This window comes from Brevibacterium sp. NPDC049920 (assembly GCF_040656435.1).
GTDB classification, from domain to species: domain Bacteria; phylum Actinomycetota; class Actinomycetes; order Actinomycetales; family Brevibacteriaceae; genus Brevibacterium; species Brevibacterium pityocampae.
On record NZ_JBFAMF010000006.1, the window covers coordinates 1 to 194,410 of the forward strand.

Consider the following 194,410-nt stretch of genomic DNA (forward strand, 5'->3'; position numbering starts at 1 on the left):
GACCGACCCTGCCCGCATTCCTCGACCCGACCATCACACAACCCCTTTCGCACCTACCCTGACAACGAGTGTTGCGATGACTGTATGACGCCGGCTCACAGAAACCTTCGAGAATTGCACTCTCGGAGGGGAGGTCAGTCGCCGGTGAGCTGGTCGCGCAGGGCCCGCTTGTTGACCTTGCCGACCGCGGTCTGCGGCAGGGAGTCGACGATGAGCACCTGCTTGGGCGCCTGCACCGCACCCTTGAGATCCTTGACCACGGTGATGAGCTCCTCCTCGCTCGCGCTCGCGCCGGACTTGAGGATGACCGCCGCCGTGACCTGCTCGCCCCACTTCTCGTCGGGGATCCCGAACACCGCCGACTGCGACACCGCCGGGTGGGTGGCGAGGGCGTCCTCGACCTCCCGCGGGTAGACGTTGAACCCGCCGGAGATGATCATGTCCTTCTTCCGGTCGACGATGAACAGGTATCCCTGCTCGTCCATCCGCGCGATGTCCCCGGTGTGCAGCCAGCCGTCGACGATCGTCTCCGCGGTGAGGTCGTCGCGGCGCCAGTAGCCGCTCATCGCACCGCGGCCGCGCACGCACAGCTCGCCGGACTCCCCGAGCGGCACCTCCTCGCCCAGCGGGTCGAGGATGCGGACGTCGACGGACTCCACCGGCTTGCCGCACGACAGGAGGAGCGCCGGGTCCTGGTGGTCCTCCTTCGACAGCACCGACACCGGGTAGCACTCGGTCTGCCCGTAGAGCTGCCCGAACACCGGCCCGATCCGCTCGATGCCCTCGCGCAGCCGGCTCTCCGACATCGGCGAGGCGCCGTAGAGGATGTACTCGAGGCTCGAGGTGTCGCAGGTATCGAGGTCGGGATGATCGAGCAGCGCGTAGACCATCGTCGGGACGAACAGGGTGAAGTTGATCTTCTCCCGCTCGATCGTCTCGAGCACGGCAGCCGGGTCGAACCCGGACATGAGGTGGACGGTGCCGCCCTTGATGAGCGTCGGCAGCACGTTCGTCCCGGCGACGTGGCTCATGGGCGGGATGAGGAGGTAGCGCGGGGTCTCCGGCAGCTCGAAGTCGGCGAGGATGTCCGCGGTCGACGGCCCCAGGTTGAACTGCCGCCGGTAGGCGCCTTTGGGCCGGCCGGTGGTGCCGCCGGTGTAGTTGATGATGCTGAGATCGGAGTGCTCGGCGGCGAGGCGCATGGGCTGCGGGCCGACCGCGGCGGCCGCCGTCTCGAGGTCGGTGACGAAATCCGCGGGGCTCATCGTCCACATCTGCAGCCCGGCATCCTCGGCCACCTGCTGAAGCTCGCGACCGCGCTCCCCATACGTGGATTCGTCGACGACGAGCGCCTTGACCTGCGAGTCCCCGATCTGGAAGGCCTGGTCGGCGAGCGAACCCATCGGGTGGAGCCAGGTGATGTAAAGGCCGAGCGACTGCACGGCCGCGCCGAGCACCCAGACCTCGTAGCGGTTGGCGCCGAGGGCGGCCACGCCGTCCCCGCGTTCGAGGCCCGCCGCGCTCAGCACCGCCTGGTACCGGCCGATGAGGTCGAGCACCTCGGCATAGGTCTGCTGCCCCCGGGCGTCGGAGAATGCGATGCGGTCGGGGTGGCGCTCGAGGGTGCGCTTGATCGTGGACCCGTAGGTGGGTCCGGTCAGGTGGGCGGCGATCTCCATTGATGCTCCTCTGAGGATGGGCGGATGGGGCAAATCAGGTGGGCGGGGCAGGCCTGCCTGCCGGGGCCGAGGCGCCGACCGCTGGGAAGCCGTCGAGCGCGGACCCGATGCCACCCCGACCGCGCACGCCGGCGGTGCCCGCGCCGGAGCCGCTGCCGCCCCCGGCGTCGGCGGTGGGGCGATCCGCGGGCGGCACCACGATCTCAGTCCTCGGTCCCGAGGAGCGCAAGCGCGGTGCGCACCCAGGTGTTGATCATCGGCTCGGTGTCGGGATTGCGGCCGGAGAAGGTGTAGGTCAGGGCCATCCCGCGCATGCTCGTGAACACGACGTCGAGCATCGCGGGGAACGCGGGGTCGGCGCAGATCGTGGCGCCGAAGATCCGGTGCGTGTTCTCCCGCACCCGCAGGAGTACCTGCTTCTCGTGGTCGACGAGCTCACGTGCGAGGTCGGGGTCGGTGCGGGCGGCGATCCAGGTCTCGAGCGCGGCCCAGAAGTTCGGGTGGAAGAAGGTGAGCCAGATCGTGCCGATCGCCCAGCGCACGCGCGCGGGCACTTCGGTCTCCGGCGGGGCGGTCGAGTAGTCCGCGGTGCTCGTGTCGAGCCGGTCGGCGGCGAGCCGGCGGATCGAGGCGGTGATGAGCGCCCGCTTCGACGGGAAGTGATGGAGCAGCTTGCCGCGCGACACCCCGGCGCGCATCTGCACGCGCATGGTCGTCGTCGCCGCGTAGCCGTCCTCGAGCAGGCAGGCGATCGCCGCGGACAGGATCTCCTCCCGCGCCAGCCGCCCGCGCTCCTGGCCGCCGGCGGGGTCGCCGCGGAGCGCCCCGGGATCCGCTCCCGAGGCGCCCTGCGGCATCCGCTCGCCCGTCACCGGTCCGTCAGCCTGTTGGATTCTCAGCGCGGCGCCATCCGGATCGAGCCGTCGAGCCGGATCGTCTCGCCGTTGAGCATGGGGTTCTCGATGATGTGCTGCGCGAGCGCACCGTACTCGTCGGGCTCGCCGAGCCGCGAGGGGTGCGGCACCTGCTGGCCGAGCGACTTCAGCGTCTCCTCCGAGGCGCCGAGCATCATCGGGGTCTTGAAGATGCCCGGGGCGATGGTGACGACGCGGATGAGCGAGGAGGCGAGGTCGCGCGCGATCGGCAGGGTCATGCCGGCCACTCCGGCCTTCGACGCCGAGTACGCCGCCTGGCCGACCTGCCCGTCGAAGGCCGCGGCCGAGGCGGTGTTGACGATGACGCCGCGCTCCTCGCCGAGCGGCTCGATCTTCTGCATGTGGGCGGCCGCGAGGCGGATGACGTTGAAGGTGCCCACGAGGTTGACCTGGATGACCTTGTTGAAGGCGTCGAGCGGGAACGGGCCTTTCTTGCCCGACACCCGGATCGCGTTGCCGATCCCCGCGCAGTTGATCACCATGCGGAGGTCGCCGAGCTCGGAGGTGCGCTCGATCGCCGCTGCCACCTGCTCCTCGTCCGTGACGTCGCCGGCGACGAAGATCGCGCTGTCGCCGAACTCAGCCACGGCCTCCTCGCCCTTGAGGTCGAACACGACGGCCTTGCCGCCCTGGGCGATGATCCGCTTGACGGTCGCGAGCCCGAGGCCCGAAGCTCCGCCGGTGACGAATGCCACCTGGTCCTTGATCTGCATGTCGTTGACTCCTCGTCGAATGAACGCGTGTGTGCGCAGTCGGATTGCTTACCAGTCCATATTGACTGTTTTTGGCTCGTATGTGAAGCTGAACGCGCGATAAGTCAACGCCGACCGCCTGCGCGGATCGGACCGGCCCCGGCTCCGCGCCCTGCGCCGCTCCGCCTCGGGCACCCAGGCCGCCGTCCGAACCGCCCCCGCACACCCGAGCAGGACCGCATCCCGCACGAACAGAGGAGTTCCCATGACCGATGCAGTGATCGTCGCAGCCCGCCGCACCCCGACCGGAAAGCGCGAGGGTGCGCTCTCCGGCATCCACCCCGCCGACCTCTCCGCCCTCGTCCTCGAGGATCTCGTGAAGACCTCGGGCGTCGACCCCGAGCTCATCGACGACGTCGTCTGGGGCTGCGTCACCCAGGCCGGTGAGCAGACCGGTGACATCGCGCGCACCGCCGCCCTGTCCGCCGGTTTCCCCGAGACCGTCACCGGCGTCACCGTCGACCGCCAGTGCGGCTCCTCGCAGCAGGCCGTCCACTTCGCCGCCGCCGGTGTCATCGCCGGCCAGTACGACATCGTCGTCGCCGGCGGCGTCGAGTCGATGTCCCGCAACCCCATGGGCTCCTCCTCGCAGGGCAAGAACCCCTACGGCGAGAAGTTCATGGCCCGCTACGACAACACCAAGCCCAACCAGGGTGTGGGCGCTGAGATGATCGCCGAGCGCTGGGGCTTCGACCGCGAGGCGATGGACAGCTTCGCGCTGCTCTCCCACGAGCGCGCCGCCGCCGCCACCGACTCCGGCGCCTTCGAGTCCCAGATCGTCCCGGTCGAGACCGAGCACGGCCTCATCACCGCCGACGAGGGCATCCGCCGCGGCGGCACCCTGGAGAAGCTCGGCAAGCTCAGTACGGTGTTCAAGGAGGACGGCGTCGTCACCGCCGGCAACGCGTCGCAGATCTCCGACGGCACCGCCGCCCTGCTCATCATGAGCTCGGAGCGCGCCAAGGAGCTCGGCCTCAAGCCGCTCGTGCGGGTGCACACCGCGGTGCTCGCCGGATCCGACCCGGTGATCATGCTCACCGCTCCGATCCCGGCCACCCAGAAGGCGCTCGCGAAGTCCGGCCTGTCGATCTCCGACATCGGCACCTTCGAGGTCAACGAGGCCTTCGCCTCGGTCCCGCTCGCCTGGCTCAAGGACCTCGGCGCGGACCCGGAGAAGCTCAACCCGCACGGCGGCGCGATCGCCATGGGCCACCCGCTCGGCGGCTCCGGTGCCCGTCTCATGACGACCATGGTCCACAACATGGTCAACAACGACATCAAGTACGGCCTGCAGACGATGTGCGAGGGCGGCGGCCAGGCCAACGCCACCATCCTCGAGCTGCTCTGAACAGCCCCGCCGGCAGCCGACCGAGAACCAGGAGAGTGCGATGAAGCGCAATCTGTACACCGCCGACCACGAGGACTTCCGCCGCACCGTGGCGGCCTTCCTCGACAAAGAGGTCGCTCCCCACTTCGACGAGTGGGAGAAGAACAAGATCGTCGACCGCTCGATGTGGAAGGCCGCCGCCGAGGCCGGCGTCATCGGCTTCTCGCTGCCCGAGGAGTACGGCGGCTCGGGCATCAAGGACTACCGCTTCGAGATGGTCCGCGGCGAGGAGGTCGCCAAGCGCGGCTTCGGCTCCGCGACCTCCGGCTGGGGTGTGTCCGACGGCATCGTGCCCGGCTACTTCGAGTCCTTCGCCAACGACGAGCAGCGGCAGCGCTACCTGCCGGGGCTCGCGGCCGGTGAGAAGATCGCCGCGATCGCGATGACGGAGCCCGGCGCGGGCTCGGACCTGCAGAACATCAAGACCCGCGCGGTGCGCGACGGCGACGAGTGGGTCATCAACGGCGCGAAGACCTTCATCACCAACGGTCAGAACTGCGACTGGGTCGTCGTCGTGGCCCGCTCGAACCCGGACGTGCCGGCATCGAAGGGCGTCTCGCTCTTCATCGTGGACTGCGACACCCCCGGCTTCGAGCGCGGTCGCAACCTCGACAAGGTCGGCCTCGCTGCGCAGGACACCTCGGAGATGTCCTTCAGCGATGTCCGCGTCCCCCACGCGAACCTCCTGGGCGAGGAGGGCAAGGGCTTCATCCACCTCATGACGAACCTGCCGTATGAGCGCATGGGGATCGCCACCGGCGGCCTCGCCGGCGCCCGCGCCGCACTCGACTGGACCTCGAAGTACGTGTTCGAGCGCGAGATGTTCGGCGGCACCCTGGGCGATCTGCAGAACACGCAGTTCGTCCTCGCCGAGCTCGAGGCGCGCGTCGATGCGTTCGAGGCCTACGTCGATCGCTGCGCGCTCGCCCTCAACGAGGACGAGCTCACCGCGGTCGAGGCGTCGAAGGCCAAGCTCGTCGGTGCGGAGCTCCAGCTCGAGGTCATCAACCGCTGCCTCCAGCTCCACGGCGGCTACGGCTATATGCTCGAGTACCCGATCGGTCGTGCCTTCCGCGACAGCCGCATCCAGACGATCTACGGCGGCACGTCCGAGGTCATGAAGTACATCATCGGCAAGGACATCAAGAAGCGCTACGCCGCGAAGAAGTAGGCGCACCCCGCCTTCCTACGAGGGGCCGCACGGCGTCCGCTCCCCCGCGAGGGGACGGCGCGGTGCGGCCCCTCGGCATTCCCGGATCCCGCCCAGCGGGGGGGCCGGAATCACGGCCCGGGAGAAACTTGATAACGGTTTCAGTTTCTCGACCCGCCCGTCTTGTAAATCTAATGAGCAATCGTTAAGTTGATCCAAGCGAGCCGGCACCGTGCCGCAGCTCACAGTGGCCCCACCGGCCGACCGTCGAAGACGAAGGTGACTCCGATGTTGAAATTCAACCAGGGCGTGGACAAGATCCTCTCCGTCCTCACCGCGATCGCGCTCATCGTGATGATGCTGCACGTCGTGGCGCACGCTCTCCTCCGCTACTTCTTCAACTCCCCGATCTACGGCACGAACGAGATCGTGGCCTACTGGTACCTGCCGATGATCGCCCTGCTCGGCATCCCGGCCGCCCAGCTGCAGAAGGAGCACATCACCGTCTCCCTCGTCATCGAGCGGATGAGCCACGGCACCGCCGCGTTCTTCAAGGTCTTCGCCTTCGCGCTCTCTGCGCTCGTGAGCATCGGGTTCGCGTGGTTCGGCTTCGAGGAGGCGCTGGAGAACATGGAGATGGGCTCCACCGCTGGCGTCACCGACATCATCACCTGGCCGGTGTACTTCCTCGTCCCGCTCGTGTTCGTCGTCCTCGCGATCCTGTTCATCGTCGACATCGTCGTCACGCTGCGCACCGGCGACCCGGAGATCGACCTCCTCACCGGTGAGCATGCGGAGCACGACATCGAAGAAACCGTCATCTGACGCGGCCCCCAGACAGGATTACTGCATATGTCTCACACCACTGACACCAATCTGGGGACGATCCCCAGCGTCCTGCCCTCGGACTCCCGCCGCAAGAAGCCCGGGCTGATCTCGCTCATCGTCGGCTTCGCCCTCGTCGCGGTCTGCCTCGTGGGCGTGTTCACCAGCCCGTCCGGCGCTGTCGCCGGCATGTGGTGCATCGCGATGATGATCGTCCTGATGTTCCTCAGCGTCCCCGTCGCGATCGCCCTGGCGGTACCGAGCCTGATCGGCGTCTACGCGCTGTCGGGCATCCCGGCCACGATCAACATCCTCTCCACCGCACCCTTCCACGGCGTCTCGAAGTGGTCGTACTCGGTGCTCCCGATGTTCATCTTCATGGGCATGCTGCTCACGCAGTCGGGCATGACGACCCGGATCTACCGCGCCACCGACCGCTGGTTCTCCTGGCTGCCCGGCGGCATCGGCATCGGCACCACCGCCGCTGGCGCGGGCCTGTCCTCGGTCTCCGGTTCGACGATCGGCATGACCTACGCGCTGGGCCGGGCCGGCATCCCGGAGATGCTGCGCGCCGGCTACGACAAGCGCGTGGCCGTCGGCACCGTGATCGTCGCTGGCCTGCCCGGCAACCTCATCCCGCCGTCGATCCTCCTCGTCATCTACGCCGGCATCGCCAGCGTGCCCGTCGGCCCGCAGCTCGTCGCCGGCGCCGTCCCCGGCATCCTCATCGCGCTGACCTTCGCGCTCTTCATCCTCATCCTCGGCCTCGTCGCCCCCAAGCTCGTGGGCCGCGGACCGGATGCCACCGGCACGCGGGAGAATGTCACCTGGGGCGATCGCTTCCGTTCGCTCGGCGAGATCTGGGGCTTCCCGGTCATCATGGCCGTGCTGTTCGGCGGCATGTTCTCCGGCATCTTCACCCCGACCGAGGCCGGTGCGGCCGCCGCCTTCACCGCGCTGCTGCTCACCCTGTGGTACACCCGCAAGGACAAGCCCTTCCAGAAGGTCACCCACGCCGCGTTCTCCACGGTGAGCGCGACCGCAGCGATCTTCTTCATCATGATCGGCGCGGAGATGCTCACCCGCCTCCTCGCGATCACCGGCCTGGCCCCGATGATGACGGACTTCATCCTCGGCTTCGGGCTCAACCGGATCGGCTTCCTGCTCGTCCTCGTGGTCCTCTACATCGTCATGGGCATGTTCTTCGACACCCTGTCGATGATGCTGCTGACCATCCCGATCCTCCTGCCCACGCTCGAGGCGATGGAAGTCAGCCCACTGTGGTTCGGCGTGTTCGTCGTCCTCCTCGGCGAGCTCGGCATGATCACCCCGCCGGTCGGCCTGCTGTCCTACATCGTCCACAACATCTGCAAGAGCCCGGAGGTCAACCTCGGACAGAACGTCACGCTCAAGGACGTGTTCGTGTCCCTGTCCTGGTTCCTGCCCGTCGCGATCCTGTTCCTCGGCATCATGATCGCGGTGCCGCAGATGACCGAATGGCTGCCCGCCATCCTCGAGAGGACCAGCGGCGGCACAGCCACCCAATAGCCGCAGACCCGCACCGCCGGAATCACGGCACCGTCGCCGGCCCCGCACCTGCGGGACCGGCGGCACCGGCGGGGCAGGGCGCACGATGCCCTGCCCCGCCAGCCCGGTCCGCACCGCACCGCAGTCCGGTGCGGCGGAGCGGATCGCACCACAATCGTTCAACGAGGAACGACAGAAAAAGGGAGACACAGTGAAAACACTCACCACGACCCGCTTCCAGGGCCGCGCGCTGAGCATCTGCGCCATGGCCGCCGGCCTCACCTTCGCGCTGAGCTCGTGCGCCGGCAGCGCCGGCTCGGGCGGCGGAGGCGGTGACGGCGGGGACGCCGGCAGCGGCTTCGAGTACGGCGCCTCGCAGGAGGACGTCAACTCCGCGATCGAGGGTCTCGATCCGATCACCATCAAGTTCCAGCCCTCGGCCGCCTCGCAGAACTCGGTGATGGCCCCGGCCGGCACGGTTTTCAAGGAGATCGTCGAGGAGCGCTCGAACGGCCAGATCGAGGTCGAGATCACCTGGGGCCAGGCGATCGCCGGCTACGCCGAGGTGCACGACGCGCTCGCCGACGGCCGCCTCGACGTCGCGTACACCCTCCCGGTCTACCAGCCCACCGAGTTCCCCGCGGTCAACGACCTCGGCACCGCGATGGCCGGCCTCTCCGCTTCCCCGTACCTCGGCGAGCTCGTCGCGAACGCGGTCGGCAACGAGATCGGGTGGGGCAACGAGAACGTCCTGTCGCAGTACGAGGAGAAGGGCCTCGTGCCCCTCACCCCGCTCGCGGCGTCCGGTGGCTACTACACCGTGTGCAGCGAGCCGGTGGAGTCCGCCGACGACTGGCAAGGCCTGCAGACCCGCATCGCCTCGACCGCGCAGTCGGCCCAGGTCCAGCACCTCGGCGGATCCCCGGTGTCGATGGAGTACGTCGAGACCTTCGAGGCGCTCCAGCGCGGCACCGTCGACTGCACCCTCGGCCAGCTCGTGCCGTCCGCCGAAGCCGGCATCTTCGAGGTCGCCCCGAACCTCGGCTACACCACGACCGCGAGCTTCTCGCGTTCACCGGGTGCGTACCTCGCCGGGTCGAGCTTCGCGGACATGCCGCTGGCCTACCAGCAGATCATCTTCGACAGCAACGCGCTGGCCTCCTCCGGCGGCATGGAGGCGGTCATCGGCGGCAACGCCGCGGCCGTCCAGCAGGCCAAGGATGCCGGTGGCGAGGTGACGCCGTTCGCCGACGACATCCAGGAGGAGATCAGCAACTACTCCACCCAGCTCACCGACGAGGCGATCGGCAACGGTCAGATCGATGAGAACATCGAGACGATCATCCAGGACGCCGGCGAGAAATGGGCGAAGGAGTTCGAGGACCTCGGCTACACCGATGAGGGCGAGACCGCGGACTTCAACGACTGGTACGACGAGAGCAAGGACTTCATGGACTACGCAACCGCTTCCTACGAGAACGGCAACGCCATGAAGCACCGTCCGAGCTGACCCGCAGCAGGGCACGGCGGTGGCGGGGGCCGGTGACGGTCCCCGCCACCGGTGGGTCGGGAGACCGGCCCGCACCGCATCCGCAGCACCCTGCACGCCGCGAGCACCGGCACCGCCTGCGCCGCCGGCTCGAACCCCACAGATCCGCAGGCCCCCACCGGGGCAGGCATACGAGAGACACAAGGAGTCATCATGAGAACACTGCGCTCGCACTTCACGCGCACCCGCACCATCGGGGTCCTGTCCGCGGCGTCCGCCCTCACCCTCGGGCTCAGCGCCTGCGCCGGCAGCGCCGGCGGCGGCGGGGGCGGGGGAGGCGCCGGGAGCGGCGACGGCTACGAGGTCGGCGCCTCGCAGGAGGACATCGACGCGGCCATCTCCGAGCTCGATCCCGTCACCATCACCTACCAGCCCTCGGCCGCATCCGAGGCGTCCATCCAGTCGCCCTCGGGCACCGAGCTAGCAAAGGCCATCGAGGAGAAGTCCGGCGGCAAGATCACCGTCGACGTCGTCTGGGGCCAGGCCATCGCCGGCTACGGCGAGGTGCACGACGCGCTCGCCGACGGCCGCGTCGACCTCGCCTACACCCTCCCGGTGTACCAGCCCACGGAGTTCCCGGCCGTCAACGCGCTCGGCGACATGCTCGCCGGCATCTCCCCCTCCCCGTTCACCGGCGAGATGATCGCCAACGCGGTGGCAGCCGACGTCTCCTGGGGCTCCCCGGAGATCATCGAGGAGTACACCTCGAAGGGCATCACGCCGCTCGTCCCGGTCGTCGCCTCCGGCGGCTACTACTCCGTGTGCTCCGATCCGGGCATGGAGAAGGACGACTGGCAGGGCCGACAGGTTCGCATCGCCTCGAAGACGCAGAACGACCTCATGGCCTCGCTCGGCGCCTCCCCGGTGTCGATCGAGTACGTCGAGACCTTCGAGGCCCTCCAGCGCGGCACCGTCGACTGCACCCTCGCGCAGCTCGTGCCCTCGGCCGAGGGCGGCATCTTCGAGGTCGCACCCCACGTCGGCTACATGACGGAGACGAGCTACACCCGCTCGCCGGGTGCGATCCTCGCCGGCTCGAAGTTCGAGCAGCTCCCACTCGCCTACCAGCAGATCCTGTTCGACGTCTACGCCGACTACTACCAGGGCCAGATGATGACGACGATCGGCGGCAACGCCGAGGGCATCAAGCAGGCCAAGGCGGCCGGCGGCGAGATCGTCGAGTTCCCCGCGGACCTGCAGACGGAGATCGGCGAGTTCGACGAGGCGAAGAAGGAGGAGATCCAGTCCTCCGGCATCCTCGGCGACGACATCACCTCCCGCGTCGAGGAGTCCGAGCAGCAGTGGGCCGAGAAGATCGAGGAGCTCGGCTTCACCGACGGCGGCTCCACCGCGGACTTCGACGAGTGGTACGACACCGAGACCGACTACCGCGAGGTCGGCCAGGCCGTGTACGAGGACGCATTAGCCGAGCACCGTCCGGGCTCCGAGGGCTGATCGGGCTCACGCACCGATCGGGCTCATGTGCTGACCCGACTCATGCACTGACCTGGCACGCTCATCGGGTACACGCACGTCCACCCACAACGGCGCCGCCGGCAGGGGATCTCCCCTCCGGCGGCGCTGTCGTGCGTCCTGGAGGGTCCGCGGGCGCGCGTCCAGGGACCCCATCATCCGGGAACGGCCCACCGTCGTGCGCGCTGGACCACGGCACCGCCCTGGCGAGCCGGAGACGGGACTGTGGCGATCGTCATACCGCAGGCCCGATCGGATCGCCCACCTGCGGAATAGGGTGGGTGCACGCCCGCCAAACGCCCTAGGAGAACCATGCACCGCACCCCGGCCACCATCGCCCCACCCCTCGCCCGCCGCGGAGCCGGCCCGGGGATCGCACTCCTCGCCGCCGCCGGCCTGCTCGCCGGGTGCGCCGGCGGCGCGGGAGGCGCCGCGGACCAGGGGTCCGCCGAGGCGGGCGCCGGGTTCGCGTTCGGGGCCGCGCAGTCCGAGGTGGATGCCGCACTCGCCGAGCTCGACCCGGTGACGATCACCTACCAGCCCTCCGCGACCTCGGCGGAGTCGATCCTCGGCCCCAACGGCACCGACATCGCGGAAGCGATCGAGACGCGCTCCGGCGGGAAGATCACCGTCGACGTCGTGTGGGGGCAGGCGATCGCCTCGTACGCGGAGATCGACGACGCGCTCGCCGACGGCCGGGTCGACCTCGCCTACACCCTGCCGTCCTACGCCCCGACCGAGTACCCGGCCTTCGACGCGATCAGCACCGCGATGTCGACGCTGTCGTCCTCCCCGGTCTCCGGGGACCTCACGACGAACGCCGCCGGGGTGCAGGCCGGGTGGGACACGCCCGAGGTGCTCGCGGAGTTCGCAGACAAGGACCTCGTCCCTCTCATCCCGCTGCTCGCCTCCGGCGGGTACTCGACGATGTGCTCCGAGGCGCTCACCGGGCGCGCCGACTGGCAGGGCACGCAGATGCGGATCGGCTCCGCGGCCGCCGGCGAGCAGGCCACGGAGCTCGGCGCCTCACCGGTGTCGCTGTCGTTCCCCGAGACCTACGAGGCGCTCCAGCGCGGCACCGTCGACTGCGACCTCGGACAGCTCGCCCCCAATGTCGAGGCCGGCACCTTCGAGGTCGCCCCGCACATCGGCTACACGACGGAGGCCGGGTTCTCCCGCGCCGCCGGCGCCTATGTCGCCGGGCAGACCTACTCCGAGCTGCCGCTGGCCTACCAGCAGGTGATCTTCGATTCCATGGCGACGGCGTTCAGCACGATGACCGAGCTCGTCATCGGGGCGAAGGCGGTCGCGGTCGAGCAGGCCCTGGCCGCCGGCGGTTCGGTCCGGCCCTTCGATGCGGACGTGCAGTCGGCGATCGCCGAGCACGCCGGCCAGCTCAGCACCCGCACCGCGGAGGACGCCGGAGTGCCCGAGGTCCCGGCGCGGCTCGACGAGGCCGCGCAGGCGTGGGCCGAGCAGGTCGAGGAGCTCGGCCACACCGACGGCGGGGAGTTCACCCGGATGCCCGAATGGTACTCGGAGGATGCCAGCTACGACGACCTCGGCGCGGCGCTGTTCGAGCAGACCATGCTCCCCCACCGCCCCCACTGAGACCTCAATTCTCGAAGGTTCCTGAGCGCGAAACCTTCCGAAATTGCACTCTCACCCGGGCGGATGCCCCGCTTCACACCTCGTCGCGGAGCACCGTCTTCTGGATCTTGCCGGTGCCCGAGCGGGGGAACGCATCCTTGACGACGACGTCCTTGGGCAGCTTGTAGCGGGCGAGCTTGCCGTCGCAGAAGTCCCGGATCTCCTCGAGCGTCGGGGCCTCGTCATCGGACTTCGGCACGATCATCGCCACCGGCACCTCGCCCCACTTCTCGTCGGCCCGCCCGACGACGGCGACCTCGGCGACCTTGGGGTGCCAGGCGATGACGTTCTCGAGCTCGGCGCAGTAGATGTTCTCGCCGCCGGAGATGATCATGTCCTTGACCCGGTCGACGACGTAGAGGAACCCCTCCTCGTCCTGCCGCACGAGGTCCCCGGAGTGGAACCAGCCGCCGGCGAACGCCTCGGCCGTGGCCGCCTCGTTGTTCCAGAAGCGGCTCATCACGCCCGGCCCGCGGTAGACGATCTCGCCCACCTCGCCCGGCGCCACGTCATTCATCTGGGCGTCGACGACGCGGATCGCGTAGTTGCGGTCCGGCAGCCCGACGGAGCCGAGCTTGCGCAGGGAGTCCTCGTGAGACAGCGACACCCCGCTCGCGGTGGTCTCCGTCTGCCCGAATGCCGCCTGCGAGCTCGCCTGCGGGAAGGTCTCGCCCATCGCGGTCAGGAGCGCCTCGGTCGCCGGCGCCGCACCCCAGCTGTAGAACCGCAGGTCGACGGCGCGCGGGCTGCGGCGCTGCTCGTCGACGATGAGCTGCCACTGCGCCGGGACCATGAAGGTGCGCGTCACGCCGTGCTCCGCCATGACGTCGAGGAGGTGCCCGGCGTCGAACCCGGTCGAAGGCGTGATGACCGAGGTGGCGCCGTTGGCGATGTTCGTCGTCATGACGTTGAAGGCCGCGATGTGGAACATCGGGGAGGCGACGAGCACCGCGTCCTCGCCCGGCACGTACTGCCAGGACGCGGAGGAGCGCATGGTCGTGGCGAGGAAGTTCGAGTAGCTCAGCACCGCGCCCTTGGGCCGCCCGGTGGTGCCCGAGGTGTACATGATCGCCTGGTCGTCCTCGAGCGCGCAGATCACCGGATCCGGCGCCGGGAGGGTGCCGTCCGGGTCCGGCGCGGCGACCTCGAGCAGGTCGAGGAGGACCGGCGCGGAATCCCTCGTCGCCGAGGCGCCGTCCTCAGTGCTCCCGCTGCCCGCACCCGAGGCGCCGGCCGGCTCGGCACCGGACGCATCCGCGAGTGCGGTGCGCGTGACCTCGGCCCGCTCGGCATCGGTGACGACGACCGCCGGCTCGCAGTTGCTCAGGATGTAGGCGATCTCCCCGGCGGCGAGCCGGAAGTTCACCGGCACGATGATCGCACCGAGGAGGTTCGCGGCGTAGGGCACGACGGCGAACTCCGCGGCGTTGCCGGCGACGAGCGCGACCCGGTCCCCACGTCCCACCCCGGCAGCGGCGAGGCGCGCGGCGGCGGCCCGGACGCGGTGGAGCAGCTCGCCGTAGGAGATCACCGTGTCACCGGCGACGAGCGCCGGGCGGTCGGGCATCTCGTGCGCGTGCCGGTAGATCCCGGCGACGGGCAGGTGGGTGCGGGAAAGTTGGAACTCCAGGTCCACGGCGACTCCTCGGGTGATGCCGGCCCGCCGCCGACTGCTCTGTCCGGCACTCTGCGGGTGCGACTGATCAAACGTTCAGTAACTCGAGTCTAACCAGTCAGCCGTGACGGGTAAAGGGAGTCACCCATCCGAGCCGAGGTGCGCCCGAGCAGGCTCGCCCGAGCAGGGGCGCTCCCTCACCCGAGCGGCGCGCGCTCACCCGAGTGCGGTGTCGAGCGCCTGCTCCAGGTCGGCCCAGAGATCGTCGACGTGCTCGATCCCGACGCTGAGGCGGAGCAGACCCTCCGGGACGGACTCCGGCTCCGCGGCATGGCGGCGTCGGCGCTCGATGAGGCTCTCGACTCCCCCGAGCGAGGTCGCCGGTGTCCACAGCCGCACCGATTCCGCGACGGTGCGGGCGGCCTCGGCGGTGGGCAGGACGATGCAGAGGATCGACCCGAAGCCGGTCATCTGCGCCGCCGCCCGGGCATGGCCGGGGTCGGTGGCGAGGCCGGGGAAGCGCACCTCGAGCCCGGGATATTCGCTCAGCCGCTCGGCAAGCGCGAGCGCGTTCGCCTGCGAGCGCTCGACGCGCAGCGCCAGGGTGCGCAGGCCGCGCAGCGCCAGCCACACCTCGAAGGGCCCGGCGATGCCGCCGCGCACCGAGCGGTGGTGATGGAGCAGCTCGCGCAGCTCCGGATCCGCGGTGACCGTCGCGCCGAGCACCACGTCGGAGTGCCCGGACAGGGACTTCGTCACCGAGTGGAGGACGACGTCGGCACCGTGCTCGAGCGGCTTCTGCACGAGCGGGGTGGCGAAGGTGTTGTCGACGACGCTGAGCGCCCCGGCGGCGCGGGCGTGGGCGAGCAGCGCGGGGAGATCGGCGACCTCGAGCATCGGGTTGGTCGGGCTCTCGAGCCACAGCAGGACGGAGCGGTCGCGGCCGGAAGCCCTGTCGCCCGCCCCGGCGACGGCGGCATCGATCGCGGCGGTCACCTCGGCGGTGTCCTCGATGTCGACGGTGACGATCCGGAACCGGCCGGCGGCCGCGGACTCCTGCGCCCCGGACAGCGCGCCGAGGTAGCAGTGCCGGGGCATGATCACCGTGCCGCCGGGCGCCACGAGGTCGAGCGCGGCGGTGACGGCGGCGAGCCCCGAGGCGAACACGAGCCCCGGCAGGGCCGAGCCCTCGAGCTCGGCGAGCGCGGCCTCGAAGGGCTCCCACGTCGGATTGCCGTAGCGGCCGTACTGCCGACCGCCGTCCTCGACCCCGGCGGTGCCGATGAACGTCGAGGTCAGGGTGATCGGCGGATTGAGCGCGGCGTCGTGCTCGCGCGGAGGACGACCGGTCTCGACGACGACGGTCTCGGGGGCCCAGTTCTGCGTCATGGGGCCACTGTAATCCGCGTGGGCTCCGGCCGGCACAGGTGTCCGTATAGGGGCCGGCCGGCGCGGGTGGCCGCGTAAGGGGCCGGTCGGCGCGGGTGTCAGCGGGCGGCTCCCGCCGAGCTCAGCGCGCCGGGCGCATGTGCGGCAGCGCCCGCAGCGCGAACACCACGGCGATGACGAGCACGAAGGTCGCCATGAGGTTGATCCACAGGAAGCCGCCGAGCCCGAGCACGGCCCCGGCCATCGCGGCCATAAGCGCGCCCCCGAGGTTCATCGCGGAATCGGACACGCCCTGGAGGGTGACCTTGGCCTCCGGCGGCACCGAGCGGGTGAGGAGCGCGGAGCCCCCGATGAGGTACATCGACCAGCCGACCCCGAGGAGCACGAGGGCGGTGCTGAGCAGGACCATCGAGGAGCGCGCGGCGAGCGCGTCGACGACGCCGAGCACGATCGTCACCGCGAACACGAGCGTGCCCACCCCGATCACCGAGCCCGGCCCCCAGCGGTCGGACATCCAGCCGAACAGCGGGGACAGGCCGTACATCCCGGCGATGTGGATGCTCACGACGATGCCGACCGAGCCGAGCGAGAACCCCTGGTGGTCCATGTGCACCGGCGTCATGACCATGACGTTGGTCATCATCATCTGCCCGGTGATGATCGTGACGATCGCGAACAGCGGCACCGGCCGGGCGAGCGCATAGCGCAGCGCCTCCCCGAGGCCGAGGCCGAGGCGGCGGCCGGGCCGGGCTGCCCCGGCCGAGGGCGACCCGTCGCCGTCCGCAGCCGAGGCGTCGCGCGCCGAGTCCGCGGCCTCGGTGCCGGGCTGCTCCGGCATGCCCCCGGTGAGCCCGCGGGCGAGAGTCGAGGCCGCGATCGCGGCGATCGCGAACGCCGCCATGGAGATGACGTAGGGACCGGCGAGCGGGTTCATGCCGAGCGCCTCGCCCAGCCGGGCGCCCGGAGCGGTGAAGTTCGGACCGAGCACCGATCCGACGGTGGTCGCCCAGACGACGAGCGACATTGCGCGCCCGGTGGCGGCGGGGTCGGCGAAGTCGACGGCGGCGTAGCGCGCCTGCAGACCGGCGGCGGTCGCCGACCCGCACATCATCATGCCGAGCATGAAGAGCGGCAGGAAGCTCAGTGCGACCCCGAGGAGCACGACGAGCGCGCCGACGGTGCCGATCCCGAAGCCCAGGGTGAGCGCGGTCCGGCGGCCGGTCCGGGCGGCGAGAGCGGCGAGCGGGTAGGCGACGAGGCCGGCACCGAGGATGACGCTCATCTGCGCGAACCCGGCCATCGCCGTGCGCCCGGTGATCTGCTCGGCGAGCAGTCCGCCGACGGCGTAGCCCGAGGCGATCCCGGCCCCGGAGAACAGCTGGGCGGTGATGAGCTTGGCCTGCTGGGCGGCGCGCGGCGAGGGCACTCACGACTCCTTCGGTGAACAGGGGACCGGCCCGGCGGAGAGCTCAGCGGTGAGCGTCCGAACCGGTGTCCGCGCATCATCCCACATCGGCCCACCGCGTCTCCGAGCCGTCCACCCCTCGGCCGTGTCCGCCCCTCGGACGCGTCGCCCCTCGGCCATGTCCGCCCCTCGGACGCGTCCGCCTGTTAACCGGTCGGTGATCCTGTACCGTCCATGAGGTCAGCTCACCGTCGAGTCCCGGTCAGGAGGCCTGTCGTGTTCGCACAGATCGCGGCCATCATCATCTTCATCGCGCTGTTCGCCATCGGCGCCGTGCGCGGCGTCCACATCGGCGTCCTCATGGTCGCCGGCGCGGCGGGCACCGCACTCCTGTTCACGGAGATGGCCACGGACGAGGTCGTTGCGGGCTTCCCGCTGTCGATCATGGTGCTGCTCGTCGGCGTCACGTACTTCTTCGCGATCGCGCAGACGAACGGCACCATCGACCGGATCATCGACGGCGCGCTCACCCGGGTCGGGTCGAAGGCCGCGCTCATCCCGGTGGTGTTCTTCGTCCTCACCTCCGGCATCGCTGCGATGGGCGCCCCGCTCGCCGGCCTCGTGATGATGCCGGTGGGCATGCAGGTGGCCCGCCGCTACAACGTCGACTATGCGCTCATGGGCCTGGCGATCTGCTTCGGCGTGGGCGCCGGCGGCTTCGCTCCGACGAGCCTCTACGGCATCGTCACCTACGGCACCGCCCATGACGCCGGGATCGGGCTCAATCCGATGCTCCTATTCGGGATCACCGTGCTCGTCTACCTCCTGCTCCTCCTCGCCGCCTACGCGATGTTCGGCCGCGGCTTCTTCTCCCGCCGGGGCCGCGCCTCCACCGCGCACATCGACGTGCCGGACCTCGCGACGATCTCCGGGTCTCCCGCCAACCACCCGTTCGAGCGCGAGACCGCGCTGCGCCGCGGCTCCGCGTCGACGACCGGCATCCAGTTCGGTGAGGACGAGGAGGACCAGGCACTCTTCGACTCCTCCCACACCGAGGACGAGGACGCTCCCCTGCCGCCGTTCACCCCGATCCAGGTCCTCACCGTCATCTGCATGATCGGCCTCATCGCCGCCGTCGTCGCGATCGCCGCCTTCGGCCTCGAGCCCAACATCGGTCTGCTGTGCTTCGGCTTCGCCGCGCTCCTCACCATCGTCGACCCGGGCACCGGCAAGAACGCGGTGGGCAAGATCGACTGGTCCACGGTGCTGCTCGTCGGCGGCATCATCATGTTCGTCGGCGTGCTCGAGACGATGGGTGCCGTCGATCTGCTCGGCGAGGGCGCGAAGGCCATCGGCTCCCCGATCGTCGCCGCGCTCGTGCTCTGCGCGGTCGGCGGTCTCGTGTCCGCGTTCGCCTCGACGACGGGAATCCTCGCAGCGCTCGTGCCGCTCGCCCTGCCGCTCGTCGCAGACGGCAGCCTGCCGGGTTGGGCGCTCATCACCGCGCTCGGCATCTGCTCGGCCGTCGTCGACGTCTCCCCGTTCTCCACGCTCGGCGCGACCGTCGTCGCGACCGCGCCGTCCGAGCACAAGGAGAGGCTGACGAAGCTGCTCCTGCGCTTCGGCCTGTCGATGGTCGTCGTCGGACCGATCCTGCTCGTCGGCGGCCTCGTCGTCCCGGCGATGCTGTTCTGAGCGGTGCCGATCGGAGGAGCACTGCGCTGAGGTGCGCGACCCGTCCCCGCGCGCACCCGGTCCGGGTCGACGTCAGGCCGGAGTCGGGCCGAGCTCCTTGATGAGGACGACGAACTCGAGGTCCTCGGTGCGCGGCAGGCCGAAGCGGTCCTCGCCGTAGGGGAACGGTTCGCGCTCCCCCGTCTGCAGGTAGCCGCGGCGCTCGTAGAACGCGATGAGCTCGGTGCGCTTGTCGATGACGGTCATCCGCATCCGCTCGGCCCCGAACCGGTCGCGGGCGAAGGCCTCCGCGTGGGTCATGAGCTCCTTGCCCACGCCCCGGCCCTGGGCGCGCGGGGACACCGCGAAGGTGCCGAAGTACGCGGTCCGGTCGCCGAGGTCGCGCAGGTGCACGGTCCCGAGGGCGGCTCCGGACTCGTCACGGACCAGGAGCACGGTGCTGCCGGGTTCGGCGAGCATCTCCGCGGCCATGTCCGCGTCGATCCGCTGCCCGTCGAGGAGGTCGGCCTCGGTCGTCCAGCCGGCCCGGGAGTCGTCCCCGCGGTAGGCGGATTCGATGAGCGCGACGAGCTCGGGGATGTCCGCCGGCCCGGCGGTCTGCGGGTTCAGGCCGGTCACGACACCTCCTCGTAGACGGCCTTGGCGACGACGAGGTCCTCCCAGGACATGCCGGAGGTCTTGAACACGACGGGGCGGTCGTCGGCGAGCACCGCGCCGCCGCTCGTCACGACCTCCTTGAAGGTCACGGTGTCCTCGATCGTCAGTGCGCCGTCGGCGATCGCGAGCACGACGTCGCCGCACTCGTCGAGCGCGGTGTGGCGGCTCTCGACGATGACGGTCGCCCGGCCCAACAGGGCGGAGGGCAGTTCGCGGGCCTCGGGGCTGTGAGAGCCCATGGCGACGACGACGGCGTCGTCGCGGATCGCATCGGCGTCGAACAGCGGCTCCGCGGCCGAGGTGGCGGCGATGACGAGGTCGGACTGCTCGAGCGCCCGGGTGAGGTCCGGCGAGTCGCCGCCGGATCCGTCGCCGCCGAGGACCTCCGTGCCGGGGATGCCGAGCTCGGAGAGGCCGGCGAGGAACTCCTCGCCGCGACCGGGCCTGCGCACGACGACGGTGACCTCGCGGACTTCGACGACGGCGCGCGCGGCCTCGACGTGGAGCAGTCCCTGCACCCCGGCGCCGAACACGGTCATCCGCACGCCGTCGGGGAATCGGTCGGTGAGGGCGTCGGAGACCCCGGCGAGCGAGACCGCGGGGGTGCGCAGGTTGGTGATCGCCGGCCCGTCGAGGATCGCGAGCGTGCGGTGGGTCTGCGAGTCGAGGAGCAGGCAGCTGCCCTGGATGCGGGGGTGGCCGGCCGCCGGGTTGTCCGGGGTGACGGTGAGCACCTTGACCGCGGCATAGGCACCGATCTCGGAGGGCATGAAGAGGAACTCGCCGCGGGTCAGCGCGGCCGACATCCGCGTGGCGTCGTCGGCGGGGTCGAAGTCCGAGGTCAATGCCGTGCGCAGAGCGGTGATCGCGCCTGCGTAGTCCAGGGCGGCGGTGACCGTCGCCTCGTCCAGAATCCTCATGAAGTCCTCCTCCGCCGGGTGGGCGCACATGCCGCACGCGCTGCATTCCATGCGCTGCGGGCGGTGCGCCCGCGACGCGTTGCATCTGCGCACCACTGTACTGGCACCCCCGGACACGGGCGGGAGGGAATGAGCGGCCCACCACGCACAGCCCGGCACATCAGGGCGCAGTCGGGCGCACCACAGCCCAGCCCGGCTCCGCGGAATAGCACCACGGGCCCCGACGTTGACCCGATCAGTCGCCCCGCGCGACCACCGGTCCACACCGAGGACGTCGGTTCCGCATCGAGGAGGACACATGAGCCAGGATGCCCGCACCATCGAGATCGACGGCGAGACCTTCGAGCTCCGCCACGACGCCGAGGCCTCGAACTTCGCCGCCTGGCACGGCGACACCCGGGTGAGCCTCGCCGCATACCGCGACCGGGGCGAGCAGCGCCTGTTCCCCCACACGGAGACCCTGCCGGCCTGGGGCGGGCGCGGACTCGCGGGCGCGGTCGTGCGCTACGCGCTCGACTCCACCGTCGCCGAGGGGCTGACGATCGTCCCGGCGTGCTCGTTCGTCGCAGGCTTCGTCCGCGAGCACGACGACTGGGACGAGCACGTCTCCCGCCGCTGAGGCGCGCCCAGGGCCCGCAGCTCTCGCAGCCTCTCATCGCTCCTGCGCGAGCTCCCGCAGCCTCTCAGCGAGCACCTGAGCGTGGCTGTGCTCGTCGTCCTTCGCCCCGTAGAGCAGCACGAGGATGCGCTGCGGCGCGGCTTCGAAGCGGTCGAGCAGCTCCCCCGGCGCCGCCGAATCCGTGAGCTCCTGCCGGTAGTGCTCGGCGAAGGTCTCGAAGTCCATCCCGCCGGAGTGGAAGGCTCGGCGCAGGTCCCCGCTCGGCGCGACGTCCCGGCACCACTCGGCGTGCTCGAACGCGGTCTTCTTCACCCCACGCGGCCACAGCCGATCGACGAGCACCCGGTACCCCGGCCCGGAGGCCGAATCGTAGAGGCGCTCGCACCGGATCTCGGGGGCGGAGGTCATGCGCCGTCCGGAAGCCCGGTGACCGTGGTGAAGACGAGCACGCTGTCGGCGAGCGCCTGCACACCGTGCCGCTCGTGGCCGATCACGGTGAGCTCTCCCGCACCGAGCTCCACCGCGGGCGTCGACGACCCTGCGGCGTAGGACAGTCGCACCCGGCCCTGCAATGCCTGGAGGGTGGCGGCGGCCGGGGCGTTGTGCTCGGCGAGCTCGGCGCCCGCGGCGAGCGCGAGGACGAGCTGGCGCAGCACCCCGTCGTGGACCACGAGCTCCGCGGCGCGGCCGTGCTCCTCGGCCCGGGCGCGGGTGAGCAGTTCATCTGCGAGTGCGGTGATGTCGACCATGGCTCCATCCAAGCAGGCGCGAGCACCCGCGTCCACGGCTCGCCGTCATCGCTGCGGGAACCCCGCACCGCGTGCGCCCGCCCGCTGCGTCCACGGGTCGAACAGGCGGGTGGAATGCACCGCGTGTCACATTAGACTGACACCAGCCCCTGGCAACCAGGATCACCCAACGGAAGGGAACGAGCGCTATGGACGTCCAGCCCATCATCGACCGCATGAATACCGGCCTGTTCATCAACGGACAGTGGCGTGACGCCGAAGGCGGGAAGACCATCGACGTCATCAATCCCGCCACCGGGAAGGTCCTCACCAGCGTGGCCGACGGCTCCGCCGCGGACGCCGAGGAGGCCATCGAGGTCGCCGGGGAGACCCAGGACTCGTGGGGCCGCACCGCACCTCGCGAGCGAGCGGAGATCCTGCGCCGCGCCTACGAGATCCTCATCGAGCGCGCCGACGACATCGCCGCGGTGATGACCGCGGAGATGGGCAAGCCGCTCGCGGAGTCCAAGGGCGAGGTGACCTACGGCGCCGAGTTCTTCCGCTGGTTCTCCGAGGAGGCCGTGCGGATCGACGGCGACTTCACCAAGTCCCCCGACGGCAGCACCCGCATCATGGTCTCCCGTGAGCCGGTGGGCCCGTGCGTGCTCGTCACCCCGTGGAACTTCCCGCTCGCCATGGGCACCCGCAAGATCGGCCCCGCGATCGCCGCCGGCTGCACGATGGTGTTCAAACCCGCCAAGCTCACCCCGCTGACCTCGCTGCTGCTCGTCGAGGCGCTCGTCGACGCCGGGCTGCCCGCCGGGGTCCTCAACGTCGTCACCTCGAACTCCGCCGGCCGCGTCGTGACGCCGTGGATGGAGTCCGGGATCGCCCGCAAGGTCACCTTCACCGGTTCGACCGAGGTGGGCATCGGCCTGCTCGAGCAGGCGGCGAAGACCGTGATGAACACTTCGATGGAGCTCGGCGGCAACGCCCCGTTCGTCGTCTGCGAGGATGCGGACCTCGACAAGGCCGTCGAGGGCGCGATGGTCGCCAAGATGCGCAACATCGGCGAGGCCTGCACCGCCGCCAACCGCTTCTTCGTCCACCGCTCCGTGTCCGACGAGTTCGCCCGCCGGCTCGCCGAGCGGATGGGTGCGATGAAGGTCGGCAACGGCCTGGACGAGGGCACCCAGGTGGGCCCGCTCGTCGAGGAGAAGGCGCTGAACAAGGTCGCCGAGCTCGTCGACGACGCCGTGGGCAAGGGCGCGAAGGTCCTCACCGGCGGGAAGAAGATCGACGGCGAGGGCTACTTCTACGCTCCGACCGTGCTCACCGATGTGCCGGAGGACTCCGACATCCGCATCGAGGAGATCTTCGGACCGGTCGCCCCGATCACTCCGTTCGACACCGACGAGGAGGCGATCGCGCTGGCCAACGAGACCGAGTACGGCCTCGCCGGCTACCTGTACAGCGAGAACATCGGCCGCGCGATGCGTCTGGCCGAGGAGCTCGAGTGCGGCATGATCGGGCTCAACACCGGCCTGATCTCCAACCCGGGCGCACCGTTCGGCGGGTACAAGCAGTCGGGTCTGGGCCGCGAGGGCGGCCGCGTGGGCATCGACGAGTTCCTCGAGGTCAAGTACGTGGCTCTGCCGCGCGGCTGACCAGCAGCGCCGCACGCGCTCTCCGCACGCAGATGGCCCCCGGTCCTTCGACCGGGGGCCATCTGCGTGCTGGTGCGATGCGGGTGTCCGGGAGGTGCGCGTCCCGGCTCGCTGCGCGGGGTGAGCTCAGGCGCGGCGGCGGGCGAGCACCTCGTCGAGGCGGCCGACGCCGCGGGTGCGGGCGCCGCCGATCGCGGTCCGGCCGTGGGCGAGCGGCCCGGCGTCCGCCGCGGTCTGCGCGTCGTCCTCACGGGCGGCGTCCTCGAACTCCGGGCGGTAGCCGAGCTCGGCGGCGAAGCGCTCGGCGAGGCTCTCCTTGGACTGCGGTTCGAGCCGGAAGGACGAGGCATCGGCCACGACCGGCTCCGGCTGCGCCCGGTCGACGACCGGGGCGTCGACGTAGGTGGGGGTGGGCACCGGCGAGGGGTTCCAGCCGGTGGCCGCGAAGCGGGTGGCGAGCAGGTCGTCGCTCCCGGCGGGCGCGGGGGCGCCGCTTGCCGGGGGCTCCGTCGCCGAGGTGCCGGTCGCCGAGGTGCCGGCCGACTCATCCGGGTCCTCGTCCCCGGCGAGGTCGGTGCCGAGGCTGAGCACGACGCGCTCGCGCACCTGGGTGACCTGGAGCTCGCGACGCGCCCGGTGACGCGCTGCGGGGGCCTCGGCGGTGGAGGATGCGGCCGCGGTGGAAGATGCAGGCGCGGAGTCCGAATCCGGGGCCGAGGACTTGGTGGGCTCGGCGGAATCAGCGGACTCGCGGGATTCCTCGGTGGCCGTGGGCGCCTGCGCGCGCGGAACCTCGGTCCCGGCTCCCGGGTCGCGCTCCGCCCCGGCCCGGTGCTCCGCCCCGGCGCGGTGCTCGGCCCCGCGCCCGGCACCGAAGACGGCGCGGATGGCGGAGAGGTCCACGGTCGCATCGCGATCGTCGTCCTCGACGAGGGCGACGGCATCGGGAGTGCGCCGGGACTCGGGGGTCGCAGCTGTTCCGGGGGTCGCAGCGGTGGCGGAGGCCTTCGCGGCGGGCGCCTCGCCCCCGGCGCGGCGGAGTCGACGGATGGAGAGGTTGATCGAGCGGACCATGAGCAGGCAGCCGCCGGCGAGGACGAGGGTGAGCACCGGCACCGCCCAGGGCACCACGCCGAAGGGCACGAGCACCGCGGTCACGAGGGTGGCGAGCGCGGTGCCGAGGAATCCGAGGCCGACGAACGGCAGCGCCGTGCGCAGGCGGGCGATCTTCTCGCTCGACTCCCGGTCGGCCGGCTGCGGGCGGAAAACCTGATCGGCGGCCGGGGTGGAGCGCGTGGGCGCCGCGGAGTCGCCGACCGTCCCACGTCGCGCGCTGCCGACCAAACCGGTGCCGGACCCCCGGCCCGGACCCGCCGCCGGCGTGCCGACGCGCGCGCCGACCGTGCCGGTGGTGTGCCGGGAGTCGGCGATGCGAGCGCGGAAGTGGGCGGGCAGGTCACGGTTCGTGCGGTGCTGCATCGACGGGCCCGTGGCAGGTGACTGGGAAGAGGTCATGTGAGAGTCCATCGGTTCGTGGTGGGTGGAGAGCGGGAGGAACGCGGTCTGGCCGACCGCCAGCGGCAGGGCGGCCGCCTCGGCCTCGGGATCGAGCGGGGCGGCGAGGTCGAGGTGCGCGGTCCCCCTCTCCGCACGCGAGCTGTCGGCCGGCCGTGCGCTGTTCGGGACATCGCCGTCGATGACCGCGAGGCGCGGGGCGGGCTTGGACAGCTGGAGCACCGGCGCCGAATCGGCCACCCGGTGGACGATCTGGGGCGGTTCGAACTCCGCGGCGTCACGATCCGCGGCGTAGAGCCGGGGTGCGTCGGCCGGCCGCAGGCACGAGGTGGCGCGCACCTCGGGGCATTCCCGCGCGGTGGCGGGGACGTCGTGGACGTGGCCGTGGGTGAGCGTGCGGTCGATGCGGCGCAGGGACGCGGGCAGCATGAATACGAACAGCACTGTGATGACGAGGGCGATGGTGATGCTGGTATCCACAGTCCAACTGTAGAAGGGTGGAGCAGGTCACGATCGGATCACAGGGGGCGTGTCGGGATCCGTCCGGTGTTCTGGGCCGGGTTCATCCCCTCGGGGGTCCGATTCCGCGTCTCAGGACCAGGATTCCGTGCCACCGGGCCAGTGGCGGTCGTCGGCGACCGGGCCGGGGCCGACGGTGCCGGCGGAGGAGTTCCGGACGCGCTGCCAGTAGTCGAGGAGGCCGAAGGGCACGTCCTCGGCGACGAGGGCGAAGGTGCGGTGATCGCACCACTTCCCGTCGATGTGCATGTAGCGCTCGCGCACGCCCTCGTCGCGGAAGCCGAGCTTCTCCACCACCCGCAGGCTCGCCGTGTTCTCCGGCCGGATGTTGATCTCGATCCGGTGCAGGCCGAGCGCGGAGAAGCAGTGGTCGGCGGCGAGCGCGACCGCGGTGGGCGTGTGGCCCCAGCCGGCGACCCGCTCGTCGATCCAGTAGCCGATCGTCGCGCTGAGCAGGGACCCCCACTGGAAGGAGCTCACCGTGAGCTGGCCGCGGAACCGGCCGTCGACCTCGATCGCGAAGGGCAGGATGAGCCCCTGGCGGGCCTGGCTCGCGAGCATCCGGCGCAGCGGGTGGAAGCTCGGCAGGGTGTACCCGGGGTCGGGGTTCGTCGCCTCCCAGGGGCGCAGCCAGTCGGCGTTGTGGCGGCGCACCTCGGTGTACTCGCGCGCATCCTGCCGGTGGAGCGGCCGGAGGACGAGTCCGCCCTCGGACAGCACGACCGGCCAGAAGCTGCTCATCGCTCAGTCCGCGGACCCGGACTGCGGGCCGTCGGTGGGCATCGTGTCAGTGGGCATCGTGTCGGAGAGCGCCGTGTCGGTGGGGCGGCCGCCGGCGGGTGCGGTACCGTCCGCATGCTCCTCGTCGCCCTCGGCCGGGCCCTCGCCCGCCCCGGACTGCGGCCGACGCTCGGCGTTCCACATCTGGAGGATCGTCGCATCGGGATGCGGGTCGTCGACGACGACCGGCCATGGCAGGGTCTCACCGGATCCGGTCTCCAGATCGAACTCGAGCCCGTCCGCCGGCGGCTCGTCGAGCTCGGCGAGCATCTCCGAGGCGAGTCCGGCGAGGAGCTCGGCACTGGCGGCGACCGCCTCGGCGCGGTCCGGCAGGGTGACGACGAGAGTGCCGTCGATCCGGCCGCACACGAGGTTCTCGAACACCGCTGCACGGTGGCCGGCGGCGTACTGCTCACGGCGGAGCAGCTCGGACAGCCCTGGCACCTCGACCTCGATCTCGGTGCGCAGGATGTCGGCGATGTCGGGGTCGCCGTTGGCCCGCAGACCGCCGATCGTGACGAGCACGTCGAACGAGGACGCCGCATCGTCGATGAGCGCCTGGAGCCGGTCGCCGGAGCCGAGGATCGATTCGACCACGGAGAACTCGTGGCCCTCGAAGGCGGTCACGAGCGTCCGCACGAGGCTGGTGTCCACCGCGGCGGACACCGGTACGACGAGCGCGGAGTACGGCTTCATCGCCCGGTCGTCGACCCACGGTCGGGGGATCTCGGTCATCGGTCGGAGGCGCCGCCGGACTGCGGGGCGTCGAGCGCGGCGACGTAGTCGCGGAGCCACGCGTGGAGCTCGTCGGCGAGGTCGTCGCGCCGGCCGGCGAGCTGGACGACGGCCTTGAGGTAGCTGATCTTGTCACCGGTGTCGTAGCGGTCCCCGGAGAACACGACGCCGTAGACCCCGGCCGAATCCGGATCCGCGGCGAGGGTCTCGAGCGCATCGGTGAGCTGGATCTCGTTGCCGCGCCCGGGAGGGGTGACGCGCAGGACGTCGAAGATCTCCGGGGCGAGGACATAGCGGCCGATGATCGCGAGGTTCGACGGCGCGGATTCCGGTTCCGGCTTCTCCACCAGCCCGGTGACGCGCACGACGCCGTCCTCCCCGGTCTCCTCGACCGCGGCGCAGCCGTAGAGGTTGATGGTGTCGGCCGGGACCTCCATGAGCGCGACGACGCAGCCGCCGGTCCGCTCCTGGACCTCGATCATCTTCGGCAGGATCGGGTTCGCCTCATCGATGAGGTCGTCGCCGAGCAGCACGGCGAAGGGCTCCTGGCCGACGTGCTGATGGCTCTTGAGGACGGCATGGCCGAGTCCCAGCGGGTCGCCCTGGCGGACGTAGTGGATGTCGGCGAGCTCCGAGGCGTTCTGCACGAGGGCGAGCTTCTTCTCGTCGCCCTTGTCCTTGAGCGCGCTCTCGAGGCCGTCCACCCGGTCGAAGTGGTCCTCGAGCGGACGCTTGTTCCGGCCGGTCACCATGAGCACGTCGGAGAGCCCGGCCCCCACCGCCTCCTCGACGACGTACTGGATGGCCGGCTTGTCGACGACGGGGAGCATCTCCTTGGGGGTCGCCTTGGTCGCCGGGAGGAACCGGGTGCCGAGCCCCGCGACGGGGATGACGGCCTTGCGCACGGGAACGATCTGCTTGTCTGCCATGCCGGCCAGTCTACGCTGAAGGCGTGGACACGACGCCGGAACCCAAGAGCATGGAGGCCGCCGCCAAGGCGCGGCTGCGCAGGAGGGTGCGCACCCGTCGCCGCGAGCGCGCGCGGGCCGCGGCCGAGGCGCTCGCCGGGGGAGCAGGGGTCCGGGAGCCGGGTGCCGGGCCGACCGCCCCCGGGGAGCCGGAGCGGTTCGCGGCCGTGCTCGCCGAGGTGCTCGCCGGCTCCCGCGCTGTCCTCGGCTATGCCTCCTTGGCCGGTGAGCCCTGCCTCGATCTCGCACTCGATCAGGCGAGGGCCGCGGGCGCCGCGGTGCTCCTCCCCCTCACCACCGCCGGCCGGCCCCTCGACTTCGGCGTGCTCACCGGGCCGATGAGCACGCTCCCCCGCACGGGGAAGTGGCAGATCCGCGAGCCGAGGTCCGGGGCACCCGCCGCCGAGGCGCTCGCCGGTGAGATGGCGGGGCCTGCCGGCCGCCCCCTCCCACCGGTCGACACGATCCTCGTGCCCGGCCTCGCGTTCTCGCGCGCCGGGGTGCGGCTGGGCAACGGCGGCGGCTTCTACGACCGCACCTTCGGTCCGCGGGGGGCCGCCCCTCCGACCGGGTGCGGGGTGCAGGTGCTCGGGGTGTGCTTCGCAGAGGAGCTCGTCGATGCGCTTCCCCACCAGCCCTGGGATCTGCGGGTCGACGCCGTCGTCACCGAGCGCGGCATCGTGCCGGTGGGGTGAGGCGCTCGCCGGTGGGCTGAGACGCGACCCGGCAGGGCATGCGTGCTGGTCTATACTTCTTCGGGACTCTGACGAGAAAGGCCGACAATGCCCACGTACTCCTATGTCTGCAAGAACTGCGGTCACGCCTTCGACATCCACCAGGCGTTCACCGACGATTCGCTGACCGTGTGCCCGGAGTGCCAGGGCACCCTGCGCAAGGTCTTCGGCAATGTGGGAGTGACGTTCAAGGGTTCGGGCTTCTACGCGACCGACTCCCGCTCCTCCGGCGGCTCCCGCGCGGCGGCGAAGTCGGGCGGATCCGAGTCGGGTTCGAAGGACGCTGCTGCTGCCGGCGGCAGCACGGGCGCCCCCTCCGGCTCCTCGGGGTCCGGCTCCTCGGACTCCGGCACGTCGAGCACCTCGGCGACCGGCGATTCGAGCTCCTCGTCCTCGAAATCCACGGCCTCGACCTCCGCCTGACGGTCTCCTGCTCCCGGCACGGGGCACGATCGAGAACCGTCCTCTGGTCACAGTGCACCGTCCTCAGGTCACATTGGGGACGGCCGCGCGCCCTCCATCCACAGGCGCACGACGGTCGTAGCGCGGTCCGGGCTCCGCGGGGCACAGTCGGGTCATGGTCTCCTTCCGACTCCCTCTCCCCCTGCAGCGGTTCGCCGCGCTGTCCGTCAAAGATCGCCGCCGCACCCGTCGCCTCCTCGCCTCACTCGCGCTCGCCCTCGCGACCACGCTCGTCGTCTGGGCGCTGACACCGCGTCCCGCGGGCACCCCGGTGGTCGTCGCCGCCGGTGACATCGCCCCGGGCTCGACGATCGGTGCCGGCGACCTCGGGACCCGCACCTATCCCGCCGCGCTCGTCCCCGCCGACGCCATCGAATCCGTCGCCGAGGCGATCGGCAGCACCTCCGCGGCGCACCTGAGCCCCGGCCTGCCGGTCACGCGGTCCGGGCTGCTCGCCCCGCGCGCCGAACCGCTGGCAGAGGGGCAGCTCCTCATGCCGGTGACGGTGACCGACGAGGCCGCGGCGGCCACCCTGCGGCCGGGGCACCGGGTCCGGGTGTTCGCTCCGGGAGCGGGCGCCTCGGCCGCAGGCGGCGCGGATGGAGAGGTCGAGGGGGTGCCGGGTGCCGCAGGGGCGGACGGGACCGGCGCGGTGATCGACGAGGCGGTGGTCGCTTCGATCTCCCAACGGGCGGGGACCGCGGTGTCCGGGTCGACGACGGTGATCACACTCATCGTGTCCGGACCCCAGGCCAGCGCGCTCGCCGCGGTGTCCGGCACGGCGCTGAGCTTCGCCCTGCTCAATTGAGAGGGAGCGAGAGGACATCGGCAGGCGTCCGATGCTGCTGCGGTCGCGGTCGATCCCGGCCGCTCACCGGCACATCGGCCACCTCACCAGCGGCTCCGTGTGCTCAAGCTGTCAGTCTCTCGAGAACCGGCCCGGTAATGTGACGAGTATCAAATTCTGAGATGCTTGAAATGTCTACTGGATCGTCTTTTCGCCGCTATCATGTTCTGGGCGCTCATGCGCACACGGGAGCAGTGTGCTCCTGACCCATCTGTGAAAGGACACACTATGCTCAAGGGCTTCCGGGATTTCATCCTCCGCGGCAATGTCATCGAGCTGGCGACCGCCGTCATCATCGGTACCGCGTTCACCGCGATCGTGAACGCCATCTCCGACAACATCATCAACCCGCTCATCGCGGCCGTCGGCTCGCCGGACGTGGGCGGTCTCGGCTTCCGCATCCGTCCCGACGTCGAGGCGACCTTCCTCGACTTCGGTGCCGTGATCACCGCGGCGATCAACTTCCTCATCGTCGCCGCTGTCGTCTACTTCGTCATCATCATGCCGATGAACAAGCTCAACGAGCTCCGCAAGCGCGGTGCTGCTGAAGAGGACGTGCCCCCCACCCAGGAGGAGCTGCTCGCCGAGATCCGCGACCTGCTCGCCAAAGGTGCCCAGGACGTCGTCCCCGACCAGCGCCTCGAGGGCGGCCCGGCCACCGGCATCGACCCGAACTACCCCCCGCGCCACTGAGTCGAAGAGGCAGACCTCCACGCAGAGGCGCCTCGGACCCGACGCGATCACAGCGCCCCCGGACAGGAGTCCGGGGGCGCTGTCGTGTCGATGGCACCTCAATGCCGTGCGCCGCGCCCGGGCCGGTGAACGGGGTGCGGTGGTGCACCAGGACGGTCAACCCGCTCAGCGCGGCTTGGTCTGCCAGTGGGGCGGGCGCTCGGCGAGCAGCCGGGCCTCCTCCGCGCTGAGCGCTCCGGGCCCGCCGGGCTCGCGATCGAGGCCGTCGCCGGCCGATGACTCGTTGCGCAGCGTACGCCGGTAGGCCTCGACTGCCGCGCGGGTCCGTGCGTCGCGGGCGCGCCGCTGCGCGGAAGCACGGTCGTCGGCAGCGCTCGGCTCGATGCCGTTCTGCTCCTCGGGCGGCATGGGACGCCTCAGCTCCGCGCGTCCCCGCGATCGGAGGCGGATTCCCCGGCGTCGTGGGCATCACCGTCCTGCGCGACGCGCTTCCCGGGATGCTTGCCGGCACCGCCGCCATCCGCAGCACTCTCTGCTCCTTGGCCAGTGCTCTCCCGTGTGGTACCTGCCTCGGGCGCATGCTCCTCCTCCGAGCGTCGGCCCTGCTCGGACTCGCGGAGCCCGGCGTCGAGGAGGTCCTGCTCGCGGAGCTTGCCGGTGTTGTACAGCGGCATGACCTCGCTCTGGCCCACGGAGCCGCCCGCGGCGGGGAGGAACACCTCGTCCTCGGTGCGACCGGCCTGCTCGGCCGGCGGCGCGGCGGACCGCTTGGCCTGCGCATAGCGGTCGCGGTAGCGGGCGACGGCGGCGTCGAGCCCGGACTCCACGCGCCGGGAGCGGCCCTTGAGCGCGAGTGCGGCGCGCAGCTGCGCCTTGAGCTCGTCGTCGCCGCGGGACACACGGTCGGACTGGATCCAGTCGACCATCGCGTCGAGGTCCTCGGCGGAGTACGTGTGGAGCGGGAGCCCCGGGGTGAGCTTGGGGCGGTTGCCCTGCCGGCCCACGACCACCGCTGCGGCGCGGGCGGCATCGAGCACGGCCTGCGGGGAACGATCCTCGACGGTCTCCTTCCACATCTCGAAGATCCGATCCGCCTCCGCCTGCGGGTCGACGAACGCATCCGTCGACCACACCCGCAGATAGCGCCAACCGCGTCGGGCGAGAGCCTCCGCGCGGAGCCGCTCGCGCTCACGGATGCTCTCCGTCGCGGCGTAGTCCGCACCGTCGGTCTCCACCGCGAGCGCCATCCCCTGGGTGGGGTCGGCGGATACGGAGACGGCGAGGTCGATGTCCTCGTACCCCTCGTCGGAGTACACCCCGCTGCGCAGCAGGCGCTCGGCGATGTCGGAGATCAGCGGGTCGCGCTCCGCGTCACCGGCGGCGGGCATGGTGCGGCCGCCGGCGGCGGCGTCCGCGAGCAGCCCGGGCAGCACACGGGCGCCGTGGCGGAGGCGGGCGAGCTCGAAGTCGTCGGCCTCGAAGCACGACACGACGGTGAGCTTGCGCCGGGCGCGGGTCACCGCTGCGGCGAGCAGCCTCTCCCCGCCGGGCTTCGACAGCGCCCCGAAGTTGTAGACGACGCGACCCTGCCGGGTGCGGCCGTAGCCGAGTGAGAAGATCACGGCATCCCGGGCCATCCCCTGGATCCGTTCGCAGTCGGTGACGACGAACGGCTCCTTCGTCGGGTCGGTGAAGAACGACGCGACGTAGGGGTAGGTGCGGATCGCCTGCTGGATCGCCGCGGCGACGCGCTGCGCGTGCCACGGGGTGAGGGTGACAACGGCGAGCGACTGCCGCGAGCGGGTGCGCGCGTGCTTGAGCACGAGGTCGACGACGCGGTCGACCTCGACATCGAGGCTCTCGACCTGACCGGTGGCGGTGTCGGGACTGCCGAGCGCGTCGGGCACGAATGAGAACTCGACGCCGGAGCCCTCGTTCGTCAGGGCGGTCGGCAGGCTCGAGATCGTCGAGTCGTAGAACCGGCGGTTGACGAGGTCGACGAGGCCGGCCGGCGAGTGCCGGTAGCTCGTGTGGAGGCGGTGGGACGGGAGGAACTCCGCGAGCGCGCCGAACACGCTCGGGCCGCTCGCGTTGTCGCGCTGGCCGCGGCGGTCGACGGCGACGCTGAACTCGCGCGGGCCGAGCAGCCGGTCGTCGCCGAGTGCGATGACCTGCTTGGAGCGGGCGATCGCCGGGAGCACCTCGGTCACGGACATCCGCCCGGCGTCGGCGATGATCACGGTGTCGAACAGCGGCACGTCGGCGAAGTACTCCGGCACCTGGAAAGGGCTCATCATCCACACCGGGGCGAGCGCGGTGAGCACGCGCGGTGCCTGCTCGCTCAGCGCCTCGACGTGGAGGTGGCGGGAGCGCAGGGCGTCGCGCACGGCCTGCGCCTCGTCCTGGTGCTCCTCGATCGCGCGCTTCCAGCCCTGGCCGTGGCTGTAGCGCAGCCGGGCGGCGCCCGCGGCGACGTACTGCTTGTCGCAGATCCGGTAGTCGGCGACGACGCGATGGAGCTCGGTCCCGTCGTGGCCGCCCACCTGGGGATCGGCGGCGGCGAGCTGCTTGAGCACGGTCGCCCAGTAGGCGAGGTCGAACTCCTGGCCCACGAGCTCGTGCGGCACGCGGCGTTCGCGCAGGTCGCTGAGGAGATCGCCGAGGCCGCGGCCGCGGAGCTCGGTGTCGATCCGGGTGCGGGCAGGCAGGTCCGCGAGGCTGTCGCGGTCCTCGCCGAGCGCCTGCAGCCGGGCCTGCGCCTCCTCGACGAGCATGGACCCGAGGTCCCCGCCGTCGGGGGTGTCGCTGAGCACCGGTTCGAGCTTGCGGAAGTCGGCGACGATCTCCTGGTGGAGCTCGTCGGCTTCGAGCAGGCCGCGCGGGATCTGCGGGCGGATGTCACGCCCGGCGATGTCGCGCAGCTCGGCGCGCTGCTGGGCGGCGGCGAGCAGTGCTGCGTGCATGTCGTCGACCGTCGCGCCGGGGCGCAGGAACTCGCGTGCGGCCTTCTTGTACCGGTTGCGCTCGAACATGCCCATCTCGATCTGGTGCTCGCGGCGATATTCGGCGCTGCCGGTCGCGGCGATGAGATCGGACAGGTTGTGGTCGTAGACGTCGGGCGAGAACCGGTCGAGCGTCCTGCGCACGCCGAGCAGGACGGCGAGGCAGCGGCCCCAGGCGTCGACGGTGCGGGCGGGGTTGAGGCCGGCTTGGCGGAGCAGCGGCTCGACGAGCTCCACGAGGGCCGGGATCTTCTTCCCGGCGCGCTCGGCGACGCGGCGGGCCGCCTCGGCGTCCTCATCGCTGGCGAACCGGGCGCCGAACCACACGGTGTCCTCGACGTCGAGGGTGAAGGCGCCGAGCTCGGAGAACTCGATGAGGCGGGCGCGGAGGTCCTCCCGCTCGGCCTCGCTCGCCTCGACGACGGACGAGTCGAAGCGCACCGCGGTCGACGGACCGGGTTGCTCGGCGGTGAGCTGCGCGAGGCGCCGCATGGTCGACAGCACGGACACGCCCCAGGGTTCGCGCACCCGGTGGAGCGACTCGGAGTGCTCGCTGAGGATCGCCCGCTGGTCGTTGAGCTTGGCGAGCAGACCGCCGAGGTCGGGGCGGGGTGCGCGTTCGGCGTCGGCGATGAGCGAGATCAGGCGGGTGTGGACCTCGGTCGGGGTCATCCGACCGTCGACGGCGAAGCCGCCGAGCCCGGCGCGCTCGAGGCGGGAGGCGAAATCGCCGAGCGCATCGGAGTTCTGCGCGAGGTAGAGGACGCTGCGGCCGGTGTGGGCGAGCGTGGTGGCGATCGCGACGGCGACCTGGGTGGCGCCGGTGCCGGGCGGGGTGTCGACGACCACGGATTCGCCCATCACGGCGGCATCAACGACGGCCTGCTGGTCGCCGTCGACGTCGATCGCGAGGAATTCCTCCTGCGGCTTCCGGTCCGGCAGCGGCCGGGGCAGCTCGCGCGGCTTCGGCGTCGGTGCGGACACGGCGCCCGGGTCCGCGGCGCTCGCCTCGTCCAATCCGGTGTCGTCCCGGTCGGAGCCCGAGGAGTCGTCGCGGGACGCCGAGCGCGGGGTGCGGCGCTCGGCTGCGTGCTTCCGTGCGGCCCGCTTCTGCTCCCGGCGCCCGACCGGCACGGCGGTGCTGCCGGTGGGGGCGTCGTCAACAGTGGAATCCTCGTCGGACTCGGCGTCGGCGGTCGAGGCGTCGGCCGCATCGGAGTCGCCGGTGGCGGATCCCGCGTGGGTCGGCCCGTCGGAGTCGTCGGCCTCAGGGCCCTCGGTGCTGTCGGGCCGGTCAGGGCCGTCGGTGCTGTCGGAGCCGATGGGATCGGCCTTCGCGTCATCGGCCGGCGCGGCTTCGGGATCGTCGGAGGCACCCTCACGCGGGGCGCCCTCCCCCGGGGTCTCCACCGCCGGCTTCTCAGCACCGGACGGGGCGCCGTCGGCAGCGGGCGCGGATGCGGCGGCCGGAGCAGCGGGGGCTTCCCCGGGGATGTCGGCGTCGAGGATCGGCTCGGTCGGCTGCCCCTCGTCGAGAGACACCTCGGCCGAGGATTCGCGCGCCGCCTTCCCGCCGGCCGGCGGCTTCCCGGCGGAGGGCGCCTCGGGAGCGGAATGCGACTGGACGCTGCGTTCGGGTGCCCGGGCAGCGGGGCCGCCGAAGCTGCGGCGGGCGGCATCGTCACCGGCGAGCGCACGGAGCACCGGGTGGCCGCCGGGCAGCTCCTCCCCGCTGAAGGGGGTCGTGATGTTGGCGAAGGTCGACACGACGAGACGCTGGTTGACGAGCAGGCCGGGGATCCCCTTGGCGAGCGCGCGGAGGCGCTCGAACACCGGGGCGGCGTCGAAGCCGTGGCTGTTGCCGGTCGCCTCGACCCATTCGTCGACGTCGATCGTCACCCGGTGGTGGCGCTCGAGGTAGGACACGAGGGCAGGATTGATCGTGATCTCGTCGTCGAGCACGATCTCGAAGTCCTCGACCCGGCTGCCGCGGGGCACGAGCCGCACGTGGCGGAGCATGACGGGGGCGATGTAGTCGGTGCGGCCGCCGGACTCGTCGCGGCTCCAGGTGGCGAAGCCGATCGCGAGGTGCGCGGTGTTGATCCCGCGCTCACTGGCGAGCTGCTCGGCCTTCTGCCGGATCGAGCGGGCGCGACGACGGGCGTCGGACAGCAGCTCCTGGTCGCGGATCAGGCTCGACAGGCGCGTGGGCCGGCCGGCGAGCAGCTGGGCGAGCCCGGAGGGATGCGCACCGGTGAGCTCGATCGAACCGTCGCGGGAATCGCGGTACTGGAGCATGGTGTCCCGGCCGCCGATCCGGGCAGCCTGTTCCTTCCACGCCGCGAACGTTCCGCCGACGGAGGCCTGAGTAGTGGAATCGGAATATGACACAGCTCGAGACTATCGGGATCGGGCCGCGATCACCGCCCGGCGCACCGTCAGCGGCGAAATTTCGGCGCCGATCGGACTGCTAGACTGTCCGTGCGCCGCGACCGGCGCGCCCCCACGATTCCGCCAGGGCGCGCTGACCTGCCCGCGGCGCGTGCCCCCGTAGCTCAGGGGATAGAGCACCGCTCTCCTAAAGCGGGTGTCGTTGGTTCGAATCCAATCGGGGGCGCACTTCTCACCAGGGGAAACACTCCTCTGGACGCGCGCGCTCACACCTGCGGGAACATCACGAGCGCGCTCCGTGCGATCTTCTTCAGCTGACCGCGGTCGCTCGCCGCTCCGATGACGCCGCCGAGGCCGGGGATCGCCTTGCCGAACAGCCGCACCGAGCGCAGTCCGAAGCGGCGCAGGATCCGGCCGCCGATCGCGTTGGCGACCGCGGAGATCTGCGGCTGGGGCAGGCGCTTGGCGACCTGGCGGCTGGCGAAGCCGGCCACCGGCCCGAGCCCGATGTTGCGCAGCACGTCGCCGGACTCCTCGCCGACGAGCGCGGCGAGCACCCGGGTGCGCACCTCGTCGTCGCGGAGGTCGTAGCCGCGCACGGAGGCGATCGCGGCGACCATGCGGGTGGCCTGGACGTAGAACTCGAAGACGTTCGTCGGCAGCAGCACCGGCAGCGTGATCGCACCGCCCAGGCCGGTGAGGAACCCGCCGGCGGTGATGCCGCGGCGGTGGCTGCGGATGATGCGCCGGATCGCGAGCTCCGGGTCGCGCCTGCCGCGGCCGCGCTGGGCCTTCCGGGCGACCTTCTCCGCCGAGTCGAAGGTGAGCTTCCCGTCGATGCCGATGTCGCGGAACGCCTCGACCATGTGCTGGAGCGCGCCGCCGTCCTCGGCGGCCGGGTCCGCACCGGCCTCACCGGAGCGCGGCGGCTTCTGCGCCTCCTCCACGGCCTGGCGGGTGGTCTTTTCGTCCGCGCGGTCGCGGCGCAGAAGGCTGAGGATCCCCATGGCGACTCCGGTCTCGTGATGGTGGGTGAACCTCTCCATCATGCCGTGATCCGCGTCTTCGCGCATCCCCCGGCCGGCAAGGCGCCTGGACGGAATGCGTCGACGGCCCGAGGAGCCCCTCCCGGTGCGCTCCACGGCTCGACCCGGCCCGCCCGGCTGCTCTCATTCCGCGGCGCGCGCGCCGAGCCGGAAGCGCAGCAGGACGAGGAGCGTCGCGAGGGTGCCGCCGAGCAGCGCGAGCGCGGGCCCTGCTCCGTCGGTGACGAGCTGTCCCACGATCACCGCACCGATCGCCCCGGTGAGGAGCACCGCGTCGAAGTGCCAGAGCACGACGAGGACCATGACGGGGTCGCCCACCGGGGTGGGCACCGAGGAGGTGAGCATCGACACGGGCATTGCGCCCTTGGCGCTGTCGCAGGCACGCGCCGCGACGGCGAGGACGCCGAGGAGCACCGCGGCGAGCACTCCGGTCCGTCCCGCGTCCGCCGGCGCCCCGGTCAGGAGCACGGTGAGCGCGGCACCGGCCCCGGCGAGGACCGGCGCCGCGCCGGCCGGCAGGAGCGCGTGGAGTCCGTAGAGCCGGGCCGTCGAATACCCGTAGAGCGCCGGCGCTCCGACCGTCTCCGCCGCGTGCCGGAATCCGGCGCAGAGCACCCCGGAGGCCGTGAACAGCAGGGCGGCAGCCGGTGCGGCGAGCACCCACGCGGGCATCAGCGCAGTCGTCACCGCAGCCACGCTCAGTGCGCCCGCGGCGGCGATCCCGGCCGCCCCCACGAGGAGGGTCGCCGGTGTGCGGGCCGCCCCCACGAGGTCGCGCAGCAGGAAGCGGAGGGCGGTGGAGCGCGCCCGCACCGCCGGCCAGCCCCGCCCGGTGACGGGCACGGCGCGGTAGGCGGCGAGCGCGGAGGTGAGGTCGCCGGTCCCTGCCGCGGCCCCGGCCGCCTGCCTGCGCGCGGCCTGCGCGGCGAGCGCCTCGGCCCCGACCTGATCGAGAAGACGCGGGACGCACAGCGCGAGCGCCCCGGCGAGCAGACAGAGGAACACCACCGGCAGCCAGGCGAGCACTCCCCCGGTGTGCCCCGCGAGCGGGCCGGCGGCCGGCCAGGTGAGCCCGAACCAGCCCCAGGGCGTGACCCACTGCAGCGGCGGCACCGCGAACGAGGCGAGCACGAGCACCGCGACCCCCAGCGCACCGCACGCCGCACCCGCCCCCGGGCCGAATCCCGGGACCCGCGCCTGCCCGGCGAGCCAGACGACCGAGCAGATGAGCCCGAGGCCGGCGGCGGCGATGACGAGCCGGGCGACGGCGAGCACGGGCACCCCGGCTGCGACGCCCAGCACCCCGCCGACGCCCCCGGCGACGATCAGGAGCACCCCGATCACGGCGAGCGCGGAGGCCCAGAAGTCGCGTCGGAGCGCCGTGCGCCGGGGCACATCGGTGCGGGCGAGCAGGAGGACGGCGAACGGGGCGAGCGCCACCGGCCCGCGCACCCGCCCGAACCGCGCGAGCGCGATGAGCAGTGCGCCGGCCGCAGCTCCGGCCCAGCCGGGTGCGGCTGCGGCCACGAGGGCGGTGGACACCTCGGCGGAGGCGAGGAGGAGCACCGCGCCGCGGGCGAGCGGCACCCCGAGGACGAGCCCGAGGAGGACGGCGGCGTAGGCGATGACGGTGAGGTCGTCCCGGGAGGGTGCTGCGCTGCGCTGCCGGTGGAGCCGGCGCAGGAGCGCGAGGCGGGAGGCGGGGGTGCTCACCGAGACCGCAGTGCTCAAGCGGCGGGCTCGGCGAGGGCGACGACGGCATCGGCGACGGCCTCGACGAGCACCGGCGAGTGGCTCACGAGCACTAACGTCGTTCCCGCGTCCCGGCGGCGGCGGAGCGCGGCGGCGACGAGACCGCGGCGGTGCTCGTCGAGGCGCTGCTCGGGCTCGTCGACGAGCAGCACCGCGCACGGCCGCACGAGGGTGAGGACGAGGGCGAACAGCTGCCGCTGCCCCGAGGACAGCTCGTGGGGGAAGCGGGCGGCGAGGTGGGCGATCGCGAGCTCGGCGAACACCGCATCGGCCCGCGCCGCGGCCTCGGACAATGCGATGCCCCAGGAGGCGGCCACGAGGACGGCGTGCTCGCGCAGCGTGAGATCGCGGGCGAGCGGCGGCAGCCCGAGGTGGGCGGCGACGAGTCTGCGGAACTCCGCGCTGCGGTCGTCGGCGGGGCGCCCGGCGATCGCCACGGTGCCCGAGGTCGACCGGGCGCGGCCGGCGAGCGCTCGCAGCAGCGTCGTCTTGCCGGCCCCGTTGGGCCCGGTGACCGCCAGCGCGCGCCCGGCCGCGAGCGCGAAGGACGTCGGTGCGAGGAGCACCTGGCCGTCGAGGGAGACGCCGAGGTCACGGGCCTCGATGCAGGCGTGCGGGCCGCCGGGCTCGGGACCGCCGGGAACGGGTGCGCCCGGGCCCGGGCTGCCGCGGCTCAGCGCGGCACCCTCACCACCATGGTCGGGCAGGCGGCATAGGGCAGCACCGACTGCGAGGTCGAGCCCAGCAGCAGGCCGGCGAACCCGCCGCGGCCGCGCGAGCCGATGATGAGGACGTCGGCGGTGTCCGAGGCGCGCACGAGCACCTCGGCCGGCTGGCCGTCGAACAGCGTCCAGTCGACCTCGAGCCCGGGGTGCTCGGCGGCGACGGCGGCGCGCGCGGACTCGAGCTTGTCCGCACCCTCGTCGAGGAACCGCTTCATGTCCCCGGTGCTCGGCAGCCATTCGGGGCCGACGACGGTGGTGGTGAGCACCCCGAGGATGTGCAGCGGCGTGCCGCGGTGCAGCGCGTGCTCGGCGGCCTTCCACAGCGCCGGCGACTCCTTGGCGAGCGAGTCGACGCCGACCACGACGGAGCCGGAGAAGTCGAGGCCCGGCACCGCCTCGGCGGTCTCGTCGTAGCCGAGGAGCTCGCCGCGGCTCGAGCGGACCGGTCGGGAGGAGCTGTGCTTGGGCGCGGTCTCCCGGCCCGGGGTCCACCCCACGGGGACGACGATCGTCGGGCAGTGGGAGTGGGCGGGCAGGGCGCTGGAGACGGTGCCGAGCAGGCGGCCGGCGAAGCCGCCGCGCCCGCGGGAGCCGACGACTGCGAGCGAGGCCTGGCGGGACTCCTCGACGAGGACGCCGGCGGCATCGCCGATCTCGATGACGGCCTCGACGGGGACGCCGGCGGCCTTGACCTCGGCGGCGGCCTCCTTGAGGGAGTCGGTCACTGCCGCGCGGATCGAGGTGTCGTCGATCGGGACGTAGGAGACGTCGATCGTCGCGGCGGCGACGCTCGGGATCGTGTAGGCGCCGACGAGCCGGATCGACCGTCCGAGGGCCCGGGCCTCCTCGATCGCGAAGCGCAGGGCGTTGCGGCTCGCCTTCGAGCCGTCCACGCCGACGAGCACGGCTTGGGGGTCGGCGACTTCAGGGGAGGAGAGTTCCTCGGTCACGGCAGCTCCTTCGTTGCGGTCTCGCGTGCGCCCGGTGGGTGCGCCGCACCGGTTCGGGCGCGGTGTTCTCGCTCACACCGGTGTGCCCACGATACCCGGATGCGGCGGTCGTGCGAACCGCTGGTCATGCGCGTGGTTCCGCGGATCTCACGACTCGAACGGCGTTCGCCGCTCACCCCGGAACACCGGATCCCGCCGCTTGTCGCGCCGCGCCGGGCCGGACGATCATTGAGGCTCACAAGTATCCTTGATATATTTATCCGGTAATCGTCAGGAACTACTCCTGCTCGGTGCGGTAGGTCCGCATCACAGAATCCCGGCAGTCGCAGACGGCTGTCCGGACATCCAGAGATAAGGATCAACTCATGGGTATTCTCGCATTCCTCGTCCTCGGCCTCATCGCCGGCGCCATCGCCAAGGCGATCCTCCCGGGTCGTCAGGGCGGCGGCTGGCTCGGCGCCCTCGTATGCGGCGTCATCGGCGCCCTGCTCGGCGGCTGGATCGGCTCGGCTCTCTTCGGTGAGGGCGTCGACAAGTTCTTCTCGCTGAGCTCCTGGCTGCTCGCCATCGGCGGCGCACTCATCGTGCTCGTCGTCTGGGGCTTCATCTCCGGTCGCGGCTCCCGCGCCAACCGCTGATCACCTCAGTACACCGCTGAAGGGCGGTGCGATCCCTCCGGGAATCGCACCGCCCTTTCGCATGTCCGGGAATACCGGACGGTCGAGCAACCTCTCCTCCCCCTCCCCTCTCGAAGCACCGGGCACGGGAGTGTGGGGGTTTCGACGATGAGTATGAGCTTCAACGCCACCACTCTCGACCGGAAGCCCCACACTCGCCCGGTGGAGTCGCGGGTCGGCTCAGGCGGCGGAACCGTATTCGAGGAACGGCCGCCACGACTCTGCGGGGTTGTCGAGGTCGCGCAGCCACCAGCGGCCGACCCGCGGCACGTCGGGGACGAAGCCGAGCACCCAGCCCATCTCCTCGGGCGTCCGGTTCCCCTTGATGTTGTTGCACCTCCGGCAGCACGCCACGAGGTTGCGCCAGGTGTTGCCGCCGCCGCGCGAACGGGGCAGCACGTGGTCGACGGTCGTCGCATGGCCGGCGCAGTAGGCACAGGCGAACCCGTCCCGGCGCAGCACCCCGCGCCGCGACAGCGCCACCGAGCGACCGGACGGCGGCCGCACGTAGCGGCGGAGGATGATCACCGAGGGCTGCGGCATGGAGACGTGGACGCTGCGCACCGGTGCATCGTCGTCGGCCGCGAGCACGGAGGCCTTGCCGGCGAGCACGAGGACGACCGCCCGGCGGTAGGACACCACCGACATCGGCTCGTAGCCGGCGTTGAGGACCAGGGTCTTCATCCGCGCTCACCCGCCCGGGAAACAGCGAAGGCGCTGCGCGAATGCGCAACGCCTCCATGCTCCACAACCGTCGGTATCGAATCGACGATGACATCACCGAGCAGATTCCGGGTCCGGCTCCACGCCGCGCAGAGGCGCACGGCGGCACTCGGCCCGGTCCGATGGACCGGCACCCGGTCTCCCTGCGATGCGGCGCTCACGCGTCCTCCTGGCGGATGAAGTGCAACGGCTGGAACCAGAGTAGCGGAGGCCGGCGCCCGCGCAAGCGTCTGCGCGGTCGCAGCGCGCCGCCCCCACCATGATTTCCACGCCGGTTCACCCACCGTTCCGCGACTGCTCACGAGCAGCGCCGGGACGGAGCATGCGGAATGCTCGCAGACACGACGGAACCCGCCGCCGGGTGGACCATGACCCGGGCGGCGGGTTCCGTCAGTGCGTCGGGCCGTGCCCGACCGTGGATCAGAGAACGCGGATGTAGGTGACCGAGCCCATCCACGAGTGGCTGCGGTACGAGGTCCCCGAGCTCGGGGAGCCCGCGTCGTACATCATGCCGTTGCCGGCGTAGATGCCGATGTGGCCGGGACTGAATACGAGATCGCCGGGCTTCGCCTCAGAAGCCGAGACGACAGTCCCGGCAGCCTTCTGCGCGCCGGAGGTGCGGGGCAGGTTCACGCCGACCTTGTCGTAGACGAACGCTATGTAACCGGAGCAGTCCCAGCCGCTGGGGGTGGTGCCGCCGTAGACGTAGGGCACGCCGACGTACTGCTTGGCGATCGCGATGACCTGCTCGGCCTTCGAGCCGTCCGGCACGGAGACGCTGTCGCTCTTCTTCTCGTCCTTCTTCGAGTCCGAGGAGCGCTCCGTGCTGCGCGAGGTCGAGGAGCCGCGGTCCGAGGAGTCCGAGGAGCGCTCGGTGCTACGCGAGGTCGAGGAACCGCGGTCCGAGGAGTCCGAGGGCTCGGTCGAGTCGGAGCTCTGTGCGGGGGCCGGCTCCGGCTCCGGCTCCGGAGCGGCGGTGGAGGTGGTGGTGGAGACGTTCGAGGTGCCGGGCAGTGCGGCGTCATCCTCGGTGTCCTCGGCGGCCTCCGGGATGACGGTGGCGGCCTGGTTGGAGAAGTCGGCCTCGACATTCGAGTCGGCGGCCTCGGCGGAGACGACCGCGTCGGACTTCTCATCGCCCTGGGTGGCGGCCGGGAGCACGGCGGTGGCCATGAGTCCACCGGCTGCTGCGACGACGGCCGCGCGGCGACCGACGACACCGGAGTTGGCGCTCAGCGCCTCGGTGAGCTCGGTCAGCGGGGTCTTGACGGGGGTGCTGGCCGCGCGGCGGCCATGCTTCTTCTGTGCCACTGGTGTGTCCTCCACGAAACCTACGAGGTGAGCTGTCGGGCTCGAGCTGGAGTTGCTCGGTCACTCATGAGTGAACTTGGCCCCGAGTCCCGGTGTCCGGGACGAGTGGTGGTTCCCCCGTTGCCGCTTCAGGTCCTGGTCTCCGCAGGCGGGAGCGGCACTCGGTTGCCCGCCTGGGGCCGGGTTCGGTGGAACCCGACCGCTCAACCGTAACCGATGCCGGACCGCAATGTCACATTTGGATCACAGGTTTCGTGACAAAAGTGTCGGGACGGGAACGAACGCCCAGGTCACATGGTCTTCGTGGTCGAAAAATCTCTGTAACGAAAGCCTGCGAGTCCGTGATCCAGGGGGCAGCCCGTAACCGGAATGTGACGCTCACGACGCCGCGGCACCCGCGTCACGGGCGCGGGAGCAGAGGGATCATTCGCCGTCGAGGGGGCGGACGAAGACGTTCGCGGCGGTCTCGAGCGGCAGGTCGAGCACGGTCGCGGCGTCCGGGGCGCGCAGCGTGATGTACTCCCCGGCGGGTTCCGCCGTCACGGTGACCCCGGGCAGGATCCCGGTCTCGCGCAGCTGGACGAGGAGGTGGGCGTCGACCTGGAGCGGCTCGGCGAGCCACTCGACCCGCACCTCGGCCCGGCCCTGGGCGGGGCAGGCCTCGGTCAGGGGGACGACAGGGGCGGCAGGCGCGGCCTCCGCGCCGATCGCGTCGAGACCGGGGATCGGGTTGCCGTAGGGGCTCGTGCCGTGCTCGGGGAGCATCCGCACGAGCCGGCGCTCGACCTGCTCGCTCATCACGTGCTCCCAGCGGCAGGCCTCGTCGTGGACGAGCTCCCAGTCGAGCCCGATGACATCGGCGAGCAGCCGTTCGGCGAGGCGGTGCTTGCGCATGACCGAGGTCGCGAGCTCCCGGCCGGTGGCGGTGAGCTCGAGGTGGCGGTCGGCGTCGACGACGAGCAGGCCGTCGCGCTCCATCCGGGCCACCGTCTGCGACACGGTGGGCCCTGAATGGTCCAGGCGCTCGGCGATCCGGGCGCGCAGCGGGACGATCCCCTGCTCCTCCAGCTCCACGATGGCCTTGAGGTACATCTCGGTGGTGTCGATGAGGTCGTTCACGGGCGGTTCCACTCCTCTGTGCTCACCGGGTCAGTCTAGCCCGGCACGGAGATGCGGCACAGCCGTCCGCCGGTGGGCGGACGGCCGTGCAACGGGCCGACAGCCGGCCTCAGCCGGCGTTGATGTAGGCGGTCTTGTGGACGGTGTAGAACTCCCGCGCCGCCCGCCCCTGCTCGCGCGGGCCGTAGCTCGAGCCCTTCCGGCCGCCGAACGAGGTGTGGTAGTCGACTCCTGCGGTGGGGGCGTTGACCATGACCATGCCGGCGTTGGAATGCCGCTTGAAGTGCGCGGCATGCTTGAGCGAGGTGGTGAAGATGCCCGAGGACAGCCCGAACGAGGTCCGGTTCGCCACGGCGAGGGCCTCGTCGTAGTCGGCGACCTCGATGACCGAGGCGACGGGGCCGAACACCTCCTCGCGATTGATCGTCATCTCCTCGGTGGTGCCGGTGACGAGGGCCGGGGCGAGGAAGTAGCCCTCCGTGCCGGTGTCGACGACCGCGCCGCCGTGCACGGTCCCGCCCTCGTCGGCGGCGATCTCGAGGTACTTGCGGTCCTGGTCGAACTGCGACCGGGACACGACCGGTCCCATCGTCGTGTTCGCATCCCGCGCGTCGCCGACGACGAATCCGTCGATCCGCTCCTTCACCCGGGCGACGAACTCGTCGTGGATGTCGGAGGTGACGATGAGGCGGCTCGAGGCGGTGCAGCGCTGGCCGGTGGAGAAGAAGGCCCCGTTGACGGCCGCCTCGACCGCGGCGTCGAGGTCCGCGTCGCCGAGCACGATGAGCGGGTTCTTCCCGCCCATCTCGCACTGCACCTTGGAGCCGGCGGCCGCGGCGTTCGCGATGACGCCGGCACCCACGCCGACCGAGCCGGTGAAGGTCACCGCGTCGACCTCGGACGAGCCGGAGATCGCGTCGCCGACGACCCGGCCGGGCCCCATGACGAGGTTGAGCACGCCGTCGGGGAGGCCGGCGTCGATGAGGATCCGCACGAGCTCGTGGGCGCTCGCCGGGACGAGCTCGGCGGGCTTGAACACGACGGTGTTGCCGTAGGCGAGCGACGGGGCGATCTTCCAGGCGGGGATCGCGATCGGGAAATTCCACGGGGTGACGACGCCGACGACGCCCGCCGGCTCATGGGTCATCTCGACGGTGAGGCCGGGGCGCACGGACTCGACGAGCTCGCCGGTGTTGCGCAGGGTCTCCCCGGCGAAGAACTTGAAGATCTGGGCAGCGCGCATGACCTCGGCGGTGGCCTCGGACACCTGCTTGCCCTCCTCGCGGGCGAGCAGCTCGCCGAGCTCCGCCGCGCGCTCCTTGATCGCGGTGCCGGCGGTGTCGAGGATGTCGAAGCGCTGCTGCACGTTCCCCAGCGACCAGGCCGGCAGGGCTGCGCGGGCGGCGGTGATCGCCTGCTCGACGGTCGCGGCGTCGGCGCGGGCGAAGCGGCCGAGCACGTCGGAGGTGTCGGAGGGGTTGACGTTCGCGCTGCGGTCCTCGCTGCCGACCCACCGGCCGCCGATCCAGTTGTCGAACTGTGCCTCGGGGCCGTAGGCGGGTGCGATGGTGGTGTCGGTCATCGTGGGATTCCTTCTCTGTGCGATGGGTGTGGTCGAGGTGGGGTGCGGACGAGGCGAGGCGCGCCCGTCGGCACGCTGCCCCGCCGCGGGGTGCGCTCAGGGGTCGAGGCGGGCGACGGTCCAGGCAGCGGCGTCGTCGAGCGCGGCCGGGCGGTCGGCGGACTCGTAGACGAATCGGTCGTGGAACCGGTTCGCCTGCCCCTGCCAGAACTCGATCCGGTGGGGGGCGACGGTGTAGCCGCCCCACTGCTCGGGGCGCGGCACCTCGGCGTCGGCGAACTCGGCCTCGACCCGGTCGAACGCGGCGTGCATCGCCGCCCGGGAGTCCACGGGCTGCGACTGGTGGGAGGCCCGCGCCCCCACCTGGGCGCCGCGCGGGCGGGCGGCGAAGTACTCGTCGGACACCGCCGCCGAGGTGCGTGTCGCGATCCCCTGCACCCGCACCTGCCGGTGCATGTCGTGCCAGGGCAGGACGAGGGCGACCCGCGCGTCGGCGGCGATCTGGAGGCCCTTGGCCGAGGTGTAGTTCGTGAAGAAGGTGAAGCCAGCGGGATCGACGCCCTTGAGGAGGACGATCCGGGCATCCGGACCGGAGTCGGAGGCGGTGGCCAGGAGCATCGCGTTGGGTTCGCGGATCTCGGCCTGCGCCTCGGCGTACCACTGGGAGAAGAAGGTGAATGGGTCGGTCCCGGCGGCGACCTCGCCGCGGGCACCGTACTCCACGCGCTGGTCGGACAGCCGGGACAGCGGCGAACGGTCATCGGTCATGGATCCACACTACTGCGCGGGGACGCGGGTGCCCAGGGTGTCCGCGCGGTGGGCCGAGGCGCTCGCGCGTACGGCGCCGCGGTAGGATCCCGGTGTGATGAACGCAGAGCAGACCGTGAAGATCCCGTCCGAACTCCTGCCCGCCGACGGCCGGTTCGGCTCCGGCCCGGCCCGCATCCGCCCCGCCCAGATGACCGCCCTGCAGGCGCTCGGCACCACGGTCATGGGGACCTCCCACCGGCAGCCGCCGGTGAAGAGCCTCGTCGCCCGGATCCGCACCGGGCTGACCGAGCTGTTCGACCTGCCCAGCGGCTACGAGGTGGTGCTCGGCAACGGCGGCTCGACGGTGTTCTGGGACGTCGCCGCGTTCTCGCTCGTGCGCTCGCGTGCCGCACACGCGACCTTCGGGGAGTTCGGCGCGAAGTTCGCCGAGGCCACCCGGACCGCACCCTTCCTCGAGGACTCGGTCATCACCGAGGCCGCCCCCGGCACCGGGGCCGTGCCCACCGCGGTCGAGGGCGCGGACGTCTACGCCTGGCCGCACAACGAGACCTCGACCGGAGTCGCGACGACGATCACGCGGCCGGCCGGCATCGCCGAGGACGCCCTCGTCGTCGTCGATGCGACGTCCGCCGCCGGCGGACTGGCCGTCGACATTCGCGAGACCGACGTCTACTACTTCGCCCCGCAGAAGAACATGGGATCCGACGGCGGCCTGTGGCTGGCGATCATGTCCCCGCGCGCGATCGCCCGCGCGCACGAGATCAAGGACTCCGGACGCTGGATCCCGGCCTCGCTCGACCTCGTCACCGCGATCGAGAACTCGGCGAAGAACCAGACGTACAACACCCCGGCAGTGGCCACGCTGTCGCTGCTCGCCGAGCAGATCGAGTGGATCAACGGCAACGGCGGGCTCGCCTGGGCCGCCGAGCGCACCGCGCGGGCCGCCGCGGCCGTGTACGCCTGGGCGGAGGAGAATCCGGCGACGACCCCGTTCGTCGCCGATCCCGCCGACCGCTCGAACGTCGTGTGCACGATCGACTTCGCCGAGGACATCGACGCCGCGGCGATCGCGAAGATCCTCCGGGCCAACGGCGTCGTCGACGTCGAGCCCTACCGCAAGCTCGGCCGCAACCAGCTGCGGATCGCGACCTTCGTGTCGGTCGAGCCCGAGGACGTCACCGCGCTCCTCGGCTGCATCGACTACGTGCTCTCCGCGCTGGGGAACTGACCCCGGGCACCTCGTCCGCACCGAGCCGCCTCGGGCGGTCGCTGCGAGTGCTTCTCACGGGAGCAGCTGGTTCTGCGCCGATCCGGGGCGCCCGCGCCTCGAATCGGTCGTCATCCGCAGGAACAGCTGCATCCGCGGCGGGACGGCCCGCGGCGGCACGGCCGTCTCAGCGGGACGGCCGCCTCAGACGAAGAAGTGGATGACGGTCGCGACGGCGAAGGCGCCGGCGGCCACGGCCGCGCAGCTGAACTCGACGGCGATCCCGATCCCGGCGGCCTTGATCGCCGTCCAGCTCGAGTCCCAGGCGGCGCGCGCGTCGCGGCGGCGCAGGTACTCGGCGAGGTAGAGGCCGGCGACGAAGCCGACGAGCAGCCCGACGACGGGGATGACGAAGAAGCCCACGATCGCGAGCAGCCCGCCGATGAGGAGCGAGGAGTTCGGCACCTGCTCGGCCTTGAGACGCCGGCCGGTGAGGATGAGCGAGGCGCTCATGCCGAGCGCGACGAGCACGGCGATGACCGCGAAGGCCGTCCACACCGGGGCCGAGCCTAGGACGAGCGCCCAGATCAGCGCGGCGATGCCGATGAGGATCGAGCCGGGGAGCACGGGGACGACGATCCCCACGCAGCCGACGAGGATCGCCGCCCCGGCGAGCACCGTGGTGACGATGTCGAGCGTCATCGTATCCATCGCGGCGCTCAGCCCGAGGCGCCGCTCGTCGACACCTCGGTAACGGGTGCATCGGCAGCCGGCGCCTCGGCCGCGGGTGCCTCCTCAGCGGCAGACGCCTCAGCAGCAGACGCCTCGCCGGCCGACACGTCGACGGTGTCGTGGAGGTCGTCGATGACGGGCTGCGCGGTCTCCGGGGCCTGCCGCTCGACGTCGGTCTCGGAGTGCGCACCGCAACCGGCGTCGAGCGCGACGACGCGCCCGTCGAACGGCGACCACTGGTTGGCGCACACCCCGAACTGGGTGCGCAGGCTGCCGGCCATCGGCAGCAGGTAGCCGCAGGTGACGCACTGGGCCGAGGCGCGCTTGGCGAACTCGCCGTCCGGTCCGGCCTCCGAGTCGTGCCAGCGCTCCGCGGCGTGGGAGATCCCCTGGGCGGAGAGCACGCGGCGGCGGCCGAGCCCGAGCTCGAAGATCGGCAGCTGGTCGACGGCGTCGTCCTCGTCCTCGGCGAGCGGCACCTGTTCGAAGCCGGCCTCGAGGTTGGGATCGTCGTCGACCTTGGGCAGGGTGTCGCGGGCGCTCAGGTCGCCCGGCTGCAGGCGGTCCTCCCACGGCAGCCAGCGGGGCGCGACGAGCGCGTCATCGCCGGGCAGCAGCGCGGTCTCGCACACGGTGATGGTCTTCGAGCGCGGGGCGCGGGCGAGCACGGCGACCCAGTGCCAGCCGCGGTAGGCCTTCGCGGTGCAGGCGAAGGAATGGGTGGCCAGCCGCTGCCCCTCCATCACCGCGCCCAGGTGGGCGCCGATGTGGTTCGGGTCGGCGACCTCGGCGATCGCGCGGCGGGCGGCGTCGACGGCCTCGAGGAGGAGCGCGTCCGGGCTCGGCCGGGCGGCGCGACGGGCGGTCGGGCGATCCGCGGCGGCGGCGTGGGCAGGAGCGGACCCGGCGGCGGGTGCCGGTTCCACGTCGTGCAGCCAGCGGGAGAAGAGTTCCGACATCAGCCCTCCAGGTCGTCGGCGATGGCACGCAGTACTTCTGCCACCTTATGCGAATGCCCGCTGTCGGGATAACGGCCCCTGCGCAGGCCGTTCGAGGTGTCGTCGAGGAGCCGGATGACGTCCTCGATCATCATCGCCGTCTTGTCCGGGTCGCGGCGGGCGCGCTTGGCGACCGGGGGCTCGATGAGCCGGGCCTTGAGCACCTGCTTGCCCTTGCGGCCGTCGATCATGTCGAAGTCGAGGCGGGTGCCCTGCTTGATCTCGGCGCCGTCGGGCAGCGCGGTCGAATGGAGGAACACCTGTTCCCCGTCGTCGGCGGTGACGAAGCCGAATCCCTTGTCGGCGTCGAACCATTTGACTCGTCCGGTCGGCATGATGTCCTTTCGCGGGAAGTGATGTGTGCAGTGGTGGTGCCCGGGGAGCGGCGCAGCGGCGGTGCCGGGCGGCGGGGCGCCGGGTGCGGGCAGCGCAGCTCAGGCCCGGCGGCGGCGTGCGATGGCGCGGGAAAACTCCACGAGCAGGAGGAGGAACGCCACGGGGATCGTGATCATTCCGATCCAGGTCAGGGCACCGGACGGCGTTCCGCCCGAGACCCCGACGATGACGACGAGGGCGAGCGCGACGAGTCCGACGAGGCTGAGCGCCACCGCGGTCACGACGATGATCGCATCGGCGCGGCCGGTCTCCGCGGTGGGTTCGACTGCCATGTGCCGTACCTCCTCCGTGCGGTCGTGGGTCTGGTCGTGGATCATGTCGTCGGTGCGGTCGAGGGCACGGTGGCCCCGATCCCGCAGGCTCCACCATTGTAGCCGGACTACACTGGAGCGGATGCCTCAGCTCATCTCCTTCGCCTCCTGGCTCTCCCGCGCCGAGGACTCCTGGTTCCTCGCCGTGTGCGAGGCCCGGCCGGACCTCCTCCGCAGCGACACCCCCGACGCCGCGGCCCTGGCTGCGCGGGCCGCGACCCGGGCGGCCGTCGCCGCCGCCATCGAATCGCTCGACACCGAGCAGCTGCGCGCCGTCCACCGCGCGGCCGTGGCAGCCCGCGTCGATCCCGCGGTCCCCGCGTCCACCCTCGCCGCCGCGCCCGGGGTGCTCACCCGGCTGCTCGCACTCGGCCTCGTCTGGCCGGCCCAGGCCGAGCACATCGCGGACCCCCTGTCCGCCCCGCTCCTGCGGGTCCATGCGGAGACGGTCGGCCTGCTGCCGACCTCCGCGGCGGACCGCGCCCAGGACATCGACTGGCTCACCGCGCAGCGCCCGGTCCCGGTGGAACCGGTGCGGATCCCGGCCGCCCTCGTCTCCAATGCGCAGGCCGCGGCCGCCTCGGGCCTGCTGTCCGAGGTGCTCTCCCTCCTCGACGCCGTCGACGACGACCCGCCCTCCCAGCTCACGAGCGGCGGGGTGGGCAAGCGCGACGTCCAGCTCCGCGCCCGGGCCGCGCGCCTCGAGCCCGAGCATGCGGTGTTCCTCCTCGAGCTCGCCGGAGCCTCCGACCTGCTGGGGGTGGGCGGCTCCGACGTCGATCCGCAGTGGCTGCCGACGGCGCACTACGACGAGTTCCTCGCGCTGCCCGGCGCCGAGGCGCACGCGCGGCTGCTCACCACCTGGCTCACCGGCACCGTCGACACCACCCACGTGCTCGCCGGCCGGACTGGGCGCGGCGAGCGCGTCCACGCCCTGTCCTCGGCCGCCGGGCACGGCCGCCTCAACCCCTACGCGGGCTTCCCGTCCGCGCTCCCCCAGCTCCCCCTCCTCAAGCACCTCGTGCTCGCCGCGCTCCTCGCGGCCGCTCCCGCAGACGGCGCGGCGGACGCCGGTGCGATGACCGGCGGCGCAGATGCCGAGGACAGCGACGCCTGGGCGATCCCCGTCGACGCCCTGCTCGCACAGCTGCGCTGGGAGCGGCCGCTCGCCGCCGCACTGAGCCCCGGAACGCTGGCCCAGGTGCTCCGCGAGGCGCAGGCGTTCGGACTCGTGTGCTCCCCGCTCACCGCCCCGCACGCCTACGGGCTCACGGGATTCGGACGGCTCGCCGCACGTGCGCTCGTGACTGCGATGCGCGCCGCCGCGACGCCGGCCGGCTACGATCCGGCGCTCGTCGAGCTCGGGTCGGAGCTGCCTGCCCGGGTGGACGCCGCGCTCCCGGAGCTGCAGACCACCGTGCTCGTCCAGTCCGATCTCACCGCCGTCGCCGCCGGGCCGGTGGCGCCGCGCCTCCACGCGCAGCTCGACGACATCGCGCTGATCGAGGCGCGCGGGCAGGGGACCGTCTACCGGTTCACCGCCGATTCGGTGTCCCGCGCGCTCCAGCAGGGACGCTCCGCCGCGGACGTCCTCGCGTTCATCGAGCAGGTGTCCTCGACCGGCGTCCCGCAGCCGCTGCGCTTCCTCGTCGAGGAGGCCGCCGCGAAGCTCCACCGGGTGCAGGTCGCCCCGGCCCGCGCCGTCGTCGTCGTCGACCGGCCCGACGACCTCGACCCGCTGCTCGCCGACCCGCTGCTCGCCGGCGCCGGCCTCGAGCGCATCGCCCCCACCGTGGCGCTCGCGAAGGTCTCGCAGGACCGGCTCACCACGCTCCTCGAGGCGACCGGGCAGCCGATCGGCTCGCACAGCGCCGGGGCGGGCCCCCGGCCGCGCGCGGTCCGCCGCCGGCACTCCGGCGCCGTGGCCCGCAGCTCGCTGCGGATCCCCGCGGACGAGCGTCCCGCCTTCATCGCCGGCCTGCTGCGCGGCCGCACCGCTGCGGCTCCGGTGCAGGCGGGCGCGTCCCCGCTCAGCGTGCTCGACGTGCTGCGGGAGGCGCAGGCCGCCGGCCGCGCCGTCGAGGTCACCGTCGTCGGCGCCGACGGGGCGCGCCGACGCCTCGCACTGCGCCCCACGCAGATCACCGGCGGCCGCGTGCGCGGAGTGCGCCAGGCCGGCGGGCGCGCTACCGAGATCGCCCTCGCGGTGTCCCGGATCGCAGCGGCGGCTCCGCTCGATCCCCCTGCCGGGGAGCCGGACGGCGGACCGGCGGCCGAGGCGGGGCCGGCATGAGCGGCCCGCTCATCGTCCAGTCGGACCGGACGATCCTCCTCGAGGCCGCCCATCCGGACGCCGCCGAGGCGGCCGTCGCGATCGCGCCCTTCGCACAGCTCGCCCGCACCCCGGAGCACGTCCACACCTACACGATCACCCCGCTCGGGCTGTGGAACGCGCGCGCCAGCGGCCACGACGCGGAATCCGTCGTCGACACCCTGCTCGAGTTCGCCGGGCACCCGGTGCCGCACGAGGTGCTCCTCGACATCGTCGACATCATGGACCGGTTCGGCGTCCTCACCCTCGTCACCTCGCCCGTCCACGGGCTCGTCCTCACGAGCGCCCGCCCCGAGCTCCTCGACGATCTCGTCGGGCAGCCGGAGCTGGCCGGCATCCTCGGTGCCCGGATCGATGCGGGCACCGTCGCCGTCCACCCCTCCGAGCGCGGCGAGCTCAAGCACCGCCTGCTCAAGCTCGGCCACCCGGTGGCCGACCACGCCGGCTACGTCGACGGCGAGGCCCACAGCATCGCCCTCACCGCCGACGCCCCGGAGCCGGACCCGGAGGCCGAGGCGGCCGACGACGATGGGTCCGGGCCGGGGAGTCCGGCGCACTGGCACCTGCGCGACTACCAGCAGCGGGCGGTCGACTCCTTCCTCACCGGGGAATCCGGCGTCGTCGTGCTGCCGTGCGGGGCGGGCAAGACCGTGGTCGGCGCGGCGACGATGGCCGCCGTCGGCACGACCACACTCATCCTCGTGACGAACTCGGTGTCCGCCCAGCAGTGGAAGGCCGAGCTGCTGCGCCGCACCTCGCTCACCGCCGAGGAGATCGGCGAGTACTCGGGCACCGTCAAGGAGATCCGGCCGGTGACGATCGCGACCTACCAGGTCCTCACCACCCGCCGGAAGGGCTCCTACCTCCACCTCGAGCTGCTCGATGCGCGCGACTGGGGGCTCGTCGTCTACGACGAGGTCCACCTGCTGCCTGCTCCGGTGTTCCGCCTCACCGCGAGTCTGCAGGCGCGCCGCCGCCTGGGCCTCACCGCGACGCTCGTGCGCGAGGACGGGCGCGAGGAGGAGGTGTTCTCCCTCATCGGCCCCAAGCAGTTCGAGACGCCGTGGAAGGAGATCGAGAAGGCCGGCTACATCGCCCAGGCGACCTGCCACGAGGTGCGGGTGCGCCTGGATTCCGGCACCCGGATCGCCTACGCCCGGGCCGACGGCGAGGACCGCTACCGGCTCGCCGCCTGCTCGGATGCGAAGGTGCCTGTGGTCGAGGACCTCGTCGCCGCGCATCCGAGCGCCCAGGTGCTCGTCATCGGGCAGTACCTCGACCAGCTCGAGGAGCTCGGGGCCGCGCTCGGCGCGCCCGTCCTCACCGGGCAGACCCCGGTGAGCGAGCGCACCCGCCTGTTCGATGCCTTCCGGTCCGGGGAGGTGCGCGTGCTCGTCGTGTCGAAGGTCGCGAACTTCTCCGTCGACCTGCCCGAGGCGTCCGTCGCGATCCAGGTGTCCGGCGCCTTCGGCTCCCGGCAGGAGGAGGCGCAGCGCCTGGGCCGGATCCTGCGCCCCAAGGCGCACGCGGAGCCGGCGACCTTCTACACGGTCGTCGCCGCGGACACCGTCGACGAGCAGTTCGCCGCGCACCGTCGCCGGTTCCTCACCGAGCAGGGCTACGCGTACACGATCCACAACCACCCGTTCGAGGACTGAGCCTCCCGCCGGTCAGCCGGCAGCTCAGCCGTCGACGGCCCGGAGCTCCGGGCTCGCGGCATCCCCGGCGGCACGGGGGCCCGCCCCGGAGCTCGCGTCCTCGGCCGCGGTGACCTCGTCGACCACGACCTCGCGGACGGGGGCGCGGGACTCCCCGAGCTTGATGAATACGACGCCGGCGATGATGAACACGCCGCCGACGAGCTGCACGTAGCCGGGCAGCTCGGAGAGCACGAGCCAGGCGACGAGCACGGAGAACGGCACCTCGGTGAGGTTGACGAAGCTCGACACGGTCGCCCCGATCATCCGCAGGCCCATGACGCCGGTGAGGTAGGCCCCGGCGGTCGCGGCCGCGAGCAGCCCCACAGCGACCCACCACGGCACCTCGGCCCCGCCGAGGTCGACCGGGACGGAGGTGAAGGAGTACTCGAGGATCCCCGTGGGCCACAGCGCGAGCATGACACCGGCACCCACACCCATGCCGAGCCCGGTCAGGGCGACGGGCGGGATGTCGATGTCGGCCTTCGCCCCGATGAGGAAGTAGGCGCACAGGCACACCGCGGCGCCGAGCGCCAGGAGCACCGCGCCGAGGTGGAGCTCGGCCCCGCGCGGGTCGAGGATGAGCACGAGCCCGAGCATCGCGGTGACCATGCCGGCGAAGGTCGCCGGTGCCGGGCGGCTGCCGGTGCGCATCCACACCCAGAACACGATCATCAGCGGTGCGGTCATCTCGAGCAGCAGCGCGACGGCCACGGTGAGGTGCTCGACGGCGAGGAAGTAGAGGAGCTGCACGCCGACGATCGCGACGACGCCGTAGACGACGACGATGCGCCAGTGCGCGCGCACCGCGCCCCAGCGTCCGCGCATCGCGACGACGGTGGGAACGGCGAGCACGATCGCGCAGCCGAGCAGGCGGAGGAGCACCACCGCGCCGGGCGTCCAGCCGACCGCGTACATCGCCTTGGCCACGGGGCCGGATGCGGCGAACAGGAACGACGACAGGAGGGTCAGGGCGAGACCCAGCGCGACCTGCTGCTTCATGGTGTCCTCCTCACGGGATGATGGGGAGTGATCTGCATCACTCACGAGTGTTCGACATTTGACTCATGACAGAGCCCCGCCGGATCTCAGTAGACACGATCCCTGGCTCATGAGTCAAATGCGTGATGCGCCTGACATCTGCTGCGCCCGGGAAGGCCCGCCCGGTAGACTGGTCCGACCATGACCTTCACCTACGAGGCGCGCTCCAACCTGCTCATGCTCGTCGACCTGGTCAACAGCGGCCGCCGGGACGTCGAGGACCTCCCCGACCCCGCATCGCTCACCGAATTCGTGCGCACCCACGGCTTCTCCGGCCCGCTCACCGGGACCGCGACGGAACTCGAGCGGGTGCACGCGGTCCGCTCGGAGTTCGCCACGGTGTTCGGCGCGGACTCCGTCGAATCGGTCGTCGCCCTCGTCAACGCCACCCTGCTGCGATGCAATGCGCTCCCCCAGCTCGTCGACCACGACGACTGGGGCTGGCACCTCCACGCGGTGGCGCAGACCGCGCCGCTCGCCGACCGGATCGCGATCGACATCGCTCTCGTGCTCGTCGACGTCGTCCGCGACGGGGAGCTCTCCCGCCTCCAGCACTGCGCCGCCGAGGACTGCGACGCAGTGTTCGTCGACTTCTCCCGCAACCGCTCGAAGCGGTACTGCGACGTCGGCAACTGCGGCAACCGGGCCCACGTCGCGGCCTACCGCAGACGGCAGGAGGCCGCCGAGGCCGGTTGAACCGGACGGGCAGGGCGCCTTGTGCCGCACGGTCGGCACCGGCGCGGACCCGGCCCGGTGACCGCGCCGGAGCACCGGCGTAGGCTGGTCCCATGGTCGCCATCGCCGTGTTCGTCGCACTCCTCGCCCTGGTCGCCGCCTCCGTCCTGCTGGCGGTGGTCGTCTCCGCCTGGTGGTGGCTGCTCGCCGGCCCCGCGATCCTCCTCCTCGTCCTCGGCATCATCGACATCACCCAGCGCGAGCGCGCGATCCTGCGGAACTTCCCGGTGATCGGCCGCGGCCGGTACCTCATGGAGACGATCCGGCCGATGATCCAGCAGTACTTCGTCGAGCGGAACTACGACGGCAAGCCCTTCGACCGCGATGTCCGGCTCCTCGTCTACGAGCGCGCCGCCGGCACCCACTCGGTCAAGTCCTTCGGCACCGAGCTCGAGGTGCGCTCCCCGGGATACGAGTACCTCGTCCACTCGGTCCAGCCCGGCCGGATCCCCGAGGGCGAGCATCGCGTGCGCCTCGGCGGTCCCCAGTGCACCCTGCCCTACGACGCCTCGCTGCTGAACATCTCCGCGATGAGCTTCGGCTCCCTGTCGAAGAACGCCGTGCTCGCGATGAACCGGGGTGCGGCCAAGGGCGGCTTCCTCCACGACACCGGGGAGGGCGGCCTGACGAAATACCACCTCGGCGCGGGCACCGATCTCCTGTGGGAGTTCGGCAGCGGCTATTTCGGCTGCCGCGACGCGGACGGGAACTTCTCCCCCGAGGAGTTCGCCGCCAAGGCCCGGCTCGACGAGGTCAGGGCCGTCTCCATCAAGCTCTCGCAGGGCGCCAAGCCCGGCCTCGGCGGGGTGCTGCCCGGGGACAAGGTCACCCCGGAGATCGCCGAGGCGCGCGGTGTGCCCGTGGGCATGGACTGCATCTCCCCGCCCGGGCACTCGGCGTTCGGCACCCCGACGGAGATGATGGAGTTCATCGCGCAGCTGCGCGAGCTCTCCGGCGGCAAGCCGATCGGCTTCAAGCTCTGCGTCGGCATGCGTCGGGACTTCCTCGCCCTGTGCAAGGCGATGCTCGCCACCGGCATCCTGCCCGACTTCATCATCGTCGACGGCGCGGAGGGCGGCACCGGGGCGGCCCCGCTCGAGTATGAGGACCACATGGGCACGCCGCTCGCCGAGGGCCTCCACATCGTCCACAACGCGCTCATGGGCTGCGGCCTGCGGGAGCACATCCGGATCGGCGCGGCCGGCAAGATCGCGAGCGGCCACGACATCGTGCGGCTGCTCATCCAGGGCGCCGACTTCTGCATGTCGGCGCGCGCGATGATGATGGCCGTCGGCTGCATCCAGGCCCAGAAGTGCCACACCAACCACTGCCCCACGGGCGTGGCCACGCAGGACCCCAAGCTCGCCCGCGGGCTCGACGTCCCCTCGAAGTCCGAGCAGGTCTACAACTACCACCGGGCGACGATCGAGGAGACCAAGCAGATGCTCTCCACGCTCGGGGTGTCCGGCCCCGAGGAGCTCGACCTGCGGATGCTGCGCCGCCGCATCTCGCAGACCGAGGTGGTGACCTATCAGACGCTCTACAACTGGCTGCGCCACGGCGAGCTCCTCAGCGACCCGCCGCGCGGCTGGGCGGCGGACTGGAACGCCGCCTCGGCCGACCGGTTCGGCCCGGACCCCCGCCTCCGCGGCGCCCGCTACTCCCCCGACCGGAACCGCGACGGGATCCCCGATGTCGGCCTCGACGACGCGCCCGTCGGGACCTCCGGATCGCCGATCGAGGGCCGCGACATCATCCAGGACTCACCGGACGACGGGAGCTACCATGCGTGAATCCCACCCCCGGGTCGCGCATCGTCCTAGATATGACTCACATCACATTCATGCTCAGTCGACATCCAGCCGACTACCAGATTCGGGGAGCATACTCGGACCATGAACACGACTCACCATGAAGCCCAGGACGTCGAGGCCACCCTCCTCGTCGTCGACGACGAGCCCAACATCCGCGAGCTGCTCTCGACCAGCCTCCGCTTCGCCGGATTCGACGTGGTGTCCGCGGCGAACGGCACCGAGGCGCTGCGCCTGGCCGAGCAGACCGAGCCCGATCTCCTCGTCCTCGACGTCATGCTGCCGGACATGGACGGCTTCACCGTCACCCGCCGCCTGCGCCAGGCCGGCCGCCACATCCCGGTCGTCTTCCTCACCGCGCGCGACGACACCTCCGACAAGATCACCGGCCTCACGGTGGGCGGCGACGACTACGTCACCAAGCCGTTCTCCCTCGAGGAGGTCGTCGCCCGCATCCGCGCGGTGCTGCGCCGCACGCACAGCCTCGAGGAGGAGGAGACCGCGGTCATCGAGGTCGGCGAGCTCGAGCTCGACGACGACACCCACGAGGTGCGCCGCGGGGGCATCCTCATCGACCTCTCCCCCACCGAGTTCAAGCTCCTGCGCTACCTCATGCTCAACGCGAACCGCGTGCTGTCGAAGGCGCAGATCCTCGACCACGTGTGGGAGTACGACTTCGGCGGCGACACGGGCATCGTCGAGTCCTACATCTCCTACCTGCGCCGCAAGATCGACACCGCGCCCACCACGGACGAGGCGGGCAACCCGGTCGAGCTCACGTGGACCCCGATGATCCAGACCAAGCGCGGTGTGGGATACATGCTCCGCACGCCCGAGCAGAAGTAGGCGACCGAGCCATCTCCACCCCCGTCAGACACAGCCGCAGGGACCGGACGGTCATCTGGGAGGAGTGGTCGCTCACGACCAAGCTCCTCTCGATCATGATGACCCTCATGGTGCTCGTGCTGTCCGGCACGAGCGCCTGGGTCCTCGAGAACCTCCGCGCGAGCCTCATCGAGCGCACCGACCAGCGGCTCATCCAGGCCTCCGAGGCGCTCGCGATCCAGGCCGCCGACCAGGTGCTCGTGCCCTCCCCGCTGCGCACTCCGGAGTCCACCACGCCCTCGGAGGACTCGCTGCGCAACCTGCTCCCCGGCTCGTACTACGTGCAGTTCTACACCACCGACGGCGAACGGATCTACGAACCGGTGGCCCCGGAGCCGGACAACACCCCGCGCCTGCCGACGATCGACACCGACACGGTCACGACGATGCAGGGACGGCCGTTCACCGTCAACGGCACCGGCTCCCAGTGGCGGGTGCGGGCGCTCACCGTGAGCAACTCCGACCTCCTCGTCGCGATCGCGGTGCCCTTCGACCGCGAGGTCGACGCGATCAGCGAGCGCGCCCGCAACACCATGGTCGGGATCGGCCTGCTCGCGCTCGCGCTCGTCGCCGGGGTCGGGTACTTCGCCATCACCAACACCTTCCGCCCGCTCAAGGCGATCGAGGAGACCGCCTCCCGGATCGCCGCCGGGGACCTCAGCCAGCGCGTGTCGACGTACCCGCCGGGCACGGAGCTCGGCCGGCTGTCCGCGGCGCTCAACACCATGCTCGGCCGGATCGAGGACTCCTTCGACGGGCAGACCCGCTCGGAGAAGCGGATCCGCCAGTTCGTGTCCGACGCATCCCACGAGCTGCGCACCCCGCTCGTGACGATCCGCGGCTACGCCGAGCTCTACCGGCAGGGTGCGGTCACCGACCCGGAGCACATCGCCCAGGCGATGAGCCGGATCGAGGCCGAGGCGAAGCGCATGGGGGTGCTCGTCGAGGACCTCGTGCTGCTCGCCCGGATGGACGAGCTGCGGCAGACTGAGACCGGTCCGGTGGACCTCGGGGCAATCGTCCGCGACGCCGCCGCGGACGCCGCCGCGCAGGACCCCGACCGGGACATCGCCTTCATCGGGCTCGACGGCGAGGACGCCCGCCCGGTGCCGTCGGTCATCGGCTCCGACGCCAAGCTCCGGCAGGTCATCGTCAACCTCGTCGGCAACGCCGTGCGGCACACGCCGCCGCAGACCGCGATCGAGTTCGCCGTCGGCGTCGTCGGCCTGCCCGAGCCCGCCGCCGAGCCCGAGGAGTCCAAGCCGGAGCGCGGCTTCGTCACCGGGCCGGTGCGGATCTTCCGCCGCGAGTCGAGCGAGGAGCGCAAGCAGAGCGCGGAGAAGAAGAAGGCCGCCCGGGCCGAGGAGCGCGCCCGCACCCGCACCGGCGAGCAGGCCATCGTGCCCGATGTGTCGGCCACCGGCGGGGTGAGCGTGAGCGAGAACCTCCGCGGGTTCCCCGCCGGCCGCGTCCGCTTCGAGGTGCGCGACCACGGCGAGGGCATCGACCCGGACCTCGCGCCGCGGATCTTCGAGCGGTTCTACCGCCTCGACTCCTCGCGCAACCGCGACACCGGCGGCTCCGGCCTGGGCCTGTCGATCGTCAAGGCGATCGTCGAGTCCCACCGCGGAGAGATCTCCGTGCACCCGACCCCGGGAGGCGGTGCGACGTTCCGCGTCGACCTCCCCATCCCCCCGCAGGACACCCCCGATGAGGACAGCGAGCCGATGAGAAAGGACCACCCATGAGCGACGATCCCCAGCGCCCCGGACCCGGAGACCCCCGACACCCCGGGTACGGACAGGGCACCCCCGGGTACGGCTCCGGCCCGGGTCGGCACGCCGACCCGCAGCGCCCGACCTTCGGGTCTCCCGCTGCTCCTGCCGGGCCCTCGGGTCAGCAGGGCTACAGTCAGCAGTCCCCGGGTCAGGAGTCCCCGGGTCAGCAGGGTCAGCCCGGCCGGCAGGGCTACGGCCGACCCGGTTCGGGACAGTCCGCACCGGCCGGACAGCCGGGCCACGGACAGCAGGGCGGGGCGCCGGGATACGGCCAGCAGTACAAACAGCAGGGCGGCACCCGGCCGGGCTACGGCTCCGCGGGAGCCCCCGCCGCCGGCACGACCTCCACCGGCACTGCGGTCGGCACCACAGCACACGCCGGACCGGCCGGCTCCGGCCCGGCGTCGCCGGCTCCCGCCTCGGGACCGGGGCGCGGCCGCCGCGGACCGGGCTGGCTCCCGCTCCTCGCCCTCACCCTCGTCGCCGCGCTCATCGGCGGAGCGATCGGCGTCGGCACCGCGTTCTTCCTCGATGCGCAGAACGATCGGCAGTCGCAGGAGGAGGTGACGATCGAGACCCCGGACTGGACCGCGATCTCCGCTGAGGCCACGCAGAGCGTCGTCGCGATCCAGGTGGGCGTCAACGGCCAGATGTCCGGTGTGGGCTCCGGGTTCGTCTACGGCGACCAGGGCTACATCATCACGAACAACCACGTCGTCGCCGCCGCGGACACCGCCGGCGGCGAGGTCCAGGTGGTGACGAACAGCGGCGCGATGGTGAGCGCCTCGATCGTCGGCCGCGACCCGGAGACGGACATCGCCGTCCTCCAGCTCGACCAGCAGCCCGAGGGCCTCACCCCGCTGCCGGTGGGCGACTCCTCGGCGATGCAGGTGGGCGACCCGGTGATGGCGCTCGGCAACCCGCTCGGGCTCGCCGACACCGTGACCACGGGCATCGTGTCCGCGCTCAACCGCCCGGTCACCACCTCGAACATCGGCGAGAACCCCTCGGAGGAGGACATCGCGCTGACGATCACCAATGCGATCCAGACCGACGCCGCGATCAACCCGGGCAACTCCGGCGGACCGCTCGTCAACGGCCAGGGCGAGGTCATCGGCGTGAATTCCTCGACGGCGACCCTGCAGCAGCCGGGCTCCGGCGGGCAGAGCGGCTCGATCGGCATCGGCTTCGCGATCCCGATCTCCCAGGCGACGAACATCGCCGACCAGCTCATCTCCACCGGCGAGGCCAAGCACCCGCACCTCGGCGTGAGCATCACCTCCGGCGAGGTCGAGAGCGGCGGGATCTCCCGCGGTTCGGCGGTCGTCTCCGCTGTGGAGAGCGGCTCCTCGGCGGACCAGGCCGGCATCCAGCAGGGCGATCACATCGTCGCGGTCAACGACACCCCGGTGAATTCGAGCGTGTCGCTCCAGGCGATCATCCGCGCGCAGGCGGTCGGCGACACCGTCACCCTCACCATCGTGCGCGGCGGCTCGGAGACGAACGTGCAGACGACGCTCGGCGAGAGCTGAGGCCGGGACCGGAGGTCACAGGCGCACCGACGCGTGCGAGCCGGGGGCTGTGGACGACGCGGAGTCGTCCACAGCCCCCGGCCGTGCCTGGCGCGGCGGCGCTGCGGCGGCGGAGCCTGGGAGCACCATCCCGCCACCCCAGGAGGACCCGATGTCCCTGTTCGAAGTCGATTCCGAGCGCGTCCTCGCCACCGCCGCCACCGCATCCGAGTCGGTGAGCGTGCTCGGCGGCGAGGTCGACCAGCTGCTCCACCACCTCCGCACCCTCAACGAGTGCTGGCGCGGCAGCGCCGCACAGAACTTCACCGCGGTCGTCGACGACTGGGAGGCCGTGCAGCGCCGCGTCCACGAGTCGCTCGCCTCGATCAAGGAGGCGCTCCAGCTCGCCGGCCGGCAGTACAGCGAGGTCGAGGAGGCGAACACCCGGCTCTTCATGCGCTGAGCGCCGGGAGACCCGCGCGGTGGGCGCCGCCGCCCGGTGCCGCGCAGCGCGGGCCCGGCGCGGATCTCGGCGGAAATTTCCAGACTCACGCAGTAGTGTGGACCGGGACAGCACGCGCGACCGAGCGTCGTGGCCGCCGGTGTTCCCCGGCCCGCGCCCACGGCTCTCCGACCGGCTCCGAAGGAGACTCCCTGAGCATGAGCATTTTCAAACGCATCGCCATGATTTTCGGCGCCAAGGCGAACTCGGCCCTCGACAAGGCCGAGAACCCCAACGAGACCCTCGACTACTCGTACCAGAAGCAGCTCGAGCTCCTGCAGAAGGTGCGCCGCGGGGTCGCGGACGTGGCGACGAGCCGCAAGCGCCTCGAGCTCCAGATCGGCCAGCTCGAGCAGCAGCAGTCGAAGCTCCAGTCGCAGGCGCAGAAGGCCCTCGAGGTCAACCGCGAGGACCTCGCCCGCGAGGCGCTCACCCGGAAGTCCGGCCTGTCCCAGCAGATCGCCGACCTCCAGACGCAGCACCAGAACCTCCAGGCCGAGGAGCAGAAGCTCACCACCGCCTCGCAGCGCCTGCAGGCCAAGGTCGACGCCTTCCGCACCCGCAAGGAGACGATCAAGGCGACGTACACCGCCGCGGAGGCGCAGACGAAGATCGGCGAGGCCTTCACCGGCATCTCCGAGGAGTTCGGCGACGTCGGGCTCGCGATCCAGCGCGCCGAGGACAAGACCGCCCAGCTCCAGGCCCGCGCCGGCGCCGTCGACGAGCTCATCGCCTCCGGCGCGCTCGACGACATGACCGGCACCGCGAAGGACGACATCTCCGCCCAGCTCGACGCGCTGTCGAGCGACAACGACGTGGAGATGGAGCTCGCCCGGATGCGCGACTCGCTGCCGAGCGGCAGCGGCGGCGCCCGCCGTCCCGCCCTCGAGGCCGAGGACGCGGAGATCGCCGACCCGGCCCAGGGCACCGCGGAGGGCACCGTCGACGGCCGCGGAGGTGCGCAGTGATCGTCCGCATCATGGGTGAGGGCCAGTTCGACGTCGCCGACGTCGAGCAGGACACCCTGCAGAAGTACGACGCCGAGGTCGAGGAGGCCGTCGAGTCCGGCGATGCCGACCACGTCCACCGGGCGCTCGAGACGCTCCGCCAGTACATCTACGACCACGCGCAGCCGGTCTCCGAGGACTTCCTCGGCGGGTCCGACATCGTCATCCCCTACCCGGATGCCGAGATCGACGACATCCGCCGGCTGCTCACCGGCGAGGGCTTCCTCCCCGACCCCGCCTGAGCCCGCGGCGCGCGGGTCCCTGCGCGCCACCGTCCGCCGCCCCGGCACCGGCCGGGGCGGACCGCAACCACAGGAAGCAGGCCGCTCGTCTCCATGGCCACCTCGCGATTCATCAAGGACCGCGGACTGTCGTTCCGCATGGGCGTCACCGTGTTCCTCAACGGGCTGATCTACGTCGTCCTCATCCTCGCGATCTGGTGGATCCTGGGGCGGAGCACGGCCGGGGCGATCCTGGCGCTCCTCATCAGCGTCGGGATCTTCTTCTTCCAGTGGTACTTCTCCGACTCGATCGCGCTCAAGTCGATGCGGGCGCGCGTCGTCACGCCGGAGGAGGCGCCCGAGCTCCACGTCATGGTCGACCGGCTGTGCCAGCTCGCCGACTCGACGAAGCCGCGGGTGGCGTACTCCGACTCCCCCGTGCCCAACGCCTTCGCCACCGGGCGCTCGCCCCAGCACTCCGTGGTGTGCGTGACGCGCGGCCTGCTCGAGCAGCTCGAGCCCGCGGAGGTCGAATCGGTGCTCGCCCACGAGCTCTCCCACGTCGCGCACCGCGACGTCACGGTGATGACGGTCGCCGGGGTCACCGGTGTGGTCGCCGGGCTGATGATGCGCAGCTTCCTCTACTCCGGCGGGCGCGGCCGGGGAAACTCGAACACCGGCGGCATCCCGATCCAGCTCGCCATGATGCTCGTCGGCGTCGTCGTCTACGCCCTGAGCTTCGTCCTCATCCGGGTGCTCTCCCGCTACCGGGAGCTCGCCGCGGACCGTGCGGCCGCCTACCTCACCGGCAGCCCCTCGACGCTCGCCTCGGCACTGACGAAGATCAGCGGTGAGATGGGCCGGATCCCCGCGCAGGATCTCCGCGCCGCCTCCGGCGCGAACCACCTGGCGCTCGTCCCGGCGATCAACGGCCGCGACGTCGTGCAGCTGCTGAGCACGCACCCCAGCCTGGAGCAGCGCCTCGCCCAGCTCCAGCGGATCTCCGAGGACCTCTCCCGCCCGATGTGAAAGGGGTCCCGATGGGATTCTTCGACGCCCTGCTCGGCCGCAGCACGCCCAAGAAGGCCAATCTCGACGACCTGTTCGCGCTGCCGCCGGCGGTCCTCACGCTCGAGGCGGCGACGGGCATGCGTCCCACCGGCACCGCGGCCGTGGCGTTCCGCGAGGTCGAGGGCGGCGCGTTCGCGCAGGTCGAGCAGGAGAGCCGGGCGCTCATCGCCAAGGACCCCGACTGCACGGTGCGGCAGGAGAACGACGGCTTCGGGTACACGTGGCAGGTCATCAGCGAGGCGCAGGCGAACACCTCGAACCTCGTCACCAACGTCCACGCGGTGAATTCCTCGCTGGAGAACCAGGGGTTCGGGCCGATGCTCCTGTGCTCGGCGCTCTACCTCGCCGATGCCGAGGGCACCCGCGCCGCACTCATCTACCTCTACAAGCGCGGCACCTTCTACCCGTTCGTGCAGACCGGGCCGCACCGGCGCGACACCGCGCTCGAGATCCAGATCCGCGGCATCGTGTCCGGCGAGCTCACCGTCGAGCCCGACCTCTCGAAGTGGTCGCCGGTGTGGGACGCCCCCGGGATGACCGGGCAGTAGCTATTCCGCGCGGACCACGGTGAAGGAGATGCCGAGGACGGACACGGTGTCGCCGGGCGTGATGCTCCGGCCGCGCCGGGTGTCGACCTCGCCGTTGACGCTGACCTCGCCGCCGGCGATGAGCTGCTTGGCGAGCGCTCCGTTCTCGGCCACTCCGTGGAGCTTGAGGACCTGACCGAGGGTGATGCTGTCGTCCCGGATCTCGACTGACTCCATGCGGGTGCTGACCTTCCGGACTCGGGTCCGCCGGTGCAGGATGCGTGCGGCGGGGACATGCATGCGGTGCTTCCAGGGTAGCGCCCGCCACGTCTGCGCGCCCGGGGGCTCAGAACCCGAAGTCGAATCCGCCGCCCATGTCGCCCATGTCCTCGCCGAAGCCGCCGCCCATGTCCTCGCCGCCGCCCTCGCCGGCACCGAGGCCGTCCTGGTAGCCCTCGCCGTAGGAGCCGTCCCAGCCGCCGCCGAAGCCGCCGAACATCATCGCGCCCATGAGGACGCCGGGCAGCAGGCCGGAGCCGGCGTAGGAGTTGAAGTAGCCGCGGTTGTACTCGGCGTAGGCCGGACCGGCCTCCCAGTAGGCGCGGCGGGTGCGCCCGTCACCGGTGACGACCTTGCGGACCGCGGGCTCCGCGCCCACGGCGACGCGCTCGGCGTCGGCCGCGCACACGGGCACGGGACGGGGCCGGCCGCCGACGGGCGCCCAGTCGATGTCCTGCATCGAGGGGCCGTGCTGGGGGTTGAAGAAGCAGGGCGGGCGGCGCACCGGAAGGGGCTTGCCCTCGACGCGGGCGCGCACGCACTTGGCGGCGTAGCGGCCGTCCTCGATCGCCTCGGTGACGTGGCGGATGTCCTCCGGGTCGTCGACCCTGTCGAGGGTCTCCTTGGCGGTGTCGTAGGCGTCGATCGCCCGCTGGTAGTCCTGGCGGCCGCCCTCGTCGAGCTCGACCCCGGCGGTGACGATGTCGAGGTCGGCGACCTCCTCGCCGTAGGCGGTGACGTCCTCGGCGGCGGTGCCCCTGACGAGCTCGAGCTCCGCCCTGCGCTGTTCGAGTGCCCGGTTCCGCTCCCGTCGCGAGCCGACGTAGAAGGCCACGCCGACGATGACGAGCAGGGCCACGAACACGTATCCCATTGCGTACCTCTCCATGGTGTTGACGGATCGAGCGGACTGCCTCGATTATCCGTGGTCAACCTGGCAGCGATCTGTGCCCCACCTGCACTGCGGCCCGGTATCGAGCCCCGGGCGGCTCAGCGGCCGGCGAGCTCGGTGAGTCCGATGACGAGCGTGAGGATGCCGCCGCCGAACGCGAGGGCGATCATGATGATCCGGGCGATGTGCACCGGCATGACGCGGGACAGGAACTCCCCGGCCACCTGGCCGAGCACGAGGGCGGCGATGATCGCGGCCCAGATCCCGATCTCGAGCTGCGGCACCGCGTGCGCCCCGTCGAACAGGATCTTCGCCGCGATCGCGCCGATCCCGGCGATGATGAAGTACGGCTGCAGGGTCGCCGCGAAGCTGCGCTGGTCCCAGCGCGTCATGATCGCGTAGACGCTCACGGCCGGGCCGCCGACCCCGGCGGAGCCGCTCATGAAGCCGGAGAAGAACCCGGCCGTCGCGGTCCGCGCGGTGGTGGGCTCGATCGGCGGGGCGTAGCGGCTGCCGAGGAGCGAGGCGGACAGCGCGGCGACGATGAGCAGGCCGATGAACACGTGGACCGCCCAGCCGGGCATCACCGTGGTGAGGAGCGCTCCCGGCACGGTCCCCAGCAGCGCGCCGACGGCGAGCACCCACACTCGCGGCCATCGGATCTCCCGGAAGGTCCGGGCCATGACGATCGAGGAGGACACGACGCCGCAGAAATTGACGAGCACGACGCCGGGCACGGGTTCGAGGAGGACGACGAGGAACGGCCCGGCGACGAGCGCGAAGCCCATCCCGGTGGTCCGCTGCATGAGCGCTCCGACGAACACGAAGAGCACGATGAGCACGACGACGGGTTCCACGCTCTCGATGGTAGCCGGGGACGGGGGTAGTCTGGGCGCATGGCTCTCGACAGCTCCGCCTGGTCGTCCTTCAGCGCGGACCCGCGCGCCGAGGGCGGCCTGCGGGCGTCCGACGCGGACCGCAATGCGGTGTTCGAGATCCTCAACGCCGCGCTCGCCGAAGGACTCCTCGACATCGCCGAGCACGGCGAGCGGCTCGACGCCGCCGCCGGCCTGCGCCGGCTCGGCGAGGCCGTGCCGCTCGTCGAGGACCTCATCCGGCCCGACGGCGGACCGCCCGGCAGCGGCACCCTGGTGCGCCCGGAGCTCGAGGCGCTCGACGAGTACTCCGGCATCCCGACCACGCCCGAGGCGATCGACGCCGCGGCGGTCGAGCTGTACCGGGAGGACGTGCGGAAGGCGATCGTCGGAGCGGCCACCCCGTCCCTCATCACCGTGCTCATCTGGGCGGTGACGTGCTTCGTCGCCGGCAGTCTGATCTTCTTCTGGCCGGCCTTCGTCATCCTCGGCACCGGGATCAGCGTCATCACCACCGTGTCCTCGCGGAGCTCGATCATCCGCAGGCGGCGGGAGATGCTCACCACCCGGGCGCGCGCCCGGCTGGGCGATCCCCGTGCGCAGGCCGAGATCGAATCGAACCCGAGCGCGTTCCGCTACGAGCCGCGCTCCACCCGCGCCGACCGCCGCGCGCGCCGCCGGGAGATCGACCGCCGGCTCGAGTGAGCGCGGCCGGTGCAGGTACCGCACCGATGAATGCAGTGGGGGCGAGGTCGCGTGCGACCTCGCCCCCGTGCCGACCGGAGTCAGCGCTGCTGTGCGTGCTGGATCAGAAGTCCATGCCGCCCATGCCGCCGTCGGCTCCCGGCATCGCCGGAGCGGGCTCCGGCTTGTCGGCGACGACGGCCTCGGTGGTGAGGAACAGCCCGGCGATCGAGGCGGCGTTCTCCAGCGCGGAGCGCGTCACCTTGACCGGGTCGTTGATGCCTGCGGCGAGCAGGTCCTCGTACTCACCGGTGGCCGCGTTGAGTCCGTGACCGGGCTCGAGGTGGCGCACCTTCTCGGCCACCACGCCCGGCTCGAGGCCGGCGTTCGTGGCGATCTGCTTGAGCGGGGCGTCGATGGCGACCTTGACGATCTGCGCACCGGTCGCCTCGTCGCCGGTCAGCTCGAGGGTCTCGAACGCGGTCTTGCCCGCCTGGATGAGGGCCACGCCGCCACCGGCGACGATGCCCTCCTCGACGGCCGCCTTCGCGTTGCGCACGGCGTCCTCGATGCGGTGCTTGCGCTCCTTGAGCTCGACCTCGGTCGCGGCTCCGGCCTTGATGACTGCGACGCCGCCGGCCAGCTTGGCCAGGCGCTCCTGCAGCTTCTCGCGGTCGTAGTCGGAGTCCGAGTTCTCGATCTCGGCGCGGATCTGGGCCACGCGGCCGGCGATCTCGTCCGAGTCGCCCGCACCTTCGACGATGGTGGTCTCGTCCTTGGTGACGACGACCTTGCGGGCGGTGCCCAGCAGGTCGAGGGTGGCGTTCTCGAGCTTGAGGCCGACCTCCTCGGCGATGACCTGTCCGCCGGTGAGGATCGCGATGTCGGCGAGCTGCGCCTTGCGGCGGTCGCCGAATCCCGGGGCCTTGACGGCGACGGACTTGAAGGTGCCGCGGATCTTGTTGACCACGAGCACCGCCAGGGCCTCGCCCTCGACGTCCTCGGCGATGATGACCAGCGGCTTGCCCGACTGCTGCACCTTCTCGAGGACGGGGAGGAGATCCTTGACGTTGGAGATCTTCGAGTTGACGATGAGGATGTAGGGGTCCTCGAGCACCGTCTCCTGGCGCTCCGTGTCGGTGACGAAGTAGCCGGAGATGTAGCCCTTGTCGAAGCGCATGCCCTCGGTGAGCTCGAGCTCGAGGCCGAAGGTGTTCGACTCCTCGACGGTGACGACGCCCTCCTTGCCGACCTTGTCGATCGCCTCGGCGATGAGCTCGCCGATCGCGGGATCACCGGCGGAGATGCCGGCGGTCGCAGCGATCTGCTCCTTGGAGTCCACGTCGACCGCGGACTCGAGGAGCTTCTCCGTCACCGCGGCGACAGCCTTTTCGATGCCGCGCTTGAGGCTGAGCGGATCGGCACCGGCCGCCACGTTGCGCAGGCCCTCGCGGACGAGCGCCTGAGCGAGCACCGTGGCGGTGGTGGTGCCGTCGCCGGCGACGTCATCGGTCTTCTTGGCGACTTCCTTGACGAGTTCCGCACCGATCTTCTCGTACGGGTCCTCGAGCTCGATCTCCTTGGCGATGGAGACGCCGTCATTCGTGATGGTCGGCGCTCCCCACTTCTTTTCGAGCACGACGTTGCGACCGCGCGGTCCGAGCGTGACCTTGACGGCATCGGCCAGGGTGTTGAGCCCGGTCTCGAGTCCGCGACGTGCTTCTTCGTCGAATGCAATGAGCTTTGCCATAGTGGCTGGGGTCCTCCCTGTAACGGGGTGGATTGTCGATCTCGTCTCCGCAGCGCCCGCGACGGCCGGGCTTCGCTCCGCTGATTCCCTTCCACAGCGGCGCTGGGCCCTCTTCGCGGAGCCGAGTCACACCAGTACTAGATTTAGCACTCTCCCCCACCGAGTGCAAATGCCCCGGTGCGGTTCCCTCCCGGCATCGTGCGCCGGGAGGGAACCGCACCGGGGCAACAGAAAACCGGAGGCCGAAACCCCCGGTTCACCGTCTGTCGGCCGATCAGGCCAGAGTCACGGACTCCGCCTGCGGACCCTTGTCGCCCTGGCCGACCTCGAACTCGACCTGCTGGCCCTCTTCCAGCGAACGGTATCCGTCCATCTGGATCGCGGACCAGTGGACGAAGACGTCCTGCTCGCTGCCGTCAACGGTGATGAAACCGTATCCCTTTTCGGCATTGAACCACTTGACAGTACCTTGCGCCATTATTTCTCCAAAACAGCTGTGAGCGCGCGTGATGCGCATTGAATCAGCCCCTGAAACTTCGAGATGACGCCGATACTTCATTCACCGCCGGTGCTGTGCACGCGGCTGAAAACTTCTACCGGAAGCCACGACGGGCCTCAGTTGACTGCTCCCCATCCTAGACGCGCACCCGGAGGAACACAAGCCGCCTTGATGAACATTCGGAGAACCGCTGCATCCGGACCGGCTTCAGGACAAGCGGGCTTGCCGCGAAACGGACGGTGTCGGCCCAGGTCAGGGCTATGAGCGCGGGGATCCTCGGCTCAGGCGCCGGGGTCCTCCGCGGCCCCATCGGCAGTCGGCGGATCGTTCGCGATGTCCGAGCAGACGACGACGGTGATGTCGTCCGTGAACTCTTCGGACTCCTCGACATCGGTGACCCCGAGCAGCTCGGCGAGCGCCTGCGCCTCGGCCTCGAACTCCGGATCGGAGTAGTGGATCGAGGACACGGTGTCCGCCGTCGTGTGGTTGCCGACCTGCGCCACGGTCCAGCCGGCGCCCTCGACGGCCTCGCCGAAAGCGGAGCCCGCGCCGGACACGCCCGAGGCGTTGAGGACGGCGACCGCGGCTGTCTTCTCCACCGCGTCGATGTCGACGGAGGGCTCCTCAGTCGTTTCCTCGCTCGTGGGCTCGGCGGTCGCGGTGGGCTCGGCGATCTTCTCCTCCGGGTCGCCGGCCGAGGTGCGGATGATGTTGATCGCACCGAACACGAGGAGCAGCGCGGCGATCGCGAGGATCGCGATGAGCGCGAGCGCCCCGGCCTGCGAGGTCGGGCCGCCGTCGCGCCGATGCGCGCCCTTCCTGCCGGTCGCCGGCAGGTCGTCGAACTCGTCCTTGGGGTAGTCGGCCACGGTTACCTCGCGATCCGGGCCTGTGCGCGGTGGCGCTGTCGACTGTCACGGATCCGCCGCAGTCGCTTGATGAGGATCGGGTCCGCGACGTAGGCCGCGGGGTTCTCGAGCAGGGAGTTCAGCACCTGGAAGTACGACGCGGCGGACATGTCGAAGCGCTCGCGGATCGCGTGGTCCTTCGCTCCGCCGTAGGTGTACCAGCGGCGCTCGAACTCGAGAACCGCGACTTCGAGCGTGCTGAGCTCGCCGTGCGGTGCATCACCGCCGCCGTGCGCGCCCGACTCCACGTGCGCCATGCCACCTGCCTTCTGTTCGGATGCGGCCATTCTACCCGGAATCACATCGATGTGGTTCGCTCCACCGGTGCCCGTGTGCCCGGATGACCGGGATGAGCGGCGGTCGCTCGCACACCGCCCGACTCGGGACGAGCGTGCGAGCGGCCCTCGGCTCAGCGGATCTTGACGTTGATCTGCTTGATCTGGGTGAAGCCCTCGAGCATGCCCTCGAGCGAGGCCTCGCGGCCGAACCCGGAGGTCTTGTACCCGCCGTAGGACTGGCCGACGACCTGCCCGCCGCCCTGGTTGATCTGCACCCAGCCGGACTCGATCCGGTCCGCCATCCGCAGCGCCTTGTCGATGTCGCGGCAGAACACGAAGGCTGCGAGCCCGAAGTCGCTGTCGTTGGCCATCTCCACGACCTCGTCCTCGGTGGTCCACGGGATCACCGAGAGGACGGGGCCGAAGATCTCCTCCTGGCTCGTCTTCCACTCGTTCTTCGCCTTCGAGAACACGACCGGCGCGTGGTAGAAGCCGGGCTCGCCGACCTCGAGGTCGACCGCGCCGTCGTAGGCGATCTCGACACCGTCCATCGACTTGCCGAGCTCGATGTAGTCCGCGATCTGCCGGTGCTGCTTCTCATTGATGACGCAGCCGATGTCGCTCGCCTCGTCGCGCGGGTCGCCGACCTTCATCCCCTTGATCCGCTCGACGAGCCTGCCGAGGAAGTCGTCGTAGATCTCGGTATGGAGGAACAGGCGCGAGCCCATGGTGCACGACTGGCCCTGGCGGGCGAACCGGGTGGCGAGGAGCACCTGGTCGAGCACGTCATCGGTGTTCGAGTCCGGGAAGATGATGTTCGGGCTCTTGCCGCCGAGCTCCATCGAGGAGTGGGCGAGGCGCTTGCCGGCGACCTCCGCGACGTGGCGGCCGACCCCGGTGGACCCGGTGAAGGACACCTTGTCGACGTCCGGATGCTGGACGAGCGCCTCACCGATCACCGAGCCCTTGCCGGTGACGACGTTGAAGACGCCGGGGGGCAGGATGTCGCCGATGATCTCGGCCATCTTGACGATCGTCAGGGGCGCGTCCTCGGCGCTCTTGAGCACGAGGGTGTTGCCGGCGGTGAGTGCGGCCGGGGTCTTGAACGCCGCGATCATGAGCGGTGAGTTCCACGGCAGGATGCCAGCGACCACACCGAGCGGTTCGCGCTTGGTGTAGTGGAGGTCGCCGTCGCCGGCCGGCAGGGTGACGCCCTTGACCTCGCCGGCGACGCCGCCCATGTAGCGGAACAGGTCGACGAGCACGCCGGTCTCCGGGCGGGCCTGGGTGCGGATCGCGTTGCCGGTGTCGAGCGCGGTGAGCTGGGCGAGCTCCTCGGTGGCCGACTCGAGCGCGTCGGCGCAGCGGAGGATGAGCTTCTGGCGCTCCTTGAAGTGGAGGCCGGCCCATGCGGGGAAGGCCGCGCGGGCGGCGGCGACGGCGCGGTCGGCGTCCTCGGCCTTGCCGTCGGGCACGGTGGCGACGACCTGGTTGCGGTCGATCGGGGTGATGACGTCGGTGCGGGAGCCGTCGGCGGCATCGACCCATTCGCCGCCGATGTACATCTTCCAGTCCTTCGGTGCTGGGAAGTCGGTCACAGTGTTCCTCTCGTAGCGTGCGGGCCCGGAGCGCTTCCGGGTGCGGGGCGCGGGTTCAGGACGGGAAGGTCCCGTCGACGATCTTCTTGACGATGGAGCAGTCGCGGTCGCCGGCGCCGGCGTCGGACACCTGCTGGAGCATCTCCTGCACGATGGTGCCGAGGACGAGCGGGGTGTCCGTCTCCTCGGCCGCGGCGAGGGCGAGCGTGATGTCCTTGTTCGCGAGGTCGGCGGTGAAGGTGGGGGCGAAGTCGTTGTTCGCCGGGGAGGAGTCGACGACGCCGGGGTACGGGTACCAGGTGCGCAGCGGCCAGGAGTCGCCCGAGGACACGCTGGCGATCGAGTGGAACACCCGGTGGTCGAGGCCCAGGCGGTCGGCGAGCACCGCCGCCTCCGAGGTCGACACCATGTTGATGAAGAGCATGAGGTTGTTGCAGATCTTCGCCGCCTGGCCGGTCGTCGCCTCGCCGGTGGCGATGATGTTGCCGGCCATCGGCTCGATGAACGGCCGGGCCTTCTCCACCACGTCCGGCTCGCCGCCGACCATGAAGGCGAGCGTTCCCTTCTGCGCCCCGGCGATGCCGCCGGACACGGGGGCGTCGAGGAACTCGAAGCCGGCCGCGGCCGCCTCGTCGTGCAGCGTGCGGGCCGAGGCGACATCGATCGTCGAGCAGTCGATGAGCAGGGTGCCCGGGGCCGCGTTCGCGAAGATCCCGTCGGGCCCCTGGTAGGCGGCGAGCGCGTGTTCCCCGCGCGGCAGCATGGTGAACGCGATCTCCGCACCTGCGAGCGCCTCGGCCGAGGACCCGGCGGCGATCACGCCGTCGGCCGTGGCGGCCTCGAGGGCGGGGGCGGAGAGGTCGAAGCCGCGCACGGTGTGGCCGGCCCCCACCAGGTTCGCAGTCATCGGGTGGCCCATGTTCCCCAGGCCGATCCAGGCGATCGTCGTCATCACATCCATCCTTCCGCAGCGTCGGTTCGACAGTGCACTCGCCTCCGAGCATATCCGTCCCCGGAGCACCCGGTCACTCCCCTGCGCGGACCGCCTGCGCACAGCCGCTGTGCACGCCGCACGCGAAGAGCGCACCGGCCATGTGCCCTGTGGGTGAGGCACTACCGAGGCACTACCCTGTGAGGCATGCCCGACACCCCGCCCCCGCTCTCGCAGATCATGGCCGCCGACTGGGCCGCCGCACTCGCACCCGTCGCAGGCGACATCCGCCGGATGGGCGACTTCCTGCGAGCGGAGAACGCCGCCGGCCGCCACTACCTGCCGGCCGGCGACCAGGTGTTCCGCGCCTTCGCCGAACCGCTCGCCGACGTCCGGGTGCTCATCGTCGGCCAGGATCCCTACCCCACCCCGGGGCACCCGATCGGTCTGTCCTTCGCCGTCGCGCCCGAGGTGCGGCCGCTCCCGCGGTCCCTGCAGAACATCTACACCGAGCTCGAGGCCGACCTGGGGATCCCGAAGGCGGCCTCCGGCGACCTGCGGCCCTGGGCCGAGCAGGGCGTCATGCTCCTCAACCGCTGCCTCACGGTGGCGCCCGGTGCACCCGCCTCGCACCGCGGCAAGGGCTGGGAGGTGATCACCGACCGCGCGATCGAGGCGCTCGCCGAGCGCGGCGGACCGCTCGTGGCGATCCTCTGGGGGCGCGACGCGCAGGCGCTGGGACCGCGGCTCGGCGACGTCCCGATCATCGCCTCACCGCACCCCTCGCCGCTGTCGGCGTCCCGCGGGTTCTTCGGCTCGCGCCCGTTCAGCCGCGCGAACGCGGAGCTCGAATCACGCGGCGGGCGCGGGGTCGACTGGCGGCTCTGAGCGGCGCCTGCGCCTGCCGAGCGGGCGGGCGAGGAAGTTCCCGAGCACGGCGCCGACGGCGAGCGCGGCGTTCGCGGTGACCGCGGTGAACAGCGAGGACAGGCCGGCGGACAGCGGCACCGCGTCCTGGGGCTGCACGATCTCGTAGACGGCGGAGAAGATCGACAGGCCCTGGAGGAGCGGGAAGATCGCCGGGATGAGCATGACGATCGCCGGCGCACCGCGCCACAGCGCGATCGGGCGGCACAGGAAGCCGACGACGGTCGCCGCGATGAGACTCGTAATGATGGTGCCGAGCCCGATCACGCCGAGCCCGGTCAGCACGAAGAAGCCGATGAGTCCGACGCCGGCGGCCGGCACGATGATCCGGCGGGCGGCCTGGTTGCCGATCGAACCGCAGGCCGCGACGATCGAGGCGGCGATGAGCGAGATGATCGTCGACAGCGCCTCCACTCCCCCGGACTCGACGACGATCTCGATCGGCGAGAGTCCGATGAGCATCCCGACCCGGAGCCCGAGCGCGATCCCGGAGACGATGCCGGCCATCGACATGAACACCTCGACGGTGCGGCTGGCGGCGGTGAGCGGGAACTTCGTCAGCGAGTCCTGCACCGCGGAGAACAGGCCGAGCGTGGGCAGCAGGAGCACGATCCCGCTCGCCACGAGGTACTGCGGACCAGCGATGAGGTCGAAGGTCCAGGCTGTCATCGCGACGAGGGTGGTGAACATCGATTGGACGGCGATGCTGAAGAACGGCGGCATCCCGGTCCGTCCCAGCAGGGCGCCGAACCGATCGTTGACGACGGCCATGATGAACCCGAGGAACGAGGCGATGTAGCCGCCTCCGAGCAGGAGGACGAAGCACCCGGCAAGGAGGCCCCAGGCGACGGTGACGAACGTCTCGCCGTAGGGGCGGCGCTGCCGGCGGATCGCGTCGATCCGTTCGCGGGCCTCGAGGTAGTCGATCCTCCCGTCAGCCATGTCGGACACGAGGGTGTGGACGGAGGCGAGCTTCGCGAAGTGGATGGACTCCTCACGATTGACGCGCATGACGGTCATGAAGGTGCCGTCGGGGTTCGCGTAGTGCACGGTGAGCGAGTTCGAAGTGAGGTCCACCTCGACGTCGAGCAGCCCGAGCGAGGTGCAGGTGGCGATGACGGACACCTCGACGTCGGCCGACCCGGCACCGGCGCGGAGCATGATCGCACCGATGTCGACCGCGAGGTCGAGGATCATCCGCGCCTCCTCCTCGGTCTTCACCACGGTGGCGACCGGCGCCTGGTAGGGCGTGCCCTTGAGCGCGGCGATGATCGGGATCGGTTGGGTCGACGGCGAGTTGTCGGTGACGATGCGGCCGACGGCCTTGCGGGCGATCTTCTCCGCGACGCGCTTGGAGTTCGCACCGGCGGGCCGGGTCAGCTCGATGAGCTTCTTCGCCCGCCGGCTCACCGGCCGCTCGTCGTGCGAGCGCGGGGTCTCGGACTCGGCGGGGCGGGAGCCGCGGGGCGCGGAGTCGACGGCGACCTCGACGAACTCCGGCGGCGTCTCCTCGCCGCCGGCGGCCTCGGCCCCGCGCGCCCCTGCGGGCTCTCCGGAGCCGTCGGCGTCCTCGGCCTCGCGGGCGACGGAGGCGGTGACGGAGTCCGCGGAGGACTCGACGACAGCGCCCCCGGCCCCGGTCTGCGGTTCGGCGACCGGCTCCTCGGAGGGCTGCGGGATCGGCGAGCCGGCGGTCGGCGTCGCGGTCGTCGTGCCCCCGGCCGGTGTCTGGGTGGTCGGCTCGCCGGATTCCGCGGCCTCATCGCTCGCACCGGATTCCGCGGCCTCGGCGGCGAGCTGCGCCTCGGCGGCGTCGAGGGCGGCCTCGGCGGCGGCCTCGTCGACGTCGTCCGCCGGGGTCCCGCCGGTCACCGTCGAGCCCTGCGAGGTCCTGGGCGCCCCGACCTGCGGGATGCCGCGGGCCGGAGTGTCCGCCTCCGGGTCGACCGGGGGCTCGTCAGCGGCCGGTTCGGCGGTGACGGGGATCTCCTGGGTGTCGTCGTCCTCGTTGGTCATGGCAGGTGGATGTAGGTCTTCCCGAAGGGGTCGGCGACCCGCGCCTCGCCGGTCTCCCAGTCGTGCGTATAGACCTCGCGGCCGTCGACGAACACGTGGGCGGCGCGGGACTCGAGAGCGAGCGGATCGCCGGACCACACGACGACGTCGGCGTCCTTGCCGGGCTCGAGCGAGCCCAGGCGCTCGTCGAGGCCGAGCATGCGGGCGGGATTGATGGTGAGCGCCTCGAGCGCGGTCACCGTGTCGAGCCCGGCGCGCACGCACAGTGCGGCCTCGTTGATGAGGAGGTCGATCGGCACCACCGGGTGGTCGGTGGTGAGCGCGATCCGAACGCCCGCGGCGGCGAGCACGGCAGGGGTGCTCATCGCGCGGTTGCGCAGCTCGATCTTCGACCGGGAAGTCAGCAGCGGGCCGACGATGACGTCGACACCCTTCTCCGCGAGGTAGTCGGCGATGAGGTGGCCCTCGGTGCCGTGGTTGACGACGAGCCGGTAGCCGAACTCCTCGGACAGCCGGATCGCGGTGGCGATGTCGTCGGCGCGATGGCAGTGCTGGTCGAAGGCGAGCTCGCCGCGCAGCACCTGGCACAGGGTCTCGAGCGCGAGGTCCTCGTCGTGGATGACGCCGAGCTCGCGCGCCTCCTCCTTGTGGGCGGCGTAGTTCCGGGCGGCGACGAACGCCTCGCGGATGATCCGGGACACGCCCATGCGCACCGAGGGCGTCTTCTGCTGCCGACCGTAGACGTTCTTCGGGTTCTCGCCGAGCGCGGCCTTGACCGACACCGCCTCGCTGATGAGCATCTCGTCGACGATCCGCCCCCAGGTCTTGATCGCCGCGGTCCGCCCGCCGATCGGGTTGCCGGAGCCGGGCTTGATGACGGCGGAGGTGACGCCGCCGCGCAGGGCATCGCGGAAGCCGACGTCGGCGGGGTTGATCGCGTCGAGGGCGCGCAGCGCCGCCCCGTTGGGGTTCGTCTTCTCGTTGACGTCGTTGTCCGCGTCGGACTCCCCCTCCTCGTGGAGGCCGAGGTGCCCGTGGGACTCGAGCAGGCCGGGGGTGATGAAGCCGCCGGCGGCGTCGACGGTGCGCACGCCCTCGGGGATGGTCACCCGGGCGGCGGGGCCGACGGCGGTGATCCGCCCGTCGGTCACCAGCACGGTGCCGTTCTCGATCGGCTCCGCGCGCTGCTCGCCGGCAGCGACGGGGACGACCGTCCCGCCGGTGATCGCGACGGTCGTTCCGAATCGGACCGGAACAGGCTGGTACATCGCCGTCCTCCTTGGCTAGCGTGGGCGTATGAGCAGGTACATCGTGATCGGCGCCGGCGCGATCGGCGGGACCATCGGGGCGGCGTTCGCCGACTCCGGCACGGAGGTCGTGCTCGTCGCCCGCGGGGACAACGCCCGGGCGATCGAGTCCACGGGATTGCGGCTGCGGAGCCCGGACCGGACCATCACAGCACATCCCACGGTAGTCCGGAAACCGGGTGAGGTGGTCCTCGGCACGCACGATGTGCTCATTCTCGCCACGAAGACCCACCAGGCACTCCGCGCGCTCCGGGACTGGGCCGACGAACCCGTCCACGACACCGCCGGGGCCGTCGTCGGGACCGCCGGGGAGCGCCTCCCGCTCCTCCTCTTCCTCAACGGCGTCGAGGCCGCCCGGATCGCCCCGCGCTGGTTCGCCCGCGTGTGGTCGACGACGATCTGGCTGCCGGCCCTGCACACCGAGCCCGGCGAGGTCGTCGTGCGCATGCACCCGGCGCTCGGCGGGTTCTTCACCGGCCCCGTCACCGCCGCCGCGCGGACCGACTCGGTGCTCGACGAGGTCGCCGCGGACTTCCGAGGTGCCGGCTTCGAGTTCGTGCCGGTCGAGGACATCGCCGAGCATGCCTGGGCCAAGCTCCTTTCGAACCTCGCGAACGGACTCGACGCGATCCTCGGCCCCGGCGCTGATCTCACCGAGCTCGCCCGGGAGATGCGCACCGAGGCGAAGGCGGTGTACCGGATGGCCGGGATCGAGTACCTGTCGAACGGCCCGGCGCGGTACGGGATTGCCGACCGCCTGCAGATGGGCGAGGTGCCCGGCGTCGAGGAGTTCGGATCCTCCTCCTGGCAGTCCCTGGCGCGCGGCACCGGGTCGATCGAGACCGACTACCTCACCGGGGAGATCGTGCAGCTCGCCCACGCCACGGGCGCTGCTGCTGAGCGCTGCGTGCTCGTCTCCCGCTGGTGCCGGGCGCTCGCCGCCGGCTCCGACCTCGGCGGGGAGATCCCGGCCGGGCAGGCCGAGCGGAAGGCCGCGCTCGAGGCGGCGTTCGCGCGGTTCCCGGACGCCGGGGAGCCTCCCACCCCGAGTAGGATCGCCCCATGATCGAACGCATCACCAGCTACGTCGCCATCGGCGATTCCTTCTCCGAGGGCCTCATGGACCCCTCCCCCGACGGCACCCCGGACCGGTTCCGCGGGTGGACCGACCGGCTCGCCGAACAGCTCGTCACGAGCCCCGTCGGCTCCGAGGACCTGCGGTACGCGAACCTCGCGATCCGCGGCCGGCTCGTCGACTCGATCATCGAGGAGCAGGTGCCGCGCGCGCTCGAGCTCGCGCCGGATCTCGTGTCGATCGTCGGCGGCGGCAACGACTGCATGCGGCCGGGCACCGACATCGACGCGATCGCGGCGAAGTTCGAGGAGGCGGTCGTCGCGCTGCGGGAGGCCGGCATCGCGGTGCTCATGGGCAACGGCTACGACACCCGCCGGGCGACCCCGCTCATCAAGCAGCTCCGGCCCCGGGTCGCGATCTACAACTCCCACCTGTGGTCGATCGCTCAGCGCCACGACTGCACGATGCTCGACATGTGGGGGCTGCGGGACCTCTACGGCCCGGAGATGTGGGCGCCGGACCGGATCCACCTGAGCCCCGCCGGGCACGAGCTCGTCGCCGACCAGGCGCTCGCCGCGCTCGAGCGCGCCCCGCTGCCGAGCGCCGGGGTGCACATGCCCGACCGGCCGAACCGGCCGATCCGCACCGCGGTGGCCGAGGAGGCGCACTGGGTGCGCGAGCATCTGGCGCCGTGGGTGGGTCGCCGGCTGCGGGGCGCGAGCTCCGGGGACTTCGTGCAGGCCAAGCTCCCCGAGCTCGTGCGGGTGCGGCCGGAGGAGTGACGGGTCCCGCGGGGGGATTCAGGGTTCGGGCGTGTCCGGCGGCGCATCGCGCGGCTCGATCCGCACCCGGGCGACCCGGCGGTCGTCCATGGCGACGACGGTGAGCGCGGCGTCGTCGGTGGTGACGGAGTCGCCCTCCTCCGGGATCCGGCCGAGGAGTGCCATGACGAGCCCGCCGACGGTCTCGTAGCCGCCTTCGTCGGGCAGCTCGACGCCGGTCTGCTGGCTCGCCTCCTGGAGGATGAGCCCGCCGTCGACCTCGCTCACCTCGCCGTCGCGGTGGACCGCGTCGTCGACGGTGAGTGCGGCATCGTACTCGTCGTAGATCTCGCCGACGAGCTCCTCGAGCAGGTCCTCCATCGTGACGATCCCGTCCGTGCCGCCGTACTCGTCGACGACGAGGGCGATCTGGTCGCCGCCGGCGCGCATCCGGCTCAGTGCGCTGAGCACCTCGACGGTGCCGGGCAGCGCGGGCATCTCGCGCACGATCTGCGCGGCGGTGATGGCCTCCGGGTCGTCGACGTGGAGCAGGTCGCGGACGTGGAAGAAGCCGAGCACATCGTCGTAGTCCTCCCCGGTCACCGGGTAGCGGCTGTACTGGAGGTGCCGGACCTGGGCCCGCACCTCGGCGATGGTCGCAGCACCCTCGACGAACTCGACGTCGGGGCGGGGCTTCATCACCTCGACGACGGTGCGCTCGGCGGCCTCGAACACGTCGTGGAGCACCTTGCGGTCGAGCGCATCGAGCTCCTCCGAGCTCGACACCATGGCGCGGATCTCCTCGGTCGACACCGCCTCGCGGTTGACGTGCGGGTCGCCGCCGAGGAGCCGGATCACCGCGTTCGTCGACACCGACAGGAGCCAGATCACCGGGCGCATGAGCCGGCCGAAGACGACGAGCGGGGGGCCGACGAAGCGGGTCATCGCCATCGCGTTCTGCATCGCCAGGCGCTTGGGGACGAGCTCGCCGAGCACGAGCGAGAGGTAGGCGATGATCAGCGTCATGACGACGAGCGCGACGGTGGCCGCGGCGGCGTCGGGGATGCCGATCCCGGCGAGCAGCGGGGCGAGGTCCGGGGCGATGGTCGAGGCGCCGTAGGCGGAGGAGAAGAAGCCGGCGACGGTGACGCCGATCTGCACGGCGGACAGGAACTGGTTGGGGTTGCGCACCATCTCCGCGGTGCGCCGGCCGCGCGGTCCGGATTCCGCGAGCCGGGTGATCTGGGATTCGCGGAGGTTGACGATGGCCATCTCGGTGCCGGCGAAGAGTCCGCCGATGAGCACGAAGAGGAGGACGAGCCCGAGGTTGACCAGTGTTGTCGGATCCATGGCTCCAGCCTAGAGGCGGCGGCGCCGGGCCGGGCGCCGCTCAGTCGCCGAGCGCCGCCTGGAGCGGGCCGGAGACGAAGTACACGACGAACAGGGCGGCGGTGACGTACATCAGGGCGTGCACCTCGCGCCCCTTGCCGCGGAACAGCTTGATGACGACGTAGGTGATGAAGCCGGCGCCGATCCCGTTGGTGATCGAGTAGGAGAACGGCATGAGGACGATGGTCATGAACGCCGGGATCGCGATCTCGACGTCGGCCCAGTCGACGCGCACGATCTGCTGCATCATGAGGAAGCCGACGAGCACGAGGGTGGCGGCGGCCGCCTCGGTCGGGATGACGGCGGCGAGCGGGGCGAGCACGATCGTGGCGAGGAACATGATCCCGGTGACGACGTTCGCCAGGCCGGTGCGCGCGCCGTCGCCCACGCCGACGGTCGACTCGACGAAGCCGGAGTTCACCGAGGTGGAGCCCATGCCGCCGCCGATCGCGCCGAGCGCGTCGGCGACCATGATGCGCTTCGACTGCGGGATCTCGCCGTGCCGGTCCTTGATGTCGCCCTCGTTGGCGATGCCGACCATGGTGCCGAGCAGGTCGAAGAAGTTCGCGAGGAGGAGGGTGAACACGGCGAGCGCGGCGGCGACGACGCCGACGTGCTGCCAGGAGCCGAGCAGGTTGAAGCTGCCGAGGAGGGACAGGTCGGGCAGCGTGAACCACTGCTGGTCGAGGGTGGGGACGGTGAGGCCCCAGCCCTGCGGGTTGGCGACCTCGCCGTCGGCACCGGTCTTGGGGCCGATCCGGAACACCGCCTCGAGGACGAGGGCGAGGACCGTGGCGCCGACGATCGAGTAGAGGATCGCGCCGCGGACCCGGGCGGCCCACATGACGAAGAGGGCGAGCAGGGAGATGAGGAACACGAGCATCGGCCAGCCGGTGAGGAAGCCGCCGGTGCCGAGCTCGAGGCCGGCGCCCGAGCCGCGGGAGATGAAGCCGGCGTTGATCATGCCGATGAGAGCGATGAAGAGGCCGATGCCGACGCTGATCGCGGTCTTGAGCTGGCCGGGCACGGCGTTGAAGATCGCGGAGCGGAAGCCGGTGAGGACGAGGATGAGGAGGATGATGCCCTCGATGACGACGAGGCCCATGGCGTCGGCCCAGGTCATGCCCGGCAGCACGACGATGCCGTAGGTGATGAACGCCGACAGGCCGAGGGAGGAGGACACCGCCATCGGGAAGTTGCCGACGACGCCCATGAGGATGGTGAGGAGACCGGAGACCAAGGAGGTGGCGGCTGCGACGGCGGGCAGGTTGGGTTCGGTGCCGCCGCCGAGGAACAGGCCGGTGCTGTCGGCGGCCGCACCGATGATGAGCGGGTTGAGCACGACGATGTAGGACATCGCGAAGAACGTCGCGAGCCCGCCGCGGATCTCCCGGCCGACCGTCGAGCCGCGTGCGCTGATGTGGAAGAAGCGGTCGAGCGCGCCCGTGGGTGCGCCGCTGGGCTCGGTGGTGCGTGCCGGGGTGTGACTCACGGGTGCCGCCTCGTGGATAGTTCGGATGATTCGGTGGTGCGTGTGCTCGGTGGTGCGGGCGTGCAGTGGTGCGGGCGTGCGGTGGTGCTGGGCCGGTCGGGTGAGCGAGCCGGTGACGCGGGGATCGGGCAGGAGCACCGATCACGCGTTCAAGAATAGGCGAGGACCGATGCGGCTCGAACAGCTCTGCACCGGATGTTCCAACCCGATGACGAAATCCGCTCCGGCGCGCGGGCGGGCGGGCCTCTTCGTTAGGGTGGAGGAAATCGACACCGAACCCAAGGGGCACCCACTATGGACGCCGTCATCGGCATCGGCATCGCCGTCGTCGTCATCATCGTCATCCTCATCGTGCTCGCCGCGCTGCTGTTCGGCGGCCTGCGCTCGAGCATCTTCTTCACCGTGCGCACGCAGGAGAACGTCATCGTCGAGCGCTTCGGCAAGTTCAAGAAGGTCGCTCGGCCAGGCCTCAACACCAAGGTCCCGTTCATCGAGACCACCACGCGGCCGATCTCCCTGCGCGTCCAGCAGCTCGAGGTCAACATCGAGACGAAGACCAAGGACAACGTCTTCGTCACCATCCCAGTCGCCGTGCAGTACGTGGTGAGCGAGCAGAGCGTCGTCGACGCCTACTACCGGCTGGCGAACCCGGAGGAGCAGATCCGCTCCTACGTGTTCGACACCGTGCGCTCCTCGCTGTCGACGCTGACGCTCGACTCCGCGTTCGAGTCGAAGGACGACATCGCCTCGAGCGTCGAGCAGCGGCTGTCGGAGTCGATGGCCCGCTACGGCTTCCGGATCATCAACACCCTCGTCACCGACATCTCGCCCGACCAGCGGGTGCGCGATTCGATGAACTCGATCAACGCGGCGCAGCGTGACCGGGTGGCCGCCCAGGCGCTCGCCGAGGCGGACAAGATCAAGCGCGTCACCCAGGCCGAGGCGGAGGCCGAGTCCAAGCGCCTCCAGGGTGAGGGTGTGGCCGCGCAGCGGAAGGCGATCGCGATCGGCATCGCCGAGCAGTACGAGATGCTCAAGCAGGCCGGCATCGAGCGGACCGCCGAGCAGCTGCTCCTCATGACCCAGTACTTCGACACCATGCAGGACGTGGCCCGCAACGGCCGCTCGAACGTCCTGTTCCTCCCGTCGAACCCGGGCACGATCGGGGACATGACGACCGAGATCCGCAATTCGCTGCTCGCCGCGGCGGAGGTCGACCACGCCCGGGAGGGCGCCGAGGAGGACGAGCAGGATCAGGAGCGTCAGGCGGCCGCGAAGCAGCGCATGCTCGAGGAGCAGCAGCGCCGTCAGCGCGAGCTCCAGCAGGCGCGCGAGGCGCAGCAGCGCGCGCAGAGCCAGCAGGGTCAGCAGGGCCTCGGCCGCTTCGGCGGCCAGCAGGGCGGACCGGCGATCCCGCCCCGCCCGCCGTGGCAGAACCCGAACCAGTGATCGGATGAGGTTCGCGGGGTTGCGGTCGGTGAGCTGATGCCGACGCACTGATACCGACACGATGAACCCCATGGAGTGACCCGCTGGAGCAGAGGCCGTCCACCACCCGGTGGGCGGCCTCTGCAGAGTCCGGTGGTTCGGTGGGAGGCAGGCACCACGGCCGATCGGCGGTGGCTGCGGCACACGGACGACTTCGATTCTGCTGATCAGCCCTCTCCGCTGATTCGCGCAAGCCTGCAGTCGTGGTTCACCACCGCACCGGCGGGGTCGGTCAGGCACGATCATCGGACACGCCGAGATCGAAGTCGGGGTCGAGGCCGGGCCCGGGCCCGGGGTCGAGGTCGGGGTCGTTCAGCCGACGAGCACGGGGAACCGGTAGGCGTCGATGGGCGGGAGCTGCCCTGTGGTGCGAGCAGTCGCGGAGTGCGCGGTGAGGTGCGCCCGCACGGTCTTCTCAACTCCGCTCCCCCGTATGTGTCCGGTCGAACTCGTGCCTGAGCGGATATCCGAACCCTGACCCGAGCGCGAATCCGAACCCGTGCCCGTGGATCGCGGACGGATCAGCCGCACGACACGGTTGGTCGGCATCTGATCATTCGAGATGCGGTCATCCGCCCCTACACTCTGGGGCTCCGTCGACTCCACCGGCGCATCCCGAGGTGGAGGTTCGCCGCCCGCGAACTTCATATCAGCGCTCTGTGACGGAGGTTCCCCTCGGCAGGGAGGCGCGGTCCTGGGCTGCCGGTGCGCTCCCCCGATCAACGGTGGAGTGGGCGCCTCATACCTGGCTCCGGTCGGGGTGGTTACGGTGAGCCGATCGGGGTCAGCTTCGTGCCTCCACCCCGGGTTCTCCTTCGCGTAATTGCACGCCGCGCACAACCCCGAAGCATTCCTGAAATCTGTTGCACCACCGTCGCGATGTGGCCTGGCGTGGTCGATGTGGCGGATCGGAGCATCGCAGAACGGAGTCCGGCACGTGTCATCCCGCACCACGATCATCCGCCGCAGCACACCGGAGAACTCCCGCCTCCGGGAATCCATCCCCACCAGACCACCCGACCCCGGAGCCGTATACAACCTGCGGAGGAACACCGAACCATCCGGATCAGCAAGCATCCGCCGAGCAGCACCGGCAGGCACCGGACCATGACCGGTCACCCACCCCGGAACATCACCATCAGCCAGCAGAGTGGAATCCGTCATCACCAGATGCACCTCGACCGGCACCGCATCCGCGGTCTCCTGCCCGGTGACCCGCTCGACGAGCAGATCCGCAGCGACCTGCCCTGCAGTCCGTTCCCCCGCCTCCCCCGTACCCACCAGGGTGGCGGCAGTCTTCTGGAGGTTCGCGTACACAGCGACGGCCTGGCGCAGCGGGAGAAGAGCGGTCAGATACGCCATCCCGCCCGGTGCCGGCCGGACGCTCACTCGACGCTCCTTCTCACACCGCGCCAGATGCTCGACCGCGGCCTCCTGATCGAGACGCTGAGCACGCGCCCGGGCTTCAGCGGCGAGCCGCCGCACCCCGAGGTGCGCCATCCTCCCGGCCATGAACCCATCGACCATCCGGCGCTTGTCCGCCGGCAGCCAGGAAGTCTCCCGGTGCAGGGTGTGGGCCTTCTCCTCCGACACCGCACCGGACTCCAGCCCCGCCAGCGCGCACGGCATGTCGTCGATGAGTGTGCGAGCCAGGGCGAGGAGCCGGGAACCGCGCGCCGGGGACTCCCGCCGCGCCAACCCGACCTCCGCACCCAAGCCCCGGCACCGCTTCTCCGCCGGCACCCCGCGTTCGGCCTCCGCGTCATAGCGCAACGAGTGCAGGGTGGCCGCGGCGTGGGCCTGCGCGGCCGCGGCTGCGGCCTTGAGCTCCTCGAGAGCACGGACCCGCTCGATCGCATCCGCCTCGGACTCCACAGCCACCATGCTCGTGAGCGCGCCGCGCAGAGCGGTGATGTCACCGGTGCGGAAACGGGGCTCCTCGTTCATGCCACCCACGCTATCGGCACCCACAGACACGGGCCCTGTACGCATGAAAGCCCAGGTCACCGGGGTGCCAGCGCGGGAGGCGCACCTTGGCACTCGGCAATGGTGGTGGGTGGGGACCTCAGCAACCGGGTGCTGTGGCGACACACACCCAGGACCATGGTGCCGGAACAGACGCACGTCTGAGCGGCAGCACGAGAAGAAGCGGGAACCTCGCCGGACGGGCGCAGGAGCAGACGGCCACCTCGGCGAAGGGGTGCTGGAACGGGCGGGCACCTCGCCTGCGGGAACCGCCGGAACGGGAGTGGCACCTCGGCGGCAGGTGCGGGACACCACTGGCCCCGCACCAGAGCGGCTCGGCACCTATTCGTCCTGAGGCGCACATCGCTCTGAAGGCTCCCGGCACCCATCGACTTTGCGAAGAATCGCGGAATCACTCTCAGAAGCCTTCAAAAATTGAGGGGTGAATGGCGGAGGGCCCCGACACCGTGGTGGTGTCGGGGCCCTCCGGGTGGATCAGGCCGTCGGATCAGGTGAACCGATCAGATCGGATCAGGCCTGGCCCTTCTTGGTGCGACGGGTGGTCACGTAGACCGCGGCTGCGCCGACCACGAGCAGGCCTGCGCCCACGCCGAGTCCGGTGAGCTCGGTACCGGTGCGCGGCAGGTTGCCGTCACCGTTCTCGTCCTCGTCCTCGCCCGGTGCGGCGCCCTCGTCGGCCACGACCTCGAACGAACCGGTGAGCGGCTCGTCGGCGTCGCCCGCGGCGTAGGCACCGGCCGCCGGAGCGGCCTCGGAGCCGGCGTTCGCGGCGTCGTCGTCAGAGGCGGCGGCCACGCGGACCTCGTAGGTGCCGAGGTAGACGTCGGCGTTGGCGGCGTTGGTGCCGTAGACACCGAAGGTCACGACGCCGTTCTCGTCAGCGGTGCCCTCGAGCGTGAAGTCGTTCACCGAGTCGTTCTGCGGGAACACCTCGAGCTCGACGACCTGGCCCGGAGCGTAGCCGGTGCCGGTGATGTTCACGCCCTCGTCCTCGTTCACGAAGTCCGAGACGGACACGCGGCGCGGGTCGATGGTGAGCTCGCGCTCGGCCGGGGCCTCCTCGGTCGGCTCATCGGTCGGAGCCGGCGTGGTGGGGTCCTCGGTCGGGGTGGCCGAGGGGTCCTCGGTCGGCTCGTCCGAAGGATCGTCGGTCGGAGTCGGAGCCGGGTCATCGGTCGGATCCGGTTCCGGGGTGGGCGGGGTCGGCTCGTCATCGGAGGCCTCGACCACGGTGATGGCGAAGGAGGCCTCATCGGAGACGTTGTACTCGCCCTGGCGTGCCACAGCGGTGTACTCCTGCTCGCCGAGCTCCTGCGGGGCCTCGAAGCTCCAGTTGCCGCTGTCATCCGCGGTGACGGTGATCGGCTCTCCGCCGCCCACTGGGGTGACGGTGACCTCCGCGCCGGCCGGGGCGGTGCCGGGCACGCGTGCGCCCTGCTCGACCTCGGTGGTGGTCACCTTCGGGGCCTCGACGAACAGCGCGACGGTGTAGCCGTCGGTGTGGGGCAGGGCGTGGACGAGCGAGGTGCCCCAGAGGAACGACTCGTTGCCGCCCTCGGCGGGGGTGCCACCGCTGACGACGCCGATCGCGGTGCTGCCCTGGAAGATCGCCCCGCCGGAGTCGCCGGGTGCGCCTTCGAGTCCGTTCGCCGCGAATCCGCGGACCCAGCGGTAGTCGGTCCCGGACACGCCGACCCGGCTCCAGCCGTCGACGATGTCGAGATCGTCGTCGTGGGTGAGACCGGTGGTCCGGCCGCTCTTGGAAACCGGCGCACCAGCCTTCGGGGCGCCGACGGCGGTGATGGTCGTCTCGATGCCGGCGGCGAGGTCGTCGTCCCCGGCGGTGGACCAGTCGGTCACCTGCGGGAGGAGCTCGAGATCCGGGTTGTCGACGTCGACGACGGCGATGTCGGTAGAGTTGGGGTCTTTGTCCGCGCCCGCCGAGTGGCCCGGACCGCCGAACTGCGAGAAGGAGAAGGCGCCCATCGGTGCCGAATCCAGGGGCCCGGTCTGCGACTCCTCACCGGCATGAGCGGTGTCCAAGGAAGGAAGGGTGCGGATGGCGGTGGTCATCGAGTCGTCACCGGTGCAGTGGCCGGCGGTGATGACGGCCGGGTCGCCGTTCGGGTCCCAGGCGGTGAAGCCCACCGAGCACAGGCCGGCGTCCTCCACACCCTGGCCGGTCACCGCGTACCCGGCGCCGCCGACGAGCTGATTCTTGGCGTAGGCCTGGAGCGGCTTGGCGATCTCGATGACCTCGACGTTGGAGTACTCGCCCTTGAAGGCCTCGATCTTCTCGATGCCCTCGTCGTCGAGCTCCGATTCCGGAAGAGTGACGACGACGACGTTGCCCTCGCCATCGGTGCCGTAGGCCTGGATGCCTTCGACGCCGTCGAACTCCTGCACCTGCTTGCTCATGGCCTTGACGGACGTGGACGCTTCCTTGGTCGGCTCGGTGGCCGATGCCGGAACCGTGACGAGCACGCCGGTCATTCCCAGCGACGCCGCTGCGGCAAGAGCTGCCGGGCGCGAAAGGAGTCTCTTCCTCATGTGTGCATTCCCTACTTCGATACGAACTGGTCTGAGTGGTCGGGGATCGGAGTGCTGCTGCACAGACCGGACCCTCTGGGGAGGTCAACCTCGGTCGACTTTACCGATCCGTGACCATATGACCAATGACGGCGTGAACGTAACGAACTAGTCACAGGAAGACGACGGTCGCGCAACAACCGCGATCCGCTCAGGCGAGCGGATCGGGGCTCCCGACCCGCGTCGCGGAGTCGTGGAAGGCGATGACCTCGCCTTCGGTCGCACTGCCTCCGTGCCCGATCACCTCGAGCAGCCGGCACACCGCGAACTGCGCGGTGCGCTCCCGGTACGCCGCGAGCCACGTGGGATCGTCCTCGCCGCCCTCCCAGAACCGACCTCGGCCCGAAACCGGGAGCGCGTGCCAACCGGCCCGCCAGGGCTTCGGGGTGAGCCGGGCGCGATAGCTCGCGTGACCGCGGGCGAGCGCGCTGTACCGCGGATCGGCCCCGAGCTCGGTGAGCAGCCCCTGGGCAGCCTCCGTGTCCGCGGTCTCCCGAACTCCGGTGAGGATGACCCGCAGCCCGGCCCGCGTGCGGTAGATCCGCACCCCGTACTCCGGGCGACGGGCGGCGAATCCGCGGATGTACTCCACTGCCGCGCCCTCGGTGATCTCGGGCCGTGCCGGTTCCGGCTCGGCGAAGAGTCTGCCGAGCAGACCACGGCGGGGACCTCCGGCGCCCACTCCGGCCGAGGTCCCGGTCGGCGCCTGCCGCGCCGTCTCCTCGGGGACCTCCTCCCAGCCGGGCACGTCGATGTCGGCGATGAAGAGCCGGTCGGTGTTGAGCACCTCGGCACCGTAGCGGTTGCGGGTGATGACCGCCTCCACGCCGGTGCGTGCCTCCGACACGAGGGCGAGGACCGGCTCCCGGAGCGGGACGCGGGGGTAGTACTCCCCGTGCTCGGGCATCCGGCCGGCGGATTCGGCCGCCGCGACGGCGCGGCGCAGGCGGCCCTCGGCGACGGTGCGCGCCTCGGCCTCGGAGGTCGACGACCACCCCCAGGCCTCGAGTGCGCGGGGCCGGTCGAGCGCGACGGCGCCGGTGGCCTTGAACCAGAATCGAGGGAACTCCATGTGCCCAGTATTCCCGGAGTCGCTGCATCGTCGCGGGTCGACCCGGCATCCCGGCCCAGGCGGTGCGTCCCCCGCTCTCCCACGCCGCGCCCAGGGACTTCCCTGTCGGCCCGGAGTCGCGGTCAGTAGACTCGGGGCATGAGACGCCGATCGCACCATCCCCTCGCAGTCCTGGCCCTGGCATCCACGCTGCTCCTCACCGGGTGCGGCGGCACCGTGTCATCGACGAACGGAGACGACGTGGAATCCGTAGTGGGACGCTGGTCCTCCGACGAGAAGGGTGAGCCGCACCTGAACTTCACCGAGGACGGCAAGGTCGGGGGCAGCGACGGCTGCAACGGCATCGGGACGACGTACGAGCAGGACGGCTCCACCGTCACCCTCACCCGCTTCGCCACCACTCTCAAGGCCTGTATGGGCGTCGACACCTGGCTACGCGAGGCGCGGCACCTCGAGATCGACGGCGAGACCATGACGGTGATGAACGGCGACCACGAGGAGATCGGCACCCTCACCCGCGACTGAGGCGCCGAGCCTCCATCACTCTCACGAGGCACCACACGCACGAGGCCCCGGGATCATCATGATCCCGAGGCCTCGCCCGTTCGCACACGCGCTGTTCGCACACGCGAACCGGTCAGCGGATCACTCCGCCCACTTCGAGGCCTTGATGACCTCGACGAAGTCCGTGCGCTCGAAGCCGGGGAGGAAGTGCTGGAGCACATCGGCCTTGACGTTGCCGAAGGTCGTCTCCGGCCGGTCCTTGAGACCCTCGGTGAAGGCCGCCAGGATCCGGTTCTTGAAGTCGGGGCGCGGGTGGGCCTCGACGACGGCGGCGCGCTGCTCGTCCGTCACCGCGTCGTAGTCGATGCCGAGCACGTCGAGCTCGACGCCGCGGGTGACGAGCGCGACCTCCGGGGCCATGTGGAGCGGGATCTCCGGGGTGGTGTGCAGGGCGATCGCGCTCCATACGCGGTCCGCGAGCTCCTCGGCGATGCCGTGTGCGGTGAGGAACCGGCGCGCCTCGTTCGCCGCGTCGATCTCGAAGCGCTGGTCGGTGGTCCGGTACTTCTCGGTCAGCCCGAGGTCATGGAACATCGCGCCGACGTAGAGGAGCTCGGGGTCGTAGTCGAGCCCGTCGCGCTGTCCGCGCAACGAGCCGAAGAGGAACACGCGGCGCGAGTGGTCGTACACGAGGTCGTTCTCGACGTCGCGGACGAGCGCGGTGGCCTCCTGGGCCAGGGTGCTGTCGGGGATCCGGATTCCGGCGATGGTCTCGGTCATGTCTGCTCTTCCTCTCGTCGTGGCGGTCCAGGAGCCTCCCCGGGCCGCGCTGCTGGAGTCGTGCTGACTCCAGTCTGGTCGGAGGCATTAGGGTGGAGCCATGTCTTTCCGGACTGAAACCCCACTGATTCGGACATGCTCGTGAGTGCGCACCCCACCACTGCGGACTCCCCTGCGCCCCCGAACCCCGCACCCTCACCCGTGCGGGTCGGCATCGTCGTGTTCGACGGGGTCACCATGCTCGATGCCAGCGGTCCCGCCGAGGCGCTCCACCTGGCCGGCCGCTCCGGCGGCTCCTACGCCGTCGACTTCCTCTCCCCGCACGGCGGCACCGTCGCCACCTCCTCCGGGATGGCGATAGCCGACACCATCCCTGCCCGGGCCGCGGGGGCGGTCGACACGCTCGTCGTCGCCGGTGCCGAGCACCTCGCCGGCCCGGCCGTCGACCCGGATCTCCTCACCGCGGTCGAGGCGCTCGCCGGCCCCGCGCGCCGCGTCGCCTCGGTGTGCACCGGGGCGTTCGTGCTCGCCGAGCTCGGTCTGCTCGATGGGCGGCGCGCGACGACGCACTGGCGCCACGCCTCGGCTCTGGCCCGCCGCTACCCGGCGATCGACGTCGACCCGGACGTCATCCAGCTGCGCGACGGCCGGTTCCTCACCTCCGCCGGGATCACCGCCGGCATCGACCTCAGCCTCGCTCTCATCGAGGACGACCTGGGCGCCGAGGCCGCGCGCAGCACTGCGCGCGAGCTCGTGGTGTTCCTCCAGCGGCCCGGCGGGCAGTCGCAGTTCGCCGCCGCACCGATGCCGGCATCACCCGACCCGGTGCTCCGACCCGTCATCGAGGCGGTGCGCGCGGATCCGGCCGGCGACCACACCGCACCGGCCCTGGCGGCGCGCGCCGCGGTGGGCCCTCGGCACCTGAGCCGACTGTTCGACCGGGAGATCGGGATGCCCCCGTCGCGGTGGGTGGAGAGCGTGCGGCTCGAACAGGCGCAGCGCCTGCTGCTGGAGGGAGCGAGCGTGACGCGGGCGGCGCAGCGCAGCGGATTCGGCAGCGACGAGACGCTGCGGCGGGTGTTCGCCCGGCACCTGCGGACCACGCCCTCGGAGTACCGGGACCGGTTCAGGACGACCGAACGGGACACCACCGGCCACGGCGGCACTACCGACCGCGTCGACAGCACCACGGCGGTGGCGCCGGGGAAGAAGTGAGCCCCCTGTCAGACTCGAACTGACGACCTTCGCTTTACAAGAGCGGTGCTCTACCAACTGAGCTAAGGAGGCGGGCCGTCCGCGGTCCGGGCGCGCGAGCGCACCGGCCGGACGACGGTTGCAGTGTATTCCATGAGGATCGGACCGGACAAAATGTCCGGACCCGATGCCCGGGTCGCTCAGCCGATCTCGCCGGCGGCGGTGAGGAGCTCGGTGGCGAAGCCCTGCGGGTCCTGCCAGGAGTCGGTGTCCTCGCCGTTGACGAGGACGCGCGGGGTGCCCTGCAGACCGTTGCTCAGCGCGTCCTGCGTGGTGTTCTCGACGAACTTGTCGAAGCTCACGTTCTCCACGCACTGCTGGACGGTCGCGCCGTCCTCGAGGGTGGTCGCCGCCGCAAGATCCACGCCGGCCTCCTCGGCGAACCCGAGGAGCTGCTCGTCGGTCATCCCGGTCTGACCCTCGCCGGGCTGGTTCTCGAAGAGGATCTTCGTGAGGTCCATGTAGGTGCCGGCCTGGCCGCTGTCGGCCACGCAGGCCATGAGGTTCGCCGCGCGGGTCGAGTACTCGTTGCCCTGCGACTGAGCGTCGAGGATCGCGACCGGCTGGTACTCGACGGCGATGGTGCCCTCCTCGACGAGCTTGTCGAGGGTCTGTCCGTTCGCCTGCTCGAAGCCGGCGCAGCCCGGGCACTGGAAGTCCATGAAGACGGTGACCACGGGTGCGGTGTCGGGCAGGCCGGACTCGGTGAACGCGGGCGCGTCGGCCGGGGCGTCATCGCCGGAGGCGCCCTTGGCGCCGTAGGCCTGCACCGACTCGCCGTCGCTCGCCAGGGTGATCGAGCCGGCGGAGTAGTTCTTGGGGCCGGGCGTCGGCTGCGCGGCCTGGTAGATGAGGAACGCGATGACCGCGATCACCGCGACCACGACCACACCGACACCGGTGTAGAGGACGGTCCGCGCGGTCTTCTCCCGCTTGGCCTGCGCCTCTGCGATCTGACGCGCCTTTTCGCGCGCGGCCTGCCGCCGGTCGGCTGCGGACGAGGAGTTCTTCGCCATGTTTCCTCACGTGGGTCTCGCTGATGGTGGATTCGATCCGCGCCCGAGGCGCCCTGCCATGATACGACGCCGGTCACCACGGCCCATTCATGAAGCACGCAGGTTGACCGGCGGGCCGCCCGGGTCGACGGGGAGCCCGGGTCACCGGGAGAGCCCGGGTCGCCGGGCAAGCGCCTACGGGAACTGCGGTTCGGGGATGAGCCCGAAGGGGTTGGCCGGGGACGGCCACCACGTGACCGCGGCACCGGTGAGCACGGTGATGACGGCGAGCACTGCGAGGACGGCGAAGATCGCGACCGCGACCCACTCCCCAGTCGAGGTGCGGGTCACCGGGCTGAGCACGACCCGCGAGCCGTGCCGGAGGTTCGAGGAGCCCGGGCCGAGCCACAGCACCACCGCGCTGGTGAGTGCGGCCGCCCAGAGCGCGGCGGACTCGGAGAACCCGCGCGGCACGATGCCGAGCACGTCGAGGCGCATGAGCACTGCGATCGCCCCGGCGGCGATGAGCGGCAGGATCATGCAGAAGAGCGAGGTGAAGACCGCGCCGAGGAGCGCACCGGGCATCGACCCGACCGAGGACCACAGGCTCACCGAGCCGGGCCCGCGCTCGAACTGCCGCCAGTTGCGGGTCCGGGCCATCGACCCGGCGGTGCGTGCGATGACCTGCCACAGGTACATCGCGATCATCATGATGAACGGTCCCAGCGGGGTGAGCGCGATCGCCAGCAGGTTGAGGGCGAGCACGGCCCAGGCCCCGCCGAGGCGCGGCGGCAGGGGCGGGCCGGGCGGCATGAGCCGGCCCTGCATGCCCGGATGCGGCCCGGGCGCCTGCATCTGCCCGCCGGGCGCAGGGCCCTGCTGATGCTGCTGGGGGCGGCCGTCGATGCCGAGCGGGCCGTAAGGACGCGGCCCGCCGGGCTGCACCTGCTGCGGGGGCATCCCCGACTGCGGGTGCCCGGGCTGCATGGGCCGACCGTCGCGGTGCTGCGCGGCGTACGGATGGAGGGCGGAGTGCCCGGGGTGCGCGGGGTTCGACTGCCGGGGCACCCCGTGGGCGGCGGGCTGGTGTCCGGGGAAGCCTCGTCCGGGGGCGTCTCCGGGTGCGCCCGGGTAGCCCGTGGGACCGGGCACCGCGGGCATGACCGAGGTGCCGCCGGGACCGGTCGCGGCATGGGAGCCGCCCGCGGCGGCCGCCCCGGCCGCAGCACCCGCGGCGGCGGCACCGGCTCCGCCGGTCGACGGCCCCTGGCGCACCGGACCGCCGAGGGTCGGCATGCGTCCGGACTCGATGTCGACGAGCGCGTCGAGGATCATCGTGCCCGAGGGCCGACGCTCGGGCTTGGGGTCGAGGCAGGCGCGCAGCAGCGGGACGAACAGCGCCGGGGCGCCCTCGAGGTTCGCCCGGCCCATCGCCACCCGGCCGAGCACCGCCTCGAGCGGGCCGGAGCCGTAGGGGTTGCGGCCGGTCGCGGCGAACGCCATCGACGCCGCCCAGCCCCACCAGTCGGTCTTCTCGCTCGAGGCCTTGCCGTCGGCGATCTCCGGGCTCAGGTAGCCCGGGGTGCCCATGACGAGGCCGGTCGCGGTGACCTTGACCTCGTCGGCGGCCTGCGCGATGCCGAAGTCGATGACCATCGGCTCGCCGTCCATGATCATGATGTTCGCCGGCTTGAGGTCGCGGTGGATGACCCCGGCCTCGTGCACGGCGTTGAGGGCGTCGAGGAGCGCATGGCCGAAGTGCACGAGCTCGTCCTCGGCGAAGGGCCCGTTCTCCTTGACGTCCTCCGACAGCGTCATCCCGTCGACGAACTCGGTGACGATGAAGGGCTGCTCGGACTCGAGCTCGGCGTCGAGCACCTCGGCGATCCGCGGGTGCTTGATCCGGCGCAGCGTGCGCACCTCGCGCGCCAGGCGCTTGCGGGAGGTCTCGTCGTTGGCGATGTGGGAGTGGAGGACCTTGACGGCGACGGGGTTGTTCTCCCCGTCCACCGCGAGATGCACGACGCCCATGCCGCCGGAGCCCAGCTGCTCGAGCAGGCGGTAGCCGCCCAGTTCTTCCATAGCCACCTCATCCACATTACGCGAGAGAGTAGAATCGCACGTGACCGAGGTTCGACCCGAGGAGCACTGTGACACGCACATCCGCAGATCACGACACCCGTACCTCTCCCCTCCCTCCCCCGCCCGACGGCGCGGACTTCGTCGTCGTCGCCAACCGCCTGCCCGTCGACCGCGACGATTCGGGCCCGGAACCGGTCTGGACCACCTCACCTGGAGGTCTGGTCACCGCGCTCGCCCCGGTCATGCAGGCCAACGACGGCGCCTGGATCGGCTGGGCCGGGATCCCGGACGAGGACATCGAGCCCTTCGACATCGACGGCATGCACCTCGTCCCGCTGACCCTGAGCTCTGATGAAGTCGTCAGCTACTACGAAGGCTTCTCCAACGCCACGCTGTGGCCGCTCTACCACGACGTCATCGTCGCCCCGGAGTTCCACCGCACCTGGTGGGAGAGCTACCTGCGCGTCAACACCCGGTTCGCCGAGGCCGCCGCGAAGACCGCCGCGGCCGGCGCCACCGTATGGGTCCACGACTACCAGCTGCAGCTCGTCCCGGCGCTCGTGCGCGCGCTGCGCCCCGACGTGTCGATCGGCTTCTTCAACCACATCCCGTTCCCGCCCGCCGAGCTCTTCGCCCAGCTGCCGTGGCGCTCACAGATCCTCAACGGTCTGCTCGGCGCGGACCTCATCGGCTTCCAGCGCCCGGCGGACGCCGCGAACTTCCGCCGCGCCGCCCGCGTCCACGCCGGCTTCGCCACGAAGTCGAGCCAGATCCGCGTCCCGGAGAACCCGGAGTCCGGCACGGGCGCCCACATCGCCGAGGCACGCGCCTTCCCGATCTCCGTCGACACCCCGACCCTCGACGCGGCCGCCCGGGACCCGGAGACCATCGCACGGGCGCAGGAGATCCGCTCCGACCTCGGCGACCCGGAGACGCTCATCCTCGGGGTCGACCGCCTCGACTACACCAAGGGCATCAGCCACCGCCTCAAGGCCTACGGGGAGCTGCTCGCCGACGGCTCGATCGACCCCGAGCAGGTCACGCTCGTGCAGATCGCCACCCCGAGCCGCGAGCGGATCGAGCAGTACCAGCAGATCCGCACCGACGTCGAGCTCGCCGCGGGCCGGATCAACGGCGAGCACTCCGACCTCGGCACCACCGCGATCCACTACTTCCACCACTCCTTCCCGCGCGAGGAGATGACGGCGCTCTACCTCGCCGCCGACATCCTCCTCGTCACCGCGCTGCGCGACGGCATGAACCTCGTCGCCAAGGAGTACGTGGCGTGCCGCACCGGTGAGGACGGCGTGCTCGTGCTCTCCGAGTTCGCCGGCGCCGCCGACCACATGAACCAGGCGGTGCTCGTCAACCCGCATGACATCGACGGTCTCAAGGCGAACATCCTGCGCGCCATCGAGATGGAGCCCGCCGAGCGCCGCCGCCGGATGCGCGCCCTGCGCCGGCGCCTCATCCGCGACGACGTGCAGTCCTGGTCGCGCTCCTTCCTCGACACCCTCGAGGCGCTCGACGACGACAAGGACCTGCGCCGCTGGGAGGCCGCCGAGGCGAAGGAGCCGCCCGAGCCCACCGAACCCACCGAGAGCCCCGAGCCGGGAGACACGCCCGCCGCGCCGCGGGAGCCCGCGCCGTGACCGCGCTCAGCCCACCCCTGCAGGCACCCGAGGCGATCGACATCACCGCTCTCACCACGGCCGCGCGGCTGCTCGTCGCCCTCGATTTCGACGGGGTCATCGCCCCGCTCCAGGACGACCCCTCGACCTCGACGCCGGTCGCGGAGTCCGCCACCGCGGTCGAGGCGCTCGCCGCGCTCCCCGGCACCGCGGTCGGCTACATCTCCGGACGCGACGTCGCCGCGCTCAAGGACCTGAGCCGGGCTCCGGCGCGCGCGCTGTTCGTCGGCTCCCACGGCGTGGAGCAGGACTTCACCGGACTCACGGCCGGCACCCCGGCCGGCGTCCCGGCAGGCGGCCCGGCAGGCGGCCAAGCGGGCACCTCGGCGGATGCTGTCGATCCCGACGATCCCTTCCGCTACTCCGCGGCCCCGGACGACGGCGAGCGCGCGCTGCTCGCGCGCCTCGACGCGGAGTTCGAGCGGATCGCCGCCGCCACCCCGGCCGCCGGGCACGGCGAGCTGCGGATCGAGCGCAAGCCGCTCGGCGCCACCTTCCACACCCGCGGCTGCTCGCCGGAGCGCGCGGAGTTCTTCACCGCAGAGCTGCGCCGATTCGCCTCCGCACACCCCGAGCTGCGGTCGCTGACCGGCCACGACATGGTCGAGTTCGGGGTCCGGATGCATACGAAGGGCGACGGCCTCGACACGATGATCGAGCGTGCGCAGGCCACGGCCGCCCTCTACATCGGGGACGACACCACCGACGAGGACGCCTTCGCCCACCTCGCCGACCGGCAGGACTCCGGGTTCCCGGGACTGAGCATCCGGGTGGGCACCGCGGACACCCGGGCGCAGGCCCGGCTCGGGTCGACCGACGACGTCGCGGCCTTCCTCACCCGGCTGGCCCGCGAGCGGGCAGCCCACGTGGGCGGCTGAGCCCGCCGGCCACGATCCCGGCGCGCCCGCCGCGCTACCGCGTGCGGACGGGCATCTCGGAGGAGCGGAGCACGAGCTCCGGGGTCACCGAGTAGTCCGGCAGGGTGCGCGATCCCGCGATGAGCCGCTCGAGCTCGCCGATCGCCGTCTGCGCGAGCTGCGGCCAGTCGAAGGTCACCTGGGACAGGGGCGGGTGGACGGCATCGGCGTCGGGCATCTCCCCCACGGTGAGCAGCGACAGGTCCCGCGGCACGTCGAGCCCGGCACGCCGCGCGGACTCGAGGACGCCGAAGGTGATCGCCGGCGAGCAGCTGATGACCGCCGAGCAGTTCGCCTGGAGCAGGCGCTCGGCCGCCTGGGAGCCGGCGAGGATCCCGGGACCGGCCTGCGCCACCGGCGCCTGGTCGCGGGTGGCGGGGATGTGGAGCAGATCGGCCATCGACCTCCGGTAGGCGGCCACCCGGCTCGCCGCCGCGGAGTCCTCCGGCACCGCGATGCCGATCCGCCGGTGCCCCAGGTGCACGAGGTGCCGCACGGCGGTGTCGATCCCCTGGGTGGCGTCGAGGACGATCTGGCCCGTCCCCTCGTGGCGGGCGTTCGACACGCGCATGACCGGGATGTTGAGCGCCGCGAGCCGCTTCGCCTCGGGCCCGGCCGACTGCCCGCCGAGCACCACCGCGCCGACGATCCCGAACTCCTGCAGCCGGGTCGCCGAGGATTCGAGCTCGGGCCCGGTGGTCACGCGCAGCGCCACCCGGCCCACGCGGTAGATCCGGCGCACCATCTCGAGGAACAGGGACTCGAAGGCGTCGACGTCGGCGCCGAGCACGACGGCCTGGACCACGGCGATGATCCCGCGGTCGCTCGGTGCGGCCTCCGCACCGCTCACCCCGAGGGTGCGCAGCGCCACCTCGACGGCGCGGCGCGCCTCGGCCGACACCCCGGGCGCCCGACGCAGCACCCGGGACACCGTCGACTCCGAGCGGCCGGACACCTCCGCGATGCGGGCCAGCGAGACGTCCGTGCGCATCACGAGCGGGCCGCCGCGGTCGAGGCGCGGGCGAGGAGCACGGGCCGGAAGTTCGGGGGCACGGAGCGCATGCGCTCCCCGGGGAGGTCGAGCACGGTGCGCACCCCGGCGGCGAGCGCCCGGATCATGCCCGGGCTGTCGAGCCCGAGCACCGTCGCCGGCGGGGCGGTGTAGCGCATGGTCGAGGAGTCGCCGAAGCCCACCACCGACAGGTCGCGGGGCACGACGAGCCGCCGCTGGCGCATCGCGGCGAACACGCCATGGAGCTGGAGGGCGCTCTGCACGATGACCGCGGTGCAGGTGGCGTCGCGCAGCCGCACCGCGGCCTCGATGCCGCCGGAGTACGACTTGGGGACGGCGGCGATCCAGCCGTCGAGCCGGGACGTCAGACCGCGCGCAGGGTGCTCGGCGAGGAACCGCTCCTGCAGCTGCTCGGCGAGCGCCCCGGCCTCGTTGCACACGAGCCCGATCCGCCGGTGCCCGAGCGCGGTGAGGTGCTCGAAGGCGAGCGTGAGGCCGCCGGTGAGGTCGATGCGGGCAGCGATCCACTCCCCGCCCACCCGCGGACCGCCCGCCGGCGCGGAGGCCGGGGACTTCACCGTCGCCTCGGCGAAGCGCACCACCGGGACGTCGACGTCGAGGGCGGTGAAGGTCGGGGTGACGACGGTGGCGGCACCGGCCTCGGCGCCGGCGCGGACGTCGGCGAGGTCGGGCTGGAGGAACGCCGAGGCGGTGAGCACGCCCTCCGCCTGGAGGCGATCGGACACGCCCCGGCACACCTCGAGCTGCCAGTGCTCAGGCGATTCCGGGGCGCCCACGACGACGAGCCGGGCCACGCTGCTGTGCAGCAGGGTCGAGCGGGTGTAGCCCACCCGGTCGAGTGCGCGGAGCACCCGGTCCCGGGTCGGAGCGGCCACGGGACCGCGTCCGGAGAGCACGCGCGACACCGTGGTGACCGACACCTCGGCGGCGGCCGCGACGTCTTCCAGGCGAACTCTCATACGCCTATCCTACGGTGGGGATGTTCCGCACCACATACCGATCCACCTGCAACGATGCCTGTCGGAGACGAGCAGGCCCCCGCTCGTGCCACCTGCTGAAGGAGACCCGCCTGCATGTCCACGGTCACCCTGACCGACGTCGCCCACCGCTACCCGGCGACCGCGCACGCCTCGGTCGACGGTGTGTCCTTCCATGTGCGCGACGGCGAGTTCTTCGTCCTCCTCGGCCCCGCCGGTTGCGGGAAGTCGACCGTGCTGCGGATGATCCACGGCACCGAGCGGCCGGCCGGCGGCACGATCGAGATCGGCGGCCAGGACGTGTCGAAGATCCCGACGAGCGACCGCGACGTCACGCTCGCCTTCGAGAACTACGCCCTCTACCCGCACATGGACGTCGCGGAGAACATGGGCTTCGCGCTCCGGCTCACCGGGATCAACGAGGACGAGATCGACCGGCGGGTCACCGATGCCGCCGCCCGCCTGAGCCTCAGCGGCCTGCTCCGCGCCCGCCACGACGAGCTCGACGGCCTGCAGCGCCAGAAGGTCGCGCTCGCCCGGGCGCTCGTGCGCAATCCGGGCGTGTTCGTCATGGACGAGCCGCTGGCCAACCTCGCCCCCGAGGTGCGCGACACCACCCGCGACCAGATCCGCACCCTGCAGCAGGAGCTCGGCATCACCACTCTGTACGCCACCACCTCGGCGGCGGACGCGGTGGCGGTGGCCGACCGGATCGCCGTGCTCGACTCCGGCCGGCTCGTCGCGGTGCACGGTCCCGAGGAGTTCGGGCAGCTGCGCTGAGCCGCGCGGCCGGGGACAGGGCAGTGCCCCACCTGCTCGCACGGCCTCGCCCCTGGACTCCTGCACTGAGATGATGGCCCCATGAACATCACCGCCGACCGGCTCGGCAGCGCGATCGCCACGCTGCCGTGGCGCGTCCCGCTCGCCGACTGGCCGCGCGAGCTGCTCGTCGGCCTGCCGCGGGGCATCTCCCGGCACGTCGTGCGGTTCGTCGAGCTCGCCGGCGTGGTCGTCGCGGTCAAGGAGACCGAGGACCCGATCGCCGAGCGCGAGCACGACCTGCTCCAGGTGCTCAGCCAGCTCGACGCCCCCGCCGTCGCGCCGCTGGGCTACATCACCGGGCGCTGCACCCCCGACGGCGAGCGCCTGCCCGGCGCACTGCTCACCCCGCACCTGCGCTACTCGCTGCCGTACCGGGCGCTGTTCAGCCAGGACCTCGCCGCCGCGGTCGCCCGCCGGCTCGTCGACGCGCTCGCCGTGCTCCTCGTCCGCCTCCACCTCGCCGGGTTCTTCTGGGGCGACGTGTCCCTGTCGAACGCGCTGTTCCGGCGCGACGCCGACGCCTTCGCCGCCTACCTCGTCGACGCGGAGACCGGGGAGCTCCACGCGCAGCTGTCCGACGGGCAGCGCGAGCACGACCTCGAGCTGGCGCGCACGAATATCGCCGGGGACTTCCTCGACCTCCAGGCCGGCGGGCTCGTCGACGCCTCGGTCGACCCCCTCGCGGTGAGCAACCGGCTGCTCGAGCGCTACCGGGAGCTGTGGCAGGAGCTCACCGGACCCGAGGAGTTCTCGATGGACGACCGGTGGCGGGTCGACGACCGGGTGCGCCGGCTCAACGACATCGGCTTCGATCTGGGCGAGCTCACCGTCACCACCGACCTCGACGGGGTCACCACCCGGATCGAGCCGAAGGTCGTGGAGCCCGGCCACCACACCCGCCGCCTGCGCCGGCTGACGGGGATCGGCGCGCAGGACAACCAGGCCCGGCGCATGCTCAACGACCTCGACAGCTACCGGATGGCGACCGGCCGCACCGATGAGGACGAGCACGATTCCGCGATGGCGTGGATGTCCGATGTGTACCGGCCCGTGCTCGACGCGGTGCCGGTGGAGTACGCCGACCGGCTCGAGCCCGCGCAGCTGTTCCACGAGTTCCTCGACCACCGCTGGTACCTGTCGGAGAACGCCGGGCACGACGTCTCCACGCCCGAGGCGGTCCGCTCCTACGTCGACACCGTGCTGCCTGCGCACCCGCGCGAGGAGGCCTACCTCCGCGAGCCGAGCACCGGGGCCCTCCAGACGCTGCGCACCGCCGACCCCGACTCCCCCGGCACCCCGTAGACTCCCCACCCCAGACGTCAATTTCCGAAGGTTCCTGAGAGCGGATCCGCCGGAGTTCGCGATCTCGGCAGAGGCGGGCCGGGGCCGCGCCGGCGGCCCGGAATCGTACTGCGCGGTATCCCACCAGCGGCGCGCAATGATGCGTGCATCACGGGATACCGCGCAGTTCGGTACGCCGTCCACCGCCGGGCGGGGATACAGTGCAGATTGGATTCCGCACCACCCTCTTCCACACCACACCACTTCAGCAGCACCGCACCTCATCAGCACCACCATCCCGGCAGCACCACTCCGACGAAAGGCAGACCATGACCGACGCACCCGAATTCCCCTCCATCCCCGCCCTGTTCGACCTCGGCGGCCGCACCGTCGTCGTCGTCGGCAGCGCCTCCGGGCTCGGACAGTCGTCCGCCCTCGGCATCGCGGATGCCGGCGCCCACGTCGTCTGCGCCGACCTCGACGAGGCGGGGGCGCAGAGCACCGTCGAGCTCATTGCCGCCCGCGGGGGTTCGGCCAAGGCGGCCGCGCTCGACGTCACCTCGACCGAATCGGTCGAGGCCATCGTCGCCGCCCACGCCGACGCCGCCGCGCTCGTCATGACCCCGGGTCTCAACATCCGGAAGCGGATGCTGTCGACCACCGACGAGGAGTTCGACCGCGTCATCGACATCAACCTCAAGGGCACCTACCGCCTCATGCGCGGCTTCGGGGCGGAGATGGCCGAGCGCGGACGCGGCTCGATCGTCACCTTCTCCTCCTTCCGGGCGATCGTCGTCGAGCCTGGCCAGGGCCTCTACGCTGCGGCCAAGGCCGGCGTCGTGCAGCTGACGAAGACGCTCGCGAGCGAGCTCGGACCGTCCGGGGTGCGCGTCAACTCGATCCTCCCCGGCCCCTTCGAGACCCCGCTCACCGTGCAGATCAAGTCCGACGAGGAGTGGTGGAACGCCTACGCGGAGAAGACCGCACTCGGCCGCTGGGGGATCCTCCACGAGATCGCCGGGCCGGTGCTGTTCCTGTGCTCGGACGCCTCGAGCTTCGTCACCGGCCACTCGCTGCTCGTCGACGGCGGCTGGATGGCCCAGGACGGACGCTTCTCCCCGCGGGTGTGAGGCCGTCGGCCCGGTCCGCACGGCGGGCCGGGCCCCGGATCGCCCCCGGACCCGAGGCGGGGGCACCTCCCCGGGCACCGCCGATTCTCCGCCCCGCACCGGAGCCGGGATCTCACGATTCGGACACAAGCTGTGCATACGCTGGACACGGAGTGGCCGGACGTGTAGACCTGACACAGTTCTGACCGAATCTCACTGCTGAGCTCGTGGCCCGAGCCCCTCACCGACGAGACGCGGTCCATCGCACGCAAGGAGATCCGGTGTCCTCATCCACCCCCGCCGCCCCCGCGGATCCGGCAGCGAATGCCGAGCTGCGCAAGCGCACACTGCGCAAGGTCGCGCTGCGACTGACCCCGTTCCTCGGGCTCCTCTACTTCATCAACTACCTCGACCGGACCAACATCGGATTCGCCGGCCCCAACGGCATGAACGACGAACTGGGCCTGACCCAGACGATGTTCGGACTCGCCTCGGGCATCTTCTTCGCCGGCTACCTCCTGCTCGAGGTCCCGTCGAACCTCGCCCTCCACCGGTTCGGAGCCCGCCGCTGGATCGCCCGCATCCTCGTCACCTGGGGTGCGATCGCGGCCGCGATGGCCTTCGTGCCGACGACGAGCTGGATGGGCATCACCGGCGAGTGGTGGCTCATCATCCTCCGCTTCCTCCTCGGCATCGCCGAGGCGGGCTTCTTCCCGGGCATCATCCTCTACCTGACCTTCTGGTTCCCCAAGTCCGAGCGCGCCAAGGCCGTCGCCTACTTCATGGTCGCGATCCCGCTGTCGAGCGTGATCGGCGCCCCGGTGTCCGCGCTCCTCATCGAGCACGGCCACGAGATGCTCTGGGGGATGTCCGGCTGGCGCTTCATGTTCCTCATCGAGGGCCTCCCGGCGATCCTGCTCGGCATCATCTGCTGGTTCTTCCTCACCGACCGGCCGCAGGACGCGAAGTGGCTCGCCGACGACGAGCGGGAATGGCTCAAGGCCGAGATGGAGCGCGAAGAGTCGGACACCGCTGCCCGCTTCCACGTGCCGCTGCGCAAGTCGCTGACCTCCGGCCGCGTGTGGGCGCTCGCCTTCGTGTACTTCGGCGTGGTCTATGGCCTCTACGCGATCAGCTTCTTCCTGCCGACGATCATCGAGGGCTTCCAGGAGCGCTTCGGCGTCGAGTACTCGATCTGGGAGAAGGGCCTCCTCACCGCAGTGCCCTTCACCTTCGCCGCGGTCTTCATGATCTTCTGGGCGCGCCACGGCGACCGCACCGGGGAGCGCGTGTGGCACGTCGCCGCTCCGGCGATCGTCGCCGCGATCACCATCCCGATCACCGCCTACGTCGGCTCGCCCTTCCTCGCCATGGTGTTCGTGTCGATCTTCGCCTGCGGCGTCATGGGCTCGCTCGCGACCTTCTGGCCGCTGCCCACCGCGTTCCTCTCCGGAGCCGCGGCGGCCGCGGGCGTGGCGCTCATCAACTCGGTGGGCAACGCCTCGGGCTTCTTCGCCCCGTACATCACCGGCTTCCTCGCCGATGCGACCGGTTCGCAGACCGCGGGCATGTGGGTGATCTCCGCGGCGATGGTCATGGCGGTGATCATCACCGTCTCCCTCGGCGCGCTGCCCAAGGAGAGCCGCGCCGCCGGCACGGCGAACGGAGCCGACCCGGTGCTCCCGCGCGACGTGCGCTGAGCAGTCGCCCGGCTGCGCGCCCCCGCTCAGCTCTCCCGGGAGCGCGTGCGGGCGACCTCGTAGAGGGTGACGGCGGCGGCGATGCCGGCGTTGAGCGATTCGGTGCTCGCCTGGATCGGGATCGACACGATCTGGTCGCAGAGGTCGCCGACGAGTCGCGACACGCCCTTGCCCTCCGAGCCGACGACGATGCACACCGGCGAGCTCGCGAGCTCGAGCTCCGGCAGTTCGACGTCGCCGTCCATGTCGAGTCCGAGGACGAACACGCCCTGCTTCTTGAGGTCCTGGAGCGCGCGGGCGAGGTTGACCACGCGGGCCACCGGGATCCGCGAGGCCGCCCCGGCCGAGGTCTTCCAGGCCGCCGCGGTCATGCTCGCCGAGCGGCGCTCGGGGATGATCACGCCGTGGCCGCCGAACGCCGCGGTGGAGCGGACGATCGCCCCGAGGTTGCGCGGGTCGGTGATGCCGTCGAGCGCGACGAGCAGCGGGGTCTCGAACCGGTCCGCGGCGAGCGCGAGCAGGTCGTCGGGGTGGGCGTAGTCGTAGGACGGCACCTGCAGGGCGATGCCCTGGTGGATGGCGTCGTCGGTGAGCCGGTCGAGGTCGGGCTTGCTCGCCTCGAGCATGGAGATGCCGCGTTCGGCGGCGAGTGCGATCGACTCCTTGACGCGGTCGTCGGCGTCGATCCGCTGGCCGACGAACAGCGCGGTGGCGGGCACGCCCTCGCGCAGCGCCTCGAGCACGGAGTTCCGGCCTGCGACGACGTCGGCCCCGGCCTCGCGCTTCTTGCGCTTGGCCTGCGCGGTCTGGCGCGCCTTCTTGGCCTGCGCCTCCTTGTGCGCCTTGTGGTAGACGCGGTCCTCGGCGCGCGGGGTGGGGCCCTTGCCCTCGAGCTTGCGCCGGCCCTGGCCGCCGGAGCCCTTCGTGGGGCCCTTGCCGGGCTTGCGGATCGCTCCGCCGCGTGACTTCGGTGGCATATCGGGGGTCCTGTCTGTTCAGCGGTGCCGGATCATTGGTGTCGACCGTCCCGGTGGCGGGATCGGTCGGTGGTGGGAGATCGGAGCGGGGTCGACGCGGTCAGTCGGCGAGCGCCCAGCGGAATCCTCCCGGAGTGTCCTCGATGGCGATCCCGGCTGCGGTGAGCCGGTCGCGGATGGCATCGGCGCGAGCGTAGTCCTTCTCCGCCTTCGCCGCCAGCCGTTCGGCGGCGAGCTCGGAGACGAGGGAGTCGAGGGCACGGGTCGCGGCGTCGTCCTGGGCCGAGGCGCTCGCCCAGACCGGCGAGGTCGGGTTGACCCCGAGGATGTCGAGCATGAGCTCGATCTCCGCGACGATCCGTGCGAGGCCGGCCCTGGTATCAGCGTCCGGCGCGGTGCCGGCCGTCTCGAGCTGCCGGTTGCCCTCGCCCACCCGGTCGAAGGCGACGGCGAGTGCGCGCGGGATCGACAGGTCCTCGTCCATCGCGGCGGCGAACTCGTCCGGCACGTCGACCACCCGGTCGCGGTAGCCGGCGGCGGCCTCGGGCACGGGCGGCGCGTCCTCACCGAGCAGCCGCCGGGCGCGGTCGAGGAAGTTCGTGAACCGTTCGAGCGCGGCCTGCTGCTGGGCGACGAGCCCGTCGGAGAACTCGAGCACCGAGCGGTAGTGGGCGGTGGAGAGGAAGTAGCGCACGGTGATCGCCGGGAAGCGGTCGAACAGCGCGTGGGCGAAGATCGAGTTGCCGAGCGACTTCGACATCTTGTCCCCGCCGACGTTGAGCAGCCCCGAGTGCATCCACACCCGGGCGAAGGGGTCCCCGGCGGCGCGGGACTGGGCGAGCTCGTTCTCGTGGTGCGGGAAGCGGAGGTCGAGGCCGCCGCCGTGGATGTCGAACTCGGCGCCGAGGTACTTCGTCGACATCGCCGAGCACTCGATGTGCCAGCCCGGCCGGCCGCGACCCCACGGGGTGGGCCACGAGGCGGACTCCGGGTCCTCGGGCTTGTGGGCCTTCCACAGCGCGAAGTCCCGCGGGTCCTTCTTCCCGCGCAGCGGGGCGTCGGCGGCATCGGACATGTCCTCGAGCCGCTGGTTGGTGAGCGCGCCGTACTCCGGCCAGGCGCTCGCGGCGAAGTAGACGTCGCCGGAGCAGTCGAGCGCCTCGTAGGCCAGCCCGGCCTCGAGGAGGCGGGAGATGAGTTCGACCATCTCCGTGATGTGGCCGGTGGCGCGCGGCTCATAGCTGGGGCGCAGCACGCCCATCCGGTCGTAGGCGGCGGTGAAGACCTGCTCGTAGTGGTAGGCGTGCGCCCACCAGGAGCGGCCCTCCTCGACCGACTTGCTGAGGATCTTGTCGTCGATGTCGGTGACGTTGCGGACGAGCGTGACATCGTAGCCGCGGTAGCCGAGCCAGCGGCGCAGCTGGTCGAACACCACGGCCGAGCGCATGTGCCCGATGTGCGGTGCGCCCTGCACCGTCGCCCCGCACACGTAGATCCCCACCCGGCCGTCGACGACGGGGCGGAAGGGCTCGATGGTGCGGGTGGCGGTGTTGTACAGCTGAATGGTCACGCTCAGAGTCTACCGAGACGCACGGACGCGCTTCACGTCCCGCCCGCCTGGTCCGGACCCGCCGCTGCATTCCGAGCGGGTGGGAATCACCCTTGCCCCCACTTCGGGAGGGCCGCATAGACTGGCCGGAGTACGTATCGTCCACCGCGCATGCTTGCGCGAACGGAGGCCCCATGCCCACCACAGTCAAGGGAATCGTCGCGATGTCGAAGGGAGCTCCGGTGGAGGTCACGGACATCGTGATCCCCGATCCCGGTCCCGGCGAGGTCGTCGTCGACGTCAAGTCGTGCGGTGTCTGCCACACCGACTTCCACTACCGCGAGGGCGGGATCAGCGACGACTACCCGTTCCTCCTCGGTCACGAGTCCGCCGGCGTCGTCTCCGAGGTCGGCGAGGGCGTCGATTCGGTCGAGGTGGGCGACTTCGTCGTCCTCAACTGGCGAGCGATCTGCGGCGACTGCCGCGCCTGCCGCCGGGGCGAGCCGTGGTACTGCTTCGACACCCACAACGCGACCCAGAAGATGACGCTCACCGACGGCACCGAGCTCGAGGCCGCCCTCGGGATCGGCTCCTTCGCGGAGAAGACGCTGGTGGCCGCCGGTCAGTGCACCAAGGTCGAGGAGTCCGATCCCTCCGTCGTCGGCCTGCTCGGCTGCGGCGTCATGGCCGGGATCGGCGCGGCGATCAACACCGGGCAGGTCACCCGCGGCAAGTCCGTGGCAGTCATCGGCTGCGGCGGCGTGGGCAACGCCGCGATCGCCGGTGCGCACCTCGCCGGCGCCTCGCCGATCATCGCGATCGACTTCGACGAGAAGAAGCTCGCGGCGGCGAAGGAGCTCGGCGCGACCGACACCATCGTGTCGAAGGACCTCGACGAGGACGGCGTGGTGAGCGCGGTGCAGGAGCTCACCGGCGGCTTCGGCGCCGATGTCGTCATCGACGCCGTCGGCCGCCCGGAGACCTGGCGGCAGGCGTTCTACGCCCGCGACCTCGCCGGCACCGTCGTGCTCGTCGGCGTGCCGACCCCGGAGATGGAGCTGTCCGTGCCGCTCGCGGACGTGTTCGGCCGCGGTGGCTCGCTCAAGTCTTCGTGGTACGGCGACTGCCTGCCGGACCGCGACTTCCCCATGCTCGTCGACCTCTACAAGCAGGGCCGCCTGCCGCTGGAGAAGTTCGTCACCGAGCGCATCTCGATCGACGGGGTCGAGGACGCGTTCGCCAAGATGGGCCGCGGTGAGGTCCTGCGATCGGTGGTGGAGTTCTGATGAGCGCGCGCATCGATCATCTCGTGACCTCCGGGACGTTCTCGCTCGACGGCGGGGCCTGGGAGGTCGACAACAACGTCTGGATCGTCGGGGACGACTCCGAGGTCATCGTGTTCGACCCGGCGCACTCCCCCGAGGCCGTCGTCGAGGCGGTCGCCGGGCGCACGGCGAGGGCGATCGTCCTCACCCACGGCCACGACGACCACATCCGCGCGGTCGCGGAGACGCAGCGGCTGCTCGGCGGTCCGCCGGTGCTCCTCAATCCGGAGGACCGGGTGCTCTGGGACATGGTGTACCCGGACACGGAGCCCGACGAGGACCTCTCCGACGGCCAGGAGCTCACCGTCGCCGGGGTCGCCCTGCGGGCGATCCACACCCCCGGCCACTCGCCGGGCTCGACGTGCTTCTACGCGGAGTCCGGGCTGTCGGCCGCCGGCCTGCCGGGGGTGGACGCCGCGGGCGAGATGCCGGTCCTCCTCTCCGGAGACACCCTGTTCCAGGGTGGGCCGGGCGCGACGGGCCGCTCGTACTCGAGCTTCGACACGATCATCGAGTCGATCAGCGAGAAGCTGTTCACCCTGCCGGGAGAGACCGTGGTGCTCACCGGGCACGGCGACGCCACCCGGATCGGTGAGGAGAAGCCGCACCTCCAGGAGTGGATCGACCGCGGGGAGTGAGCGGCCCGGCCGCGCCCCGCTGACGGCGGGGTAGCCCCGGAGCCGATGCCGCGACACCGCGCAGCACCGACACAGCGCAACAGTGGGGCTTTCGGACAAGAGTGGTGACAATAATGCCCCAACTCTCGTCCGAAAGCCCCACAGTTCTGCCGGGGGCTGCCGCCCCGGCCCGCGCACGCGTTTCCCCAGCCGGCACCCCGTGTCCAGCATGCAGAACAGCATCTTCAAAACTGAACGATCAATCGCTAGGCTCTCTTCAACGCACATCGGCGTGCGTTCCGGGCTCCCTCGCCCGGGCCGACCCCTCGGGACACGACGACCCTCGGGACCCAGAGAAGCAGGACCGACGATGAATCGACTCAGGACCATGTTCACCCGCACCGGCCGGGGCTCCGTTGCCGCCACGTCCACCTCCGCCCGCACCTGCCGTGCTGTCCCGGCGCTCGCCGCCGGAGCCGCGCTCGCGCTCCTGAGCGGGTGCGCCGGCTCCGCCGGCGGAGGCGGTGGCGGCGGCGGCCAGGGCGGCGGTGAGGGATTCGAGTACGGCGCCTCGCAGGAGGAGATCAACGCCGCGATCGCCGATCTCGACCCGGTCACCCTGACCTACCAGCCGGGCGCGAGCTCACAGGAATCCGAGACCGCGGCCAGCGCGCTCCGATTCAAGGAATACGTCGAAGAGCGTTCGGACGGAAAGATCACCCTCGAGATCGTGTGGGGTCAGGCGATCGCCAGCTATACCGAGCTCGAGGACGCACTCGTCGACGGTCGGGTCGATCTCGCGTTCCACGCCGCGATCTATTTCCCGGAAGAATTCCCCACGATCGACGCCTTCAGCAAGATCACCCAGTACTCGACCCCCGCGCCGCTCACGGGCGAGGCGATCTCGACGGCGATGATGGCCGAGCTCGGGTGGAACACCTCGGAGCACCTCGAGTCCTTCAAGGAGAAGGGACTCACTCCGCTGTCGCCGCTCATGAACTCCGGCGACTACTGGACCGCGTGCCGCGACACCGGCTCCTCGCTCGACGACTGGAACGGCCGTCAGATGCGGATCGCCGGCACCGCGCACACCGCGATCGCAGAGGCGCTCCAGGCGAGCCCGGTCTCGATGGAATACGGCGAGACCTTCGAGGCCCTGCAGCGCGGCACCGTGGACTGCACCTTCGTGCAGCCGCAGGTCGCCGGCTCGACCGGTCTGCTCGAGGTCGCCCCGCACGTCTCGACCTTCGCCGACTCCCGGATGACCGGTTCGGCGACGGCGGCCCACGTCGCCGGCTCCTCGTTCGAGAACCTTCCTCTCGCCTACCAGCAGATCCTGTTCGATGGCGAGGTCGACCACTTCCACGGCATCATCCAGAGCACCCTGGATGCCCAGCGACAAGCGGTCATCGACGCGACCGAGGCCGGAGGCGAGTTCACCGACATGGACCCGGAAGCCGAGAAGGTCATGTCCGATGTCCAGGAGCAGCTCGTCGACGACCTCATCGCCGAGGGCCGGCTGCCGGAGGACATCCGCGAACAGATGGAGGCGTCCGCGGAGAAGTGGACCGGGGTCGTCGAGGAACTCGGCTACACCGACGACGGGGAGCTCACCGACTTCGACGACTGGTACGAGCCCAACGGCGTCGACTTCCGCCCGCTCGGCGAGCGGGTCTTCACCGAGGCGGCAGCCGCCCACCGCCCGAGCTGAGCCGCAGCAGGGCACGAGCACGCTCCTCGGCCCCGCAGCTCAGGTGATTGTGGGGCTTTCGGCGGAGAGTGGTGGCATCAACGCCACCACTCTCCGCCGAAAGCCCCACTCTTGCGGAACAGGGTCTCTGCCGGAGCCGGCGCGGAACGGACGTGCCGCGTCCGAGGCGCCGGGGTGCGGGAATCCGCAGATCCCGCTCGCCCGGCGCCGGTCGGGAATCCTCCAGGGCGCGTGCGCGTTATCCTCGAGACCAGGCCTGTGACCGCCGACTGGGCCCGAGGTCGACTCGCCCGCCCCGGGCGTCGCGCCCCTCGCCCCGGGAGTCGCACGAGAAGGGATCGCGCCATGTCGAACGACCACCGCACCGAGAAGCACCCGCGTCACGACTCCGAGCACCCGCCCGTCACGACCGGTCGCGGCCGACCATCCGGCCCGTCCGCGCGCGCCGACTACACGCTGAGCCGGCACGAGCAGATGTGGATCACTGCGCAGGTCAATCAGCCGGGTTGGAACCTGTTCTACGGCATCGGCCTGCTCGTCGTCGCGATCTCGCTCGCGGTGTCGATCTTCTCCGCACCGCTGACCAGCGGATCCACGGCGATCGCGCTCGGCCTGTCCGCAGTCATCGCCGTCGGCGGGCTCATGCTGTGCCGGATGGGCTGGCGGCGCATCGCGCCGCTGCAGCGGTTGCGCCGCGACCGCGCCCCGCACACCACCCGGTCCGTCGAGGTGCAGGGCCTGCTCGGCTCCAATGCCCTGCGCCTCCTGCAGGACGACGGACGCGAGGTGTCGCTTCGCGGGCCCGCACCCTCGACAGCGGACGGTGACCGGTCCGAGGCGCCGATCCCCGTGGGCTCGACTGCGCAGCTCTCCGTGTTCGCCCCCTACGACGAGCTCGGCTCCGCGCCGGCTCGGCTGCTGCTCGCCGACGGCGACCACGCGATCGGCTGGATCACCGACGACGGCGCCGCCCGCTTCTGAATCGCCCGGCCCGCGGGCGGCAAGCCGGTTCCCGGCTCGCTCCTGCACGGGACGCAGGTTCCGCAGGCGCGCCAGTTCGGTCGGGCCGACTCGCGAGTCACCGTGGTGCGGTCACTCGGCAGAAACCGCACCGGAACGACTCCGGAACGTCTGCGCAGGTCCCGGGCTCAGCGCGCAGCGTGGACGAGCGCGGTGGCGAGCGCGGCGACACCGTCGCCCCGGCCGGTCAGCCCGAGGCCGTCCGTCGTCGTACCCGACACCGCGACCGGCGCACCGGCGGCGGCGCTGAGCGCGGCTTCTGCCTCGGCCCGGCGGGTGCCGATCTTGGGCCGGTTGCACACCGCCTGCACGGACACGTTCCCGATCTCGAACCCGGCCTCGCGCACCAGCCGTGCGGCCTCGGCGAGCAGCTCCGCTCCCGAGGCGCCGGCGAGCTCCGGCCGGTCGGTGCCGAAGTGCGCGCCCAGGTCGCCGATCCCGGCTGCGGAGAACAGCGCATCGCAGCAGGCGTGGGCCACGGCATCGGAATCGGAGTGCCCCTCGAGCCCGGTCACACCTTCCCAATGCAGTCCGGCGAGCCACATCGGGCGCTCCGGATCCGCGGAGAAGCCATGGACGTCGACCCCGATGCCCACCCGGGGCAGCACGGGGCCGGGATTCACCGGTTCGTTCGCACTCATGAGGGGTCCTGTTCCGAGCGGATCCCGGCACCGTCGGCGAGGTGCAGGCCGGCGATCCGCAGATCGATCGGGTGGGTGATCTTCAGCGCGCGCTCGTCGCCGGCGACGGCCTCGACGCCGTAGCCGAGCCGTTCGACGAGCTGCGCGTCATCGGTCGCCGCCGGGAGCGGGTCCGTGCGCTGCAGCCGGTGCGCCTCGCGGAGGACCGAGGCGGCGAAGCCCTGCGGGGTCTGCACCCGGCGCAGCGCGGCTCGGTCGAGGTCGCTGAGCAGCCGCTCGCGGGTGCCGGCCGGAGCCCCGGGCGCGGTCTCCGCCGCGCGCTTGACGGTGTCGGTCATCGGGAGCACGGGCACGACGGCGCTGGCCCCCGAGTGGAGCGCCGCGGCGACCCGGACGAACACCTCGGGCGGGGCGAGGCAGCGCGCGGCATCGTGGACGAGCACGAGCTCGGGGTCGCCGGCGGCGTCGAGCGCGTGGGCGACGGAATCGATCCGGTCCGCTCCCCCGGCGACGACGCGCACCCGGACGCCATGCGCACCGGGAGCAGCGCCGTCACCGGCGAGCAGGGCATCGAGCATGTCCTGGGCCGGACGCACGAGCGCCTCGGGCACGGCGACCACGATGTCCGTGGCCGCGCCCGAGGCGAGTGTGCCGAGCACGCAGTGCTCGAGGAGCGTCCGTCCGGCGAGAGCGACGAAGGCCTTGGGGCGATCGTGGCCGAGCCGGGTCCCCGACCCTGCGGCCGGGATGACGACGCAGGTGCTCAGGACGCGAGGACCTCGTCCAGGAGGGCTTCGGCCTCGACCTCTTCCTTCTTCTCCGCGAGCGCGAGCTCGGAGACGAGCACCTGGCGGGCCTTGGCGAGCATCCGCTTCTCCCCGGTGGAGAGGCCGCGGTCCTGCTCGCGGCGCCACAGGTCGCGGACGACCTCGGCGACCTTGATGACGTCACCGGACTGGAACTTCTCGAGGTTCGCCTTGTAGCGGCGGGACCAGTTCGTGGGCTCCTCGGAGATCTCCGCGCGCAACACGTTGAAGACCTTCTCGAGGCCCTCTTCGCCGACGACGTCGCGCACCCCCACCAGGTCGCAGTTCTCGGCCGGAACCTCGATGGTCAGATCCCCGTGCGAGACCTGCAGCTTGAGGTAGAGCTTCTCCACTCCCTTGATGGCGCGAGTCTTGATTTCCTGGACCGTCGCTGCTCCGTGGTGAGGATAGACAACGGTATCGCCGACCTGAAAACTCATATTCTCCTGTACCCCTTTCGCGGACCTCCAGTTTACCATGACATACACCACAGAGATCGCCGAGAATCCGCCCCACCTGTGGTAGAGTGCCGGATTTTACCTCGTGTTCACACTGGTGAGAGGTCCGGAGCGGTCCTGATCGCCCGTGGCGGAGTCACGCCCCGGCGACCGTCCGGGTGCCGTACGGCGTCCAGCCGCGCTCCGCCGGACGCCGTTCTACAGGGGATCGAAAACCGGGTACTATACAGAATGATTCTGTTGTGCCACTTCAAGGAGCTTGAACCGTGAAACGGCTTACCCGTGTCGCCCTGGCCGCCGCTGCTGCGGCGCTCGTCATCCCCGTCAGCGGCTGCGCAGCCCTGCTCTCGGCCCAGCAGACCCATGCGTACCAGTACAACGGCGGCGACGGCGCCTGGACGGACATCGAGGACGTCGCGGTCCGCGGTCTCATGCTCGTGGCGGAGGACGAGGAGCAGGCGAACCTGTTCTTCACCGTCATCAACAACTCGACCGAGGACGCCCAGGTCGAGATCTCGGTCGGCGACACCGACGTCAGCGAGAGCGTTCCGGCCGGCGAGACGCTCGTCCAGAACCCCGCGAACCCGGAATCCGAGTCCGAGCCCATCACCGTGACCGGATTCGGCGGCAAGCCCGGCTCGCTCGTCGACGTCGAGGTCAGCGTCAACGGCCAGAGCGAGACTGTCCGCACGCAGGTCGTCGGCACCGACCTGCCCGAGTACCAGGATCTCGCGCCCACCGGCGGTGCGAGCAGCGATCCGGCCGCGGAGCCCACCGGCGAGGAGACCGCCGCCGAGGAGCAGGGCGCCGGAGAGACCCAGGCACCCTGACGCACCTCCCGGACGCGGGCCCACGGCCCGGCGCTCCACCCAGCATCAGCAAGGCGGGCACCCGAACCGGGTGCCCGCCTTCTCTGCGCTCCGTGTGCTCCTAGGCTTCGAACTTGTAGCCGAGCCCCCGCACGGTGACGAGCAGCTTGGGATCCGAGGGCGCGACCTCGACCTTGGCGCGCAGCCGCTTGATGTGGACATCGAGGGTCTTCGTGTCCCCCACGTAGTCCTGACCCCAGATCCGGTCGATGAGCTGGCCGCGGGTCATCACGCGCCCGGCGTTGCGGACGAGCATCTCGAGCAGCTCGAACTCCTTGAGCGGCAGGGACAGCTCCGTGCCGCGCACCGATGCGACGTGGCGGTCGACGTCGATCCGCACCCCGCCGGCCTCGAGCACGGAATCGACGAGCGCGTCGGGCTCCGCATTGCGGCGCAGCACCGCACGGATCCGGGCGAGCAGCTCACGCGAGGAGTACGGCTTGGTGACGTAGTCGTCGGCCCCGAGCTCGAGCCCCACGACCTTGTCGATCTCGGAGTCCTTGGCGGTGAGCATGATGATGGGGACGTTCGACTTCGCCCGCAGGGTGCGACACACCTCGGTGCCGGAGGCCCCGGGGAGCATGAGGTCGAGCAGCACCAGATCGGCGCCGTTGCGGTCGAACTCGGCGAGCGCCTGCAGACCGTCCTCGGCGACGACCACCTCGTAGCCCTCCTTCCCGAGGAGGTACGACAGCGGGTCGGAGAACGAGTCCTCGTCCTCGACGAGCAGAATGCGTGTCACGTCGTCTGTTTCCTTTGCTCGGTGGTGTCCACGGGCGCATCCGCGGCCACTGGGGCCGCGTCCTGTCCCGCCTCGTGGTCCGGCCCGGGTTCGTGGTCCGGTCCGGTACTGATCAAAATACCCTGCTCGGCCGCCTGCTCGAGAGCGCGTCCGTCGTCGCCGCCGGCGATCGGCAGGAGGATGGTGAAGGTCGAGCCCTGGCCGAGCTTGCTCCACACCCGGATCTCGCCGCCGTGGGTGGCGACGATGTGCTTGACGATGCTCAGCCCGAGCCCGGTCCCGCCGGTCACCCGGGAGCGCGCGGGATCCACGCGGTAGAAGCGCTCGAACACCCGCTCCGTGTCCTCGGTGCTCAGCCCGATCCCCTGGTCGGTCACCGCGATCGCGATCCGGCCGTCGTCGAGCTTCGCACCGATCCCCACCTGGGTGCGCTCGTTCGAGTAGCTGATGGCGTTGTCGACGAGATTGCGCACCGCATTGACGAGGAGCTCGAAGTTGCCCTCGACGTACCACTCCCCGCCGCTCACCACCTGGAGCGTGATGCTCTTCGCGTCCGCCCGGGTGGTCGCGCGGTCGACGGCGTCCTCGATCACCCGGCCGATCGGGATGAGCTCGGTGGCCGCCGGCGTCTCGTGGTCCTGCACCCGGGAGAGGTCGATGATCTCCTGCACGAGCTGGGCGAGCCGCTTCGACTCGCGCTGCATGCGGGAGCCGAACCGGCCCACCGCCTCGGGGTCATCGGCGAAGTCGGTGACCGCCTCGGCGAGCAGGGTGATCGCCCCGATCGGGGTCTTGAGCTCGTGCGACACGTTCGCCACGAAGTCCCGGCGCACCGCATCGAGGCGGCGCGCCTCGGTCTGGTCGTCGCACAGGACGAGGACGAACGCCGTGCCCAGGGGTGCTACCCGGGCGTGGAGGTGGCGGGCGACGCGGGCGTTCGAGCTGCGCTGCTGCTCGAAGTCGAGCTCCTCGATGAGCCCGCGCATGCGCGCCCGGCGCACGACCGCGAGGAGTTCCGGGGAAGCGAGCTCGTGGCCGCGGACGAGGCCGTAGGTGTAGGCCGCCGGTGACGCCTTGACGACGTCGTCGCCGGCATCGATGACGATCGCGGCGCTCGGCAGGACGGCGAGCACCTCGGCGATCCCGTCGGGGAGCTCGCTCTCGGAGTGGAGGTCGATCGGGCTGCGGCTGCGCTCCGAGAACCGGAACGCGAGGATCCCGGCGATGCCGAGACCCAGCCCGATGATGCCCGTGAGGACGGCGACGACCAGAAGATCCACATGTCCAGCCTAGTCGCTGGACGGACGGCGGCGTCCGGGCCGCTGCGGCCCGGAGTAACATATGGACAGATGTTCACCTCCGGGCCAGGATCGGTTCACGCCGCCCTGGGACCGTGGGACACTGCCGGAGATCCGCACACCCGCCGTCGGCCCGGAATCATTCCTGCGAACGCCGCGTTCACGTTCGCAGCACCCTGCGAAAGGAAGCGTCACCATGCGCGAAGTCTTCAAGAACGAGCTCAATGCTCTCGCCGACGATCTCGTCACCATGACGACCAAGGCGGCCGACGCGGTCGAGAAGGCCTCCCGCGCCCTCGAGACCAATGATCTCGATCTTGCCGAGGCGGTGATCGACGGCGATGCCGCGATCGACAACCTCCAGCGTCACGTCGACCAGCAGGCGGCGCAGATCCTCGCCCTGCAGGCACCCGTCGCCCACGACCTGCGCGTCGTGATCTCCGCGCTCAAGATGAGCGTCGCGATCGAGCGGATGGGCGACCTCGCCCGTCACATCGCCTCGCTCGTGCGGATCCGCCACCCCCAGCCCGCGGTGCCCGCGGCCTTCGCCGACACCTTCGTCCTGATGGGGCGCTCGGCGGCCCGGATCGGCCACGCCCTCCAGCAGCTGCTCGACAACCCGGGTCTCGACTCGGTGCCGACGATCACCGCGATCGACGAGGAGCTCGACGAGCAGCACCTGCGGGTGTTCAGCATGATCTCCGAACTCGACTCCTCGGAGATCACGCCCTCGCAGATCGCCGACGTCACCCTGCTGTCGCGCTACTACGAGCGGTTCGGCGACCAGTGCGTCAACGTCTCGCAGCGCGTCGAGTACCTGCTCACCGGCAGCTGGGAGCCGGAGCTCTCCGCCAACGACGCGGCAGAGCAGCGCACCGAACCGCGTCACTGATCACCGCGCCTGCGGCACTCGGGCCGGCACCGCTCAGGCCTGAGCGCCGCAGGGATCCCGTCGCCCCGGCGGCTCCTCCCCAGGGAGGGGCCGCCGGCGTCGTTCCCGGGGGCCGTCTGGTGCATCCTTCTCGGTGCCGCTCGCGCCGCCGCCCCGGTCCCGCCTCCGCCGGCGGAACCGGAGCACGCCCGAGGTGACCGCGACGCCGAGCAGCAACAGCGCGCCTCCGGCGAGCTCGCTCGGGGTGGGGATGTCGCCGAGCACGAGCCACGCGGCGAGCACCGCGACGACCGGCACGAGCAGGCTGTACGGCGCCACCTCCGAGGCGCGGTGCCGGGAGAGCAGCCCGTTCCACACGACGTAGCCGATGAGTGAGGCGCAGCCGGCGGTGTACGCGGTGGAGGCGAGCACCCCGACGGTGGGGTGGAGCAGCGCCTCCCCGACGGCGGCCGGACCGTCGAGGACGAGCGAGGCGGCGAACAGCGGGATCGGCACGACGAGGCCGGACCAGACGGTGAGGCTGAGCCCGCCGGCGCGCACGGAGCGCGCCACGACATTGCCCGCACCCCAGCTCGCGGCGGCCGCGACGGTGAGCAGCAGGCCGAGGGAGGGCACCCCGGAGGACAGCCCGAGCGCGATCGCGAGCAGGCCGGCGCACCCGATCCCCGTGCCGACGAGCACACGCACGGTGGGGCGCTCGCCGAGGAACAGCAGGGAGAACAGCACGGTGAACACCGCCTGCGCCTGGAGCACGATCGAGGCGAGGCCGGGCGTCATCCCGAAGTGCATCGCGGTGTAGAGCAGCCCGAACTGCCCGGCCGACATGAGCAGGCCCACCGCGGCGACCCGGTGCCACGGAGCCGCGGGGCGCGGGACGAAGAAGACGAGCGGCACCGCCACGACGACGAAGCGGACGGCCACGAGGAGCAGCGGCGGCCAATCGCGGACGCCGAGCTCGATGAAGAGGAAGTTGATGCCCCAGAGGACGACGACGAGGCAGGCGAGGAGACGATCGCGGGAGGTCATGGATCCAGGCTCGCACGCCGGACACTGTAGGACCATCTGACGTTCTTCACTGATTCCGTTTACGATCATTCAATGATCGACGTCCACGCGCTGCGCACTCTCCTCGCCGTCGAGGCCACCGGGTCCGTCACCGCCGCCGCGGCCGCCCTCGAGTACACGCCGGCCGCGATCAGCCACCAGGTGCGACGGCTCGGCCGGCAGGTGGGCGGCGACCTCACCGAGCGGACGGGCCGCGGGATCGCGCTCACCCCCCTCGGCCGCGAGCTGTGCGCCCGCGGGGCCGGCGTGCTCCGCGCACTCGAGCAGCTCCAGGCCGAGGTCCGAGCCCCCGACGCCGAGCCGAACGGCCGCATCACCGTGGGCGGCCCGAGCACGGGCCTGCGCGGACTGCTCGCCCCCGCACTCCCGCTCCTCGTGCACGTGCCCCGGATCTCCAGGTGGCGAACATCGAGGACGAGCCGGACGTGCTCCTCGAGAAGCTCCTCAGCGGCCGGATCGACGCCGCGCTCCTCTTCGACTGGGAGGACCGGCGCACGCACCTGCCCGCGACACTGCGGTCCACCGCGCTCGTCGACGACCCGGCCGACGTCATCATGCACCGCGGCCACCGGCTCGCCGGACGCGCCCGGGTGACGCTCGCCGACGTCCGGGCGGAGACGTGGACCTCGGCCCCGCGCAATGCGATCTGCCACCGCTGGCTGCTGAGCCTGTTCGCCGGCTCCGACGTGCAGCCGCGGATCGAGCACTGGGCGCTCGAGTACGACACGCAGCTCGCGTTCGTCACCCACGCCGGGGCGCTCGCGCTCGTGCCCCGGGTGGGGCGCCCCGAGCTCGGCCCGGGCCTCGTCGCCGTCGAGCTCGCCGACTCGACGATCGCGCGGACGATCCGGCTGGTGTGGCGCGCCTCGATGGACCGGGCCCCGGCGATCGGGGCGCTGCGCACGGTGCTCGGCGAAGTCGTGGAACACCTCGGACCCGGGGTCCGCGCGCTCTGAAGGAGCGGGCGGACCATCGGGTCCGATGAGGTGCGCCGGGCTCAGCGCCCCTGGCCGGCGACCTGCCCGATCGCGGCCTCGGCGGCCGCCGGGTCGAGGTAGGTGCCGCCCGGGTTGAGCGGGGTGAGGTTCTCGTCGAGCTGGTAGTGCAACGGGATGCCGGTGGGGATGTTGAGCCCCGGGATGTCGGCGTCGGAGATCCCGTCGAGGTGCTTGACGAGAGCACGCAGCGAATTGCCGTGCGCGGTGACGAGCACGGTGCGTCCGAGCTGCAGATCGGGCACGATCCCGTCGTACCAGTACGGGAGCATGCGGACGATGACGTCGGCGAGGCACTCGGTGCGCGGGATCGCATCGGCGAGGTTCGCATACCGCGGATCCCCGACCTGCGACCACTCGGAGGAGTCGTCGAGCACCGGCGGCGGGGTGTCGAAGGACCGGCGCCAGGTCATGAACTGCTCCTCGCCGAACTCCTCGCGGATCTCCTTCTTGTTCTTGCCCTGGAGCGCGCCGTAGTGGCGCTCGTTGAGCCGCCAGGTGCGCTTGGCGTCGATCCACGAGCGATCGGCGGCCTCGAGCGCGAGGTTCGCGGTGAGGATCGCCCGCTTGAGGCGCGAGGTGTGGAGCACGTCGGGCAGCAGCTCGTGGGCGATGAGCAGCTCGCCGGCGCGGGCGGCCTCGGTGCGGCCCTTGTCGGTGAGCGGCACGTCGACCCAGCCGGTGAACAGGTTCTTCTGGTTCCATTCGCTCTCGCCGTGGCGCAGGAGCACGAGGTTGTACGTCATGGCTGCATTCTTCCACGGGTGCGCGGCCGGGCGCACGCGGTTCCGGGGTTCGGGCCCGAGCATCCCGAAGCCGGGGCCCGGGGGCGTTCAGTACCGGCCGAGGAACTCGTTGTCGTCACCGGAGAGCAGGGGCTCGAAGGCCGCGAGGTTGCGGGTCGACTCCCCGCGTGCGATCCGCCAGGCCCATTCGCGCTTCATCGAGGTGAGGAAGCCGAGCACGAGCAGGTCGTTGAAGGATTCGTCGGCGGCGGTGAGGAAGCGGCCCATGAGCGAGTCGAGGACCTCGGTGTTCCACGCCTCGCGCGGCAGCGAGGCGTCGAGGTAGACGTCGCCCAGGGGGTCGGTGGAGAACGCCAGCCCGCGGAGCTTCGAGTTCTTGTGGAGCAGCCAGGCTTGGAACCTCTCCCGGTTCTCGTCCGGGTGGCGGATGACGAAGGCCTGGAGGTCGACCGAGCGCGGCGAGCACCGGATCGACACCGTGGTCTTGAGCTTCCGTTCGCCGGGCAGGGTGACGGCGACGTGCGCCTCCCCCAGCCGGTCGGCCTCAAGGTCCTGCTCCCGTGCCCAGGCGAGCGCGAGCTCGCTCGCGTCCTCCGGGGAGAGCATCCGCGTGCCGCCCGCCGCGGTCCCGTCCGTCGTGCCGTTGTCCGTCGAGTCATTCATCGTGGTCCTCCACCTCTCGCCTCCGCGGTCCCGGGCAGGGCGTCCGGCGCGGCCGGCACCGCTGCGAGCACGGTCGCCGCACAGGTGCGCCAGTCGAACTCGCGGGCCCGCTGCGCGGCCGCTGCTCCCATCCGAGCACGCGCGGCGGGATCGCACAAGAGGGCCTCGATCCCCTCGGCCCAGGTCAGCGGGTCGTCCTCGGCGATGAGGAGGCCGGTGCGGCCGGCCTCGACGACGTGGGTGAGGCCGCCCACGGCTGAGGCGACGACGGGTGCCCCGCAGGCCTGCGCCTCGGCGGCGGCGAACCCGAAGGATTCGCTGCGCGAGGGCACGAGCACGAGGTCGACCGCCCGGTACCAGTCGGCGAGCACGGCGGCCGGCACCGGCGGCAGGATCTCGACCCGGCCGTGCAGCCCGGCGGCGTCGATGCGCGCGCTCACCGCGGCGGGGTCGGTGCCCTCCCCGGAGGCGGCCCCGAGCATGACGAGGCGGGTGCGCGCGGCGAGCATGGGGTCGAACCGAGCCAGCGCGGCGAGCGCCTCGACCGCGGTGTCCGTGCCCTTGACGTGCTGCATCCGGCCGACGTAGAGGAGCAGCAGATCCGCGTCCTGCTCCCCGACGGCGCGGCGGGCGGTGTGCAGGGGCCCGGGGGTGAAGGTTGCGAGGTCGACGCCGGGCATCGCGGTGACGACGCGGGCGGGGTCCGCACCGAGCAGGTCGACCATGTCCGCGGCCTCCGCCTCCGTGTTCGCGACGAGGAGGTCCGCACCGGCGGCGATCCGCTCCTCGGCGTGCCGGCGCTGCGCGGGCTCGAGGGCCGCCCCGGTGTCGCGGTCCTTGACCGCGGCGATCGTGTGAAAGGACACGACGAGGCGCGGGCCGGGGGTGGGCGCGGGGGTGGGGTGCTCGGTGAGTGCGAGCCCGGCGAGCGCGGAGATCCAGTAGTGCGCCCAGATCAGCTCGCAGCCGGCGTACGCGGGGTGCGCGGCGAGTGCGGCGGCGAGGGCGGGCACGTCGTCGGCGAGCGCCGTCTTGTCCCGGGCGGAAGTGTCGAGCTGGTGGAGGCGCACCCCGGGGGCGAGCTCGACGGTGCCGGTGGTCGGGGCGAGCGGGTCGGCGGTGAAGATCTCCACCGTGTGCCCGGCGCGGGCGAGTTCGGCGGCCGTCGCCCGGACGTAGACATTCATCCCCCCGGCGTCGCCCTGACCGGGCTGCGCGGCGGGCGAGGTGTGGAGGGAGAGGACAGCGATGCGCACGGTATCCGATTCTACCGGGGCGCTCAGGTCTCCTCATCGTCGAAGAAGGCCCGGAGGATCCGGCGCACCTCGCTGCGGCCGCGCCACAGGATGCTGCCTGCCGGCAGGACCTCGAGGGATGCGCGCGGGAAGGCCGCCGCGCAGTCGCGGGCGACGGACACCGGGTGGGAGCGGTCGTCCTCGTGGGTGAGGACGAGCGCCTCGCCGCGGAAGGCCCCGGCCGCCTCGAGTGCGCGGGCCGGGTCGGCGACGGCGCTGTCGAGCGCGAGGCCCACGCCGTCGGACATGTCGGTGTCGAACAGCGCGTCGACCTTCGCGGCCGCCCAGGCACGGGCCGGCGGCAGGTCCGCAACCTCGGCGGGTTCCCGGGCCAGCAGCGCGTCGAGCAGCGCGGCGCGATCGCCGGAGGCCAGGTGGGTGCGGATCGCCTCGACATGGGCGGCGTGGGCCGCGCGCACCTCGGGAGTGAACCCCGCCCACGAGGCGGGCAGCACGAAGGCGACCTTCTCCAGGCCCGTGGCGGCCGGGTGGCCTGCGGTGATGAGCCGGGCGAGTCCGCCGGCGCTCATCGAGACGCCGAGCGCACGGGTGGCGCGGGAGGCCTCGAGCGCGGCGGCGAGCTGTTCGGCGATGGTGCCGTAGGTCCAGCCGGGGCCCGGGGAGGGCCTGCCGCCGTGGCCGCCGAGGTTGACGAGCACCCGGGTGCCGGCGATCCCGGAGGCGAAGGGGCGGGTATCGCGGATCGCGCCGGAGAAGCCGTGGCCGAACAGCGTCACCGGATCCCCGGAGCCGAACGCCGACATCCAGCCGGAGTCCGCGCCGGGTCGATCGGGGTCCTGCGTCATCGATTGCGGAAGCGGGGGTCGACGGCGCGCAGGCCCTTGCGGACGTCGGCGAAGTAGACGGCGGCGGCGACGAATCCGAGCAGCGAGATGAAGATCGGCATCGCCTGCAGCGGCGGCATCGCGAGGAAGCCGACGACCGCGGAGATGCCGAGGATCACGGTCCAGAAGGTCTTCGAGCGCTTGTCGGCGGCGCGATAGACCTCATCGCGGTAGCGCAGCGAGTCGATGAACGCGACGAGTTCGACGATGAATGCCGCGACGGTGAGGAGGAGGAACACGAGACCTTGAATGCTGGCGAGCGCTGACATATCCGCCGACCCTACCGGGCAGTGCTGTCAGTCCGCTCGGAGCGGACGTGTGCGCCGGGTGCGCCGGGCACCCTCACTCGACCGGCGGGCCCTCGGCGGTGTCGTCGCTGAGCACCGGCAGCTGCTCGAGCGCGGCCTCCTCGGTCAGGCCGGCCGCTTGGAGCAGGTCGACGGCGAGCGGGCGCAGGAGCAGCACGAGCGTGCGGTCCTGCATGTCCGCAGCGTCCCGGCCGTTGGGATCGAGCCGGGCGGCGACCTCGGACAGGAACTCCTCGGCCGGGGTGCGCGAGGTACCCCGTTCGAGCGCCACCCGCAAGCGCCGCGCCCCCTCCCCGAGGCCGCGGACGAGCTCGGCGTGCTGCGGACGCTCGGTCCCGAGCTCGGCCATCGCCTGGGTCCGCCGCGCGACCACCCGCACCATCCGCATCGCACGGTCGGTGAACTCGACGGCCCGGGCCAGGCGGGTCACCTCGGCAGCGTAGCGCCGCGAACGGGCGTTGATCCGGGTGGCCTCCTGGGAGATCCGCAGGGTCGAGCGCCAGGAGTCGACGATCCCCTGCGTGTCCCGCGCCCGCGACAGAGCCCGGCGGGCGGCATGGGCGTCGGCGCGGGCGAGCGCATCGGCGGATTCGAGCAGGGTCTCGGAGATCTCGGTGAGCAGCGAGGACGCCTTGTCCCGCGGGCCCTTGCGGGCGTCGTTGGGGACGATGAGCGCCATGAGGATCGCGACGACCGCGCCGACGAGCGCATCGACGGTCCGGTCGAAGGGCTGGGCCGCCGCGGCCTGCGGCACGGTGATGACGTAGACCGACTGGACGCCGATCTGGGTGATGAAGATGCCCCCGGAGTTGATCATCGTGCCGACCATCAGACCGAGGATCATCGTCACCGCGAGCTGCCACAGCCCCGACCCGAAGGTCACGAGCATGAGCTCCCCGACGAGCACCCCGGCGGTCGCCCCGAATCCGATCTCCATCGAGCGGCGGACCCGGCGGTCGGCGGTCACCCCGGTGCCCACGGCGGCGGCGACCGCGGCGAGGAAGGGGTACTCGTGGCCGAGCACGACCTGGCAGAAGGCGTAGGCCAGCGTGGCGCCGACGGTGACCTGGAGGAGCTGGGACAGATTGGCACGGGTGCGGCGGGCGCCCAGGCGGGTGCGGTTGCGCAGATGCCCGGCCGCCTGCCCGGGCCAGGCGCTCGGGCGGAGCCGACTGCCGTTCTCACGACTCACGCAGTTCTCCCTCCTGTGGCATGCTGGGACGCAGTGTCGCCGACAGCGGGACCCGTTCTCGGCGCGGAAGCGGCGGCGCGGGCCGGAACCCGGTCGGTGCCGCCCAGGACCACGGCGTCCGTTCGGGGCACCGTGTCGAAGGAGGCTCCATGACGACCAATCTCACCCGCGACGAGGCGCGTCATCGCTCCGACCTGCTCACGGTCTCCCGGTACGCCACCATCCTAGACCTCTCCTCCTGCGCCGATCCGGAGCAGCGCGAGTTCGATTCGGTGACCACCGTGGAGTTCACCGCCGCCCGGTCGGAGCCGACGTTCATCGACATCATCGCCGCCGGGATCGTCGAGGCGAGCCTCAACGGCGCCCCGCTCGATCCGGCCGAGGTGTTCGACGGCGCGCGGGTGCGCTTCGTCCCGCGGGCCGGGGAGAACACCCTGCGCATCCACGCCCGGGCGCTGTACTCGCGGACCGGCGAGGGGCTGCACCGCTTCTTCGACCCCGCCGACGACACCGTCCACCTCTACACCCAGTACGAACCGACCGACGCGCGCCGCGTGTTCGCGAACTTCGACCAGCCCGACCTCAAGGCCCGCTTCGCGTTCACCGTGCTCGCCCCGGACGACCTCGTGGTCCGCAGCAATGCGGTGCTCGCCGAGCGCAGCACCCCCGATGCCGGCATCGCCTGCCACGAGTTCGCCGACACCGAGGTGCTCTCGAGCTACATCACCTGCGTCATCGCGGGGAACTACGCCGAGGCCCGCACCACCTACCGGCACCCGGTCACCGGGGAGCCGATCGAGCTCGGCCTGCTCACCCGCGCCTCCCTCGCCGAGCACATGGACGCCGCGGAGATCTTCCGGGTCACCGCGCAGGGCCTCGACTTCTTCCACGCCGCCTTCGACCTCCCCTACCCGTGGGGCAAGTACGACCAGGTGTTCGTCCCCGAGTACAACCTCGGCGCGATGGAGAACCCCGGGCTCGTGACCTTCACCGACTCGCTGATCTTCCGCGACAAGGTCACCCGCTCGATGCGCGAGTCGCGGGCCAACGTCATCCTCCACGAGATGGCGCACATGTGGTTCGGCGACCTCGTCACCATGCGGTGGTGGGACGACCTGTGGCTCAAGGAGTCCTTCGCCGACTACATGGCCGGCCTCGCGCTGGCGGAGGCGACGGAGTACACCGACGGCTGGGTGACCTTCGCGCTGCGCCGCAAGGACTGGGCGTACCGGCAGGACCAGTACCCGACCACCCATCCGATCGTCGCCGACATCCCCGATGTCGAGGCCGCGAAGCTCAACTTCGACGGCATCACGTACGCGAAGGGCGCCTCGGTCCTCAAGCAGCTCGTGACCTTCGTCGGGCGCGCGGCGTTCCTCGACGGCAGCCGCCGCTACTTCCGCGCCCATGCCTTCGGCACCGCGACGCTCCAGGACTTCCTCGGCGCCCTCGCCGAGGCCGCACCCCACCGCGACGTCCACCACTGGGCCGACGCCTGGCTGGGCACGGTGGGCGTCTCCGAGATCGAGCTCGCCGTCGAGACCGCCGAGGCCGGTACGGGCGGGGAGACCGGGGGCGGCCCGGGCGGGGAGGTGCTCTCCGACATCCGCATCCGGCAGCGCAACACCGAGCCCGAGCCCGAGGTGGTGCGCCCCCACCGGCTCGCGATCGCGGCCTTCGACCGGGTGGGCCCGGTGCTCGAGCGCTCGAAGACGTGGACCCTCGATTTCGCCGTGCCGGACTGCGACGTGCCGGAGATGCTCGGCACCCCGCTGCCGGCGCTGCTGCTGCCCAACGACGGCGACCTCGACTACTGCAAGGTCCGGCTCGATGCGCGCTCGACGGCGACGGCGCTGTCGAGCGTGTCCCGGCTGGCCGATCCCCTGCACCGGGCGCTCGTGTGGTCCGCGCTCGGCAATGCGCTGCGCGACGGGCTGCTGCCCGTCGAGGACTACCTCGCCGCGTACTGCCGCGCACTGTCGAAGGAGACGCACCCGGGGATCGCCGCCGGGCTGCGCACGACGATGCTCACCGCGCTCGACCGCTGGGCCGACCCGGCGGGCCGGCCCGCCGCGGTGGCCGGTGCGCTCGGCGCTGCACTCGATTCCCTGGTCGCCGCCGAACCGGGGTCCGACGCGCAGCTCGACCTCGCCTCCACCGTGCTCTCCCTCCTCGCGCGCACGGCGGGCGGGACGGGCGAGCCGGCGGGCGCCTCGGGAGCGGATCCGGCGGTCGTCGCGGCCCGCGAGTTCGCCTCGACCCTGCTCACCGGCCGGCTCGAGGAGTTCCCGGGTCTCGAGATCGACCATGCGCTGCGGTGGAAGGCGCTCATCGCGCTCGTCGCTCTCGGTTGGGCGGATGTCGCGGAGATCGCGCAGGAGGCGGCGGCCGACCGCACCGGCTCGGGCGCGCTCCACGCCGCGACGGCGCAGGCCGCGCGGCCGCTGCCGATCGTCAAGATGCGGGCGTGGGAATCGCTCACCGGGGACGCCGAGCTCAGCAACGACATGATCTCCGCGGTGATCGCCGGCTTCACCGCGCCGAGCGCCCTGCCGCTCACCGAGCCGTTCGTCGGGCCCTACTTCGAACTGCTCGACACGGTGTGGAGCACGCGATCGATCGAGATCGCCCGCCGGCTCGTCGTCGGCCTCTATCCGCACGGCTCGCAGCGGCCTGCGGACGTGCTCGAACGCACGGACGCCTGGCTCATGCGCAATCCGGAGGCCCCGGGTGCGCTGCGCCGGCTCCTCCTCGAGCTCCGCGACGACCTCGCCCGGTCGATCCGGGTGCGCGCGGCACAGAGCCGGACGACCTCCCTCGGGACCTCGCAGGGCGCGCACGGCTGAGGCGGGTCGGATCGAGGCGGGCCCGTGCCCCTCGTCGGGTGATCCCGTGGGGAAACCCGCACCGGGGGTCCGGCTTTCCCCACCGTCTGCGGGCGGATCGGTGGATAGCGTGGCAAGCAGGAGGCCCCCATGTCCACTGCCCCCGCCCCGTCGTCCAGCCCCGCCGATCCCCGCCGGCCGGCCGTCTCAGCGTTCGCCGCGGTTCTCGCCCTCGGCATCGTCCTCGCGCTGACGGTGGTCAGCGCACCGCTCCACACCGGCCTCGCCGCCGCGCAGGAGGCGAGTGCCGTCGGCACCGTGACCGACACAGGCGCCGTCACCGACCCGCGTGAGTCGGACCGGCAGTCGTATCCCGGGCTCGAACGGTTCGTCGCCGGGCTCGATGTGCCCGGTGCCGCCGCCGCGGTGGTGAGCGAGCACGGGATCGAGGAGGCAGCGGTCACCGGCTCGATGGCGGCACCCACGACCTCGGACGGCGATGGTACGGGGGCACCGGCGGGCGCCTCGGCGGCGGTGCGCTGGGGCTCGGTGTCGAAGGGCATCACGGGAGCCGTCGTCGACGAGCTCGTCGAGAGCGGTCGCGTGGGCCTCGACGACACCGCCGGCTCGGTGCTCCCCGGACTCCCCGACCCAGTACGGGACGTCACCGTCCGCCGGCTGCTCACCCACACGAGCGGGCTGAGCCATGACCTCGGCGCGACGGATCGACACCGGCCCGGGGCGCACGCGCTCGACGTCCTCGACGATGTGCCCGCCCCGCTCGACCCCGGTGACGGATTCCGCTATGCGAGCACGAACTACCTCGTCCTCCAGGCCATCGTCGAGGAGATCACCGACGCGCCCTTCGCCGAGGCGGCCGCCGAGCACGCCCGCGGCTGCGAGGCCGAGATGGAGGCGGGCGCCGTCCCGTTCCTCGGGTTCACCATGCCGGCACCCGAACGCTGCGACGGCACCGGCCTGGGCTACGGATACCTCGGCGGCGACCTCGGCGAGCTCGCCGCCTGAGCGAGCTGGAATCTGGGCCCGGAGGGTGCAGCGTTCCATGACCGGTCCCGCGCCGCCGCGGCACCCACCGGCGCGGCGACCGAGCACGCCATCGCGCCGCGCTATGGCTTGGGGTGGAACTACGATGCGGCGGAGATCGCCGGGGCCGCGGTGGAGCGGATCCACCATTCGGGCGCGGTGCCCGGGGCGTTCACGCGAGTGGAAGTCCTCCCCGCGAAGGGGCTCGCCGTCGTCCTGCTCGTGCCCGAGTACGGCGAACCGGGGTCGACGGCCGTCGCCGAATCGGCGAGCACCCTCGCCGCCGATGTGCTCGGCGACGCGGCGGCCGGCGGCGGCGCGGATGCTGGGAACGGTTCTGATGCGGGCGGTGGCGCGGCAACCGACGGAGGCTCTGGATCGGTGCTCTATTCGGCGCTCGTCGTCGCGCTGCCGGCCGCCACCGGGCTCGACCTCACGGCGCTGTTCCGCTGGGCACCGGACCTGGCGAGCGGTGCCGTCGCCGCCGCCGCGCTCCTCGGGATCGCCGCTCTCATCGGCGGGATCCGGGTGCGCGGTGGAGTCGATGGGGCTCGCCCCGCCGCCGCGTAGTACGCGTCCCGGCTCGGGCGAGCTGCGGAGCTCAGCCCAGGAGCTCGCCGGCGAGCAGCTCGAGGGTGCGGGTGCGGCCGGGCACCTCGTCGAGCGGGTCCTCGGGCCGGGCGCCGGCGACCGGGTGGATCATCACCTCGTCGACGTCGAACCGGGCGGTGGTCTCCTGCAGCTGCGCGGCCGCCTCGGCGGGGGTGCCGACGATCCAGGTGCTGAGCATCTTCTCCGCGAGCTCGCGGTGGCCGGCGCTCATCTTCTCGGCCACGTCCGCGCCGACGAGGGGCAGCGTGGTGATCGGGGCGCCGATCCGCAGGTTGGCCATGGTGAACATGTACGGCTCGGCGAGCGCGAGCGCCTCCTCGCGGGTGTCGGCGACGACGGCGTTGACGGTGAGGAAGGTCGTCGGGGCGGACACCTCGGGCTGGCCGGCGTGGGCGGTCGGGGTGAAGGAGTTCCGGTAGAGGTTGAGGGCGGCCTCGGTGCCGTGGCCGGAGAAGTGGTGGGCGAACACGTAGGGCAGGCCGAGCGCGGCGGACAGCTGCGCGGAGTAGCCGCTCGAGCCGAGCAGCCACACGTGCGGGGCGGCAGTCATCCGCGGGGTCGCGGCCAGCCGGTGCTCGCGGCCGCCGAACATCGGGACCGCGGCACCCTCGGGCGAGAGCAGCGCGAGGGTGTCCATGACGTGCTGGGGGAACTGCTCGACGGGGTCGATCTGGTTGCCCTCGCGGTCGACCATCCGGCCCTCACCCAGGTGCCCGCGCATCGCCATCGAGGTGATCGGGTCGGTGCCGGGAGCGCGGCCGATGCCCAGGTCGATCCGGTCGCCGTAGACGGCGCTCAGCAGCGCGAACTGCTCCGCGACGGCGAGCGGGGCGTGGTTGGGCAGCATGACGCCGCCGGAGCCCAGGCGGATCCGCTCGGTGCCCTGCCCCAGGTGCATGAGCTCGATGCCCGGGGAGGTCGAAGCGACGGATTTCATGTTGTGGTGCTCGGCCACCCAGTAGCGGGTGTAGCCGAGCCGGTCGGCGGTCCCGACGAGCGACTTCGAGGCGTGCAGGGCCTGCGCAGTGGTCTGGTCGCCGCGCACCGGGATGAGATCGAGAACGGAGAGCTTCATGTCCTGGACAACAGGAGCACCCGACGAAACATTCCAAGCCCAGCCCGACCACCCCAGCTCCCCCTCCCGCACGTCGAGTGGTCACAGATCCCTGATTCGGAGGTGCGGAATCGTGGATCTGCGACCACCTGAGCACGGCGCAGAGCCGCTGACCGGGTCGCACGTCGTCAGGTCACAGCGGTGCGACGCGAGGTCACCGACAGGCCGACCGCGGAGTGCTGTCCACAGGTCGCGGCGATCGGTCGACCCCGCCGACGCATCGGACTTCACTGGGAGGACCGAACAGGCCCGGCCGCACTCCCGAACGACGGCGGTCCGGCACCCGCACCGCCGCCTGCTCTCCCCCGGAGGACCCCTCATGCACCGACGCCGCGCCGCACCGATCCGCGCGACTCCGCTCGAACTGCCGCGGATCATCACCCGCTCCACTGCGGAAGAGACCGGCCACACCCCGTACTTCTTCGACTCGACGCCGTTGGCCGAACGCAGCATCTACGGCGCTCACGAATCCGCGTCCTCGAGCGAGACCGTGCTCGTCCCCGAGTGGGTCGACGACGGGTGGATCGAGACCTATCGGCGGGCCCGACAGCTCGCGGCAGTGCATCCCGCAGCGGTGTTCTGCTCGCTCACCGCTGCGGAACTCTACGGCCTGCCGCTGCCGGCGCGCCACCGCGGGGGCGCTCTCCATGTCCTCACGCGAGCGACCGGGAACCGCACCCGGATGCGGAACACGATCGGTCATCGCAGCGACCGGCTCCTGGCCCGATCGGTGCACGACCTGCAGCTGAATCATCCGGCCTACGTGCTGCTCGAACTGGCCGGTCTGCTCGACCGGTGGACCCTCGTGCGGGTCTGCGATGCGATCGTGGGCGGATGGAACGGCCCGCCGATGACGACGATCGACGACCTCCGCGCATTCGTCGCCACGCAGCACCGCTACACCGGCAAGCGGACGCTCGTCGACGCCGCGGCGAGCGCACGAGCCGACGTCGATTCCCCGAAGGAGACCGATGTGCGGCTCACCATCGTGCGGGCCGGCCTGCCCGAGCCCGAGGTGCACCCGGAGATCCGGCTCGCCTCCGGCCATCACGTCTTCCCCGACCTCGGATACCGCCGGGAGCGGGTCGTGCTCGAGTACGAGGGACGCCACCACCGGAAGAAGGGCCAGTGGGACTACGACATCGAGCGCTACGACGATCTCCGCGACATCGGGTACCTCGTCATCCGGATCACCTCCACCACCCCGGAATCGACATGGCTGGGAAAGCTCGAGCGCGCACTGGAAACGCGTCAGGTGGTCACAGATCCCTGATTCGGAGGTGCGGAATCGTGGATCTGTGACCACCTGACGGCGGTGCGGGGCGGGCTCAGCCGAGGGCGTCGGCGAAGGCCTCCTCGAGGACGTCGAAGGCCTCGTTGAGGAGCTCGTCGCTGATGGTCAGCGGCGGGAGGAAGCGGAGCACGTTGCCGAAGGTGCCGGTGACGAGCACGAGCACGGCGTTCTTCGCCGCGTACGCCGCCACGGCTTTCGCGAGGTCCGGATTGGGCTCGATCGAATCCCTGGCGACGAGCTCGATCGCCTGCATCGCACCGCGGCCGCGGATGTCGCCGACCTCCGGGTGCTCGGTCTGCAGGCGCACCACGCGCTCGGTGATGATCTCCCCGATCTGCAGCGCGCGGGCGACAAGGTCGTCCTGCTCGTAGGCCTCGATCGCGCCGAGGGCCGCGGCGACCGCGGTCGGGTTGCCGCCGTAGGTGCCGCCGAGTCCGCCGGCGCCCACCGAGTCGATGATCTCCGCGCGGCCGGTCACGGCCGACAGCGGCAGACCGCCGGCGATGCCCTTGGCGGTGGTGACGAGGTCGGGCTCGATGCCCTCCCACTCGCTGGCGAACATCTTCCCGGTGCGGGCGAAACCGGCCTGCACCTCGTCGGCGACGAACACGATGCCGTTGGCGCGCGCGTACTCGACGAGCGCGGGGAGGAAGCCCTCGGCCGGGACGATGAAGCCGCCCTCGCCCTGGATCGGCTCGATGACGAGCGCCGCGACGTTGTCCGCGCCGATCTGCTTGTCGATCATCGTCATCACGCGCTTCGCCGCGTCCTCACCGGACACCTTGGTGCCGGCCGCGTCGTTGTCGCGGTAGGGGTAGGACATCGGGGCGCGGTAGACTTCGCCGGCGAACGGGCCGAAGCCCGCCTTGTAGGGATGGGCCTTCGCGGTCATCGCCATGGTGAGGTTCGTCCGGCCGTGGTAGGCGTGGTCGAACACGACGACGGCGTCGCGACCGGTGTGGGCGCGGGCGATCTTCACCGCGTTCTCCACCGCCTCCGCACCGGAGTTCAGCAGCACGGTGCGCTTGTCGAAGCCGCCCGGGGTGAGCGCGTTGAGCTTCTCCGCGAGCTCGATGTAGCCCTCGTACGGGTTGACCATGAAGCAGGTGTGGGTGAAGGCCGACAGCTGCGCGGCGGCCCGCTCGACGACCCGCGGGTTCGAGTTGCCGACCGTGGTCACGGCGATGCCGGAGCCGAGGTCGATGATCTGGTTGCCGTCGGCGTCCTTGAGGATGCCGCCGCCGGCGGCGACCACATAGGCCGGCAGGCTCGAGGCGACACCGGCCGCGACGGCCTTGGTGCGACGGGCCTCGATCTCCTGCGACCTGGGGCCGGGGATCTCGGTGACGATTCTGCGTTCCTGCGGCAGCGCGGTGCCGCCCAGCTCTGAGGTGCTCATACTGGGCACATTAGACCCATTCCGGCAGGGTTGTCATACCCCGGCACCCTGCCGCAAGACGGGGCGGGGCGCCCGGTCCCGAACCGACCGGACGCCTGCTCGCGCCCCACGCCGAGCGGGTGACGATGATCACCCGGCGGCCGCGCCGACTCCCGGCACCGTGTCTCAGCGGTGGCGCTGGTCGACGTCCCGGTTGATCTTCGGCACACCCGACCGGTTCTCCCGCTGCGCGGCGACGATCGGCTCGGGGGCCGCAGTGATGACCTCTCCGCCGTCGACCTCGACGAGCAGCTGCTCGTCGACCGGCAGGCTGCGCTTGACGAGGGCGAGCGCGATCGGACCCAGCTCGTGGTGGAGGGCGGCCGAGGTGATCCGTCCCACCGCGCGCACCGCACCGCGGACCTCCGCGCGCACCTCGGCATCGGGGGCCGGCAGGGCGTGGGCGGAGCCGTCGAGGTGGAGGAACACGAGGCGCCGGGGCGGCTGTCCGAGGTTGTGGATCCGCGCGACGGCCTCCTGACCGCGGTAGCAGCCCTTCGCGAGGTGGACGGCGGTGCGGAGCACGTCGAGCTCGCCGACGAGCGACTTGTGGTCGACCTCGGGCAGACCGGGCCGCCAGGCCTCGATCCGCAGCGCCTCCCAGGCGTCGCGGCCGACGACCTCGAGGCCGGCGGCGGCCGGGTCCCAGTCCGCGAGCGCGGCCCGGTCGCACACCGCGATCCGGAACGCGTGCTCACCGCCGGGGTGCTCCGGCGAGGCCACGGGCATTCCGAGGTCGAGCGCGGCGTAGGAGGCCGAGCCCTCACCGATCTCCGGCCACGGGTCGGCCCACACGATCGCCGCGGGCAGGCCGCCGGGCACCGCGGCCGAGGCGGGCGCGGCTTGGGCCCGGTCCGTGCCGGCCGCCTGCCCGGCCGGGCCCCCACCGCCGGCCCGGCCCCCGGACCGCTCGGCATCGGGGCGGGCCGCCTCGAGGCGGGCTGCGTCGAAGCCCAGGCACTGGTAGTCGGCGGAGACGTCGGCGAGCTCGACGCGCATCATGAACTTCATCGACTCGAGGAAGCCGAGCGCGGCCGCGGCGTCCCCGTCGGTGAGCAGCCACAGGCGCTCCCCGTCGTCGTGGATGCGCAGCCAGTGCTCGATGTGCCCGGTGGGCGAGAGCACGAGGGTCTCCGTCGACTGTCCGGGGCGCAGGGTGTCGATCTTCTGCGTGGTGAGCGAATTGAGCCAGCTGAGGGCGTCGGGCCCGGTCAGGGTGAGGACGCGGACGGCCTGGAGGTCCGCGACCGCGCGACCCTGCGCGAGCAGGCGCTGCTCGCGCAGCGGGCCGCCGAAGTGGGCGACCTCCCCGGCGTGCGCGCCCTCCCCCATGACGGCGCTCGAGCGTGGGAAGCGCAGGACGTTGGGCAGCACGGGAGCGGGAGCCGGCGCCTCGGCCTGCGGCACCTGCGCACCGGTCGGGGCTCGGGGCTCGCGCTCCTCGGGGGCGGCGGGGTGCTGGGTCATCGTCGTGCTCCTCTCGGTCTCGCTGCGGGGTGTCGCACCGGGGTGCTCACACGAGGTTGCGGATGAGGTCGAGGAGATCGAAGTTCTCGATCCCGTCCCGGACCCGCTCCTGCAGATCGCTGAAGGTCTTGCGGACCGGCGCCACCCGGCCGTAGGCGTCGTCGAGGGCGAGCTCGAGCTCCTCGATCGCATCGCGCACCGCCGGCAGCAGGCCGTCGGTGTCGATCTCCGAGATCGCCGTGCGCACCTCGCCCAGCCGATCGATCGCGCCGGGGGCGGCCCGGATGACGTCCACCGAGTCCTCGATCGTCGTGCGCCATTCGCCCACCGTACTGCCCGGGTCGCGCAGGCGCAGCGTCTCGAAGTCGAGGAGCACGGCGGCGTCGCTGAGGACGGGGGCGACCTCCTCGGTGAGGACCTGCATCTGGTCCACGGCGGTCGCGGTGGCGGTGAGGTTGCGGCCCAGCCAGGGGACGGCGGTGAGCTGGGCGAGCGGCACCTCGGCGAGCTCCGCCTCGGCCTGATCGAGCTCGGACCGGGCGCGGTCGAGGTGGCCGGGCAGCGCCGCAGGATCCTCGGCGAGGGCCATCATGTAGTCCTCGGCGGCGGCCGAGGCGGCCTCGAGATGGCCGATGAGCGCGTTGACCCGGACCGTGGTCAGGGCCGCGAACGCGATGAGTGCGAGCAGGACGACGGCGAGGACGAGGGCGACCGCGCGGGTACGCGCCCGGCGAGCCGGACGAGCGCCGATCTCCGAGGAGGGGATCAGGAGACCTTCTTGAGGCGGGCCGAAGCGTGCGTGGTGATGTCCTGGCCGAGTGCGGCCATGTCCCACGCCCACATGAGCTCACCGTCGACGAGGCCGTACATCCGCGTCGAAGCGGTGTACTCCTTCGCCGTGGTGGTGCGGGCGACGACATCCGTGGCGAGGTCGATCCGGGGGCCGGCGACCCGGCCGGCGTAGAGCTCCATGACGCCGTGCGGGTGGGCGATCTCGACCTCGATCTCGAAGTCGCCGTCCGCGCCCCGCAGGCCCTCGACGGATTCCGCCGTGGTGAAGGGGGACTCCTCGGTGGGGACCATGAGGCCGGGGCCGGCGTCGTACTCGCGCCGCGGCCGGACGAGCTGCCAGATCCCGGTCTCCAGGGTCAGGGTGTCCGCCGGGCGGCCGTCCTCGTCGAGCAGCCAGGCCTGGGCGGTGTAGTGGAGGAACGGGGCCCGAGCGGGTGCGACGAAGTCGATGCGCTGGCCGAACTGCCGCTCCGGTGTGCCCGGGTACCCGACCACGCCCACGCCCTCCCAGGAGCCCAGCAGCCACGACAGCGGCACGAGCTCCGGCTGGAGGTCCGGGTCGAGTTCGATCGGCATGCGGTCAGCGGGGGGTCTTGAAGAGGTTGGTGATGACCTTGACGGCCACCCCGGCAGCACCGAGACCGGCGAGCGCGACGAGCGCGGTGAAGATGATTTCGAGCATCACGAGGTTGTCCATGGCGCCCATTGTACCCATCGGCCCCACCGCGCGCACGGTATCTCCCGAGGTCGGACGAGGCTCGGGACGGGGCGCGCCGCCGGTCTGCGGGGGCGGGCGCCGCGAGGTGTCGGTGAGTACCTCGAGCGGGCAGCGCGCACCTCAGCGGGACGTCGGAGAGCACCTCGAACGGGCAGCGCGCGCTTCAGCGGAAGAGGAGGATCCGCTCGATGACGTAGACGACGATCCCGCCGAGCGCGATCGGTGCCGCACCGAGTGCCATCTGCACGGTGAGCAGGCGCGCCTTGTCCCGGCGCCGCTCCTTCCGCAGCTCGCGGGTCTGCAGGCGGCTGCGGGCGACGAGGCCGAGGATCCGGTCCGTCGCGGCGACGAGCAGGCCCATGGCGAAGCCGAGGCCCACCGCGCCCCACAGGTTCAGGCTGCCGTCGACCATGATCGTCGCGGTCACGGCGGCGCCGAGCACGGCCAGGAGCAGGGCCAGCGGCGAGGTGTAGCGCGGCGGCCAGGGCACCACGGTCGCCGCCTGGGCGAGGAGGATCGCGACGAGGCCGACGATCACCGCCTCCTTGTCCCCGGGCACCTGGATCGCCCCGACCCAGCTGGCCGCCGACAGCACGATGACGAGCCCGGCGACCTGGGCGGACACGTTGACGACCGCGTGCGAGGCACCGATCCCGCGCACGAGGTTCTGCACGAAGGCCCAGAGCAGGCCGACGCCGGCGACGATCGGCAGCCAGTCGAGGTACGGCGCGGTGGGGGCGAACCACACCGTGGCCATGCCGACGACGCCGAGCACGAGGAGCATGAGCGTGGTCGCGCGCGGCTGCGGGGAGTCGGTGAGGCGGGGCCAGCCGTAGGCGAGCGCCGCGACGACGACGAGACACGCCAGCGCGAAGGGCATGATGCCGAAGTAGATGGAGACGCCGAGGGCCGCCGTCAGGCACAGGGCGACCACGATCCGGATCCAACGCATCATCCCCCCATCCTGCCAAACCGCCGGCGCAGGCGGTATTCGGTGCTCGTCGGCACGCCGACACCGGAGCCCGGATCCGCTCGACCCGGGCGACCGCCCCGGCACCCGTCCCGCCCGCCGGTCCGGCAGGTGAGGCGACCGGGCCGCCCGGTATACTCGCCAGGGCCAGGACAGGTTCGATGCAGGAGGTGCCGACAGCGTGCGCATACTCCATATCGCCCCGGAGGGCCAGGGCATCGCCCCGGAGGGCCACGGACGCGACTGCGCTGCTTTGCCCGCACTCGACTACCTGCCGCACACCGTCCACTCCGCATGCCCGGACCCGGCGTCCCTGCTCGCCGCCCCACCGGCCGACGTCGCGCTCCTCGATGCGACCGGGGACCTCGGCCTCGCTCCCACCATGGCCTCGCGGCTGGCCACGGTGGGCATCGATCTGCCGCTCATCATCGTCCTCACCGAGGGCGGCCTCGCCGCGGCCAATCCGAGCTGGAACGCCGTCGACATCGTCCTCACCACCGCCGGACCGGCGGAGATCGACGCCCGCCTGCGCCTGGCGGAGATGCGCGCGGTGCCCCGCGAGCCCGCCGACTCCCCCGTGGTCGCCGGCTCCCTCGTGATCGACGAGGGCAGCTACACCGCCTCCGTCGCCGGCCGCCCGATCGACCTCACCTACAAGGAGTTCGAGCTCCTCAAGTTCCTCGCCCAGCACCCCGACCGCGTCTTCACCCGCGCCCAGCTGCTCCAGGACGTGTGGGGCTACGACTACTACGGGGGCACGCGCACCGTCGACGTCCACATCCGGCGCCTGCGCGCCAAGCTCGGCTCGGAGCTCGAGTCCGCGATCCACACCGTGCGCAACGTCGGATACCGCTTCAGCCCCCCGGCGGCCCCCGAGCCGGTCGTGGCCCTCGCCTCCCCCATCCACTCACCGGAGGACACCGATGTCAGCGCCTGAGATCCGCCCCGCGACCGCCGCGCCGGACACCCTGCCAGCCCTGCTCGCCGCCGCCACCCGGGCCGACGGCTCCCCACCCCTGTCCGACGGGCTCCTCGAGGCGCTCGCGCAGCCCGCCGCCGGCACCCGGATGTGGACGGCGACCGACGGTGCGGAGCTCCTGGGCTTCGGAGTCGCCGCGGCCCAGGGGGAGCGCGGCGCCGCCGAGGCGACCGTGGCCCCGGCCGTGCGCGGCACCGGACTCGGCGGGGACCTCGTGCGCACCATGGACGCCGACCTCGCCGCCGCCGAGGAACCGGCCTGGTTCTGGTCGCACGGCGACCACCCGGCCGCCGCCCACCTCGCTGCCGAGCTCGGCTACACCCGCGGTCGCGAGCTCCTGCAGCTGCGCACCGACCCCGTGGCCGAGCTCGACCTGCCTGCGCCCGCACCCCCGGCCGGGGTGACGATCCGCCCGTTCGCCCCCGGCGACGAGGACGAGTGGCTGCGGGTGAACAACGCCGCCTTCGACTGGCACCCCGAGCAGGGCCGGCAGACGCGCGCCGATCTCGACGCGATCGTCACCGCGCCCGGGTTCGTCCCGGCCGACGTCCTCATCGCCGAGCGCGAGGACCGGGTCATCGGCTTCCACCACACCAAGCTCCACCGCGACCACCCCTCCGGCGCCGCCACCGGTGAGGTCTACGTCATCGGCGTCGACCCCGCCGTGCACGCCTCGGGGGTGGGCCGCGCCCTCACCGTCGCCGGCATGCACCACCTCGTCGGCTCCGGGGCCGAGGTCGTCGAGCTCTACGTCGAGAGCGACAACACCCCGGCGCGCCGCCTCTACGAGTCGCTCGGCTTCGTCCACACGATCGTCCACGTGAGCTACGCACCGCCGGCCACCGCACAGGAGTCCTGAATGTACGACGTATCGGCCTTCGGGCTCGAGCACGAGCTGCCCGCTCCGCCCGACCGGTTCCTCGATCGCGAGCTCAGCTGGCTGGCGTTCAATGAGCGGGTCCTCGAGCTCGCCGCCGACACCTCGATCCCGCTCCTCGAGCGGGCGAACTTCCTCAGCATCTTCGCGTCCAACCTCGACGAGTTCTTCATGGTCCGCGTCGCCGGCCTCAAGCGCCGGATCGCCACCGGGCTCGCTGTGCCGTCGATCACCGGCGCCCAGCCGCGGGCCGTCATGCGCTCGCTCGGCAAGCACGCGCACGTCCTCATGGAGCGCCACTCCGAGCTGCTCAAGACCGACATCGGCCCCAAGCTCGACGCCGAGGGGATCTTCTCCGTGTCGATCGCCGACCTCACCGCCGACGAGCGGGCGAAGGTCGACGAGTTCTTCGAGTCCCGCGTGTTCCCCGTCCTCACCCCGCTCGCCGTCGACCCCGCGCACCCCTTCCCCTATATCTCCGGGCTCTCGCTCAACCTCGGCGTGCTGCTGCGGCACCCGCAGTCCGGGGCGGAGCTGTTCGCCCGGGTCAAGGTCCCGCAGGTGCTGCCCCGGTTCATCAACGTCTCGGAGACCGCGGACTCCCGGCAGGTGAGCCCGGAGTTCCCGGCGCGGTTCATCGCGCTCGAGGAGATCATCGCCGCCCACCTCGACCGGCTGTTCGAGGGCATGGAGATCGTCGACCACTCGCTGTTCCGGGTCACCCGCAACGAGGACGTCGAGGTCGAGGAGGACGACGCGGAGAACCTCCTCAAGGCCCTCGAGAAGGAGCTGCTGCGCCGCCGCTTCGGACCGGCCGTGCGCCTCGAGGTGACCGACGACCTCCACCCGCGGGTGCGCGAGATCCTCACCCGCGAGCTCGGCATCGACGAATCCGAGATCTACGAGCTGCCCACCCCGCTCGATCTCCGCGGACTGTCCGAGATCACCGACATCAGCCGCGACGATCTCCACTTCCCCAAGGCGGTCCCGGCGATGAACCGGGACCTGTCGCGGGCGGAGACCTCCGAGCAGGTCGACATCTTCGAGGCGGTGAGCGAGCGCGACATCCTCCTCCACCACCCCTACGACTCGTTCTCCACGAGCGTCCAGGCGTTCCTCGAGCAGGCGGCCGCGGACCCCAAGGTGCTCGCGATCAAGCAGACCCTCTACCGCACCTCGGGCGACTCCCCGATCATCGACGCGCTCGTCGACGCCGCCCAGGCCGGCAAGCAGGTGCTCGCGGTCGTCGAGATCAAGGCGCGCTTCGACGAGGAGGCGAACATCACCTGGGCGCGCAAGCTCGAGCGCGCCGGGGTGCATGTGGTCTACGGCATCGTCGGCCTCAAGACCCACGCGAAGCTCTGCCTCGTCATCCGCCAGGAATCCACCGGGCTCGTGCGCTACTGCCACGTGGGCACCGGGAACTACCACCCCAAGACGGCCCGCGGGTACGAGGACTTCGGACTGCTCACCCGCGACCCGGAGGTCGGCCAGGACCTCACCAAGCTCTTCAACCAGCTCTCCGGCTACGCCCCGCACGCCGACTACTCCCGGCTCCTCGTCGCCCCCAACCGGGTCCGCGCGGGCCTCATCGAGCTCATCGAGTCCGAGACCGAGCACGCCCGGGCCGGGTGTGAGGGGCGGATCCGGATCAAGGTCAACTCGATCGTCGACGAGCCGATCATCGATGCCCTGTACCTCGCCTCGCGGGCCGGGGTGCGGATCGAGCTGTTCGTGCGCGGCATCTGCGCCATCCGCCCCGGGATCCCGGGGCTGAGCGAGAACATCACGGTGCGCTCGATCCTCGGCCGCTACCTCGAGCACTCGCGGATCTTCGTGTTCGGCACCGGCGACCGGATGGTCGCCTACATCGGCTCGGCCGACCTCATGCACCGCAACCTCGACCGCCGGGTCGAGGCGCTCGTGCGGCTGTCCGCCGCCGAGCACATCGCGGAGGTCGACGGCCTGTTCGACCTCGCGTTCGCCCCGACCACCTCCTCGTTCCACCTGGGCGCCGGTGGGATCTGGTCCCGGCACTCGCGCGGCCCGGACGGGGAGCCGCTCACCGACTACCAGTCCGAGCTCATCCGCCGGCACCACCGGCGCCGGGCGGTGGACCGCGCATGAGTCCCAGCGCAGTCACCAACGCCGAGGAGTCCGCCCGCCTCCAGGCCGATGTGCTCGCTGCCGGCGCCGTGTGCTGGCGCGAGGGCGCGAGCGGCCTCGAGGTGCTGCTCGTCCACCGGCCCCGCTACGACGACTGGTCGTGGCCGAAGGGGAAGGTCGACAAGGGCGAGACGCTGCCGGAGTGCGCGGTGCGCGAGGTCGCGGAGGAGACCGGGTACCCGATCCACCTCGGCCTGCCCATGCCCTCGGCCCGCTACACCGTGGGCCGGTCCCTGACCAAGCACGTGAGCTACTGGGCGGCCGAGGTGAAGAGCGAGAAGCGACCGCGGCCCGACAACCCCAAAGAGATCGACCGCGCGGAGTGGTTCCCGGCCGGCGTGGCCCGCGGCAAGCTCACCCGGTTCGCCGACCGCGAGCAGCTCGACCGGCTCGAGCACGCGCACTCGACCGGCGCGCTGCGCGCCTGGGCGCTCATCATCGTGCGCCACGGCAAGGCGTTCCCCCGCTCCAAATGGCACGAGACCGAGCACGTGCGGCCGCTGCTCGCACTCGGCACCCGGCAGGCCATGGCGCTCACCGGCCTGCTCGCCGCGTGGCGCATCAAGCGCGTGGTGTCGAGCCCGTGGAAGCGCTGCGTGGCGACGCTCAAGCCCTACGCCGCCTCGGCCGGGAAGAGCATCAGGACGGCCGGGCCGCTGAGCGAGAAGGCCAACGCGGCGAAGCCGAAGAAGACCGCGCAGACCCTGGAGAAGATCCTCGAGAAGGGCCGGCCGACGGTGCTGTGCACCCACCGCCCCGTGCTCCCGACGGTGCTCACCACGCTCGCCGAGCACGCCCCGGCCGGGCTCGCCGAGCGGCTGCCGGGCAAGGACCCGTACATGAACCCCGGAGAGATCCTCGTCGCATACGTCCGGCCCGGGCCGGTTCCCCGGATCGTCGAGTTCGAGCGGTACCGACCGATCGACGCCTGAGCGGCCGCCTCGGGCACGGCCCCGGATCAGGGAGTGAGGAGAGCTGCGAGGCGCGGATCACCGACTGTGATCAACGCCTCAGCACTTGGCGGCCGAGTTGTGCCCCCGTTTACCGTCCGTTCACCTTCCGAGGGCCTCACGGTCACGCATCGCTCCTAGCGTATGGATGTACGCGGGGCGCTGCCCCGGTCTGAAGCTCCTCGACGAAAGGCATCTTCGTGAAGATCACGCGACTTGCTCCTGCTGCGGCTCTCCTCGCCGTCGGCGCCCTGACCCTGTCCGCCTGCGGCGGCTCCAACGGCGGCTCCAACGGCGGAGGTGAAGGCGGAGAGGGCGGCGACAGCGGCTCGATCGCCGGCACCCTCATCGGCGGCGGCGCCTCCTCGCAGGAATCGGCCATGACCGCCTGGGTCGAGGGCGTCAAGGGCGAGCACGCCGACCTCACCGTCCAGTACGACCCGGTGGGCTCCGGCTCGGGCCGCGAGGGCTTCCTCAACGGCCAGTACTCCTTCGCCGGCTCGGACGCCGCGATGGACGACGACGAGAAGAGCCAGGCCGAGTCGATCTGCGGCCCCGAGGGCGTCTTCCACGTCCCGGCCTACATCTCCCCCGTCGCCGTGGCCTACAACCTGCCCGAGGTCTCCGAGGCCGTGAAGATGGACGCCGACACCATCGCCAAGGTCTTCACCGGTGAGATCAGCAAGTGGAACGACGAGGCCATCGCCTCGCAGAACGAGGGCGTCGAGCTCCCCGACCTGGACATCACCGTCGTCCACCGCGCCGACGACTCGGGCACCACCGAGAACTTCACCGAGTACCTCGCCGCCGCCGCACCCGACTCCTGGACCCACGACGTCGTCGAGGCCTGGCCCTCCGACATCGCCGCCGAGTCCGCCCAGCAGACCTCCGGCGTCGTGTCGCTGACCAACTCGACCGAGGGTGCCATCACCTACGCCGACGCCTCGCAGGTCGGCGAGCTCGGCACCGTGGCCGTGGGCGTGGGCGAGGAGTACGTCGAGTACTCCGCCGATGCCGCCGCGCAGGCCGTCGAGTCGGCCGAGCAGGCCGAGGACGGCTCCGTCGAGCTCGACCGCGACACCGAGGAAGCCGGCGTCTACCCGATCGTCCTCGTGTCGTACCACATCTACTGCAAGCAGTACCAGGACCAGGAGACCGCGGACCTCGCGAAGGCCTTCGCGACCTACGTCGTCTCCGAGGCCGGCCAGTCCGAGGCCGAGGGCGCTGCGGGATCGGCTCCGATCTCCGCCGGCACCCGCGATGCGGCCATGCAGTCCATCGATGCGATCGGCGTCCAGGGCTGATAGTGTCCACCACCTGCGGCGATCACTGACGATGCAGCCACCGGGTCACAGCTCCATCTGACCCGGTGGCTGCATTGCGCAGGTTGCACATCGATCGCCGCCCTGTCGTTCCACCCACCCGTGAGCGGATCAGCGCCGACCGGGGCAAACCGAGGAAGTCATCGTGACTCAAACAGCTTCTGCAGAGCCGAAGAAGGGTTCGGCTCTCAAGAGATCCCGCGGCGGGGCCGCCGGTGACAAGGTGTTCTCCAACACCGCGCTCGCCGCCGGCGTCATCATCCTCCTGGTGCTGGCATTCGTCGCCATCTTCCTGGTCACCGAGTCGCTCCCCGCGCTCTGGCCCCAGGTCTTCTCCGACCACGACTCGATCGAGAGCGCCGACACCTTCGGCCAGTACGTGCTGCCCCTCATGGGCGGCACGGTCCTCGCCTCGATCATCGCGCTCATCCTCGCCACCCCCGTGGCCGTCGGCATCGCGCTCTACATCTCGCACTACGCGCCGCGGAAGATCGCCACCCCGGTCGGCTACGTCATCGACCTCCTCGCCGCGATCCCCTCGGTCGTCTACGGCGCCTGGGGCATGACCTTCCTCGCCGCCTCGATGGTGCCGATCTACGGGTGGCTGCACAACAACCTCGGCTTCATCCCCTTCTTCGCCGGGGACCCCTCGACCACCGGACGCACCCTGCTCACCTCGGGCGTCGTGCTCGCGGTGATGATCCTGCCGATCATCACCTCGCTGTGCCGCGAGATCTTCATCCAGACGCCCAAGCTCCACGAGGAGGCGGCGCTCGCGCTCGGCGCCACCCGCTGGGAGATGATCAAGATGACCGTCTTCCCGTTCGCCCGTGCCGGCATCATCTCCTCCGTCATGCTCGGCCTCGGCCGCGCTCTCGGCGAGACCATGGCCGTCACCCTCGTGCTGTCGCCCGGTGTGTTCTCGCTCAGCCTCATCACCTCGGGCCGCAACGCGACGATCCCCTCGGAGATCGCGCTCAACTTCCCCGAGGCCTTCGGCATGCGCCAGTCGGAGCTCATCGCAGCCGGCCTCATGCTGTTCATCATCACCCTCGTGGTCAACATGATCGCCCGCTGGATCGTGAGCCGCCACAAGGAATTCTCGGGAGCCAACTGATGAAGACGACCGATACCGCAGCGCCGGACCCGCGCACGCAGGTCAAGAAGAAGAACGCGCTCACCGCCGGCCAGAAGCCCGCGTGGACCTGGATCGCCGTGCTCGTCGGGGCGCTCGTCCTCGCCGGGGTCGTCACCGCGGTGCTCAGCGGCGGATTCAACTGGCCCGGCTTCGTCATCCTCACCGGCGTGTTCTACGTCATCGCGATGTACATCGTCACCCTCGTCGTGGAGAACCGCCGCCGGGCGACCGACGGCCTGTGGAAGAACCTCGTGTGGGGCGCGTTCCTCGTCGCGCTGCTCCCCCTGATCTCGGTGATCTGGACCGTCGTGGGCCAGGGCCTGCCGACCCTGCTCGCCAACCCGAACATGCTGTGGGTCGACATGGGCGGCGTCACCGGCGCCTCCGACCAGGCCACGGTGAATGAGGGCGCCCCGCTCATGGGCGGCTTCCTCCACGGCCTCATCGGCTCGGTGGCGATCACCGCGATCGCCACGCTGATCTCGGTGCCGATCGGCCTCATGGCCTCGATCTACCTCGTCGAGTACTCCCGCGGCGGCTGGTTCTCGAAGGCCATCACGTTCTTCGTCGACGTCATGACGGGCATCCCGTCGATCGTCGCCGGCCTGTTCGCCTTCGCCGCCGTGCAGCTGTTCATCACGACGTTCATCGGCGAAGGCCCGGCACAGCTGCAGATGGTGAAGATGGGCCTCACGGCCGCGATCGCACTGTCGGTGCTCATGATCCCCGTGGTCGTGCGGTCGACGGAGGAGATGCTGCGGGTCGTCCCCAACGAGCTCCGCGAGGCCTCCTACGCGCTCGGCGTGCGCAAGTGGCGCACGATCCTCAAGGTCGTGCTCCCCACTGCGATGTCCGGCATCGCCTCGGGCGTCACCCTGGCGATCGCCCGCGTCACCGGTGAGACCGCTCCGATCCTCGTCACCGCGGGCTTCGCGGCCACGGTCAACTGGAACGTGTTCTCCGGCTGGATGACCGCCCTGCCGGTCTACATCTACCGCCAGCTCGTCAACCCGACCGCTCCGTCCGCGGCGGAGCCCTCCGCTCTGCGCGCCTGGGCCGCGGCCCTCGTGCTCATCATCATCGTCATGGTGCTCAACCTCATCGCCCGCATCATCGCCCAGGCCTTCGCGCCCAAGAAGACCGGCCGCTGAGTCGCGGTCCGACTGAATCCCAGGAAGAGATCTCATGTCCAAGCGCATCGACGCCCGTAACCTCAACGTCTACTACAGCAAGTTCCTTGCGGTGGAGGACGTCAACATCAACATCGAGCCGCGCTCGGTGACCGCGTTCATCGGTCCGTCCGGCTGCGGCAAGACCACCTTCCTCCGCACCATCAACCGCATGCACGAGGTCATCCCCGGCGCCTACGCCGAGGGTGAGCTGCTCCTTGACGGCGACAACATCTACGCCCCCGGCGTGGACCCGGTCAACGTCCGCGCGATGGTCGGCATGGTGTTCCAGCGGCCCAACCCGTTCCCGACGATGTCGATCCGCGACAACATCCTCGCCGGCCACCGGCTCAACGGCGCGCGGATGTCGCGCTCGGAGGCCGACGACATCGTCGAGCGCTCCCTGCGCGGTTCGAACCTGTGGAACGAGGTCAAGGACCGCCTGGACCGCCCCGGCTCCGGTCTGTCCGGCGGTCAGCAGCAGCGTCTGTGCATCGCCCGCACGATCGCCGTCTCGCCCGATGTCATCCTCATGGACGAGCCGTGCTCCGCTCTCGACCCGATCTCCACGCTCGCGATCGAGGACCTCATCAACGATCTCAAGGAGGAGTACACGGTCGTCATCGTCACGCACAACATGCAGCAGGCCGCGCGCGTGGCGGACAAGACCGCGTTCTTCAACATCGCCGGCACCGGCAAGCCCGGCAAGCTCATCGAGTACGACGACACGAGCACGATCTTCTCCAACCCGGCGAACGAGGAGACCCAGAACTACATCTCCGGTCGCTTCGGCTGAGCTGAGGCCCGTGTCCCGGAACTGAACTCCGCCCGGGATCCGACGCGCCACGACTGCCGCGCAGCGCTGTCCGACGACAGTCCTGCGCGGCAGTCCGCATTCATCCCGACGCACGCCTCGGCACCCGGCGCGCACCTCGGCCCCCCGCGCACGCCTCGGGAAGTGTGGTGGTTCCGAGGGAGAATGCCACCATCAACACCACCACTCTCGGACGGAACCACCACACTCCTGCCGGGAGCCCCCGTGCTCAGGCGCGCAGGGCGAGGAGTGGGAGGGCGAGGAGAGCGGCGAGCAGCCCGGCGGCCGGCAGGCTCAGCAGCCAGGAGCCGACGACCGGCATGAGGTAGCGCATCCGCACCGAGGCCCGGCGGCCGCCCAACTGGGTGCCGAGGTTCGCGGCGACGACGATGAAGCTCATCGACACCGGCACCCGGAGCATCAGGGCGGTGATGTACATGAAGGTCGTCGAGGTGAAGTCCGAGACCGCCGCCTTCACCGGGTCGAGGTCGACCATCCGCACGCTCAGCGTCCGGGCGATCCGCCAGCCGCTCACCAAGGTGCCGAGCGCCAGCGCGACGGCGATGGTGATCCGGACCGGCCAGTCGATCGAGAACGCCTCGAGGCCCACCGGTGCGGAGGTCGTGTAGGCGAGCACGGCGACCATCATGATCGCCGCGGACTTCTGCGCGTCCTGGATGCCGTGGGCCAGGGACAGCCCCCCGGCGAGCACGCTCGATATGATTCGGCTGCGGCGGAACAGCGGCTTCGTGGCGAGCGACCCGCCGAACGCGGCCATCGCCCGCATGGCGAGCATCGCGAGCACGAACGCGACGAGCGGGGTGAGGACGAGGGGCGCGAGCACCGAGGTGAACAGCTCGTGCCCGGAGGAGCTCGCCCCGAACACCAGCCCGGCACCGATCAGCCCGCCGAACAGACAGTGCGTCGAGGACACCGGGAGGGCGGCGAGGTAGGTCGCGATGTTCCACAGCAGCCCGCCGAGCACGCCGGCGAACACGATGAGGAGGATGTCGCGGTGGTCGCTCGGGAGCTCGATGATGTTCTCCGCCACGACCTGCGCGATGCCCTGCCCGAGCAGCGCCCCGATGAAGTTGAAGACCGCGGCGAGGGCGAGCGCGAGCCGGGGGGTGAGCGCACGGTGGACGACGGCGTTGCCGACGGTGATCGCGGCGTCGTGGAACCCGTTCATGAACGCGAACGCGACGACGAGGACGATCACCGCCGCGAACAGCAGCTCCACCTCAGGACTCCTTGACCGCGATGGTCCCGATCACGCGGGCGATCTCCTTGAAGGAGCGGGAGGCCTGGACGAAGGCGGCGGAGAGCTGGATCGCGGCCATCGCGTAGGTGAGCCCGCGGCGGGAGGCCGGGACTGCGTCGGACACCCGCTGCTGGAGGCCGACCGCCCGGTGGTAGAGCGTGTCGATGCTCTCGACGTACTCCCACTGGTCGGTCTTGCCGCGCAGCCGCTGCGTCATCCGCAGGGTCTGGTCGGCCTGGGTGGAGAGCAGCGCGAGCATCTCGAGCGCACCGACCGGCAGGTCGTCGAACGCCGAGGACGTCATCGCGAAGCCGACAGCGTCGAGTGCGTGGCACGTCACACGCAGGCTGTCGGAGAGGAGGTACAGATCATCCCGGTCGAGCGGGGTGACGTAGTTCTCCCGCAGGCGGCGCAGCACGGCCCCGGCCGAGGCGTCGGCGGCATCGCAGATCTCCTGCATCCGCCCGGCGGCCGCACGGCGTTCGTCGACGGGGATGCCGGAGAGCTCGGCGAGGACGAGGCTGCCGTCCTGGAGGTGCTCCGCGAGTTCGATGAACAGCTCGTAGAACTGCGATTCCCGGGGGACTCGGCGCAATCGCACGCGGTTCTCCTCGTTCGGCGGCGCTGGGGAGGGGTGGGTGCCGGACCGAGAGCGCCTCTCGGCGGTAGGCCGCTCGAAGCGGCTGATGTTGGAGCCCGGGGCTTCAGCGGTCCGGCACCCGGTGCGACCCTTGCGGGCCACGTCAGCAGGATACAGTCCGGGCCGAGGAAACCCAATGCGCGCAGGTGCGGTCCGACCGACGGAGCGTGGTCGACCAGTGCGACGGTGCAGCCGACCGCGCCGGGCCCGCTCAGCCGAGGCGCCCGATCCGGTGGGCGCGGGCCGCGCCGGCGAGGTCGCGGGCGAGGTTCTCGAACTGCTCGGCCCCCGTCCCCGTGTCCCCGGTGAGCACCCGGCCGCGCGCGGCGACCTCGACGAACGCCGAGGCGCGGGCGAGGGCGATCGCGAAGTCGCCGGTGAAGGCCCCGGCGAGGATCTCATCGGCGGCGCGGGCGACCGCATCGGGTCCCGGCGGTGCCTCCACCCCGGCGATCACCTCGGCGACGGTGTGACCCTCCCGCCCGGCGGCGAACCAGGCGGCGGCCTGCTGCGGGGAGCGGCGGATCCAGTCGCGCAGGGCGTAGAGGCGCCACAGCGCACCGGGCAGGGACACGGCGGGGGCGGTCGACCAGATCTCGGCGACGGCCTCGAGCCCGACCTCGTCGGCGAGCTGCACGAACCGGGCGGTCGCAGCGGCATCGCGCTCCCCGTCCCGGGTGCCGACGAGGAGCGCGGCGGTGGCGTGCGCCGCCTCGGCCCGGGCGGCCGGGTCGGGCTGGGGCGCGAGGTGCTCGAGGTCGGGCATCATGCGCGGCTTGTGGTGACGCGGTGGGTTGGACATCGCCGTCCAGTGTAGTGCGGGGGCACCGCACGGCTATTCCCCGCCGGCGCTGGGAGTTGGATCGGAGCGGGGGCGCGGGCACGGTCGTAGACTGGGCACCGGCGTCAGACTTCACAATGCCGCTTGTGGGTATCCCCCGTGCAGGTCACGGGGCCCGCAGCGCGCGAGAGAGGAACTCCCATGGTGAAGAACGCAGTGGTCAATGCCGGGCTCGGACGGGCCGCCGGGATGATGGTCAACGAGGACGGCACGCTCCACCCCAAGGCCGAGGGCGGGGTGCGCAGGCTGCTGAGCGTGCAGCGCCCGATCGTGCTCGCCTACCTCCGCAGCCTGCGGCGTCGGCACCCGGAGGCGACTCCGGCCGACATCGCCGAGATCGTCCGCAGCCACTACGTCAACCTCACCACCGGCGGCGGGGCCGCGGTCGGTGCGACCGCCGTGGTGCCGGGCATCCGCACCGGTGCGGCGATGGGTGTGGCGGCAGTCGAGACCGCCGGGTTCCTCGAGGGCTCCGCGCTCTACGCGCAGGCCGTCGCCGAGCTCCACGGGCTCCCGGTGCGGGATCCGGAGCGCGCGAACGTGCTCGTCATGGGCCTCATGCTCGGGGAGTCCGGGCGGGAGCTGGTGAAGAAGTTCGCCGGTCAGGCCAGCGGCACCGGACCCGCGGTGACCGCGAACTGGGGCCAGATGGTCACCAAGCAGCTGCCGGCGTCGATGATGAATTCGCTCACCCGCCGGATGCGCAAGATGCTGTTGAAGAAGTACGCGGCGAAGGCGAGCGGCTCGTTCGTCGGGCGGATCCTGCCGTTCGGGGTCGGCGCGGTGGTCGGGGCCGTGGTCAACCGGACGATGGCGAACACCGTCGTCGACCATGCGCGGACCGCGTTCGGGCCGTTCCCGGTGAACTTCGAGCGCGAGCTCGACCCGCAGGTGAGCACGCCGCGCCGCGATGCGAACATCGTCGGCGGGCTCAAGAACGTGCTCCGGCTGAAGAAGAAGCGCGCCGGGGAGGTCATCGACGGCGAGGTCGTCGACGAGCAGGAGGCCGAGCGCGGACGGAAGGGCCGCAAGGGCCGCGGCTTCGGTCGGAAGGGCGACGCCGGTCGGAAGGGCAGTGACGGCCGGGGCGGGCCGGACATCGTCGCCCACACCGGCTCCGCGGACCCGGATACCGCGGACGAGGCGCCCCGCACCTACCACCCCGACGCCCGCCTCTGAGCCGGCTGGATCCCGTGCTCCGCTGAGGGTGCCGGGGCCCGCGCCCGGCTGAGCACCGCCGTCCATCGACCTGTCGCTCCTGCCCGTTTCTCCCACCGAGGATCGAGCATGAACGGCAGGTCGACGGCGTTCTGGCCCGGGGCCTGCAGGGTTACCGGCAGAGCCGGGTCAGTGGGAGCGGCGCGCGGCCCACACGAGCATGAGGCATGCGAGCGCGGTGACGAGGCCGAGCGCGAAGACGACGAGGAAGCCGGACAGAGCGGGCACTTCGGCCCCGGCGTGGCTCTGGCTCGTCGCGGCGAGCACCATGCCGGTGACCGCGGCCCCGCTGCTCGTGCCGACGCTGCGCATGAGGGCGTTGACGCCGTTCGCCGAGCCGGTGACCGAACGCGGCACCTCGGCCATGACGAGCGTGGGGATGGCCGCGTAGGCCAGGGCGAGACCCGCGCAGAGCACGGTGCTCGACAGCACGAGGTGCCCCACGGCGTCGTGCCACACGAGGGTGTAGCCGTAGGCCAGTGCGATGGTGAGCGCCCCGATGCCGGTCGCCATGTGCCCGCCGAGGCCGCGGATGAGCCGGGCGGAGACCGGGGCGAGCGCCATCATCGCGAGCGCGCCGGGGACGAGTGCGAGGCTCCCCCCGAGCATCGTGAGGCCGAGCCCGGCGTCGGTGTCGGCCGGCAGCTCGAGCATCTGCATGAAGGCGACCTCCATGACGAAGAAGGAGAAGCCGAGCGCGATCGAGCCGAGGTTGACGAGCAGGAGCCGGCGGCGGGCGAGCAGACGCAGGTCGACGATCGGCTCCGCCACGCGCAGCTCGAACACACCCCAGGCCAGGAGCACCGCGACCCCGCCGAACCCGAGGCCCAGGGTGGGTGCCGAGGCCCAGCCCCAGACCGGGCCCTGGGACACGGCGATGAGGATGCCGGACAGGCCGGCGGCCAGCCCGATCGCGCCGAGCACGTCGACGCGCTGGTGGGTGCCCGGCGAGGCCGGGACAGCGGCGAGGATGCCGAGGAAGGTGATGACCCCGAGCAGCGCGGAGGCCCAGAACAGGAGCTTCCAGTCGCCGAGCTGGACCACCCAGGCGCTGAGCGGCAGACCGAGCGCCCCGCCGAACCCCAGGCTCGCGCTGACGATCGCGATGCCGGTGGTGCTGCGGCGGGGGTCGGGGTGGTCGCCGAGGATCGAGATCGCCACGGCGATGATGCCCATGCTCGCACCCTGCAGCGCCCGGCCCACGAGGAGCCCGACCAGGCCGGTGGACAGTGCTGCGACGAGCGAGCCGAGGATGAGCAGCCCGATGAGGGCGAGCGCGACGGTGCGCTTGCCGAACAGGTCGCCGAGGCGCCCGGAGATCGGCGTCGTCACGGCGGCGGCGACGAGGGAGATGGTGAGGACCCAGGCGGTCGAGGCGCGCGAGGCGTCGAGGAGGCCGGGGAGGTGGTTCTGGATGGGGATGACGAGCGTCTGCATGAACGAGCCGCCCGTGCTCGCGACGGCGAGCGCGGCGATGAGGCGCCAGGTGCCGCGCGGGTCGGCGGGCGCGGGGTCCGTGCGGTCGTGGGCCATGTTCCACCGCCTCCGCTCGTTCGTGTTCCGCTCGTGGTCCGCTGCTCGTCCGCTCGTGGTCTGCGGGCCCGGGCTTATGCGGCGCACGGTCGATGTGGGCCCGTGCAACATTACCGATTCGGCCGGTGCAGCGTGGGCAGGCGTCCACGGATGGAATTGGGCGGGGGCTCGCGCGCGGATTAGACTTGACTCGCGCACGCTCGTGCGCTGAACGGCCGGCTCCGCGCTGGAGCCGCCGTTCGGGCCTCTAGCTCAGTTGGTAGAGCAGCGGACTTTTAATCCGCGGGTCGTGGGTTCGATCCCCACGGGGCCCACCGTGCGCTCCGAGGTCTGTTGTCGCCTCCCCGGATTCCGAGGTGCTCCACCAGCGGGAGCACAGGCATCTGCGACGACTCGTCCTGGCCTGTCCGAGCGCGCCCAGGCCGGGAGCTGACCGGTATCCGAAGACCGTCGCCGCCGCACGCGCCGACTGCCGGACACACCCGAGCCGCCGACCGGGGCCTCGCAAATCTGACGTCAACCTCAAGAACCACCGCCGGCGGTGGTATATATGAGGGAGCTCACACAGCTGTGGGCCCCTGCATCGACCACCGCACCACGCACCCGGCACCATCGACGGGCAGCGTGCCACGCGAGAGTCCCTCGACGAGGAGGAACCCCATGACCACTGTTCGACACGGACGATTCCTGTCCCTGGCCGCACTCGCGGCCTCCGCGACCTTCGCCCTGAGCGCCTGCGCGGGCAGCGCCGGCGGTGGAGGCGGAGGCGGTGAGGGCGGCGGCAGCGGATTCGACTACGGCGCCTCGCAGGAGGACGTCGACGCCGCGCTCTCCGAGCTCGACCCGGTCAACATCGTCTACCAGGCCGGTGCCCAGGGCCCGAACTCGGTGTCCGCGCAGTCCGCCCACGACTTCAAGGAGTACGTCGAGGAGCGCTCCGGCGGGAAGATCACCGTCGAGGTCATCTGGGCACAGGCGATCGCCGGCTACTCCGAGATCGACGATGCCCTGTCCGACGGCCGCATCGATGTCTCCTACGCCCTGCCCATCTACGACCCGTCGACCTACCCGGCGTTCGACGCGCTGGCCACCACCTCGGCCGGGCTGCCGAACTCCCCCGTCGTCGGCGAGCTCGTGGGCAACGCCGCGATCATCGACATGGCGTGGAACTCCGAGGAGATCCTCCAGGGATACGAGGAGCAGGGCATCGTTCCGCTGACCCCCGTGGTGAGCACGGGCAACCACCACGCGATCTGCTCGGATTCCGGCACCACGCTCGACGACTGGAAGGGCCGCCAGGTCCGCATCCCCAGCGTCTCCCTCGAGAAGGTGGCGAGCAACCTCGGCGCCACCCCGGTGTCGATGGAGTACGTCGAGGTGTTCGAGGCGATCCAGCGCGGCACCGTCGACTGCACGCTCGCCCAGCTGCTCCCCTCGGAGGAGGCCGGTCTCCTCGAGATCGCCCCGAACGTCTCCTACGCCTCCCCGGAGTCGAGCCTGTCGAGCCGCGGCGCCGGCGCGATGCTCGCCGGCTCGAACTTCCAGAACCTCCCGCTCGCCTACCAGCAGATCATCTTCGACGCGGGCGAGGGCGGGTTCATCGCGAGCTCCGAGGTCATCGCCAAAGGCAACGCCGCAGGCGTCAAGCAGCTGCGCGAGGCCGGCGGCGAGATGGCCCCGCTCGATCCCGAGGCGGAGAAGAAGTACAAGGAGACGAACGACGAGCTCATCGCGCAGGTCGAGGAGGACGGGCTCATCGGCTCCGACGCCTCGCAGCGCATGAAGGACGCCGCGGACAAGTGGAGCGGTGTGGCCGAGGAGATCGGCTACGAGGAGGGCGGCGACTTCGACTCGCTCGACGAGTGGTACAACGCCGATGACTTCGACTACGCGCCGTTCGCAGCACAGCTCTTCGAAGAGGTCTACCTCCCCCACCGCCCGAGCTGATCGCCGGCGGCCGCATGCCCACCCGGGTGCGCGGCCGCCGGCCGACAGCGGGCCTCAACTCGACCCCGGGCACGCCGCCCGTCCGTCATCGCGGACGACGGCACCCGGGGTCGACTGCGTCTGCGTAATACGCAGCGCACGGGTGTCACTTGTAGTACACGAGCTGGTGCGTGGTGGCGAGCAGGTCACCGGACTCGCCCCAGATCTGGGCGGCCTGGTCGAACAGCCCGTGGCCGAACCGCGAGCCCTGCGCCACGCCGAGCAGGTACTCGCCCTGCGCGGCGAGCTCCTCGGCCCCGGCGTGGAAGTACGCGGTGAAGCTCACGGTGCCGGCCGGGGCGCGCTCACCCGTGCGGAGGAAGATCCGCGGGAAGAACACGTCACAGGCCGAGGCGAGCGCCGGGAAGTCCCAGCCGCGCGGCTCGGCGTGGCGGAACCACTGCTGGGTCGCCGAATCGGCACGGGCCTGCTCGGGACCTTCCGGGATCTCGCCGTCGATCACGCGCATCTCGTAGCGGTTGAGCCACGGCAGCGGCAGCGCGCCGGGCCGCGGCGCCACCTCGGCCGGCGGCGGCACCTGCGGGAAGTCCGCCTCGGTGTCGGACCAGGTCTCGCGCACCTGCGCGAACAGCGCGGTCCCGGTCAGCAGGGTCTTGCCCTCCTGGGTCGCGGTGATCGTCCAGTGCTGGTTCGAGCGGTTGGTGCGCACGGGGACGGCGGTGAGCGTGTACTCGCCGTCGGCGATCGGCGCCAGGTAGTTCACGGTGAGGGCGGCCGGGCGGCCCTGCACCTCGGGATGCTCGAGCACCGCACGCAGCGCGACGGCCGCGGTGACCCCGCCGTAGGGGCCGACCATGTTCGCCCAGTCCGGGTGGGTGCGCGCGGTCACCGAACCGCTGCCGTCGGGGGTGAGGGCGATCGCCTCGTCGAACGAATGGGTCATGGGTCCTCCTGGATCCGGCCGCGCGGCGGCTGCGAGTGGGCGGGCGGCACCTCGGCGGTGAGGCGCATCACACCCCCGAGCCTAGTGAGCCGACCGGGCGGGCGGGAAACCGGGGTCCCACCAGGCGGTCGGATGCGGCCTGGCGGAGATCGGCGCCCGGCCGGTCACACGCCTTAACAGCCGGACGCCGGAGCCGAGGCGTCCGCGAGTGCGGATTCGAACTCCGCCCGCTCGAGCCGACGGCCGAACACGGGCCCGTCGACGTCGAGGAGGTGGGCGCGGTCCGGGCCCAGGACCACCGGGTCGAAACCGAGGCGGTCGACCAGCGCGGCGACTGCTTCGAGCGCGGCGGGATCGTCCCCAGCAACGCCGAGCGCCCGCCGGCCGGGAGCCCCAGCGGGGCGCGCATCGGCGGCGAGGTCGGTGTAGGCGGCGTGGTTGAGCGTGCGGACCACGGCGAGGTGCAGGAGGTCCCCGGCGAGCCAGCAGGTGCCGCTCAGCTGCGGCTCCGCCCCGGCCGGCGCAGCGATGCCGTCAGTGGCCTCCCAGGCGTTCGTCGCGTCGATGACGATGCCGCGGAGGGCCGCGAGGTCGAGGCCGGCGAGCGCAGGGCGCGGGACGGCGAGGATCGTGATGTCGGCGCGGGCGGCGAGCTCGGCGAAGTCGACGAGCTGCGCCTCCGGCAGCAGGCTGGAGACGATGAGGTCGAGCATCGGCTGGCCGGGCCGTCCGGCGAGCACGAGTTCGCAGCCGGCGTCGATGACGAGCCGGCCGAGGGCCGTGCCGAGCTTGCCGACACCGACGATGCCGATGGTCGTCGCAGTGGTCTTCACGACCGATGCAACGTGCCCTGCGCACGGGCTATTCCGCGAGCCCGCAGCCGGCCCGGAATAATTGATCCTTCAACCAGGTTCCGACTGTCATGACTCATGAATTCGGCATCGACACCTTCGGCGACGTCACCGCGGGCCCCGACGGCACACTCCTCCCCCACGCGCAGACGGTGCGCAACGTCGTCGAGGAGGGCGTGCGCGCCGACGAGGTCGGGCTCGACTTCATCGGCATCGGCGAGCACCACCGCGACGACTTCGCCGTCTCCGCTCCGGAGATGGTGCTCGCCGCGATCGCCGCGCGCACCGAGCGCATCCACCTCGGCTCCGCCGTCACCGTGCTGTGCTCCGACGACCCGGTGCGCGTCTACGAGCGGTTCGCCACCCTCGACGCACTGAGCTCCGGCCGCGCGGAGGTCATCCTCGGCCGCGGCTCCTTCACCGAGTCGTTCCCGCTGTTCGGCTACCGGCTCGAGGACTACGAGGACCTGTTCGAGGAGAAGCTCGCCCTGTTCGCGAAGCTCCGGCAGGAGCAGCCGGTGACCTGGCAGGGCACCCACACCCAGGACCTCGATGCGGCCACCCTCTACCCGCCCGTCGAGAGCGGGGAGCTCAAGACCTGGATCGCCGTCGGCGGCAGCCCGCAGTCCGTCATCCGCGCCGCCCACCACGACCTGCCGCTCATGCTCGCGATCATCGGCGGTCCGGTGGACCGGTTCGCCCCGTTCGCGGACCTCTACCGGCGCGCTCTCGCGGAGTTCGGCGCCACCGAGTCCAACCCGATCGGCTACCACTCCTACGGTCATGTGGCCGACACCGACGAGCAGGCGATGGAAGAGCTCTACGAGCCCTACACCGCGCAGGTCGCCCGGATCGGCGCCGAGCGCGGCTGGGGCCGGCCGTCACGCGCATCGTTCGAGCACGAGGCGCAGCACGGCTCAATGGCCGTCGGCTCCCCGGAGACCGTGGCGAAGAAGATCGCCGCCGGCATGCAGGCCCTCGGTGCCACCCGGTTCGACCTCAAGGTCAGCACCGGCCCGCTCGCGCACGAGAAGATTATGCACAGCATCGAGCTCTACGGCGAGAAGGTCGTCCCGCTCGTCCGCGACATGCTCAGCTGAATCGTCCGCGACATGCTCAGCTGACCTGGAGCACGCGCTCACGACTGTGGGGCTTTCGGCAGAGGGTGGTGGCATCAACGGCCCCATTCTCCGCCGGAAGCCCCACAGTTCCGTCCGGGCCGGGCACGCGCACCCGGCTCCCACCTCGGCAGCGGGGTGCGCCGGGGCGGGCAGTCACGACTTGGTCACGAAGGCTCGACACCACCCGCATGACCTGGGCATGCGCCCCTCATCTCGCTACCTTGGATGACACCGCGACCGCTCTGCGGAGGCGCGGACGGGGTCTGCCCGCGCAGGCCGCACGGAACACACACCATGCTGACGTGAGATGAATCGATAGGGGCGGACGCCATGTGGGACTACCTTGTGGACCGACTGCCCCAGATCCTGTTCGCCGGCTGGCAGCACTTCAGCCTCGTCGTCCAGTGCCTCATCCTCGCCACCGCGCTCTCGATCGTCCTCGCCGCGCTCGTCTACCGCTCCGGCGCCTGGACCTCGGTCGCGAACTCCGTGACCGCGATCGGCCTGACCATCCCGTCCTTCGCGCTCATCGGCCTCCTCATCGCCCCGGTGGGCTACGGCGTGACCCCGGCGGTCATCGTCGTCACCTTCTTCGCCACCCTGCCGATCCTCCGCAACGCCGTGGTCGGCCTGTCCTCCGTGCCGGCCGCCACCGTGGAATCGGCACGCGGCATCGGGATGAGCCGGATGCGCACCCTGCTCACCGTCGAGCTCCCCATGGCCTGGCCGGTGATCCTCGCCGGGATCCGCGTCTCCGCCCAGATGGTCATGGGCATCGCAGCCGTCGCCGCCTATGCGCTCGGCCCCGGCCTGGGCGGGCTGATCTTCTCCGGCCTGTCCCGCCTGGGCGGCGCGAACTCGCTCGAGTCCGTGGTCGTCGGCGTCATCGGCATCATCATCCTCGCGCTCCTGCTCGACCTCATCCTCGTCGGCATCGGCCGGCTGACCACCCCGAAAGGTATCCGTGCCTGAGAATCCCACCGGTCCCGCCGCGCCCCAGGACCGCACCCCGCAGACCACCGGCTCGAGCGCAGGAGCCGCCACCGCACCGACCGGCGCCCAACCGACCGACACCCAGCCGACCGGTGCTGACATGAGCAGCAACGGCGCTCCTGCCGACGCCGGCTCGCAGGGCGCCTCGATCCTCCTGCGCGAGATCACCAAGACCTACCCCGGACAGAAGAAGCCGGCCGTCGGCGGACTCACCATGGAGATCCCCGCCGGCAGCACCGTCATGCTCGTCGGACCGTCCGGCTGCGGCAAGACGACGACGCTCAAGATGATCAATCGCCTCATCGAACCCACTGACGGCAGCATCATCTTGGGCGACGAGGACATCACCACGATGGACGCGGACAAGCTGCGCCGCCGGATCGGCTACGTCATCCAGGCCGGCGGACTGTTCCCGCACATGACGGTCGCGGCGAACATCGGGATCGTGCCGAAGATGCTCGGCTGGGACAAGCAGCGCATCGCCGACCGCGTCGACGAGCTCCTCGACCTCGTGTCGCTCGACCCCGGCACCTACCGCGGTCGCTACCCCAAGGAGCTCTCCGGCGGCCAGCAGCAGCGCATCGGCGTGGCCCGCGCGCTCGCCGCGGACCCGCCCGTGCTCCTCATGGACGAGCCGTTCGGCGCGGTCGACCCGATCACCCGTCAGCGCCTCCAGGACGAGCTCATCAGCATCCAGGCCGAGCTCAAGAAGACGATCGTGTGCGTCACCCACGACTTCGACGAAGCGGTCAAGCTCGGCGACTGGATCGCGATCTTCGCCGAGGGCGGCCGACTCGTCCAGTACGACTCCCCGGAGCAGATCCTCAAGCACCCGGCGAACGACTTCGTCGAGAACTTCATCGGCTCCGGCGCCGGCCTCAAGCAGCTCACGCTCAGCCGGGTCGCCGACGCCGAGGTGCGCGAGGCCCTGACCTCGCCCGTCGACGCCGGACCCGCCGCCGCGCTCGAGGCGCTCCGCACCGCACAGGCCGCCGGCACCGCCCCGGCCGGCACCGAGGACTCCATCGTCGTCCTCGACTCCCGGCAGCGGCCGGTGCACTGGTTCTCCGCCCGCCAGCTCGAGCGCCTCTCCGCCTTCCCCGACCGCCCCGACGAGGATCTCCCCGTCGTCGGCGAGCGCGCCTCCCTCAACGACGCACTCGACACCATGCTCGTGTCCTCGACGAGCAACGCGATCGTCACCGGGGGCCGTGACCGGTTCCTCGGCGTGATCGGCGTCGAGACCGTGATGGACGCGATCACCTCCGCGCGTTCGGCGGGCGCGGAACAGGCCCCGCCCTCCCCGCTCGGGGAGAACACCGGCCCGGTCGAGGTGACATCGCCATGAGCGAGAGCACCGACACCCGCGCCCCGCAGTCCGGCACCGAACAGTCCCGCAGCGACCGCCGCACCACCGACCCGGCGGTGCCGACCGCCGGGACCCGGGATGCCGCACGCGCCCAGGAGCGGCGCACGCTCGTGCTCCAGATCCTCGTCATCGGGGCCGTGTTCGCCGCGGTCGCGATCTGGCTGGCGACCGCGGACCTCTCGGAGACCGAGCTCGGCACGCTCAACGCCGCCACCCTGTGGGGCTACACCGTCGAGCACCTCGCGCTCACCGCGGTCTCCGCGGTCATCGTGCTCGCGATCGCGATCCCCGCCGGCGTCCTCCTCACCCGCCGGCCGCTGCGGTTCCTCACCGCCCCGGTGATGACCGTGGCGAACATCGGTCAGGCCGCACCTGCGATCGGCCTCATCGTGCTCCTCGCGTTCTGGCTCGGGTTCGGGTTCTGGGCGGCGGTCGTCTCGCTCGTCCTCTACGCCGTCCTCCCCGTGCTGCGCAACACCATGGTCGGCCTCACCCAGGTCGACGACAGTCTCATCGAGGCCGGCCGCGGGATGGGGATGAGCTCCGCCGCAGTGCTGTTCCGCGTCGAGCTGCCGCTCGCCGTGCCGCTCATGCTCGCCGGCATCCGCACCGCCCTCGTCCTGCTCGTCGGCACCGCCACCCTCGCCACCTTCATCAACGGCGGCGGGCTCGGCGTGCTCATCACCACCGGCGTCAACCTCAACCTCACGACGGTGCTCGTCACCGGTTCGCTCCTCGTCGCGCTCCTCGCCCTCGTCGTCGACTGGCTGGGCCGCGTCGTCGAGTACTTCGCCCGCCCGAAAGGACTGTGATGGAGAAGCGCACACGGAATCCCCGCACCCGGTTCGGCATCGCCGCACTCCTGTCCGCCGCGACCTTGGCCGTCACCGGGTGCGGGCTCGAGCCGGCCGCCTCGTTCGTCCCGGCCGTCGGGCCCGGGGAGATCACCGAGGTGCCGGGCGCGGCGGATGCCGACCCCATCACCGTGACCTCGAAGCAGTTCACCGAGCAGCTCATCCTCGGCAAGATCGCCGTCCTCGCCGCCGAGGCGGCCGGCTACGAGGTCGTCGACCTCACCAACGTACCCGGCTCCCAGCCGTCGCGGGAGCTCATCGTGTCCGGCGGGGCCGACGTCGGCTATGAGTACACCGGTACCGCATGGCTGACCTACCTGGGCCAGGAGGAGAGCATCCCCGACACCCAGGAGATGTGGGAGGCCGTGGCCGCGGAGGATGCGGAGAGCGGGGTGGTGTGGGGCGAGCCGATGCCGCTCAACAACACCTACGCCTTCGCCGTGCGGCCCGAGGCGGCCGCGGAGTTCGGCGACATGACCACCCTGTCGGAGATCGGCGAGGTGCCCGTGGAGGAGCGCACCTTCTGCGTGGACGCCGAGTTCAACTCCCGTGTCGACGGGATGAACCCGATGCTCGATCTCTACGAGCTGCCGCGCGGCGACGCCGAGGGCGTGCCCGACGACCAGATCGGCATCTACGACATCGGCGCGATCTACTCCGCGACCGCGGCCGGCGACTGCAACTTCGGCGAGGTCTTCACCACCGACGGGCGGATCGACGCGCTCGATCTCGTGGTCCTCGAGGACGACCGCCAGTTCTTCCCCGCCTACAACGCCGCCCCGACCTTCCACGCGGAGTCGCTGCCGAACCACGAGGAGTACAAGGAGGTCCTCGACTCGTTCGGCGGGCGGCTGACGAACGAGGTCATGCGTCAGCTCAATCTGCGCGTCGACGTCGAGGGCGAGGAGCCCGCCGACGTCGCCTTCGACTGGATGGTCTCCGAGGGGCTCGTCACCGACCCGAACGCCTGACCGGCCCGCACCTCGGCGGCAGTCCGGTCGGACTGTGGTGGTTCCGTGCGAGTGTGGTGGCATCAACGGCGCTACTCTCTCTCGAAAGTCCTACAGTCGCGGCGATCACGCGGCCGGCGCCTCGGGACCGGGCCCGCGGTCCGGGCGCCGAGGCACCCACAGACGTGAGCGTGGTCACAACGAAACGGACACGATTCGCCCCGGGACGGCGTCAGCACACCCCGGTCGCAGCCGTCCCGGAGTAGCTTGTCCTCCATACCGGCCCCCGCGGCCAGTCCACGGCCGCCCGGCCGCCCGACCCACCGAGGAGACATTGTGAAACGACGTCTGACGACCGCTCTCGCCCTGCCCGCCGCCCTGCTCATCGCCCTGTCCGCCTGCGGCGGCGGAGGCGAATCCGAACCCGCAGCCACCGGCGAGGGCGGCGTGCCGCTGCTCGAGGAGGGCAAGCTCAAGGTCTGCACCCACCTGTCCTACCAGCCGTTCCAGTTCGAGCGCGACGGCGACGTCGTCGGCTTCGACGTCGACCTCGTCGACCTCGTGGCCGAGGAGCTCGGCGTCGAGCAGGAGATCGTCAACACCCCGTTCGAGACCATCACCACCGGTGCGGCGTTCAACACCGGCGAGTGCGACCTCGCCGCCGCGGGCATGACGATCACCCCGGAGCGCGAAGAGGTCATCGAGTTCTCCGAGGGCTACTTCGACGCCAACCAGGCCGTGCTGTCCAAGGCCGACTCCGGGATCTCCGACGAGGCCGGGCTCGCGGGCAAGAGCATCGCCGCGCAGACCGGCACCACCGGCCTGCAGTACGCCGAGGAGAACCTCGGCGACGCGGAGGTCATCACCTACGAGGACCTGCCGCTGTCCCTCCAGGCGCTGCAGAACGGCGAGGTCGAGGCCGTCATCAACGACAACGGCGTGCTCTACGACTTCGCCAAGGAGAACACCGACTACGCCGTCGGCTTCGACATCCAGACCGGCGAGCAGTACGGCATCGCCGCGAAGAAGGGCAACACCGCCCTCATCGTGAAGGTCGACGAGGTCATCGGCGCGGCCCGCGAGGACGGCACGTACGACGGCATCTACGAGGAGTGGTTCGGCACCGCCCCGGCGAGCTGACCCGCAATCGTCATCGTCGGCGCCCCTTCCCCGTCCGGGCGCCGGCGATGACCCTACTCCCCCACGCCCACCCGTCCGGGACCACCCCTTCGACCGGCCCGTCGACCGGACCCGGAGCCCGCCACTCGCCCTCCGCACCGCGGGGGCCGTCGAGAGAGAAGACCGACCGTGACCCAGGACAGCTCCCCGGCAGCGGGGACCCGCACCTCGGACCCGAGCACCCGTCCCGCCTCCGACCCCGCACCGCCCCCGCACGTCAAGCCGGGGATGAGCAAGCGCAAGAAGGCGAAGATCTCCCGCGGCATCCAGTACGCGATCCTCCTCATCGCGCTCGCACTCGTCGTCATCGCCGCCGACTGGGGCCGGCTCGCGGAGACCTTCCTCAACGTCGACGTGGCCCTGGGCATGTTCCCCGAGGTCATCACCGTCGCGCTGAAGAACACCCTGCTGTTCACGCTGCTCGGCTTCGTGCTCGGTCTGGCGCTGGCGATCGTGCTCGCGCTCATGCGGCTGTCCTCGGTGGGGCCCTACCGCTGGATCTCCGCGATCTACATCGAGTTCTTCCGCGGCCTGCCGGCCCTCGTCGTGTTCCTCGTCATGGGCTTCGGCCTGCCGGTCGCGTTCCCGGGGATGGGGCTGAGCAAGCTCGTCGTCATCATGATCGCGCTCGGCCTGGTGTCGAGCGCCTACATGGCGGAGACGATCCGTGCCGGCATCCAGGCCGTCCCGAAGGGCCAGGTAGAGGCCGCCCGCTCGCTCGGCATGTCGTCCTCGCGGGCGATGATCACCATCGTGCTGCCGCAGGCGTTCCGCATCATCCTGCCGCCGCTGACGAACGAGCTCATCCTGCTGACCAAGGACTCCTCGCTCGCCTACATCCTTGGCTCCGCGGTGGGCGGGCGCGAGCTCGCCGCCCTCGCCCGGGCCGAGATCGTCAACTCCGCCAGCCTCACCCCGTTCATCGTGATCGCGCTGTGCTACCTCGTCATCACCATCCCGCTGTCCTACCTCTCCCGGGTGCTCGAACGGAAGTTCGGCGACGTCGGGACCAAGAGCTGAGACGGAGAGGAATCCTCATGAGCACCCCCACCGGAGACACCCCGCACCCGCCGGTCGCCTGCGAGACCGATCCCGCCGCCGAGGCGCCCGCCCGGCACCGCGTCGACCGCACCGGGGAGCCGATCGTCCGCATCACCAAGCTCGCGAAGTCGTTCGGCGACAACGAGGTGCTCACCGACATCAACGGCGCAGTCCACCGCGGCGAGGTCGTGTGCATCATCGGCCCGTCCGGCAGCGGCAAGTCGACGCTGCTGCGGTGCATCAACCTGCTCGAGGTGCCGACCTCCGGGGAGATCGTCGTCGACGGCCAGTCGATGACGGACCCGGACATCGACATCGACGCCGCCCGCACCCGGATCGGGATGGTGTTCCAGAGCTTCAACCTGTTCTCCCACCTCAGCGTCCGGGAGAACCTCACGGTCCCCCAGCGCAAGGTGCTCAAGCGCTCGAAGGCCGAGGCCGACCGCGTCGCCGAGCACAACCTCGAGCGGGTGGGGCTGAGCGACAAGATCGACGCCTCGCCGGCCTCCCTGTCCGGCGGCCAGCAGCAGCGCGCGGCGATCGCCCGCGCTCTGTCCATGGACCCCGACGTCATGCTCTTCGACGAGCCCACCTCTGCGCTCGACCCGGAGCTCGTCGGCGACGTCCTCAACGTCATGCGCTCGCTCGCCGACGAGGGCATGACGATGATCGTCGTCACCCACGAGATGGCGTTCGCCCGCGACGTCGCCGACCGCGTCGTGTTCATGGCCGACGGCATCGTCGTCGAGGAGGGCCCCGCCGCCCAGGTGATCGGCGACCCGCAGCAGGAGCGCACTCGGGAGTTCCTCCACCGGGTGCTCCACCCGACCGGCTGAGCACATCCGGCAGGATTCCTTGTGACGTGCCGCAGTATGCTGGGAAGCAGGAACCACGGTCGCAGCCGCCGCTGCCACCGCCACCACGAGGGGAGCACATGATGTCGAAGGACAAGCAGACGAAGAACGACCCGGTCGAGACGAGCGGGAACACGGGTCTCGATTCGCTCAACGACGCGGCCAAGGAGGTGCTCGGCCCGTCGGACCGGACCGAGGACAACCGCGGCGGCTACGTCGAGGCGAACCCGGACCCGCGCGCGGTCGCGGCGGCCCACGGCGACCGCCTCATCACCGATGCCGACGGCAACACCGTCATCACCGAGGATCCCGCCTCGCCGAACCACCCCGATTCGCCGACCCGCTGATCGGCAGCACGGGCCCGGGCACGCACGTCTACCTCGATATCGACGGCGTGCTCGTCACCGAGCCCTCGCCGCCGTTCCCGCGTGACTTCACCACCCGCGACGTCCGGGTCGCCGACGGGCGATTCGTGCCCGTCGCGTACTCCGCGTCGATCATCGCCGGCCTCGCGGAGATCCTCGGTGCACCCGGAGTGACGGTGGCGACCGTGTCCTCCTGGGAGCACGACGCCCCGTACCTGTTCCGCGTGCTCGGTCAGCCCGAATACCCGTGGCTCGAGGTCATGGGGCGCGGTCCGACGATCTTCCACGGCAAGGAGCGGGCGGTCCTCGCCGACCTCGCCGCGCAGGCGCAGCGGTCCGGGCAGCCGCTGGGCCGGGTGCTGTGGATCGACGACCACCTGCCGCCGGCCGAGGCGGACCGGGCTGCGCTCGCCGCCTCGCTCCCGGCCGCGGACGCCCTGCTCATCCGCACCTCGGCGCGGGAATGCCTGACCGCGGCGCACCTCGACGAGATCGCGGAGTTCGTGAACCGCTGAGGCGGGCCCAGCGGTGCACGCCGCGAGTCGCCGAGGTCTCTTCCTGTGACACGCCTCACTCCGTGACCGGGTCCGTGGTTAGAGTGGTGCCATGAGCGACGAAGCCGCATCCACCACCCCTTCCTCCCCGCAGTCCGCGCCCGGGAGCCCGCGCACCGGACCGTGCTCGGCCGGCCACCTCATCGTCCGGCAGCTCGAGCGCCACGGCGTCGACCGGATCTACTGCGTGCCCGGGGAGTCCTACCTCGACGTGCTCGACGGCCTCCACGACTCCCCGATCCGCACCGTCGTGTGCCGGCAGGAGGGCGGCGCCGGCTACATGGCCGTCGCCGAGGGCCGCCTCACCGGCCGACCCGGCATCGCCATGGTGACCCGCGGGCCGGGCGCCTCGAACGTCATGATCGCAGTCCACAACGCCTACCAGGACGCCACCCCGCTCGTCGTGTTCGTCGGCCTCATCCCCACCGAGGTGCGCGGGCGCGAGGCGTTCCAGGAGTTCGACCTCGGCGGCTGGTTCGGGTCGACGGCGAAGAAGGTGCTCGTCCTCGACGACCCCGCCTCCGCCGCCCGGATCGTCGCCGACGCCATGCACACCGCGGTCTCCGGCCGCCCCGGCCCGGTCATCGTCGGGCTGCCGGAGGAGACCCAGCTCGCCCGGACCGACGGGGCCACCGTGCCCCCGCGGCCGGTCGCCGAGCCCGGACCGGCGGCCGCCGACCTCGAGCTCCTTGACTCCGCGATCGCCCGTGCGCGGCGGCCCGTGCTCGTCACCGGCGGGGAGATGTGGGATGCGGAGACCTCGGCGGCCGTGGCCGCGTGGGCGGCCGGGCGCGGCGTAGGGATCTTCGCCGACTTCCGCGCCTACGACGGCATCGATCACGCCCACCCGCACTACCTCGGGGCGCTCGGCATCGGATCCGCCCCGGTGAGCCGCGAGGCGTTCGCCGCCGCGGACCTGCAGATCTTCCTCGGGTGCGCGCGCACCGACATCATGACGAACTCCTACGAGCTCGGCTGCGATCCGGAGACGACGATCGTCATCAACCGCGACCCCACCACGCACGGCCACTTCGGGCCGCTCGACCACCTCGTCGTGTCGACGACGCGCGCTTTCGGTGCCGCCGTCGCCGGGCTCGAGCCGGTGGTCGCGGAGACGCCGGGCTGGGTCACCGAGGCGCGCGAGGCGTTCCTCGACTGGCGCGAGCCCCGGCCGCCGGCCGATGCCGCGGGCGGGGCGGGCAACTCGCGCAACACGGGCAACTCGGATGCGGCGGGCGCCTCGGGCGGGGCGGGCGGTGCCCCGGAGTACGTCGACATGGACCTCGCGTTCGCAGCGATCCGCGAGCAGCTGCCCGACGACGCGATCATCGCCTACGGGGCGGGGAACCACACCGGCTGGGCGGCGCGGTTCCTGCCGGTCCACGGCTTCCCCTCCGTGCTCGGCCCGCGCAACGGCTCGATGGGCTTCGGGGTGCCGGCGGCCGTCGCCGCCGCCCTCGTCCACCCCGAGCGCACCGTGTTCTCGATCGCCGGCGACGGCTGCTTCATGATGAACGGCCAGGAGTTCTCCACCGCGGTGAATGAGGGCGCGAACCTCACCATCGTCATCAACGACAACTCCCGCTACGGCACGATCGTCGCCCACCAGGAGCGGGAGTACCCCGGCCGGCCCTCGGGCACGAACCTCGGCAATCCGGACTTCGGCGCCTGGGCCCGCTCCTTCGGCGGCTTCGGGGTGCAGGTGACGCGCACCGAGGACTTCGCCGCGGCCTTCGCCCAGGCGCTCGCCCACCCCGGCCCGGCGATCGTGCACGCGCTCACCGACCCGGACATCCGCACCAGCCGGCCCTGAAAGGAGTCCCACCGCTCATGGAGATCGACCTGCTGCTGCGCAACGCCGCCGCCGTGACCTTCGACGACGCCCGCCCCACCGCGTCGACGATCGGCATCCACCAGGGCCGGCTCCTCGGCTTCGACGAGGAGCTCGAGGGCCTCACTGCGCGGCGCACCGTCGACCTCGAGGGTGCCGCGGTGCTGCCGGGATTCAACGACGTCCACTGCCACACGACGTGGTTCGGGCTCACGCTCGCCTCGATCGACGTGGAGAAGCTGCCCGGCGGCCTGCCCGAGGTGTACCGCACCCTCGAGGACGCCGTCGCCGGGATGCCCGCCGGGGAGTGGATCAACGCCACCGGCTACTCCCACCAGGACTATGACGGCGCATACCCCGACATCGCTGTGCTCGACCGGATCGCCGGCGACCGGCCGCTGTTCATGCGGCAGGTCAGCGGTCACGCCGCGATCGTCAACACCCGCGCCCTCGAGCTCGCAGGGGTGTTCGAGCCCGGGTTCACCGAGCCGGTGGGCGGGAAGATCGTCCGCGACGCCGAGGGCCGGCCCACCGGGCTGGTCGAGGAGACCGCGCAGACGCTCGTCCAGGACCTCATCCGGCCGTATTCGACCGAGGCGATCGTCCACGCCCTCGACCTCGCCACCGCGCTCTACGCGCGGGAGGGGATCACGAGCTTCGGGGAGGCCGGGATCGCCGCCGGATGGATCGGCCACTCCCCCATCGAGGTCACCGCCTACCTCCGGGCGCGAGCGGAGGGGCGGCTGCGCGCACGCGCCCAGCTCATGCCCTCGATCAGCGCCCTCCACCCGATGGCCGCGCACTCCGCGGACGACATCGGGCTCGGCCTCGACCTCGGCATGCTCTCCGGGTTCGGCGACGACATGATCAGCCTGGGCCCGGCGAAGATCTTCATGGACGGTGCGATGTCCGGCGAGACCGCCGCGCTCACCGAGAACTACGAGGGCCGCGACCACCCCGGCTACCTCCAGGAGGACCCGGCCGAGCTGCGCCGCCTCACCCTCGATGCCTACCGCTCCGGGTGGTCGCTCGCCGTCCACGCGATCGGCGACCTCGCCGTCGACCAGGCGGTCGCGAACATCACCGAGGCCGTCGACCGGTACGGACGGCACCGGATCCCCAACCGGATCGAGCACGCCGGGATGGTGCGGGACGAGCACGTGCCGGTGCTCGCGGAGTACGGCATCGCGGTGACCCCGCAGGGCGCGTTCGCCGACGGGATCGGGGACGGGATGAACGCCTCGGTCGGCCCGCAGCGCGCCCACCTGCTCTATCGCGCGGCCTCGCTCGTGGCGGCCGGGGTCCTGGTGCCGGGCAGCTCGGACCGACCGTGCGCGGACGGCAACGCGCTGCGCGGCATCCAGTCCTTCGTCGACCGCCGCACCCGCTCCGGCGCGGTGTTCGGCGCCGAATCCGAATGCCTGACCCCGGAGCAGGCGGTGCGCGCCTACACCGAGGTGGCCGCTCGCGCCTCGGGCCAGGAGGAGTCCAAGGGGACGCTGAGCACGGGGAAGCTCGCCGACCTCGTCGTGCTCGGGGCCTCGCCGCTCGAGGTCGATCCGACGACGATCAAGGACATCCCGGTGCGCGCCACGCTGCTCGGCGGCGAGTTCACCCACTCCACCCTCTGACCCCAGACTGCAATTCTCGACGGTTCCTGAGAGCGTTTCCGCAGATCATCGCAATCTCGATCGCCGTCTCGCACGCCGACGGCCCACTCACCACCCACCCCGACACCCGAGGAGAGACATGACGGACCCCGCCTACTCGCAGCTCACCGCCGAACAGCTCGACACCGAGGTGCTCGCCGACTTCCGGGAGCTCTCACGGTTCGGAGAGACACCCCGCGGCGGCGTCGACCGTGAGGCGATGACCGCCCCCGACGTGGAGCAGCGCGGCTGGCTCACCGCCTGGCTCACCGAGCGCGGGTTCCGCGTCGAGTGCGACCGGGTCGGCAACCAATTCGGCCTGTACACGTGGACACCCGGCGCACCGTACGTGCTGCTCGGCTCCCACCTCGATTCCCAGCCGCTCGGCGGAAAGTTCGACGGCGCCTACGGGGTGCTCGCCGCTGCGCAGGCCGCCTGGCGCCTGGTGCGCCGCTTCGAGGAGTCCGGGCACACGCCGCGGCACAACATCGCCGTCGTCAACTGGTTCAACGAGGAGGGCTCCCGGTTCCAGCCCTCGATGATGGGCTCGAGCGTCTACACCGGGAAGATGGACGCCGACGCCGCGCTCAAGACCGTCGACCTCACCGGGGTGAGTGTCGCCGAGGCGCTCGAAGCCGGTGGGGCGCTCGGCACCGGTGACGGCCCGGAGGCCGCCGCCTATGCGGAGATCCACATCGAGCAGGGCCGCCACCTCGACGAAGAGGGGGTGACGATCGGCCTCGTCGAGGCGACATGGGCCGCGCAGAAGTACCACCTCATCGTCACCGGCGACCAGTCGCACACCGGGTCCACGGTGATCTCCGACCGGCACGATGCGCTGCTCGGCGCCTCCCACCTCGTCGTCGCGGCCCGCGAGATCGCCGACCGGTTCGGTCCCGACATGCACACCTCGGTCGGGCAGATGGTCATCGAGCCGAACTCCCCGGTCGTCGTCGCGCGCGAGGTGCGCCTCCACCTCGACATGCGCTCCCCCGACGAATCGCTCGTCGCGCAGGCCGATGCGCTGCTCCACGAGCGGATCGCGGAGATCGAGGAGCTCGCGAGCGTCCGGATCGAGAAGGACACCGCGCATTCCTGGGGGCTGCTCCCCTACGATCCGCGCGGCGTCGAGCTGTCCCGTGAGGTCGCCGAGGAGCTCGGGCTCAGCCACCGGGACATCATGACGATCGCCGGCCACGACTCGACGAACGTCAAGGACGTCGTGCCCTCGGTCATGCTGTTCGTGCCGAGCGTCGACGGGGTGTCCCACAACGAGGGCGAGTACACGACGGACGCGGACCTGTGCGCCGGGGTCGACCTGTTCACCGGGGTGGCCGCGCGGCTCGTCGGGGGCGCACTCGACTGACAGCCTCGGCTGACGCGCAGTGAGGACAGCACGGGAGGCGGTCGGGTCGGTCGCGGGAGGCGGTCGGGTCGGTCGCGGGAGGCGGTCGGTCACGGGAGGCGGCCGGCCGCCGAAGAAGACCGTTGAGAGTGCAAATTCTCGCGGATTCGCTCACAGGAACCGCCGGAAATTGCGATCTGCTCAGGTGTAGTGCGCCTCGGAGAGGACCTGCTCGAACACGTCGAGCCCGGCGTTGAGCTCGTCGGCGGAGATGTTGAGCGGCGGGACCACGTGGAGCCGGTGGAAGTTGTTGAACGGCAGCACGCCGCCGGCCTTGAGCTTCCCGACGATCTCCGCGACCTCCGGCGAGCTCCCGCCGTAGGGCGCCAGCGGCTCCCGGGTCTCCTTGTCGCGCACGAGCTCGAGCGCCCAGAACATCCCCACGCCGCGGGTCTCGCCGACGTTGGGGTACTTCTCGGAGAACTCCTGCAGCCGCGGACCCACGATCTCCGCGCCGAGCTTGGCGGCGTTGTCGATCATGTTCTCCTCGTGCATCGCGGTGATCGTCGCGACGGCGGCCGCGCAGGCGAGCGGGTGGCCGGAGTAGGTGAGGCCGCCGGGGTAGGCGCGCTCGGCGAAGGTGGCGTAGATGTCATCGCTCATGATGACGCCGCCGAGCGGCACGTAGCCGGAGTTGACGCCCTTGGCGAAGGTGATGATGTCGGGCACGATGTCAAAGTGCTCGAAGGCGAACCACTTCCCGGCCCGGCCGAACCCGGCCATGACCTCGTCCGCGATGAGCATGAGGCCGTACTCGTCGCACAGCCGCCGCACGCCCTGCATGTACTCCGGGCTGGGGATCATGATGCCGGCGGTGCCGGGGATCGATCCGAGGACGATCGCGGCGATGGTCTGCGGGCCCTCGAGCTGGATGGTCCGCTCGAGGTGGCGCAGCGCCCGCTCGGTCTCCTCCGCCTCGGTCGTGGCATCGAACTCGCTGCGGTAGAGGAACGGCCCGAAGAAGTGGACGACCCCGGAGTCGCCGCGGTCGTTGGCGAAGCGACGCGGGTCGCCGGTGATGTTGATCGCGGTCTGGGTGCCGCCGTGGTAGCTGCGATACCGGGCGAGCACCTTGTGCCTGCCGGTGTGCAGGCGCGCCATGCGCACCGCGTGCTCGTTGGCGTCCGCGCCGCCGTTGGTGAAGAACACGTGATCGAGGCCGGCCGGCGTGAGCTCGGTGATGAGTCGGGCGGCCTCGGAGCGGGCGGCGTTGCCGTGGGCGGGGTTGATCGTGCAGATGAGGTCGGCCTGATCCTTGATCGCCTGGACGACTGCCGGGTGCTGGTGGCCGATGTTCGTGTTGACGAGCTGCGAGGAGAAGTCGAGGAACCGCGTGCCCTCACCGTCGAACACGTAGGGGCCCTGCGCCCGGGAGATCACCATCGGCGAGATCTGCGCCTGTGCCGACCACGAATGGAACACGTGCGCGCGGTCGAGCTCGTACGTGCGCTCGGCCTCGCTGCGGATGGCTGCGAGCTCTGCCTCGGTGAAATCGGACATGGACACCCCTTCTCGGCGTGGCGGGTGCGGACCGCAGTGCGCGGACCGGCAGCTTCGTCCCCTCATCGTAGGCCACCGCCGAGGCGCGGGCGCGGTTCCGGCCGCGCCGTCCCGCGGGTCGGGACAGGCCGGCGTGCACCGGGCCAGGGCCGTCGCCGGCCCGGTGCACGCCTGCTGCATTCCGGCCGCCGGCACGGCCCGGCGGGGCCGCCCGATACAGTGGCCGGCATGGGCTACGAGGAGCCGGTGGGCGAGAACACCGCGGAGATCGAGATCAAACGGTCCCGCTTCATCGCCCGCGTCGCGCATGCCGCGACCGAGGAGGCCGCCCGGGCGATCGTCGAGGAGCAGCGCGCGGCGCATCCGAAGGCCCGGCACCACTGCACCGCGTTCGTCCTCGGACCGGACGGGCGGACCCAGCGGTCCTCCGACGACGGAGAGCCGGCCGGCACCGCGGGCGCCCCGATCCTCGAGGTCGTCACCGGGCACGGGCTCACCAATGTCGTCGCCGTCGTCACCCGCTACTTCGGCGGGACGAAGCTCGGGGCGGGCGGGCTCGTGCGCGCCTACGGCGCCGCCGCATCCGAGGCGCTCTGGGAGCTCGAGACCGTGCGCCGGAACCTCGTCGTCCCGGTGACCGCGGAGCTCGACTACGCCCACGCCGCACAGGCACAGCGCCTGGCCGAGCAGGCCGGGTGGACGGTGGCCGACAGCACGTGGGCGGAGACCGTCACCCATCGCTTCGCGGTGCCGGCCGGAGAGGTGGACGCCTGTCTGGCGATGCTCGCCGATGTCACCGCCGGGACGTGCGCACCGGAGGTGGGCGAGGCGGAGTACCTGTAGGAGAGCCCGATGCGTCCGAACGCGGGCCCGTGACTTCGACGTCGCTCAGTAGATCCCGTTGCCGGTGGAGAGGTCGCCGACGACGGCGGAGCCGATCGGTGCACTCGCCGGTCCGGCCTGCCGATTGCCGTACCCGGTGAGAGGCAGAGAACTCGTGGGCCCGCTGATCCCGGTGACGACGACCTTGTTGGTGATGCGGCCGTTCGACGTGAGTCCGTCGCGCCAGTAGAACGCGACATCGGGGTAAGCGGTGTCCCCCGGGTTGGAGGTCGACAGACTCGGGATCCGCGTTCCGGCGGGGACCACCCAGGAGAATCTCGTCGTCCGTGTCGTCGGATCGTAAGCGAGTTTCGTCACTGTGCCGTCGGAACTGCTTGCGGTGAAGCTGCGTTCATCGACGGTCCGCGTATTGAGTCCGACGACCTGGAAGTACACCGTCATCGATGCCGGAAGCGTGAATGCCGAGGTCCCCGGCTGCATCCCGAGGTTGAGGTACGACTGCTGCACGAAGCCGTCGGAGCCCGCGAGCGCCTGATTGAACAGCGCCGAGAACCCCCGCGTGCTCATCGCGAGCGCCGGAGTGGCCGTGACGACCACGAGGGCAGGGGCTGTCCAGGCGGTGGCGGTGATGAAGCGTCGACGGGAACTGTAGGTCGCCACTATCGCATCCTGTCCGCAGCCGCAAAGTTACTCGACAGTATAGGCGCGTCTGCTCGAGCTCTGTCAACCGATTCGATGCAGGGTTCCCTGCCGGGATCGGCGATCAGTCGAGGTTGGCGATCTTCCCGATGCGCGCGTTCGTGAGCATGACGAGGTCGTCGGGCCGGATCTCGATCTCCATGCCGCGGCGACCGGCGGAGACGAACACGGTGCTGAAGTCCTGGGCGGTGCGGTCGAGGACGACCGGGGAGGCATTGCGCTGGCCGAACGGGCTGACCCCGCCGGCGACGTAGCCGGTGCGCCGCTCGGTCTCCGCGATCCCGGCGAGGTGCGCCTTCTTGCCGCCGAGGACCCCGGCGAGCGCCTTGAGGTCGAGCTGGCCGGAGACGGGGACGAGCGCGATGACGGGCTCGGCGTCGACGAGGATCATCAGGGTCTTGAAGACGCGCGCGGAGTCGGTGCCGAGCTGTTCGACCGCTTCCGGGCCGTAGCGCCGGACCGCTGGGTCGTGGTCGAACTCGTGGACCGAGTACTCCACCCCGGCCAGGTTGAGCACGCGCAGTGCCGGTGTCGCTGAGCTGTGAATGCGGGCCGCAATCGACATGTGTGGCTGTAGCCTCCTGCTCGTCTTCATGCTGTCGAGGCATCCGGACCACGCAGTCCGGTCGAACGAGAGTGGTCTGAATACCCCCGCCACTCTAGGTGATGGTTCAGCGTGTGAGCCAATCCACGACTCAGCCCCAGCCGAGCTCGTGCAGCCGGTCGTCGTCGATCCCGTAGTGGTGGGCGATCTCATGGACGATGGTGATCCGGATCTCCGCCCGCAGATGCTCCTCGTCGCGCGCGAAGTCGATGAGCGGGTTCTTGAACAGGACGATGGTGTCCGGGGGCACGAACCCCCAGGAGCCGTCGCGCTCGGTGAGCGGGATCCCGTCGTACACCCCGAGCAGGTCCGGGGTCTCCGGGGGCGGCTCGTCCTCGACGAACAGCGCCACGTTGTCCATGAAGTCCTCGACGCCCGGCGGCAGGTCCGCCATCGCGGCGTCGACGAGGGCGTCGAACCGCGCATCGTCGATCTTCTCCATGCCCCCAGTCTACGAACGCCGGCCGGCGTGCCCCTTCGCCCCGGTGGGCCGTGATGCACCTCACGCCCCGGGGAGCCGTTCCGGTTTTGCAAAGCGTCGCGGCTCTGGGGTAGGCTGACTGAGGTTCAAACGCCGTGAGAACGGTGAGGCAACTGGGCCCCCATCGTCTAGTGGCCTAGGACACCGCCCTTTCACGGCGGCGACACGGGTTCGAATCCCGTTGGGGGTACGTGTACGATGAGCGGATCCCCGCAGCACGAGACAAATGAATATGGCCCTGTGGCGCAGTTGGTTAGCGCGCCGCCCTGTCACGGCGGAGGTCGCGGGTTCGAGTCCCGTCAGGGTCGCGGAGCAATGAAGGCTCTTCTGTTTCAGAAGGGCCTTCGTTCTTCCGTGCGGTACGATGGACCGCACTCGGCTCTGTAGCTCAGTTGGTAGAGCGTTCGACTGAAAATCGAAAGGTCACCGGATCGACGCCGGTCGGAGCCACAGCAGCGATACAGCAGAATCCCGCGGATCCGTTCTCAGGAACCGCGGGATTTTGCCATTCATGCACCGTCAGGACGGCTGCGTCGGCTCGCCCGCGCGCGGGTGCCCGTCTGCGGTCCGGCCCTCGCCGGAGAGGCGCGGCTCCGTCCGCAGCTCCGGCTTCATCCCGGCCTTGTCGGCGTAGAAGGCGCGGATCCGATCCATGTCGGCGGCCATGTTCCCGGTGAGTCGGATCGTCGGCCCCAGCCCGGTGGTGCGGGAGCGTACATCGATGAACCCGAGCGTCACCGGCAGTCCGGTCGCCATCGCGATCCGGTAGAAGCCGCTGCGCCAGCCGTCGCCGGAGCGTGTGCCCTCGGGCGTGACGACGAGCGAGAAGTCCGGCTCGGTGCGCGCTCGCTCGATCACCGCGTCGACGAGCCCGGCCGGGTTCGACCGGTCCACGGGGACACCGCCGAGCATCCGCATGAGCGGGCCGCCGACGCCGCGAAAGAGCTCCTGCTTGCCGAGCCAGCGCACCCGCAGACGTGCGTCCCAGGCGATCGCGAGCATGTGGACGAAGTCCCAGTTCGAGGTGTGCGGGGCGCCCAGCAGGATCCGCGACCCGGTCACCGGCGGATCCTCGCGCACCAGGCGGTAGGAGGTCGCGCGCCACCAGCAGCGGGCGAGAACGCCGCGCAGCGGCATCCGGGGGAGGCGGGCGGAGGCGCCCTCACTGTTCGTCACGAGTCCAAGGCTATCCGGTCCGCCACCGCCTGGAATCACCGCGGTGAGAGTGCAGAATCATGCGGATCCGCTCTCAGGAACCGCAGGAAATTGCCGTTCGGGTGACGCGAGCTGCTGGAGCAGTGCAGGTGCGCTCAGCCGACCGGGTCCTCCGGCAGCGGGGTCTCCGTGAGCAGGGTGTCGGATTCGTCGGCGGCCCGCTGCGGATCCTTGAGCGGGTCCTCCGCGTCGAGCAGCTCGGGCTCGTCGGATCCGCCGGCCGCCGGCTGGCCGTCGCGGCCGTCGAGGGGCTCGGGCGAGTCCGCGTCACCGGGCTGGGCGAGCAGGTCGTCCTCGGCCTCGGGGACCACTGCGTCGAGCGGCTCGGTGGGCAGTGCGGGGTCGTTCGGGGTCGTCGCGCCGTCCGTCATCGTACGTCCTTCCTCGTGCGGTCAGGTGCGTGCTCCAGCCTAGACCCGCGGCGCGCAGGCCGGAACCGGGCCGGGCGCCTCGCCTGCGGTGGCCGAAGGCATGCGCGGAGGTGGACGAGCGGCTGGTCTGCGGTGACCGAGCGCCTCGCCGGCGCTACCGCCGCCGGTCCTCCGACCACCGGTACGAGCCGTCGTCGAGGCGGTGGACGAGCACCGGGATCTCCGGATCGAGGACGAGCCGGTAGCCGCCGGCCCGAGCCTGCTCGTCCGCCGCACGGCGGGCATCCCGGTCCGGCAGCTGCACGCCGGTGCTGCGATCCATGGGCAGGCGGCGCACGATCCGGTCGCGCACCCGCTTGGGCAGCACCGGAGGGCTCTTCCAGTCCATCGTGCGCCGGACGGTCTGCCCGTCCTCGGTGAACCGGAGCGTCAGATGGATCCCCCGCGGGTCCTCGTCGTTCCATGTGTGGGCGTAGCGCTTCCAGTTGTGGAGGATCAGTGCGGACTCGATGACGCCGGGCGTCGTCTGCTGCACCCGCGACATCGGCACGCTGCGGCGGCGCATGACGGTGAAGAAGCCGAATCCGACGACGATGAGCATGATGACGATGATGACGGGTATGAAGACGCCGAATCCCCCTGCGGTGCTCGTCATCGCACACCTCCGCACGCCACTTGGACGACCCGCATCACGAGTGCGCCTTCTCAGCGAACACCCAGCGCTCGGCAGCATGGACCACTCCGAGGCCGAGGGCGGCGACCACGAGGGTGCTCACGGTCCCCAGCGCGATCTCACCGACCGAATGGCCGTCGGGGATGTCGTGGACTCCGACGAAGTACGCTTCCATCGCCACAGGGACGATGAACGCCGCGAGCAGGTGACGCCCCCAGCCACCCTTCCCCTTCCACAGATGGACGGCGGATGACACGACCGCAGCCGCGAACGGGCAGAGGAGGAAGACGTCGTAGAGGCGGTAGGGCAGGATGAAGGTCAGTGCGAGATTGAGCAGCAGGTAGACGGCCGCGCCGGCGGTCCAGGCCCGGATGAGATCACTCATCGCCACGTCTCCCCTCGTCCTGCGGATCGAGCTCGAGCGTTCTCTCGACATCGCGGATGAGGTCGGGGTCCAGCACATCGGATTCACCGACGAGTTCCACCCCGGATACCTGACCGGTGTCCGGATTCGACATGAACCACCAGCGGCCCGTCATCGCGGTCCCCGTGGTGGACGAATAGGTGAACTCGGTCTTGAACGCGGATCGCGCGCCCTCGATCTCGGTCTCCTCGCGCACGTCGGCATGGAAGTCCTTCCCGTATCGCTGCCCCATCTCGGCATCGGCGAAGAGAGTCGATTCCGCATTCACCGGATGGGGCGAGGAACCGTACATCGGCGCGACGCGGAGTCGAGCCCTGGTCTCTCCCTCAGCGCTGTCGTCCAGACCGAACTGCCACGTGTCGTCGAGGGCATCGGCCGGCGATTCGGCCCAACCGTCCGGCACCGCCACTCGGACGTCCTCGAAGCGATGTTCGGTGAAGCCGGATGGGGTGCAGCCGGACAGCGCCAGGAGCACGACGGCCCCGAGCACCGCAGCTGCAGTGTGTAGGTGTCTCATGGGAGTCTCTCCTCACTCGGTGACGTCGGCGCGGACGGCGACGCCCCGGGCCGGAACCCGTCGCCGGGCCGGACCGGGGCGACCTCGCGCGTCACTGCAGGCACGCCTCATTCTGCACGACTTCCCGGTTCCCGGACGGATCCTTCGAGAGGTGGGTAGCTTCGATGAGATCGGCACCGCTGATAGACCTGTCGATGCTGAAGCCGAGCTTGTCGTTGCCGGACCCCTCACTCGCGCCGATCGACGAATCCGCACCGGTCTTCTGATAGGTGTTCGCCCCCAGCTGCCCTTCGTCGTAGGCGAGGTTCGAGAAGTCGGTGACCGTGTCGTTGAGCAGGTGATCGGGTGCGCCGTCGTGCATCATGTCGTAGAGGTTCGGGGCGATGAACCCGGACTGGGTGAAATCCGCCCACTGCTTCATCTTCGCTATCTGCTCCGGGGTCATCCCCTCGGTGTTGAGCGTCATCGTGGTCGTCGTGTATGTGCCGCCGTCGGCACCGATGCTCACGGTCTGACCATCGGCGAGCTTGATCTTCCCGTCGGGACCGACGTTGACCGCCCGCGTCTGGGTGATCCGGATCTCGTAGAGCTCACCGTTCTGGTAGGAGATGCCGACCCGGTCCTTCATGGACGCATCGTATCCGGCGCCGTAGGATCCCTTGTTCCCTTTCACCTCGGCGCTGGCCTCGGCGCGGGCGTTGCCACCGGCTTCGAGCTCGAACTCGTACGAGGTGACGACGCCGCCGTCCTTCGACGTGTCGTTGCGGACGGTGTAGGAGCCTCCGGCGTTCACGGCCGCTTGAGCACTCGCCTCTGCGGAGGGGATACCGGGAATGTCGAGTCCCTCGGGGCTGTCGGTGCCGAGAGGGTTGGAGGCCTCTGCCTCGGCCTCGACCTCGAGACTGCCAGTGGTGTAGGTGACATCCGGGTCCCGCGGCGGGGTCGGGTTGCCGGAGATGAAGCTCGCAGGCCCGCCGAGCCAGCCGCCCGAGGCCCGGTCGGCGATCTGCACGAGAGCGTAGTCCCGGATCTGCTGCTCGAGCGCTGCAGCGTCCTCGGAGTTCGGATCGACGATCCACGTGTCGCCGAGCGAGAGTCCGCCGTTGATCCCGGCAGACGCTTCGGCCCCTTCCGTGGGGGTGGACAGCTTGGCACCGACCTCGCCTTCGCCGACGAGCGTGTACTTGAGCGTGCCGTCGCTCATCTCCTCGATCTTGATCTGGTACCCGCCCTCGATCGTCACGAACTTGACGTCGAGCTTCGCGGAGCTGTTCTCGGTAGTGGTGGAGACGAGACACGTCGGAGGCATGTCGTTGGGGTTCTCGGACTGCTCCGGGACAGCTTCCGGGCCGTCGGATCCGCCGCAGTCCCCGGACCCCCCGTTCTCGGAGAAGATCCGGCACACGGCAGCCTCGAAGTCCTCCGTGACCTGCGGCTGCGTGGCGACCGGCACGACGATCAGAGTCCCGATGATCGCTGAGGCGACGAGAGCGGTCGCGAGGTATTCGACGCTCACCAGCCCGGTGTCGGACATCCGGGTCGTGCGCCGCTTCAAGGAGCGCAGCACCCGTTCCCGGATGGTTGCGGGAACGGGCGGGGAATCCGGCGGATGGGGCATGGGGATGCGGGATCGAGGGGATGAGGAATACATGCCCTCAGGATACGCAGGCCCGTTCCGACGGAGGAGAGCACCGAATCCCACTCATGGACCCAAGCACCCTGGGCCCTCAGGCCCGGTTCTCGCTCCAGCGCACGGAGCCTCGGATCACGCTCCCCCGAACGCCCACAGGCACAGCAGAGCGGCACACAGCATCGCAGGCCCGAAGGGGAAGCTCGTCGAACGCCCCTGACGGGTGAGCACCATGACCACGAGACCGTGGACGAGGCCGAGCACGAGCATCCCGAAGACCCCGACGACCGTCACCAGCGGCCCGAACCACCCGAGAGCCGGCCCCAGGCTCAGTGCCAGCTTGACGTCGCCAAACCCGATCGAGGTCGGGGAGATGAGGAAGAGGGTGAAGAAGAACAGACCGACCCCAGCGCCGGCGAGCAGCGCCATGCCGAATCGGGCCCAATCTCCCCCCGCGGCCGCAGGCACCGCGAGAGCGCCGATCACCAGCGGAACGAGAGGCAGCGTGATGACATCGGGCAGCCGGCGTTCGAGCAGATCGACCCAGATCAGAAGGGGCGCGGCGACGCTCACGAGCAGCGCGGCCCACAGCACTCCGGAATCGGGATCCACGCGCCACACCGTCACGAGCACGGTCGCGAGCGTGCCCAGCACCAGGAGGGCCAGCTCCCCTCGACTGACCCGCCGCGGGAATCTCAGCAGCGGAGACATCGTCTCATTCTCCTCTCCGCCGATTCATCGGCGACGTGACCTCGAACGCCGCGCCGGTCGGCGCTGCGGCCGGCGCTCGCGGGGGGCGCGCTCCTCCCGCGGCGTCAACCGCGCGCGCAGGTGGGCGAGGAGGGCGCCGAGGGCCACCGCGGCCAGCCCCACCCCGAGATCGATGCCGGCGGCGAGGACGAGGGACCCGACCGGCACTCCCGCGTCCCCGATGGCCATCAGGAACGCGGGCAGCACGAACGCGAGCACGAACCCGCTCATGACATTGAGCAGACTCGTCGCCACCGACGCTCGGAGGACGATCAGCCGACCGGTGAGCCACCCCGACACGAGTGCGCGGGCCAGGAAGCCCAGCACGCCGAGCAATGTCGCCGCCGTCGTCGGGCCCGCCACGGTGACGAGAGCAGGCCCGCCGATGAGCGCGATCGTGAGCAGGAGAGCTGTGCAGACCACGAACGCGAGAGTCGAGACGAGCAGAGCGGGACCGTAGAACCTCACTCCTCCTCGGTCTCCTCGATCTCGCAGTCGACGAGCGGTTCGGGTTCCGTCTCGGGATTCGCCAGGTCCATCGATTCTGCCGATTCGAGCATGAGCTCACCCACCCCGCGCTGCGGCACCCCGGACACGAGCGACAGCATCGCTGCCGTGCTCAGCGATCCGGAGCCCGCCCGACCGGGAGCATAGCGCGCGCTGACCAGCACCGCGTCGGCTCCGATCCGATCGGCGAGGGCGTCGACGGGATTGCGGTCGTAGTCGCCGTCGACGACCAGGCGGTCGAACTGGCGACGGGGCAGAACCCGGATCTCGGCAGCTCCGTGACGCACGGTCTCGAACACCGCGTCGAAGGCCTCGGCGTTCCGTGCGGTGCGGAGATCGAGGGAATAGGTCCGGATGGCGAACGGCTCGACGTCGTCCGCCGCGGCCGATGACTGGGACCCGACCTGCTGCGACCGCAGCACGTCCATGTTCCAGCGCTCCCGTGCAGTTCCTGACAGAGTCAAACCGACGGGCACACCCCGCGGATCGTGCTCGATCGCATAGGTCAGCATCCCGGTGATGCCCATCCATGCGGCCATCGACGTGATGCGGGGACTCTCCTGCCACGGCAGCTCGGCGACGGCGAAGGTGGTGTACGAGCCGTCCGCACGGGTGCTCACGATCACCGACCGCTCGGTGGCCCCCGGCACGCTCACCGCCGACACCGCAGCATCAGCGGGACGGTTCTGCATCGCGCCGAGGCCGAGCGCCTCCTGCATTCGGAAGTAGCCTGCACCGACCGTGTCATTGGCCGGTCCAGCGCTGGAATCCGCGACTGCGCGATCCCCCGGAGTGCGCCCGACGAGCCAGCGCCGGGCATCGACATGGGAAGTGAATCCGTGCTCTTCGAAGGGGCCCACCTCAGCGACCGGGCCGCCCTGCGACGCCTCGGCTGCAACCGGGTGGGGCCCGTCGACCTCGACCACGGTCGCCGTCCCGTCCGCGAACAGGCTCAGCTGCGACCGGCCGTCGTCGACGGGTGCGTGGTAGACCGTCGTGCGGGCCTTGCCGGTGATCGCTCCGCGATCGGGGCGACTGCAGGCGAGCGACATCTCCTCGAGCGTCGTGCATGCGCCGAAACGGCTGCACGCATCCTCCTGGATACGATGCCCCAGCTGCGGGGCCACCGGCAGCAGGACTGCGATCACCACGACAGCGGCGAGTCCTCCCCAGATCCCTGCGCCGAGCTCGAGCCGCGGCCCCCTGCGCTTCATGACCGCCCTCGAGGAGCGGGGCAGGCTCGACGGCCGCCCCCGGCGACCGGAGCACGGAGCTGAGACGTCATCAGCCCTCGGCCCCCGTCGCCTGCTGGCCGAGGTAGGACTCCAGATCGAGCTCCCATTCGCCGCTGTCTGCGAACCGGAGCACCGTGCCGTCCTCCTCGATCGCCGCTGCGGGATAGTAGGCGAACATCGGCGAGCTCAGGGTGAACCCGTGGCCGCGGGTCCCGGCGGCCTCGGTGCACAGACAGCTCACCCCGTCGCCCGTCACCGGCCAGTACTGCTGACCCGAGTCGGTGCCGATCACGGTGACATTGCTGCTCGACGGGTTCTGACCGAGGCCGAAGGAGTTCACCCCGAAGTGCAGGTGGGACTTGACCAGGGCGCTGCCGTAGAAGAGATTGCGCTGGATCGGCCCGCCATCGGCCATCGCGAACGCATAGCCGACCCGGACATGGTCCCCCGCCTCGGCCACCTCGAGCAGGTCTATGCGAAGTGGGGTGTCACCACGGTCGCCGGGCTGTTCGAGGATCGCAGAGGCGAGCACACCGTCGGGCGCCTCGGCCCCCGCCATCACCGGCGCCTCCGGCAGCTCCTCACCCGTCTCGACGCTGAGATCGCCCGAGCCGCTCGGCTGGTACACGAACGAGACCCGGCGATTGAGCGCCCGGTTGTCCTCGTTCGGCTTCCCGTCCGCCGTGAGGTTCGGCGCCAATGGATCCGTCTCTCCGAAGCCCTGCGTCGAGAAGGTGAGCCCGGCATCGGCGAGCTTGGGCTCGACATATTCCCGGACGGTCTCCGCCCGCTTCTCCGACAGCGTCTGGTTGTAGTCCTCCTCGCCCTGATCGTCGGTGTGCCCGGCAATGACGACCTCCTGCCCCTGTGCGGTCGTCCGCAGGGTGTCGACGGCGCCGTCGAGGACCTTCTCCGCCTCGCCGTCGAGCTCGCTCGAGTCGACCTCGAAGAGCACGTCCGCGGGCAGGGAGAGCTCGGTCTCCTCGTCCTCGACGTTGACCGAGGACCCGGTGACGGAGCGTATGCGCGATGCGAACGGCAGCACCGCGCGCTGCGCCGATTCCGCACCGTAGCCCGCCGGGAGCGCCCCGCTGTCGCTGCGGATGTCGAACACGGCAGTCCCCTCTGCGGTGTTCTCGAACTGCTGACCCTCGGACACCGGGATCTCGTCGGTCGGCTCGATGAACTCACCGAACATGACCGAGACCTGCTGCGAGGCAGGAGCGGGGAAGTCGGCGTAGAAGAGCTCGATCTCCTCCGGTACGAAGTCCTCCCCCTGCTCCTTGGAGGTCGTCCGTGAGCACAGGCACTCGTTCTTGCGGTCATTGCTCGCGACATCGGTCTCCGCACCGTAGAGCGGTTCGATGAGATGGCCCGACTGCGCGTCGAGCAGCCGGACCCACGGGACCTGATGGAAGTAGTCCGATCCTCCGGTGAGCTCGTGCGAACCGAGGGAGGGACCCGAGGTCGGCCGCAACCAGGCGCCGACGAGCCGGACGCTGTCTCCCGCCCTGTCGAGGGACAGCACCTGGGCCTTCGCAGTCGCCAGGGCCTCACCGGCCTTGGGTTCGGGCAGCTGCACCTCGACCTCCGCGAGCGGGTCGGGCAGCCGAGCGTCCGACCAGTAGCCGTCGATGTCGACGATGCCCCCCGATGCGTCCGTCGTGTCGGGGGACCGGTCGCGTCCGCCGCCGTCGTCCTGGCCACCCGAGCAGCCGACGGCGCCGAGCAGGGCGCCGATGAGGAACAGGCCGGTCAGCGATCGGCGGAAGGGGATCGAAGTCACGGGAGACCTCCTGGGGAATACGGGGATTCGTCACGGGGTGGGTGCGGGGAGCTGTCCGGTACATCGTACCCGGGCCCCCTCCGCACGACCCCGTCCGTTCCCACCCCGTGCTCGATCCCGCCGTCTGCCGGGCGGGATCCGAACTCCACGCGAACTCCGCCTGAACCACGGGCGACGTCCACATAAGCATTTGGCGGGGTGTCCGGGTCCTCCTATGATGGGAGACGCAGATCCCCGGCCGCCCTGTTGCCCTGCCCGCTCAGAAAGTCCCCGATGAAGTCACACCCCTCTCCGCTCCGCACCGACGCTGTCCGCGCGCTCATCCCGCACGAGGACTTCGACGCGCTGCTCGAGCAGCTCGACGCGCCGGAGGACACGTGGGTCGCCCTCATCGTCGATGCCGAACGCGCCACTGAGATCGAGCGCAGGATCAGCCATGCTCGCGCCCGATCCACCGAGAGCAGGGTGCTCATGTTCGAGTCGAACCTCAGTCCGCTCGGCATCCAGGTGCTCACCGAGATCGCCCAGTCCACCCAGACGGAGCTGGATCCGGGTGCGCTGCTCGAACTCCTCCACCGCGTGTCGGGCGCGATCCGGTGTTTCGCAGTGCTCGAATCCGTGGCACGGCTCACGCAGGCTCAGCCGTCGCTCATGCAGCACGCTCTGAGCCTGCTCCCGAGCTCGCGCTTCATTGCGGAGGCGCACGGCCGCGTCCTCCGTGGAACCCGCGCGGAGGACTTCTCCGCGATCCAGCCCTCCGAATCAGCGTCCGTCGCCTTCACCGTCGAAGGCGACCGCCAGGCCACCGAGGCGATCACCGACGCGCTCCTCGCTCGACTGCAGCCGGTGACCGTGGTCCCCCGCAACCGGCCGGCGGGAGCCGGATCACGCTGGTGGGGCCTGGAGCATCCGACCGAGGTCTGTCTGGCCCCTGCGGATCTCGCCCCTCATATCACCACCGTTCGAGAGCAGTCGACCGCGTGCGACTGGTGCGGATTCTCCCGCATCGCGCCGGTCTGCCGCGTCTGCCACCGTCTCGCACCAGACGACCAGGAGTAAGCACCCATGAATCCACGTCAGCGCCGAGGTGTCATCACCCTCGTCATCGCTGCGATCGGCGCGATCGCGGTCTTCCTCGGCGTCGTGTCGTATGTCGGATCGGTGAGTGCCGAGGTGGGTCCGAAGACCACTGTGTACGCGGCGATCGAGGACATCAGCATCCACCAGACGATCGACCCGGGGACTCACCTCGAGACCCAGGAGGTGCCGGACAAGTACGTCACTCCGCAGATGGTGACCCACCTCGATCAGCTGGCCGGGCAGAAGGCCAGGACGGCGATCACGGCCGGCTCGTACATCCAGTCCGACATGCTGGCACCGGTCTCGTCGCTCGAGGACGGACAGCGTGAAATCTCGGTGAACTTCGAAGGGGACGCAGGGATCAACGGCCGGGTCAATCCGGGCGATCTCGTCGATGTGGTCGCGGCCTTCGCCAAGGACCGCGAGAACGACCAGGACGCGAGCTACCGCCGTGCGGACATCCCGTACAACGTCGCCGGTGTCCTCGTCCGCAACGCCGAGGTCGTCGCGGTCGGCCAGCCGGACCAGCAGCTCGCACCCGACGCCGGCCAGGCAGCGGCGCAGGGCGCGCTCGTCGAGACCGTGCCGGTGACCTTCGCGGTTTCGGTCAACGATGCGAGCAAGCTCGCCTATGCCGAGGCGTTCGCAGTATCCCTGCGGATCACACGGTCGGGCAACAACGAGACGGGTTCGACGATCACCGATGACGATCTGTCCTTCGAGGATCCCGATCTCGCACCGGCGCTCGGCTCTGCCGACGGAGGGGGAAACTGATCATGGCACGTGCTGTCATCCTGTCGACCGATGAGCAGAGGGGCTGGGACATCCGCCAGGCGCTCGGCGCCTCCGATGTCGACACCCTGCAGGTCTACACCACGAGCCACGCGCTGCTCCACGGCCTGTCCGCCAATACCGACATCTCCCCCGACATCCTGGTCGTGGACGAGAACTGCGCGCCGATGCCGATGTGGGACCTCGTACGCGAGGTTGCCTCGCGCACTCCTGCGCTCGCGATCCTCGTCGTCCTCGCCGACCCGGCACCGGAGGACTTCGCCGCAGCACTCGACAACGGTGCGCGCGGCGTGGTCCGGTACCCGCTGAGCTACGAGGAGGTCAGCTCACGGGTCGAGAACGCGGTGGCATGGTCCGCCTCGGTCAAACAGGCGGTGCAGAAGCGGTCCGAGAACGAGACCGCAGTGCTCGGCGGCCGACTCGTCGCCATCGCCTCCTCCAAGGGCGGCGCCGGCAGTTCGAGCGTCGCGCTCCACCTCGGGCTGGAGACTGCGCGATCCCGGCCCGGCGACCGGGTGGTCGTCGTCGACCTCGACCTGCAGAAGCCCGATCTGTCGATCCTCCTCGACATCCCGCGGTACCGCGACATCACCGACCTTCTGCCCGTCGTGGAGGAACTCACGCCCCGCCACCTCCAGGACGTCGTCCATGAGCACGCTTCCGGGCTGTCGCTGCTGCTCGGCCCCCAGCACGGCGAACGCGGCGAACTCGTCACCGAGTTCGCCGCCCGGCAGATCCTCGGAATGCTCGTCTCGCGCTCGGATGTCGTCATCGTCGATGTCGGATCAGTCATGGGCGAGGCGAACTCGGTCGCCGTGGAAATGGCGGACGAGGTCATCGTCTGCGCCACTCCGGACGTGCTCAGCCTGCGCGGAGTGCAGCGCATCACCGAGCTGTGGAGCCGCCTGTCGATCAGGGACGGCGGCCCTGTCAAGGCACTCCTCAACAAGGTCGACAAGAAGAGCGACCTCCAGCCCGAGACCGCGCGCAGGATCGTCACGGTCCCCACTCTCAGCACCTCCATCCCCCATGAATTCGCTTCCCTGGAACTTGCGGTGAACCGCAGAGACCCCGAACTCGCCGGCGCCGCCTGGTCGAGCAGAATCGAAGATCTAGGAATAGAGATGTCTCTCATCCCCTCGCACTCCCTCGATGACCGAAGCAGCAGACCCCGATTCCGTTCCGCGAGCCGCAGCACCCGGACCGAGACCGCCCCCGATGCTTCAGACGTCGCCGCAGCTGCTCCGGCCCAGCCCGACTCCCGTGCCGCGACGACGGGCCGATCGCGTTTCCGCTCCGACCGAGGTGCCGTGAGCATCGAAGCCGTCGGGATCACTGCGCTGTTCGCCCTCTTCACCGCCATCGCTTTCCAGGTCCTGCTGGTGGGCGTCACCGCGATCTTCGCGAGCAATGCAGCGAACGAGGGCGCCCGCGCGGCCGCTGTCGGCGCGAGCGCCTCACATGCTGCGCACTCCCATACTCCACAGGGATGGCGCGATGGCCTCCAGGTGAGAGAATCGCCCGGACGGGTCTCGGTCGAGCTCAGCACGCCCCTGCTCGTCCCCACCACCGAAGGGTTCGATCTGACCATCCCCGCGAGCGCCGGAGTCGTGAAGGAGCCGTACTGATGATCACCCGCATGCATGCCGCACTCGCACGGCTCCGCGCCGGCCGGCAGGCCGAGCACGGCGCCGTGAGCATCGAGTTCCTCGCCGGCTCCGTCGTCGTGTTCGCCGCCGTCCTCATCGGCCTGCAGGCACTGCTCGCCATGCACTCGCTGTCGCAGGCGAACTCCGCAGCGCGGAACGCCGCCCGCGCCGAATCGATCGTCGCCGGGAGCGGAGTCGCCGCAGGCAACTCCGCCGTCTCGGAATCACTGCGCGCCGGGACCACGACATCCTGCGCGAACGGCGCGGAGATCCGCTGCACCACCACCGTCAGCGTGCCTGTGCTCAACATCAGCTGGCTCGAGGAGCGCGTGCCTCCCATGCAGGTGTCGCGCACCGCTGTATTCCCACGGACGGAACCCTGACCTCGGATGGCACTTCTTCGCAGAGCACAGCAGCAGGCCGATGTCGCCGATGTCGCCGACCCCGGTGGCGAGAAGCTCACGAGCGAGCAGCTCGCCGTGCGCCAATACCGTCGGCTGCTCCTCGAGGAGATCGACCTCGACGAGCTGAGTAAGCTCGACGCCACACAGCGACGGGTCCGGCTCGAGCGCGTGATGAGCCACCTCATCTCCCGCGACGGCCCGGTGCTCTCCGCCCACGACCGACAGGTGATCATCCGACGCGTGGTCGACGAGGCCCTCGGTCTCGGTGTCCTCGAACCCCTGCTCGCCGACCCCACGGTCACGGAGATCATGGTCAACGGGTATCAGAGCATCTACGTCGAGCGCCGGGGCAGGCTCGAGAAGCTCGATGCGACCTTCACCAATTCGGCGCAGCTCATGCAGACGATCGACCGGATCGTCGCCGGGGTCAACAGGCGAGTCGACGAGTCTTCCCCGATGGTCGACGCCCGACTGCCTTCCGGCGAGCGGGTCAACGTCATCGTCCCGCCTCTCGCTCTCGACGGCCCCACCATGACGATCCGTCGATTCCCCACCCCGTTCACGCTCGACGACCTCATCACCAAGGGCTCGCTCGACGCAGCGACGCGCGATCTCCTCACCGCCTGCGTCAGGGCGCGCTTCAACATCGTCGTCTCCGGAGGCACCGGCACCGGCAAGACCACGATGCTCAACGCCCTCTCCGGACTCATCCCTGACGGTGACCGCATCGTCACGGTCGAGGACTCCGCCGAGCTCCAACTCCAACAGCCGCACGTCATCCGGCTCGAATCGCGCCCGGCCAACGTCGAGGGCAAGGGCGCGGTGACGATCCGTGATCTCGTGCGCAACAGCCTCCGCATGCGGCCCGACCGGATCATCGTCGGCGAGGTCCGCGGCGGCGAAACCCTCGACATGCTGCAGGCGATGAACACCGGTCACGACGGCTCCCTGGTAACGGTGCACGCCAACAACGCCACCGACGCGGTGTCGCGACTGGAGACGCTCGCAAGCATGAGCGAGCTCCCGATCCCGTACGAGGCGCTGCGCGATCAGATCAACAGCGCCGTCGATCTCATCGTCCAGCTGTCGCGCGGGGCCGACGGCAGCCGGCGGATCCAGGAGATCGCGGCGGTGACGTCGCGGAGCCGGGCCCAGTTCGAGCTCACTCCCCTCGTGACGTTCCGGGCGAACGCGCTCGGCGCGGACAGAGTGGTCACCGGCGAGTTCGCCGTCCACCCGATGCCGTACCACCTGGCCCATCGCATGTGGCTGTCCGGATACGAGCTCCCGACGACCTACCCGATCGCCCCTGATCCGGAGACCGGACAAGCGCGCCCGGGCACCCACTCATGAGGGAACTCGTCATTCTCGGCGCCCTCTTCGGAGTGCTCGCTGTCGCCGCGATCGGCTTCTCGGCCTTCATGGTCGGCTCACTCGAGAAGCGCGAGCTGGTGAGGAACCAGACCGAGACCTACCGGCGGAGCTTCCGGGCGCGCTTCGTCACCCCGGTGAATCGTTGGTTCATCGGCACCCGCATCGGCCGACGGCTCGACGACCTCATGCTCCAGGCCAATGTCACGCAGCTCACCCCGGTCGAGTTCGTCCTGATCGGCCTCGTCATCGTCGTCGTGGTCGGCCTGAGCCTCAACACCGTCATGGCGACCTTCTACGCCGTCATGGCCGGGGTGCTCATCGTCGTCGCAATGGTGTACGCGCTCACCATCCTTCGTCACAAGCAGCGGGAGAAGTTCATCGCTCAGCTCCCCGAGTTCGCCCGCATCCTCGCCAACGCGACCGGCGCGGGGCTGTCCATCAACACCGCGCTCCACATCGCCGCCACCGAACTGTCCGACCCGGCCGGGCGCGAGATCCGCCGGATGACGAACGAACTCGACCTCGGAACGCCGATGGACATCGCGTTCGAACGGCTCGAGCGGCGGCTCCCCGGCAAGGATCTCAGCGTGCTCGTGTCCACCCTCGTCATCGCCCACCGCTCCGGAGGATCCCTCATCACGGCACTGCGCGACCTCTCACTCGCGCTCGAGGACCGCAAGGAGACCACCCGAGAGGTCCGCACACTCGTTGCGGAGGCGAGCTACACCGGGTACATGGTCGCCGGCCTCGGAGTGGGTCTGGTCATCATCCTGTCGCTCACGTACAACGACCTGCTGCTCGACCTGACGAGCACGGTCATCGGACAGATCGCGATCGTCATCACCACGGCGTCGTACATCATCGGGATCGTCGCGATCAATCGGCTCACACGGGTGAAGCTCTGATGTGGTCCCTGGCGTTCGGTATCGCAGCACTGCTCATCGCCGGCCTGGCCATGCGCGGCTACGCCCTGGTCAAGACCGACCCGCTGGCTAAGCTCTCGCCCCAGGACCGTGCTCTCATCACCACCTCCGCCAAGCGGAAGCGACGACAGACCGGCCCGCTCGACAGCCTCGCCGCGGCGATCGCGCCCGATGTGGCCAATCTGCTCGGGCCCGCGTACCGACGCTTCGCCAGCGACCGGATCGTCCGGTCCGGCAACGCCGACTATGCGGACTTCCGCCAGTTCATGCAGCAGAAGTGCAAGCTCCTCCTCATCGGTGTCGTGCCGGCAGTGCTCATCAGTGTCCTCGTCCAACCGCTGCTCGGGGTCGGTTTCCTCGTGGCGCTCTTCTTCATCGCCGATATCAGCCTGGCATCGAAGGCATCCGAACGGCAGGAGCAGATCGAGGACGCGCTCCCGGATTTCCTCGACGTCCTCGCAGTGACGGTGTCCGCCGGCCTGTCCTTCCGGGCCGCGCTCGACCGCGTCATAGAAAGGGTCGAAGGGCCGCTGAGCGACGAGCTCCGCCTGACCCTCCGGCAGATGGACGTCGGGCAGTCCCGCAGCGAAGCCTTCGCCGCACTCCGCAGCCGCACCACCTCGGAATCGCTCGAGTCCTTCGTCACCGCTCTCCTCCAGTCCGAGGAGCTCGGCTCCCCGCTGTCCGATGCGCTCGACCAGATCGCCCTCGACATGCGACGCGTCACTGCACAGCGCGCGCGGCAGAAGGCGTCCAAGGCCAATCCGAAGATCTCCGCCGTCGTCACCCTCGTCATGGTCCCCGGCACCATGGTGCTCATCATGGTGAGCATGTACTTCGTCGCCGGTATCGATTTCGGAGAGATCCTCTCCAATCTGCAGGGATGACCGGACATGAGACAGCTGTCGCTACCGGAGACTGATTCCCGCACACACCGTGACATCACGGCCACCAGTCGGCGACCTGGTGCCGTGCTCCTGCAGTCGGGGAAGATCGCCCTGCTCCTCCGCCTGCTCTGCGCGTTCCCCGTGCTGCTGAGCTGGCGCTCCGACCGGGCCCCGGCGGTCGAGGTCGTGCTCGTGCTCGTCACCACGGTACTGTCCGGTGTGCTCATCATCTGGTGGTCGCGCGTCGTGCCGTTCCTGCTCCGCCACCCCGCAGTCGTCCTCGTCGACATCATCGCCTCCTTGGCGCTGCTCGCACTCCAGGGGCCCGATTCCCCGTTCGTCGCCTACATGTTCAGCTCGGCTCTCCTCATCGGCATGCTGTACGCGTACCCAGGGCGCGAGCTGCTGTCAGCCCTGCTCATCACCGGCCTCACCGCAACGGTGTTCCTCGACCACCTCGCTGACCCGACGCGCTCGAACGGGCCGGTCGATGTGTCTCTCGTCGGCTCGATCGTCGTCATCGTCATCGCAGTGGTCATCGGGAGCTCGCTGCGCACCCTGCAGTCCCAGGTGGACGCCTCTCTCGTGGTGGCGCAGCAGTCCGCCCGCGACGCCGCGCTCGGGGAAGAACGCTCTCGTCTGGCGCGCGAGCTCCACGACTCGCTCGTCAAGACGCTGGTCGGCATCGGGCTGCAGGCGAAGGCGCTCGCCATGACCCAGCCCGGAGCGCAGCCGACCGCCCGGTCGATCAGCGAAGCCGCCGCCGATGCGGTCGCGGAGTCGCGGAGGATCCTCACGAACCTCCGCACGGATTCGACGCCCTCGCTCAACACACTGCTCCAGCGGACCGCAGAGGAGATCGGCGTGCTCCACGGGGTTCCCGTCGATGTGCGGCTGAGCCACGATCTGCCTTTCGATGAGAAGCACCGGCACAACATCTGCAAGGTCGCCGAGGAGGCGCTGACGAACGCCGCGCTCCACTCCTCCACCGAGCGGATCGATCTCACCACCCACGTTCACAGCGGGGTGTTCGAACTCGTCGTCACCGACCACGGCCGCGGATTCGCCAAACATGATCGCACCCGCCAGGCCGAGGGACATTTCGGCCTCGCAGGCATGGAGGAGCGTGCTGCGCAGATCGGTTCCTCGCTCGCGATCAGGTCGCGACCGCGCCACGGGACCACCATCACCCTTCGTCACCGGATCCCAGAGGAGGTCATCGATGTCTGAAGCACTGCGGGTGCTCATCGCCGACGACAACAGAGTCGTGAGAATGGGCCTGGAGCAGATCATCGATTCGTCCGACGGGCTCGAGCTCGTCGGCTCGGCGTGCGACGGGCAGGAAGCGATCGACCTCGGCGAGCGCCTCCGTCCCGATGTCTGCCTCCTCGACGTCCGGATGCCCCGACGGGACGGCGTGTCGGCGGCCCGTGAGCTGTCGCAGATCACCACCGTCGTCATGCTCACCCACAGCGAGGAGTCGGAGATCATCGAGGGCGCGCTGGAAGCAGGGGCGAAGGGATACGTCGTCTACCACGAGCTCGATGTCGAGGGGCTCTCGCACGCGCTCCGCTCCGTGGTTCGCGGCAGCATGCTCATGTCGTCGACCGCAGCCGATGTCATACTCTCGAACCACACGCGCCGCAAACAGACCGGCTCGGACCACATCCCGGAGCACTCGGGCGGATCCGCACCGTTCGGACTGAGCCGGCGTGAGCACGAGGTCATGGAGCTCGCCGCAGACGGACTGACCAACAGACAGATCGCCCAGCGCCTTTTCCTCAGTGAGAAGACCGTGAAGAACCACATCAACCACATCTTCTCGAAGCTCGACGTCGCGAACCGTGCAGAAGCGGTGAGCGTCTGGTTCAAGAAGCTCCGATGAGACAGGGGAAGAGATGCGCTCCTGGACCCGGTCCTGGGCCCCTGTGCCCTCCCGATTCCGCTCTCAGACGTGGACAATGAAGACGTACCCTGCTCGCTCCCCGAGGACAGTATGATCCCCATGCTCCGCTTACGCGCCCTCCGGCCACCCCCGTCCCTCTTCGACCTGCGCCGCCGCGACCCCGAATCCGGCCAGGTCTCGATCGCGCTCGTCCTCGTCTCGGTCGCCGTCATCGGCGCCTCGCTGCTGTTCATGATCTTCGGTGAGGCCGTCGATCGGAAGACCGAGGCGCAGAAGGCGGCGGACTCCTCGGCGCTCGCCGGCGCCGAGGCCGCCCGCGGCAACTGGATCACGGCTTGGTTGGGCGGGCAGTCCATCACTGTCAGCAAGCCCACTCCTCCGCCGCCACCTCCGCCCCCGCCGCCGGCGGACCCTTCGGACCCCGATCCTCCGCCTCCCCCACCTCCACCGCCGGAGGACGAGGAGGAGGAGATCTTGTTCACCTTCGTCGCCCCGGACCCCTTCTGGGCGGCAGCGGGGTGGACGGGATACCCCAGCGCGAGCAGCTTCGCGGCGAAGAACGACTCGGTGATCCTCACCCAGTACCAGGTCGAGTCACCGCGCACCATCGCTGTGGACGTGTCGACCCAGTCCAAGGCCGTCAAGTCTCCGCAGGGCAAGAAGATCCAGGAGACCCTCACGGCGCCGGGCAGCGCAGCCGCCGAGGTCCGTACCCCGCCCGGCCTGACCTGCATGCCCGAGGGAATGCCGAGCCTCGAGGCGTGGACGCTCGTGTGCACGAGCATCTACGGGTCGGCCCGCGCCTATTATGTCGGCCCGACCTATATCTCCCACGACCACGATGCCTTCGAACGGATGTTCAAGATCAAGCTCGTCGAGTGAGCATTCCCCACCTGCCACGAGGGCACCCGGCTCCGCGCCGGGTGCCCTCAGTCCATTCATCCCCCACAGCGCTCCCGTCCACCAGTCGATCGCCCGCACGAGCGCACTGCCCCCCGGGGGCCCATTCGGCTGGGCCCAATCGCTTTGGGTCCACTCCCGGAACCGGAGACCCTTCTGACGCTCACATCGACCCGGCAGACTGAAGTCACAAGCTCGGCAACGAACCGAAAGGACTTCACCATGAACGCTCTCACCAAGATGACCCAGGCCATCCGCACCAACCGCGAGACCGGCGCCGTCTCGATCGAGTACCTCGCGATCGCCCTCGTCGTCGCTGTCGTCGTCGGCATCGTCATCGCAGCCGCCAGCGGCATCGATCTCACCGGCCCCTTCCAGGAAGCCGTTGATTCGATCTTCGCCAACTGACCCCCACCCCTCGAACACCCACCATCCCCGAAAGGACTTCACCATGAACGCTCTCACCAAGATGACCCAGGCCATCCGCACCAACCGCGAGACCGGCGCCGTCTCGATCGAGTACCTCGCGAT

At 71.0% G+C, this 194,410-nt stretch carries 179 protein-coding genes, 6 tRNA genes, 1 pseudogene and 1 riboswitch; of the genes and pseudogenes, 93 read left to right on the top strand and 93 right to left on the bottom strand.

Going from position 1 to position 194,410, the window contains the following annotated elements:
* Positions 1–134: 134 nt before the first annotated feature.
* From AB0I45_RS07165 to AB0I45_RS07180, 4 genes are read right to left on the bottom strand one after another with little or no spacing between them, the layout of a single operon-like run.
* The gene (locus AB0I45_RS07165; RefSeq protein ID WP_345029775.1) at positions 135–1,679 is read right to left on the bottom strand and encodes an AMP-binding protein; all 1,545 of its coding nucleotides are present in this window, start codon (positions 1,677–1,679) and stop codon (positions 135–137) included.
* Positions 1,680–1,713: 34 nt separating this feature from the next.
* Positions 1,714–1,875, bottom strand: coding sequence for a hypothetical protein (locus AB0I45_RS07170; RefSeq protein WP_360317532.1), 162 nt, complete (start codon positions 1,873–1,875; stop codon positions 1,714–1,716).
* A gap of 7 nt (positions 1,876–1,882) precedes the next feature.
* A complete protein-coding gene (locus AB0I45_RS07175) occupies positions 1,883–2,551 on the bottom strand; it encodes a TetR/AcrR family transcriptional regulator (protein ID WP_345029770.1) in 669 nt (222 codons plus the stop codon).
* A gap of 23 nt (positions 2,552–2,574) precedes the next feature.
* Complete coding sequence (locus tag AB0I45_RS07180) at positions 2,575–3,327, bottom strand: 3-hydroxyacyl-CoA dehydrogenase (RefSeq protein WP_295690523.1); 753 nt, start codon at positions 3,325–3,327, stop codon at positions 2,575–2,577.
* Between the two features lie 244 nt (positions 3,328–3,571).
* On the opposite strand from AB0I45_RS07180, the gene AB0I45_RS07185 reads away from it, so the two are divergent.
* The 7 genes from AB0I45_RS07185 to AB0I45_RS07215 all read left to right on the top strand — a co-directional run bounded on the left by AB0I45_RS07185 (position 3,572) and on the right by AB0I45_RS07215 (position 12,888).
* Positions 3,572–4,714 carry a thiolase family protein gene (locus tag AB0I45_RS07185; RefSeq protein ID WP_345029768.1) on the top strand — a complete coding sequence of 381 codons (1,143 nt, stop codon included), beginning with the start codon at positions 3,572–3,574 and terminating at the stop codon, positions 4,712–4,714.
* Between the two features lie 40 nt (positions 4,715–4,754).
* A complete protein-coding gene (locus tag AB0I45_RS07190) occupies positions 4,755–5,924 on the top strand; it encodes an acyl-CoA dehydrogenase family protein (protein ID WP_345029766.1) in 1,170 nt (389 codons plus the stop codon).
* Between the two features lie 267 nt (positions 5,925–6,191).
* Positions 6,192–6,728, top strand: coding sequence for a TRAP transporter small permease (locus AB0I45_RS07195; RefSeq protein ID WP_247423256.1), 537 nt, complete (start codon positions 6,192–6,194; stop codon positions 6,726–6,728).
* A 27-nt stretch (positions 6,729–6,755) separates the two neighbouring features.
* The gene (locus tag AB0I45_RS07200; RefSeq protein WP_345029763.1) at positions 6,756–8,276 is read left to right on the top strand and encodes a TRAP transporter large permease; all 1,521 of its coding nucleotides are present in this window, start codon (positions 6,756–6,758) and stop codon (positions 8,274–8,276) included.
* A gap of 190 nt (positions 8,277–8,466) precedes the next feature.
* Positions 8,467–9,765: a C4-dicarboxylate ABC transporter substrate-binding protein gene (locus AB0I45_RS07205; RefSeq protein ID WP_247423260.1), complete on the top strand. Its 1,299-nt coding sequence runs from the start codon at positions 8,467–8,469 to the stop codon at positions 9,763–9,765.
* Between the two features lie 192 nt (positions 9,766–9,957).
* Positions 9,958–11,259: a TRAP transporter substrate-binding protein DctP gene (gene dctP / locus AB0I45_RS07210; RefSeq protein ID WP_247423262.1), complete on the top strand. Its 1,302-nt coding sequence runs from the start codon at positions 9,958–9,960 to the stop codon at positions 11,257–11,259.
* Between the two features lie 330 nt (positions 11,260–11,589).
* A complete protein-coding gene (locus tag AB0I45_RS07215) occupies positions 11,590–12,888 on the top strand; it encodes a C4-dicarboxylate ABC transporter substrate-binding protein (RefSeq protein WP_345029760.1) in 1,299 nt (432 codons plus the stop codon).
* Positions 12,889–12,961: 73 nt separating this feature from the next.
* On the opposite strand, the gene AB0I45_RS07220 is transcribed toward AB0I45_RS07215, so the two are convergent.
* From AB0I45_RS07220 to AB0I45_RS07230, 3 genes are all read right to left on the bottom strand, one after another.
* Positions 12,962–14,563, bottom strand: a complete 1,602-nt coding sequence (locus AB0I45_RS07220; protein WP_247423266.1) for an AMP-binding protein — start codon at positions 14,561–14,563, stop codon at positions 12,962–12,964.
* Positions 14,564–14,758: 195 nt separating this feature from the next.
* A complete protein-coding gene (locus AB0I45_RS07225) occupies positions 14,759–15,931 on the bottom strand; it encodes a PLP-dependent aspartate aminotransferase family protein (RefSeq protein WP_345029758.1) in 1,173 nt (390 codons plus the stop codon).
* 121 nt (positions 15,932–16,052) lie between these two features.
* A complete protein-coding gene (locus AB0I45_RS07230; RefSeq protein WP_345029756.1) occupies positions 16,053–17,357 on the bottom strand; it encodes an MFS transporter in 1,305 nt (434 codons plus the stop codon).
* Between the two features lie 255 nt (positions 17,358–17,612).
* On the opposite strand from AB0I45_RS07230, the gene AB0I45_RS07235 reads away from it, so the two are divergent.
* Positions 17,613–19,031 carry an SLC13 family permease gene (locus tag AB0I45_RS07235; RefSeq protein WP_345029754.1) on the top strand — a complete coding sequence of 473 codons (1,419 nt, stop codon included), beginning with the start codon at positions 17,613–17,615 and terminating at the stop codon, positions 19,029–19,031.
* Between the two features lie 72 nt (positions 19,032–19,103).
* On the opposite strand, the gene AB0I45_RS07240 is transcribed toward AB0I45_RS07235, so the two are convergent.
* Both AB0I45_RS07240 and AB0I45_RS07245 read right to left on the bottom strand, forming a co-directional pair.
* Complete coding sequence (locus AB0I45_RS07240; RefSeq protein ID WP_345029752.1) at positions 19,104–19,649, bottom strand: GNAT family N-acetyltransferase; 546 nt, start codon at positions 19,647–19,649, stop codon at positions 19,104–19,106.
* Entirely contained in the window at positions 19,646–20,608 is a 963-nt protein-coding gene (locus tag AB0I45_RS07245) for an ornithine cyclodeaminase family protein (protein ID WP_360317545.1), read from the bottom strand. The genes AB0I45_RS07240 and AB0I45_RS07245 overlap by 4 nt, the downstream gene beginning before the upstream one ends.
* A gap of 298 nt (positions 20,609–20,906) precedes the next feature.
* Between AB0I45_RS07245 and AB0I45_RS07250 the strand changes: the two genes are divergently transcribed.
* Positions 20,907–21,227 (top strand): GNAT family N-acetyltransferase, encoded by a 321-nt coding sequence (locus AB0I45_RS07250; protein WP_175406885.1) that lies wholly within the window; start codon positions 20,907–20,909, stop codon positions 21,225–21,227.
* A gap of 33 nt (positions 21,228–21,260) precedes the next feature.
* Here AB0I45_RS07250 and AB0I45_RS07255 read toward each other — a convergent pair whose 3' ends face one another.
* Positions 21,261–21,635, bottom strand: a complete 375-nt coding sequence (locus tag AB0I45_RS07255) for a DUF488 family protein (RefSeq protein ID WP_360317549.1) — start codon at positions 21,633–21,635, stop codon at positions 21,261–21,263.
* On the bottom strand, positions 21,632–21,976 hold the full coding sequence (locus AB0I45_RS07260; protein ID WP_360317552.1) for a cupin: 345 nt from the start codon (positions 21,974–21,976) through the stop codon (positions 21,632–21,634). Before AB0I45_RS07260 ends, AB0I45_RS07255 begins: the two co-directional genes overlap by 4 nt.
* Before the next feature lie 188 nt (positions 21,977–22,164).
* On the opposite strand from AB0I45_RS07260, the gene AB0I45_RS07265 reads away from it, so the two are divergent.
* The gene (locus AB0I45_RS07265; RefSeq protein WP_360317555.1) at positions 22,165–23,622 is read left to right on the top strand and encodes an NAD-dependent succinate-semialdehyde dehydrogenase; all 1,458 of its coding nucleotides are present in this window, start codon (positions 22,165–22,167) and stop codon (positions 23,620–23,622) included.
* A gap of 126 nt (positions 23,623–23,748) precedes the next feature.
* On the opposite strand, the gene AB0I45_RS07270 is transcribed toward AB0I45_RS07265, so the two are convergent.
* From AB0I45_RS07270 to galU, 4 genes are all read right to left on the bottom strand, one after another.
* Entirely contained in the window at positions 23,749–25,617 is a 1,869-nt protein-coding gene (locus AB0I45_RS07270) for a hypothetical protein (RefSeq protein ID WP_360317558.1), read from the bottom strand.
* 111 nt (positions 25,618–25,728) lie between these two features.
* Positions 25,729–26,397, bottom strand: coding sequence for a GNAT family protein (locus AB0I45_RS07275; protein ID WP_247423281.1), 669 nt, complete (start codon positions 26,395–26,397; stop codon positions 25,729–25,731).
* 3 nt (positions 26,398–26,400) lie between these two features.
* The gene (locus AB0I45_RS07280; protein ID WP_345029743.1) at positions 26,401–27,171 is read right to left on the bottom strand and encodes a hypothetical protein; all 771 of its coding nucleotides are present in this window, start codon (positions 27,169–27,171) and stop codon (positions 26,401–26,403) included.
* Positions 27,168–28,100 (bottom strand): UTP--glucose-1-phosphate uridylyltransferase GalU, encoded by a 933-nt coding sequence (galU, locus tag AB0I45_RS07285; protein WP_345029741.1) that lies wholly within the window; start codon positions 28,098–28,100, stop codon positions 27,168–27,170. The genes AB0I45_RS07280 and galU overlap by 4 nt, the downstream gene beginning before the upstream one ends.
* Before the next feature lie 23 nt (positions 28,101–28,123).
* On the opposite strand from galU, the gene AB0I45_RS07290 reads away from it, so the two are divergent.
* From AB0I45_RS07290 to mscL, 4 genes are all read left to right on the top strand, one after another.
* Positions 28,124–28,834 carry a 5-formyltetrahydrofolate cyclo-ligase gene (locus AB0I45_RS07290; protein ID WP_360317563.1) on the top strand — a complete coding sequence of 237 codons (711 nt, stop codon included), beginning with the start codon at positions 28,124–28,126 and terminating at the stop codon, positions 28,832–28,834.
* An 87-nt stretch (positions 28,835–28,921) separates the two neighbouring features.
* Entirely contained in the window at positions 28,922–29,296 is a 375-nt protein-coding gene (locus AB0I45_RS07295) for an FmdB family zinc ribbon protein (protein ID WP_360317566.1), read from the top strand.
* A gap of 154 nt (positions 29,297–29,450) precedes the next feature.
* Positions 29,451–30,143, top strand: coding sequence for an SAF domain-containing protein (locus AB0I45_RS07300; protein WP_137318936.1), 693 nt, complete (start codon positions 29,451–29,453; stop codon positions 30,141–30,143).
* Between the two features lie 267 nt (positions 30,144–30,410).
* Positions 30,411–30,875, top strand: a complete 465-nt coding sequence (gene mscL / locus AB0I45_RS07305; protein ID WP_137318935.1) for a large conductance mechanosensitive channel protein MscL — start codon at positions 30,411–30,413, stop codon at positions 30,873–30,875.
* Positions 30,876–31,040: 165 nt separating this feature from the next.
* Here the strand turns inward: mscL and AB0I45_RS07310 are convergent, their stop codons facing one another.
* Together AB0I45_RS07310 and AB0I45_RS07315 are read right to left on the bottom strand one after the other, a co-directional pair.
* The gene (locus tag AB0I45_RS07310) at positions 31,041–31,283 is read right to left on the bottom strand and encodes a hypothetical protein (protein ID WP_137318934.1); all 243 of its coding nucleotides are present in this window, start codon (positions 31,281–31,283) and stop codon (positions 31,041–31,043) included.
* 8 nt (positions 31,284–31,291) lie between these two features.
* Positions 31,292–36,268 (bottom strand): DUF4011 domain-containing protein, encoded by a 4,977-nt coding sequence (locus AB0I45_RS07315; protein ID WP_360317571.1) that lies wholly within the window; start codon positions 36,266–36,268, stop codon positions 31,292–31,294.
* Between the two features lie 153 nt (positions 36,269–36,421).
* Here AB0I45_RS07315 and AB0I45_RS07320 point away from each other — a divergent pair.
* Positions 36,422–36,494: transfer RNA gene (locus AB0I45_RS07320), tRNA-Arg, on the top strand.
* Positions 36,495–36,534: 40 nt separating this feature from the next.
* Here AB0I45_RS07320 and AB0I45_RS07325 read toward each other — a convergent pair.
* From AB0I45_RS07325 to AB0I45_RS07340, 4 genes are all read right to left on the bottom strand, one after another.
* Complete coding sequence (locus tag AB0I45_RS07325; RefSeq protein ID WP_360317574.1) at positions 36,535–37,317, bottom strand: hypothetical protein; 783 nt, start codon at positions 37,315–37,317, stop codon at positions 36,535–36,537.
* A gap of 120 nt (positions 37,318–37,437) precedes the next feature.
* Positions 37,438–39,027, bottom strand: coding sequence for a hypothetical protein (locus tag AB0I45_RS07330; RefSeq protein WP_360317577.1), 1,590 nt, complete (start codon positions 39,025–39,027; stop codon positions 37,438–37,440).
* 14 nt (positions 39,028–39,041) lie between these two features.
* Positions 39,042–39,632 (bottom strand): ATP-binding cassette domain-containing protein, encoded by a 591-nt coding sequence (locus AB0I45_RS07335; RefSeq protein ID WP_360317580.1) that lies wholly within the window; start codon positions 39,630–39,632, stop codon positions 39,042–39,044.
* Between the two features lie 107 nt (positions 39,633–39,739).
* Positions 39,740–40,741: a universal stress protein gene (locus tag AB0I45_RS07340; protein WP_345029714.1), complete on the bottom strand. Its 1,002-nt coding sequence runs from the start codon at positions 40,739–40,741 to the stop codon at positions 39,740–39,742.
* A gap of 365 nt (positions 40,742–41,106) precedes the next feature.
* Between AB0I45_RS07340 and AB0I45_RS07345 the strand changes: the two genes are divergently transcribed.
* Entirely contained in the window at positions 41,107–41,379 is a 273-nt protein-coding gene (locus AB0I45_RS07345; protein WP_360317585.1) for a GlsB/YeaQ/YmgE family stress response membrane protein, read from the top strand.
* Between the two features lie 219 nt (positions 41,380–41,598).
* On the opposite strand, the gene AB0I45_RS07350 is transcribed toward AB0I45_RS07345, so the two are convergent.
* From AB0I45_RS07350 to pdxH, 5 genes are all read right to left on the bottom strand, one after another.
* The gene (locus AB0I45_RS07350; protein ID WP_137318929.1) at positions 41,599–42,102 is read right to left on the bottom strand and encodes an HNH endonuclease; all 504 of its coding nucleotides are present in this window, start codon (positions 42,100–42,102) and stop codon (positions 41,599–41,601) included.
* Positions 42,103–42,561: 459 nt separating this feature from the next.
* Positions 42,562–43,452 carry a C40 family peptidase gene (locus tag AB0I45_RS07355; RefSeq protein ID WP_345029710.1) on the bottom strand — a complete coding sequence of 297 codons (891 nt, stop codon included), beginning with the start codon at positions 43,450–43,452 and terminating at the stop codon, positions 42,562–42,564.
* Between the two features lie 2 nt (positions 43,453–43,454).
* Positions 43,455–43,597, bottom strand: a riboswitch (cyclic di-AMP (ydaO/yuaA leader).
* Positions 43,598–43,875: 278 nt separating this feature from the next.
* Entirely contained in the window at positions 43,876–44,571 is a 696-nt protein-coding gene (locus AB0I45_RS07360) for an iron dependent repressor, metal binding and dimerization domain protein (RefSeq protein ID WP_345029707.1), read from the bottom strand.
* 109 nt (positions 44,572–44,680) lie between these two features.
* Positions 44,681–46,153, bottom strand: coding sequence for an aldehyde dehydrogenase family protein (locus AB0I45_RS07365; protein ID WP_345029704.1), 1,473 nt, complete (start codon positions 46,151–46,153; stop codon positions 44,681–44,683).
* Positions 46,154–46,249: 96 nt separating this feature from the next.
* Positions 46,250–46,921: a pyridoxamine 5'-phosphate oxidase gene (gene pdxH / locus AB0I45_RS07370; RefSeq protein WP_345029701.1), complete on the bottom strand. Its 672-nt coding sequence runs from the start codon at positions 46,919–46,921 to the stop codon at positions 46,250–46,252.
* A 97-nt stretch (positions 46,922–47,018) separates the two neighbouring features.
* Between pdxH and serC the strand changes: the two genes are divergently transcribed.
* Positions 47,019–48,152: a phosphoserine transaminase gene (gene serC, locus AB0I45_RS07375; protein WP_345029699.1), complete on the top strand. Its 1,134-nt coding sequence runs from the start codon at positions 47,019–47,021 to the stop codon at positions 48,150–48,152.
* A gap of 183 nt (positions 48,153–48,335) precedes the next feature.
* Here serC and AB0I45_RS07380 read toward each other — a convergent pair whose 3' ends face one another.
* The 4 genes from AB0I45_RS07380 to AB0I45_RS07395 form a co-directional block, all read right to left on the bottom strand.
* Positions 48,336–48,833: a DUF456 domain-containing protein gene (locus tag AB0I45_RS07380; RefSeq protein WP_345029697.1), complete on the bottom strand. Its 498-nt coding sequence runs from the start codon at positions 48,831–48,833 to the stop codon at positions 48,336–48,338.
* A 17-nt stretch (positions 48,834–48,850) separates the two neighbouring features.
* Positions 48,851–49,822 carry a DUF3027 domain-containing protein gene (locus tag AB0I45_RS07385; RefSeq protein ID WP_345029694.1) on the bottom strand — a complete coding sequence of 324 codons (972 nt, stop codon included), beginning with the start codon at positions 49,820–49,822 and terminating at the stop codon, positions 48,851–48,853.
* Entirely contained in the window at positions 49,822–50,196 is a 375-nt protein-coding gene (locus tag AB0I45_RS07390; RefSeq protein WP_137318922.1) for a cold shock domain-containing protein, read from the bottom strand. Before AB0I45_RS07390 ends, AB0I45_RS07385 begins: the two co-directional genes overlap by 1 nt.
* Positions 50,197–50,295: 99 nt before the next feature.
* The gene (locus AB0I45_RS07395; RefSeq protein WP_345029691.1) at positions 50,296–50,529 is read right to left on the bottom strand and encodes a hypothetical protein; all 234 of its coding nucleotides are present in this window, start codon (positions 50,527–50,529) and stop codon (positions 50,296–50,298) included.
* 121 nt (positions 50,530–50,650) lie between these two features.
* On the opposite strand from AB0I45_RS07395, the gene AB0I45_RS07400 reads away from it, so the two are divergent.
* Both AB0I45_RS07400 and AB0I45_RS07405 read left to right on the top strand, forming a co-directional pair.
* Positions 50,651–52,861 carry a helicase-associated domain-containing protein gene (locus AB0I45_RS07400; RefSeq protein WP_345029689.1) on the top strand — a complete coding sequence of 737 codons (2,211 nt, stop codon included), beginning with the start codon at positions 50,651–50,653 and terminating at the stop codon, positions 52,859–52,861.
* On the top strand, positions 52,858–54,558 hold the full coding sequence (locus AB0I45_RS07405; RefSeq protein ID WP_137318920.1) for a DNA repair helicase XPB: 1,701 nt from the start codon (positions 52,858–52,860) through the stop codon (positions 54,556–54,558). Before AB0I45_RS07400 ends, AB0I45_RS07405 begins: the two co-directional genes overlap by 4 nt.
* Before the next feature lie 24 nt (positions 54,559–54,582).
* Here the strand turns inward: AB0I45_RS07405 and AB0I45_RS07410 are convergent, their stop codons facing one another.
* Positions 54,583–55,599 (bottom strand): EamA family transporter, encoded by a 1,017-nt coding sequence (locus AB0I45_RS07410; protein WP_345029686.1) that lies wholly within the window; start codon positions 55,597–55,599, stop codon positions 54,583–54,585.
* 180 nt (positions 55,600–55,779) lie between these two features.
* Between AB0I45_RS07410 and AB0I45_RS07415 the strand changes: the two genes are divergently transcribed.
* The 10 genes from AB0I45_RS07415 (at position 55,780) to AB0I45_RS07460 (ending at position 65,707) form a co-directional block, all read left to right on the top strand.
* Entirely contained in the window at positions 55,780–56,334 is a 555-nt protein-coding gene (locus AB0I45_RS07415) for a CGNR zinc finger domain-containing protein (protein ID WP_247423320.1), read from the top strand.
* Between the two features lie 92 nt (positions 56,335–56,426).
* The gene (locus AB0I45_RS07420) at positions 56,427–58,166 is read left to right on the top strand and encodes an FMN-binding glutamate synthase family protein (RefSeq protein ID WP_345029683.1); all 1,740 of its coding nucleotides are present in this window, start codon (positions 56,427–56,429) and stop codon (positions 58,164–58,166) included.
* A gap of 102 nt (positions 58,167–58,268) precedes the next feature.
* Positions 58,269–59,030: a response regulator transcription factor gene (locus tag AB0I45_RS07425; RefSeq protein WP_265808385.1), complete on the top strand. Its 762-nt coding sequence runs from the start codon at positions 58,269–58,271 to the stop codon at positions 59,028–59,030.
* Between the two features lie 98 nt (positions 59,031–59,128).
* On the top strand, positions 59,129–60,817 hold the full coding sequence (locus AB0I45_RS07430; protein ID WP_345029811.1) for an ATP-binding protein: 1,689 nt from the start codon (positions 59,129–59,131) through the stop codon (positions 60,815–60,817).
* A complete protein-coding gene (locus tag AB0I45_RS07435; RefSeq protein ID WP_295690376.1) occupies positions 60,814–62,379 on the top strand; it encodes a trypsin-like peptidase domain-containing protein in 1,566 nt (521 codons plus the stop codon). Before AB0I45_RS07430 ends, AB0I45_RS07435 begins: the two co-directional genes overlap by 4 nt.
* A gap of 151 nt (positions 62,380–62,530) precedes the next feature.
* Positions 62,531–62,821 (top strand): WXG100 family type VII secretion target, encoded by a 291-nt coding sequence (locus AB0I45_RS07440; RefSeq protein ID WP_265808387.1) that lies wholly within the window; start codon positions 62,531–62,533, stop codon positions 62,819–62,821.
* Positions 62,822–63,018: 197 nt separating this feature from the next.
* Positions 63,019–63,828 carry a PspA/IM30 family protein gene (locus AB0I45_RS07445; protein WP_247423324.1) on the top strand — a complete coding sequence of 270 codons (810 nt, stop codon included), beginning with the start codon at positions 63,019–63,021 and terminating at the stop codon, positions 63,826–63,828.
* Positions 63,825–64,109: a hypothetical protein gene (locus AB0I45_RS07450; protein WP_247423325.1), complete on the top strand. Its 285-nt coding sequence runs from the start codon at positions 63,825–63,827 to the stop codon at positions 64,107–64,109. Before AB0I45_RS07445 ends, AB0I45_RS07450 begins: the two co-directional genes overlap by 4 nt.
* 93 nt (positions 64,110–64,202) lie before the next feature.
* Positions 64,203–65,117 (top strand): zinc metalloprotease HtpX, encoded by a 915-nt coding sequence (htpX, locus tag AB0I45_RS07455; RefSeq protein WP_247423327.1) that lies wholly within the window; start codon positions 64,203–64,205, stop codon positions 65,115–65,117.
* Between the two features lie 11 nt (positions 65,118–65,128).
* Positions 65,129–65,707: a hypothetical protein gene (locus AB0I45_RS07460; protein ID WP_247423329.1), complete on the top strand. Its 579-nt coding sequence runs from the start codon at positions 65,129–65,131 to the stop codon at positions 65,705–65,707.
* Here the strand turns inward: AB0I45_RS07460 and AB0I45_RS07465 are convergent, their stop codons facing one another.
* The 3 genes from AB0I45_RS07465 to AB0I45_RS07475 form a co-directional block, all read right to left on the bottom strand.
* Positions 65,708–65,923 carry an RNA-binding S4 domain-containing protein gene (locus tag AB0I45_RS07465; RefSeq protein WP_247423331.1) on the bottom strand — a complete coding sequence of 72 codons (216 nt, stop codon included), beginning with the start codon at positions 65,921–65,923 and terminating at the stop codon, positions 65,708–65,710. It abuts the gene before it with no gap.
* A 109-nt stretch (positions 65,924–66,032) separates the two neighbouring features.
* Positions 66,033–66,839 carry a hypothetical protein gene (locus AB0I45_RS07470; protein ID WP_247423334.1) on the bottom strand — a complete coding sequence of 269 codons (807 nt, stop codon included), beginning with the start codon at positions 66,837–66,839 and terminating at the stop codon, positions 66,033–66,035.
* A 116-nt stretch (positions 66,840–66,955) separates the two neighbouring features.
* Entirely contained in the window at positions 66,956–67,714 is a 759-nt protein-coding gene (locus AB0I45_RS07475; RefSeq protein ID WP_265808389.1) for a sulfite exporter TauE/SafE family protein, read from the bottom strand.
* A 39-nt stretch (positions 67,715–67,753) separates the two neighbouring features.
* Between AB0I45_RS07475 and AB0I45_RS07480 the strand changes: the two genes are divergently transcribed.
* The gene (locus AB0I45_RS07480) at positions 67,754–68,437 is read left to right on the top strand and encodes a DUF1707 domain-containing protein (RefSeq protein WP_265808390.1); all 684 of its coding nucleotides are present in this window, start codon (positions 67,754–67,756) and stop codon (positions 68,435–68,437) included.
* Between the two features lie 103 nt (positions 68,438–68,540).
* Here AB0I45_RS07480 and groL read toward each other — a convergent pair whose 3' ends face one another.
* The 6 genes from groL to mmsB form a co-directional block, all read right to left on the bottom strand.
* A complete protein-coding gene (gene groL / locus AB0I45_RS07485; protein WP_360317603.1) occupies positions 68,541–70,166 on the bottom strand; it encodes a chaperonin GroEL in 1,626 nt (541 codons plus the stop codon).
* A 274-nt stretch (positions 70,167–70,440) separates the two neighbouring features.
* A complete protein-coding gene (locus tag AB0I45_RS07490; protein WP_137318905.1) occupies positions 70,441–70,644 on the bottom strand; it encodes a cold-shock protein in 204 nt (67 codons plus the stop codon).
* Positions 70,645–70,946: 302 nt separating this feature from the next.
* On the bottom strand, positions 70,947–71,534 hold the full coding sequence (locus AB0I45_RS07495) for a LytR C-terminal domain-containing protein (RefSeq protein ID WP_137318904.1): 588 nt from the start codon (positions 71,532–71,534) through the stop codon (positions 70,947–70,949).
* 2 nt (positions 71,535–71,536) lie between these two features.
* A complete protein-coding gene (locus AB0I45_RS07500; protein ID WP_137318903.1) occupies positions 71,537–71,830 on the bottom strand; it encodes a DUF3263 domain-containing protein in 294 nt (97 codons plus the stop codon).
* Between the two features lie 152 nt (positions 71,831–71,982).
* Positions 71,983–73,449, bottom strand: a complete 1,467-nt coding sequence (locus AB0I45_RS07505; protein WP_360317608.1) for an aldehyde dehydrogenase family protein — start codon at positions 73,447–73,449, stop codon at positions 71,983–71,985.
* 55 nt (positions 73,450–73,504) lie between these two features.
* Positions 73,505–74,401: a 3-hydroxyisobutyrate dehydrogenase gene (mmsB, locus tag AB0I45_RS07510; RefSeq protein ID WP_360317611.1), complete on the bottom strand. Its 897-nt coding sequence runs from the start codon at positions 74,399–74,401 to the stop codon at positions 73,505–73,507.
* Between the two features lie 186 nt (positions 74,402–74,587).
* Between mmsB and AB0I45_RS07515 the strand changes: the two genes are divergently transcribed.
* Positions 74,588–75,268 carry a uracil-DNA glycosylase gene (locus AB0I45_RS07515; protein WP_360317614.1) on the top strand — a complete coding sequence of 227 codons (681 nt, stop codon included), beginning with the start codon at positions 74,588–74,590 and terminating at the stop codon, positions 75,266–75,268.
* Here the strand turns inward: AB0I45_RS07515 and AB0I45_RS07520 are convergent.
* On the bottom strand, positions 75,233–77,323 hold the full coding sequence (locus tag AB0I45_RS07520) for a threonine/serine exporter family protein (protein ID WP_360317617.1): 2,091 nt from the start codon (positions 77,321–77,323) through the stop codon (positions 75,233–75,235). The two genes, AB0I45_RS07515 and AB0I45_RS07520, sit on opposite strands and share 36 nt — an antisense overlap.
* A complete protein-coding gene (locus tag AB0I45_RS07525; RefSeq protein WP_137318900.1) occupies positions 77,320–78,591 on the bottom strand; it encodes an amidohydrolase in 1,272 nt (423 codons plus the stop codon). The genes AB0I45_RS07520 and AB0I45_RS07525 overlap by 4 nt, the downstream gene beginning before the upstream one ends.
* A 28-nt stretch (positions 78,592–78,619) precedes the next feature.
* Between AB0I45_RS07525 and AB0I45_RS07530 the strand changes: the two genes are divergently transcribed.
* A complete protein-coding gene (locus AB0I45_RS07530; protein WP_360317621.1) occupies positions 78,620–79,696 on the top strand; it encodes a 2-dehydropantoate 2-reductase N-terminal domain-containing protein in 1,077 nt (358 codons plus the stop codon).
* Positions 79,693–80,487: an SGNH/GDSL hydrolase family protein gene (locus AB0I45_RS07535; protein ID WP_137318898.1), complete on the top strand. Its 795-nt coding sequence runs from the start codon at positions 79,693–79,695 to the stop codon at positions 80,485–80,487. The genes AB0I45_RS07530 and AB0I45_RS07535 overlap by 4 nt, the downstream gene beginning before the upstream one ends.
* A gap of 18 nt (positions 80,488–80,505) precedes the next feature.
* On the opposite strand, the gene AB0I45_RS07540 is transcribed toward AB0I45_RS07535, so the two are convergent.
* Together AB0I45_RS07540 and AB0I45_RS07545 are read right to left on the bottom strand one after the other, a co-directional pair.
* Positions 80,506–81,816 (bottom strand): hemolysin family protein, encoded by a 1,311-nt coding sequence (locus AB0I45_RS07540; RefSeq protein ID WP_137318897.1) that lies wholly within the window; start codon positions 81,814–81,816, stop codon positions 80,506–80,508.
* 40 nt (positions 81,817–81,856) lie between these two features.
* On the bottom strand, positions 81,857–83,347 hold the full coding sequence (locus AB0I45_RS07545) for an NCS2 family permease (RefSeq protein WP_247423346.1): 1,491 nt from the start codon (positions 83,345–83,347) through the stop codon (positions 81,857–81,859).
* Positions 83,348–83,641: 294 nt separating this feature from the next.
* Here AB0I45_RS07545 and AB0I45_RS07550 point away from each other — a divergent pair, with 294 nt between their 5' ends.
* Positions 83,642–84,796, top strand: a complete 1,155-nt coding sequence (locus AB0I45_RS07550) for an SPFH domain-containing protein (RefSeq protein ID WP_360317626.1) — start codon at positions 83,642–83,644, stop codon at positions 84,794–84,796.
* 351 nt (positions 84,797–85,147) lie between these two features.
* Here the strand turns inward: AB0I45_RS07550 and AB0I45_RS07555 are convergent, their stop codons facing one another.
* From AB0I45_RS07555 to AB0I45_RS07565, 3 genes are all read right to left on the bottom strand, one after another.
* Positions 85,148–86,782 (bottom strand): DUF222 domain-containing protein, encoded by a 1,635-nt coding sequence (locus AB0I45_RS07555; RefSeq protein WP_360317629.1) that lies wholly within the window; start codon positions 86,780–86,782, stop codon positions 85,148–85,150.
* A gap of 549 nt (positions 86,783–87,331) precedes the next feature.
* The gene (locus AB0I45_RS07560; protein WP_295690142.1) at positions 87,332–89,305 is read right to left on the bottom strand and encodes a trypsin-like serine protease; all 1,974 of its coding nucleotides are present in this window, start codon (positions 89,303–89,305) and stop codon (positions 87,332–87,334) included.
* 256 nt (positions 89,306–89,561) lie between these two features.
* Positions 89,562–90,482: a hypothetical protein gene (locus AB0I45_RS07565; RefSeq protein ID WP_295690143.1), complete on the bottom strand. Its 921-nt coding sequence runs from the start codon at positions 90,480–90,482 to the stop codon at positions 89,562–89,564.
* A gap of 138 nt (positions 90,483–90,620) precedes the next feature.
* Between AB0I45_RS07565 and AB0I45_RS07570 the strand changes: the two genes are divergently transcribed.
* Positions 90,621–91,007 (top strand): META domain-containing protein, encoded by a 387-nt coding sequence (locus AB0I45_RS07570; protein ID WP_137318892.1) that lies wholly within the window; start codon positions 90,621–90,623, stop codon positions 91,005–91,007.
* 120 nt (positions 91,008–91,127) lie between these two features.
* Here AB0I45_RS07570 and AB0I45_RS07575 read toward each other — a convergent pair whose 3' ends face one another.
* Positions 91,128–91,766 (bottom strand): HD domain-containing protein, encoded by a 639-nt coding sequence (locus AB0I45_RS07575; protein ID WP_137318891.1) that lies wholly within the window; start codon positions 91,764–91,766, stop codon positions 91,128–91,130.
* Positions 91,767–91,907: 141 nt separating this feature from the next.
* Here AB0I45_RS07575 and AB0I45_RS07580 point away from each other — a divergent pair, with 141 nt between their 5' ends.
* Positions 91,908–92,981, top strand: coding sequence for a helix-turn-helix domain-containing protein (locus tag AB0I45_RS07580; protein WP_360317634.1), 1,074 nt, complete (start codon positions 91,908–91,910; stop codon positions 92,979–92,981).
* Here AB0I45_RS07580 and AB0I45_RS07585 read toward each other — a convergent pair.
* From AB0I45_RS07585 to AB0I45_RS07595, 3 genes are all read right to left on the bottom strand, one after another.
* Positions 92,981–93,053, bottom strand: a tRNA-Thr gene (locus AB0I45_RS07585). The genes AB0I45_RS07580 and AB0I45_RS07585 overlap by 1 nt on opposite strands.
* 107 nt (positions 93,054–93,160) lie before the next feature.
* On the bottom strand, positions 93,161–94,036 hold the full coding sequence (locus AB0I45_RS07590) for a thioredoxin domain-containing protein (RefSeq protein WP_137318889.1): 876 nt from the start codon (positions 94,034–94,036) through the stop codon (positions 93,161–93,163).
* A 174-nt stretch (positions 94,037–94,210) separates the two neighbouring features.
* Positions 94,211–96,097, bottom strand: coding sequence for a protein kinase (locus AB0I45_RS07595; protein WP_345029648.1), 1,887 nt, complete (start codon positions 96,095–96,097; stop codon positions 94,211–94,213).
* Between the two features lie 158 nt (positions 96,098–96,255).
* On the opposite strand from AB0I45_RS07595, the gene AB0I45_RS07600 reads away from it, so the two are divergent.
* Both AB0I45_RS07600 and AB0I45_RS07605 read left to right on the top strand, forming a co-directional pair.
* A complete protein-coding gene (locus AB0I45_RS07600) occupies positions 96,256–97,749 on the top strand; it encodes a trehalose-6-phosphate synthase (RefSeq protein WP_345029808.1) in 1,494 nt (497 codons plus the stop codon).
* Positions 97,746–98,666, top strand: a complete 921-nt coding sequence (locus tag AB0I45_RS07605) for a trehalose-phosphatase (protein ID WP_345029646.1) — start codon at positions 97,746–97,748, stop codon at positions 98,664–98,666. The genes AB0I45_RS07600 and AB0I45_RS07605 overlap by 4 nt, the downstream gene beginning before the upstream one ends.
* 34 nt (positions 98,667–98,700) lie before the next feature.
* Here the strand turns inward: AB0I45_RS07605 and AB0I45_RS07610 are convergent, their stop codons facing one another.
* Complete coding sequence (locus AB0I45_RS07610; protein ID WP_360317639.1) at positions 98,701–99,696, bottom strand: LacI family DNA-binding transcriptional regulator; 996 nt, start codon at positions 99,694–99,696, stop codon at positions 98,701–98,703.
* Positions 99,696–100,697: a LacI family DNA-binding transcriptional regulator gene (locus AB0I45_RS07615; protein WP_345029642.1), complete on the bottom strand. Its 1,002-nt coding sequence runs from the start codon at positions 100,695–100,697 to the stop codon at positions 99,696–99,698. The genes AB0I45_RS07610 and AB0I45_RS07615 overlap by 1 nt, the downstream gene beginning before the upstream one ends.
* A 114-nt stretch (positions 100,698–100,811) precedes the next feature.
* Between AB0I45_RS07615 and AB0I45_RS07620 the strand changes: the two genes are divergently transcribed.
* The 4 genes from AB0I45_RS07620 (at position 100,812) to AB0I45_RS07635 (ending at position 105,627) form a co-directional block, all read left to right on the top strand.
* A complete protein-coding gene (locus AB0I45_RS07620) occupies positions 100,812–101,495 on the top strand; it encodes an ABC transporter ATP-binding protein (protein WP_345029640.1) in 684 nt (227 codons plus the stop codon).
* A gap of 81 nt (positions 101,496–101,576) precedes the next feature.
* Positions 101,577–102,839, top strand: a complete 1,263-nt coding sequence (locus AB0I45_RS07625; protein ID WP_345029638.1) for a DUF4032 domain-containing protein — start codon at positions 101,577–101,579, stop codon at positions 102,837–102,839.
* Positions 102,840–103,147: 308 nt separating this feature from the next.
* Positions 103,148–103,948 (top strand): SDR family oxidoreductase, encoded by an 801-nt coding sequence (locus tag AB0I45_RS07630; RefSeq protein ID WP_247423369.1) that lies wholly within the window; start codon positions 103,148–103,150, stop codon positions 103,946–103,948.
* Positions 103,949–104,208: 260 nt separating this feature from the next.
* Positions 104,209–105,627 carry an MFS transporter gene (locus tag AB0I45_RS07635; RefSeq protein ID WP_345029635.1) on the top strand — a complete coding sequence of 473 codons (1,419 nt, stop codon included), beginning with the start codon at positions 104,209–104,211 and terminating at the stop codon, positions 105,625–105,627.
* Between the two features lie 26 nt (positions 105,628–105,653).
* Here AB0I45_RS07635 and rlmB read toward each other — a convergent pair whose 3' ends face one another.
* Both rlmB and cysS read right to left on the bottom strand, forming a co-directional pair.
* Complete coding sequence (gene rlmB / locus AB0I45_RS07640) at positions 105,654–106,604, bottom strand: 23S rRNA (guanosine(2251)-2'-O)-methyltransferase RlmB (RefSeq protein ID WP_247423375.1); 951 nt, start codon at positions 106,602–106,604, stop codon at positions 105,654–105,656.
* 100 nt (positions 106,605–106,704) lie between these two features.
* On the bottom strand, positions 106,705–108,174 hold the full coding sequence (cysS, locus tag AB0I45_RS07645) for a cysteine--tRNA ligase (RefSeq protein WP_265808408.1): 1,470 nt from the start codon (positions 108,172–108,174) through the stop codon (positions 106,705–106,707).
* A 173-nt stretch (positions 108,175–108,347) separates the two neighbouring features.
* Here cysS and AB0I45_RS07650 point away from each other — a divergent pair, with 173 nt between their 5' ends.
* The 4 genes from AB0I45_RS07650 to AB0I45_RS07665 all read left to right on the top strand — a co-directional run bounded on the left by AB0I45_RS07650 (position 108,348) and on the right by AB0I45_RS07665 (position 112,787).
* Positions 108,348–109,439 carry an S-(hydroxymethyl)mycothiol dehydrogenase gene (locus tag AB0I45_RS07650; protein ID WP_137318878.1) on the top strand — a complete coding sequence of 364 codons (1,092 nt, stop codon included), beginning with the start codon at positions 108,348–108,350 and terminating at the stop codon, positions 109,437–109,439.
* Positions 109,439–110,116 carry an MBL fold metallo-hydrolase gene (locus AB0I45_RS07655; RefSeq protein ID WP_137318877.1) on the top strand — a complete coding sequence of 226 codons (678 nt, stop codon included), beginning with the start codon at positions 109,439–109,441 and terminating at the stop codon, positions 110,114–110,116. Before AB0I45_RS07650 ends, AB0I45_RS07655 begins: the two co-directional genes overlap by 1 nt.
* Positions 110,117–110,483: 367 nt before the next feature.
* Positions 110,484–111,806 carry a TRAP transporter substrate-binding protein DctP gene (gene dctP, locus AB0I45_RS07660; RefSeq protein WP_247423383.1) on the top strand — a complete coding sequence of 441 codons (1,323 nt, stop codon included), beginning with the start codon at positions 110,484–110,486 and terminating at the stop codon, positions 111,804–111,806.
* A gap of 345 nt (positions 111,807–112,151) precedes the next feature.
* Positions 112,152–112,787 (top strand): hypothetical protein, encoded by a 636-nt coding sequence (locus tag AB0I45_RS07665; protein ID WP_137318875.1) that lies wholly within the window; start codon positions 112,152–112,154, stop codon positions 112,785–112,787.
* Between the two features lie 167 nt (positions 112,788–112,954).
* On the opposite strand, the gene ispF is transcribed toward AB0I45_RS07665, so the two are convergent.
* From ispF to AB0I45_RS07680, 3 genes are read right to left on the bottom strand one after another with little or no spacing between them, the layout of a single operon-like run.
* Positions 112,955–113,467 (bottom strand): 2-C-methyl-D-erythritol 2,4-cyclodiphosphate synthase, encoded by a 513-nt coding sequence (ispF, locus tag AB0I45_RS07670; RefSeq protein WP_137318874.1) that lies wholly within the window; start codon positions 113,465–113,467, stop codon positions 112,955–112,957.
* On the bottom strand, positions 113,464–114,234 hold the full coding sequence (ispD, locus tag AB0I45_RS07675) for a 2-C-methyl-D-erythritol 4-phosphate cytidylyltransferase (RefSeq protein WP_360317760.1): 771 nt from the start codon (positions 114,232–114,234) through the stop codon (positions 113,464–113,466). The genes ispF and ispD overlap by 4 nt, the downstream gene beginning before the upstream one ends.
* The gene (locus tag AB0I45_RS07680) at positions 114,231–114,713 is read right to left on the bottom strand and encodes a CarD family transcriptional regulator (RefSeq protein WP_137318873.1); all 483 of its coding nucleotides are present in this window, start codon (positions 114,711–114,713) and stop codon (positions 114,231–114,233) included. Before AB0I45_RS07680 ends, ispD begins: the two co-directional genes overlap by 4 nt.
* Before the next feature lie 284 nt (positions 114,714–114,997).
* Here AB0I45_RS07680 and AB0I45_RS07685 point away from each other — a divergent pair, with 284 nt between their 5' ends.
* Positions 114,998–115,561 carry a hypothetical protein gene (locus AB0I45_RS07685; RefSeq protein WP_345029624.1) on the top strand — a complete coding sequence of 188 codons (564 nt, stop codon included), beginning with the start codon at positions 114,998–115,000 and terminating at the stop codon, positions 115,559–115,561.
* Between the two features lie 100 nt (positions 115,562–115,661).
* Here the strand turns inward: AB0I45_RS07685 and AB0I45_RS07690 are convergent, their stop codons facing one another.
* Positions 115,662–116,342: a response regulator transcription factor gene (locus tag AB0I45_RS07690; protein WP_137318871.1), complete on the bottom strand. Its 681-nt coding sequence runs from the start codon at positions 116,340–116,342 to the stop codon at positions 115,662–115,664.
* Positions 116,339–117,622, bottom strand: a complete 1,284-nt coding sequence (locus AB0I45_RS07695; RefSeq protein ID WP_137318870.1) for an ATP-binding protein — start codon at positions 117,620–117,622, stop codon at positions 116,339–116,341. Before AB0I45_RS07695 ends, AB0I45_RS07690 begins: the two co-directional genes overlap by 4 nt.
* A gap of 214 nt (positions 117,623–117,836) precedes the next feature.
* Between AB0I45_RS07695 and phoU the strand changes: the two genes are divergently transcribed.
* Positions 117,837–118,532 carry a phosphate signaling complex protein PhoU gene (gene phoU, locus AB0I45_RS07700; RefSeq protein ID WP_137318869.1) on the top strand — a complete coding sequence of 232 codons (696 nt, stop codon included), beginning with the start codon at positions 117,837–117,839 and terminating at the stop codon, positions 118,530–118,532.
* Positions 118,533–118,565: 33 nt separating this feature from the next.
* Here the strand turns inward: phoU and AB0I45_RS07705 are convergent, their stop codons facing one another.
* The gene (locus AB0I45_RS07705; protein WP_295690289.1) at positions 118,566–119,558 is read right to left on the bottom strand and encodes an EamA family transporter; all 993 of its coding nucleotides are present in this window, start codon (positions 119,556–119,558) and stop codon (positions 118,566–118,568) included.
* Positions 119,559–119,630: 72 nt separating this feature from the next.
* Between AB0I45_RS07705 and AB0I45_RS07710 the strand changes: the two are divergent.
* Both AB0I45_RS07710 and AB0I45_RS07715 read left to right on the top strand, forming a co-directional pair.
* Positions 119,631–119,759, top strand: a pseudogene (locus AB0I45_RS07710) (LysR family transcriptional regulator); the annotation flags it as partial.
* A gap of 236 nt (positions 119,760–119,995) precedes the next feature.
* Entirely contained in the window at positions 119,996–120,553 is a 558-nt protein-coding gene (locus AB0I45_RS07715) for a LysR substrate-binding domain-containing protein (RefSeq protein WP_345029617.1), read from the top strand.
* 41 nt (positions 120,554–120,594) lie between these two features.
* On the opposite strand, the gene AB0I45_RS07720 is transcribed toward AB0I45_RS07715, so the two are convergent.
* The 6 genes from AB0I45_RS07720 to AB0I45_RS07745 form a co-directional block, all read right to left on the bottom strand.
* Positions 120,595–121,338, bottom strand: coding sequence for a phosphoglyceromutase (locus AB0I45_RS07720; RefSeq protein WP_137318867.1), 744 nt, complete (start codon positions 121,336–121,338; stop codon positions 120,595–120,597).
* Positions 121,339–121,425: 87 nt separating this feature from the next.
* Positions 121,426–122,001: a YbjN domain-containing protein gene (locus AB0I45_RS07725; RefSeq protein ID WP_247423393.1), complete on the bottom strand. Its 576-nt coding sequence runs from the start codon at positions 121,999–122,001 to the stop codon at positions 121,426–121,428.
* The gene (locus tag AB0I45_RS07730; RefSeq protein ID WP_345029614.1) at positions 121,998–123,257 is read right to left on the bottom strand and encodes a glycosyltransferase; all 1,260 of its coding nucleotides are present in this window, start codon (positions 123,255–123,257) and stop codon (positions 121,998–122,000) included. The genes AB0I45_RS07725 and AB0I45_RS07730 overlap by 4 nt, the downstream gene beginning before the upstream one ends.
* Before the next feature lie 23 nt (positions 123,258–123,280).
* Positions 123,281–124,102 (bottom strand): alpha/beta hydrolase, encoded by an 822-nt coding sequence (locus AB0I45_RS07735; RefSeq protein ID WP_137318865.1) that lies wholly within the window; start codon positions 124,100–124,102, stop codon positions 123,281–123,283.
* Positions 124,099–124,410 carry a DUF2516 family protein gene (locus AB0I45_RS07740; protein WP_137318864.1) on the bottom strand — a complete coding sequence of 104 codons (312 nt, stop codon included), beginning with the start codon at positions 124,408–124,410 and terminating at the stop codon, positions 124,099–124,101. Before AB0I45_RS07740 ends, AB0I45_RS07735 begins: the two co-directional genes overlap by 4 nt.
* Positions 124,411–124,483: 73 nt before the next feature.
* Positions 124,484–125,641, bottom strand: a complete 1,158-nt coding sequence (locus AB0I45_RS07745) for an FUSC family protein (protein WP_345029612.1) — start codon at positions 125,639–125,641, stop codon at positions 124,484–124,486.
* A gap of 149 nt (positions 125,642–125,790) precedes the next feature.
* Here AB0I45_RS07745 and pepN point away from each other — a divergent pair, with 149 nt between their 5' ends.
* The 3 genes from pepN to AB0I45_RS07760 all read left to right on the top strand — a co-directional run bounded on the left by pepN (position 125,791) and on the right by AB0I45_RS07760 (position 130,080).
* Positions 125,791–128,487: an aminopeptidase N gene (gene pepN, locus AB0I45_RS07750; RefSeq protein ID WP_345029610.1), complete on the top strand. Its 2,697-nt coding sequence runs from the start codon at positions 125,791–125,793 to the stop codon at positions 128,485–128,487.
* Positions 128,488–128,616: 129 nt separating this feature from the next.
* Positions 128,617–129,492, top strand: coding sequence for a serine hydrolase domain-containing protein (locus AB0I45_RS07755; RefSeq protein WP_345029608.1), 876 nt, complete (start codon positions 128,617–128,619; stop codon positions 129,490–129,492).
* A 108-nt stretch (positions 129,493–129,600) separates the two neighbouring features.
* Positions 129,601–130,080, top strand: a complete 480-nt coding sequence (locus AB0I45_RS07760) for a hypothetical protein (protein WP_137318860.1) — start codon at positions 129,601–129,603, stop codon at positions 130,078–130,080.
* A 31-nt stretch (positions 130,081–130,111) separates the two neighbouring features.
* Here AB0I45_RS07760 and AB0I45_RS07765 read toward each other — a convergent pair whose 3' ends face one another.
* Complete coding sequence (locus tag AB0I45_RS07765; RefSeq protein WP_137318859.1) at positions 130,112–131,197, bottom strand: LLM class flavin-dependent oxidoreductase; 1,086 nt, start codon at positions 131,195–131,197, stop codon at positions 130,112–130,114.
* 358 nt (positions 131,198–131,555) lie between these two features.
* Between AB0I45_RS07765 and AB0I45_RS07770 the strand changes: the two genes are divergently transcribed.
* Positions 131,556–132,509 (top strand): hypothetical protein, encoded by a 954-nt coding sequence (locus AB0I45_RS07770; protein ID WP_137318858.1) that lies wholly within the window; start codon positions 131,556–131,558, stop codon positions 132,507–132,509.
* A 55-nt stretch (positions 132,510–132,564) separates the two neighbouring features.
* On the opposite strand, the gene gabT is transcribed toward AB0I45_RS07770, so the two are convergent.
* From gabT to AB0I45_RS07795, 5 genes are all read right to left on the bottom strand, one after another.
* On the bottom strand, positions 132,565–133,929 hold the full coding sequence (gene gabT, locus AB0I45_RS07775) for a 4-aminobutyrate--2-oxoglutarate transaminase (RefSeq protein ID WP_295690214.1): 1,365 nt from the start codon (positions 133,927–133,929) through the stop codon (positions 132,565–132,567).
* A 165-nt stretch (positions 133,930–134,094) separates the two neighbouring features.
* Positions 134,095–135,435: a glycine cleavage T C-terminal barrel domain-containing protein gene (locus AB0I45_RS07780; RefSeq protein WP_345029603.1), complete on the bottom strand. Its 1,341-nt coding sequence runs from the start codon at positions 135,433–135,435 to the stop codon at positions 134,095–134,097.
* Between the two features lie 46 nt (positions 135,436–135,481).
* Positions 135,482–136,270, bottom strand: a complete 789-nt coding sequence (locus tag AB0I45_RS07785; RefSeq protein ID WP_345029601.1) for a hypothetical protein — start codon at positions 136,268–136,270, stop codon at positions 135,482–135,484.
* The gene (locus tag AB0I45_RS07790) at positions 136,201–136,803 is read right to left on the bottom strand and encodes an FABP family protein (RefSeq protein WP_345029599.1); all 603 of its coding nucleotides are present in this window, start codon (positions 136,801–136,803) and stop codon (positions 136,201–136,203) included. Before AB0I45_RS07790 ends, AB0I45_RS07785 begins: the two co-directional genes overlap by 70 nt.
* A 305-nt stretch (positions 136,804–137,108) precedes the next feature.
* Complete coding sequence (locus AB0I45_RS07795) at positions 137,109–137,900, bottom strand: ammonia permease (RefSeq protein ID WP_137318855.1); 792 nt, start codon at positions 137,898–137,900, stop codon at positions 137,109–137,111.
* 268 nt (positions 137,901–138,168) lie between these two features.
* Here AB0I45_RS07795 and AB0I45_RS07800 point away from each other — a divergent pair, with 268 nt between their 5' ends.
* From AB0I45_RS07800 to pstB, 8 genes are all read left to right on the top strand, one after another.
* Positions 138,169–138,852, top strand: a complete 684-nt coding sequence (locus AB0I45_RS07800) for a response regulator transcription factor (protein WP_247423648.1) — start codon at positions 138,169–138,171, stop codon at positions 138,850–138,852.
* Positions 138,839–139,753: a mycothiol synthase gene (gene mshD / locus AB0I45_RS07805; RefSeq protein ID WP_345029596.1), complete on the top strand. Its 915-nt coding sequence runs from the start codon at positions 138,839–138,841 to the stop codon at positions 139,751–139,753. The genes AB0I45_RS07800 and mshD overlap by 14 nt, the downstream gene beginning before the upstream one ends.
* Positions 139,754–141,898: an RNA degradosome polyphosphate kinase gene (locus AB0I45_RS07810; protein WP_345029594.1), complete on the top strand. Its 2,145-nt coding sequence runs from the start codon at positions 139,754–139,756 to the stop codon at positions 141,896–141,898.
* Positions 141,895–142,869 carry an NUDIX hydrolase gene (locus AB0I45_RS07815; RefSeq protein ID WP_137318852.1) on the top strand — a complete coding sequence of 325 codons (975 nt, stop codon included), beginning with the start codon at positions 141,895–141,897 and terminating at the stop codon, positions 142,867–142,869. Before AB0I45_RS07810 ends, AB0I45_RS07815 begins: the two co-directional genes overlap by 4 nt.
* Before the next feature lie 218 nt (positions 142,870–143,087).
* On the top strand, positions 143,088–144,191 hold the full coding sequence (locus AB0I45_RS07820) for a phosphate ABC transporter substrate-binding protein PstS (protein WP_345029591.1): 1,104 nt from the start codon (positions 143,088–143,090) through the stop codon (positions 144,189–144,191).
* A gap of 163 nt (positions 144,192–144,354) precedes the next feature.
* Entirely contained in the window at positions 144,355–145,326 is a 972-nt protein-coding gene (pstC, locus tag AB0I45_RS07825) for a phosphate ABC transporter permease subunit PstC (RefSeq protein WP_247423426.1), read from the top strand.
* A complete protein-coding gene (pstA, locus tag AB0I45_RS07830; RefSeq protein WP_247423428.1) occupies positions 145,326–146,498 on the top strand; it encodes a phosphate ABC transporter permease PstA in 1,173 nt (390 codons plus the stop codon). The genes pstC and pstA overlap by 1 nt, the downstream gene beginning before the upstream one ends.
* 34 nt (positions 146,499–146,532) lie before the next feature.
* Positions 146,533–147,312: a phosphate ABC transporter ATP-binding protein PstB gene (gene pstB, locus AB0I45_RS07835; protein ID WP_137318848.1), complete on the top strand. Its 780-nt coding sequence runs from the start codon at positions 146,533–146,535 to the stop codon at positions 147,310–147,312.
* Positions 147,313–147,559: 247 nt separating this feature from the next.
* Here pstB and AB0I45_RS07840 read toward each other — a convergent pair whose 3' ends face one another.
* The 3 genes from AB0I45_RS07840 to AB0I45_RS07850 form a co-directional block, all read right to left on the bottom strand.
* Positions 147,560–148,570, bottom strand: coding sequence for an inorganic phosphate transporter (locus AB0I45_RS07840; RefSeq protein ID WP_137318847.1), 1,011 nt, complete (start codon positions 148,568–148,570; stop codon positions 147,560–147,562).
* Position 148,571: 1 nt separating this feature from the next.
* The gene (locus tag AB0I45_RS07845) at positions 148,572–149,192 is read right to left on the bottom strand and encodes a DUF47 domain-containing protein (protein WP_137318846.1); all 621 of its coding nucleotides are present in this window, start codon (positions 149,190–149,192) and stop codon (positions 148,572–148,574) included.
* 250 nt (positions 149,193–149,442) lie between these two features.
* On the bottom strand, positions 149,443–150,033 hold the full coding sequence (locus AB0I45_RS07850; protein ID WP_247423433.1) for a hypothetical protein: 591 nt from the start codon (positions 150,031–150,033) through the stop codon (positions 149,443–149,445).
* A 180-nt stretch (positions 150,034–150,213) separates the two neighbouring features.
* On the opposite strand from AB0I45_RS07850, the gene AB0I45_RS07855 reads away from it, so the two are divergent.
* Positions 150,214–151,251 carry a hypothetical protein gene (locus AB0I45_RS07855; protein ID WP_137318845.1) on the top strand — a complete coding sequence of 346 codons (1,038 nt, stop codon included), beginning with the start codon at positions 150,214–150,216 and terminating at the stop codon, positions 151,249–151,251.
* Between the two features lie 168 nt (positions 151,252–151,419).
* Here the strand turns inward: AB0I45_RS07855 and AB0I45_RS07860 are convergent, their stop codons facing one another.
* Complete coding sequence (locus AB0I45_RS07860) at positions 151,420–152,823, bottom strand: MFS transporter (RefSeq protein ID WP_345029584.1); 1,404 nt, start codon at positions 152,821–152,823, stop codon at positions 151,420–151,422.
* A 241-nt stretch (positions 152,824–153,064) separates the two neighbouring features.
* Here AB0I45_RS07860 and AB0I45_RS07865 point away from each other — a divergent pair.
* Positions 153,065–153,137 (top strand) — tRNA-Lys (locus AB0I45_RS07865).
* 346 nt (positions 153,138–153,483) lie between these two features.
* Positions 153,484–154,770, top strand: coding sequence for a C4-dicarboxylate ABC transporter substrate-binding protein (locus tag AB0I45_RS07870; protein WP_345029582.1), 1,287 nt, complete (start codon positions 153,484–153,486; stop codon positions 154,768–154,770).
* Positions 154,771–154,915: 145 nt separating this feature from the next.
* Here AB0I45_RS07870 and AB0I45_RS07875 read toward each other — a convergent pair whose 3' ends face one another.
* Both AB0I45_RS07875 and AB0I45_RS07880 read right to left on the bottom strand, forming a co-directional pair.
* Entirely contained in the window at positions 154,916–155,713 is a 798-nt protein-coding gene (locus AB0I45_RS07875; protein ID WP_247423470.1) for a thioesterase family protein, read from the bottom strand.
* Positions 155,714–155,886: 173 nt separating this feature from the next.
* On the bottom strand, positions 155,887–156,546 hold the full coding sequence (locus tag AB0I45_RS07880; RefSeq protein WP_345029578.1) for an NAD(P)-binding domain-containing protein: 660 nt from the start codon (positions 156,544–156,546) through the stop codon (positions 155,887–155,889).
* A gap of 89 nt (positions 156,547–156,635) precedes the next feature.
* Between AB0I45_RS07880 and AB0I45_RS07885 the strand changes: the two genes are divergently transcribed.
* From AB0I45_RS07885 to AB0I45_RS07945, 13 genes are all read left to right on the top strand, one after another.
* Positions 156,636–157,664 (top strand): LLM class flavin-dependent oxidoreductase, encoded by a 1,029-nt coding sequence (locus AB0I45_RS07885; RefSeq protein WP_345029576.1) that lies wholly within the window; start codon positions 156,636–156,638, stop codon positions 157,662–157,664.
* 351 nt (positions 157,665–158,015) lie between these two features.
* Positions 158,016–158,657, top strand: coding sequence for an ABC transporter permease (locus tag AB0I45_RS07890; protein WP_137318838.1), 642 nt, complete (start codon positions 158,016–158,018; stop codon positions 158,655–158,657).
* Between the two features lie 121 nt (positions 158,658–158,778).
* Positions 158,779–160,026 (top strand): ABC transporter ATP-binding protein, encoded by a 1,248-nt coding sequence (locus tag AB0I45_RS07895; protein WP_345029804.1) that lies wholly within the window; start codon positions 158,779–158,781, stop codon positions 160,024–160,026.
* Entirely contained in the window at positions 160,023–160,859 is an 837-nt protein-coding gene (locus AB0I45_RS07900) for an ABC transporter permease (protein ID WP_137318837.1), read from the top strand. Before AB0I45_RS07895 ends, AB0I45_RS07900 begins: the two co-directional genes overlap by 4 nt.
* Positions 160,859–161,872 carry a glycine betaine ABC transporter substrate-binding protein gene (locus tag AB0I45_RS07905; protein ID WP_345029573.1) on the top strand — a complete coding sequence of 338 codons (1,014 nt, stop codon included), beginning with the start codon at positions 160,859–160,861 and terminating at the stop codon, positions 161,870–161,872. Before AB0I45_RS07900 ends, AB0I45_RS07905 begins: the two co-directional genes overlap by 1 nt.
* 315 nt (positions 161,873–162,187) lie before the next feature.
* Complete coding sequence (locus tag AB0I45_RS07910; RefSeq protein WP_247423478.1) at positions 162,188–162,991, top strand: transporter substrate-binding domain-containing protein; 804 nt, start codon at positions 162,188–162,190, stop codon at positions 162,989–162,991.
* Between the two features lie 267 nt (positions 162,992–163,258).
* A complete protein-coding gene (locus tag AB0I45_RS07915) occupies positions 163,259–164,050 on the top strand; it encodes an amino acid ABC transporter permease (protein ID WP_247423651.1) in 792 nt (263 codons plus the stop codon).
* Between the two features lie 17 nt (positions 164,051–164,067).
* The gene (locus AB0I45_RS07920; protein ID WP_282599074.1) at positions 164,068–164,907 is read left to right on the top strand and encodes an amino acid ABC transporter ATP-binding protein; all 840 of its coding nucleotides are present in this window, start codon (positions 164,068–164,070) and stop codon (positions 164,905–164,907) included.
* Between the two features lie 98 nt (positions 164,908–165,005).
* A complete protein-coding gene (locus tag AB0I45_RS07925) occupies positions 165,006–165,272 on the top strand; it encodes a hypothetical protein (RefSeq protein ID WP_137318833.1) in 267 nt (88 codons plus the stop codon).
* Positions 165,273–165,310: 38 nt separating this feature from the next.
* Complete coding sequence (locus AB0I45_RS07930; protein WP_360317765.1) at positions 165,311–165,805, top strand: HAD domain-containing protein; 495 nt, start codon at positions 165,311–165,313, stop codon at positions 165,803–165,805.
* A gap of 91 nt (positions 165,806–165,896) precedes the next feature.
* Positions 165,897–167,657, top strand: coding sequence for a thiamine pyrophosphate-dependent enzyme (locus AB0I45_RS07935; protein ID WP_345029567.1), 1,761 nt, complete (start codon positions 165,897–165,899; stop codon positions 167,655–167,657).
* 17 nt (positions 167,658–167,674) lie between these two features.
* Positions 167,675–169,306, top strand: coding sequence for an amidohydrolase (locus tag AB0I45_RS07940; protein ID WP_345029564.1), 1,632 nt, complete (start codon positions 167,675–167,677; stop codon positions 169,304–169,306).
* Between the two features lie 118 nt (positions 169,307–169,424).
* Positions 169,425–170,690: a M20 family metallo-hydrolase gene (locus AB0I45_RS07945; protein ID WP_345029562.1), complete on the top strand. Its 1,266-nt coding sequence runs from the start codon at positions 169,425–169,427 to the stop codon at positions 170,688–170,690.
* Positions 170,691–170,870: 180 nt separating this feature from the next.
* On the opposite strand, the gene AB0I45_RS07950 is transcribed toward AB0I45_RS07945, so the two are convergent.
* Positions 170,871–172,229, bottom strand: a complete 1,359-nt coding sequence (locus tag AB0I45_RS07950; protein ID WP_345029560.1) for an aspartate aminotransferase family protein — start codon at positions 172,227–172,229, stop codon at positions 170,871–170,873.
* 228 nt (positions 172,230–172,457) lie between these two features.
* On the opposite strand from AB0I45_RS07950, the gene AB0I45_RS07955 reads away from it, so the two are divergent.
* A complete protein-coding gene (locus AB0I45_RS07955; RefSeq protein ID WP_137318827.1) occupies positions 172,458–173,072 on the top strand; it encodes a YigZ family protein in 615 nt (204 codons plus the stop codon).
* A gap of 45 nt (positions 173,073–173,117) precedes the next feature.
* On the opposite strand, the gene AB0I45_RS07960 is transcribed toward AB0I45_RS07955, so the two are convergent.
* The 3 genes from AB0I45_RS07960 to AB0I45_RS07970 all read right to left on the bottom strand — a co-directional run bounded on the left by AB0I45_RS07960 (position 173,118) and on the right by AB0I45_RS07970 (position 174,817).
* Positions 173,118–173,732: a hypothetical protein gene (locus tag AB0I45_RS07960; RefSeq protein WP_360317679.1), complete on the bottom strand. Its 615-nt coding sequence runs from the start codon at positions 173,730–173,732 to the stop codon at positions 173,118–173,120.
* Between the two features lie 103 nt (positions 173,733–173,835).
* Positions 173,836–174,336 carry a Cys-tRNA(Pro) deacylase gene (ybaK, locus tag AB0I45_RS07965; protein ID WP_247423490.1) on the bottom strand — a complete coding sequence of 167 codons (501 nt, stop codon included), beginning with the start codon at positions 174,334–174,336 and terminating at the stop codon, positions 173,836–173,838.
* Positions 174,337–174,466: 130 nt separating this feature from the next.
* Positions 174,467–174,817, bottom strand: coding sequence for a metallopeptidase family protein (locus AB0I45_RS07970; RefSeq protein ID WP_247423492.1), 351 nt, complete (start codon positions 174,815–174,817; stop codon positions 174,467–174,469).
* Positions 174,818–174,973: 156 nt separating this feature from the next.
* Here AB0I45_RS07970 and AB0I45_RS07975 point away from each other — a divergent pair.
* From AB0I45_RS07975 to AB0I45_RS07985, 3 genes are all read left to right on the top strand, one after another.
* A tRNA-Glu gene (locus AB0I45_RS07975) sits at positions 174,974–175,046 on the top strand.
* Positions 175,047–175,090: 44 nt separating this feature from the next.
* Positions 175,091–175,164: transfer RNA gene (locus tag AB0I45_RS07980), tRNA-Asp, on the top strand.
* 69 nt (positions 175,165–175,233) lie between these two features.
* Positions 175,234–175,306 (top strand) — tRNA-Phe (locus tag AB0I45_RS07985).
* A gap of 69 nt (positions 175,307–175,375) precedes the next feature.
* Here AB0I45_RS07985 and AB0I45_RS07990 read toward each other — a convergent pair.
* The 10 genes from AB0I45_RS07990 to AB0I45_RS08035 form a co-directional block, all read right to left on the bottom strand.
* Positions 175,376–175,993 (bottom strand): 1-acyl-sn-glycerol-3-phosphate acyltransferase, encoded by a 618-nt coding sequence (locus tag AB0I45_RS07990; protein ID WP_137320382.1) that lies wholly within the window; start codon positions 175,991–175,993, stop codon positions 175,376–175,378.
* A 173-nt stretch (positions 175,994–176,166) separates the two neighbouring features.
* Entirely contained in the window at positions 176,167–176,442 is a 276-nt protein-coding gene (locus AB0I45_RS07995; RefSeq protein ID WP_137318823.1) for a hypothetical protein, read from the bottom strand.
* 154 nt (positions 176,443–176,596) lie between these two features.
* Positions 176,597–177,097: a hypothetical protein gene (locus AB0I45_RS08000; protein ID WP_360317684.1), complete on the bottom strand. Its 501-nt coding sequence runs from the start codon at positions 177,095–177,097 to the stop codon at positions 176,597–176,599.
* 34 nt (positions 177,098–177,131) lie between these two features.
* Positions 177,132–177,500, bottom strand: coding sequence for a hypothetical protein (locus AB0I45_RS08005; RefSeq protein ID WP_137318821.1), 369 nt, complete (start codon positions 177,498–177,500; stop codon positions 177,132–177,134).
* Positions 177,493–178,029 (bottom strand): hypothetical protein, encoded by a 537-nt coding sequence (locus tag AB0I45_RS08010; protein ID WP_137318820.1) that lies wholly within the window; start codon positions 178,027–178,029, stop codon positions 177,493–177,495. The genes AB0I45_RS08005 and AB0I45_RS08010 overlap by 8 nt, the downstream gene beginning before the upstream one ends.
* A 118-nt stretch (positions 178,030–178,147) precedes the next feature.
* Positions 178,148–179,572, bottom strand: a complete 1,425-nt coding sequence (locus tag AB0I45_RS08015; protein WP_247423496.1) for a hypothetical protein — start codon at positions 179,570–179,572, stop codon at positions 178,148–178,150.
* Positions 179,573–179,821: 249 nt separating this feature from the next.
* On the bottom strand, positions 179,822–180,397 hold the full coding sequence (locus tag AB0I45_RS08020; protein WP_137318818.1) for a prepilin peptidase: 576 nt from the start codon (positions 180,395–180,397) through the stop codon (positions 179,822–179,824).
* Positions 180,398–180,421: 24 nt separating this feature from the next.
* Positions 180,422–180,904 carry a hypothetical protein gene (locus tag AB0I45_RS08025; RefSeq protein WP_345029541.1) on the bottom strand — a complete coding sequence of 161 codons (483 nt, stop codon included), beginning with the start codon at positions 180,902–180,904 and terminating at the stop codon, positions 180,422–180,424.
* The gene (locus AB0I45_RS08030; protein ID WP_360317690.1) at positions 180,901–182,157 is read right to left on the bottom strand and encodes a hypothetical protein; all 1,257 of its coding nucleotides are present in this window, start codon (positions 182,155–182,157) and stop codon (positions 180,901–180,903) included. The genes AB0I45_RS08025 and AB0I45_RS08030 overlap by 4 nt, the downstream gene beginning before the upstream one ends.
* Before the next feature lie 70 nt (positions 182,158–182,227).
* Positions 182,228–183,964, bottom strand: a complete 1,737-nt coding sequence (locus tag AB0I45_RS08035) for an OmpA family protein (RefSeq protein WP_247423504.1) — start codon at positions 183,962–183,964, stop codon at positions 182,228–182,230.
* Between the two features lie 273 nt (positions 183,965–184,237).
* Between AB0I45_RS08035 and AB0I45_RS08040 the strand changes: the two genes are divergently transcribed.
* From AB0I45_RS08040 to AB0I45_RS08090, 11 genes are all read left to right on the top strand, one after another.
* Positions 184,238–185,023, top strand: a complete 786-nt coding sequence (locus AB0I45_RS08040; protein WP_265809621.1) for a hypothetical protein — start codon at positions 184,238–184,240, stop codon at positions 185,021–185,023.
* A gap of 6 nt (positions 185,024–185,029) precedes the next feature.
* Positions 185,030–185,818, top strand: a complete 789-nt coding sequence (gene cpaB, locus AB0I45_RS08045; RefSeq protein WP_137318813.1) for a Flp pilus assembly protein CpaB — start codon at positions 185,030–185,032, stop codon at positions 185,816–185,818.
* 2 nt (positions 185,819–185,820) lie between these two features.
* Positions 185,821–187,464: an AAA family ATPase gene (locus AB0I45_RS08050; protein ID WP_265809623.1), complete on the top strand. Its 1,644-nt coding sequence runs from the start codon at positions 185,821–185,823 to the stop codon at positions 187,462–187,464.
* Entirely contained in the window at positions 187,464–187,868 is a 405-nt protein-coding gene (locus tag AB0I45_RS08055) for a hypothetical protein (RefSeq protein WP_137318811.1), read from the top strand. The genes AB0I45_RS08050 and AB0I45_RS08055 overlap by 1 nt, the downstream gene beginning before the upstream one ends.
* A gap of 6 nt (positions 187,869–187,874) precedes the next feature.
* Positions 187,875–189,242 carry a CpaF family protein gene (locus AB0I45_RS08060; RefSeq protein ID WP_137318810.1) on the top strand — a complete coding sequence of 456 codons (1,368 nt, stop codon included), beginning with the start codon at positions 187,875–187,877 and terminating at the stop codon, positions 189,240–189,242.
* Positions 189,239–190,168, top strand: a complete 930-nt coding sequence (locus tag AB0I45_RS08065) for a type II secretion system F family protein (protein ID WP_247423513.1) — start codon at positions 189,239–189,241, stop codon at positions 190,166–190,168. Before AB0I45_RS08060 ends, AB0I45_RS08065 begins: the two co-directional genes overlap by 4 nt.
* Positions 190,168–191,073 (top strand): type II secretion system F family protein, encoded by a 906-nt coding sequence (locus AB0I45_RS08070; protein WP_360317697.1) that lies wholly within the window; start codon positions 190,168–190,170, stop codon positions 191,071–191,073. Before AB0I45_RS08065 ends, AB0I45_RS08070 begins: the two co-directional genes overlap by 1 nt.
* 84 nt (positions 191,074–191,157) lie before the next feature.
* The gene (locus tag AB0I45_RS08075) at positions 191,158–192,303 is read left to right on the top strand and encodes a histidine kinase (protein ID WP_360317700.1); all 1,146 of its coding nucleotides are present in this window, start codon (positions 191,158–191,160) and stop codon (positions 192,301–192,303) included.
* Positions 192,296–192,958: a response regulator transcription factor gene (locus tag AB0I45_RS08080; RefSeq protein WP_360317703.1), complete on the top strand. Its 663-nt coding sequence runs from the start codon at positions 192,296–192,298 to the stop codon at positions 192,956–192,958. Before AB0I45_RS08075 ends, AB0I45_RS08080 begins: the two co-directional genes overlap by 8 nt.
* Before the next feature lie 120 nt (positions 192,959–193,078).
* Positions 193,079–193,861, top strand: a complete 783-nt coding sequence (locus tag AB0I45_RS08085) for a Tad domain-containing protein (protein ID WP_345029515.1) — start codon at positions 193,079–193,081, stop codon at positions 193,859–193,861.
* A gap of 240 nt (positions 193,862–194,101) precedes the next feature.
* Positions 194,102–194,287 carry a hypothetical protein gene (locus AB0I45_RS08090; protein WP_265809628.1) on the top strand — a complete coding sequence of 62 codons (186 nt, stop codon included), beginning with the start codon at positions 194,102–194,104 and terminating at the stop codon, positions 194,285–194,287.
* Positions 194,288–194,410 lie beyond the last annotated feature (123 nt).

Excerpts from the sequence above, each read along its gene's own strand:
- AB0I45_RS07185 (WP_345029768.1), top strand. The coding sequence starts at position 3,572 with ATGACCGATGCAGTGATCGTCGCAGCCCGCCGCACCCCGACCGGAAAG.
- pepN (WP_345029610.1), top strand. The coding sequence starts at position 125,791 with ATGACGACCAATCTCACCCGCGACGAGGCGCGTCATCGCTCCGACCTG.
- AB0I45_RS07920 (WP_282599074.1), top strand. The coding sequence starts at position 164,068 with ATGAGCACCCCCACCGGAGACACCCCGCACCCGCCGGTCGCCTGCGAG.
- AB0I45_RS07885 (WP_345029576.1), top strand. The coding sequence starts at position 156,636 with ATGACTCATGAATTCGGCATCGACACCTTCGGCGACGTCACCGCGGGC.
- AB0I45_RS08050 (WP_265809623.1), top strand. The coding sequence starts at position 185,821 with ATGGCACGTGCTGTCATCCTGTCGACCGATGAGCAGAGGGGCTGGGAC.
- AB0I45_RS07925 (WP_137318833.1), top strand. The coding sequence starts at position 165,006 with ATGATGTCGAAGGACAAGCAGACGAAGAACGACCCGGTCGAGACGAGC.
- mmsB (WP_360317611.1), bottom strand. The coding sequence starts at position 74,401 with ATGACGACGATCGCCTGGATCGGCCTGGGGAACATGGGCCACCCGATG.
- galU (WP_345029741.1), bottom strand. The coding sequence starts at position 28,100 with ATGGCAGACAAGCAGATCGTTCCCGTGCGCAAGGCCGTCATCCCCGTC.
- AB0I45_RS07350 (WP_137318929.1), bottom strand. The coding sequence starts at position 42,102 with ATGAAGACCCTGGTCCTCAACGCCGGCTACGAGCCGATGTCGGTGGTG.
- AB0I45_RS07425 (WP_265808385.1), top strand. The coding sequence starts at position 58,269 with ATGAACACGACTCACCATGAAGCCCAGGACGTCGAGGCCACCCTCCTC.
- AB0I45_RS08030 (WP_360317690.1), bottom strand. The coding sequence starts at position 182,157 with ATGAAGCGCAGGGGGCCGCGGCTCGAGCTCGGCGCAGGGATCTGGGGA.
- AB0I45_RS07905 (WP_345029573.1), top strand. The coding sequence starts at position 160,859 with ATGGAGAAGCGCACACGGAATCCCCGCACCCGGTTCGGCATCGCCGCA.
- AB0I45_RS07875 (WP_247423470.1), bottom strand. The coding sequence starts at position 155,713 with ATGACCCATTCGTTCGACGAGGCGATCGCCCTCACCCCCGACGGCAGC.
- gabT (WP_295690214.1), bottom strand. The coding sequence starts at position 133,929 with ATGAGCACCTCAGAGCTGGGCGGCACCGCGCTGCCGCAGGAACGCAGA.
- AB0I45_RS07390 (WP_137318922.1), bottom strand. The coding sequence starts at position 50,196 with ATGCCGACCGGACGAGTCAAATGGTTCGACGCCGACAAGGGATTCGGC.
- AB0I45_RS07780 (WP_345029603.1), bottom strand. The coding sequence starts at position 135,435 with ATGACCCAGCACCCCGCCGCCCCCGAGGAGCGCGAGCCCCGAGCCCCG.
- AB0I45_RS07915 (WP_247423651.1), top strand. The coding sequence starts at position 163,259 with ATGAGCAAGCGCAAGAAGGCGAAGATCTCCCGCGGCATCCAGTACGCG.
- AB0I45_RS07225 (WP_345029758.1), bottom strand. The coding sequence starts at position 15,931 with ATGACGCAGAACTGGGCCCCCGAGACCGTCGTCGTCGAGACCGGTCGT.
- AB0I45_RS07900 (WP_137318837.1), top strand. The coding sequence starts at position 160,023 with ATGAGCGAGAGCACCGACACCCGCGCCCCGCAGTCCGGCACCGAACAG.
- AB0I45_RS07555 (WP_360317629.1), bottom strand. The coding sequence starts at position 86,782 with ATGAACGAGGAGCCCCGTTTCCGCACCGGTGACATCACCGCTCTGCGC.
- AB0I45_RS07940 (WP_345029564.1), top strand. The coding sequence starts at position 167,675 with ATGGAGATCGACCTGCTGCTGCGCAACGCCGCCGCCGTGACCTTCGAC.
- AB0I45_RS08065 (WP_247423513.1), top strand. The coding sequence starts at position 189,239 with ATGAGGGAACTCGTCATTCTCGGCGCCCTCTTCGGAGTGCTCGCTGTC.
- AB0I45_RS07855 (WP_137318845.1), top strand. The coding sequence starts at position 150,214 with ATGGTGAAGAACGCAGTGGTCAATGCCGGGCTCGGACGGGCCGCCGGG.
- AB0I45_RS07310 (WP_137318934.1), bottom strand. The coding sequence starts at position 31,283 with ATGCCGCCCGAGGAGCAGAACGGCATCGAGCCGAGCGCTGCCGACGAC.
- AB0I45_RS07410 (WP_345029686.1), bottom strand. The coding sequence starts at position 55,599 with ATGAAGCAGCAGGTCGCGCTGGGTCTCGCCCTGACCCTCCTGTCGTCG.
- AB0I45_RS07870 (WP_345029582.1), top strand. The coding sequence starts at position 153,484 with ATGACCACTGTTCGACACGGACGATTCCTGTCCCTGGCCGCACTCGCG.
- AB0I45_RS07740 (WP_137318864.1), bottom strand. The coding sequence starts at position 124,410 with ATGTCAGCGCTCGCCAGCATTCAAGGTCTCGTGTTCCTCCTCCTCACC.
- AB0I45_RS07525 (WP_137318900.1), bottom strand. The coding sequence starts at position 78,591 with ATGTACCAGCCTGTTCCGGTCCGATTCGGAACGACCGTCGCGATCACC.
- AB0I45_RS07530 (WP_360317621.1), top strand. The coding sequence starts at position 78,620 with ATGAGCAGGTACATCGTGATCGGCGCCGGCGCGATCGGCGGGACCATC.
- AB0I45_RS08000 (WP_360317684.1), bottom strand. The coding sequence starts at position 177,097 with ATGACGAGCACCGCAGGGGGATTCGGCGTCTTCATACCCGTCATCATC.
- AB0I45_RS07215 (WP_345029760.1), top strand. The coding sequence starts at position 11,590 with ATGCACCGCACCCCGGCCACCATCGCCCCACCCCTCGCCCGCCGCGGA.
- AB0I45_RS07630 (WP_247423369.1), top strand. The coding sequence starts at position 103,148 with ATGACCGACGCACCCGAATTCCCCTCCATCCCCGCCCTGTTCGACCTC.
- serC (WP_345029699.1), top strand. The coding sequence starts at position 47,019 with ATGAACGCAGAGCAGACCGTGAAGATCCCGTCCGAACTCCTGCCCGCC.
- pstB (WP_137318848.1), top strand. The coding sequence starts at position 146,533 with ATGTCCAAGCGCATCGACGCCCGTAACCTCAACGTCTACTACAGCAAG.
- AB0I45_RS07260 (WP_360317552.1), bottom strand. The coding sequence starts at position 21,976 with ATGGTCGACATCACCGCACTCGCAGATGAACTGCTCACCCGCGCCCGG.
- AB0I45_RS07850 (WP_247423433.1), bottom strand. The coding sequence starts at position 150,033 with ATGTCCAACCCACCGCGTCACCACAAGCCGCGCATGATGCCCGACCTC.
- mshD (WP_345029596.1), top strand. The coding sequence starts at position 138,839 with ATGTCAGCGCCTGAGATCCGCCCCGCGACCGCCGCGCCGGACACCCTG.
- AB0I45_RS07810 (WP_345029594.1), top strand. The coding sequence starts at position 139,754 with ATGTACGACGTATCGGCCTTCGGGCTCGAGCACGAGCTGCCCGCTCCG.
- AB0I45_RS07460 (WP_247423329.1), top strand. The coding sequence starts at position 65,129 with ATGGGATTCTTCGACGCCCTGCTCGGCCGCAGCACGCCCAAGAAGGCC.
- AB0I45_RS07535 (WP_137318898.1), top strand. The coding sequence starts at position 79,693 with ATGATCGAACGCATCACCAGCTACGTCGCCATCGGCGATTCCTTCTCC.
- AB0I45_RS08085 (WP_345029515.1), top strand. The coding sequence starts at position 193,079 with ATGCTCCGCTTACGCGCCCTCCGGCCACCCCCGTCCCTCTTCGACCTG.
- AB0I45_RS08070 (WP_360317697.1), top strand. The coding sequence starts at position 190,168 with ATGTGGTCCCTGGCGTTCGGTATCGCAGCACTGCTCATCGCCGGCCTG.
- AB0I45_RS07275 (WP_247423281.1), bottom strand. The coding sequence starts at position 26,397 with ATGAGCAGCTTCTGGCCGGTCGTGCTGTCCGAGGGCGGACTCGTCCTC.
- AB0I45_RS07735 (WP_137318865.1), bottom strand. The coding sequence starts at position 124,102 with ATGACGCAGGACCCCGATCGACCCGGCGCGGACTCCGGCTGGATGTCG.
- AB0I45_RS07720 (WP_137318867.1), bottom strand. The coding sequence starts at position 121,338 with ATGACGTACAACCTCGTGCTCCTGCGCCACGGCGAGAGCGAATGGAAC.
- AB0I45_RS07895 (WP_345029804.1), top strand. The coding sequence starts at position 158,779 with ATGAGCAGCAACGGCGCTCCTGCCGACGCCGGCTCGCAGGGCGCCTCG.
- AB0I45_RS07250 (WP_175406885.1), top strand. The coding sequence starts at position 20,907 with ATGAGCCAGGATGCCCGCACCATCGAGATCGACGGCGAGACCTTCGAG.
- htpX (WP_247423327.1), top strand. The coding sequence starts at position 64,203 with ATGGCCACCTCGCGATTCATCAAGGACCGCGGACTGTCGTTCCGCATG.
- AB0I45_RS07490 (WP_137318905.1), bottom strand. The coding sequence starts at position 70,644 with ATGGCGCAAGGTACTGTCAAGTGGTTCAATGCCGAAAAGGGATACGGT.
- AB0I45_RS07365 (WP_345029704.1), bottom strand. The coding sequence starts at position 46,153 with ATGACCGACACCACCATCGCACCCGCCTACGGCCCCGAGGCACAGTTC.
- AB0I45_RS07790 (WP_345029599.1), bottom strand. The coding sequence starts at position 136,803 with ATGCCGATCGAACTCGACCCGGACCTCCAGCCGGAGCTCGTGCCGCTG.
- AB0I45_RS07470 (WP_247423334.1), bottom strand. The coding sequence starts at position 66,839 with ATGGGATACGTGTTCGTGGCCCTGCTCGTCATCGTCGGCGTGGCCTTC.
- AB0I45_RS07520 (WP_360317617.1), bottom strand. The coding sequence starts at position 77,323 with ATGACCAACGAGGACGACGACACCCAGGAGATCCCCGTCACCGCCGAA.
- AB0I45_RS07430 (WP_345029811.1), top strand. The coding sequence starts at position 59,129 with ATGACCCTCATGGTGCTCGTGCTGTCCGGCACGAGCGCCTGGGTCCTC.
- AB0I45_RS07955 (WP_137318827.1), top strand. The coding sequence starts at position 172,458 with ATGGGCTACGAGGAGCCGGTGGGCGAGAACACCGCGGAGATCGAGATC.
- AB0I45_RS07415 (WP_247423320.1), top strand. The coding sequence starts at position 55,780 with ATGACCTTCACCTACGAGGCGCGCTCCAACCTGCTCATGCTCGTCGAC.
- AB0I45_RS07665 (WP_137318875.1), top strand. The coding sequence starts at position 112,152 with ATGTCGAACGACCACCGCACCGAGAAGCACCCGCGTCACGACTCCGAG.
- AB0I45_RS08005 (WP_137318821.1), bottom strand. The coding sequence starts at position 177,500 with ATGAGTGATCTCATCCGGGCCTGGACCGCCGGCGCGGCCGTCTACCTG.
- AB0I45_RS07995 (WP_137318823.1), bottom strand. The coding sequence starts at position 176,442 with ATGACGGACGGCGCGACGACCCCGAACGACCCCGCACTGCCCACCGAG.
- AB0I45_RS08020 (WP_137318818.1), bottom strand. The coding sequence starts at position 180,397 with ATGTCTCCGCTGCTGAGATTCCCGCGGCGGGTCAGTCGAGGGGAGCTG.
- AB0I45_RS07575 (WP_137318891.1), bottom strand. The coding sequence starts at position 91,766 with ATGACCGAGACCATCGCCGGAATCCGGATCCCCGACAGCACCCTGGCC.
- AB0I45_RS08040 (WP_265809621.1), top strand. The coding sequence starts at position 184,238 with ATGAAGTCACACCCCTCTCCGCTCCGCACCGACGCTGTCCGCGCGCTC.
- AB0I45_RS07165 (WP_345029775.1), bottom strand. The coding sequence starts at position 1,679 with ATGGAGATCGCCGCCCACCTGACCGGACCCACCTACGGGTCCACGATC.
- AB0I45_RS07565 (WP_295690143.1), bottom strand. The coding sequence starts at position 90,482 with ATGGAGTTCCCTCGATTCTGGTTCAAGGCCACCGGCGCCGTCGCGCTC.
- AB0I45_RS07380 (WP_345029697.1), bottom strand. The coding sequence starts at position 48,833 with ATGACGCTCGACATCGTCACCACGGTGCTCGCCGGGGCGGCGATCCTC.
- AB0I45_RS07970 (WP_247423492.1), bottom strand. The coding sequence starts at position 174,817 with ATGGAGAAGATCGACGATGCGCGGTTCGACGCCCTCGTCGACGCCGCG.
- rlmB (WP_247423375.1), bottom strand. The coding sequence starts at position 106,604 with ATGCCACCGAAGTCACGCGGCGGAGCGATCCGCAAGCCCGGCAAGGGC.
- AB0I45_RS08080 (WP_360317703.1), top strand. The coding sequence starts at position 192,296 with ATGTCTGAAGCACTGCGGGTGCTCATCGCCGACGACAACAGAGTCGTG.
- AB0I45_RS08090 (WP_265809628.1), top strand. The coding sequence starts at position 194,102 with ATGAACGCTCTCACCAAGATGACCCAGGCCATCCGCACCAACCGCGAG.
- AB0I45_RS07515 (WP_360317614.1), top strand. The coding sequence starts at position 74,588 with ATGCCCGACACCCCGCCCCCGCTCTCGCAGATCATGGCCGCCGACTGG.
- AB0I45_RS07280 (WP_345029743.1), bottom strand. The coding sequence starts at position 27,171 with ATGACCGAGATCCCCCGACCGTGGGTCGACGACCGGGCGATGAAGCCG.
- AB0I45_RS07570 (WP_137318892.1), top strand. The coding sequence starts at position 90,621 with ATGAGACGCCGATCGCACCATCCCCTCGCAGTCCTGGCCCTGGCATCC.
- AB0I45_RS07265 (WP_360317555.1), top strand. The coding sequence starts at position 22,165 with ATGGACGTCCAGCCCATCATCGACCGCATGAATACCGGCCTGTTCATC.
- AB0I45_RS07440 (WP_265808387.1), top strand. The coding sequence starts at position 62,531 with ATGTCCCTGTTCGAAGTCGATTCCGAGCGCGTCCTCGCCACCGCCGCC.
- pdxH (WP_345029701.1), bottom strand. The coding sequence starts at position 46,921 with ATGACCGATGACCGTTCGCCGCTGTCCCGGCTGTCCGACCAGCGCGTG.
- AB0I45_RS08060 (WP_137318810.1), top strand. The coding sequence starts at position 187,875 with ATGGCACTTCTTCGCAGAGCACAGCAGCAGGCCGATGTCGCCGATGTC.
- AB0I45_RS07860 (WP_345029584.1), bottom strand. The coding sequence starts at position 152,823 with ATGGCCCACGACCGCACGGACCCCGCGCCCGCCGACCCGCGCGGCACC.
- pstA (WP_247423428.1), top strand. The coding sequence starts at position 145,326 with ATGAAGACGACCGATACCGCAGCGCCGGACCCGCGCACGCAGGTCAAG.
- AB0I45_RS07200 (WP_345029763.1), top strand. The coding sequence starts at position 6,756 with ATGTCTCACACCACTGACACCAATCTGGGGACGATCCCCAGCGTCCTG.
- dctP (WP_247423262.1), top strand. The coding sequence starts at position 9,958 with ATGAGAACACTGCGCTCGCACTTCACGCGCACCCGCACCATCGGGGTC.
- AB0I45_RS07435 (WP_295690376.1), top strand. The coding sequence starts at position 60,814 with ATGAGCGACGATCCCCAGCGCCCCGGACCCGGAGACCCCCGACACCCC.
- AB0I45_RS07180 (WP_295690523.1), bottom strand. The coding sequence starts at position 3,327 with ATGCAGATCAAGGACCAGGTGGCATTCGTCACCGGCGGAGCTTCGGGC.
- AB0I45_RS07595 (WP_345029648.1), bottom strand. The coding sequence starts at position 96,097 with ATGGAAGAACTGGGCGGCTACCGCCTGCTCGAGCAGCTGGGCTCCGGC.
- AB0I45_RS07345 (WP_360317585.1), top strand. The coding sequence starts at position 41,107 with ATGGGTATTCTCGCATTCCTCGTCCTCGGCCTCATCGCCGGCGCCATC.
- AB0I45_RS07770 (WP_137318858.1), top strand. The coding sequence starts at position 131,556 with ATGCACCGACGCCGCGCCGCACCGATCCGCGCGACTCCGCTCGAACTG.
- AB0I45_RS07890 (WP_137318838.1), top strand. The coding sequence starts at position 158,016 with ATGTGGGACTACCTTGTGGACCGACTGCCCCAGATCCTGTTCGCCGGC.
- AB0I45_RS07325 (WP_360317574.1), bottom strand. The coding sequence starts at position 37,317 with ATGATGGAGAGGTTCACCCACCATCACGAGACCGGAGTCGCCATGGGG.
- AB0I45_RS07610 (WP_360317639.1), bottom strand. The coding sequence starts at position 99,696 with ATGCGCACGGACGTCTCGCTGGCCCGCATCGCGGAGGTGTCCGGCCGC.
- AB0I45_RS07195 (WP_247423256.1), top strand. The coding sequence starts at position 6,192 with ATGTTGAAATTCAACCAGGGCGTGGACAAGATCCTCTCCGTCCTCACC.
- AB0I45_RS07480 (WP_265808390.1), top strand. The coding sequence starts at position 67,754 with ATGGCTCTCGACAGCTCCGCCTGGTCGTCCTTCAGCGCGGACCCGCGC.
- AB0I45_RS07815 (WP_137318852.1), top strand. The coding sequence starts at position 141,895 with ATGAGTCCCAGCGCAGTCACCAACGCCGAGGAGTCCGCCCGCCTCCAG.
- mscL (WP_137318935.1), top strand. The coding sequence starts at position 30,411 with ATGCTCAAGGGCTTCCGGGATTTCATCCTCCGCGGCAATGTCATCGAG.
- AB0I45_RS07655 (WP_137318877.1), top strand. The coding sequence starts at position 109,439 with ATGAGCGCGCGCATCGATCATCTCGTGACCTCCGGGACGTTCTCGCTC.
- cpaB (WP_137318813.1), top strand. The coding sequence starts at position 185,030 with ATGAATCCACGTCAGCGCCGAGGTGTCATCACCCTCGTCATCGCTGCG.
- AB0I45_RS07445 (WP_247423324.1), top strand. The coding sequence starts at position 63,019 with ATGAGCATTTTCAAACGCATCGCCATGATTTTCGGCGCCAAGGCGAAC.
- AB0I45_RS07990 (WP_137320382.1), bottom strand. The coding sequence starts at position 175,993 with ATGCCGCTGCGCGGCGTTCTCGCCCGCTGCTGGTGGCGCGCGACCTCC.
- ybaK (WP_247423490.1), bottom strand. The coding sequence starts at position 174,336 with ATGTCGATTGCGGCCCGCATTCACAGCTCAGCGACACCGGCACTGCGC.
- AB0I45_RS07540 (WP_137318897.1), bottom strand. The coding sequence starts at position 81,816 with ATGGATCCGACAACACTGGTCAACCTCGGGCTCGTCCTCCTCTTCGTG.
- AB0I45_RS07255 (WP_360317549.1), bottom strand. The coding sequence starts at position 21,635 with ATGACCTCCGCCCCCGAGATCCGGTGCGAGCGCCTCTACGATTCGGCC.
- AB0I45_RS07550 (WP_360317626.1), top strand. The coding sequence starts at position 83,642 with ATGGACGCCGTCATCGGCATCGGCATCGCCGTCGTCGTCATCATCGTC.
- AB0I45_RS07755 (WP_345029608.1), top strand. The coding sequence starts at position 128,617 with ATGTCCACTGCCCCCGCCCCGTCGTCCAGCCCCGCCGATCCCCGCCGG.
- AB0I45_RS07500 (WP_137318903.1), bottom strand. The coding sequence starts at position 71,830 with ATGGCGCACGTGGAGTCGGGCGCGCACGGCGGCGGTGATGCACCGCAC.
- AB0I45_RS07615 (WP_345029642.1), bottom strand. The coding sequence starts at position 100,697 with ATGAGAGTTCGCCTGGAAGACGTCGCGGCCGCCGCCGAGGTGTCGGTC.
- AB0I45_RS07395 (WP_345029691.1), bottom strand. The coding sequence starts at position 50,529 with ATGGCAGTCGAACCCACCGCGGAGACCGGCCGCGCCGATGCGATCATC.
- AB0I45_RS07705 (WP_295690289.1), bottom strand. The coding sequence starts at position 119,558 with ATGACCTCCCGCGATCGTCTCCTCGCCTGCCTCGTCGTCGTCCTCTGG.
- AB0I45_RS07765 (WP_137318859.1), bottom strand. The coding sequence starts at position 131,197 with ATGAAGCTCTCCGTTCTCGATCTCATCCCGGTGCGCGGCGACCAGACC.
- AB0I45_RS07935 (WP_345029567.1), top strand. The coding sequence starts at position 165,897 with ATGAGCGACGAAGCCGCATCCACCACCCCTTCCTCCCCGCAGTCCGCG.
- AB0I45_RS07590 (WP_137318889.1), bottom strand. The coding sequence starts at position 94,036 with ATGGCGAAGAACTCCTCGTCCGCAGCCGACCGGCGGCAGGCCGCGCGC.
- AB0I45_RS07295 (WP_360317566.1), top strand. The coding sequence starts at position 28,922 with ATGCCCACGTACTCCTATGTCTGCAAGAACTGCGGTCACGCCTTCGAC.
- AB0I45_RS08055 (WP_137318811.1), top strand. The coding sequence starts at position 187,464 with ATGATCACCCGCATGCATGCCGCACTCGCACGGCTCCGCGCCGGCCGG.
- phoU (WP_137318869.1), top strand. The coding sequence starts at position 117,837 with ATGCGCGAAGTCTTCAAGAACGAGCTCAATGCTCTCGCCGACGATCTC.
- AB0I45_RS07385 (WP_345029694.1), bottom strand. The coding sequence starts at position 49,822 with ATGTCGGAACTCTTCTCCCGCTGGCTGCACGACGTGGAACCGGCACCC.
- AB0I45_RS07400 (WP_345029689.1), top strand. The coding sequence starts at position 50,651 with ATGCCTCAGCTCATCTCCTTCGCCTCCTGGCTCTCCCGCGCCGAGGAC.
- ispF (WP_137318874.1), bottom strand. The coding sequence starts at position 113,467 with ATGAGTGCGAACGAACCGGTGAATCCCGGCCCCGTGCTGCCCCGGGTG.
- AB0I45_RS07950 (WP_345029560.1), bottom strand. The coding sequence starts at position 172,229 with ATGTCCGATTTCACCGAGGCAGAGCTCGCAGCCATCCGCAGCGAGGCC.
- AB0I45_RS07725 (WP_247423393.1), bottom strand. The coding sequence starts at position 122,001 with ATGAATGACTCGACGGACAACGGCACGACGGACGGGACCGCGGCGGGC.
- groL (WP_360317603.1), bottom strand. The coding sequence starts at position 70,166 with ATGGCAAAGCTCATTGCATTCGACGAAGAAGCACGTCGCGGACTCGAG.
- AB0I45_RS07945 (WP_345029562.1), top strand. The coding sequence starts at position 169,425 with ATGACGGACCCCGCCTACTCGCAGCTCACCGCCGAACAGCTCGACACC.
- AB0I45_RS07795 (WP_137318855.1), bottom strand. The coding sequence starts at position 137,900 with ATGATGCGTTGGATCCGGATCGTGGTCGCCCTGTGCCTGACGGCGGCC.
- AB0I45_RS07620 (WP_345029640.1), top strand. The coding sequence starts at position 100,812 with ATGTCCACGGTCACCCTGACCGACGTCGCCCACCGCTACCCGGCGACC.
- AB0I45_RS07680 (WP_137318873.1), bottom strand. The coding sequence starts at position 114,713 with ATGAGTTTTCAGGTCGGCGATACCGTTGTCTATCCTCACCACGGAGCA.
- dctP (WP_247423383.1), top strand. The coding sequence starts at position 110,484 with ATGTTCACCCGCACCGGCCGGGGCTCCGTTGCCGCCACGTCCACCTCC.
- AB0I45_RS07650 (WP_137318878.1), top strand. The coding sequence starts at position 108,348 with ATGCCCACCACAGTCAAGGGAATCGTCGCGATGTCGAAGGGAGCTCCG.
- AB0I45_RS07420 (WP_345029683.1), top strand. The coding sequence starts at position 56,427 with ATGGTCGCCATCGCCGTGTTCGTCGCACTCCTCGCCCTGGTCGCCGCC.
- AB0I45_RS07245 (WP_360317545.1), bottom strand. The coding sequence starts at position 20,608 with ATGAGGATTCTGGACGAGGCGACGGTCACCGCCGCCCTGGACTACGCA.
- AB0I45_RS07465 (WP_247423331.1), bottom strand. The coding sequence starts at position 65,923 with ATGGAGTCAGTCGAGATCCGGGACGACAGCATCACCCTCGGTCAGGTC.
- AB0I45_RS07405 (WP_137318920.1), top strand. The coding sequence starts at position 52,858 with ATGAGCGGCCCGCTCATCGTCCAGTCGGACCGGACGATCCTCCTCGAG.
- AB0I45_RS07625 (WP_345029638.1), top strand. The coding sequence starts at position 101,577 with ATGAACATCACCGCCGACCGGCTCGGCAGCGCGATCGCCACGCTGCCG.
- AB0I45_RS07190 (WP_345029766.1), top strand. The coding sequence starts at position 4,755 with ATGAAGCGCAATCTGTACACCGCCGACCACGAGGACTTCCGCCGCACC.
- AB0I45_RS07300 (WP_137318936.1), top strand. The coding sequence starts at position 29,451 with ATGGTCTCCTTCCGACTCCCTCTCCCCCTGCAGCGGTTCGCCGCGCTG.